Genomic DNA, 230,686 nt, shown 5'->3' on the forward strand with positions numbered 1-230,686 from the left:
ATTTTAAAAAAGAATGATTTTCAAGGAGTGCTCATACCCGATCACACGCCGCAAATGACCTGTGACGCTCCTTGGTACGCTGGTATGGCCTATGCCATGGGGTTTATGAAAGCGGCGATTTCTTTTTTGGATAATCCTGAAACGAATAAGAGCTAGCAATACTACATAAACCTATATGAGCCAAAAAAACGCGGGAATAAACAAAAATATATAAACAGATTGTAATGAAAAAAGTAGTAACCTTTGGAGAGATTATGCTTCGGTTGTCCCCTCCTGGATTTTTAAGATTTTCACAAACCAATAGTTTTGATGTGGTTTATGGTGGTGGAGAATCCAACGTTGCCGTATCCTTGGCCAATTATGGCGTGCCAGTAGATTTTGTTACACGTCTCCCGAAAAATGATATCGGGGAATGTGCCTTAATGGAAATGCGCAAAAGAGGGGTTAATACCCAAAATATAGTATTTGGAGGAGATCGGTTAGGTATCTATTTCTTAGAGACCGGTGCAGTAAGTAGAGGAAGTAAAGTGGTTTATGACCGTGCACATTCTTCCATCTGCGAGATCAAACCGGGAATGATAGATTGGAATTCGGTGTTCGAAGGTGCGGGATGGTTTCATTGGACAGGTATTACCCCGGCGATTTCGCAAAGTGCCGCAGATGTTTGCTTGGAGGCGGTTAAGGTAGCAAGTGAAATAGGCGTTACCATTTCCACCGATCTCAATTATAGAGCTAAATTATGGAATTACGGAGGTGACCGCGAGGCTATTATGACCGAGCTTACGTCGTATTGTGACATTATCCTTGGAAACGAGGAAGATGCGGAGAAACACTTTGGAATACACCCAGAAGGTCTAGATGTACATAAAGATGGTCATGGCGTAAAAGCGGAAGCTTTTTTATCGGTCTGTAAACAGATGATGCAAAAATTCCCAAAAGCGAAAAAAGTAATTACCACCTTAAGAGGTTCCATTTCCGCATCGCACAATACGTGGGCGGGGGTTCTATGGGATGGTTCCAAGATGTATGAAACACGCCAATATCAAATTACCGATATCGTGGATCGTGTGGGAGGTGGCGATTCCTTTATGGGCGGTTTGATATATGGACTGTTGCAGTATCCGGATGATGATCAAAACGCATTGGATTTTGCGGTAGCGGCATCCTGTTTAAAACATACCATAAAAGGAGATGCCAATTTGGTAACGGTCGATGAAGTTAATAAATTAAAGGGAGGAGATGCTTCCGGTAGAGTAGCAAGATAACTATGGCACAGTATTCCAGAATAGAAGTAGCAACAATAATAAAGGAATCAAGCATGATTCCTTTATTTTACCATCCTGACCTCGCTTTGGGAAAAAAAGTACTAAAGGCATGTTATGATGGTGGTGCAAGGCTTATGGAATTCACGGCAAGAGGGGATTTTGCTTTTGAAGTATTTTCGGAGTTGAACAAATATGCCATTGCAGAGCTACCTGGAATGGTAATGGGTGTAGGTTCTATAACCGATGCTGCAGCGGCATCACTATTTATGCAAATGGGTGCGAACTTTATCGTAACCCCATCATTACGTGAGGACATTGCGGTAGTATGCAATCGTAGAAAGGTACTCTGGTCACCGGGTTGTGGGTCACTAACAGAAATCAATAGAGCTGAGGAACTGGGCTGCGAAATCGTAAAATTATTTCCGGGGGATATTTATGGGCCAGGTTTCGTAAAAGGAATTAAGGGACCACAACCATGGACTAGCGTAATGCCAACTGGTGGGGTAAGTACAGATGTGGAAAACCTAAAAGCGTGGTTTGATGCCGGGGTGACCTGTGTGGGCATAGGTTCCAAACTTATTAGTAAAGATATTCTAGAAAATGAAGCCTATGCAACGCTGGAGAAAAGGGTTCATAAAGTATTAACGTGTATAGCGAAGATTAAAACGGATATGACTAAAAGAAAATAATCCGAGTGAATGTGATTCTCTTGAGTTCAGTTAGACCCTTTATAAGTTCCGAACTGATGAACAATACTTTACATTGGCAAAATATACAGTTTTCACAAACCTAATATTATAATGCCTTTGAAAACAAATAATTATTAGTCTAAATTCAAATAAATGAAGAAATTTTTACGAAATGCAGCAGTATTACTGTTATTTCTCATCGCATCCAGTACAGTAATTTATGCACAGGTAAATGCTATTTTTGCAGGGGGCGCTATTCATGATCCGGCACAACCCTTATCCAACGTAGACGAACTTAGAAACTCTAAATACAATACAGTCATTGTATGGACCATCCATATTCGTGATGATGGCTCACTTAATTTAAATTTTGTAAACGATATTATTGATGCAAATAGTAATTATATCGGAGGAGATGCCCTCAGAAATAGAATAGCTCGTTTAAAACAAGCACCCACCAACATAACCCGTTTAGAGTTCGGGGTCGGTTCCGCAAGCGGACAGCAATTTGATGTAATCAAGAATTATTTTGATCGGGATGGCGGTTTTCCACCCAGCAGCCCTATTTATAAAAGCTTTAAAACATTAAGGGAAACCTTCCCTTTTGTTGACGCCATCAACAACGATGATGAAGTTACCTATGATGTCCCATCTGCGGTTGCTTTCACGAAAATGTTGGCCGGGCTAGGTTTTAAGAATGCCATAGTTCCTTACCGTAACGCCAGTTCTTATTGGGGGCCTTTGGTGAAACAGGTAAACGCCGAGTATCCCGGCAACGTAGATATAAACTATATCCAGTGCTATGCCGGAGGTGCGGACAACGACCCTTGCCAAAGCCAATGGGATTTTGGAATTACCAATGTAGGTGGTCTTTGGGGCGGTCTCGATCAGATGTCTACAACATCAGTAAAAAGCAAAATGACGCAATGGAAAACCGACTGTGGTTTTAATGGAGGTTTTATATGGGTTTACGATAGCTTAATAGACTCGTCCGGTAGCTACTCAGATGCCATAAAAACCGTTATCACTAATTCTTCCGAACACTGAGGCTTTCGCACCAACTAGATTAGCAAATAAGTAGGGAAAACTGAACGTTTTTTAAAGTGAAGATTATATACGCGAAAATGATAACCAAACGTATGTGAGAATTAACACTCCTAGAAACAAAAAAACCCCTCAATTTCTTGAAGGGCTTACTTCTTTGGAAGTGGTCCCACATGGGCTCGAACCATGGACCCCCTGATTATGAGTCAGGTGCTCTAACCAGCTGAGCTATAGGACCCGCAATTTGCGGTTGCAATATTACTACTTATTTTTAATCGATACAAGCAAAAAACCAATGAAGAATTACAAACAGGTGCTGAATTCGATTAAATCGTTAACTCCCAAATATTTAGACCTATTCAGTTATTTCTTGACACAATTCTACTAATACGCCACGTGTACTCTTTGGATGCAAAAAAGCTACCAATTTATTGTCTGCCCCTTTTTTAGGCGTTTCGTTCAATATCACGAATCCTTCTTGCTTTAGTCTTACCATTTCGGCAACGATATCATCGACCTCAAAGGCAATATGGTGTATTCCTTCCCCTTTTTTTTCCAAGAACTTGGCAATGGGGCCATCTTCAGTGGTACTTTCCAACAATTCTATTTTATTAGGTCCATTTTTAAAAAAAGAAGTCTTTACTCCCTCGGAGACTACCTCCTCTTCTTTATAGCAAGCTACACCCAATAATTTCTCATATACATCATTGGCAGCTTTTAAGTTTTTTACAGCAATTCCTATGTGTTCTATTTTCTTCATGTAGAATTTTCTTCGGTATATTTGGCAATACTATCGAAGATACATTATTCTACGTATTTTTGCAGCATGGAAACGCAACGACAACGAAAAATAGGGGGAGTCATCCAAAAAGATATTGTAGATATTCTGCAAAAAGCAGCGCTAGATGGCGGACTTAAAGGCACCTTGATCTCTGTAAGTAAAGTTGCCGTTACTACGGATCTTTCTATTGCTAAAGTATACGTAAGCATTTTCCCCAATGATAAGGCTTCGGAATTAATGGAAGGTATCAAATCCAACCAACCCTTAATAAAGCATGAGCTTAGCCAACGGACTAGAAACCAACTACGCCGTGTACCAGAACTTCTTTTTTACTTGGACGATTCGCTAGATTATATCGAAAAGATAGAAAAATCATTGGAAGGGAAAGAAAACCCTATTGAAAATAGAGACCTGTTGGCAAAAAGAAAAAAATCCTAAGGATTGAATTTCCCCCTCTACATAGCGAAACGGTACATACGCTCCAAGAGCAGCCAAAACGCTGTGAACATTATCAATTTTATTACCTTTTTAGTTATAGTAATAGGTTCGGCGGCCTTGTTCATCGTGCTATCCGGCTTTGCTGGACTAAAAACATTTAGCCTATCCTTTACCGAATCGTTTGACCCGGAACTAAAAGCGCTACCGGCGACCGGAAAGTTTTTCGCTATAAGCCCGGAACAGGAAACGAAACTTACAGCCATACAGGGCATAGCACAATACTCCAAAGAAATAGAAGAGAAGGTATTGCTGGAGCACAAAGGAAAAAATCAAATTGCTTATTTAAAGGGTATAGATTCCAACTACATCAAAGTTACCGGTGTAGACAGTACCATTTATTATGGTGATTGGACCATAAACGAGCAACAAGCGGTCTCCGGCATAAGCATACTTAACAATTTAGGTGTTACCGTAAATCAATTTAGAAGCCCTTTACACATTTATGCAATAAAACCCGGCGAAGGTTCTATTTCACCACAAAGTATGGGTAGCGCTAGCTCCTTATACAATCAGCTGCCAATGGTCATAGGTGGCGTTTATGCTGTGGAGGCAGAGTTGGACAATAAATATGTATTTGCGCATCTACCTCTGGCACAGGCACTCTTGGAAAAAGCACCCAACCAATATTCTGGCATCAATTTTAAATTAATGCCAGGAGCGGATGAAACATTCGTGAGAGCGGCTGTATTGAAAAGTCTGGACAATTCCGTTATCCTTAAAAATAGACAGGAATTAAACGGTACCCTATACAAAATGCTGAACACCGAAAACTTGGCAACTTATCTTATTTTTACCTTAGTCCTGATTATTGCTTTGTTCAACGTGGTGGGCGCTATCATTATGATGATTTTGGACAAGCAACAAAATTCCAAAACACTATACAGTTTGGGAACAACCATCAAAGAATTACGACGTATTTATTTTGTACAAGGCATATTGGTCACCGGTTTAGGTGGATTTATAGGCGTGTTACTGGGTTCGTTACTAATCTGGTCGCAGCTAGCTTTTGAATGGCTAAAAATTACGCCGACTTTGGCCTATCCTGTAGCATTTCAATTTATTAATGTGGGTATAGTTTTGGCTACAATTTTAGTTTTGGGAATCATCGCTTCTAAAATTGCCAGTAGTAGAATCACGAAGAAATTGGTATCTGATTAAGCTAACCTTATTACTCCAATTAAATAAGCGTATCCACTACTGGATTTCAAATCCGAATCAACTTAGGTAGAAAAAACATAACTTTGCAAAGAATCCAAAAATAGCTTAATGGACATTATTACCCCTTCTTTACTCTCAGTCGTAGTGCCATTATACAACGAAGAAGACAACGCGGTACTGTTAACACAAAAGATTCATGAAAGCTTAGTAGGATATTCCTATCAGATTATATATATCGACGATTTTTCTACGGACAGGACAAAACAAGTCGTAAAGGAAATGCAGGACGAAAAAGTGCACCTCATCGAACTAAAGAAGAATTATGGACAAAGCTTGGCATTAGCCGCAGGTATCGATTATGCAGAAGGTGAATATATCATTACCATGGATGGCGACCTTCAAAACGATCCCAGTGATATCCCGGAAATGTTATCCTATGCGGTCAAAGGGGAATTTGACCTTATTACGGGCATTCGTCAAAAGCGAAAAGACTCACTTGTAAAAAAAATACCCTCGAAAATTGCTAATTTTTTAGTTCGCAGGGTGACTAAATTAGATATAAAGGACAACGGATGTGCCCTGAAGGTGTTTACTAGGGATATTGCAAAAGACCTAAATCTTTACGGCGAAATGCACCGTTTTATAACCTTACTCGCCCACTTGGAAGGCGCCCAAATCAAACAAGTTCCAGTAAAACACCACGCAAGGCATGCCGGTGTTTCTAAATACGGCTTGGAGCGGGTTTTTAAAGTAGTAGCAGATATGATGTTGCTCCTTTTTATCCGAAAATATTTTCAGCGACCCATACATCTTTTTGGAATTTTTGGTTTTTTAATGATTATTTTGGGCATACTAATCAACATGTACCTACTTGTAGTTAAAATAGGTTTTGGAGAAGATATTGGAACACGACCATTATTGATGTTCGGTATGATGTTTATTTTGGCCGGCATACAATTGTTTACGATCGGGATTGTTATGGAACTACTTATTCGTACCTATTACGAATCGCAAAATAAGAGACCTTACAGAATTAAAAAAGTTAGTATTGGTGGCACGGCCAAGTAAAGCTATAGCTACCGCAATTAAGCTACTGGTAAGCGGACTTCTGTTCTATTTTATCTTTTCAAAGATAGATATTCACGAAATAGGTACTACGTTGCGCAGTAGCAATCTCTATTACCTATTACTCGCACTGATTTTCTTCATTGCCTCAAAGGGTATAGCCGCGTTCAGATTAAATCTTTATTTTCATCAATTAGAAGTTTTCTTAACCCAAAATAGCAATCTAAAACTCTATTTTCTGGGAATGTTCTACAACCTCTTTTTACCGGGTGGTATAGGAGGAGACGCGTACAAAGGCTACGCCATTAAAAAAAAGTTTGAAGTTTCTGCTAAAAAGGTAGTGAGCGTTTTGGTATTAGATCGGTTGAGCGGCCTCTTGCTCTTGTTCGTTTATGCGTGCTCCTTATTGCTCCTACTTAATCAGGAAACAATTGTGGCCTTGACCCCGCTGTTTATCGCAGCCATCCCGATTTCCATTCTGGTGTTTTGGATATTGAACAGACAATTTTTTAGTTATGTACTCCCTGTGTTTTGGAGATCGGCAACCTACTCCGCTCTTGTACAACTGGCACAGCTAATAGCTGTTTGGTTCATCATGAAATCACTTGGTATAGAACTTAACGAAATTGCCTATCTGGTGATTTTTCTGGTATCCTCCATTGTATCCGTGATTCCACTCACTATTGGCGGTATTGGAAGCCGGGAAGCGACGTTCTTCTATGGAGCAGCACTACTAGGACTAAACGAAAATACTTCCGTTGGTATTAGCGTAATATTTTTCCTGATTACCGCTTTGGTATCGCTTCTGGGTGCTTGGTATCACTTTAAAAAGATAGACTTGAAAACAATAGAACCCGGCATGCCGAGTTCATCCGATGGAAAACTATAGGCCAGTCTAGTACACATGTATCAAATACATCTGATTCAATACCTTATGCCGTGTATTGGGATTTAAAAACTTTGCTTGCAAACGGGTTATACGAAAGTGATCAACAGAGTATTGGGTATCCCAATCCAATCCGGAGTTCCGAAGCTGTTCCAGCTCTTTTTCATTGGCATAAACCCAAACATCGTGCTTGTTCTGGACTTCTTCTAGCGTCGTAATTTGAACAGGATATTGATTATAAAAATCTAAAGACCAAGTATACGCTTTGCCAATCTTATAAATATTCTCTACGGATATGTTCTGCTCCCTTACCACTTTGGCCATAGCCGAACCTCCTTGATACTTAAGTAAATTGGGATAAAAATGAAGATTCAGTACTATATTCAATACCAATGAAGCACATACCGAAACTGTAATTAGCCGCGCAAATCTGCCCTCACCTTTTAAACAAAAATACATTCCAATTCCTACAACTGTCATAATACCAATGGATAAGGGTACACTGGTCAACTTGAATACGAAATAACAAATAAGTGCCGATGCAATGAACACGATACTAGCAATTAAATACTGGCCGATCAAAAACCGCTTAATGGCTTTTGTCTTTTGATTACTGTATAAACCAAACATAAATGAAGCGGTAAGTACCGAAAAAAGAGGAATGGTCACATTTAAGTAATGTGGTAATTTAAATTGTGCAAAACTAATCAGTATAAAAATAAGGATGATACCCCCTGTGGTCAGCAACTCTGCATTTGGCCTACGAGCAAATTTTAGTTGAATAAAACTTCTAACCTTCGAAGTTAAACCTGCAATTGCCAAGATAGTCCATGGTATAAAAACCCATAAAAAGGTATGGAAAAAGAAGAAGTAATCGCTACTGTTCTTACCAACCCCCTCCCCGCTCAAGCGCTCAAAGCTTTGTTCCCAGAAAATGAAAAAGATACCACTTCGGTCAGATTTCCCTCTGATAATCTTTTCTGGGTGCATGTCAAACTGATGGTAATATGCATAAAGCATTGGCGATATGACAATACCGAACATGACTAGGGCAGCAAGTACTTTCCAAGTTAAAAAGACCTTCCAGTTTCTTGTATAGGCCAGATGGCATAAAATGGGCAACCCTATAACCAAAAGCGCTATCTGACCTTTGGTAGAAAAAGCAATACCGGCACCTAAAGCACCCAATAGAATAGCCCCTAACCTGCCCTTTTCTATGTAGGTTACCAATTGCCAAATAGCAAAAATGGTAAAGCCGGTTAGCACCGCATCGGTACGGACGTCTATCACGCCCAATACTATGGTCTGGGCGGTCATAAAAATAAGAGCTGCCAATTTCCCTGTCTGTTTGTTATATAATAGGTTTCCAAGACCGTAACAACTTAAGGCCCCTAACAGCGTTGCCAGCAGACCCGGAATCCGATAGGCCCAATCGTGAATACCGAATATTTTATAGGAAAGGGCAGCAAGCCAATAATGCATGTGGGGCTTATCCAAGTACTCGTTGGGTCCTTTAAACAAATTTAAAAAATCGTTCTCCTGAACCATGCGCATGGCCATTACGGCAAACTGCGCAGAGTCGTTCTCCATAAGTGTTACGAACATCCCGCCAATGTAAACCAGGAGGACTAAGCCAATTAAAAACCAGTATCTTAGATTGGATATCATAAGGAGAATTTCCGGAGTGCAAATATAAATAACTTTGAAAACAACCAACCAAAGAGGCTTCCTATGAGTGCACCGGTAAGGATATCCAAAGGAAAATGAACGCCAATATACACCCTGCTATAGGATACCAAACCGGCCCAAATTAGCAAAATAAAACTCGCATTCTTTAATTCCGACTTTAAAATATGCCAAAAGAATACGGCTAAAGCGAACGAGTTGGCCGCATGAGCAGAAAAGTAACCAAACTTACCACCACAGCGGCTTTTAACCAGTCGCATGACATCTAAGAGTTCGGGATCATGGCAAGGTCTTAGACGGCCAACACCATACTTAAAAAAGTTGCTGAGCTGGTCTGTTACCGTAATCAATAATGCAACGGACACAACCACAATGACAGTTCTTTTGAGACCGTATTTAATATAGGACAACAACAATAAACAAACATAGATAGGAATTGCACTGCGTTTATTCGACACAAACTGCCAAAATGTGTCCCAAGATGGTGTACCCAACCCGTTCAAATACAAGAACAGTTCCCGGTCCCATTGTAGCAAAACATCTACCATATTTTTTTATTCTTCGTAACGAGAAACTTCCCGATCATAAAATTCCGTTGCGTGAGCAATAAGACCTTCCATTTCTTCTTCCAAATCCTTCTCGTCTTCCTTGGAAAATTCTTCAAACCACTCTACCTCATCATTCTCCAGATTAATGATGAACCTTGGATACTCTGTATGTATTACAAATATGGCATTTGGATAATCGGTGTTATCGCCTAGAATAAATTTTGGTAGTTCCATAGGAAAATGAAGTGTTTACTATTATCAGTTTTTCTGAGTTATGAAGCGTTGGTTAACGCTTCTTTTAGAATTAATCTTTTTGTTAGATAATTAAATCGAATATACAACATAATGGCCGATGCCGTAAGACCTACCAGAAGTCCTAACCAAATACCTACACTACCTAAATCTGTATGCAAACCGGTATAATAAGACACAGGAAATCCAATTCCCCAATAGGCAATAAAGGTAATCAACGTAGGTATTTTCACATCTTGTAGTCCTCGTAAGGCCCCTAATACAACGACTTGAACTCCATCTGAAATCTGAAAGAAAGCAGCTACAAATAATAATTGAGCAGCCAATGCTATTACTTCTGTATTATCGGTTAGGTTTAGGGCATCGTCTAAGTCCAAGTAAATTGTAGGAAACCAGTTGCGCCCGATAAGAAAAAGTAGTGCGAATACGATTTCCAATAAAAAAGTAAGCAAAAAGATAGATTGGGCTATTCTTCTAAGCTCGGCAAAATTCTTTAGCCCTTTCTGATTGCCTACCCGTATCATTGCTGCTACACCAAGTCCCATACCGAACATGAAGGTCATGCTACTTAGGTTTAAGGCAATCTGATTGGCTGCTTGCGGATTCTTGCCCAGAACACCGCTTAACCAAATAGCGGCCGTAAATATGGCAACCTCAAAAAACATCTGTAAGGCCGAAGGAAAGCCTAGCGCTATGATTTTGTTCATCACCCGTTTTTCAATTTTCCTAAAATTAAAACCGGTGACGAAGGAATGGAACTTATCTTGACTTCTTAGCAGTAGCCAAATATAGATTACCATGACTACACGTGATATCAATGTACCTATTGCCGCTCCAACAATCCCCATTTCTGGAAAACCGAAGGAACCGAAAATCAACAAATAGTTGAGAACGATATTTACCACATTCGCTATAATGGTCGCATACATAGGATATTTAGTCTGCGACAATCCTTCTGAAAACTGCTTAAAGGCCTGAAATACTATTAAAGGAATCAATGAAAATGCGACCAAATCCAAATACGGCATAGCGAGTTCTACCACCTCTATGGGTTGCTTCATCATAAACATTAAAGGTTTCGCGAGTAGAATGATACCAAAGAGCGATAACCCTAAAATCGTACAGAGTACCAAACCATGCTTTAATGCGCTTTTAGCATCCGTTGCCTTACCTGCGCCATCTGCTTCTGCTACCAAGGGGGTTATTGCCGTAGAAAAACCGATGCCCAAGGACATCGCTATAAAGACAAAGCTATTCCCCAAAGAGACTGCAGCAAGTTCTGCCGTACCCAATTGTCCCACCATGATATTGTCGGCAAACTGCACGAAGGTATGCCCCAACATCCCCAGAATTACCGGAACGGACAACTTAATATTGTATCTAAATTCTTTGGTGTAGTTACTGAGCAAAAGGTTGGCTTTATAAAGGTGCAAATATACTTTTAAAATAGGTAATTTAAGTTCGGATGTAAGACTTGAAATTCCTTCGCAGTGTTCAGAGTTTAGATGTATATATTTATTTGCCCAGGACTCGGTATTTAAAACTACTAATTATCGTGCGACACCTGTATTTAAGTTAGTGATTGATACTTGAACTTATACTGTTGCGTTTATCCCAATTTTTTGGCTGCGTTCCAATATATATCCATTTCCTCCAAACTCATTTCTTGAAGCGATTTTCCTTTTTTGGCAGCCTGGGTTTCCAGAAACTGAAATCGAGCGGTAAATTTTTTATTGGTGCGTTCTAGCGCATTCTCTGGATTGACACCTAAAAAACGAGCGTAATTGATCATGGAAAAAAGCACATCGCCAAACTCGGATTCTATCCTATCCTTGTCTCCTGCATCCACTTCCTCCTGCAATTCTCCAAGTTCTTCCTTTACTTTTTCAAAAACCTGCTCCGGTTGCTCCCAATCGAAACCAACACCGGCTACTTTTTCTTGTATTCGACTTGCCTTTACCATCGCAGGTAAGCTTTTAGGAACACCCTCAAGTACGCTTTCTTTGCCTTCCTTTAATTTTAAGAGTTCCCAGTTTCGCTTTACATCTTCTTCATTATCCACCTTAACATCACCATAAATGTGCGGATGCCTATGAGTTAGTTTGTCACAGATCGCGTTGGCCACATCGGCAATATCGTAATCACCCGTTTCCGAGCCTATTTTGGCATAAAACACAATGTGCAATAAAATGTCACCCAACTCATTTTTTACTTCTTCCATGTTGTTGTCTAAAATGGCATCACCCAACTCGTAAACCTCCTCTATAGTCAAATGCCTTAAGGTCTGTATGGTTTGCTTTTTGTCCCATGGACATTGGTCTCTTAACTCCTCCATTATCGTCAATAACCTATCAACCGCCTTTAATTGCTCTTGTCTAGAATGCATGTGGATTTAATTTTCACAAAACTACAAATTGCCTACGTTCTCGGTTGTGATTATCTCGTTTATTTAAGTAATCCGCCAATAGGTAACTTTCTTATAAAGAGTAAAACGATGTGAGGCCTCAGACTAACGTTTATGAAATAGAATTAACTATCTTAATTGCAGCATACTGATCACTGCATTATCTGAATGTAGAATAATATTAGATATTAAACGTATTTTCAAACTTAAAACAAAAGAGATCACTATGAAATCCAACATCCTTCTTTTAGGTATTGCAAGCATTTCTATTGCATGTACTTCGCAATCCAAAAGCATTATTTCCCAAGGCGCATCATTAGTTATGGTAGCGGATGGATTTTCGTTTACCGAAGGTCCAGCTGCGGATAAGGATGGCAACGTATATTTTACAGACCAACCCAACAACAGCATTTTAAAGTGGAACGAAGCAACCAATACCATTTCAACTTATATGAAACCATCGGGACGTGCGAACGGACTTTACATAGACCACCAAGGTAATCTTTTAGCCGCAGCCGATGAGAAAAATGAACTTTGGCAAATTGATTCCGATAAACATGTGAAGGTCCTTTTACGTCTCTTTGAAGATAAAAAGTTTAATGGCCCAAATGATATATGGGTAGATAAAAAGGGAGGCATCTATTTTACGGATCCCTATTACCAAAGACCGTATTGGGAACATAAAGAGGCCGAAATGGATGCCCAATTGGTCTACTATTTAGCTCCAAATAGCACCGAGGCAGCTGTAGTTGCAAGAAACTTTGTTCGCCCTAACGGAATCATAGGAAATGCCGATGGAAAAACCCTATATATTGCCGATATCGGAGATAAAAAAACCTACTCCTATACGATTAAGGAAGACGGAAGCTTAACCGATCGTAAACTTTTTACCAAAATGGGTTCGGACGGGATGACAATAGATAACCAAGGTAATGTGTACCTTACGGGGAATGGTGTTACCGTTTTTAATTCGGACGGAAACCAAATTGAGCATATTGACACCGGTGCGGATTGGACAGCCAATGTTACTTTTGGAGGGGCAGCACAAAATATACTGTTCGTTACGGCCTCTAAGGCCATTTATACCTTAAAAATGAGCGTACAAGGCGTCCGTTGGTAAGGAAGCTACTGTCCAGCACTTCTTTTTCCAGAATTCAATAAGTACGTGAAAAGTAGTGCCCCATCAGAAGATGCAATTCTTACATGCACAATGGCTCACCTAAATTAGCTATCTTGAACCAGTTAAAAATTAAACAAACTAAAATGAGCGTTTATATTTTTGAATTTATTGGAACCGCCATGCTTATTCTTATAGGAAACGGTGTAGTAGCTAACCTAGTGCTAAAAGGAACCAAGGGAGCAGACCTTGGCTGGGTTGGAATCGCCATCGCTTGGGGTATTGCAGTATTTATTGGTGTGTTTATTTCTGCCGATGCCAGTGGTGCACATTTGAATCCGGCAGTGACCATAGGGTTGGCTACTGCCGGTAAGTTTGGTTGGACCTTAGTTCCAGGATATATTCTGTCACAGGTCTTAGGTGCCATGATGGGTAATTTATTAGTTTGGTTAACTTATAAAAAACAATACGAACATACAGAAGACGCCTCTGCCATTCTTGCTACTTTTTCCACTTCGCCAGCCATTAGGAGCCCGTTTTGGAACTTGGTAACAGAGATCGTTGGTACGTTCGCATTGGTTTTTGGGATCTTTTATATAGCCGGCGGTAGTTTTGGTGAGGAAACTATTTCGCTTGGATCTTTAGATGCCCTTCCTGTAGCGCTTTTAGTTATAGGTATTGGCTTTGGTTTAGGAGGCCCAACGGGTTACGCCATTAATCCGGCACGGGATTTTGGCCCACGTCTTTTACATGCCATCCTACCACTTAAAAATAAAGGAACTAGCGACTGGAGCTATTCTTGGATTCCAGTTTTAGGCCCTATTATTGGAGGGGTACTCGCTGCATTGGTGTTTACATTTGTTTCATAATAGTTGAAGCTACAACTATGCATCAAGAAACAGCCAACCTCCCTTTGTAAGCCTAAACACAACCTAGGTCGAAAATTATTTGATAAAGCATAAAACCTACGGAAATTTATAATTCCTCATTTACCATCTATGAAATACGCTATCTATATTTTTATGCTCTTAGGGATTTTGTCTTTTGGCCAAAATACCGCCCCATTTTCTGATGAAGTAATTGCAATTTCAAAAAAATATGATTCGCTATGGGATAATAACAGGGAAAGTATTGTTTTTACAGGCAGTTCCAGTGTCCGTATGTGGCATACCTTAAAACAATCCTTTCCAGAAAATCAAATATTGAACACCGGGTTCGGAGGTTCCCAAGCATCAGACCTCTTATATTATTTAGAGCCTTTGGTGCTGCGGTTTAAACCTAAGAAAGTTTTTATATACGAGGGGGATAATGACCTATGGGCTAAAAAAAAGCCTAAGGAAATTATAGTAACCACGAATAAAATAATCCAAGAAATTCACAAGCTAAATGCTAATACCCAAATTGTTTTAATTGCCGCAAAACCTAGTATAAGCCGATGGAGGCTCCGTGGAAAATACAGACGCCTGAATAGAAAATTTAGAAAAATGAGCGAGGACAACCCACTGTTATCCTATGCTGACGTATGGTCTCCAATGTTAAATGGCAGAAAACTGAAAACAGACCTATTCATAGAAGACGGCCTTCATATGAACCAAAAGGGATACGACCTATGGTATACCGCCGTAAAAGACTTAGTAACCAATCCATAAAAAAAGAACAATGATTAAAAACACCTTAGTTAGAGGCTTCTTTTTCCTTAGCCTTACCTGTGCTTTTCTTGCGTGTACAGAGGAGCAAAAACCAAGAATACCTATGCCCGTTACGGACCTTTCTACCGAAAGTCTGATTCCAAAACCACTGAAAGTAATCCCTACTAATTCTGCCTTTGCATTGGACAAATATACAGCGATATACACTCCCGAAGGAAACGCCGGGTTCAAGGATGTAGCAGAATTTCTAGCAGATAAGCTGTACAAGAAAATAAACCTTCAAGTTCCTGTAAACGATGGGTCATTGACCAAAGTAGAACGTATAATCTACATTAATCAATCTGACAGCACGGATCTTATCGCACCCGAGGCGTATCAATTATACATCAATCAAGATTCGATTATTATAAACTCAAGTACCGCTGAGGGGGCTTTTAGAGGCATACAGACGCTAAGACAACTCGTTCCAGATACTAGTAACGACACCCTAGCAGAACAGAAAATATGGCCTGTTCCATCGGGCAAAATTACTGACAATCCAATCTTTGCGTACCGAGGTTCTATGTTAGACGTTGCACGTCATTTCTTTAGCGTAGAAGACGTTAAAAAATATATAGATATTTTATCCTATTACAAGATTAATGTGTTACACCTTCATTTATCGGATGATCAGGGATGGCGCATCGAAATTAAATCTTGGCCAAAATTAACCGAAATTGGAGGTAGCACCGAGGTTGGCGGAGAAGAAGGTGGTTTCTATACCCAAGAGGATTACAAGGAGATTGTACGCTATGCTGCAAAACGCTTTATGACCGTAGTCCCTGAAATAGATATGCCGGGACATACCAATGCTGCTTCTGTAGCTTATCCCTTCTTAAACGGAAACGGCAAAACTCCAAAATTATACGAAGGTACTCGTGTTGGTTTTAGCACCTTAGACACCAGAAAAGACACCGTATACGCATTTATAGACGATGTGGTGCGAGAAATATCAGAGATTACGCTTGGACCATATTTTCATATCGGTGGGGATGAAAGCCTCGTTACGAAGAAGAAAGATTATATCTACTTTGTAAATAAGGTAGAAAAAATTGTACAGAAACACGGTAAGCGTATGATAGGTTGGGACGAAATTGCTATCGCAGATGTAGACTCAAACTCTGTTTCACAATGGTGGTCTAGCGTAGATCACGCAAAAAAAGCGGTTGAAAAGGGGATGCAAGTGATTGTATCACCGGCCAAGAAAGCTTATTTAGATATGCAATACGACACCTTATCCAAACACGGACTGCATTGGGCGGCCTATATTCCTGTTGATAGTGCCTATATATGGAATCCCGAAAGCCATGGTGGTATCCCTATGGAGAATATCCTGGGGGTTGAGGCTCCCCTTTGGTCAGAAACCATAAGTAACATTGACGAACTCGAATATTTGGCCTTTCCAAGGGTGATTGGTTATTCCGAACTTAGCTGGAGCACGCCAGAAAATAGGGACTGGGAGAACTACAAGGTTCGTTTGGCAAACCAAGCTCCATTTTTAGAGCGTATGGACGTAAAGTATTACCCTTCCCCTTTAATTGATTGGAAGAAAAGTAAATACACTTATAAAGAAATTGAGAAAGATTGATTTTAGTACATGATGTATTAAAACAAAAAAAAGCCTCGATAGTCAATCCTATCAAGGCTTTTTTTTCCTATACGTTATTCTATTCTTCCTCTGAGGAGGATTCACTTACATTTGTAGTAGGTTCACTTTCATTTTCCGAAAAATCTGCAATATCCTTATCCACCAGCATGTTATACCATTGAATTATTTTTTTAATATCGCTGGCGTAGACCCTATCTTCATCGTAATTAGGTAATACCTCAAAAAAGTATTCCTCTAATTTTATTTTATCCTCTTTATGGCCTACGGAAGTTTTGCCTCCATTTTCCTTTTGCTGTATTTTCAAAAACACCTCTCGTAACGGTAGTTCCTCCTCCAAGGTATAAATAGCAATTTCAGATAGTACACTTACGTTACTTCTTAGACCAACGCTAATTCTTTTTCCATCCAAAAGAGATTCCGCTACAAACCCTGATCGGGTTTGTGTTATCAATTTGTATAATCCTGGTTTACCTGCTACTGATAGTATTTTTTCCAAACCCATAGGCTATATTAAAATTTTAAAGGACAAATATTATATTTTTATACTGATTAACGGAAGTATTTAACGTCCTTTTTTCATATTTGGAAATCGCATGCGATAATCTACATTTATTTTTCCTTTGGATATATTGGACAATCGTCCCTTGATCATTCGTTTTTTTAACGACGATAACTTATCTGTAAACAAGATACCTTCTATATGGTCGTACTCATGTTGTATTACCCGAGCTAGAAGTCCGTCAAAGGTTTGTTCATGCTTTTTAAAATTTTCATCAAAATAGGTCATCTTAATCGTTCCCTTTCTGCTCACATCTTCCCGCACGTCCGGTATGCTTAAACAACCTTCATTAAATGCCCAGGCTTCACCTTTTTCCTCGGTTATATGAGCATTGATAAATACTTTTTTAAAGCCATCCAACTGCTGTTGTTCACTTTCGGTTAAATCTTCATCGTCTGCAAAGGGGGTGGTGTCCACTAGGAAAATACGAATAGGCAATCCTATTTGAGGAGCAGCAAGTCCTACCCCGTTAGCGTTATACATAGTTTCCCACATATTCGCAATTAGCTCGTCTAGTTTCGGGTATTCCTTAGTTATATCTTCCCCTACTTTCCGTAACACGGCATCACCGTAGGCTATAATTGGTAAAATCATTATTATTGTTTAAATCGTGTTCTTAAAATTTCTCCACTATTTAACCAGTGGACTACGTCAAAGTATAAAAATGTAAGCTTAAACCTCTTTTTTCCGTTCGGTATTCTGTTTGTTTTATTGTTTTTACTATTAAAAAATCTAATATGGTTTGTTACCTTCCCTATTGATAAATCTAAAAATGCAAAGGAAACCTTATTTTTAAAAGGAAGTTCATGAAAATTTGTTAAATCCTGGTCATGTATACGCCTGCGGTCGCAGACCATAAAAAAATAGTTGTCTTTGTTCGTGTTATTAAGCATCCTATCTCTTCTGCGAGTCCATTTATCCTTTGCTTCTTCCTGGGTTTCATAATGCTGAAAATGAATTTCTACATCCTTTAAAATTCCAATAGGATAATTATTTTTAGACTCGGGATATTTTGAAGCGGGTATAAACTCCATTTCCGCTTGCATATAGTGATCAAAATTAGCAAGTAATTTCATGTAGCAAGGGCCAAACAAAAATAAACCTACAAAAGGGGTATTATAAGGCTTCTGTAAATATTGATATACCTGACCACCCCAACAGTTTCTGCTAATAATCACAAAATCGGTATTCGTAAGCTTTTTAATATCCCTTGTGGCAAAAAAAGATGTAAAATACTGTCGTATCTTTCTTTTGATGAATATTTCAAAATCGATTAACACATCCATTTTATTTCCTTTCTAAATATGACTGTAGTATTATCGTTGCACTAATCTCATCTACTAAAGCCTTATTTCTTCGTTGCTTCTTCTTTAACCCACTATCCAACATACTTTGGAAAGCCATTTTAGAAGTAAACCTTTCGTCCTGTCTTTCAATAGAAATTGCAGGAAATTGTTTGGCAAGCTCCAGCAAAAAAGGAGTTATGTGTTGTTCTGATTCTGAAGGTGTATTGTTCATTTGTTTAGGTTCGCCGACCACAAACACATCAACATTTTCGTCGTTTACATAGCGTTTTAAAAAAGAAAAAAGCTCTTTTGTAGGAACAGTGGTTAGCCCCGAAGCAATCAGCCGTAACTCATCTGTTACGGCTATTCCCGTTCGTTTTTCCCCAAAATCCAAAGCCAATACTCTTCCCAAAATATATTTTTATCAAAAGTAACGGATAATTTGTGATATGTGAATTTACGCTTAGTGAATTACTTTAGTTCGACCTATATTTGAGAAAATTTTGGGATAAAATGACGGAATTGAAAAATATCATAGAGCAGGCTTGGGAAAATAGGGACCTTTTGTCAGCCGATAAAACACAAGAAACGATAAGAGAAGTTATAAACCTCATCGACTTGGGCAAACTTAGGTGTGCAGAACCTACTGCAACTGGCTGGCAAATAAACGAATGGGTGAAAAAAGCCGTAGTACTCTATTTCCCTATCCAACAAATGGAAACATTGGAAGCGGGAATTTTTGAATATCATGATAAAATGCCTTTAAAAAGAGGCTATAAAGAAAAAGGAATACGTGTTGTACCGAACGCAGTTGCCCGGCATGGCGCCTATATCTCTCCTGGAACTATTCTCATGCCTAGTTATGTAAACATAGGCGCATACATAGACGAAGGCACTATGGTGGACACTTGGGCTACCGTTGGAAGTTGTGCACAAATCGGTAAAAACGTACATCTTAGTGGTGGTGTAGGTATTGGCGGTGTGTTAGAACCTTTACAGGCCTCCCCAGTAATTATAGAAGATAATGCGTTCATTGGTTCTAGATGTATCGTCGTCGAGGGCGTACACGTAGAAAAAGAAGCAGTATTGGGTGCCAACGTGGTATTAACAAGCTCTACCAAAATTATAGATGTTACGGGATCTTCTCCGTTAGAACTTAAAGGTAGGGTTCCTGCTCGTTCGGTTGTTATACCAGGGAGTTACACGAAAAAATTTCCGGCTGGCGAGTTTCAAGTTCCTTGCGCATTGATTATTGGAACAAGAAAAGAAAGCACCAATAAAAAAACCTCGCTTAACGATGCACTAAGAGAACATAATGTAGCCGTTTAATTTTGTAGGAAAATATAGGTAAAAATATAATTTTTTACTTTTTTTTCAGTTCTATACCCAGAACACTCCTTAAAAACTTAACTACTGATCTTGTTTATGGAGCCTCAGGGTACAAAAATATCGGCACTAGTAATTACGTTCAACGAAATTGGGTACATAGAAAAATGCCTAAAATCGGTCGAATTCGCTGATGAAATTATTGTGGTGGACTCCTACAGTACAGATGGCACGTATGAATTTCTTCGCGCCCACCCTAAAGTAAGGGTCATTCAACATCCGTTTAAAAACTATACGGCACAAAAAGCGTTTACCCTTGCGCAGGCCTCTAACGATTGGGTGGTTTTTGTTGATGCCGACGAAGTGGTAACCCAAGCGCTACAAAAAGAAATCAAGTCCACTGTTAACAGCAAGCCTGAACATGTGGCCTATTGGTTTAGGAGAAAATTCATGTTTCAACAGCAACACCTGAAGTTCAGCGGATGGCAAACGGACAAAAACTACCGTTTGTTCAGGAAGAGTAAAGTACAATTTTCTGACAAGCGTATTGTTCATGAAACATTAGAAATACAAGGAAGTTCCGCAATCTTAAAAGAAAAGCTTACACACTATTGTTATCGAGATTTTGCAAACTACAAACACAAAATGCTCATTTATGGCAGAATGAAGGCGAAAGAAGCCCAACAGAAAGGAAAGCGATTTAATTTCTTTTTATTATTTGGTAAGCCAGCTTTTACATTTTTGTATAATTACATTTTCCGTTTTGGTATTTTAGATGGATTAAACGGAATTACGGTTTGTTATCTTAACGCCTTAGGAGATTGGGAACGTTACCTAGAACTAAGAAAACTGGAACAAGAACAAAAGGCACCAAGCTTAAAACCAGTTTCTCAACAAAGTAGTTAGTCAACCAAACTAATCTTCACGCTTTGCTAAGCCATCCTCATTAGCAGCTTTTGGACTTATATTTAAAGGTACTCGAATGCAGCAAAATGCACTGCCAAGACAGCTTTAATTTTAGTTATACTTAAATTAATTTTACATTTGAAGTATTCAAGGTAAAGATGTTCGTTTATAAGTATTGCTTAAATTAAATATTACAGAACATGTTTAGGCTAGATTTTAGCTAGAAAAACTAGTACTATCCTATCTATCAAAATTTCAATAGATTACCTCTTTTAAAATACTGAAACGTGAAAATTGTTATACTTGCCGCAGGTATTGGCTCACGCTTGGGAAACCCATTTCCCAAACCACTTACGCCATTAGACAATGGTAAAACCATAATGGGGATGCAAATAGCCAATCTTGAGTCCAACTTTAATATAGATGACATAAACGTCGTGGTCGGGTTTAAAAAAGACCTCATCATGGAACGGTTTCCACAGCTCATGTATATCTACAACCCATTTTTTGACTGTACCAATACGTCCAAAAGTTTGCTTAAAGCATTAAAGAAAAATAGAAACGATTCTGTTTTGTGGTTAAATGGGGATGTAGTGTTTGACGGTAAACTCCTCGCTATCTTAAAACCATACATAGCATCAAGTACGTCATTTGTTGCTGTAAATACGAGTAAGGTCGCAGAAGAAGAAGTAAAATATACCCTAAAAGATGGCTACATTGATAAACTATCAAAGACGGTGAAAAATGGCTTGGGAGAAGCGGTTGGGATAAATTTTATCTCGCAAAAAGATATTGGCTTTTTTATAGATAGATTGGAGACTTGCGATGATAATGATTATTTTGAGCGAGGCTTGGAGATGGCTATTGAGAATGATGGCGTTAAAATTAAAGCAATAGACATATCTGAATATGACTGCGTTGAAGTCGATTTTAGGGAAGACCTGGAAAACGCAAATACTATTTTCCAAAAATGAAATTTATCCTTTTTTGCCAAAATGCTTATGCTTTTGGAATCATGGCCCCTATTCGCGATGAGCTCCATAAAAGGGGCAGTGATTACATCTGGTTTGTTTCAAAAAAGCTAGTTCAAAAATTTCCTTTTGTAGATGAACCACATACTGCTAGCATATTAGATTTACAGTGGTATCAAAGTGATGTTATTTTTGTTCCCGGCAATGAAGTTCCCTATTATTTAAGGGGAATTAAAACTCAAATTTTTCACGGTCTAGCGGGAGAAAAAAAAGGTCATTTTCGTATTCGACATTATTTTGACCTCTACCTAACACAAGGCCCTTACTTTACCAATCGTTTTAATGAATTAAAAGAAAAGTACGGTGATTTCGATGTAATGGAAACAGGTTGGCCCAAATTAGATAGCTACGGGTTACATAAATCCAGTTACGAATCGGAAAAAATAGAATTGCTAAAGGCCTATCAAACTGATAAAATTCTTTTATACGCTCCCACATTTTCCCCAAGTCTAACTTCCGCACCTGATCTTTTAACAGATATTGAAACCCTAGCTACCGACACAGGTTATTTAATCATGGTAAAATTTCATGACCTCATGAACGAGTCATTGATACATACCTATAAAGCACTATCCGAAAAGCATAAAAACATGCTATTTGTAGAAGAAAAGAATATTATTAAATTTCTGCTCTTAGCAGATTTACTGATTAGTGATACGTCCTCTGTTATCTACGAGTTTTTACTGTTGAACAAGCCGGCAATCAGCTTCAAGACCATCTCAAAGAACATTCGTTGGGATAACCTTACCGAAAAGGGGCAACTTACTAAAAGTGTCCTATCCAATTTAAAACAAGATGTATTCCAGGAAGAGCGGTTGGCACTAAATGCAATGTACCATCCTTATAACGATGGTAAATCGGCTCTTCGAATGATTCAAGCCGTAGAAGAATATGCTTCCAATCATAAGATTCCAGAACATCGGGAGCTAACCTTGGACAGAAAAATTAAGATAGATACCATTTTCGGCAGACCTATCAATAATAGTTGGAACGGCGTGGTAAAAAACAAAATGTCGGCAGTGTTTATTACCTTTAATGAAATTATACATATTGATGAGGTTCTCACCAATGTGCAATTTGCAGATGAAATTATCGTGGTAGATTCGTTTAGTACCGACGGTACGGTTGAACGCATAAAAAAGAGACCCAATGTTACCTTGATTCAAAGGCCTTTTGTCAACTATACAGACCAAAAATCCTATGCCATGAGCTTGGCTTCCAACGACTGGATTTTATTTATGGATGCGGACGAGCGTCTAACCGATAGACTTAAAAATGAAGTTCTAAAAACTATAAACGGTGATGCTAGTGCCGTAGCCTATTACTTCTATAGAACGTTTATGTTTAAGCAAAAAGTACTAAGATTTAGCGGTTGGCAGAGCGATAAAAACTTTAGGCTTTTTAGAAAAAGTAAGGTAGCGTTCACAAAAGAACGAATTGTTCATGAAACTTTAATAGTAGATGGTCCAATAGCTACATTAAAAAACAAACTCATACATTTCTCCTATAAAAATTATGAAGATTACAAAGGAAAAATGATAACCTACGGGCAGATGAAGGCCCAAGAAGAACTTAATAAGGATTATGATCCAAATGCTTATCACTTTATCTTTAGACCTGCATATAAGTTTCTAAACCATTATATTTTTAGATTTGGGTTCCTAGATGGCAAAAGAGGTATTATAATCAGTTATTTAAATGCCCTAGGCGTATATAGTAGGTATAGAGAGCTTAAAAGATTAAGGGTAATTCAGAATTAACAAGCAGCTGCATATGGCCTACGACATTACTTTAGAAGGAAAAAATCTCATTGAGGCAGAACGTCTTTTAAAAGATGTTATCAAAATTTTTGAAAATCAACACATCCAATATTGGTTAGAAGGAGGCACTTTGCTTGGTATAAGACGTGAGAACAGATTACTACCCTGGGACAATGATTTGGATATTTCTGTACATGCAAATCAACTTACCCAAGTTAATTCTCTCATTAAAAGCTTAAAAACGGAAGGCTTCAGAGTTCGGACAAGAAATTTTTCCGAAACAAGCAATGAATTTAAAAAAGGTGATTTGAGGATGATCAAGATACGTAACAAACACTTTTTTGGCCTAATTAAGGGCAAAGTATGCTTAGATGTATTCATAAAATACACTAAAGGAACCGACACGTTTTGGGAAATAGACAATAAAAAAAAATGTGTTCCTTCACGGTTTTATGAGCGCTTTAAAACCATCTCCTTTCAAAATAAAGAATATACAATACCAGAAGACACCGATGGTTATTTAAGCTATAGGTATGGAGAATGGCAAACACCAGTTAAAGACTGGAATACTTCTACAGACGACAAGGCCCTTACCTAACCACTATTATTTAAGCTGTAAGGTTTGCTTTAATATTGTGCTACTTACATTAGCGGTATAAGGAAAGTACTCCATAGCACACGTTACTTTAGGATACCGACCCTTCCAATCATCACCAACAGATATAGCATCTATACGATGGGTATCTACAATCCGCTGTTTATCCTTATCTGTCTGTGGAATTACCTCATCTACTAAGCCTATCGCTTGAACCACCTTCATGCGTTCTTCGAATGGAATCACCGGAAGCTTTCCTTTCTCCTTTAGAATAAGCTCATCCGTAGAAACACCGACGATGAGATAATCGCAAAGTTCTTTGGATTTGGCCAAAATATTCAAATGCCCAAAATGAAAAATATCAAAACAGCCAGAAGTATACATCCGGGTATATTTAGATTTCTCTTTTATTTCAGCCACAAATCGATCGTTCTCTAAATGAAAAATCCATTTTTTATTCGGAATCTGTTCATATAAATAGGCAACAATTTTAGGACCATCGTCATGGCTAACGGAGGACAACGCCTCCATTTCAATTCGCCCTTCTGTTAGCGCCACCAGCTTCCATCCTGGAAATTTGCTCAATAATTCCTTATCATGTATCTCAAGCATACCAAACACTTATTAAGTTGGGCGGAAAATACAAAATCAGGCTACAACAATTGCAATAGCAACTCAATTATTTAAAAGATGAGGTACATTGAGCCTGTATTTCACGGCACAATAAATTTCATAAATTAAAGAAAACCTACCTTTGCAAATGCACCAATTCAAACTGAAATTGTGACAGAGGAAATCAATAAAGCTATTGCTAATTTAGCACAAGGAGGTCTTATCCTTTACCCTACGGACACCTTGTGGGCCATTGGTTGCGACGCCACAAATGACCAAGCAGTACGAAAGCTTTACCAATTAAAACAACAAAAACAAGGAGACCCAATGGTCTGTCTTGTTGCACATGATGGTATGCTTTGCAACTATGTAGGAAACGTGCCGGAGTTGGCTTACGATCTTATGGACATTAATAAGAAGCCAACTACCATTGTCTACGATAATCCCAAAGGTATTTCAAAACACCTTTTAGCACAGGACGGATCGGTGGCCATAAGAGTGGCTTCCGATAAATTTTGCAGCTACCTTATCAATAAATTTAAAAAACCTATTGTTGCAACAACAGCTAATAGTAAAGGGAATCGCACCCCAAAAAGTTTTAAAGAAATAGATCGGGCAGTTTTAAAAGGTGTAGACTATGTGGTAAATTTGCAAAAGGAAAATGAACATTCCCTATCATCCACAATCATTAAACTAAGTAACGATAACAAAGTGAAAGTGATACGGGAATAATGCAGAAGAAATCGCCATGAACTACAAACAGGCATTAACAGATACTATTTTTAGTAAAATTGGAAAAAGTGCCGATGAATTGGGACTTGAAGCCTATGTAATCGGTGGTTTCGTACGTGATTTTTTTCTTCAAAGAGGCACGCCAAAAGATATAGACATCGTTGCCGTAGGAAGTGGTATAGCCCTTGCCGAAAAAGTAGCATCTCAACTATCTGGGACACCTAAAGTTTCTGTATTTAAGAACTTTGGTACGGCCATGATCAAACATGAAGGTGCAGCCCTAGAATTTGTTGGTGCACGAAAGGAAAGCTACCATAGGGATAGCAGAAAACCCGTAGTGGAAAATGGCTCCTTGGAGGATGATCAAAAACGACGCGATTTCACTATTAATGCCTTAGCACTTTCCATTAACAAAGCTACTTTTGGCAATTTATTAGATCCTTTTGATGGGGTTAAAGATTTGGAAAGGCAATTGTTACGAACTCCCTTAGACCCAAATACCACCTACTCGGACGATCCGCTCAGAATGATGCGGGCGATACGTTTTGCAACGCAATTGGGGTTCACCATAGAACTACCCTCCTTACAGGCGATATCTGATAACAAGGAACGATTAAAAATTATTTCAAACGAACGTATCGTTGATGAACTGAACAAAATAATGCAAACCGATAAACCTTCAAAAGGGTTTGCGCTTTTACATAAAACAGGCCTATTGGATATTATTCTACCAGAACTAACTGCATTACAGGGCGTTGAGGAAATAGAAGGTCAAAAGCATAAGGACAACTTTTGGCACACTTTAGAGGTGGTAGACAATATTTGCCAAACTACGGACGACCTTTGGCTGCGATGGGCCGCCTTATTACATGATATTGGAAAGGCACCGACCAAAAGATTTCATAAAAAAATTGGCTGGACATTCCATGGCCATGAGTTCGTTGGCTCTAAAATGGTGTATAAGCTATTCAAACGGTTACGTTTGCCGCTCAACGACAAAATGAAGTTTGTTCAAAAGATGGTATTAATGAGTTCCAGACCCATTGTTCTTTCAGAGAATTATGTGAGCGACTCCGCGGTAAGGCGTTTAGTTTTTGATGCAGGTGACCATGTAGAAGATTTAATGACCTTATGTGAAGCGGACATCACCACAAAAAACCCAAAGAAACAACGCAAATACAAGAATAATTTTAAAATTGTACGGCAAAAAATTGTGGAGGTAGAAGAACGGGATAGCATTAGAAACTTTCAGCCACCAATTAGTGGAGAAGAAATTATGAAAGCATTCGATTTAAAACCATCAAAAGAGATAGGCATTATTAAAGATTTTATAAAAGAGGCGATTCTAGAGGGTGATATCCCAAATGAATTCGATGCTGCGAAAGCTTTGATGCTAAAAAAAGGAAACGAACTGGGACTTAAAGTAAAACAGCTATGATATCATTTAGGAAATTGGCCAAAATTTCTTTAATATTGGTGTATTTGGTCATTGTTGCAGGTGCCGTAGTACGAATGACGGGTAGTGGCATGGGTTGCCCCGATTGGCCTAAGTGTTTTGGATACTATATTCCGCCCACAGAAGCTTCAGAGTTGGAATGGGAACCCAATAGGGAGTATAAAAAAGGAATGGTTATTATCGTGAACGAAACCCTAAAAGTGGCCAAAACGGACATGACTACCGCATCCGATTTTAATCTGGACAATTGGGATGCATATACCAAACACGACTATGCCATTTTTAACCCATGGCATACGTGGATAGAATTCATTAATCGTTTGTTCGGTGCAGTAGCTGGTCTAGCGACCTTGTTACTTGCCTTTGCTTCCGTAAAATATTGGAAAAAGCAAAAAGCGGTTACCCTTCTTTCTTGGTTGGTCGTTTTCGGAATGGGATTTCAGGCATGGCTTGGTGCCACAGTTGTCTACTCCGTACTCTTACCTTATAAAATTACCCTGCACATGCTTATGGCCTTGGTCATTGTTGCGTTTTTACTCTATATCATTTTTATCGTAAACAAAGAAGACAAGGGCATCATCTATGATAGACCCACTTTTATTATAGCCATTGCGGCATTGGCACTTACCATAATTCAAGTTATCCTTGGTACTCAAGTCCGAGAGTTTATAGATCACCAAATAGATATATTAGGCCCAAATGCTAAAGGTTTATGGCTGCAAGACCCAACATTGCAGTTTTACATACACAGAAGTCTTTCTATAGGAATTGTATTGATCAATGGCGCTTTGGCCTTTAGGATACTAAAACTGAATTTAGGTCATTTAAAAATCTATTGGGTTCTCTTTATAGTAGTACTGGAAATTTTTACGGGAATTGCCATGTACTATATTGATTTTCCTTTCGGTAGCCAGGCGCTACATTTGATACTTGCGGCCATTCTGTTCGGGGTTCAGTTCTATTTGGTTTTAGATGCAATAAAACCCAGAACAAATCTTAAAACTTCGTAACTTTGCCCTCCCACAAAATATAGGTATGGTTTATAAGATTAGAATAATACTAGATGCTGAAGAGGATATCTTTCGCGACTTGGAAATTGAAGCACATAATAGCTTAGAAGATTTTCACAATGCTATTACGCAAGCTTTTGGGTTTCTTGGAAATGAAATGGCCTCTTTCTATACCTGTGACGAAGAATGGAAACAGGATGAGGAAATTGCCCTTTTTGACATGAGCGAATCCGGTTCTGATGTTAGATTGATGAACGAAACCTTTTTAGAGGACATCATTAGCGAAAATTCTCCCAAACTTATTTACGTCTATGACTTTCTAAGTATGTGGACCTTTTTCGTAGAATTAGCAGATGTGGTAGAAAAAGAAGATGGTCGCGCATATCCCAATGTACTTTTTAGTTTTGGAGAGTTGCCAGAGACACCGCCAGAACGAAAATTTGAGTCGGAAAATAGTGCTTTTGATTTTGATGATACCTTTGACAACTATGACGACTTGGATTTTGATGAAAACTGGAATTAATTTTTGGTTCTTTGCACCGAACATTGCAGAATTAAAAACCTGTGACTTGAAACCCTTAAACTTTACCCCTCCAACGGCGGGCAAACTGTGGACCTTGAATTTTTAAACCCTTAACCCTGAACTAAAGAATGATCAACCTATACGCCACACAGATAGAACATATATCTATTCACCGAGTAGGAAATAAGAATAAAAATGAAGGTGTGTTTTTATCTGAGGAACCCTTTTCTTTAAACGATGAAACTACCGGACTTTTAAAAGAATATTTCTTTAAACCGTTCCGGGAAAAGGAGGAAAACTACTATAAACTTACAAATGAAGTTGATTTAGAATTCAACGAACTTTTTAAAATTGTAAGTTCTATTTTTGATGACCATGCCACCAGTCATTACAATTCCAAAAAAATTGCTACACATCTATTTGAGCAATCCAACCACCCACATATTAAAAGCGGTGAAGTCTATGTTTGCTATTTAACAGGCCTTCTTTTAGATAACCAAAAAGTAGATGCCATAGGGATTTTTAAGAGCGAGTTAAAGCATGACTTTCTACAGTTCCAAGAAAACAGTGCCAATTTAGATATTATCGTGCAACAAGGAATAAACATTAATAAATTGGACAAAGGATGTCTTATTTTCAATGTTAACAAGGAAGAGGGATACAAAGTGCTTTCTGTTGACAGCAACAAGTATGATACCAAGTACTGGTTAGAAAATTTCTTAGGGGTAGATGCATTATCAGACGATAATTTTAAGACCAAAAACTATCTTAAACTTTGTCAAAATTTTGCAAAAGATGTGGTTTTACCTGCCGAAGACAAACAGCAAGAGGTATTGTTCATGAACCGCGCGGTAAACCATTTTGCTAAAAACGATGCTTTTGAAGAAACCAATTTTTTGAACGATGTAATGGCTAACCCGGAACTTATACCGGAGTTTAAACATTATAAGACAGAAAAAGGTCCTAAATATAGCATTGAAGACGTCTCCAACTTTGACATTGCTAACAAAGCGGTGTCCGACGCTAGAAAGAAAATCAAAAACGTTATACATCTGGACACGAATATTCAGATTAAAATGGATTTCATTAATCCGGAATCTGCTGAAAAATTTGTTGAGAAAGGCTGGGACGAAGAGCGTCAGATGTATTATTACCTGGTGTATTTTAATAAAGAGCAGAAAAGTTAATCTGATATTCTCTTTGAGGCATTTTCACATCTCTTTTTTATTGTAACAAGATTAGAAACCCTTGTAGCAAAACATTTCATTTTTATTTTTTGATAGTCACTCGTAATGGCCCCTAATTGTAAATTACCGATGACTACAACTACCCACTAAAATAGTTCCTCTCCTTTTAGGGTTTACGGAGCCTATATCTTAATATTTTGTTCAATTATCTGCTTCATACTCACGTCTTCATAATTTCTACGAACAAAATTCAGAGCCAAATCCAAAATCTGTCCCATGGTCCTGCATTTTTTAAAATCCATGTCCAAAGTGAGTTCATATATATGTTCTCGAAGTAAAGCAACGTTTTCTTTCGTGGAAATTTTATCCGTCTTTATTACAGATCGTATTCTTTTAATACGCTTACTAGAGCTTAAAATTCTTTTTGCAATAATAGAACGTTCTTCTAGTTTGTATTGATCTACGGAGTCCGACAGTAACTTTTTCTGAACCAATTCTACCATCTTCAAATTCTCCTTAAAAAACTGAGGCCTGTAAACATTGAGCTTCCCTTCATAACATTGCTGATCAAAATCGATGGCCCTTATCCTATACACCACATGATCAAAATCGTGCACGGGAACGATGACATAATTATAACTGCGCATATCGCCCAAAAGTCGAATCATGCACCGCTCATTAAATTTAACGAACTCCTTGGCTAATTGTGCTTTTTCTGATTCGGTGCAAGTAGGCAATATGTTCTTAATAAACTCATCGCCCGGTATTCCTGCAATATGTTCCTCAATCAAAGTATCCTTATAGACCAAAAAATTAAGATTATAAGGGGAGAGCATATGTTCCAGTTCCAGCCCATAGATCCGAGAGGCATCCGTCTTCTTGATATAGAAATAGGTGAAGTTATCGTTTAATATGTTCCTAATCTTTATGCGAAATGGTTTTGAGTTTCCAAACGTGCAAAAATCTACAGCATCCACGTTTAAATATTGATGGATGTTATTACTTCCGTCGGAATGTAAAATAGAATACACTTTCTTTAAACTATCGTCGATTTCCTTTCTTTCGTATTCCGAATAATATACCCTGATCCATAAGGTATCCTCCTCATTTTTATCATAAACCACAACAGAACCGGAAAATCGAAGTAAATCCTCATAAAAAATCGGAATCTCGATTTTTCTATTGTAATTCAATAGATAATCATCCAGTCGTTTATTTACAGGATAAGCGGGTTTTTTTTTGGACATCAATCGTTCTTCCATAATCATCAATTTTCTATCTAAAGGTACAAATTAAGGAGGAAGTAGTGTCAAGAAGCAAAATATCGATAAAGACCATAATAACGGGCAGTCCCAAATACCTTCCCAACTAATTAACCGTGTACACAACAGCAATACGTTGGTTGACAACAAATCATTGCCCACACAGCAAAAAATTGGTTTTTTAGCGCACGATAATCCATAGGAATCGCATTCAATGAAAAAGTTATTTTTACTACTGGCCGTTTTATTTTCCTTTGTTGGACATGCACAGCTTAGCGATCTTCACTATTTGCCACCAATGAAACAAGGGCAAAACCGCCAAGGTATAGACCAACAAGAAATTCATCTTTCTACGCCAGAACCTACTTCCTTTACGGTAAACGCATACAGAGGAACAAATCCTGTACCGGTAGCTACCTTTAATATTTCAAACGTAAATCCCGCGGTATACAACAGTTTTGGAAGAGGTGACAATAATATCACTTTGGTCGACAACGCGAATACAGGAATCGTTTTAACCAATAGTGGCCTCCGGTTTGAATCGCCAAGTGGTAATCGTTTTTATGTAAATTATAGGGGGAGCAGCAATGCCCAATCTGCCTCGTTGACATCCAAAGGTAGGGTAGCAATGGGTAGGAACTTTAAATGGGGCGGTGTACCTAATTTGGGAGAGCACCCATCCAAATCTAACACCCTAGGGATTATGGCTACCGAAGATAACACCACGGTAACCCTTTCCGGTTACGATCCGGATTGTGAATTTAGACTTGGGAACAACGTTGCAGGTATTACAGCAGATTCTTATAGCGTAACTTTGAATGCAAACGAATCATTTGTCTTTGAGAACTATGTGGGCAACGCTTCAACAGTTGCAAATCGTCAAGGTTGGATAGGGGCATCCATTACCTCTGACAGAGATATCGTTATTAGTAACGGTTCCATGAACTTTGGAAGACAAGCAAATGCCAGTAACCGAGATGCGGGTATAGACCAACCTGTACCAGAAAATAGATTGGGTAAAGACTATGTATTTGTAAGAGGTAACGGAAACCCAAACGGGTGGACAGAATTTCCGCTTATTATAGCCACAGCGGACAATACCCAAATTTCTATAAATGGCTCCGCCACTCCTATTGCTACGATAAATAACGGAGAGTACTTTGAGGTACCCAGCAGCTACTATTCCTCAAATACCGTGGGTGCCAATATGTTTGTTCAAACCTCCAAGGATGCTTATGCCTACCAATGTATGGCGGGTGCTAGCCAGGCATACACCCAAGGGTTAAATTTTGTGGCTCCTGTGAACTGCCTGCTTCCGGACGTTATGGATAATATACCTGATATTCGAAACATGGCAGGAACGGATGTCACTGGTGGCCTTACCATTATTGCCGCGGTTAATACACCGGATGCCAATATTGTTGTTAGTAATGGAAGTACAACAGTTCCATTGCCGCCTTCAAGACCGGTGGCAGGAACAACAGATTGGAAAACGTTCTACATTCCCAACCTAGATGGTAATATCAGTGTACAATCCACTGGCCCCATGGCTATTGGATTTTTTGGATATAACGGAGCAAGAGGTGTAGCGGGATATTTTTCAGGTTTTGATACCGTACCAGAGGTAACTTTAGAAGTCAGGGGCGGTACCGGCTGTTTTGTAGGCTCCGAAATATATGAGGCGACAGGAAATTTTGATGCTTACCAGTGGTATGAAGATGGCGTTGCCATTCCTGGAGCGAACAGCCTAAGCTTTGCAGCTACAAGGGCAGGCGATTATTTCGTTCGTGGAACCAAAGGCCCTTGTACTTATGATTCTCAGCCTATTACGGCACTATATTGTGATCCAGATGTTGTTGTGAACAAAACAGTTGACCAATCCGAAATTATGGAAGGGGAACTAGCTACATTCACGATACAGGTTAGAAATTTTGGCGTGGGTCCGTTAACCAACTTACAGATTACCGACAATATTCCCGACGGACTCACCTTGCAATCTAGCAGTACGATTACCGGAAACTGGAGCGGCAACACTTGGAACATAGGAACATTATTAGGAGGCGAAACCGCTCGTTTAGAGCTAAGGGTACGTGCAGACGAAATAGATACCTTACCCTTGTTAAGCCTTATCAATACCGTTACAAACTCACAGGATCAAATAGACACGAACACTACACTAGATAATCCTACGGCATATATCACGGTTCATAACGATTTTGATAACGATGGTATTAATGACACAACAGATGTAGATGATGATAACGACGGGATTTACGATACCGACGAATGCAATTCGTTAAGTGTAAACATTGCTAACGGAAGTGCTTTTACCGGTACACTTTCCAGTAATCAGGACTACCTTGTTTACGACATCTATAGATTGGATAATTCCTTTAATCTTACCATTAACGGATCCGATGTCGCAGGTGAAATACAGTTTCAAAATGCTCCTGGAAACTTTGTACGATTTCTTGATGGGTCCGGTTATGGCCAAAGTGGTAATCCGCAAGTGTACTCGTTAACAGGTTCGGAAGGAACTCCATTATTAAGGGTTGTGGTTGATGAAAATGGATTATTTTCTCTTTATGGGACCAGAACCTCCAATGGCACCCTAGAGCCTTTGATGTTAACAACACCTGCGAATACGGTAAACTGGAACGGCTCTGGAAACAATACCGTAGTCATTAACCAAGCTGTAGTAGGCCCTACCAACATGCTCGGAAACTTTTTAACTACCAATTGTGATACCGATGACGATGGTTTTCCAGACCATTTAGACTTGGATAGCGATGGCGATGGGTGTACCGATGCCAACGAATTTTATAAAGATAGTAATGCCGATGGCGGTGACGGCGGCGAATATGGTGCCGGAGTACCTGTAGTGGATACTTCTGGAGCTGTAACCAGTGCCTCCTACACCAGAGTTTTCGCTCCGGAAATACTATTAGGCAATACAACAGAAAATTTAGGTGGTACCGATATCAACGGACAAGATGTAAGTCTTGGACAAACCATACAATATGTTCTTAGGTTCCAAAATACCGGAGATGATAATGTCCAAAATTTTACAATAAGAAATGTACTGCCAGCCAATGTAAGCTTGGACAATGTAATCGTCCCCGTTGGGAGTGGGATTACCAATAGTCACGACTTGAGTACGAATACCTTGAACTTTTCTATACCAAACAATCTAGTACAAATAGGAAGGCCAGAGTATACGATACGAATTACAGTTACTATAGCCGGTAACTGCACGGATTTCGTTGCGGCCTGTTCTTCTCAATTAGAGAATAATGCATATGTAACTTATACTGGAACCCAAAATACAAACGTATTTTCGGATGAACCGGGGAACGGTCCTATTTCAGTCTGTGCGACTGCTCCAGTGGTAGCCAGTAATTCCATATTCAACGACCTTACGAATTGTAATGAATTTAGAATTGCCCAACTGTGTAACAACAGTGTTATTCTAACCGCAGGTCCTGGTTTTACCTCCTACAATTGGGTGTTGGATACGAACGGTAATGGACAAGTTGACGCAACTGATACTGTTATGAACGATGGAAACCCGGATAATGACGCTAGCACCTTATTTGTTACGGCAATTGGTGATTACATTGTTGAAAAATCCTCAAATGGTAGCTGCCCTAACATGGTAGAACGTATTAGAGTAGAGCGTTTTGGAAGTACCCAGACCAATCCGATCATAGATTTCTTTAATCAAGTAAATTCGGATAACAATCCGGATAACAATTTACAAGGGGAACTGGTTACTTGTTCTGTAGATCAAGACGACTTACAAAAGATATTCCTCTGCGGCGCCAATGACGAAACCACAATACAGTTGGGAATTACCGATGCTCAAAGTATTACTTGGGAAAAGCTTGTAGAAGGAAGCTGCACGGCTAGTGGAGACGATTGTGCGAATAAAAATCTAAACTGTACTTGGGACACCGTGGCTACAAATAACAACTTTACGGTTACGGAAAGTGGTCAATACCGGATAGTACTGAGATACCAAGGGGGTTGTCCAAGCACCTTTTATTTTAATGTATTCAAAAACGAATTGGTTATAGATGAACCTATTGTAGAAGATATTCTATGTGATACAAGTGGTTCCATTCGTATACCCAATGTAGGATCCGGGTACGGGTTCCAGTTGGTAGATGCAGCGAACAACGATGCAGTTATTGTGCCTTTTTCGGCAAATAACGGACCCATATTTAGCATTGCCAATAGCGGTACATATAAAGTACAAATAACCCAATTAAATCCTTTGACAGGCACTCCAATTCCAAATAGCTGTATTTTCGAGACTGGGGATATTGGGGTATTGGAACGCGATTTTCAAGTAAACCTCAGCACAACACCAGCAGATTGTAATAATCTAGGAACCATAGCCATTCAAGCTTTAAATGTGCTTCCGAACTACAGTTATGAACTTCGATTAGATGACGGTAGTAATGGTGGAACAGGAACTTTTGTCCGTGACCTATTGGCTGCTAACGACAATACCCATACATTCACAGGGGTTGCACCAGGAGATTATATCATCGTTACAGAAACGGATAATGGATGTTTAGACTCTCAGCAGATAACAGTTGAACGCACACCAAACTTAACTTTAACAGCTTCGGTACAAAACAATATTACCTGTACCCCTGGTATAGTAAATCTTACACCAGGTGGTGGTGTCCCCAATGCCAATTACCAAATGGCAATTTGGAGTAAAGATGGTACAGATTTATATACGGATATTTCGGATATCCCTGCATCCGAAATACAAACAGGAAACGGTGCCAATTTCCTATTTGGATACTCCGGAACTCCTAGTACATATATACCTGGAGAAGAAGGAGAATATACTTTTATTGTAACAGACGGGAGTGGATGTTCCTTTATTTCCAACGAGGTGACCATAGAAGACTTAGGCAGCTTGTCCGTAAGTGCAACGCACACCCAAATTACCTGCGCAGATTCGGGTACCTCGTCTTTAACGGTTGCAGTTTCTGGAGGTACGGCACCATACCAGTATAGCATCGATGGAGGTGCTTTCCAAACTACCGATACCTTTGTGAATCTTGCAGCAGGTTTTTACGAAATTACTGTAATAGATGCAAGCGGAAGCGGGACGGATGCTTGTACCGAAACGATTATATATGAAGTGGACCAACCTTTCCGTTTAACTGCTTCACCTTCGATTATAGAGGATGTATTTTGTGATCCGGCAGGGGCCTTGATAAAAATAGTAAACCCCAACGGTGGCCAAGCGCCTTACCTATTTAGCTTTGATGGAGGTAACAACTTTAGTGCAATAGACGAACAACGACTATTACCGGGAACCTACCAAGTTGCTGTCCAAGATGCACTTGGTTGTATTCATAATATGGATATCACGGTTCCAAATCCGGTGGCAACACCAAGCTTTGGTAATGCCATTACATATAATTGTGATGGTAGTGGAAACATCACCATTACGCCATCCAACACAACGGATCTAGAATATACCTTTACCCTTAACGGCACTTTAAACACCCCGGCAAGCAACAATAGTTTTAGCAATGTAAGCCCAGGAACACAGACCGTTACGGTAGGATATACCACTACTATTACTCCTGATCAAAGTACACTATTCTTACAGACTTTTGGAGCGGGACCAAATACCCAAATAGGTGAGGTAGGCACAGGGTATTGTTATGAACCACAAAATGGGAGTGAAACGCTATGCAACTTAGGTCCGGCAGGAATACTGGTAGACGGTGAGTACTCGATTACAAGCAACGTTACCAATCCAATTCCTGCCTATCGAAATCCTAATGATCATTCTGGATTGGTAAACGGACGTTTTATGGCCATAAACCCCAGTAACAACTTGGTAGGCACTAACAGTATTTTATGGAGCAGGAGCAACATAGAAGTTTTGCCAAATAGAGATATTGACATTGCATTTTGGGCCTATAACTTGCGACAAACAGCTTTTGCGGGCAATAATCCGGAAATTACTATAGAATTGGTAGATGCTTCCAACAACGTGTTAGGCAGTTTTACAACAAACGAAATTCCAAAAAATAACAATTCGAACGATTGGCACCTAAGGGAAGCTACCTTAAATCCTGGTGCAAACGCGCTTGTTGGTATTGTGCTAAGAAGTAGCCAACCTAGCGAAGATGGTAACGAGCTGATATTAGATGATATAAAAGCCTCCCAAACACCGGAAATCTGCGAAAAAACTACCGATATTGCCGTGGTTGTAGAAACAGGAAAGGCGTTTGAAGCTACACTATTGAGTATCGTTGACCCAAGTTGTGCAACAAGTACAGACGGTGCCATTCGTTTTGAAGTGGCCAATTTTGATGCCAGTACCGGTTTTGAATATTCTACCGACGGTACTATTTGGAACACTTCTTTGGTATCTCCGATAATCACAACGGCTAACCTTGCCGCGGGCAACTACACCGTACAGATTCGTAAAGTGACGGATAATACCTGTACAACCGATTTTCCTGTGACCATAAGTGCTCCGACACCTATAGTTCCTTCTCTAACCCAAATTGCAGATTATACCTGTTTGAACACAGGAGGTACTTTGGAAGCTTCGGCAACAGGTGGAAATCCAGGATACGAATACCGAATAGAAGATCTTTCAGGTACAGAAATAGCAGCATACCAGAGCAACCCTAGATTCCCGAATATACCAGATGGCGACTATGTAGTGCGTGTTAGGGATTCAAATGGATGTGAAACGGTATCTACAACACAAGTACAAATAGACCCTCCTACTGCTATAGACTTTGATGTGACACCTACAGCCTGTTATGATGGTCAAAACAATGCCTCCTTAAACGTTTCTGTAAATACTGGTAACGGTGGATATACGTTTAGGATAAATGGTGGCGCCTGGATGGCACCAACGCCTGCAACGGCCTTAACCTATACCTTCAATGGGCTATCAAATGGCTCTTATGATGTAGAGGTAACCGATAGTTTTGGATGTGTTTCTCCTGTAGAAACCATAGAGATTTCCCCTACCCTGCTGGCACAAGTAGATGTTGTTGATGTAAGCGCATGTGCAGATGGTAGTATTTCCGTAACTCCTAGTGGCGGTGTAGGAACATATGCCTATGCTTTTTTACCCACGGGAACTCCTGTACAGGATAGCGATTTTGGAGCTACGGACAACTTTACCGTAACGAATGCAACTTTAGGAGACTATGACGTATACGTTAGGGACAATGGTGCAACTACACCTTTTTGTCAATTTTTGGAAACGGTAACAGTAGCTAGTGCTCCAGTACTGGCATTCAACGCTTTGTCTACGGATGCCATTTGTTTTGGTGACACTGGCAGCATCGATGTGGCTATCACCTCCGGTCTCGCTCCATTTACCTACCAATTGGTAGATGTAGATCATGGAACATCAGATGCTACGCAAACTGGTGTTATGGCAACTTCCAGGACCTATTTTAACTTAACGCCCGGTGAGTATAATGTAATTATCACTGACGCCGCAGGATGTTCCGTATCTGTTAACGCCATCACTATTATCGAACCAGTTGAATTAACAGCCGATATCGAAGGCGAAACTCCTGCTGCATGTACGGGAGATGTAAATGATTTTGGGTTTAAATTTAGTAACTATCCTACTACCTTGGGTACAATTGAATTTAGTGCTGATGGTGGAAGCGATTGGACAGCTGGCGATAACAGCGTTCCTGGTACTACAGATGTAATTACAGGTTACGTGTCCGGTAGCACAGTTAATCCTTCAATGCGTACCGTTGATGGCTCTGGGAATACGATTTGTCAAGTTGATTTTCCTCCATTTGTCATTCCTTTTCCATTAGATGACTTAGACATAACCCTTCTTCCTATTATCGTAAATTGTAACGAACTACAAGTATCGGTACGAGGAGAAAACGGTACCGCGCCATATCAGTATACCTATGCCGAGGATCCAGCCAACTTTAATCAAATAACACCAGCTAATGGGTGGACGACGCCTTATGCATTAGGAACAACACATACCTTTCCTGGTTTAACACCCGGTAGAACCTATTCCTTTTACGTGCGGGATGCAGCAGGCTGTGTTAGACAAAGTAATGTTAATGTCAACGATATTACAACCAATCCAATGGAAATCACATCGGTTTACGAGCCCTCGTGTAGCGGTGGAAATAATGGTGAAATAACATATTCTATTCTAGATACTGATGGTTTTACAGAACCAGAAATGAACTGGACCTTGTTCGATATTAGTGGTAACACCATTACCACAAGCGGAGGGAATGTAACGTATTCAAGTACAATTACTGTTAATGGTTTGGCACCAAATCAATATTATATCGAAATTCAACAAGTTGATTCCGGTGGTACACCGCAATGTATTAGCGGAAGCGAAAACTTGTTATTGGAAGAATTAGACCCGATTACAGGAACGCTTAACGCAATTGAACATATCAGTTGTGAAAATCCCGGTCTTATTTTGGTTGAGAATATTCAAGGAGGTGGCGGTGCGTATTCGTATTCCGTAAGTGGACCATCAGGATTTACACTTACCGGAACTATGGATAATCCTATAGAAATTCCAGCAAATTCATTAGCCGGAGCGTACAACGTACAAGTGAGTGACCAGTATGGTTGCGCTTACAACTTAGGAGATGTGAATATGACCTTGACCGCAAATCCAGTTATAACAGACGTAGTTGTGGATAATTGTAGTGCCGCGGCATCAGTGACAATTAACGCTACCACAGGTGCTTCATCAATGGTCTATTCTTTGGATAATGGAACCACTTATGTAAACAACGGAGGTGTTTTCAATAATGTCGCTTCAGGCAGCTATACCGTCCTTGTAAAAGACGGGAATGGTTGTACCGATTCGCGCGCTATTACGGTAAACCCAAGCCTTCAGGCAACCGCTTCCCTTACCCAAAACTTAGGTTGTGGTGTTGGACAAGAAGCAGAGTTGACGCTTACCGTTTCTGCAGGTTCTACGAATTATGAGTATGAAATAGTTAATACTGCAGGAACCGTAATTACTAGACAAACCATGCCAACCGCTTCTATAGCAACTATGGTTCCTGTAGCGGATACCTATACCTTACATGTGTATGATATAGGAACCAGTAGTCCTGAATGTAGCCGTACGTTTACTGTAGTAGTCCCACCGGCGGTACAACCTAGTTTCACCCCCAATCCTACGGATGTAACCTGTAACGGTGGTAGTGACGGTACGATAGCTATTACAGAGACTAATAATGGCAACAATCCGTTGATCTATAGCCTAGTCCCAAACAATGGAAGTTTTAATTCAGCGACTAACACGTACGATAACCTTCCTACCGGAATTTATGAACTTACGGCAACAGGACCCAATGGATGTACTACAACTATAAACAACATACTGGTAGACGAACCTAATCTGATTACATTTGATGCTCCGACGGTTTCGCCATTTGGTTGTTCCTCCGGAAATAACAAAGAAAATGCGACCATAGCAATAGACTTAGCTAGTATCACCGGAGGTTCTGGCACGTATACACGCTATCAATTTATTGAGAACGGTAGCGGCATTATTTTACAAAATGGTTCTGCCAACGCATATACATTTACCGACACTAGTGGCGGTGATGTTATGATTCGTGTTGTAGATGAAAATGGATGTTATGGAGAGGTATTAGTCAATGTTCCTGCATATGACACATTGGGAACCCCGACAGTACATATAGACGAAACTATTTCATGTAGTAATCTTGGCGAGGATATTTCAATAGATGTATCAAGTAGCATAACTAGTTTTGCTTCCGACCCAGCAAACTACGAGTTTAAACTTGCTACTTCAGCAGTATTCCAAGCTTCAAACCTATTTACTGACCTACAACCAGGTAGTTACACCTTTGTTGCTCGTAATATTGAAACGGGATGTGAATTAAATGTATCTCATACAGTAGCGGATCCAAACACCTTTAATGTAACGGTCAATAAACTTTCGGATGCCATTTGTTTTGGCGATGATGGCAGTATTACTCTTTCTATAACGGATGCAAGCTATACAAGCGGCTTCAACTGGCAAATATTCAACAGTAATGGTACCCCAGCGGATCGTTCGGACGATGGTACGGCCATACTAACCGGAAATTCGGCAAACATAGGACCAACAGCAGCGATTAGTGTTCCCGCTGGCAACTATGTGGTAGAAGTGGTACAGAATGCGTTCCCAGATTGTACACAAGTACGTTCCTTTAGCATCACTACCCCAAGTGCTCCACTAAGCTTGGATACGATTGCACAAACAGATGTAGGATGTAGTAATGACCAAGGAACTGCCTTGGTAAATCCTTTAGGCGGAGCCGCACCTTACACTATTCAACTAACAAATACAACAACTAGCATAGTAGCCAATGCGAACGGAGTAAATTCTAATTTGTTCCAAGGTTTAACTGCTGGTCAATATACTATAAATGTAACCGATGCGCTAGGATGTACAGAGGTATTCACAAATGCTTTTGAACTGCTATTGCCCGACCCCATAGACGGTCTAATTTCACAATCTACGTTAGCTTGTGAGGGAGATACAAATGCGTCTGTAACGTTAACATTAAATCCAAGGAACGTATCCAGCACTTATAGGTACATACTTAATACTTATAGCGATGCCTCAGGTAGTACGTTGTTGCAAAATACTGCGAGTCAAATTACCGGTATATTCAACAATTTGGGAGCAGGATTCTACACCATCGAAGTATTGGACGCTATGGGATGTAGGTATGTTTCGCCCATAACTGAAATCGTGAATCCGGTTGAGGTAAGTGCCCAATTATTAACTACACAGTCCATTGGATGTCAACAAAATGCTACTTTAGTCTTAACTGCTCAAGGAGGCACAGCGCCGTATACTTGGAGTGTGGATGGAACCACCTTTAATCCTATGAACGCATTAAACGGTGCAAACACCCACGAATTTCAAAATGTTGTGGCCGGAACGTATCAATACTTTGTGCAGGATAGTTTTAACTGTGTATCTGTCATATCCAATGAAGTAGGAGTAAATTCTATTGAGAATCTTACCGTAACTTTAGATACTTCCGCAGCAGTTGTAAACTGCAACGGAGAACCTACCGCACTTATCGATGCAGTGGCTGATGGCGGTCTTGGTAATTATCAATACGGATTATTTTCGGATACAGGTTTAACAAATGAGATTCGTCCCTACCAAGCTGATGGACTGTTCACCGACTTACCACATGGCACTTATTATGTAAGTGTTATAAGCGAAGACTGCCAAGTTACGTCAGAGGTAGTCACAATAACGGAACCAGATGCATTAGTGGCAACTCCAACGATTACAGATGTGCTCTGTAATGGTGATGACGATGGTAGTATTGTAATAGATATAGAAGGCGGTACAGCTCCCTATCAGTATGCCATTTCCCCGAATCTCAATCAGTTTGACGATGTAAATAGTTTTGAAAACCTTGCCCCCGGAGACTATTCGGTTATCGTACAGGATAGTAAGGGTTGTTTTGAACTGATAGAATTTACGATTACTGAACCGGAATTGTTAGAAATGGAAGTTACCGTAACTCCAGAGTTTTGTGTTGGCGAGGCCGATGGGACAATCACTATTGCCCCAACAGGCGGCACGGCTCCATACAGTACTAGCCTTAACTCAAACAATCAAGGAGATTATGTAGAAAATCAGTTGACCTATGTCGACCTTTCTAGTGGCAATTATATTGTCTTCATAAAAGATGCTAACGGTTGTGAAACCAATCAAACAGTAGTTATTGAAGAAGGTGTTAATATAAATGCAACTGTAGCGGTAATCTACGATTGTCCTGATGGCACGCTGGGTAATAGTATTGAAATTACCCTTGAAGATAGCACTGAACGATTGTATCTATTATTTGCATTGGATAGTACAGATCCGAGTGATCTGCAATTGGACCCGGATTTTATGAATATTGCACCTGGTCTGCATACGCTAACCATTGCTCATGAAAACGGATGCACCCGAACCTTCCCTTTTGAAGTGGAAGCATTTGACCCGTTAGGAATTAGTTTAGAGCAACGTAGTCTAAACGAAATTACTGTCGTCGCCACTGGAGGAAGAGAAGGATACACCTACTTTTTTAACGGTATCGACAATGGAGACGACGAAACCTACTACATCAAGGAAACAGGAAACTACCAAGTAACAGTTGTAGATGAAAACGGCTGTGAAGCTACGGCAACAATCTTTATGGAGTTTATTGATATTGAAATCCCAAATTTCTTTACGCCGGACGGTGACGGACAAAACGACATATGGATACCCAGGAACATTGAACAGTTCCCAGAACTGTTTCTTAATGTTTACGATCGTTATGGTCGTATAGTCTATAGATTGGCCGATAGCCCTGAAGGATGGGATGGGTTCTATCAAGAAAATACCTTACCAACCGGAGATTATTGGTATGTAATCAAACTCAATGGTGAAGACGATACCCGAGAGTTCGTAGGAAACTTTACTTTGTATAGATAAGAGAATTATAACCATGACAACCAAAACTCCGGTACTTCCCAAATGTGGATATATCGGAGTTTTTAAATAGCATAGATTCTTTATGATTTTTCGCAAGTGGCCATCTACTTCGTTACCGGTTCGTAAATACTTAACAATCAAAATTCAACGATAAGCAACTCCTACTTATCCTTTCACAACAAATAATTGTGGAACCCTTTGAATGTGGGTTTCTTAGCAAAAAAAGATTTCATGGGAAGACATTGTTGGCTCTTGTTTATTCTATTGGTTTTTGCTTGCGTTCAAAGCTATTCCCAGTTGAGCGATTTGCATTATCTTCCACCTTTAAGACAAGGCTCCAATAATGCAGCTATACGAGACCAAGCTATTTATCTATCCACACCTGAAACAACTCCGTTTACCATAAATGCGTATAGAGGTACCAATACGACCGCAATAGCTACGTTCACGCTATCCAATGCAAGTCCTATTACATATACGCTTGCCGATGGAAACAATAATATAACTTTGGTAGATGATAACAATACCGGCGTTGTGCTGACTAATAGTGGTCTTCGTTTTGAAGCGCCGGGAGGTGAAAGATTCTATGTAAACTACAGGGGAAATTCCAATTCGCAGGGTGCCTCACTAACATCGAAAGGTAGAATTGCCCTAGGAACGAATTTTAAATGGGGCGGTGTACCTAACTTAGGTTCGGAAAATTCCAAATCCAATACGCTCGGAATCATGGCAACCGAGGATAATACCACCATTACGCTCTCAGGTTATGATCCAAACTGTGAATTTAGAGTGGGTAGTAATAGAGCAGGAATTACTGCCAATAGTTATACCGTTACCTTGGATGAAAACGAATCATTTGTTTTTGAAACTTATATAGGCACTTCACCTACTCTTGCGCACGAAAGAGGGTGGATAGGTGCTTCAATAGACTCCGATAAGGATATTGTAATCAGTAACGGATCGCTGAATTACGGTCGCCAAGCAGGGAGTAGTAACCGAGATGCAGGTATAGACCAGCCCGTTCCAGAAAATAGATTGGGTAAGGAATACGTATTCATTAGAGGAAACGGAAATGCCAACGGTTGGACAGAATTCCCATTGCTTATCGCCACAGAAAACAATACACAGATTTTTGTAAACGGAGCTGCAACACCCATTGCGACACTTAATGAAGGTGATTTTTTTGAAGTTCCAAGCAGTAACTATTCCTCAAATTCTGTTGGGGCGAATATGTATATAGAAACGTCGAAAGATGTGTATGCCTACCAATGTGTTGGTGGGTCCACACAGGCATACACCCAAGGTTTGAACTTTGTGGCTCCTGTTAGCTGTCTTCTACCGGACACCATGAATAATATTCCAAATATTACCGATGCAGCGGGCGTAACCATAACAGGTGGCGTAACCATTATTGCAGCAACTACAACCCCAGATAACAATATTACGGTCATTGATGGCAATGGTTCAGTAACCCTGCCCTCATCGGCTGCCGTTACAGGAACATCTGAATGGAAAACCTTTTACCTTCCCAGTCTAACAGGGAATGTTAGCGTACAATCAACCGGACCGGTTGCCGTGGGTTTCTTTGGTTTTAACGGGGCGCGAGGCGTTGCCGGCTATTACTCGGGATTTGATACAGTTCCAAGTATTGACTTAGAGATCACAGGTGCCAATTGTTTACCTGGAGCCATTTTAGAAATCGCAAGTGGTGAAACGTTCGATGCATACCAATGGTTCGGAGACGGTGTTTTAATACCTGGGGCCACATCCGCCTCTTTTCCCGCAAGTATCGCAGGTGATTATTTCCTTAGGGTAACTCGTGGACCTTGCACATATGACTCCAATTCAATATCCGTTTATTATTGTAACCCAGATATTGAATTAGTAAAAACAGTGGACAATACTTTGGTAAACGAAGGAGCTACCGTAACGTTCACCATTAGCGTGCAAAACTTCGGCATAGATCCAGCCACTAACCTGGTAGTTACAGATGTGTTGCCTCCCGGATTATCACTGGTATCCGTATCCCCGTCCGTTGGTTCTTGGTCTTCTCCTAATTGGACCATAGGAACATTACCGAGCGGCACTTTGGAAACCCTTGATTTAGTTGCCTTAGCTGATACAAATAGCATGACTACCCAAAGTCAATGGGTAACAAATACCGCTTCAAACAGTCAAGATCAAACGGATAGTAATATTACCCCGGATAGATCATCGGCGGCAGTTATAATCAATAATGATTTTGACAGTGATGGTGTTGTCGATGCTATTGATCTAGATGATGATAACGATGGCATCCAAGATTGCACGGAATCTAGCAGCACTATATCCAATGGAACGTTCGGCTGGTATCTGAATACCCCTAGCGGCACTTTGGCCATGGATGGTGAAGATGATTCAAATATTAGCACTTGGTTTCTATCCTCCACATCAAACTATAGTTTTAGCGGTATTGTTGCAAATGTGCCATCTAGTGCAATAGAATTAACCAACCTTACCGCAAATGACTTTGAGCAAGCCGTAGCCAACAATGATTTTGTACAAATCTCCTTTACCACTTCCAATAACCTAGTAAACCCGGTTCTTAATAATATTGGTAGTGGGTGGTGGCAGCCAGCTGGTGGTGACTCCTTTAGGATAGGCGTACAAATTTCAGCCGACGGATTTTTATCAAGTATAACCACTATAGAGGATTTTATCGTAACAAATAACGGTAGCACTTACCAATCCTTTGATTTAATGAATCAAAGTTTTATCCCATTGAATCCAAACACTACCTATACCATCAGGTTTTATATTTATGGCCAAATCGATGACGATGCTGCGAACTTTGTCATGTTCGATGATGTAAATCTTAATGTATCGTCATGCCTTGGTATGAATAGTGATGTGGATAGTATATTGGACAGCTATGAATTAGATTCCGACAACGACGGCTGCTCAGATGCAAACGAGGCTTATAATAATAGTAATGCCGACGGTGGCGATGGCGGGGCATACGATACAGGAACGCCACCCACTACCAACGGCAACGGTACGGTAACAGCGGCCTCCTACTCCGCCCCTGCAGATAACGATAGTAACGGTATCTTTGATTTTCAAGAAGCAGGTAACGTCCCTACCATTACGGTTCAACCACAAGACGAGCGTGTATTTTTAAATAACGATGGTACTGTAGAGGTTACCTCGGCCAATGCGGACACCTATCAATGGGAGTTAAGCACGGATAATGGAACTACATTTACAACGATTACGGATGGAAGTGAATACACCGGCACACAAACCGACGAATTGACCATAGTAGAACCTGATTTGGATAAGAACGGCTATGTGTACCGTGCTATCCTTTTAAGTGATACGTTTATTTGCGGACAAACCCTAACAAATGAAATTGTGCTGTCCGTTGGACCACGAACCATTATTACGAACCGACGTATTACAATCAGGGTAAATAAAAATTAGAATAGCAACTATTCCACATTCTTTTACGAAAAATCTGTAACAAATCATCCAGTTTTTCGTCCTGTTAGTATATCAATCAAAACCAATCACATTTTGGAGCATATTCTAACGGTCAAAAATCTCACTAAGAAATTTGGCTACCTAACCGCTGTAAAAGATCTTTCATTCACCATAGAAAAAGGGAATGTTTATGGTATTCTTGGGCCAAATGGTAGCGGCAAATCGACCACATTGGGCATAGTCTTGAACGTAGTCAATAAAACTCAAGGAGAATTTTCGTGGTTTAATGGTGATGTATCTACACACCAAGCACTAAAAAAAGTGGGCGCCATTATCGAAAGGCCCAATTTTTACCCTTATATGACCGCAATACAAAACCTTAGACTAGTATGTAAGATCAAAGAGGTAGCGGCAGATAAAATCGAAGAAAAACTGGAACTAGTCGGTCTGCTCGATAGAAAGAATAGTAAATTCAGAACCTACTCCTTAGGGATGAAGCAGCGTTTAGCCATTGCCTCTGCCCTACTTAACGACCCAGAAATACTTATACTAGATGAACCTACCAACGGCTTAGATCCACAAGGTATTCATCAAATAAGGGAGATTATTAAAAAAATTGCTTCTCAAGGTACCACTATTCTTTTGGCCTCACATTTATTGGACGAGGTTGAAAAAGTATGCTCCCATGTGGTAATTCTAAGAAAAGGCGAAAAACTCTATTCCGGTAGAGTTTCGGATATGTTGGCCACCCATGGTTTTTTTGAACTAAAAGCAGCTAAAAATGATGCACTTATCAATCATTTAAAAGGGAATGCCAGTTTTGGAGAAATTAAATCGGAAGACGGACTCATTACCGCCTTCCTCAAAGAAGATCTTAATGCTGAGGATTTCAACAAATCCTTATATGAAAAAGGAATTGTACTCTCCCATTTGGTTAAACGAAAAGAAAGTTTAGAGGAACAGTTCTTGGAGCTCACCAAAAATCAATCAAACTAAGCCGTCCAAACCATGATAAGATTACTACAAATAGAATTTATAAAATTATGGAATAATAGGGCCAGCAAAGTGCTGATTATCTCCTATTTTGTGTTACTTACTTCCATTGCCTTAGTCGCCGCCATAAAGTTTGACATAGGTCCTATAAAATTTCATTTGGCGGAAATAGGTATTTTCAACTTTCCCTATATCTGGCATTTTAACACCTTCATCACTGCTTTTTTTAAATTGTTTCTTGCCATTGTAATCGTTTCCATGATGGCCAACGAGTACAGTAACAAGACAATTAAACAAAATTTGATCGATGGCCTGTCCAAAAAAGAATTCATACTTTCCAAGTTTCTGACTGTTGTAACCTTCTCGCTAGTATCAACACTTTTTGTATTCATTGTCTCTTTGATTCTTGGTATAGCATATTCCGACTTTAATGAAGTTTCCATTATATTCTCTGATTTGGAGTTTATTCTAGCATTTTTTGTGAAACTGATGGGGTTCTTTTCGTTCTGTTTATTCTTGGGTATCCTTGTAAAACGGTCAGCCTTTGCTTTGGGATTCTTAATTATATGGCAAATATTCGAAGGAATCGCAAGAGGATTAATGAGGTGGAAATTATTTGATGGGGATACTACAGATGCTGTTATGGGTTTCTTTCCACTTCAATCCATGTTCAACCTCATAAAGGAGCCATTTACAAGATTGGAAGCGGTACAAACTGTGGCAGACCAAGTGGGTGAAACCATCAGTCTAAATTATCATGTACATTGGTATGAAATATTGATTGTACTGTGTTGGACCTCAATCTTTATTTACTTCTCCTATGCTTTGTTGAAAAAGCGAGACTTATAACACTTATTGTTTTGGTCTTACTCATACCTTCGATCTAGCGAATATACCCAGTGTTATCTGCATATACAGTTGGTAATAATCGCTTTATCTTTCTTATAATTTTGACATATTGCTCGGAAAGTCAGACCATAATTACATGTAATCCCATCTATTTTTGAACGGGCATTTTGTATTTTTGTAAGATGAAATTTAAGATAGTCTCAGATTTTAAACCCACTGGTGATCAGCCAAATGCTATTAGAGAACTTACTACAGGGCTAAATCAGGGTGAAAAATTTCAAACCTTACTTGGTGTTACCGGATCTGGTAAGACGTTTACTGTTGCTAACGTCATAGAAGAGGTGCAAAAGCCAACCTTGTTGCTCGCTCACAATAAGACCTTGGCAGCACAACTCTATTCTGAATTCAAACAATTTTTTCCTAACAATGCTGTAGAGTATTTTGTATCTTATTATGATTACTACCAGCCCGAAGCCTTTATTCCTACCAGTGGCGTTTATATAGAAAAAGATCTATCGATTAACGAGGATATAGAGAAGCTGAGATTAAGCACCACCTCCTCCTTATTATCTGGAAGACGAGATGTTCTGGTGGTCGCATCCGTATCTTGTTTGTACGGTATTGGAAATCCAGTGGAATTTCAGAAAAATGTAATCACGATAGAAAAGGACCAAGTAATCGCACGCACCAAATTTTTGCATCAGTTAGTCCAAAGTCTATACTCAAGAACCACTGCGGATTTCCGTAATGGGAACTTTAGAGTAAAAGGAGATGTAGTAGACGTTTTTCCCAGTTATGCAGATCATGCCTTTCGCATACACTTTTTTGGTGACGAAGTAGAAGAGATAGAGGCTTTTGACCCGTTTAATAATAACGTAATAGAGGTTTATGAAACCTTGAACATCTATCCGGCGAATATGTTCGTTACCTCACCAGATATTCTTCAAGGTGCTATTCACAATATTCAAGATGACCTTGTAAAGCAAATAGATTATTTTAGGGAGATAGGCAAACCCTTGGAAGCTAAGCGCCTGGAAGAACGCACCAACTTTGACTTGGAGATGATTCGGGAATTAGGATATTGCTCGGGAATTGAAAACTACTCCCGTTATTTGGACGGTAGGGAACCAGGCACACGCCCTTTCTGCCTTCTAGATTATTTCCCTGATGATTATTTAATGGTTATTGATGAGAGCCATGTTACGATACCTCAAGTTCATGCAATGTATGGGGGAGACAGGTCTCGTAAAGTTAATCTGGTAGATTACGGTTTTCGTTTGCCGGCAGCTATGGATAACCGACCTTTAAAATTTGAAGAGTTTGAAGCCCTACAAAATCAAGTACTGTATGTAAGCGCCACCCCGGCAGATTATGAATTGCAATTGAGCCAAGGTGTATTCGTTGAGCAAGTAATTAGACCTACGGGACTTTTAGATCCGATTATCGAAGTTAGACCTAGCCTGAACCAAATAGATGATTTGGTAGAGGAAATACAAGTCCGGGTAGAAAAGGATGAGCGTACTTTGGTTACGACACTTACAAAACGTATGGCAGAGGAATTGGCAAAATACCTAGATCGAATAAGTGTGCGATGCAGATACATTCATAGTGATGTCGATACTTTGGAACGTGTAGAAATTATGCAAGATTTAAGAAAAGGGATTTTTGATGTTTTGATTGGTGTGAATCTTTTACGTGAGGGATTAGATTTACCCGAGGTGTCTTTGGTCGCAATTTTAGATGCCGACAAGGAAGGTTTTCTACGCAGTAATAGATCTCTAACACAAACTGTTGGCCGTGCTGCAAGAAACTTAAACGGAAGGGCAATCATGTACGCGGATAAGATTACCGCAAGTATGCAAAAGACCATCGACGAAACAAATTATAGAAGGGAAAAACAAATTGCATACAATGTTAAAAACAACATTACACCTACGGCACTAAACAAAAGTTTAGACAGTGTGTTATCCAAAAATTCGGTTTCCACGTACCACTTTGAAAAAGAAGAATTAAGAGCAGCCGAACCCGATTTACAATACCTCACAAAAGAGCAAATAGAGAAGCTCATTCGTGAAAAAAGGAAAGCTATGGAAAAGGCTGCAAAAGAATTGGATTTTATGCAGGCAGCAAAACTACGGGATGAAATAAAGGGACTTCAAGAGCAAGAAGTGTAGTACAATTAGAGTTGAAGATTAAATTATAACGTGATTTAATCTATTTAGTAAAATAACCATACATAATAAACTGGTAAACAAAATATTAAATTTATTTTTAGATTAGTCTAAAAAAATAAATATTCGCTTTTTCGTGATATAAAAATTAAGATAGTTTTGTTTTTAGACTCTTCATAGTCAAGATAAAGCAGTAGTTCCTGTTGCTACTAAATAAACATTCTTCTTAGCGGAATACTAGTTAATCTTATCGAATTTACAACAAATTTCCGACTTAAAAATAAGACTCGAATCCCTAGAAAATATAGGATGAATTAGAGCGAATACTCCAAACAGTTCAACCAGTTTTCAAGGATAAATTGGATTGTAAAAACAACTATCGTCCCTACTCTGTTCTTAATAAAAACGACCAAAAAATCATATTATAATTTCTAGAATAGCAACTTACACAGCTTTGCTAAAATTAAAAAAGACTCTCGTTTACAAAGCAAAATATTTAATCAATATCATACAATCCAAATAAAAAAGTGCCCGATTTCTCAAGGCACTTTTCACAACTAACCAACCAAACTAAAACTTAAAAACTGTAATTCATCGCTCCTAAAACTATTACTTTACAACCTAGGCCAACTCGATCATTCGTTTTGGTTTTGGCAACGCTTCTTCTTTTTTGGGTAAGGTAAACGTCAAAATCCCGTTTACGTAGTCTGCCCCAATCTCATCTATATTAACTGTATCCGGAAGCGAAAAAACCCTCTTAAAGGATTTAAAAGCAAACTCTCTGCGTGTATAATTTAATCTTTCCGTTTCCTTCTCAGTATTCACTTCGGAAGAAACAGTTAGTTTATTATCATCTACTTCTATCACAAAATCCTCTTTGGCCCTGCCAGGAACAGAAAGCGCCAATTCAAAACCGGTTTCATTTTCGATAATATTTACTGCTGGGATTGTAGTAGTAGCATCGTTCATTCCCCCAAACCAATCCGGTTTAAAAATTTCGTTCATCAACGAAGGTAATAGCACGTCGTTTCTTTTTACTATACTCATAATTATATTCTTTTAAATTAAGGTTAAACTTTTGTTACATCCATTCATAGTCAAAACTTATACCAATCGATAGTTAATGACATTATGTCGGTTATTGCGAAGAGAATACTGTCTTTATGTCGCTTTTTATTGCGTGCAGGGTGTTATATCTCGTGAAAACTAGGGTGAATCTATCAGTTTCCTAAACATAACACCAAAAGGAATAATGAAAATTATTGATTGATTGGGTAGGTCTTAGCGTACCAAAACCGGCCGATTTTAAGTTTATACAAAAAGATATAGTTGCTTTAAAATAATAAGGATAACAGCTAATGACTCTATAGCTGCACAGCGGAAATAGCATAAGATTAGTGCAGAACTAGTTATAGTGCGCCTTAAATATTGAAATGATAACTTCTGGAGGCACTACCCTATTCGGATACTTATGCATTATAGACAACACCTGCTGAATGGCGGATGGCGGAAGACCCATAGCCAGTCCAATATCATGTAAACGTTTTATTTCTTTAAGCTCTTGACTATCATCGACATTCATAAGTAAAATAAGACGATTGAACTGAACCAGTCGTTCAGCTTGTGATTTGGGTATTACATGTTCGGCCTTATTTCTAAAGAGATTATCGAATATGGCTTTAGGAACTCCCAGCTGCTGGGCAACGTTGAAAAGAAAATCATACTCCGATTGTTTGAGGGTGTTATCTACCCGGGCAAAAGAAATCATTTCTGAAAGTATGCTTAATTTTTCCTTTTCTGTATTCATCTTTTGCTATCAACTAATTTACAGGTATTTAGATAACTGTTCTAAATCAATTATCGTATACCATAGTCGTAATTATTCACATAGGCCTTTGGCTTTGTCTAATTTATAATACCTTGCAGAAAACTACAGGACAATGACAAATAATGACGTTTTTAAAAAACTCCGTGTCGCTTTAAAATTTAGGGATGACGACATCATAAATATTCTAACCTTAGTTGATTTTAAAATATCCAAGACCGAATTAAGCGCATTCTTTAGAAAAGAGGACCACCCCAATTACATGGAATGCGGTGACCAAGTTTTACGGAATTTTCTGAATGGATTGGTCATTCACCTTAGAGGTACGCGAGAGGATCCTAAAAATCCTGGTGAAGTACTGTTAGGACAGCACAAAGTGGGTAAAAAACCTGAAAATAATAAAAGTTTTAAAGCGAAACAATTGAAGAAAACAGATCGCGCTGTCTCAAATGTAAAGTACAAGAACAAAAAAAAATCCTAAGAAAATTATTCTTAGGATTTTTTAGCTAATTCAAATGTATCTAAGAAATGATTCTTACTGGAATCGTGTATAGTTTTCCCTCTTCAACATTAGAAACTTTTACTTTTTGATAGTTCAACCTGTTTTTAACAAAACGCTCTAATTGCTCAGACTCGGTCTCTACAGAAAGTACGACGATTTCTCCGTCGTCGTTTAAGGTAAAACGTACTTGCGCACTAACATTACATTCCCCTTCTGAGAACGAGTTGTCAGACAACATTTTAGAAATTTGCGTGGAAAGACCTGTTGTAGGTTCGCGTAAATCTGGCGTAATTGCCAGAACAGCACTTGTAGATAATAGCATTGCAGCTACGATAACATAACTTAATTTTCTCATGACTTGTTTGTTTTAATCCCGAAACGTTGATTGACGCTGGTTATCGGAATTTGATTAATAATTGATTGATGATGTATTACTTAAAAGACGTCCCAAAATTGAAAGTGTTACAGTAGATTTAATTTTTAACATTTTTTTTGAATATTTATTACCGTACAAAATAATTCTATCCATCTAAAAAGCACCGGAAACAATACGAACTAAAGTGAATCGCTAATTTTAACTCTCCAGGGTCACCATCATTGAAAATTCCTGGAATATTTTTTATAACAAGGTAAATAGCAAAAACTCTATCATAGTTCAAAAAAAGCCAAACCATCCTAAATAAAACACTTTTAGCATAAAAAAAGGGTAGCGTTAAACAACGCTACCCTTTTACTATTATAAATTAAAAGCTTTATTTCTAAGCCAAAACTTCCTTTACCTTATCTGCAGCTTCTTGGAACTGAACAGCAGAATGAACTGCAAGACCGGAGTTATCAATAATTTCTTTTGCTATAACGGCATTTGTTCCTTGCAATCGAACGATAATTGGAACGTTCATTGCATCGCCCATATTTTTATAGGCTTCTACGATACCATTTGCAACCCTATCGCAACGCACAATTCCACCAAAAATATTAACTAAAATAGCTTTTACACCTGGGTCTTTTAAGATAATACGAAAAGCCTCTTCAACTCTTTTGGCATCTGCGGTACCACCAACATCCAAGAAGTTAGCAGGTTCTCCCCCAGCCATTTTAATCAAATCCATTGTTGCCATTGCAAGACCGGCTCCATTTACCATACAGCCAACATTACCGTCTAAATCAACATAGTTTAAACCTAAAGCACTGGCTTCTACCTCAATTGGGTTTTCCTCTCTTAAATCACGCATTTCTGCGTACTGCTTTCTGCGATATAGTGCATTATCATCAATAGACACCTTAGCATCTACAGCCATAATTTTATCATCCGATGTCTTTAGGACTGGATTAATTTCAAACATACTCGAATCACTTTCAACGTATGCTTTGTATAAAGAAGCGACAAACTTTGTCATTTCTTTAAAAGCCGTTCCGGAAAGGCCTAAGTTAAAGGCAATTTTACGTGCCTGAAATCCTAAGAGCCCTGTTCCAGGGTCTATTTCTTCCGTAAATATCAAATGTGGTGTGCTTTCTGCCACCTCTTCGATATCCATTCCACCTTCGGTAGAATACATAATCATATTTTTTCCTGTTCCCCTGTTCAAGAGAACGGACATATAAAATTCACTAGTTTCACTATCCCCTGGATAATAAACATCTTCGCACACTAGTACTTGGTGCACTCTCTTTCCTTCAGCAGACGTCTGGGGTGTAACCAAATCCATCCCAATAATATTTCCTGCTAACTCTTCAACCTCCTTCAGGTTTTTTGCCAACTTTACACCACCACCTTTACCACGACCACCGGCGTGAACCTGCGCTTTGATAACATGCCATCCGGTTCCGGTTTCTTCCGTTAACTTTTTTGCTGCATCAACCGCTTCTTTTGAGCTGTGTGCTACGATACCTCTTTGTATGCGTACGCCAAAACTGGCCAATATCTCTTTTCCTTGATATTCGTGAAGGTCCATATATTATTGTGATTTTATTAGTTCTGCAAAAATAGGAAACAAGGGGTAATAATCGAAAAATTAAAACGAATAATTAACGGTCTGCCTACAAACTGACCATCACTGGCCTACTCCAGCTCAATATCCTTAAAATCTAAGGGGTCGAAATTCTTAAAATGCCCATTTAACTCAATGGTGCGTCTGGTCCTTTCCACTTCGCTTAGTACTTTAATAGTAGTAGTTAGATGCTCATCTATGAACATAAGCCGATCCATTTCTTTAGGTATCTGCAATAAAGCGTACTCCTGTTCAAACGAAAGCCCCATTTTGTGCGCCAAAGTAAAACTGTTGAACTTAGCGATACTGGCTTCCGAAAAAGGAACTTCCATAATAGCGTAAAGTGCTCTTAATTTATCTACTACTTCTGTTTTAAAAACTTCGTCGGCTTCATAATCGTACGCTAACAATTCTACAACACCTCCAGCATACAATTTACCCTCCAATTGTTTTTCAAAGGACAATAATTTAAATACCTGTCTTGCCACACATACCACATCCATCTCACCCTTTTCGTAACTAGTGACCACCTCTACCAACTGCACTTCTACACCGAATTGCATACCATTATTGATGTATACGGGTATACCAAAAGTTATAGCCTCATTCTTACAATCAGTTATCAACTGTTTATAACGGGGCTCAAAAATATGCAACGGTACAGTTTCCCCAGGAAAAAAAATGGACTGCAATGGAAATAATGGTAATTTCATAAAACAAATTTATCTATCGTATGGATTCATAATTCAATGGTACATCTGAGCGACTGACCAGGGTCGTCAGAATCAATAGTGATTTTATTTCTATTAAAATTACAACCAGTACACCAGTAAGACAAGTAAACTAAAAATTATATATTGTTTTATATAACACATTTTGTTATATTTTTACATAATTTATAGTTTTACTTGTGGAACCCAGCATAGTACTCTAGATTTGCCAAAAACCACTACGATGAGGAACACGGATTTACTACAAATTGCCCAAACGTACGGGGATCCCGTTTATGTTTATGATTCTACTAAAATTATCTCTCAATTCAATAGGTTAACCAACGCCTTTAGCTCCGTGAAACACCTGAAGCTTAATTATGCCGCAAAGGCACTTTCCAATATTAGCATTCTAAAACTTATGAATAGTTTAGGGAGTGGTTTGGATACCGTGTCCATACAAGAGGTTCAACTTGGTCTTTTAGCTGGTTTTGAGCCAGAGTCTATCATATTTACCCCTAATGGTGTATCCTTGGAAGAAATTGAGGAAGCTGCGAACTTGGGTGTGCGCATTAATATTGACAACCTTTCTATTTTAGAACAGTTTGGCAGTAAACATCCGAACATTCCAGTATGTATCCGAATTAATCCGCATGTAATGGCTGGTGGAAATTCCAATATTTCGGTAGGACATATAGACTCCAAATTTGGTATCAGTATACATCAAATACCTCATTTACTACGTATCGTAGAACTTACAGAGATGAACATTAACGGTATCCACATGCACACGGGTAGTGATATTTTGGATATAGACGTTTTCTTGTACGCTTCGGAAATTTTATTCGAAACGGCCAAAAATTTTAAAAACTTAGATTTTATAGATTTTGGTAGCGGGTTTAAAGTACCCTATAAAGAAGGGGATATTGAAACTAATATTGAAGAACTTGGAAAAAAACTGAGCACAAGGTTCAACGAATTTTGTGCAGCATACGGAAAAGAATTAACACTAGCTTTTGAGCCCGGCAAGTTTTTGGTAAGCGAAGCCGGATTTTTTCTGGCGAAGGTTAACGTGGTAAAACAGACCACCTCTACTGTATTTGCCAGTATCGATTCCGGATTTAATCACCTAATACGCCCTATGCTCTATGGTTCTAGCCACGAAATTGAAAATATATCCAATCCTGAGGGTCGCGAACGGTATTACTCCGTAGTGGGTTATATCTGTGAGACGGACACCTTTGCAAGTAATCGGAGAATTAACGAAATTACCGAAGGTGACATTCTTTCCTTCAAAAACGCAGGTGCGTATTGTTTCACCATGGCAAGCAATTACAATTCCAGATTCAGGCCTCCAGAAGTACTCTGGCATGAAGGGAGGGCTGTGTTAATTCGGGAACGGGAGACCTTTGATGATTTAGTTAAAAATCAGGTAGATGTGAAAAACCTATTTGATGTTAAGGAAACTGCAAGCGTAAAATAAAAACAACAAAAATTCGTTAGCTTTGGTATACTAATAGGACTAAGACTCAAAAAGTTTACCATGACACCAAAGAACCTTTTTTTTAAAACTGTGGGACTAACAGGAGTTTTCATGCTCTTTAGCGTATTCACCTTTTCTCAAAAAGTGAATTGGGTTTCTTTTTCCGAAGCGGTTGAATTGGCAGCCTCGGATGAAAATCCTAAAAAGGTTTTCATCGACGTCTATACGGATTGGTGCGGTTGGTGCAAGAAAATGGATAAGGACACCTTCCAGAATCCTGAAGTTGCAAAATACATGGAAGACAACTTCTATATGGTAAAAATGGACGGAGAGGGAAAAGATCCAATTGATTTTAAAGGAAAGACCTATAGTTTCATAGCTTCTGGCAGAAAAGGATATCATGAACTGGCAGCTGCCCTTATGCAGGGAAGGCTCAGTTATCCTACTACTATATTTTTAGATGAGGAAATGAACATGCTTTCTCCTGTACCCGGATATCAAAAACCTGAACCTTTTTTAAATATTGAGAAGTATTTTGGAGATAACATCTATAAAGATAAGGATTGGAAAACCTATGCTGGCGCAAAATAGTTTTAATCTTTAAAACCCGTATTTTTTCTTAGTTAACATAAAAAAAGCCTAGCAATCGTAATTACTAGGCTTTTTTAGTAGCTCTAGTCTTAGCTGTTACTATTATCTACTATAATTAGGACTCTCTTTAGTAATCGTTACATCATGTGGATGGCTTTCATTTATGCCACTCGCCGTAATTTTAACGAACCTACCATTTTCCTTTAAAGCATTGATATCCTTGGCGCCACAGTATCCCATTCCTGCACGAAGTCCGCCAACAAACTGATGTATACTTTCAAAAAGGTCGCCTTTATAAGGAACACGCCCTACAATACCCTCTGGAACCAATTTTTTAATATCGTCCTCAACATCTTGGAAATAACGATCTTTGGACCCTTGTTTCATAGCTTCAACCGAACCCATACCACGGTAGGACTTGAATTTTCTTCCCTCGTATATAATCGTCTCGCCCGGAGATTCCTTTGTACCTGCTAAAAGTGATCCTAACATAACTGTATCCGCACCGGCCGCAATAGCCTTGGGAATATCACCTGTATATCGAATTCCACCATCAGCAATTACGGGAACACCAGAACCTTTTATCGCAGCAGCTACCTCTAATACCGCAGAAAATTGTGGGAAACCTACTCCAGCAACTACTCTAGTGGTGCATATAGAACCCGGTCCAATACCTACTTTTACGGCATCGGCTCCAGCATCTACTAAATATTTGGCCGCTTCGCCCGTCGCTATATTGCCAACAATAACATCTAGGTCTGGGAATCGAGCTTTAACCGATTTCAAGACGGCTACCACTCCTTTGGTATGACCATGAGCGGTGTCGATAACTACCGCATCTACGCCAGCTGCAACCAAAGCTGCGGCCCTGTCGGCAGCATCGGCAGTAACACCCAAAGCGGCCGCTACACGTAACCTACCGTACTTATCCTTGTTCGCACTTGGTTTTTGGGTAAGCTTCGTAATATCTCTAAACGTAATAAGTCCCACCAAGTTGTTATTTGCATCTACAACCGGAAGTTTTTCGATTTTATGCTCCTGTAAAATATCTTCAGCTTCTGAAAGAGACGTACCCTCTGCAGCGGTAACCAAATTTTCTGCGGTCATGACCTCAGAAATTGGTCTATCATTATTTTTTTCAAAACGTAAATCCCTGTTCGTAACGATACCTATAAGCTTTCCTGCATCATCTACGATTGGAATTCCGCCAATACTATGTTCCTTCATATTAGCCTTGGCGTCACCTACTTTTGAATCCAAAGGCATGGTAACAGGGTCTAAAATCATTCCACTTTCCGCACGTTTTACCTTTCTTACCTTTATGGCTTGCTGCTCTATTGTCATATTTTTATGAAGCACACCAATACCTCCTTCTTGCGCAATAGCGATGGCCATTCTGCTTTCTGTAACGGTATCCATAGCCGCCGAAACAATAGGAACATTAATGGTAATATTACGCGTGAATTTAGATTTTATACTTACCTCTCGTGGCAGAATTTCTGAATAAGCAGGGACTAAAAGTACGTCGTCGTACGTAAGGCCTTCTCCGAGAATTTTGTTTAGGTGAGCTTCCATGCAATTAGAGATTTAATTGCGTGCAAAGGTAATGAATTTATTGGTAATCAATTCTTTTGCTTTACCTATCTAAGTTGGATACAAACGGAACTATTGCCCAGGAATATCATTTGTGTTCCAAATATCGTGTGTAGTTTTCCAACTACCATCATCCTGGCGCGCTAGAATATTCAAATATTTAGATTTGGATATTGATTCTTCACCGTCAATTTTAGAAGTTGCATGAACAACCGCCTCGCCACGACCATACGCCATGTCCCCAGACACTTTAACTTCCACATAATGACTTTTGAGTACTACATAAAATTCATCGAAGATAGCCTGATAATATTTTGCCACCGCTTTTTGACCAATAGACGCTTCCTTACCTGGCGCCATCAATACACCATCTGAAGTGAAGTATTTGGCAATCTCATTCGCATTCATTTCATTAAATGCCTTTGCACGCGCATTGCTTATTTCAGTAATTAACATTTTATCCTTATTCATATCCTTTTGTGCCATGGTGGTAGGTATTAACATAATCCATAACAAAAACAAGAGTGTCATTTGAAATCGCATGCCGTGTGCTTTTTGTTGGTTAACTAAAAAATAACGCCAATTCAGCCATTTTCCCACTTCTTAACTCTCAATAGATGAATTGAGTCTAGTGCCTTGCCTTATAGTAACAGCCCTTCAAATATAAAGTTTTAAGACCGTTTTACCAGATTCCAACTTCTGCATATACTAAAGATAATACGTTCACCATCTAAAACGTAAAGTATTTCAGGTATAACCGCTAGAGCTTAAACTGCAACGTGGTATAAAAAGTTCTGGGTTCGGACGGTATTATACCGGGTCCTGGATATCCCGTTGCCCTGCGCGTAAAATAACTATTGTCCAAAAGATTGTTGACGCCAGCCTCCAGCTTCCATTTTCTGTAGCTATATGCCAAGGAAAAATCAAGAATGTTGTAAGCGGGTATTTCCCCTTCTATTCCTCTTTGATTATCATTTATATCCTGTAGCGCATTAGTAGCATCTGTAAATTGATTGGATAGATAAGTGTACTGCAAACTTCCTAATAGGTTTCCGTAGCCAAAGTTGAGTCCGGTTTTTAGATTCACCGCCGGAATAAACTCTACTTGATTGCCTTCTACCCCTACCTCTTCGGAGGAAAGATATTCAGATTTCGTTAAGGCCAAATTCATGAAGTAATTGATTTTCAGTTTTTCGACTGCCGGAAAAAAGGTTTCCTTGACACTCCAATTGCCAAAGCTTTCCAGACCATACATAAAAGCCGTTCCAATGTTTCCTCTAAAACGGACGATACGTCCGGTTTCCACCAATTCCCCTAGGGCATTTGTACGGGTTTCATTTTTGAGCACCTCTCCCAATCTATTATCATATAAAAGACCAAAAACACTTACATCATAAGAGAGCTTGTTTTTAAGCCTGCCCCTTACTCCAATATCCGCCGTAAAACCATCTTCATCGGAGATGTTCTCGTCTACTTGAAAAGAAGGGTTTACTACCCGGATATCACTGAAGGTAACCGACCTGTAGTTCTGGGAAAAATTTCCATAAAGCTCTATACTTGGAGCAAACCTATACGTTGTTCCTAAGCCCATTAAGAGAAAGGTACGGTCAAATGTCCGGTTGTCCGGTATCTCCTCGTTCAGCAAAGGATTTCCTGCTAGATCCAACACAATGTTCCTAAAACTTCCTAAACTTTCGGTTTTAATATGTTCTACTCTAAACCCTGGCGTTAACGTTAATTTAGATGTAATATTAAATATGTTCTCTCCAAAAAATGCCAGATTAAAATTAGGGAAATCGAACTGAGACTGTCGCTCATAATTGGGGAATTCCGCATCTGCAAATTTAAAATCCGCATTAGACGCGGCCGAACCAGGTCCTTGGCGCTGATCATTTTCGGTGCTGTATATTTTTGAACCCACTAATAGCGCGGATTCACTTTCGCCAAGTTTGTAGCGTGTAAGCAACCGAGCTTCCGCACCCCAGTTCTGAAAATTATCTACCAATAATTCCCTTGGCTCCTCAATATCGTCGGGTTGGGAAACTCTATTGGTCCGAAATCCGACCGCACTTCTGGAGGCATCCAAACCAAAAAGATTGAGGCTAAAATCTGTTTTGGAAGAAAATTGATGGTCCAACCTTAGCGAATATAGTTTCCAGTCCACATCAAACCAATTCCTCTCTCTATTGCTAAACCTTGTGTCTTCTATAAATTGGGCATCGGTAAGTCCGCCCGGTTGTCTTGCCAAATAGTTCAGAAAAGTAGTCTCTAATGTAATTTTGGTTTTATCACTTAGTTGATATCCTACATGGGCAAAGTAATTTCTACTATTAAAACTGGAACTAGGCCTAAATCCGCTTCCTTCTTTATAATTCAAATAGGTATAATAACTTACTCGCCCGACAGTTCCGCTAAGACTATTGAAGCTGGTGCGTAAATCAAAAGAGCCCAATGTCTGCCTACTTATCCATTCAATTTTTTTATTGGATTCCGGTTTTTTAAACTTAAAGTTCACCAAGCCGCCAAACTGCGTTCCGTACTGCAAAGAAGCTGCTCCTCGAATGACTTGAATTTCTTCCAAGGCCTCCGCAGGTGGTGTATAGTAACTTTCCGGATAGCCAAGCACGTCTGCACTAATATCATAGCCGTTTTGCCGTGTATTAAAATTTGCAGTTCGGTTAGGGTCCAGTCCCCTGCCACCGATATTTAACTGTAATCCCGCATCGCCATTATCATAGATATTAAGGCCTACCACTTGGCTATAAATTTGTCTTGGATTGTTGGCCGCTAAATTTCCAGTAATGCCCTCTAACAGTACCACCTCCGTTTTTTTTCCGGCATAAATTGCAGTCCCCTCCACTTTTTTTAATTGTTTCAAGGCAAAGACCTCTTGCCTCTTTTGGGTCATAACTACCTCGGATAGTTTTTCTGCCTGTAACTTCTCCAACTGCAACGTAAACGTAAACGGAGTATCGAACAATAACTCCTTTTCTAAAACTTCATATTCGTAGGCAAAAGCAACCACCGTGTATTTACCACCCGGAACATTATCAAAAACAAAGCGTCCTTCATCATCCGTAGTTTCCAAGCGCTGTATTTGTTTTAAATACACTTCGGCAAAGGATATGGGCGCTCCCTGGGTATCGGTAACCGTTCCTGTAATGGATATTTGACCCAAAACAGGGAAGGTTAAAAGTATTAAGGCGATACAACTAAATTCCTTTAATTTCATCTTTAAATGGAGTAATCCAATTTTTATGTTCAAATGATTCCGTTTCCTCTGACAAATCTACTTTTGGGTCTATTAACGGAGTGCTCAATCTTCCGTTTAGTGAAACTTGGCAATCTACATAGACCTGTACGTCCTTATGACCATCCGCCTCAAAATGCTCTTTTAAAAAATGGGCGTATTCCAAAATAAAATCAGGTTGAAAAGCCATTTGCTTTTCTTGAAAGGGCGTTAGAAAATCGGTATTGTCCACATAGAACCATCTTCCCGTTTCCCCGTTTACCACCTTAAATTGCGCGTAACCAGATTTTTCCATCAGCATTACCCGCCAAGAAAATCGATAGCCTTCTTCTGTCCAAAAAAGTTCTCCCGGATATAATAGGTATCTAAAGGGTACTGCTAACTGTACTACAAAAAACAAGCTTACAATAGCGTATTTGGTTTTAGGCAGTAACCCGGTACCAAACCTGAGCTGTCTTTTATTATCAAATCGGTTTTTAGTGATGCGAAATAACTTAGCCATCCATGTAATTATTTTATGGTGTATTGTAGCATCAAAGAAAATTAGGGTAGAAACTATCATAATGTAAGGAAACATACCAATAGGAAAGAGTACGCGGGTAAGTACATGAAAGACTACAACCAACACAAAGGCGTAGGGTCGGGTTCTTCGATATAACAAGAAAAAGGGAATCGCCAAATCATAGATAGCTCCGGACCAGCTGAAAAGATACTGGACCCATTCCTGACTCACCAAATCTCCCAACAACGGAATATCAAACTTGGAAGGCAACCAAATCTTTAACGGCATGGCCTTGAATAACCAGTCTGAATTTAGCTTGGCCAGACCAGCATAAAAGTAAACAACACCCAGTAAAAATTTAATGCAATTGATTGTCCAAGCAGGTATGTATTGATATCTTTTTTCCGGATTTCTGGCCGCATCAACTGAAAAGTAGGCATTTGCAGGAAGAAAAATCATTAAAAAACTCAATAAGCTTATAAAGTAGTAATGATTTAAATAGGTGGTCTTATCCATGAGTTCTATGTAGGTAAAACTCAAAAAGAATACAATACTAGCTATCGTGTATTTATACCCTATCGCTACGCAAATAGCTGCCAAGGCGCAAATTCCAAAAATAAGATAGGTATATTCCCCCAAAGGCTTTACCCATTCAAAACCATAATAAGAAAAAAAGTAAGTTGGCTGAACGTACAATTTATCAATCCAACCGTAGCTCCAAAATCGAATGATGCTCAATAACATCATTACACCAAATAAAATGCGAAAGACCGCCAAAGGGGCGGCCTCCACAGGAGCGTTTACATACTTGTTTAAAAATTTACTCATAAATTAATCCCCATCTGCATCTACAAAATCGATACTGATACTCATAGCAGATACCATATCTACTTTAAGCATTGGTACAGCTTTTTGAACCTCATCATATGCCAACAACATCGCTGTTGGAGGCACATTATTTTCTATTTCCGACCTAAAGGCAGATAATCCACTTACGACGGTTCTTGCAGAATTAAACTGCTCATTTATGATTGTATTTAGGTCCTCACCATTCTTTAACGTGTTCAATGCATCAAGATAAGAGGCCAAACTTTCTCCAGTTTCGCTAGTACCGAAGTGTTTCCCATTAAAAAAGTCCTGAACGGCGTTTAACCCTTCCAAAAAAAGTTCGTTGGCTATTTCTTGTTCATAATAAGCTTCTACGTTTTGTGGAAGTGTACTTCCAGAAAATACACCTAAGGGTATTCCCATCTTACCCGCTCGTAAAAACTTCTCATAGTAAAAAATATAATCGTTCACAAAACGATCTACAGATGCCGTCGCAGATGCCCCATCATTAGAAACAAAGGTATCGCGATATGACGCTTTCCATTCTGCAACTACCTTAGCGGTAAGCACGGTCATATCGTTAAGAACAGCATCCATATAGGCAAATGTGGCATCCTTATTGGCTTCATTAAATTTGGCGACGATAGCAACATCATCGGTACCTAAACCATTGATCAAGTAATCTAAAGCAGGGAAGCCTTTTGCGTTTCTATTGGAGGGTAAGGAAAGGTCATAAGTTCCTGTAGCAATATAACCAGTTATCTTTTCACTATCCGTTGGATAGATATTCATGTTTAAACGCAAGCCTTCGGTTTCTGCGGGTCCAATTTCGAATAGGGAAACTCGTTGCCACATTTTATAGGCAGACATCCATGATGCCCTAAGTTGGGTAAGGTTTGAACTACTCGCATCTGTTTTAAAAGACTCATACGACGTATTTAATGCATCCAATGCTAAAGAAAAGGCATCATAAGAGGGAATTATAATATTATCCGCCCAATTAATCAACATAGCGCTTCTCTCGAAACTTACCTCCGACCCGGAATCTATTATTACATCATTGCTCTCGCTGTCTGACGAACAGGCCCAAATCAGCCCCAAAAAAAGTAAACCTCCAATAATCTTTTTCATCAATCTATTTTTATTTATTCTAAATTAATTGCGAAATTAAAAAAAGCAACCTAAAACTTAATAGGAACAGGCTACTTTTTTATTAACTAAACTCAACTTAAAATTATTCTGATGCAGCGTCTAAGGTAAAATCGAATCTTGCTGCTATATCTACTGCCATAGCTTCAAGAGTGGTGTCCTGAACATCCCAAAGGCCATTTGGACCATCGTCCATTAAATCTATCAAAAATGCATCTACTTCAGCTTTTGTAAAATAAGGTTCGTCAGAATTTGGTTTTCTGGTAAACTGCAGACTATAAATAAAGCCGTACCCTTCGGACAAATCGTGGAAGGCAGTTCCGTATGCCGGATTTTCCTGGGTCAACGAAGGCCTAGCTTGCTGCAAATAATACACCGCACGTATGCCAATGATTTCAGATATTTTTTGTTTAATTTTTTCTGCCTGCGCATCCCTGATGTCATATTGTTTTGCTACAATTGCCGCTCTACCCAATTTAAAGGCTTGGAAAATCTCATCTGCAATGCCAACAAAGTCATCGTCGCCTTCTACCCTACCTATATACTTGTTCAAGAAACTATCCGCTCCTAAATCGGCGTTTGGATTAGTGGCATCCGCATTTAACCCATACACGTATCCGTAGGCTTCGTCCCATTTGTGTTCCATGGTGGTATAGGGTTTACCCTCCGCTACGGTTCCGGCATCATTATCCTCAATATTTGAACCTGCATCCAACACGGCGGAACTCAAGTAATTGTTCAAGACTTGGTCCGTAGCCAGTGCCCCGATCAAACCCTTGGTCCATAATTGATCATACTCCAATCCTTGGGTATTAATGTATCGTGTAGCTGAACCGTCTGGAATCTGACCAGCAACCCCAGGTGCAGCGGCAACTTGCCAACTAGGAAATACCGCTTCAACTTGACCAATTAGCCAAGCATCGAAATCTGCTCGAATTAACGCCTGATCGGTGGCATTGGACGAGAAGAAGTCTGCGGACGCCGCCGTTTTACTCCGCATATTTTTATCAGATTCATTAAGACTTGTATTCTCAAAATTTATTTCACCTTCTATATGTGCATACATGGCAGCCAACTCCTCTGCGGTGGTTGTTGGATCTAGCAACGCTTCCACAATTTCTTCCCCCATTTGCAGCCTTGTCGTCTGTCCAGAAAAATTGACGGTTGTATCACCATCCCTGGTAAAACTGTAATTGGCAGGATTTACTATAGCAACTTCACAGGGTGTGCAGGATCCTCCACAATCTACAGCGGTTTCATCACCATTTAATACATTGTCGTTACAAGTAGCTACATCTGTAGGGTTATCATCGTCTGACTCACAAGCAGTAAAAAGTAATCCTGAAAATGCCATTAAAGCAAATACTGATTTTTTCATCTGATTTATTATATTTATTTAGACTTGGTTTAAATAGTTGAGCAAATCTAAAACAGAATAATCAGCCGCGCAAGCTTATTTATATTAAATCTAAATAAAATACTAACTTTAACATTTTGAACAATTAGTTGGTTAGAAACCATAGAAAAAAAAAGGCTTCCCATATTGGGAAGCCGTTTATTAAACATGTGTTTTTGACTTTTATGCCATAGCTGTTTGTGGCGCCCAATGGTTGCAGGACATTCCTGGTGCAGCTTTTTGAGGATTAGCACAATCACTAGCTTCAAAGCGAACACAACTTACGCAGTTCTGCTCGGATTTTAGGGCTGCTTTCATTTCAAAACTATCACATGTATAGCTATTTCCTACTTTTACACCGTGTATCTTACACGTATTTCCCTCCAACAAATTGTCGCAATTCATACAACTGTTTCCTAATCTTATTGACATAACTCTCGTTTTTAATTTGAAATAAAATTAGGCGTAGAGACGTTTAGATACAATTTAAATAACCTATTTAGCAATATCTATATTTAGATTCATTTAAAACAAAATCCTTGACCAAACACAGGTAATGCATATTGACCAAGGATTTTGTTACTGTAATTATTACTTTATGCCTCGCAGCTTGCGCAGTCTTTCTTTTGCTTAAATTTCTGTGCTGCATTCATGCTGTGTTGATAGTACAATGATTTTAGACCTAACTTCCATGCGGTAACGTGGATTTTGTTTATTTCCTTAACAGGCATATCCGGATGCACAATAATATTCACCGATTGACCTTGATCGATATGGTTCTGCCGGTTTGCAGCTTGATATACAATATCCAATTGGTCTATTTCTGAATATGTTTTGAACACCTCTTTTTCTAAGTCAGATAAGAACTCTAAGTGCTGTACAGAACCATCGCGCTCACGGATACTTCTCCAAACCTCTGTTATGTTCTTTCCTTTTTCCTCCAGTAATTCAACTAAAAATGGATTCTTTATGGTTGTTTTAATCTTGGCGATATCCTTTACGTAAATATTTGACCAAATAGGTTCTATTCCCTGTGACACTTGACCTAATATAAAAGCTGAAGATGTAGTTGGGGCAATAGCGTTCAACGTTGCATTACGTCTGCCATAGCCTTTTAGAACCTCTGGTTCTCCAAACTTCTCGGCCAATTCTTCGGATGCCCTATAACTTCGTTCCTTAATTTCCCTAAAGATCTCTGAATTTAAATCATACGCCTCCTTGCTATTGAACGGTAGTTTTTTAGACTGCAGTAAGGAATGCCATCCCAAAACCCCAAGACCTAACGCACGGTTTTCCTTCGCAAAATTATAAGCTCGTTCCATAAAGAGAAATGTTTGACGATCCTCTCTACTTTCAGAATCTCTGTAAGACTCCAATTTTTCCAAGAACTCTGTGATAACTGCATCCAAGAAACAAACCATTGTTTCCACGGCATCGGTATTTTTCCATTTGTCGTAATGCAATACATTTACCGAGGAAAGCACACAAACAAATGACCAGTTATCATTTGAAGGCAACATTATTTCAGTACACAAATTACTTGCGTAGATAGGTAGACTTTTATCTTGATATACGTCTGCGGCTCCATTGTTTGCATTGTCCTTAAAGAAAATATAAGGATAACCCATCTCTCCTCTACGCTGCAATACCTTTGCCCAGATAGCTCTCTTTTTAGCATCACCATCTACCATTTCTTGCATCCACTCATTGGTTACCGTTACTCCATGGGTAAGTTCCTGAATAGGATTCCCTTCAGTACCTATTTCCAAGAACTCCATGATATCCTCATGTTCAACAGGTAAATACGGAGAAAAACGTCCCCTTCTTACAGAACCTTGACTTACGACATCTACCATAGATTCAAAAAGCTGCATGATATGAACGGCTCCAGAAGCTTGTCCATTATTTTTTACGGCAGCACCGCGATGTCTTATTTTTCCGAAATAACCTGAAGTCCCGCCACCAAGCTTGGACATCATTCCAACTTCGGACTGGGTGTACAAGATGTTACCCATGTCATCGTCTATATGAGAACCAAAGCAGCTGATAGGCAATCCTCTTTCTTTTCCGAAATTAGACCATACAGGCGATGCCAAAGAATAAAACCCCTCTGACATGTAGCCATAGAATTTATCTGAAAAGCCAGGCATCTTCAATATATGTTCCGCCCTATCAGCAATTTCTCTAATACGTTGCTCGGCGCTAACGCCATCAGTTAGGTAACCTGAGTCCAAGAAATTTCGACTGTGTTCCGTTAGCCATTCAAAGCCACCTCCGTTCTTGTTCTTTTGACTTTCTAGCGCCTGTTTTCTGGCGTTTATAAGTTGGTTAGCTTCTGTAATCGTTTCTGATCTGTTCTCGTGGGTAGTGTTTATTTCGTTCATCTAAAAAAGGTCGTCACTAGTTATACTTTGGGTTCTTTTACTATAATTGATAGAGCGTTTCACAAAGAAATCTCCATGTTTGGTACCAATGATTTCATCATCAAACCATTCTGTCTCCGCTAACAAGGTTTCATCAACTTCGAAAATTTTATCTATTCCAATACTTTCCAGAGAATTATTGAATCGGTTTTTAATGAACTCGTTTACAACGGCCTTAGGTAAAAAGTCAAGCTCTCCCTTCTCAAAAATCCAATCTACGATGGTACTTTCAGAAGCAAAAGCCTCTTGACACATCAGCTTAATCTTGGCGTGATGCTCACCATCGAACCAATCTGGGTTCTCATTTTTAATGATTTGAATTAGGTCAATTCCAAAATCTCCGTGAATTTGCTCTTCTTTGGAAGTAGCCTCTACTACATTAGAAATACCTTTAAGCATATTCTTATGCTTATTGAAAGCCATAATAATCAGGAATTGTGAGAATAGTGAAACATGTTCAATGAAAAGAGAAAATAACAAGACCGATTCTGCATACTCCTTATTATCGTCACTCTTCGCATTTTTCAATGCGGTTTCCAAATATTGCACCCGCTTCATCATTACAGGTTTTTTCTTGAGCATTTTAAATTCCTCATTCAACCCAAGAATCTCTAACAAATGTGAGTACGCATCTGCATGACGCACCTCACTCTCGGCAAAAGTTGAACCAACGGAACCTATTTCCGGTTTTGGCATTTTATGATAAATATCGCCCCAGAAACCTTTTACAGCTACTTCTATTTGCGAAATAGCCAACATAGTATTTTTAATAGCGCTGCGTTCCGCATCGTTTAAGCGTGTTTTAAAATCTTGTATATCGCTTGTAAAATTGAATTCTGTGTGTATCCAATACGAATGCCTTATGGCTGGAACATACTCGTACAATTGAGGATACTCGTAAGGCTTTAAATTAACACGTTTTTCAAAGACATTTGACTTACGCTTTGTAGCCTGTTCGTTTCTATAAATGATATACGCTTTAGCGACATCGAAAAAACCGCCTTCCATCAATTTGGTTTCCACAAAATCTTGCACCTCCTCCACGGTAGGTACATAATTTTTATCTATAGCTTTGCGCTCTAGCAAGGATTTGCTTACATTCTGAGAAATACGTTCAGCATCTCCAAGATTTCCGTGTTCTACGGCGGTCATTGCCTTTAAAATAGCATTTGTAATTTTGTGTAACTGAAAGGGTTTTTAGTAAAATCCCTCTTGATGAGATGGGTAATTTGCATGGTATATAAAACAGATTTAAAATGATGGATTAATGTGATACGTAAAGGTCAAAATTTAATCGCTTTACTTTCCCGCGTCGTGCTTTAGGTTTTCCACATTTTATCAACAATTATTTACAACACTCCTAAAGCCCATATATTAACAGGGTTAGCAGAATTTCTTCGTTTAAAATTAGAAATGTAAAAAAATTTGGATGCTTAAAACATATGCAACTCAATGAAGTTCTTCACGCTATGCAAACAAAGGAAATAAGGGTGGGTTTATAGTTTTGAAAAATGATAATTATGCTTTTTTTACAGCTACCAGCACGTTAACTATTTCATTATTTTATCGTACCACTAACGGAAAAAACACAATAGATTAAAAACCAAATTGTTAGTTCCCAAAAAAAAGATATCGCCTACTTAAAATGACTAAAAATAGAATCAAATGGCCAAAATATAAAATTACAGCTTAGCAGCTAAAAACCTCTAATAAGTAATTTTCGTCTTCCTAAAATCGACGTCCTAATCCTACTCCTACCCTAGAAAAACCCTTCTGAAATAGCTTTGTTCCCGGTTACAATAGTGAGACGTACCCGGCCGTAAAATTCTATAACAAAACTCCAATTACTTAGTAATTTTCTGCCTAAGGCTACAACAAATGCAAAAACATTGCTGGTCATAGTTTAAGTTACATTTTGAAAATTGTTATCCTCGGAACCGTTGAAATCAACTTGCATGTTATGCACACCTAAGACCTCTAAAAATCCCTTTTGCATACTTGTTTTCATATAGCCCTTCGATCATATGGCTAAGTACAAATTATTCATACTAGCAAGATCAACCAATAAATGACCCAGAATCAGAATCGCCTAGATGAAACATATATAGCTATCCGAATGGAAGACCCTTCATGTAACAGCTATTCATATGAAACCTGGGGCGCTTTGAAAACAACAAGGTTTAATGTCTCAGTTTTGACTTCGTGCCTAGGAGTCATATTTGAATCAACTTTAGAATAAGAAAGTACAAAGAAGGATAATCAAAATAAGTATTTCATTCTTTACAGTTTTATTTATGGGAAGATACCTTTATGATTATCCCAAATGGTTCTAATAGTTTACTTTCAACCCAAAACTAAGGCAGCCTTAAGGGAAATAATTCGATGTTTGACATAATGAATGAAAAGTACCAACCGATTTAAAACATCATTAAAAAGTGTTGATTGGAAGTAACAAAAGCCCAAGTAGCTCCTCGAAAACCCCACCAAAAACACCGTGTTTACCTTTTAGCTGAAAGATTTGGCACTATGAGACTCTTACGAACCAATAATGTTTTAAAGATAAAGTGATAGGGGTAATAAAATAAAGTTTGTATGATATTCATGACATATTTGTGAGTCACCAAACCAGAAGTACAGTATACCAAGCGGTATAGTAAGGAGTGCAAGGATTAGAAAACTAAGGATGCAAAAATCTAGATTCTGGGACAACGCTTGCAATTCGTTTTTCCTTTTTTCTTATATTTTTTACAGCACTTTTTCTTTTTATCCCCAGTAGCGCAACCGCCACAATCAGAAGCGATAATGATACATGGACGTACAAGCAATGTTGAATTCATTATTTTTATTAAATCTAAATAATAACAAATTTATGCAAAAAAAAGATTCCGCAAAACGGAATCTTTACTTTTTAGGGAAATTTTACGCCCTACTCCTCCATGTCTACCGAAGTAGCGATAGCGTTAATATCTCGATCAAACATATAATGACCAGATTTATCATCTCCAATAATATTTAATTTATCTAATAAGGTCCTTGCTACAGCTTCTTCCTCCAATTGTTCTGTAACATACCATTGCATAAAGTTATGGACGTTATAGTCTTTCTTGTTCAAACATTCATATATCACATGATTAATCTGCTCCGTAACGAACATTTCACTCTTAAGGAAATCTTCAAAAAGCTCATTTAAAGATTTATAGCTCTCTTTTGGTTTTTCTACCGCAGGAACCAACACCTTTCCACCACGTTCATTTACAAACTTTATCAATTTGGTCATGTGTGCCCGTTCCTCTTCTGACTGGGCGTAAAAAAATTCAGCAATACCATTATACCCTGCCGCATCTGACCAACTTGCCATTGCCATATAATGCATGGATGCATTTGCCTCGTACTTTATCTGGTCGTTTAAAAGTGCTTCTATTGACTTGTTCATATCGTTTAATTTTGAACAAAGATAGCTAGGTTTCAACTTAGTTCAAACAGTCAAATAAACAATTTAAGTTAGATAAAGTAAATGCATAATCGTTGAACGATATGAAACTAGCTGCCCAAAGCATTACATTTTCAAATAGCAAATGGAACTAATGATACGCAGCAAATAACTCCGAGGCTTTATTGTAAGCGGCCTCAAAAACCAACCAATTCACCCCGGTATCCGCTTTCTGTTCGGTAAAATAGGAAAGCATTTTTTCCGTAGGCATATTGCCCGTAAGTTCGTCTTTTGCCATGGGACAACCACCGAAACCCTGCACGGCACCGTCAAATCTTCTACAACCCGCCTTATACGCAGCATTTACCTTTTCATGCCATTTTATTGGTGTTGTATGTAAATGCGCCCCAAACTCTATTGCCGGATACATAGGGATAAGATTGGAAAAAAGATAATCAATAATAGCTGGGTCGGAGGTTCCCACAGTATCTGATAAGGATAAAATCTTGGCACCCATGCCAGCCAACCGTTCTGTCCACTCCCCTACAATTTCCACATTCCAAGGGTCTCCGTAAGGGTTACCGAACCCCATAGAAATATAGGTCACCACTTCTTTATTAGCGGCATCTGCAATATTGAAAATTTCTTGTAGGGAGGTTACAGATTCTGCAATGGTTTTATGCGTATTTCGCATTTGGAAATTTTCGGAGATAGAAAAAGGAAAACCCAGATAATCGATTTCTGGATGTTTTACTGCGTCAGATGCGCCTCTTACATTGGCGACTATCGCCAGTAATTTACTGTTCGTTTTAGATAAATCCAGTTGGGCCAAAACCTCGGCCGTATCTGCCATTTGTGGAATTGCCTTGGGCGAGACAAAACTCCCAAAATCTATCGTATCAAAACCACATCCCAATAAGGATTGAATATAACGCACCTTTTCCTTGGTTGGGATAAAAGGTTTTATCCCTTGCATAGCGTCACGCGGACATTCAATTATTTTCACCTTATTGGCCATCGTGTAAATGTACAAACTCAAGTTTAAGTTTCAAGGGAAATACTCTATCCTATCAATAGAAATATAGCTATTGCACTGAATACCAATATTTGTAACCATTGTAAAACCACACCGGTTCTTGTATGCTGTTTTATATAGGTAGCTATACCTCCTGCCAATAAAGCAATTCCACCAAAAATCAAAGATGAAACAAAAATAAACAGTAATCCTAAGACATAAAATTGAACTACAGTACTAAGTTCGTTCGAAAATAAGAATCCTGGAAAAAATGCCAAAAAGAAAATGGTAACTTTAGGGTTGAGCACATTCATAACGAACCCCTGCTGAAAAAGACTTCCAAGACTTTTCTTTTCAACATCGGCTGTATTCAAGGCTATTGTAGTATCGGCACGGAATACACGCCAAGCTAAGTACAGTAAATAACATGCACCAAAAACCTTAATTCCAGTAAAAACTATAGGATTGTCCTTTATGACCGCTGAAACTCCAAAAGCCAATAAACTGGTATGCACCAAGCAACCAGACATAAGGCCTGCCATAGTAGCGAAACCATATCGTTTGCCGTAGACTATACTTTGTATTAGCACAAAAATATTATCCGGCCCGGGCGAAAGTGCCAAAGCAATGGTTGCCATTGAAAACGTAAGAAGTATTTCGTAGTTCAACTCGCTGTAATTCTGATGGAAAAATACGAATAATAGAGCTGTACAACTATTTTTGATATCTTTCAGGAAATTATTTTAATCACAATTATGAAAAAAATATCAATTCCTTTATTTATTGCAGTTTTAATAATGGTATCCCTTTCCTTTGGTTCATGTGCAGGTGAACCATCTAAAACTGCTGAGGCCCCTAAAAAAGAAACAGCAATGGAAAATGATAGTATTTTACGACATGTTGTATTGTTTAAGTTCAAGGACAGTACCTCGGCAGCGGATATTAAAAAAGTGGAAGATGCTTTTAGTGCGTTACCAAGTAAAATACCACAAATTGCAGGCTACGAATGGGGAACGAACAACAGTCCGGAAGGTCTTGAAAAAGGACTTACCCATTGTTTTTTCTTAAGTTTTAAAAGTGAGGAAGATAGAGCAATATACTTACCACATCCTGACCATAAAGCATTCGGTGAGGTATTGGGCCCACATTTAGACGATGTATTGGTAGTAGATTATTGGGCAAAAAATTAGCATTCTCCTCTCAGGTAAAATCAGTGGTTTTACCTACTATTATGGCGATTAGGTTTTGACAAATACTAAAATTAATGATGTACTTGGGCGGTATCTAAAAGTGCTTTATTAATTTTTTTTATTAATCCTGGACCCTCGTAAACGAAACCTGTCCATAGCTGGATTAAATCTGCACCTGCCTTTAGTTTTTCAAGTGCATCTTGCTCCGAATGGATTCCGCCAACCCCTATGATAGGAAAGGATTTATTGCTTTTTTCGGCTAAAAACCGAATGACTTCGGTACTCCTATCTTTTAATGGTTGCCCACTAAGACCGCCCGCCTCTTCCAATAAAATAGCATGGGATTTAAGGTTCTTTCTTTCTATGGTAGTGTTTGTTGCTATTATCCCATCTATCTTGGTTACTCCAACGATTTCAATAATATCTAATAATTGACTATCCGTGAGGTCCGGCGCTATTTTTAATAAAATAGGTCTACGTTTTATATTTCCTTTTTCCGCATACTTATCATTTTCTTTTTGTAGTTCATTAAGTAATGCCGTTAAAGGTTCTTTATCCTGTAACTCTCGTAACCCTGGGGTATTTGGAGAACTAACATTCACGACAAAATAGTCTACATGATCAAATAACGCATCAAAACAGATTAAGTAGTCCTTTACGGCCTTATCGTTTGGGGTAATCTTATTTTTCCCGATATTGCCCCCAATGAGTACCCTATGCTTCTTTTTTAAGTGCTCAACAGCATCAAAAACACCCAGGTTATTGAAACCCATACGGTTAACGATAGCTTTGTCCTCCTTTAACCTAAACAAACGTTTTTTAGGATTGCCAACTTGGGGTTTTGGGGTTAGGGTTCCAATTTCGATAAACCCAAAACCAAAATCGGAGAGCTCGTTGTATAACAGGGCATTTTTATCAAAACCAGCAGCCAATCCAACAGGGTTCTTAAACCTTAGTCCAAACACCTCTTTTTCCAAACGCTTGTCTTCCACTAAAAATAAGGACCTAAAAAGACCGGATAAACCCAACCTCGAGAAAAACTTGATTGAGGCAAAAGAAATATGATGAACCTTTTCAGGATCGAACAGAAATAGTATGGGCCTAATAATTGCTTTATACATTTATACTACCGTATTTAAAACAAAAATACTAACTACATGGCACACAACTTAATTCTTATCCTTTAAGTTATCAAGGATAGTGGTGCGTTTTTTAACATCTATAGTATCGGTGTAAATAGTAGGGGCTACAATAAACGGAGATCGTGATGCTTCCAGGCATAAATTGCGATACAGGGTATACTGCTTTTCATTAAAAAGCGACAACAACCTTTTATCAATCATGGTTTGTACCGATGCCATACTATCTATAATAACCGTGTATTCTGTTGCTAACTTAGATAATTCTGACACGGTGCTTTGCGGATGCCTATTTTTAATATTCTCTAATTTAGTATCTAATATTTCTTGTCTGTACCTTATTTCTTCACCATAACGCATCAAATCTTTAATTTGAGAATCACTTAATTGAAAAACATTAATCAAAACAGAATCATTAGTACTCCCCACCCCTAAAACACAATCTGACTGTGCACTGATTTGGGAACTAAATATCACTATAAAAACAACTAGCAATGACCTTCTATAATAGCTGCGCATATCTTGGAAAAAGTTATCCTACCTAAATTACGATTTTAAACTCTATTTTTGATTAAAACAGGAATGTATGCAGCATATTATCGACAGATTTATTAAATATATAAAAATTGACACGCAAAGTGATCCAGAATCCAGTACCACACCTAGCACATTAAAACAGTGGGATTTAGCTCATCTTTTAGTTGATGAGCTAAAGCAAATTGGAATGGAAGAGGTAACTATTGATGAAAACGGTTACATCATGGCTACCTTACCTAGCAATGTAGACCATGAAGTGCCAACCATTGGATTTATTTCCCATTTTGATACTACCCCAGATTTTTCCGGAACCAACGTGAAGCCACAAATCATCAACAATTATAATGGAAAAGATATTGTCTTGAACGCCGAAAAGAACATTGTCCTATCGCCAGAATATTTTGAAGACTTAAAGCAATATAAAGGTCAAACGATTATAACCACTGATGGTACCACACTTTTAGGAGCAGATGACAAAGCCGGTATTACCGAGATTATGACCGCGATGGAATATTTGATTCAGCATTCCGAGATTAAACATGGAAACATAAGGGTAGGCTTTACGCCTGATGAAGAAATTGGCCGTGGGGCACATAAATTTGATATTGAAAAATTCGGGGCAGATTGGGCCTATACCATGGACGGGAGTCAAATAGGCGAATTAGAGTATGAAAACTTTAATGCCGCGGGGGCAAAAATCACTATTACAGGTAAAAGCGTACATCCCGGTTACGCAAAAGGAAAGCTAGTAAACGCCATTGGAATAGCAAATGAACTTATGTCGATGCTCCCAAAAACCGAAACCCCAGAAAACACGATAGACCGAGAAGGCTTTTTTCACATCCATAAAGTAAGTGGGGGAATTGAAAAAACCATATTGGAGCTCATTATTAGAGACCATGACATTAAAAAATTTGAGGCGCGAAAAGCCCTTTTACTACAGATCACCAAAACTTTAAACAGACAGTACGCAGATTGTATAGGGTTAGATATCAATGACCAATATTACAACATGAAAGATAAAATAACACCTGTAATGCATATTGTAGAGATAGCAAAAGAAGCTATGATACAGTTGGGGATTACACCTGTTATAAAACCTATTAGAGGTGGTACAGACGGTTCTCAATTGAGTTTCATGGGACTCCCGTGTCCTAATATATTCGCCGGAGGGCATAACTTTCACGGTAAATATGAATACGTTCCTGTGGAAAGTATGCAAAAGGCTACCGAAGTCGTTGTGAAAATTTGTGAGCTTACCGCCGATCAAAACAAACGATAATGCAAACAGTTGAAAAAGTTGAAACATATTATAAAAAGGAACATACTTTTAAGGAGGGTGTTCGTATCCTAAGGGAGCTTTTAAAAGAAACTAAATTGAAAGAGACCTACAAATGGAGCTTACCTACCTACACCTTACATGATAAAAACGTTTTAGCCATTTGCAGGTTTAACCATCATTTTGGAATTTGGTTTTTTAACGGAGTTCTTTTGAACGATGCCGAACAAGTTTTAGAAAATGTACAAGAAGGAAAAACCAAAGCTATGCGGCATTGGAAATTTACCTCCGAAAAAGAAATAAATCCAAAACTAATACTGTCCTATATCAATGAAGCGATCTCACTACAAGAAAAGGGAATTAAATTTATTAAACAATCGCCCAATAGTAGCAATTTTAAAATACCTCAAAAACTAATGGAGGCTTTAGACAAAGACATTTTACTAAAACAAGCCTTTGGAACACTGCCCACCTACAAACAAAAAGACTACGCTAATTACATTTCGTCTGCAAAACAGGACAAAACCAAACATGTAAGACTAGCTAAGATTCTTCCGTTAATTAAAATGGGAAAAGGTCTTAATGACAAGTATACTTGAATTGAAAGGCACCATAGCCTAAAGCATAGGCAGCTTCCAACCATTCTGATAATTAGCCGTTATTAATGCATTTGCTTTTTCACTTTTAAACAATCCAGTAGCTTCATCCCAATAGATTCTATCTCCCGTTTTAAAGGCTACGTTACCCATATGTGATACCAAAGCCGCGTCATATCCTACTTTTATCGGTGCATTAAGTGTAGCGGCATCCCTGCTCTTAACGACATCCAAAAAGTTTTTTGTATGCAAATCCAATCCACTTTTATCTCCCCTATCAAAAGAAGCTGCATCGATTTTTGGTATACCATCTTTACCCCATCCTTGAAACTCCTTTTCCGGTATGATTTCCCAACCCTGCCGATCAAGCACTAAGGTGCCGTTATTACCAATGAATGCGATACCATGATTACGTCCATAATTCCCTCCATCTATACCGGTTGCGTGCTCCCACAGTATGGAAAATCCATCGTATTCATACACAGTTTGCAAGGTATCGGGAGTTTCGGATGCATCATTGGGATAGGCAAATTTTCCACCTAGTGCCATTACAGATTTTGGAGTACCGGCCTTCATCCCATATAACGCATAATCAATTAGATGCACACCCCAATCTGTCATTAATCCTCCCGCATAGTCCCAAAACCATCTAAAGTTAAAATGAAACCTATTGACGTTGAAATCCCTTCTAGGTGCCGGCCCCAGCCACATATCATAATCCACGCCTTTAGGAACAGCACTATTGGCGACTTTGGGCACTGGTTTCATCCATCCTTGATACGCCCATGCTTTTGCCAAGCGTATCTCACCCAAATTACCAGAATGCACATAGTTTATTGCATCTACAAAATGTGGCTGGCTTCTTTGCCATTGTCCTATCTGCACGATGCGATCGCTAGACTGCACATAGTCCAACATAATATTTGCCTCTTGAATGGAGTTTGCAATGGGCTTTTCGCAATACACATCTTTTCCAGCTTGTAACGCATCTGTTAATTGTAGGCAATGCCAATGATCCGGGGTTCCTATGACAACAACATCTATATCCTTATTCTCTAAAAGGCGCCGATAATCTTTATACCATTTTGGTTTTTTTATACCTGCCTTTTCTAGGTCTACAGTTCTTGCCTGCAATACGTTCTCGTCAATATCGCATAAGGCAATTACATTGGTATCGTTCATTTTTAAGAGTGACGTTAGGTCGGAAAAACCCATACCCTTACAACCGATCAAACCTATATTGATAGTGTCATTAGGACCTACCTTTTTTCTTACTGCTGCCAAGAGTTCCATTGGGAATAAAAATGATGCCCCTGTGACTACGAGTCCTGCCGTACTCTTGCTCAAAAAACTTCGTCTATCTAAAGCCATAGTAACTTATTTTAATATGGTAAGATACAAGTTTTTAGAAATAAAAAAAGCACCAATAGCAATATTGGTGCTTTCACTACTACATTGCAGCTTTACTTTTTTTCCAGTACGGGAGATGAAAGTTTTTTGCTCATTTCCATAGAAATAGCGGACCTATCAAACTTTAATTTTCCTGCCATGGTCTCTAAAACACATGAAGCATCCTTATCGTTTATATCTACTACTTTTCCATGCAAACCACTTTTAGTAATAACGCGATCACCACGTTTTAACTCAGCCGAAAACTTCTTCTCGTCTTTTTGTCGCTTCATTTGCGGTCGTATCATAAAAAAATATGCTACCACAAATATCAATATCATCGGAAGAAATTGTCCTATATCGCCCATTTTTGGTGTTTATTTAGAAATTTATTTTACCGGTCCTAGTGGAGCGGCACCTTTTGGGTTTACAAAGGCCTTTATTCTAAGTAGCTCAGAACCTTTCTCTGTGTTTGCCGTAACCGTTATGGTTTTGGTAACCTGATTTTGGCCGGCACCATTAAATTTTACCAACAATTCGCTAGATTCTCCTGGTGCAATCGGTTCTTTTGGCGGATTTGGTACGGTACATCCACAGCTACTTTTAGCATCTGTTATAATTAAAGGTGCATTACCTGTATTTGTAAATTTAAAGGCAGTTTCCTGTGCAGCTCCCTGCTCAATAGTACCAAAATCGTGTTCGGCCTTATCAAAGGTCATTACAGGAACAGCTTTTGCAGCTTCATCCCTTACGGCTGCTTGTGCTACGTTATCTGTCTTAATTTTTTCAGAAGCATTTTCCTTACAGGAAGTAAATGCCAACATCGATACCAAACCTGCGGCTAAAACTATTTTTCTCATGATTTAAAACTATTTGTTATTATATTAAAACGTAAAATTATAAAATTATTTTATAACAGGCCCCTACCCATTTTGTTAAGCTTTCCTTCGGCCTTATATTCTTTGGTTAATTTATCCAAAATTCCATTGATGAAAATACTACTTTTAGGTGTAGAATACTCTTTCGCAATTTCTAAATATTCGTTAATGGTAACCCGCTCAGGAATCGATGAAAAATGCAATAATTCACATATAGCCATCTTTAATAGTATACTGTCAATATCCGCAATACGGTCCTTGTCCCAGTTAGGAGTCTTACCTTCTATTTCATTTTCCAAAGAAGTATTCTTTAACAAGGTCTTTGTCAAAAGGTCGTTTGCGAAAACCATATCCTCCTGATCTTTTACAAGCTTAGGCAGAAAAAAAGACTCATTGGGCTGCTCCTTTGCCTTTTTAAACTGTTTTAGAATAAAGGTATTCACTATAGGAATATCATCTATCCAAGTTAACTTGTCGTCTTCAAAGTATTCGTAAATCTTCTCATTAGGCGCTATGATTTCCTTGAACAAATCCAAAACCAATTGCTTATCCTTAGCAAAATCTGTTTGAGGCTGTTTCATATAGTCCTCATAAACTTTACTTTCGATTATTTCCTTGTAAATAAGTTTTACGTACTCCTCGTTCATATACCAATTATCCAATTTTCGGTTGGATATGGTTTCTCCTAAAAGTTTATTATTACTCAATTGCTGCAACAGGCCATTATTTACAAACCTTGTTTTATCAACAAAACCATTTTCAGCATCGGCAATATACTTTTTTGAAGAAAGAGCAAGTTGTTCAGCCGCCTTTTGCTGTATTTCTACAAAAAGACTTAACCATACAAGATAAAGGGTGTAAGTATTTTCTATACTTACTTTTAAAAACTTTTCCTGTTTTTGCAAGGAATTATCCTTGGATTGAATCAGCGCGTAGATACATTGCATTACTTTTACCCTGATATGCCTTCTTGTAAGCATTTTAAAGAACTTTTTAAGATTGAGACTTGAAGCGGCAAAAGTACGCATCTATTTATAGTACCACAAAAGCAATCGTATTTATTCTTCCGTATTTCACAACAAATAATTATCTGACTATGACTACATAAGTTGTTCACTTAGAAACACCTGTTAACCTTGATTAGAAAGTACGGGGAATTAAACCAATTGGTAGGATTTAATTCTATATCAAAATCCTATCTTTGAAAAAGATTAACTTTTAAATTCCCATTTAATTTTTCCGATGAAGGAACTTAAGCACCTCAACAAATACTTTAAAAAATATTGGCTTAAACTATTAATCGGAATTGTCATCACCATTTTCGCGAGGCTCTTTCAATTGGTGATGCCCTCTTACGTTAACAAAATCATTACCGTAGTGGAGCAGTACTTAAGCTCTGAGATAGCCAAAGATGCTGCAAAAGAACAGTTAACACTGTTCATTCTAATTATCGTAGGGGCCGCTTTGCTCTCAGGCTTCTTTACATTTCTAATGCGGCAGACAATTATTTACGTATCCCGTTACATAGAATTTGACCTTAAAAATGAAATCTTTGATCATTATCAAATTCTAAGTCTTAATTTTTACAAAAAGAACAGAACGGGTGATTTAATGAACCGCATAAGCGAGGATGTAAACCAAGTTCGTTTGTATGCGGGACCAGCAATTATGTATGGTATACAAACATTGACACTTTTTGCCTGCCTTATCCCATTAATGTTCATAAAAGCGCCTACGCTAGCCGCATATACACTAGTGCCCCTACCTATACTATCTGTACTTATTTATAAAATAAGTAAAATCATACACAAGAGAAGTACTGTCGTACAGGAATATCTTTCTTCCCTATCCACATTTACACAAGAGGTGTTTTCTGGCGTATCCGTAATTAAGGCTTACGCGTTAGAACCCCAAACCAATGCAGAATTAACCCAACTGGCTATCGAAGGAAAGGACAAAAGCATGAGTCTGGCGAAAGTAAACGCATGGTTCTTCCCGTTAATGGTTTTGCTCATTGGCATCAGTAACATCTTGGTAATCTATATTGGCGGTATGCAATACATAAATGGAGAAATTGGCGTTGGGCTTATCGCCGAATTCATCCTTTATGTAAACATGCTTACATGGCCCGTAGCCATAGTAGGCTGGTTAACTTCTATAGTTCAGAGAGCTGAAGCGAGTCAGAAAAGAATAAATGAATTTTTAAAGGAGCAGCCCGAACTCGAAAACAAGCCATCCAAAGGGCATAAAGTAGCAGGTAAAATAGCGTTCAAGAATGTTAACTTTACTTATGAGGATACAGAGATACACGCACTTAAAGACTTATCCTTTACCATAAACCAAGGAGAAACCGTGGCGATAATAGGCAAAACGGGCTCTGGAAAATCTACCATTTTAGATCTAGTGGCCCGGTTATACGACGTAAGCTCAGGAGAAATTACAATCGATGACGAACATATTAAAAATATCAATCTAACCGACCTAAGAAAATCGATAGGGGCCGTACCCCAAGATGCATTCCTTTTTTCGGACACCATCAAAAACAATATTAGGTTCGGAAAATTCGATGCTACCGACGCTGAAATTATTTCTATAGCAAAACAAGCCGTGGTGCATGACAACATTATGGGCTTCTCCAAGCAGTATGAAACCGTGTTGGGAGAACGAGGTATTACGCTGAGCGGTGGGCAAAAACAAAGGGTATCCATTGCAAGGGCTTTGATGAAAAATCCTGAAATTTATCTTTTTGACGACTGCCTGTCCGCAGTTGATACGGAAACCGAAGAGGAGATACTTTCAAACCTAAAAAAGGCATCGACCCATAAGACGACTTTGATAGTGAGCCATAGGGTTTCCTCTGCAAAAAACGCCGATAAAATTTTAGTTTTAGAAAATGGCAGGCTGCTGCAACAGGGCACTCACGAAGAATTAAATACCATAGAAGGCTACTATAAAGAGCTTTACCAAAACCAACTTTCAGAGAAAGAAAACTAGAAAATTGTTGTCAGATAGCTTTTTTTTTTTCATTTTTGATAGGTAGCAACACGTTATAACCATAATGAAATGAGCGATAAAGATTTAATGGACCAAGAGGAAATTCATTCCAAGGTTTTAAGAGCAGGAAGAAGAACCTATTTTTTTGATGTACGAAGTACAAAGGCCGGTGATTATTACCTAACCATTACCGAGAGTAAAAAATTCACCCATGATGACGGTTCTTTTCACTACAAAAAACATAAAATTTATCTCTACAAAGAGGATTTCGATGCCTTCAAAGAGAACGTAGAAGAAATGATGAACTTTATCGTAAACGAAAAAGGTACCGAAGTAATCTCCGAAAGACATCAAAGAGATTTCAAAAAAGAAGAGGTAGAAAGCACTTCGAACGATGAGGAAACGCCAAGTGGCAATTTTACCGATGTTAGTTTCGACGACATTTAACAAATATTTCACTTTAAATAAAATGATAACGGCCCCAATTATTGAGGGTCGTTTTTTACTTTTAGCCTAGCTAAACAGATTTAACTTATGAAAAAACTACTACTTTATTTTTTACTCGCTGTTTCATTTATTTCCAATGGACAGGAAAAATTTGACCTCAACTATTACCTGCCTCAAGATATTTCCTATGACGCCTCGATTCCAACACCCAAAGACATTATTGGACATGAAGTTGGCGAATGGCACGTAACGCATGATAAGCTAATGTTCTACATGCAAACCTTGGCCAAATCCAGTGACCGTATCAGTATAGAAAATCGTGGCGAAACTTTTGAGGGTAGACCTATTCTGTTATTAACCATCACTACCCCAAAAAATCATCAGAATATAGAACAAATAAGAAAAGACCATGTAGCACTTACCGAAAGTGGCGGTAGTACAAGTACCGCAGCTATGCCTATAGTGGTTTACCAAGGTTTTTCTATTCACGGAAATGAGCCTAGTGGGTCTAATGCCTCACTTGCCTATGCGTACTATTTAGCTGCGGCACAAGGTCCTGAAATAGAGGCGATGTTAGACAAGATGGTCATCCTATTAGACCCTTCTTTTAATCCGGACGGACTGCAACGCTTTGCTTACTGGGCAAATACCAACAAAAGTATTAACCTAGTAGCCGATAATAACGAACGAGAATATCATGAAGTATGGCCAGGTGGCAGAACAAATCACTATTGGTTTGACATGAACCGTGATTGGCTACCCGTTCAATTACCGGAGAGCAGAGCACGTATTGTGACGTTTCATAAATGGTTGCCCAATATTTTAACCGACCACCATGAAATGGGAACCAATTCTACCTTTTTCTTTCAACCGGGCGAGCCCATGCGAACACATCCGCTCACCCCAGACATGAATCAAGAACTTACACGGGAAATAGGTACCTACCACGCCAAGGCTTTGGACAAGATAGGCTCGCTATACTATTCCGAAGAAGGTTATGATGATTATTACTACGGTAAAGGATCTACATTCCCTGATGTGAACGGGAGCATAGGCATTCTGTTTGAACAAGGAAGCTCAAGGGGACACATACAAGAAAGTGAAAATGGCCTATTGACTTTTCCCTTTACTATTCGCAACCAATTTACCACGGCCCTATCTACTATTGAGGCCGCAGCTAACATGCGGGAAAAAATTCTAAACTATCAACAAAAATATTATCAGGATATTAAGGCCGAAGCATCCAGAGAGAAAGTAAAAGGTATTGTTTTCGGAGACAGTGAAGACGGTGCAAAAGCATGGCATTTAGCAGAAATCCTGCAACGTCATAAAATCAAATTCCATGAATTGGCAAACGATGCTACCATAAACGGTAAATCGTATGTTAAAGGAAAAAGTTACGTAATACCTATGAATCAGAAAAATCCTCGACTGATCAAGGGAATGTTCGAGAAGCGCACTACGTTCAAGGACAGTCTTTTTTATGATATTTCCGCATGGACTTTTCCATTAGCCTTTAACGTAGATTATTCTGAGGTTACTTCATTAGGCAACGCAGGTCCTGAAATTTCAGAACTAAAACCTTTATCAGGTTCTGTTAGTGCAAAAAGCAACTACGCTTATCTTTTTGAATGGAACGAGTACTATACTCCCAAAGCATTGAATTCGATTACACAAAAAGGAATAAGGGCCAAGGTTGCAAAATCACCTTTTACCGTAGAAGGAAAAACCTATGATTACGGTACAATCATGGTGCCAGTACAAAATCAAGATTTGAATGCTACCGAACTTCATGCGTTTATGCAAGAAGTAGCATCGGAAAGCAACTTAACAGTAATTAGCGTAGGTACAGGTCTCACTAAAGGTATTGACCTGGGAAGCAATGATTTTGACCCTATCAAAAAGCAGAAAGTGGCAATTATCGTAGGAGACGGAATCCGATCTTATGACGCAGGAGAAATATGGCACTTATTCGATACGCGCTATAACATGGAACTTACTAAAATAGATTTGAGCTATTTGAGTTCTGTAGACCTAAGCAAATATACAGATATTATTCTCCCCAGTGCCTATGGTAATGCCATTGGCAAGGGCAATACGGATAAGATTAAAGAATGGGTAAAAGATGGAGGTACTTTAATCGGGTATCGCAACATGGCAGAATGGTTTAACAAAAACGAGTTCATGAAATTGGAGTTTAAGAAGGACACCACCTTAGTAGGAAAAAACATCAATTTTGAACAGAAAAGAGATTTTAGAGGGGCACAGGTTACTGGAGGTGCTATTTTTGAAGCCACATTGGACCTCACCCATCCAATCAACTTTGGTTATAAAAACAAAAATATATCCTTGTTCCGTAATACGAATGTATATATAAAGCCAGATAAGCATAGCTACAACAATCCCATTGTGTATACAAATGACCCGTTATTAAGTGGTTATATTTCTGAAGAGAACCTAGAGCTATTAAAAAACTCGGTTCCTTTTCAAATTCAGGGATTGGGTAAGGGCAAAGTAGTCGCGTTTACCGATAATACAAACTTCCGTGCCTTTTGGTACGGCACCAATAAATTACTGATGAATGCCATCTTCTTTGGTGAGATGATGTAATCACTGATTTATATTGACTGTCGATAAAAACTGGTTTTCATCGGTAAATGTGTATACTATCACTGCTTAGTATCTGTTTTCAACAACAGGTACTAAGCAGTTTTAATATTGAGTAGTTATAAAGAGCTGTACTTTAAAGCCTCTTTTACCTACATAAAGACAGTATAATAATTCGGTTTAAATCATACTTCCAAACCAATTTATATACCATTGGGGATTACCCTAGCAAAAGAAATAGGGTTAAACAGTCACTCCCTCGGCAACTTCAACAGCTACCTCTAAAGAGTTTTCATCAATAATATCTTTTTGATTTACTACTGGAATCCATTTCATTCCTTTTTCGTATTTCTCTACCGTATTGTTTTTCATAGGGTCGATTACCATCAAGTAAATCCATTGATTATCCAAGAGCGTTCGCAAATTATCATTTCGCTCTAAAATATCCTCCAATCTAGATTTAGGTGCCTGTATAAGTACCGATAGGCGTAATGGCTTATGATACATTTGAGTGTCGGTAGCGCATAAGGATTGTAACGGAAGGCCCATTTTTAAATCTCCGCCATTACCTTGTACCACCCCAAAACGACCTGTAATATTATGGGTAATTTTGGTACCGCCACCGAAAGTATCATTAGCTACCATAGAGAAATAGTAATGATTGTTTATCCATTGGGTAACTACCATAGGGCCTTGCATAATCCCTTCTAAAGCTGCTCCGGTCGTATCTAATTCCCAATTGTAGGAATGTAAAAAGCAACGTCCATCCAAATTCTGATTTTGGGTAACAGATCGAGGTCCTACTATAAAACCAGCATTCTTCGCCAATCCCCATTCCGGTCTGGTTTCGCTCCATTGATTAGCCTTTTGTTCAGCTATCTTTACACTATTCTGTTTCACCCCAAGTCGGTCCTGTGTTGCTGTTTCTTGTGCAAGCCTCAGATTAGATTTGATGGTTGCTAATTTTTCTTGGTGAGAACTGGGTACATGAGCATCAAAAAGTTCAATTTCATCCGTTGTAGTATTATGTTCGGCTCCAATAAATATGGTACTATCCGGAATATGCACTTGATGCTTTTCCGCTAAAACCTTTCTTACCTCTGTTTCATTGGCTAAACTAGCAAGCATACGCGCGTTATGCCTTCCTGGACTTGCAGCACAGGCACCACAGTCCAAACTAGAATTAAAGGCATTATTAGCAGAATGACCACCATGACCAACGAAAAGTATCAATGGAGCAAATTCTTGCCATCCTGTAAGATCAAAAGCAGATTTTACAATGCCTACCTTTTCTGTTACAGGAATATTCAACCGCAAGGTCTCATCTTTTTGGGCTCTATGTAGTTCAGGTGTACATATGTCTTCATATGTAGATGTATTCTTCTTTTTAAACCGATAAAATTTACTTGGCGCCAACGTGCGTATCAACAAATAAAAACCGTAAAAGAAACCGGAACCCTCAACATAGCCAAAAGCGGAGGGCAGCATATTTTTCATGCGCTTTAAAAAATAACCCCCAAACTTTGTTTTCTCATTCTTCTTTTGGTAGGACGATAAATCGGCTTTCCTATTAGGTTGAGCAACCTCCGATACGCGGTAAGCGGAGGTAACTATCGGAGGACACGATTTTCTATTGAGCCCGTCCTCAAGGTTACTGTAATCCATTGCAATTCCAAAAAAACCGGCATATCCAAACGTTTCATAGTTACCTTTACGCTCTACATGTCTTCTTATAAGTTCCGATCTGGTATCTATACAGAATGCCATTTGGGCATCTGGAGTACTTTTTACCGGCTCCTTTTCAGTTTTTACATCATGCTGTAAATCCAGCGCTCCAATTAGTTGATTTTGCCATGTACTTTCCCAAGCTTTTAACCAAATATATCGAATATCGTTCAAGTTATTAGTCACTGAATCAGCAGTATGTTCAGGAAGCATTTTCAGCTTTAAATGTTTTGCTATCCAAAGACGTACCGCTAAATATTCCTCCAGAGTTATTGGGTATGCTTGATGCCAAAGAGAATTAGAATCCGTACGATAGTTTATATAACCCGTCCAACCTGGCAACGCTGCTAGGTGATGCATAAAAATAGCCACATAATTATTGGGCGACTCTTCCTTTAAAACCTGTGCTAGAGCTTCCCCGCTATTTTCTGGTATATCCTTGATAGTTTTAACGTTGATGTCTTGGTCATATTTGGCAAGCTTGCGCCATGCTTTGTAGAAACCTGCCTCTTTACCTGGCATTTGCCATTCTGCAAGTCCTTCGTCCATAAAAGCTGAAAGCCATTTGGTCATTATACCATCCAACGTGTGATTTTCGTTCTTCTGGATGACTGTTTTGTGGGATTCCATCTGTTGCAGGTAGAAATCAGGAGAATTCACATAACCACTATCCTTCAAAAGTTCTTCTATTATGGGTTTCACTATTTCCCCTTGCTCCCATGCCTGTCTGAACAATGACGCTCCTGGAAACATAGTTGTATTTAGAATTGAACCTGCACTATCTACGGCCTTTTTGAAATCGTTTTGCTCATATCCAGATAAGGGATTAGAGGTAACAAATGAGTACAACGGCCATGTTTTACCAATTACGTTGGATGCTTCGTTTATACTTTTTAAAATATCTTGTGGCATCATTAAATTTTAGATTTATAGAATGAAATTGATTTTTTGTATGGTCTAGATATATTCATAAGCTTGATATAAATCCAAGGACTATTTCGATAAATCCCCAACTTCATAACAAAAAACCCAATAAGGAAAATAATCCCAAAAATAATTTGGACTACAGAAAGGGAACGGGAAACAGAAACCATAGGCAAATCTGACATTAATAAGGTTACACCATTGTACATTAGTGCATAGGTTCCAACACCTACTACGAACAAGAGCGGCGGCAAAAAGATTTTCTGTAACACCGACAAGCTCTTCTCCTTCACAATATTATAGGTTACCTGACCAACAGTTATGGCCACTATAAGCGTTAAGAAAATGCTACTGTCAATTGTAGTTCCTTTGCCTGTAAGCTGTGCGAATAGAACGGCACCAAGCACGCCAAACACTAAAACTGCCAACGCTTGTAAAGGTTTTATGCTAATGTGCGGCGACTGCTGCGGTTTACCGTGTGCAATTTCCTCTCCCGAAGCCAAAAACAGGTAGGCTTTATAAAACCCATGAAGAATTAGATGCGCTACGGCGGCGTTAAAAAACCCTAGTCCACACTGCATTATCATAAAACCCATTTGGGCAATGGTAGAACACGCTAATTTTTGCTTCACGTTTACCTGTAACAATTTGGTAAATTGAGCGATGATAGCTGTTAAGCCGCCAATTACAAATAATAAATCCAAGGTATTTGTAGCAAACAATAACGTAGAGAACAATGCTAGCAAAATACCCGCACCGTTTACAAATCCAGCATGCATAAGTGCCGAGGCAGGAGTTGGCGCAGTCATTGCAGAAAGAAGCCAGCGATGAAACGGGTAGATAGCAGATTGCACTATAGCAGCGGTAATGATACAAACTACTGCTATGGAGAGAATATATAGAGGTATACCATCGAGTGCTGCTACTATTCCACTTACTGTGAACTCATTACTCTGAAAGGCAAGCAATAATACGCCTACACTTAAAAACAAGCTACCCGACAAAAAATATTTTTGACTAAACTTTGAGGCCTGTTGTGCCTCGCCCCAATGGGTGTCTACCCCAATCAATTGAGCCATAAATACCCCCATAGCTAACCAACTGAGCAATAAAGGAATTACGTGATCTGATGCAATAAATACCATCACGGATAAGGTAAAGCCTATAGAGAGTAACATAAACTTCGAATGATATCTAAATCCCTTCAAATAATTAGCAGCATAGGTACTTACCAAAGCACCGAAAAAGGTGACAGTTGTCCAGATTAAAATAGTAAAGCCGTTGACCCGAAACACATCTCCGTATTTCCATTCTGGGACATTGGGAAAAAAGTAGACTAAGCACACAATGTTGGCTAAAAAAAGTGACCAAAGTAATATGGTACTAAATTTTGATATGATAGCCGGCAAAAAGCCGTCTTTATTATCAATTGCGTTTTTCTTGTTGATACCTTGTTGGGAATTTTTCACGTTAATTTTATAATTTAAATGATTTGATTATGAAATCTATAGTATAGTGTTAGACAAGACGAGCTCTTGTATCATCAAAAAAGAAATACATATTAGACATCAAGCACGAATTTATAAAGTTGATAGTGGCACAAGCTTAATTTCTATGTTACTGTTAATTTTTAACTCCATACCATTTTTGTGGGCAAGTACCACCAACTCTTCTACTCGTTTTTTAGCCTGCCGCAGTCGTATAATCCGTTCTGCAGAACTATCAGCAGAATCCTCCACGGTTTCTCTAAGATTTAGTGATTTGACAGTGTGAAATTTAATTTTGTCGTTGAGCAATGATAATAGTACATCTGCCGCTTCCGCCGGATTAAAATTCCCTTCTATGAATGTAATATTTTCGTTCATCTATTAACTACTGATTAGGTATATTCTTTTAGAGTAGATTGATACGGTAAAACGTTTGTTAATCATTCATATTTAGTTAGATAGCTTTCCTATTTTTTTAAATACAATGCGAAGATCGCACATTATACCTATTAATTATTATCTATATTAATTATCTTTTATATAAAAATATTTTATGTTTTTTCTGTACCATACAGAATGTCTGCCACAACGAGATTTTCCATTAGCAATGAAACCCTTAAAATTTATTCGATAATGCAGCCTCTCACTACTGCTAGATTTAAAGGTAAGAATAAGTTGGGTAGTAGTACAAGAGAGATAATGCCATTATTAATAAGTACGGGGACATTTAAAGTAGCTTAATACTAAATAAAGTCCTCTTTTAATCAAGCGAGATTTTGGTGTGCGATTCTTGTTTAACATCTCTTTGACCATCTTTTAGGTAGCGAAATATTTTACGTAACCCACATTAAAAATCCATAGCAAGCACAGTATTCCCACAGCCCACCAAAAATTTATGGCAATCAATACTACTACGAACAACAAAATGGAATACATTATGAAACCACCAAACATTGTCACAAAACGGAACGTACCCATAAATTCGGGCTCGGGAACCTTAGGCTTAATCAAAAGCCTCCAAACAAGTATTACCGGCAGGTTTAGGGCCATGAAGATAATTTGAAAAATGGAGAAACTATTAATAACGGCCTTGCTTTCATCCTTAACCGGATGTGCTAAAACAGTCTTTCCTTTCAGTAAGCGATTACAGTTTACAGGGTCTAAAAAATCTGCCTTTTGAGCTTTAAGGTAACTAACATTTTTAGCATAGTCTTGCTCAGGTGAAATGTGCGTCGTGAGTGTTTTTAAGCGCATCGCCACTACGTTTCTAATTCTTACAGCCGACCCGGGCAAATCTTCTTTATCATACAATGTCTGGAAAGGAATAGGTTCACCGAAATACACAGCGGCAGAACTCGGAAATTTTTCTGCATTCGAATAGTTAACTCCAACTGGTATTATCTGAATATCTAACTGCGGAGAAAGTTCCGCGGCACGAAACAACACCCTAGTAAAGCCTTTACTTAAGGGCCTTACGCTTCGTTTTAAGCTATGATTACCTTCGGGAAACATAACTATGGCCTCGCCTTGGGCTAATACCCTGGCACAGGTATCAAAAACTGCATCGTTCTTGGATAAGGTGCTCCTACCATCGCGAATACGATAAATCGGAATCATTCGTACATACTTAAAAAGTGAATCCAATACACTCCTACCAAATACATCGGAGCGTGCCAAAAAGTAAGGTTTTCTATTACAGTCTACTGCAATCAATAACACATCGATTAAAGCATTCTGGTGATTTGGTAAAAACAGTACAGGTTTGTTTTTAGGTATATCCTCCAGCCCATATACCCTAATTTTTCGATGATAACAATGTAGACCAAACAGGATAATATGTTTGAGCACCCAATACAACATACGCCTATATCAATTTTTGAATCTGCACCCTTATTGCGTTCCAGAAACTTGCCAGTACCAAGCCAGATACAATATGCCAAATTCCCCAAAATGCAGCTAAAAGCGCCATACCGCCAAGACCATCGAAAAAAGTAAAAATCAACAGTAGACCCAAACCGGAATTTTGAATCCCGGTTTCTATAGTAATCGATTTAGTGTCATCAGTATTGAGCGCAAAGACTTTTGCAAGTGAAAAACCGGTAAAAAAGGCTAGGAGATTATGAATAAGCACAATCCAAAACACATAAAAAATATAGTCTAAAAAAACGACTCTGTTGTTGTACAATGCTAAAAATACCAAGAGGATAAAAAACAATAGGGAAACTACTTTTAATACTTTGGCCATTTTTAAAGCAAGAATAGGCTGCCAATAGTTAACCAACATACCTAAAACCAACGGAACCCCTAATAGGAGACTTACCAATTTAACCATTTGCCAAGGAGCAATGGCCACTTCTTGTAAAATAGTAGCGGTTGGCTCATATAAAGAACCCCAAAGCTGAAGATTCAATGGTGTCATTACGACAGCTAACAAAGTGGCTATCGCGGTTAGACAAACCGAGAGTGCGGTATTGCCTCCTGCCAAATGCGAAATAAAATTAGATATATTTCCGCCAGGACATGCGGCTACCATAAACATCCCTAAGGCTATACTGGGATAAGGGTCAATGCTCCAAACTAGCAAAAACGTTAACGCCGGCAATACTAAAAACTGACTTAAGACACCAACCAAAACCGGTTTGGGCTTAGACCATAACTCTTTAAAATCGCCAATCGAGATTTCCAATGCGATACCGAACATTACAAATGCCAGAACAACGTTCATTGTCCAAAGCGCCTCCCCGTTATAATTTATGTGTATGTTGTCTAAAACTGTCTCGGTCAAAAAAATAGAGTTTTAATAGCTTGTTTTCCGTATACCCTATCATTTTGGTCAGGGTAGCGATAAACTGTAGCAACCAAGATACTACTTTCAGTTTTAAAACTAGTAATTCGTTAGCCAGCAAATCCTCACGCTTATTTTATAAACCAGTTCAAAAGAAGTTGGCATAGATAGATTCGTTGTACGATTAAAAATGAGGTTTAGACATTAGATCTAGTACAAAAATACTATGTAACTTAGCTACAAAACGTAACAGGAAATGGCAAGAACAGAAAGTAACATGTTAGCCCTAGGTACTAAAGCACCGGATTTTAAACTACTGGACACGGTAAGTAACACTATTCTTGATTTACAATCAAGTAGTGGAGCAAAAGGAACCGTTATCATGTTCATCTGCAATCATTGTCCGTTTGTTCTCCATGTGAATCCAGAAATTTCGAAATTAGCCAAGAAATATCAAACCAAAGGAATCGCATTTATTGCTATTTCAAGTAATGACATCATAAACTATCCTCAAGACAAACCAGAATTAATGAAATCAAAGGCTATCCAGGAGGGTTATACGTTCCCCTATTTATATGATGCTACCCAAGAAGTAGCCAAAGCTTATGATGCTGCCTGCACTCCGGATTTTTATCTTTTTGATGAGGGGTTAAAATTAGTCTATCGCGGACAATTAGACGATTCTAGGCCTGGTAACGGAATACCAGTAACAGGAAGCGACCTAAGAAAAGCTATAGATGCCCTATTGATGGGAGCTCCTGTAATCGAAACGCAAAAACCAAGTATTGGTTGTGGAATTAAATGGATACGAAACTAAGTTTTACTGTTAGGCATTATAAACCCAATAGCGATAGAAAGATTTCCTTACTAAACTCCGATTTAAACCCTGATCAAGAAAAAATTTAATCTAGAACGGAACAGCTGTACGTCTATGACCCAAATTATTCATTTTGAACCTTTAACAGAAGAAACGTTTGACACCTACATAAAAGTGGGCACAAAGGCTTATAACCAGCATTACCGACATTTATGGCCAAACGGGGACACGTATCCATACATACAAACCAGTTTCACCCACGCAGTTTTAGCGGAAGAGCAACACAATCACAATACACAACTATTTTTAATCAAACAACAGACACAATGTGTGGGTATCTTAAAACTGACTACGGATTGCGCCCTTGATGGTTATTCTGAAGAAGAAGCATTGTATCTGGACAAAATCTATATTATAAAAGAAGCCTCCGGTAAAGGGATAGGAACAAAAACGCTACAATTTGTTCACTTAAGAGCGAAGGCGAAAAACAAAATTTTGGTTTGGCTTGCTGCTATGCAAAAAGGACCCGCGTTACACTTCTATCAGAAAAATGGGTATAGCATTCATGGTAAGACCGAAATCAGATTCAAACAGGCATTAGAAGCTGAAAAACCTATGTTTATCTTAAAGCAGAAGATAAACTAACTCAACATCCAACCCTCTCGTTGAATTAAATTTTGAATATGCGCCAAATGGTGGTTCCCATGCCAAACATATTTACCTATATTTTCTGCCACGCTAACCTTCGTATTGCCCACTGGATGCTCATAACATCTATTTAACTGTTTTTCGGACAATCCCTTTAACATAAATACCAATTTGGAATGAACTGCCTTGAGATAATTTAGTGAAAGAGAAATGGGGGCAGTTTGTGCATCAAGAAGATCGGACCACGCCTTTTCTTCATAAGCTTTTATTACGGGGTTTTCTTCCGTTAACGCCCATTTAAAGCGCGTATAACTATGATGGTGACTATCCGCAAGATGATGTATTACTTGTCTAACCGTCCATCCCTCAGGCCTATAAGGAGTTTCCAATTGAACCTGGCTCAGGCCACTTACCGAAGCTTCCAATCGCACGGGAAAGGTTTCCAAAGCAAGTATCCATTCCTTAATTTGAGCGTCACTAATGTGTTTAGGACAGGTAAAATGCCCTAAAGGATAGCGTAATTCCTCTAGATGTTTCATGTGCTAAATGTAGTAAAGTAACTACTATTTAGTACTAATACACATTAAAAATAGTGATAAACAAGAATTAACAGCTCTAAAAGATAGACACAAAGCGATTTCCCAAAGTCCCTATTATCCAGTTCCGTGTAATGAGGTTGTTCATTCTCAATCGCTAAGGATATAAATTCATCCCAATAGCTTATGGAGAAATTTTAATACATTTTTAACCGAAAAAACCCGGACTTGAATCTATTATTCTACTAAATTTGTAGGGTAATAAATAACACTTAAAAATTAAATTATAATGGCAACATTGAGATTGGGCGATACCGCTCCAAATTTTACAGCAGACAGTTCAATAGGTATGATCAACCTATATGATTATTTAGGCGACGCATGGGGAATCTTATTTTCTCACCCAGCAGATTTTACACCGGTATGTACAACGGAATTGGGCACTGCGGCAAAATTTAAAAATGAATTTGACAAAAGAAATGTAAAAATGATTGCCTTAAGTGTAGATGGAGTGGATTCCCATGCCGAATGGATAAAAGACATAAACGAAGTGCAAGAGACGACCGTAAACTTTCCTATAATAGCTGACGACGATAAAAAAGTCTCCGCTTTGTATGATATGATTCATCCCAAAGCGGATAACAATTTAACCGTACGTTCGGTATTCATAATTGCTCCTGACAAAAGTGTAAAATTAACCCTTACCTACCCTGCTTCAACTGGTCGTAACTTTAATGAAATACTTCGCGTTATCGATTCTTTGCAACTTACTGCTAACTATAAAGTTGCAACTCCTGCGAACTGGGAAAGCGGCGATAAGGTAGTGGTTAGTCCAGCAATTAAAACAGCTGAAGCTCGACAAATTTTTAAGAACGGTGTAGAAGAAATAAAACCCTATTTAAGAATGACCCCAGACCCCACTAAATAATTTAGTCCGATAATTCTCTAAGGCAATTGATTTCTAAACACTTATCCATAATTTAATATTGTTAAATTATAATAATTAAAAAAATAATAGTATCTTTGCGCTTTAATTAATATATAATTTTTTCTATTATGAGTAAAGGAACAGTAAAATTCTTCAATGATTCTAAAGGATATGGTTTCATCACTGAAGATGGTTCGAACGAAGATCACTTTGTACACATTTCTGGCTTAATCGACGAAGTTCGTGAAGGTGATGTTGTAGAATTTGAACTACAACAAGGTAAAAAAGGATTAAATGCCGTTAATGTAAAAGTAATTGACTAGGTAACGATTAAACTTTTTTATAGTATAAACCCGATTCTGTTAGAATCGGGTTTTTTTGTGCCAAATACCTAAATATTAAGAAATAACTAACTTTAGAAATTTTTTGTTGAACCTTACGCAACCATAAGGGCACAATTGCATCTTATACATAAGCAAAACTATAGTTCACTTTTCAGTCGAACATGTTATGAATGCCTTTTTTCTAATTCAACCATGCTTGATTATCCTTAACATGATTAGCCTTTTTCGGAGTTTTACAAAAACCAAGAAGTGATTTTCTTACCGCCGTTGGTAGGGAATTTTGTGCTTAAGTTGTTTTAATAACAACGTCTATATTTATTAGAACTTATGGGAACTTTTTTAATCATAATCCTCGTACTCCTCTTACTAAACATCGTACTCTTTTTATTTAGTTTACCAAAGGCCAAATAACAAAAAAACACCTTGATCAAACCAATCAAAGTGTTTTTAAAATATGCAACGTATGTCTGTAATGAATTAGCTTACTCCCATTAATTCTACATCAAAAATAAGCGTGGCGTTCGGAGGAATAACCCCGCCAGCGCCGGCACTTCCGTACGCTAAATCCGATGGAATAACAAACCTGGCCTTATCCCCTACTTTTAATAGCGATATACCTTCATCCCAACCCGGGATTACATTTCCTACGCCTAACTGAAAATCAATAGGCTCACTTCTTTTATAAGAAGAATCAAAAACTTGACCATTTAACAAAGAACCTTCGTAATGGACGGATACTTGTTTTCCGCTTTCTGCCTTTGCTCCTTTTCCTTCTTGTATCATTTTATAGCGCAATCCAGAAGCCGTTTCCTCAAAACCTGCAGCCACTTTATCCAGTTCAGCAGCTTGTTCGGCTTTAGCAGCTGCAAGACGCTCCTCGCCAGATTTAGAGAACGTATCAAATGCTTTAACGGCATCCCAAACTTTCGCATCTGAACCAACTCGTACAATCTCCACAGAATCCAAGGAATCTCCTTGGGCAATAGCATCGACCACGTCCTGACCAGAGGCCACATGACCAAAAACCGTATGCTTATTATCTAACCAAGGTGTAGCAATATGGGTAATAAAAAACTGACTACCATTGGTTCCAGGGCCAGCATTGGCCATAGAAAGTACTCCAGGTGCATCATGTTTCAAATCTGGATGAAACTCATCATCAAATTTATACCCTGCATTTCCGGTACCCGTTCCTAAAGGACAACCACCTTGAACCATAAAATCCGGTATTACACGGTGAAAGCTAAGGCCATCATAATAAGGCTCCCCCTCAGATTTTGCTGTATTTTGTTTTTTTCCCTCTGCTAAGGCAACAAAATTACCGACCGTACCCGGTGTTTTATCGTGCGTAAGTTTAACAAGTATCTCTCCTTTTGTCGTATTGAATTTTGCGTAAATTCCGTCTTCCATTATCCTATTTTTTAATAAGGCGCAAAGGTATGGAAAAATGTTAGGAATATTTAGAGCAAGTAACGAGAGGCTTAGATGCGTAAGTGCACCTTACCTATTATCTGTTTCTATGCCATACATATCAAAAAGGTATACCAAACTAGCCATAGCAGCGGCACCAAGCTCCAATTCCCGTTTGTTCACATGTTCAAACTTATCGTTGTTAGAGTGGTGATGATCAAAATAGCGCTGTGAATCGGGTTTTAACCCTGCCAACACAACTGTGTCATTTTTTAGGGGACTTATATCGGCACCACTGAATCCTTGCACCAACATAGTTACTTGGTAAGGTTCCAACAAAGGCTTCCAGCGTTCCACACGTCTAAAATCCGCCTCCGAACTGTCGAACGAAAATCCTCTTGGGGTAAATCCTCCAGAATCACTTTCCAGAGCAAAAATATGGTTCTCATTATTTTTTTCTGCAACTTCAGCATACTTCAGACCGCCACGTAAACCATTTTCTTCGTTCATGAACAGCACCACTCTAATGGTGCGTTTGGGTTTATAATCAATTTCTTTGAACAACCGCAAAACCTCCATACTTTGCACGCACCCAGCACCATCATCATGTGAACCATCGCCTAAATCCCAAGAATCTAAATGTCCGCCTACCACAATAATCTCATTAGGATGGGTAGTTCCCTTAATTTCACCAATAACGTTAAAACTTTGTACGTCATCAAACTGTTTGCAGTTTTGCTTAAAGTAAAAACTAATTTCCGGATTTAGCTTTAATGTAGCGCTTAGCAGGTCAGCTGCATTTGTACTTATGGCAGCAGCCGGAATTCTTTGGTTAGCTGGCGTATCACCATAACTCATACCTCCCGTATGTGGAAAATCGTCCAATCTTAAGTTCATGGAACGAACAATAACACCTATAGCCCCAAACTTACCTGCCTCCCTTGCACCAAAACCACGCTGGTCTACCGCACCAGAGTATGCATCAAACGTATTGATGTGCTTTGGATCCAGTGGTCTGTTAAAAAAGACAATCTTACCAGCAATCTTAGCAGCACCTAAGGTATCCAGCTCTGCTATACTATGAACCTCTACGACCTTTGCTTTTATCCCGTTTGTAGGTGTAGGAACAGAACCCCCCAAAGCTGTAATAGGCACATTTGTAGTACTACCTGGTTCCGTTTCGAAATAAGCAAATTCAGGTGTGCCCCTAACCCATTTAGGCACCATGACCGGCTGTAACCAGACTTGATCCAAACCTAAGGCATCTAGTTCTGCCTTTGTATAATCAACCGCCTGTTGCGCTTGAACAGAGCCAGACAACCTACCACCAATCTGGTTTGAAAGATGATTTAGCCAATCATATGCTTTTCCCTGGGCAAGCGCTGCATCATAAATTTTGCGCAGTTGAATCTCGTCATTCGTTTGTGAAAATAGAACCTGACCTAAAACCAAACATAAAGTCAGAAAGCTAATGTTACCCTTCGTTTTGTAGTTGCTTTTCATAGGTGTCTAAATTAGCCATTATTTTAGCATCCAATTGCGGCTCCTTGATATCTTTGTATTTTTTTAACCTTTCTAAAAGTATGGTCGCTACAATCACACGAGCTGCTTTTTTATTATCTGCAGGAATGATATCCCAAGGTGCATACTTGGTAGAGGTATTGATAATGGCTTCCTCATAACATTTTTGATACCTTTCCCACAACTTGCGCTCTTTAAGATCGCCGGGGGAAAACTTCCAATGTTTTCTCTTTAAGGAAAGCCTTCTTAGCAGACGTTGACGTTGTTCTTCTTTGGACAGGTGTAGAAAAAACTTAAAAATAAGTGTGCCGTTCTCCACCAAATGGCGCTCAAAATTATTGATCTGCTCAAAACGCTTGTCCCAAAAATCTTGGTCTATATCTGCCACAGTATGTATTCCAGGGATTCGTTCTCCAAGAATATACTCCGGGTGAACCCTTGTTACCAGCACATTTTCATAATGTGTTCTGTTGAACACACCGAACTTACCCTTTTCTGGAAGCACGATATAATGACGCCAAAGAAAATCATGATCTAGCTCTTGTTCGGTTGGCACCTTAAAACTGTGTACTTCTACTCCTCTTGCATTAAAATCCTTAAATACCTCACGAACTAAACTATCCTTGCCGGCTGTATCCATTCCCTGTAAGCAAACCAATACGCCATACTTGTTATGTGCATAGAGGGTATCCTGGAACTCCCCTAACGTTTTACGCGTCTTTTGCAAATCCTTTTTGAGTTGTTTATCAGACAGGCCAAAGTCTTGATGCGTGGCCCTGTTAGCGATTTTAGTAGTACTACTGGCGCGATATTCTTCACTTTTTATATAATCCATACCGAAATATAAAAGTTTTAATCGATGAAATACACTCAAATGTTAAAAAAATATGCGGTTCAACATACGATTATACCTTTTTACCTAATTAAACACTTAGGTGGTGTTTTCCGTCGAATAGTATATTTAAAATACCACAGACCGTAGTAATTTTATCTCTGTAAAAAGTCCCAAATTTTACGAACAAATCTTTAATGATGAACAAGACCTATATCTTCATCAGTGTCATGGCACTGTTACTATTTTCCTCTTTTACATCCAACATGGAGTGCGAATACGCAGGTTCCAATATTGGCTTTGCCAAATCACAAACGGAAGCTGCTATAGCAAAAGATGATATAAACAAAGCACGGTATTATGCATATAAAGCCTTGAACGCTATTGAAAAATCAAAAAAACAATTAGCCATTTGTGGGTGTGAATATGCCGAAATTGATTTAGAAGAAGGTTTAAAAAACCTTAAAATGGCGACGAAAGCTACCTCTCTTAGCGCAACACGTATATTTTTAGAAAGGTCCTTAAAACATACCCTTGGCGGAATAGACGCACTGGAATCACACGAGCTACACCAGAGTAAATACGGTAACAACGTACTTGCCCTTAATACCAGTACGCCAAGAAAGAATAGAACAATACTCTTAAATGAACAAGGTATTACTTCTTTAAACGAAAAAATTGATATTTCCTTAAAGAAATATAAAGCCTCCCTTCAAAAGATAGTAGAAACGGTAGACTGCAAAGAAGCTCGTGCATTTGCCAAGAACATTTTTGACAATTGCGAAAAACAGCTGTTAAAGAGCGATTTATCGGAAGGTAATAAATACTACAATCTAAGAACCAAGGAAATTACAGCAGATGCCCTGCTTCGAATTCCTAATTGTCTCTAGCCTAAAGGATAAAAAGTTATTTACTTGCAAATAGTTTTACATCGTCTTCGGAAACCTCGGTACCACCCAAAATAATAAGACGTTCCACAACATTTCTCAACTCTCTAATATTCCCGGTCCAATCATAAGCTTTGAGCAATTTTATAGCCTTTTCACTAAAGGTTTTTAAAGGGATTCCCTGCTCATCGGTTACTTTTTTACAGAAATATTCTATCAACAGGGGTATATCATCCCTTCTATCGTTTAAAGAAGGCACTTGAATTAGGATTACGGCGAGCCTATGATATAAATCCTCACGAAAATTACCTTCGGCTATTTCATGTTTCAGGTCTTTATTGGTTGCTGCCAATACTCGGACGTCAACTTTTATGTCCTTGTCCGTTCCTACCCTAGAAATTTTACTCTCCTGCAATGCCCTTAACACTTTAGCCTGTGCAGAAAGACTCATATCACCGATTTCATCTAAGAAAATGGTGCCTTTGTTCGCAGCTTCAAATTTACCTGCCCTATCTTTAACGGCAGAGGTAAAAGCTCCCTTTACGTGGCCAAACAATTCACTTTCTATAAGTTCCGATGGTATCGCAGCGCAATTAACTTCAATAAAGGGCGCTCCACTTCTTTGGCTTTTTTGGTGAAGCCAGTGGGCCACTAATTCCTTACCTGTTCCGTTAGCACCTGTAATTAACACCCTAGCATCGGTTGGAGCTACTTTTTCGATCATATCCTTTATCCCATCTATCTCGGCACTTTCACCAATCATCTGATAGGTCTTGCTAACCTTCTTTTTAAGAATTTTATTTTCTACCACCAGTTCTTTACGATCCAAAGCATTTCTAACAGTGGTCAATAGTCTATTTAAATCAGGGGGTTTTGAAATATAATCAAAAGCTCCTAGTCGCATGGTATTTACGGCGGTATCCAAATCGCCATGCCCAGAAATCATAATAAAGGGAATTTCCGGTTTTATTTTTCTAGCGGCCTCAAGAACCTCTACCCCATCCATTTTTGGCATTTTTATATCACAAAGCACAAGATCATAATCTTTATTCTTGATGGTTTCCAATCCTTTTAAGCCATCCTCTGCTTCTTCTACCACATACGCATCATTCTCTTCGGATAGGATTTTTACCAATACCCGTCTAATAGCCGCCTCGTCCTCTATTACTAAAATTCTTGACATATCTTTTTATTTGTTTATAATCCTATTCTAAAACCTGTCCTAATATAAAAGCTAGGATCTTCGTTCAAGGTAAAAATATCATTTCTATCCTCATCTCTCAAAACTCCTAGTTGAAATATGGTGTGTCCAAAAAATCCATAAAAAGACATTTCTTTAGTTATATTATAGGAGTATCCAAGTGTTATAACTGCAGCTGATGATGATATAGACGATGCAAAGGTAGCGTCCGGTAAAGCAGTATTGTTCTGCAGATTTACAAAATACCCGTCTAATATGAACTCTGTTTGTACCATATGTTTTTCATCAAAATGATGTTTCATACCTGATTTAGGCACCCCTATCACATACGACCAACTAGGATGAAATCTTTTTTCAAAATACACCACCGGCAAAGGAACCCTCAGTGCTACCGTAGAATTGTAGGCAATACCTAGGACCAAGCGCGTTGGTTTGTCTAAATAAGGTCTATCCCTAAAGGCACCAATCGTGGCATTAATAGAAAAGTCACCATTCTCCAAAGGGTTGGTTAGCGTGGATGCCAGTCGCGGGGTGAGCACTCCTATAAGTCTCCAGTCCCTATCATACCTATGCACATATCCTAAGTGAATATCGACCACATGAAAATAATTTAGACCTTGCTGGTTGATAGCAATATCTTCTCTATCCAAGTCATATGCCAAACGATTATACTCGCCACCTACTACTATAATACTGGAATCACCAATCTTAATAGGAACATTTGCGACTAATTTAATACGGGCCAATCTTGCACCTGAATCATTTCTGGGCAAAATCATATACTCTGCCCTGAACACATCTGGAGTTTGCGCTAAAATAACACATATAGGCAGTAATAAGAATAGAATTATTAATCCTCCTTTTGCTTCCATTCCTTGCCTAAGTTTTGAATATCGCTATGTTGAAATGGCTTTTGCTGAAAAATATGGACATCTCGTTGAGGAAATGGTATAGTAATATTATTCTTTCTGAATTCTGCATCTATTCGATAACGTATTTCACTTTTTATTCTTGGGTCGGTAAAGCTATCGCTAATAAAGAAATTAAGTGAAAAGAGTAGTGCCGAATCACCAAAATCATCAAACAGTACGAACGATTTTGGACTTTTTAATACTCCTTTTTGATTTTGCAAGACCGCCTCCAAAATCTTGGTCACTAATTGAACATCGCTACCGTAAGCTACTCCAATTTTAACACTCTCCCTAGTGGTTTTGTGATTCTGAGTATAATTATAAACAATATCACTGATAAACTTATGGTTGGGTATGATAATAATTTTATCATCCCTGGTAATAGCCCTTGTTGTGCGCAGCTTAATCTCAAAAACCTTTCCTACCTTGCCGTCTACTTCTACGATGTCACCTACACGAAGTGATTTGTCAAGAATAATAAATATCCCTCCTATGATATCTTGAAAAAGCTCCTGTAATGCAAGACCTAAACCAACAAAAAGGGCCGCTGAAGCAGTAATTAGTATCGTAATGTTTATACCGGCCGTACTCATGGTAAACAAGATTACCACGATATAAACAAGATACTTAATAAACTTAAAAATACTGACAAACTTAAGTTTGTCCTCTGTTTCCATATTGCGTGTAAAAAATCTGCGAACCCACTTCATAAAAAAGCTAGTTCCTATAAACGCAATGGTTAATAACAACAAAAGACCAATAGTAATGTCTATGGATTTATCTCCACTTCCAAAATGAATTCCAAGTTCCAAAAATTGCTTTATAGAACCCCAAATATCATTCTCAATAATTTCCTTTAATTTCTCGGTTTTTTCTTGAACCATTATCAATATTTGAGCCATTTGAACAACTCCTTATAACTTGGTTTTTTACCATACATTAAGATACCAACCCTATAAATTTTGGCAGCCAACCAAACGATTCCAATAAAGGTAGCTATTAAAATTAGGATAGAGGATACCAACTGCCATACAGGCACTCCGCCATCCCCAATACCACCAGGCAGACGCATCATCATTACAATGGGAGAAGTTAGCGGGAAAAGGGAAAAACCCACTGCGATAGGTCCATGGGGATTACTAAACACAGAGAAAAATCCAACATAAATTGCTAACATTAGAGGAAGGATTATTGGAAATATAAACTGTTGTGTATCCGTTTCGTTATCTACTGCCGCACCGATAGCTGCATAAATAGAGCTGTAAATCAAATAACCAAGAATAAAATAAATCAGGAAAAATGAAATTAACAGACCCCACGGAATATCAAAAAGTTCTTGTGCATATAAATGCATGGTTAAATTGGCAGAGGGTACTCCAGGATTTACACCTTCGCCCATGAGAGGCATAGCTCCAGAACCGGAAACAACAGCGGGATCTATATCAAAAATTGCCAACGCTATAATCAGCAAAATAGTACCGGAAAGAATCCATATAGCAAACTGGGTAATTCCTGCCAAGGATGTGCCTATAATTTTACCTAGCATTAACTGAAAAGGTTTTACCGAAGAAATAATAACTTCAATAATACGGCTGGTCTTCTCTTCTATTACACTTCGCATAACAAACCCGCCATAGATGATGATAAACATCATAATCAAATAACCAAATCCACCTCCTATCAAAGCCTTTATCTCATTAATTCCTTTTAAATTCTGTTCACCATCGAAGGTAGCTATATTCATTTGAAAGGACCGGTCCATCTCCGCATACTCCGAAGTTGAAATTCCTAATTCTCTAAGTCGTTCCTGTTTTAGCCGTTCTTTAAAAATTCGTTCTAAACTTTCTAAAGTACTGGTATTGGGCGCTTCGCTGCTATAGAAAAAGGCTCTTTGTGAAACCAATTCCAGCGTATTTTCGTCTGGTACATAAACGAGGCCATAGTATCCCATATTCAGGGTAGAATCCTTTGCCTCTTCCAACGTAATATCCCTGAAATTTACAAAGGAGGTCGTTTCATTGGAAATAAATTCCGTGGCAAAAAAATCACTCTCATTTAAAATAGTTATTACTCTTTTCTCACTATCGTTTAGTTTGGTTAGATAAGCGATAAGTAAAATCATTGCCACCATTAAAATTGGACTTAAAAACGTCATAATGACAAAGGATTTGTTCCGGACCTTAGCCAAATATTCCCTTTTTATAATTAACGGTAATTTATTCATGGGCATATCCTTTATTTTGAATACTCCGTATAAAGATGTCATTGGCCGAAGGAATAGTCTCCACAAAGCTATTTACATTTGATTTGGACCCAAGTAAACCTAGCAAGGCGGTAGAATCTTCGTTGGGTAACTGTATAGAGAAATCTAATTGCTTTTCACCGCTATCATATTTCGAAGAAAGTATTTGATAGCGGGCTTTTAATTCTAACAACACATCATCTGGAGTCTCTGTAGTCACCCCTACACCGAAAATATTGTTTTTAAATTCTTTTTTTATTTCAGACAATTTACCATCCAAAATCTTTTCTGAACGATGTATGAGTGCTATATATTCACAAAGCTCCTCTACAGATTCCATTCTATGTGTAGAAAATATAATAGAAGTACCCTGCTCTTTGAGCTTCAAAATTTCCTCTTTAATAATATTTGCATTAATCGGGTCAAAGCCGCTAAATGGTTCGTCGAAAATAAGTAGCTTAGGTTCGTGGAGCACCGTAACAATAAACTGAATTTTCTGAGCCATACCCTTGGATAACTCTTGGATTTTTTTCCCCCACCAGTCACCAATTTCCAAACGCTCGAACCAAAATTTCAATTTATTCTTCGCATCTTGCTTTGAGAGGCCCTTTAATTGCGCCAAATACAACGCCTGCTCTCCGACTTTCATACTCTTATACAGGCCACGTTCTTCCGGTAGGTAGCCAATTTGAGAAATATGTTCTGGTTTAAGTGGGGCTCCGTTAAAAAAAACAGTTCCAGTATCCGGATAGGTTATCTGGTTGATTATTCTAATCAGGGTAGTTTTTCCCGCTCCATTTGGACCCAAAAGACCATAAATACTGTTCTTGGGGATTTCAAGGGAAACACTTTTTAGAGCTGTGTAATCTCCAAACTGTTTGGTAACCTCGTCAACTACCAAAATATTGTTCATGTAATCAATTTGTTCAAAGATATTGAATTGTTTTCAACGACAATTTTTAAGAATTGTCTTAACGGTTCTTTTTAACAATGTTTTATCAAGACCAAAATAAAAAGAAGCTTCTACTTGTTTAGTATGCAATTTCACTTTAAAAAACCAAAACACGGCGGACTAAAAGTGTCCTAAAAAGCAAAACCCACCCTTAAATTAATTAAGGATGGGAAAAAAATTGCTATGAAAAAGAAAATTAATATTGGTTTCCCAATATTAATTCAAATATACGTTTTTATTTTAAAATCCAATACTTTTCATGCTAAGAGAACATATCTTTTACTTTTTCAAAGAAAGATTTATCCGATTTTTGGGGTCTTGGCTCAAAATTGTCGGTCCCTTGCATCCTATCAAAAAAGTCTTTCTGCTCCTTGTTGAGTTCTTTGGGCGTCCAAACATTTACATGTACCAATAGGTCTCCGCTACCGTAACCGTTTAAACTGGAAATCCCTTTGCCTCGTAAGCGTAAAATTTTACCAGATTGAATACCGGACTCCAATTTTATGCGCACTTTACCACCAACGGCATCAATTTCTTTTGATGTTCCCAACACCGCATCGGAAATACTTATATACAAATCATAATGTAAGTTGTCACCTTCTCGCTTAAGGGTGTCGTGTTCATGTGTTTCTATAGCCACCAACAAATCTCCTGGAACTCCATTACCTGGGGCCTCGTTTCCTTTATTAGGCACTTTCAACTGCATTCCTTCTTCTACGCCTGCCGGAATATTTATAGAAACAGTTTCCTCCGTAACTCTTAAACCTTGTGCATCTGCGTCCTTGGGCTTGCCATCCAAAATTTGTCCTGCACCGCCACAAGAACTACAGGTAGCCGCGGTCTGCATTCTACCTAAAATAGTATTTTGTATTTTGGTTACCTGACCGCTGCCATTGCAGGTAGCACATGTTTTATAGGTCACACCATCTGCCTGAACCTTGCGCCTTACCTTTACTTTTTTCTCAACACCATTGGCAATTTCTTCCAAGGTAAGCTTTACCCTAATCCGTAAATTACTTCCCTTAACCCTGCGTTGACCGCCACCGCCAAATCCACTGAAACCGCCGAAGCTACCTCCACCAAAGCCACCTCCGAAAATATCACCGAACTGACTAAAGATATCGTCCATGTTCATTCCACCGCCACCGAAGCCACCGCCGCCTTCGAACGCCGCATGCCCAAATTGGTCGTACCTAGCCTTTTTGTCCGCATCGCTTAATACCTCATAAGCTTCGGCTGCTTTTTTAAAGTTCTCTTCTGCAGTTGCATCACCTGGGTTCTTATCAGGGTGAAACTCGATAGCCTTTTTTCGATATGCCTTTTTAACTTCTGCAGCAGAAGCGCCCTTGGATATTCCCAGCACCTCATAATAATCTTGCTTCATAGCTTTGTTTTAATTTCCAACCACCACTTTTGGATGACGTATAATTCTATCTCCTAGTTTAAACCCTTTTTCTATAACATCAATTACCTTACCTTTCATTTTCTTACTTGGAGCAGGTATCTGTGTTATGGCCTCATGAATTTCTGCATCAAAAGCATCTCCAACGCTTACCTTCAAATCTTCTAATCCTTTAGATTTTAAGGCCTCTTTGAACTTGCCGCTAATAAGTTCCACACCTTTGAACATTTCCTTATCCTGAGATTTGGATAGCTCCCTTAAGGCTCGGTCAAAGTCATCCAAAACTGGAAGCAAAGAAACAATTACTTCTTGGCCCGCTGTTTTGAATAAGTCCATTCTTTCCTTGGATGTTCTTTTCTTATAATTTTCGAACTCTGCAAAAAGTCTCAAAAACTTATCCTTTTCCTTAGCAACATCTTCTCTTAACCGTTCTTCCTCGGTCTGCTCAACTTCATCATGGACATCGTTGTGTTCAGTGTTTTCTATCCCTTCTTCCTGTGAAATAGTATCATCTATCTCTTCGGATTTATCTTTATTGTTCATATGATTTTTCGCTGTGTTAATATGATTTTATGAAGGTGGCAAAAGTACTGCCAAATCTTTAAAAATGTCAAAATGTCACCAAAGTTTGTAAAAAAATCCGCCAAAAGCGGATTTAATACATAAACTCTTAAATATCTGAAAAACTATGGGACGTATTCATTTTGTACCGTATCCTCAGGAATACTGCACATACCACTTTTTTCATAAATGGCCTCCAAGGCGTTACATATATTCTGATATTCAAAATCGAAACCTTCTTCTTCTATTTTTTTACTGCTCACCCGCTGGCTAGCAAACAAAATATAGGACATTTCACCTAAGATTGTCCGCATAACAAACCTTGGAATATTGGGCAAGAACAAGGGTTTTTCTAAAATTTTTGCTACCTCTTTAACCAATTTATTATTCGTTATTGGATTTGGTGCTACGCCATTATATACTCCTTTTAAGCCATTTTCGGCAATGAAAAGAAACATACGCGCCAAGTCAGTGATATGAATCCATGATTGCCACTGCTCCCCGGAGCCAAAAGCCGCTCCGACATATAGTTTTATAGGTTTGGCAATTTCCGGTAAAGCACCACCTTTGGAAGACATTACCAAGCCAATACGCACTTTGCTTACCGTTATGCCCAAGGCTTTAAATTCGTCTGTTTTACGTTCCCAAGCCGCAACTACATCTCCTAAGAAACTTTCGTCAACATCTGTTTCCTTCTCCTCATAATAGTTATCCAGGGAATTTGGGTATATGCCAATAGCAGATGCGGATATAAACGAAGTTACCTGATGCGCGGGCGACTCGGATAATAATTGATGTAATGTATTTAACGTCTCTATCCTACTATTCAAAACTTCCTGCTTGTACGATGCAGTCCATCTTTTAGAAATACTAGCGCCAGCTAAATTGATGATCACCGAAACATCTTTTAGGCAGTCTTTATTAACTTCGCCCATTTTAGGGTTCCAATAGAATCCCTTGTAGTTGGTTTCAGAAACCAACTTACGTTTACTCGTGGTAAGATAGTTTACATCATACTCTTTAGCATGACATTGCTCCACCAACTCCTGACCGACTAGACCTGTTGCACCTGTAATCAATACTTTCATAGTTCAAAGGTATTAGATTTAAATAAAGCACAGGCTAGCTTTAATTTCGATTTAACAGTGTTGTTTAAGATAATATACTACACCACAACACCTTAATTCTAAAAAAAAGAGGTTCAGATATTTAACTTAAGGTTTTTGTGCACGGAGCATTTCTCGCTTACCCGGAGGTCCGGGAAGTCTTTCCACTCTAAAACCAACGGCTAGCATAGCCCTCCTAACACTACCTTTGGCAGCATAGGTAACCAGGTAACCCTTACTTTTTAAAGCCTCGAACATTTTTTTAAAAATAGCAACGGTCCATAACTCTGGCTGCACTCTAGCACCAAAAGCATCAAAATAAATAAGGTTAAACATCTCTTGATCATGAATATCCTTAAAATACATTTTCTTTTTGGTAATTGTAAAAAATGGTCCGATTTCACAAGGAACCTCCCAAGGAGAAGTATGTAACTGCTTAAAATAAACATGCTTGTCAAGAACATTGAGCTTGGCAACATACTCCAATTGGCTTGCCTCTTCCCAGGTAACTGGGTATGCCTCTATGCCACGGTAGTTGACATGGTAATTCCCTTTCTCGGCCTCCAAAAAAGTTATAAAGGCATTTAAGCCGGTACCCAGACCTATCTCAAGAATATCCAAGGAGGTATTATCGAACAAATCTAGCCCGCTCCTAATAAACACATGATACGCCTCTTGTATGGCACCGTGCTTGGAATGGTACTGCTCGTCCCAATCCTTTAACTGAATCGTCTTTGAGCCATCACCGGTAGTTATTATTTGCCGTTCCAAACTAGTCTTTTAGCAAAACCCCATTGGCCTCAAAACCATAAGTCTTTTTTGGAGTGGTTATTTTTGCCAATTCAGCAGCTGTTGCACCACCATCCTCTGCATAATGCCTTTGGTCTTCCACACTCATGGATTCTACAAAGGCTAAACCGTTAACGATAACGTGTTTGCCCTCTATGTCGTTTGGCATAAAAAAACCATAGTCTTTAAAACGCACCATCGCTTCCTCTCCATCGGCCAATTCCAGCTTCATCCAGCAACCTTTGGACTTACAGACCTCCTTTACTTTGGCAACGAATTTTGTTTGCAAGGTGTCATTTTCAGCAATATTGTTATAGTTGGCTAACATACTCTTTACATCCTTAGCATCAAGAGCCTCAATCTTTTCCCCAAAAGAACGAAATTGCTCCTTAGAATCACTAGCATCTTCAGCATTATTCTGTCCTTTACAAGATAATAACATCGCAAAAACCACAAGTAAAATGTTAAAACTTTTCATATTCTCCAAAAATTAGATTTCACATACAAAACTGGTCATTTTTAAACTAAAAAAGAAGTGACCATTAGGATATTTGATTACATTTAATCTCTAAAATTAATCATTTAATGGGTATCGAAACAAAAAGTATTAGCATAGAAAAGGTTCAAACTTCCAAAATTGACCAAATAGATTTCGACAATTTAGCCTTTGGATCGGTATTTAGCGACCATATGCTCGTATGCGATTATAAGAACGGTGCATGGGAAACTCCTAAAATTGTTCCATATCAAAATATAAGCTTAGACCCCTCGGCAAAAATTTTCCATTATGGACAGTCGATTTTCGAAGGAATGAAGGCCTACAAGGATAAGAACAATGACATCTTCCTTTTTAGACCTTTAGATAATCATAAAAGGTTTAATATTTCTGCAAAGAGAATGTGTATTCCAGAGATTCCAGAGGATTATTTTATGGAGGGACTAACGACACTCTTAAAGCTTGATAGTGCCTTTATTCCTACCGATGAAGGATCTTCGTTGTACATACGACCTTTCATGTTCGCTACCGGCAAAGGGTTTCATGCCTCTCCCGCAGATGAATATAAATTCATAATTGCGTGCGCGCCTTCCGGAGCTTATTTCGGAGGTGAAGTCAAAGTATTAATAGAACAGACCTATTCACGCTCTGCAAACGGCGGTGTTGGTTTTGCTAAGGCAGGAGGTAACTACGCAGGTCAGTTCTATCCTACGCAATTAGCTATCTCAAAAGGATACAACCAAGTTATTTGGACGGATGATACAGAGCATGAGTACATAGAAGAAGCAGGAGCAATGAACATTTTTGTTCGCATTAACGATACGCTAATTACAGGCCCAACCAGCGATAGAATATTGGACGGAATTACCCGAAAAAGCATTATTGAAATTGCAAAAAAAGAAGGAATCCCTGTAGAAGTTAGAAAAATAACCGTTACCGAAGTAGTAAATGCGGCCAAGGCAGGTACTTTAAAAGAAATGTTCGGTGCTGGAACTGCTGCGGTAATTTCTCCAATAGCTGCATTTGGATTTAAGGATACCGATTATGAGCTACCTAAGCTAGATGCCCCATACGCACAAAGAATAAAAAAGATTATTACTGACATTCAATACCACAAGTCGGAAGACCCCTATGGCTGGAGTTATAAGGTATCTAAGTAGTTATTCTAAGTGTAAAAACAATTCTGGCGGAATAGTACAAGTATTCCGCCAGAATTATTTTTACCGCTAATACGGGATTATATGTCCAAAATAGACGCAATATTAGGTTTAGAATAATTAGGTCCTTTAAGCACCTTCCCATCTTCCCTATAAATAGGTTTTCCATTGGCACCTAGCTTGCTCATATTACTTCGCTGTATCTCATAAAAAACTTCCTCGATTTTATGCTGCATTCCGTGCTCCAGAATCGTACCGCAAAGAATATACAGCATATCTCCGAGGGCATCGGCGACCTCAACCATATCATTATTCGTTGCCGCTTCCAAGTATTCCTTGTTTTCTTCAGCCATTAAATTAAACCGCAATAGATTTTTGGACACACCCAAATCTGATTTTAATTCATTTGAAACTCCTAGCCCAAAGGATTCGTGAAATAGTTGAACACAATTGATTTTGTCTTTCATCTTAAACTGTTCTGATTTTCTGTTAGCTTTGCGTAAAAATATAAAATATGTTCAGTAGCGGACAACTAATTTTTGGAGGCCTTTTTGCCGTCGTATTTCTTGTTATAATTGTTATTTCATATAAGAAAGACCTACAGTTGCATCAAAAAAATTATAAAGGTGTTAAATGGGTGGCCGTATTCTTTGCAGTATTCCTGATTATACTATTTATGATTAAACTTTTCCTTAAAAATTAACTAATTTTTTACCTACACCACAAAAAACTTATCCTACACAACAAAAAAACAATTTTGCACGTATATCATACCAAATAGCGTAATTTTGCGTTATACAGCTATAAAGGGGTATAATATTATGATGGCTTTTCTTACAATTTTTTTAATCTTAATTGGACTTAACGCGTTTATGTTATTGGCAAGCATGCCAATGTGGAGTAAAAGAGCAACAAAAAAATCCCCAAAAGTTGCCAAAAATTCCGGTTCTATAGTGTATCCAATTAATTTACTTAACTCGGAACTTAAAAAAGCAGTATAGTTTTTTACCTTTAACAGGTATGAAGCAGTTATTACTTGTCTTTTTAGGAGGAGGTGTTGGAAGCTTATTGCGATTTTGGATTTCAAAATCTCTTAATACCTATTTTTCAAACTTTTATCTCGGAACCTTTCTTGTAAATATACTAGGATGCCTTTTTATAGGGTTTCTTCTGGGATTGTCCCTTAAAACAAATGCTCTTTCTCATAATCAAACACTGCTACTAGCAACTGGATTCTGTGGAGGCTTCACTACCTTTTCCACATTTGCCATGGAGGGTCACTTGTTACTAAAAGACGCCAACCTACTCCACTTTTCTTTTTACACCATACTTAGTATCGCAATAGGAATCGTTGCCGTAACTATTGGCCTATGGGCATCCAAACTATTCTAAAAATTCTATTATATCACACATTTCTAAAATACCTCCTTACTAATTTTGCCATTTTCCATACTGAGTTTATCATTGTATATAGCTAATTGGACATTTTCTTTGCTTGAATTAAGAGCTTAAGCTGTTTTAATTTTAAAACTGTAAACCTCTACATTCCTAACACCTTACCAAATAAAACTATTTGCATACCGACCTATTTTTTCCAAACGCTAACGATAAGCCCTAGAGTTTCTAGATAATACCTAACAGAGCTGAATTCCCTTTCTTTTAGCACGCGCCCAAATATCCTTAGGTTTTATTGTATTTAAATACTGCTCAAAATAGTAAACTCCTATTCCTAGCCCATAAGCATATTCATAATATTATACTATTTATCAAGTCATACCCATATTTAAATAGGGTATAAATAATGATAATTATAAAAATTAATGATTATACCCCCTTATACATAGGGTGTTAAAAATTTTAACATACATTTGACCCACACAAAACCAATTATCAGATGAAAAAAATCGAAGCAATTATCAGAAAATCCAAGTTTGAGGATGTCAAGGAGGCGTTGCATCAAATTGAGGTAAATTTCTTTAGTTACTGGGACGTAACTGGGGTTGGAAACGAAAAGCAAGGTCATGTGTATAGGGGTATTTCCTATAGCACTACGGACATACAACGAAGATATCTTTCTATAGTCGTATCGGATGAATTTGTACAAAAAACAGTAGGTGCCATTCTTGAATCTGCCTACAGTGGGAACGTAGGTGACGGGAAAATTTTTGTTTCCGATGTAATAGAAGCTTACCGTATACGTACGAAAGAAAACGGACAGGCAGGTATCAACTAAATTCATAACACTAACTAAAACTTTTTATAATGGACGCAGGATTATTTACAGCAAACAATGTATGGATGATGGTAGCTACCGCTTTGGTATTCTTCATGCACACAGGTTTTGCCTTTTTAGAAATAGGTTTAACCAGACAAAAAAACACAATCAATATCTTATTTAAAAATATTTTCATCATTACAGGCGGGTTACTTCTTTACTATGGATGGGGCTTTAACCTTATGTACCCCGGTTTTGAAGACGGAGACATGGGAATCCTCAAATTCGCTGGATTTGGAATAGGTGCACCGGAAAACGGCATGACACCTGACTACGCAAGTGGCGGTTATACTTGGTGGACAGACTTTCTTTTCCAAGGTATGTTCGCGGCTACAGCGGCAACAATAGTATCAGGAGCCGTCGCTGAACGAATGAAAATCCTAGCTTTTATGATTTTCACCGTAATCTACGTTGGCCTCGTATATCCTATAGTAGGAGCATGGAAATGGGGTGGTGGATTCTTGGATTCTTGGGGATTCTATGATTTTGCAGGTTCTACATTGGTACATTCCGTCGGAGGCTGGGCGGCCATGGTTGCCATTGCACTTCTTGGTGCGAGAACTGGCAAATTTGGCAAGGATGGTAAAGCAAAGGCAATACCGGGCCATAATATACCTTTAGCAACTGCTGGTGTGTTAATACTATGGTTGGGATGGTTTGGATTCAACGGAGGTTCTGTACTTTCTGCTGATCCAGAATTAACGTCGTTGGTTTTGGTGACCACAAGTTTAGCGGCCGCGGCTGGCGGTTTTGGTGCAATGATTCTATCCACGATTCTTTACAAGAACTTAGACTTGACGATGTTCTTAAACGGAATCCTTGGTGGATTGGTAGGAATTACAGCTGGTGCCGACCTAATGTCTCCAAACGAGGCTGTAATTATTGGTTTCCTCGCAGGTATTATTATAGTCTTGGGAGTAGCATTGGTAGACAAATTAAAACTAGATGACCCTGTTGGCGCGGTAGCTGTACACTTAATCTGTGGTATTTGGGGAACCCTTGCAGTTGGGATTTTTGGAGCAAAGGCAGGTGGGGAGCAATTTTTGACCCAATTATATGGAGTATTGATCGTGGGAAGCTTCTGTATAGTTACTTCAGGGATTATTCTTGGAGTTTTAAAGGCCACCTTAGGACTTCGCGTTTCCAAAGAAGAGGAAGTAGAAGGTTTAGATATTCACGAACACGGCATGGATGCCTATTCCGACTTTAGGATGAACCAACATTAAAAAACATTGAAAAATTAAAACGGAGCGTTTTGCAGAACGCTCCGTTACATAACCCTTTTCAACAAATTAATATTACTCATTTAAAAAAATCCACTACAGGATATTAAAACAAGCACTTATGAAAACGATTACATGTACAAAATTCGTAAAAAAATATTTCTATCCCTATTAATCCTATTTTCTTTGACAGTAGTTACTGCTCAAGAGGAAGAAGAAAAATCTAACTTTTCGGTTAGTGGTTCTATTGATGCTTATTATCGAGCTAATCTAAATGCTGGTAATGGGATAGATGCTCAAGCACCAGGAAGCTCATTTGCCAACCTTCCTGGTTTTGCGTTGGGCATGGCTAACGTTATAGGTAGCTACGAAGGCGAAAAAGTAGGGTTCGTGGCTGATTTAGTATTTGGACCAAGGGGAACAGATGCAATTTTTGCTTCCCCAATGTATTCGTCTACGGGTGATATAGTAAACCAATTATACGCATATTGGAACGTTAGCGATAAGGTGAAATTAACATTTGGTAACTTCAACACATTCTTAGGTTATGAAGTGATTTCTCCAACTGCCAACTTCAACTATAGTACTTCATACCTATTTTCTTACGGGCCATTTTCACATACCGGTCTAAAAGCAGACTTCACGCTATCGGAAGATTTTAGTTTGATGTTGGCCGTAATGAACCCTACTGATTTAACAGAATTTAATCCTACCGGGCAATACGCCTACGGAGTTCAATTAGGGTATAGCGGACAATATGCTAATTTCTTGATGGACAATGGTTCTTTTGAAATTGATTATACCGGTGGTTTTGAACTATCGGACACCTTTTTTCTTGGCTTGAACGCGGCAATGTTTAGCGGAGATGAGGAAGATGGTATCGGAAGTTTTGCCGGTGTTGCCGTCTATCCACAATTGGCAACTTCAGAAAATTTTACCATTGGACTTCGGGGAGAGTACTTTTCCGAGACCGATTTCTTTGGAGCAATTGGCGCAGTTGATGCCAATGGCGATGCTAGTGTTTTTGCAGCTACATTAACTGGAAGCGCAACAATTGGAAATCTTATGATAAAACCAGAATTGAGACTGGATACTGCGTCGGAAGACAACAACTTCATTAATGGTGACGGAGAGCCTATCGGAAGTCTTTCCTCTTTCGTTTTAGCAGCTATCTACTCCTTCTAAGAACAAAGTTAATTGGTTGGTTTTTTATCAACTGAACTAAAGACCCGGTATAAAAGCCGGGTCTTGTAATTTCAGTACCATTTACCATTTAAACCTATGGTTGCAAAACGTGTCTTCTTCCTTTCCATCTCACTTTAAAGTAACCTTAAATTGTACCGAAATAAGTACGGAACACGCAGCTATGCTCTATTCTTACATTTCCTATAAAGAAAACATAAATACCCGTTCTACCAAGGAGCAGCTATTTTTCCTTTAGGGTATTGTCAAAGAATAACCGTTATAACTAAAAAATCTACTTTTTAAAATCCTTTACACCAGCAAGTATTTTAGTCTCTAATGTATTAACCTTGGGGACAATAGGGCACGAATATTTTGGGTTGTAGGCACAATACGGATTATAGGCTTGGTTAAAATCAAGTACAAGGGTATTCCCCTCGGGAATCCTTAAGTCTAGATAACGGCCTCCACCATAAGTCTCATTTCCATTCGTCTGATCGGAAAAAGGCAGAAATAAATAGTCAACATAGTCCTTATCTTCAACCAACTCTGTATTTTGATATACTTCCAACGAATATTCTTTACCCTTTAGTGTAAATGTAACGATACCATAAACAACTTCTTCAGATGTTCTACCTGTGTTGGTAGGCATTAAAAAAGGAAGTGCCTCTGGTGTTCTTATCAAATTGGCCGTTACCACATAGGTAGTATCGGGAGCAAAAAAATCCAAAGTTTCAAATTCTGAACGAAACCGGTCTGGTAACGGAGATTGTTCAGGATTCTTAAATTCTGCATTTAACGATTGCTGAAATTTAAAAACCGTTGCAATCTTATCCGATGTTGTTTCTGCCGTAATTTCATCTTTCTCATCGTGGTATTTTTTACCCTCTTTACAGCCAAAGGATAATACGACCATCAAGATTAAAGCATTCCATTGAAAGCGCATGGTAGATTTTTTTTACAAAAATACAATTTTAGAAGAAGTACCTTTCATTTTCATTGTACTTTGCAAATGGATAAAAGACTTTAAAATGAAACAGGTATCAGTAGTATTCACATTATTTTTTATTCTATTTGGTTGTACCGAAAAACCCAAGAAGCTCAAATCCGAAGCCCGCACGCTACCAAAATTGGAAAGCGATAGGTATAACGTTGCTTTTCTAATTATGGATGGTGTTTATAATACCGAGTTTACGGCACCATATGATATATTTCAACATACAGTATACAGAGAAAACATCAAAGCAATGAATACTTTCACAGTTGCAAATACACTTAATCCCATCACTAGTTTTGAAGGATTACGATTTTTGCCTGATTATGATTATACAAAAGATGTGCTGCCGCGAATAGATATTTTGGTGGTACCAAGTGCCGAACATCATCTAGACAGTGACCTAAAAGACAAAAATCTACTGAATTTTATAAAACAAGTGGACAAGGAGGCGATGTATGTAACCAGCCATTGCGATGGTGCCTTTATTCTTGCAAAGACCGGGATTTTAGACGATGTAGTTTCTACTACTTTTCCAAGCGATATTGACGCTTACAAAAACATGTTTCCCCAATTAACCGTAAAGGATAGTGTTTTATTTGTTCACGACGGAAAATACATTACATCGGCCGGAGGTGCCAAAAGTTTTGAAGCCGCCCTATATCTTTGCGAAGTGCTATATGGCAAAGAAGTGGCCATTTCATTGGCCAAAGGCTTAGTTATAGATTGGGATTTAGGCGCAGTACCACACCTTACTCTTCCCTAATGTCGTAACGTGAACTCTCCAAATACTTTTCAACCAATGCATTAAACTCAGGGGAAATTCTTAAAAGAGCGGTATGCTCAACCGCGTAAAGTTCTTCCTTATTTTTATATCCTCGTTTTAATAATTCTTCTAGATAAAAAAGTGAAGTACCATAATCCTCTACTTTGGCACTGTTGGAAATGACATTGAGATAATAGGTGAAATTTTCCGGTTCGGTAACCGTCTTAAGCATGTACAGAAAAGTTAATGCCTCCATATCCAAGACCTTTTCAGCTGTAATCAAATCAATGGTATCTTCGATTAACGCATTTAGATAACCGCGTAGCCTGTGAGACATTTGTTTATTATATACACTAGGACTTTCGGCTAATTTATCCAACTCGCCCATTTGATAGTTCCACCAACCTAAATTATTGTAATTATAGGTCATTACATCCTCCTCTAAATAGTAAACATAGTCCTCCTTGGTAAAACTTTCTTTTAGAAATACAGCATTTTGATTTCTTCTATTGCTCTTAAAAGAACTAGTTCTACGAAGTTGTTTTCTAATATCCTTTAAGGAATCCAATTCTATCCAAGGACCGTAAATACGAATCATTTCCGATAGTTTATGCTCTGCTAACAAAGGCTTTTGATCAGAGAACAGGCTATTGGCAGCAGTAAGCGACTCTTGATATGAATTTACCATCTTCTGCTCATCCTTTAGCACCTCTCCTTTTGCCATAGCGGACAGGGTCAATATATTAAGAGCACTAGCGATTAAATCTGAAGAAGGCCATTCATGGCCTCCATCGAACAATAATAGTTGATTTGGAAATTTTAAGCGATCTAAGGTCTTACGGGTTTCCAGCATATCTAAAAAATTATAATCTTCTCGCCCTACGATTCCAACAAAATAAAAAGGATTCTTTGTACTAAGGATGTCCAAACTACCAACAGCGGCACCACAGGAAATAACGCCTTTAATTCCCTTCACAAAATTAGGAACTATAGATGCGAACCTAGCTGCATCCGAAAAACCTGCTGTATACGTATGTTCCTTTTGCAAAGGCAACAGGTCATAAGCAGCATTAAAAAATCTGTTGGCAATGAGAATGTTCTTTGACAGCGATAAGGTGTCATTTGTATTGTTGGAGGTTGCGAGAACGTATCCCTCTTGCTCCGCAGCAGTCCTGAACATAGACAATGCTTGTTTTCCCTTACCTTGCATATCAAAAACAAAAACCATGGGCCAGTTTTTAGAAACATCAAAAGAACTGGGCAGATAAACGGAAAAGGATTCTTTTAAGGAATCATTGACAACGATGTTTTCGGTTATCGCCCCTTTAACAAGATTAACGTTTTGAGCCAGCAACATTGCTGGTAATAAAAAAAGAAGAAAGAGAATAGCATTTTTTTTCATATTCCAGAAAGTAATCAAAAATCTAGCCAAAATTTTATTTTAAAGTTAAGAAATTCATTTTTCACAATTGCTCTAGTCCTATCAAAACAATTGAAAACAATGAACTTAGTTAGGCTCACTGCGAATGGGAGCGTTGGCAATTACATGGGATAGCACAATACTAGTTCTTGTTTCCCCATACTGGATTAATTTATCTATGAACTTTTCCAGATGAAACTGATCTTTAAGCACCACCTCCATAACAATATTTTCATTACCCGTAATCCGGTAACAATTTATAACCTCGTCAAATGTAGGTACTAAAGCCAAAAAAGGCTTCAACTTGCCCATAAACGCCCTTAAGGTAATAATCGCTTTTAACTGATGACCGGTATGTGAATGGGATACCACTGCATTATACCCCAGAATAACGCCTGTGTCCTCCATTTTCTTTACGCGCTCCCCAACGGCAGGTGCAGTAAGACCAATATACCTGCCAATATTCGCAAAGGATTCCCTAGCATTTTCCTGCAAACGATTCAATATTTTCCAGTTCAGCGCATCTATCTTTATATTCGATTTCATTTTACCCTTTATTATTTTGTTTCAAAAGTAAATTTAGCAAATTGATTTATAATAAAAAGTATTCTATTAAGATTGCGTAGTAACTTTATGACATAAGGAAAGGTTTGAATACAATGTCTAAAAAGAGTCTACAGCACATACCTATTTACAGACAAGCATTAAATCTCTGCTTCATGAGCAGGGAAATAGCTTCCTACGTCTCATTAAACAAAGACCTATTAAAACTTTATGAGTCTAATAGTCTACGGGATAGTATTGCTAATTCGTTGCTAACCGACACTATCCTTATACCACAAAAGATTGTTGACGCCGAGTTTTCCGCATCTATCTCCGAACGCAAGCGGAGCATTTCGTTCATCAACATTATGATTAGAAATATCAACTCCTACTGTAGAGGACTGGAAAAAGACGGCGTAAAAGAAATAGAATATCTTAACCTACTGCGTGCAGAATTACGAAGTTTTAGAAAACAGTACAAGAAGTGGAAAGTTTCCATGACGTAAGACCCCTACCGCTTACATATTCAAAAAAAGCGGATAAACAGTTAACCTACCTACTTGCCATTAGTCATAATAAGTTACTTTTGATGGCTAAAATAGATTATTTTGAAAGTTGTAATCCTCATCAACTGTCCGGATAAGGCAGGTATCATAAGTTCCGTTACCCAATTCATTCATTCCCATTCTGGCAACATTATTTACTTGGACCAGCATGTAGATAAATCTTCAAACGTATTTTTTATGCGTTTAGAAACAGAATTTGAAGATGAAGGTTTTGAAACCGACAATTTTAAAAGCGCCTTTGAGACCTCAATTGCGCAGCCGTATACTATGCATTGGAATCTTCATTATGATACCACAAAACCCAAAATGGCACTTTTCGTATCTAAATATAACCATTGTTTATACGATTTATTGGGCCGACAAAATTCCGGAGAACTTGCTGTAGATATCCCCTTTATCCTAAGCAATCATCCTGACCTTAAATTTATTGCCGACCAATTTGGTATTCCCTTTTTCCACATACCGTTCTCCAAAGAGAACCGAATGAAAGCAGAAACCAAACAATTAGCCCTTTTAAAAGAACATAAGATAGATTTTATAGTTCTTGCTAGGTATATGCAAATCATAGGAAAAAACTTAATCGATGTTTTTCCAAATCGTATTATAAATATACACCACTCCTTTTTACCTGCTTTTGCAGGGGCAAAACCTTATCACGCTGCCTTTAAACGAGGGGTAAAAATAATTGGCGCCACTAGCCATTATGTTACAGCAGCACTGGATGAAGGCCCTATTATAGAGCAGGATGTTATTCCTGTATCACACTCACACAGCATTTCCGATTTTATCAGCAAGGGAAGGGATTTGGAAAAAATTGTTCTTTCCCGCGCCATTAAACTCCACGTGCTAAGAAAAACAATGGTCTATAACAATAAAACCGTTATTTTCTCGTAAAACCATAAACACTAAACTTCAAATAGTATCATGAAAAAAATTGCACTAATTATTGGAATAACATTATTTGTCTCCTGTAATGAATTACAACAAGTCGTAAATCAACTACCATCAGAAACTACAGGCCTTGGGAACGAGGAAATTGGAAACGGATTACGTGCTGCATTGGACAAAGGCATTACCAAACAAGTCAGTAGATTAACAAAAACCGATGGTTTTTTCAAAAACGACCTTGTAAAAATCCTTATGCCGGAGGAACTTAGAAAAGTAGATAAAACCTTGCGAGATATAGGATTGGGAAATTTGGCCGACGAAGGGTTAAAAGTATTGAACAGAGCGGCTGAAGATGCTGTTGGTGAAGCCACTCCAATTTTTATAAATGCGGTAAAGGAGATTTCGTTTAACGATGCAAAAGGAATCCTCCTCGGAAATGAACAAGCTGCAACTGATTATTTAAAAGAAAGAACAACAACAGCGCTTTATGATAAATTTAATCCTGTTATAAAATCCTCTTTTCAAAAAGTTGGAGCCGATAAGGTTTGGGCCTCTTTAATAAACAAATACAATTCAATTCCATTAACATCAAATGTAAATCCAGATTTAACGGACTACGTAACTCAAGAAGCCTTAAAAGGTGTCTATACCATGATTGCTGTTGAAGAAAAAGAAATAAGAACTAAAGCATCTTCTAGAACAACTGACTTGCTTAAAAAAGTATTTGCGCTTCAGGATTAAAAAAACACTAAAAGAAAACAATATTCTATAAAATAGGACGTTAAAAATACTGAGTTTCAAGTTTTTGACTTAAAAAATTAAACATAAAATTTTATTTTTTTAGTTAGTAATTTTGAGTTAGTTAGTTAGTTTAAAACCGGTGGGAGCACCGGTTTTTTTGTTTTCAAAATTTTATAACAGATGGTTTTATTCCTATTTAAAAGGCAATCTGGTTAATGCCAATAGAACCAAAAAGACGCAGCTTTCTCCGAAATGTCCAAAGCCACATTTATAGCCTTTAGCCTTTCACCAAGAAGATAAACGCTTAAAAGTTTCTGTAATCGAACAAAACCGTGCACTAGTATAACAATAGACTATAAATACACCTACTTGGCATTCCCCATTCCCACCAAGTAGCCTATGACCATATTATTGAACAACTGCGGCTGCTCTATGTTCACCACGTGGCCACAATCCTGTATTATGAATAAATTTGAAGTCTTGTGGGCAGATGCTATTTTTTTTATCGTAGGTAAAAACAGATAGTCTTCCTCACCCATAACATATAAGGTAGGTATCTTAATATCCGCAGATCTAAAAAATCGTAACAACGGATTAATTTCAGAAGTAAGCTTAAACCATCGTATAAATTCTTTTTGATATAGTTTTTTTGCCTCCCTAACAAACAACAATCTAGATTCCCTGTGGTTTCTGTTGGGCATAATTACAAAAGCAAAGAACTTATAAAGCCATAGATATGGCACCACAGATTTAAAAACTACGCCCAAACGCATAAGAATCTGAGAACGTAAATTTAATTTCATTATGGCGCCACCCATAATCATACTTTCTACCCTGTGCGGATGCTTTTCCGCCAAGTTTCGTATTAAAATAGTACCTAATGAAATACCAATAAAATGTGATTTCTCAACGTTTTCAAAATCTATTACCTCAAGAATATCTTCGGTAATCGAGTCAAAAGTATACTGATCACTAAAAGCGTTTTTTAGATTGGGCTTGGAATCCCCATGACCACGTAAATCAAGGAGTAGAATATTAAAGAATTTCCTAAACTCCCTTACCTGCTTATACCAGATAGAAGAGCTTCCTCCTGCACCATGAACGAAGGTTACCCAGGTAGGAGAATCTTTATGAATATATTTCGTATAGTTTAACAATATAAGTTAGGGCGTCCTTTAGATAAAGCCAATGAGCAATGTAAATAATCTTTTTGAATTGAAGTAGGTTTAAGCAAAAAATAACATAAACGGATTTCGGTTTTTACCGGATTCTCATCCATAACGTTAAATAAAAGACAAATTACCTGATTATTAGTTCTATAGCAAGTATCTGAACATCCAAAAGAGGATATCGTACGTATATTTGTAAGAACAATTATTTAATTATGGAAAAGCAATATTGTAAGGTAGGAACGGTAACTCCAATAGCGGCAAAAGCAGATGCTGTAACCATGCTAGAATACCAATATCAAAATTTTGTTGACAAAGCCTCTAATATTCAGTATTCAAATACGAAACTTGGAGAATTTTTTGAGCTTAAAGCCCGTAAGATACAAAAGGCATTACAGGAACTCGTATAGTTTGCTATAGCTTAGCAAGTTCATGTTTCATTTGTACTTGCAATTCCTTTGCTTTGTTTTGAGCGGCAATCGCATAATCGGCTCCATTGGAGGCGTATATTATTCCTCTTGAAGAATTAATAAGCAAGCCAACATCTGGTGTTATACCATATTTGCAAACCTCGGAAAGACTACCTCCCTGAGCTCCTACTCCTGGCACCAAAAGAAAACTATTTGGCACAATCTTTCGGATTTCTGCCAAATATTCAGCCTTTGTGGCCCCTACAACATACATTAAATTTTCTGCTCCTTTGTAGGATGTAGCCGTTTTCAGCACCTGTTCATAAAGTGCTATACCATCCAATAACTTGGTTTGAAAATCATAGGCACCAATATTTGAGGTCAATGCCAACAAAATTGTATGCTTATCTTTAAAGGCCAGGAAAGGTTCTACCGAATCCTTTCCCATATACGGAGCAATGGTTACCGAGTCAAATTTCAAATCCTCAAAAAATGCCTTTGCGTATCGGGTAGAGGTATTACCAATATCCCCTCGTTTGGCATCTGCAATGGTAAAAATCTCTGGATATTCCTTATTAAGATAGTTAATAGTTCGCTCTAGGGCCATCCAACCCTTTATACCATAGGCTTCATAAAATGCGGTATTGGGCTTATAAGCGACACAAAGATGGTGGGTAGCATCAATTATTGCCTTATTAAAGCAAAATATAGGGTCTTCCTCTTTTAACAAGTGCTCTGGAATCTTTTCTAAATCGGTATCCAATCCTATACATAAAAACGATTCTTTCTCGCGAATCTGTCCTATTAATTCTTTAGTTGTCATATGAGTTTTATACTATCGTTGGTCTATGATTTATTAACATTATAAACCAAAACTGATATACATTACATTATAAAATATATGCCTTAAAAAATCTCTGAAGCCTCTTTTAGTTTCTCCGTATTTTCCACAAGGCTTAACTCATCAATAATTCTTTGAATATCACCATCTATAATATTGGACAAATCATAAAGCGTAAGTCCGATACGATGATCGGTCACCCTTCCTTGAGGATAGTTATAGGTTCTAATTTTAGCAGAACGGTCACCACTACTTACCTGGGAGTTTCGTTTTGCAGCATCCTCCTCTTGTTTTTTGGCAAGTTCAAGGTCATATAATCTAGAACGTAACACCCTAAACGCTTTATCCTTGTTCTTATGTTGCGATTTTTGATCTTGACACTGTGCGACAAGGCCTGTAGGTAGGTGGGTTAATCGTACCGCCGAATAGGTCGTGTTTACAGATTGACCGCCCGGGCCTGATGAACAAAAGAAATCAATCCTCACATCCTTGGGATCAATTTGCACATCAAAATCTTCTGCTTCAGGTAAGACCATAACAGTGGCCGCGCTTGTATGCACTCTGCCTTGTGTCTCTGTTTGTGGGACACGTTGCACTCGGTGAACGCCAGCCTCAAATTTTAAGGTGCCGTAGACATCGGTTCCAGTAACCTCAAATTGGATTTCTTTATACCCGCCACTAGTACCCTGACTTAAATCGATTACGTTGGTTTTCCAGCCTTTACTCTCACAATATTTAGTGTACATACGAAACAAGTCTCCCGCAAAAATGCTTGCCTCGTCCCCACCTGTTCCGGCACGGATTTCTACAACTACATCTTTGGCATCCTCCGGGTCTTTGGGAATAAGCATCAACTTTATTTCTTCCTCTAGCTTCGGAAACTCCGATTTTGCATCTTCCAATTGCATTTTTGCCATCTCTACCATTTCGGCATCGCTTCCATCGGCTATTATTTCTTCTGCTTCAGAAATATTATTGCTGAGCTCCATATAGTAATCTCTTTTGGCCACTAAAGCCTTAAGGTCGCTATATTCCTTAGTAAGCTTAACATATCGCTTTTGGTCCGCTATAATATCCGGTTGGATAATTAAATCGGAAACTTCATCAAAACGTTGTTTTACAATATTTAACTTGTCTATCATATTTGTCCTTCACTAGTTCAGCGAATTTACGATAAATTTGTACATTTAGAGAAGTCCGTGATACTATTGGATCCTTAGCTATTAGTTTGAATAAATTACTACTTATTTGGAAGTTTTACCGCCAGTTTGTGCTTATATCATTACTTCTAACGTTTTTTATCATTGCCTTAAAAGCACCATTCATTTTCTTATTTTGCAGTAAAATACTTCTGTTCATACTTTTATTTGGAATATATTTTGAAACCAAGCTACAGAAAAGATTAGCGTTTTATCAAAATTTCTCCCTTTCGCACGCACGCCTATTTTTTTATTGTTTTCTAATAGACCTATTATTGACATCCGTACTATTCTACATATCCAAATTGTTTTGAAGTTAGAACTGGACAACATAGAACTCCGTTTTGACTCAAGGAAAATCCTAAGTGGGATATACTTGCATGCGGAAACCGGAAAGGTGACCGGTATTTTGGGTAGAAACGGCTCTGGAAAAACGTCCTTATTGCGTATTTTATTTGGAAACCTAAATCCTAAATATGCCAACATTAGGCTTAATAGTGTCCACCAAAAAAAGAAACTTTTTAAAACATCAAAAATAGCGTATCTACCGCAGCACAAATTACTACCCAACTCTATGACCTTAATCGAAAGTTTTACCATTTTTAAAGTAGATTGGAAAGACTTTATTGGCCTATTCCAATCTTTTGCACCTTACCAAAAGGAACCGATCAAACATCTTTCTTCAGGCGAATTAAGACTTTTAGAGACTTATTTAATACTCAATTCGAAGAAAGAAATTATTCTTTTAGATGAGCCATTTTCTTTCATAGCGCCTTTATATATCGAAATAATAAAAACGATTATTAACCAAAAGAAAAATGAAAGTATAATCATTATAACAGACCATTTTTATGAGGATGTTATGGATGTTAGCAACACCCTGTATATCCTTAAGGATGGATACTCCAAACTAATTACCTCAAGAGAAGAATTGATACAAGAAGGGTATTTAAGTGTCAGGCAATAACGATTTTTAATCGATTAGCGCTATGGCTGTAAGCTCGATAAACAATACTATCAACCACAGAAATAAGTCCAGTACATTCAAACCATTGTCAAAGAAATGGTTTAATCGAACGTACGCGATGTTCTAAGGTGACTTATCCAATAGTATACCGTTACTTTTAACAACTGCATTGTCAGAATCCACTATAATAGCCTCGGTGCCTCCAAGCTGATTTACCAAAGCCAAACCTGCATCCCTTCCCAGAACCATAATAGCTGTAGCTAGTGCATCACATAACTCTGCACTTTTAGAAAAGACGGAAACCCTATTTATGCCAGCGGCAGGATAGCCAGTTTCTGGATTTATAATATTGGAATATTTCTTACCATTTATGGTTACGAATTGTTCGGAATTCCCAGCAGTAGCAACAGAAGATTCCAAAAGGGGTATCCACGAGTAAATAGTGTTCTTGCTCAATGGATTTGTAATTCCCATGAGCCATTTTTCACCGGTCACTTTTTTCCCCCAAGCAGTAATATCTCCGGCGGCGTTAATTACACCTGCAACTACCTGTTTAGAAACCAGTAGCTCTTTTGCCTTGTCCGCTGCGTAGCCCTTACCGATTGCAGCAAAAGAAATACGCATTCCCCTTTGAGGGAGAAATACTGACTGGGCGGAAGCATCTAGCACAATCTTATTGGAACCAACATTTTCTTTAGCTTTTAAAATTTGAGATGCCGTTGGCATTTGAGTCATCGTACCATCGAATTTCCATAAAGCCTCCATCCCCGCATACGTGATATCAAAGGCACCATTAGTAAGTTCCGATATTTGTTTGGAGCGTTCAATCAATTTAAAAAGCTCTAGACCAACTTTAACAGGTTTAATTCCTGCATTTCTATTGATAGCAGAAGTTTCTGAGTCTACATCCCAGGAAGATATCAGTTTCTCTATTCTTTTAATTTCACCAACTGCTTCCTGTATATTTATATATCCAAGTTCCTCATCTACCGAAACCACGGTAATATCAAAACGACCTCCCATGAGGGTCGTCGATTTTTTTACTGTTACATAATTTTTGTCTTGCGCAGTACCACTATTTACGATAAAAAGAAGAAAAATAAAAGTTGTAAAATCTCCAAAGAAATGCTTTAGCATTCCGTTCGTAAGCTCAGCTAGAACCTCTAAAAGATGACTGCCGAAATACTTAATATCAAAATAATGAGCACTATACATTGAGGTGGAATGTAGGTTTGTAAAATTCAGGATTAATGAACAATAAAACTATTATTCAAAAATGCGCAAAATATCCCCGTTAAGTTCCGTGTTATAAATTTTCAAAGCCCTTGCAGTGCTATTGGGAATGGTATTTAAAGGAGTACCGTCCTGACCGAATCTTGAACCATGTACATCACAATAAAAAATACCGCCATCCTGATTCACAAATTCAACAGTATCGTATTGCTCATGACTACACACTTGTGAAGCGGCAACAAAATTACCCTCTAAGTTTTTTACAACGACAACTAAATTTTTACGGATAAAACCCCCATTGTTCGCCAATTTTGAAGCCTCGGCACTGGTTAAATCTATTGTAAAATCTATATTTGTTGGTGGTGTTACAATGTTCCCATCATTCCCGTCATCCTTGGAGCACCCTCCCAGGCATGGAAAGGTAATGGCAAAAGCTGCGCCAGCTCCCAATGTTCTTAAAAAATCCTTTCGTTCCATAGCTGTTATTTATAATAAAGAACGCAGGATTACAAACAATCGTATACCTTAATATGTAAAGGTGCCGTATCTACTTCTGATTGTCAACCGTTTGGTTTCGGATGCCTCTACCTTTCCAATGACTTGGGCATCTACACCAAACGATTCTGAAATCTGTATTACATCCTTGGCCAAACTAGCATCCAGATATAATTCTAGTCTGTGTCCACAATTGAAGACTTGGTACATTTCTTTCCAATCTGTACCGGATTGCTCCTGTATCAGCCTAAATAAGGGCGGAACATCAAAAAGATTGTCCTTTACGATATGTAGGTTATCTATAAAATGAAGAATCTTGGTCTGGGCGCCACCACTGCAATGCACCATACCATGAATATCCGTACTATCGTATTTAGATAATATTTTTTTTACAATCGGCGCGTAGGTTCTGGTAGGCGATAACACTAATTTACCTGCATCCAAAGGTGAATTTGGAACGGTGTCCGTTAATTTTGTAGTGCCGGAATACACCAAATCGGATGGGACTTCCGAATCAAAACTTTCCGGAAATTTATCTGCCAAGTATTTAGAAAATACATCATGGCGCGCGGAGGTTAATCCGTTACTGCCCATTCCACCATTATACTCGGTTTCGTAGGTCGCTTGTCCAAAGGAAGCCAAACCTACAATAACATCTCCTGCTTTTATATTGGCATTATCAATTACATCACTTCGTTTAAGCCTAGCAGTTACCGTAGAATCTACGATAATGGTACGCACTAAATCTCCTACATCTGCAGTTTCACCTCCTGTGGAGCGAATGGTAATACCATGTTCGGCCAAATCAGCTATCAGTTCTTCGGTACCGTTAATTATAGCTGAAAGTACTTCTCCCGGAATTTTATTCTTGTTTCTGCCAATGGTAGAGGACAACATGATATTATCTGTAGCACCCACACAAATCAAATCATCAATATTCATTATTAAGGCATCTTGTGCTATGCCTTTCCAAACGGATAAATCTCCCGTTTCCTTCCAATACATATAAGCAAGCGAGGATTTAGTGCCGGCACCATCGGCATGCATCACCAAACAATAGTTGGAATCTCCGGTTAAATAATCGGGAACAATTTTACAAAACGCCTTGGGAAACAGACCTTTGTCTATGTTTTTTATGGCATTGTGAACATCTTCTTTTGCCGCAGAAACACCACGTTGACTGTACCTTTCACTTGTAGATGATGACATATTTTAGGTTTGAAGCAAAAATAAAGGATTTGCATTAAACTCCAAGTTGAAAAACAGCTAAGAAATAATGTATCCTTTCGTACTTATTTAATAAAAAGTAATTCCCTATACTTTGTTAGGGGCCATAATTGATTATCAATTAGTTTCTCCAATTTATCGGAATGTTTTCTAATTCCTTCAAAATAGGGCTTTACATTATTACAGTACGCTGCTGCTTTCTTTTTGCTATCCCCTATGATATTCGCCTTTCGTCTGGCATCCGTCATGGCATCGGTCATTTTTTTGACCTCTACTAAATGTTCCCCAATTTCCTCTATCATGGCCAATTGTCCTTCAGAAAATTTCTTATGCGCGGCACCATATATATCCTTTAAGCCCGTTACATTGGCTATGAGTTTATTTTGGTAGGCGATGGCAGCAGGAATGATATATCCGTAAACCAGCTCGTCATACACGCGTCCTTCAATTTGTATGTTTAAGATGTAGGTGCCCAATTCCACTTCCAATCTTGCACCGACCTCTATCTCGCTCATGACATTGGTCGCTTTAAAAAGTGCCAAACTTTCCTTGGCCATCATTACCTGCAATGCATCGGGCGTATTTTTATTGTTACTTAGTTTTCTTTTTTTCGCCTCGTTCTCCCATTCCTTGCTATACCCATCGCCATCGAATCGAATTCGCTTAGAGGTCTTTATATATTCCCTTAGAACATTAAAAACAGCTTCGTCTTTTTTTAGACCTTTTTTATCTATCAGCGCATCTACCTCCTTTTTAAAATCCTGCAACTGTTTTGCTACTATAGCATTTAATATGGTCATTGGTTTAGCGGAATTGGTCTTAGCCCCTACCCCGCGCATCTCAAACTTATTTCCTGTAAATGCAAAAGGAGAGGTTCGGTTACGATCGGTATTGTCCAACAGTATTTCAGGAATCTTACCGACTACATTTAGTTTTAGTTCCGTTTTTTCCTCTGGCGATAACTTTCCTTTGGACACCCCTTCCAATTCATCCAATACCCTACTTAATTGGCTTCCAACAAAAATAGAGAAGATAGCTGGTGGCGCCTCGTTGGCACCCAATCTATAATCGTTGCTTGCAGAGGCAATAGAGGAACGCAATAATTCCTCATACGTATCCACGGCTTTAATAGTATTAATAAAAAACGTTAAGAATTGTAGATTTTTCATGGGTGTGGAACCCGGACTTAAAAGATTAATGCCCGTATCCGTTGCCAATGACCAATTATTGTGTTTGCCTGATCCATTAATACCTGCAAATGGCTTTTCATGGAACAAGACCTTGAACTTATGCCTATCGGCCACTTTGTCCATTACATCCATCAACAATAGATTATGGTCAACGGCAAGGTTAGCTTCCTCGAACACGGGTGCCAACTCAAATTGATTGGGTGCCACTTCGTTATGTCTGGTTTTTACAGGAATACCCAGTTTGGTACATTCCTTCTCCAAATCGCTCATAAAGCTGAGTACTCTACTAGGGATGACTCCAAAATAATGATCATCCAACTGCTGCCCTTTGGCCGCAGCATTCCCCACCAAGGTTCTTCCTGTTAGTACTATATCTGGCCGGGACTGTGCAAGTGCTTTATCAATTAAAAAATATTCTTGCTCCCAGCCCAATGTTGCCTGTACTTTAGATACATTTTTATCAAAATACCGGGCTACGGCGGTAGCGGCGTCATCTACAGCTGCCAACGCCCTTAGCAACGGTGCTTTATTATCCAAGGCTTCACCGGTGTACGAAACAAAAATAGTAGGTATGCACAGGGTAGTACCATAAATAAAGGCAGGCGATGTAGGGTCCCAAGCCGTATATCCCCTGGCTTCAAATGTATTTCGAATACCCCCACTTGGAAAACTTGAAGCATCTGGTTCCTGTTGTACCAATTGCCCACCTCCAAACTTTTCCAGAGCGGTACCGTCTGAAAGCAAATCAAAAAACGCATCATGTTTTTCGGCAGTACTTCCCGTTAATGGCTGAAACCAATGCGTATAATGCGTAGCTCCCATAGAAATGGCCCAGCCCTTCATGGCTTCGGCAACTTGGTCCGCTATTTTACGATCAATTTTAGAACCAGAGGAAATGGCACTATTTACACTATCCAAGGCATCCTTGGTTAGGTACTGTAACATTCGTTTATCGTTAAAGACATTATCGGCAAAGAAATCCGATCTTCTTCCTTTCTCCTCAATTGCGATTGCAACTCTATTACTACTCTCCTTAAGTGACTCAAATCTACTTAATGCCATAATTACAAATTATTAATATCACAAAATTACACCCTTATATTATAAATATCGTAATACACCCTAAAAAAGATGGGGGTATTTTTGTTTTTTTCTCTTTTCAATCAAATTATACCCTCAAAAATTCATAAAACTCAACAAAAAACATATTTTTGTTTTCTATTTTTATTCAAACTATAATCACCACAAATTATGAGCAAAACAAAATTAGAGTACATCTGGTTAGATGGTTATTTTCCAACTCAGAATATGAGAAGTAAAACCAAAGTTGTAAACGACTTTAGTGGTAAATTAAAGGATTGCCCCATGTGGTCTTTTGATGGAAGTTCTACAAGACAAGCCGAAGGTGGTTCTTCCGACTGTTTATTAAAGCCTGTGGCCATTTATCCAGATCCTGCAAGAAAGGATGGCTTTTTAGTGATGACAGAAGTTTTAAATGCAGACGGAACTCCACATGTATCTAATGGTAGAGCAGGAATCGATGACAACGATAATGATTTCTGGTTCGGTTTTGAACAGGAATATTTTATTATGGATACCAGAACCCAGCTGCCTTTAGGTTTCCCTATTGGAGGTTATCCAGCACCGCAGGGTATGTATTATTGTTCTGTTGGTGGCAAAAACACACATGGTAGAGATGTGGTAGAACAACACGCCGATCTCTGTATTGCAGCCGGATTAAATTTTGAAGGAATAAATCAAGAAGTTGCGTCAGGTCAATGGGAATTTCAATTATTTGCTAAAGGAGCTAGAAAGGCTGGGGATGAAATATGGATTGCTAGATACCTTTTAGATAGATTGACAGAGCAGTATGGGTACTATATAGACTACCATCCAAAACCATTAGGTAAGGATATGGATTGGAACGGCTCCGGAATGCATGCGAATTTTTCCAATACAACCTTAAGAACATGTGGCGATAGAGCTACATATGAGAAAATTTGTGAAGCGTTTAGACCTGTGGTTAAAGAGCACATTGCTGTTTACGGTGAGTTTAATGACCAACGATTGACTGGACTTCACGAAACCGCTTCTATTAACGATTTCAGCTTTGGAATTTCCGATCGCGGAGCTTCTATAAGAATTCCAATTGCTACCGTAGAAAGTGGATGGAAAGGATGGTTGGAAGATAGGAGACCTGCATCCAATGGAGATCCATATAAAATCGCAGGAAGAATTATTAAAACAGTAAAGAGCGCAAATATTAACTAACAGCGCAAACTGAGTTATACAATTAAAAACGCCTTGAAGATTTCAAGGCGTTTTTTAGTTATCGACATTTTTCAGCGGCGTATTCATCCAATACTCATCAAAATTATCTGGTTTTAACATGGGCTGGTCCTTAAAAATAGGCGCGTTTTTATTCATGAACAATGTATCCGTTAAAACACTACCGTTAGGCTTTACCTCTTGCACAAAAAACTCTCGGTATTGCTTATAGTTTTCATATTTTATTTCGTTTACCATAGCGGTAAGGCTAAGGTTCTTAATGTTAGTCAGACCTAATTTACCAGGCACATCTTTTTTTCCTTTGTACTCGTAAGAATACATGACTTTTGTAACTTTTTCGAAATTTTCATCCATTTTCGGATAAAGTTCAACCCTATTACTACGCACTTTAATTGTATCGAATTTTATTTTTTTGCCTTGGAAATTTAAATCATAATTGGATTTTTTGGAACCTGTCTCAACATCTACAAAATCATTGAATATAACCACAAAACAACCCCTAGCGGCATTTGCATAAAACCCTTGCATAACAAAGGTTGGTGCTTTTTGCGCTTTGAAATTATTAAAGAACGAGATGTAATTAGGGAACATTTTCCCATGCATACGCTTGTACTCGGTAATAACCTCAAAGATGGGCTCAAACCTTGTTCCATGCCTGTTCTTTTGCCTATTCTCTAATTTACGTTCGTGGTCATATAAGGTGTATTCCATCTTATGGATAGCATAATCTGTTTTAGATATATATACCTTACCCACTACATCATTCAAATAAATAGCCTGTCGAAAACTAATGACAAACAACTCTTCCCCATCTTGAACTATGCTATTTTCTTTTTTAAAACGATGGTTTCGTATAAAATCCTGTTCAAAGATATTAACAAAATCATACGAATTTATCGTATAGTTTCTAACGGCATCATGAATACGAAGTAGTGTAAATTCATTTCCCCCGTAACTTTGCAAATAGGCATTCTCTATAACTTTTTTATAGTCTTTATAATCGTAAGCCGACCTACTTTCCTCATCTTGCTCGAAAGACAAGTTAGGGAGATAGTCATAGATCCGCACTTTTGTTTCCGTTTCATCATCGGTATCAAAGCCGTTATCAAGCACCTCTATTATAGCTTCATTCAAGTTCACATAATTATCATCCCGTATTTGATAATCCCTATAGTAGCCTATAGTTGCAAAATCTGTAAACGGGTAATTTCTGGGAATATTATCGATGGCCCTACGTACGACACGCGTAGCGGAGGGTTCTCGCTTCTTTTTAGCACTAACTATAGCCTCGGACAAAGCGACAACTCCTGGCATCAGGTACAGTACATTAGTTTCGTTTGGGGAAAGCCTTTTTAATCCAAAACTTCTTTTTTCGTAACCCATCGAAGAAACGCTTATAGAATCAATTTCTCCAAGATAGTTTAATGGCAAACGAAAACTACCATCCATATTAGTGATGACCCCTTTAGCCTTACCGATAAGTCGTACTGTGGCAAAAACAATTGGCTCTCCGGTTTTTTGATCGAGCACCTTAGTCTGAAGAAAATCCGGTTCCTGCGCCATAACCAAAGAACAACACATTGACAAAACAAACAATAACAGCAGTTTTCTCATTTAGTTCAATTATTAGTTGTTTTTAATGGCGTATTCATCCAATAATTAGAACTATTGCAGGTGGAACATATAGGTTGTCGCTTATGCTCCAAGGGTAAATATTTTATCATCAAGCTATCCTGTGTAGGTATTCTAAATAGGTTTGGAAACGTTTCTTGGGTAAAAAACTCTCGATACTGGTGTATATATTCCCACTTTCTTTGATCTAGCCTGTTACCTAAAGTATCTCTTATATTGCCATAGGTATAAGACAAATCGGTAATTTTGAGACTATCATTTTTAGTAAACAAATAATCCAAAGTTGACCTAGTGGGTATTTTCCTGAAATCTGGAGTTAACATAAAAACATTTCGCTTTTTTAGAAAGGCAATTTTTTTAATAGGTAAAAGTTGCTGTTGATATCGAATTTTAAAATCATTAATTTTTATTTTATCTATATCGACAGGTGTTTTTTTCAATCTTACTTCAAATACTCTTGCTTTTAAATCTATTACGAATATCGATTTAAAATCTACCGGCCTTTCTACCAAGGCCTTATTGTAGAATGAAATGTAGTTGAGAAACATCTTCTCATCTTCTCCTTTGGCATACTCTGTTTTGATCTGATAGATTAATTCCCTAGCGCTTTTATTAAATCCATCAGAAAACCTTTCTTCGGGATTAATTATTATAAGTGATCGATCTGGTTTTCTGCGCTTAAAAACAGCATAATCGAGCTTAAGAATTGCGAAATTTTCTGTATTTATGAAGATTTTACCCTCAGAAAAATACTCTTTATTGCTGTAATAGCTTTCTATTTCATAAACTATTTCATCTTGATAGTTGGTTTTACCGTTTAATCGAAAGCGATGTCCCTCCACATAATCACTTGGCATATTATCTATATAGGAATAGGTATCTGTTTGATAATTTCTTATTGCATCGTGCATGTTGAGTGCATAGAGTTCATTCCCTCCCGTATTCTCCATTCTGGCGCCTGGGATCACCTTAGCGTTATTTTGATAGTCGTAGGGCTGTTTAGCTAGAGAATCGTTACCGAAGTTCAAATTTTTGCGATAAGAAAAAAGCTGGTATTCATTACCGTAATTATCTAATTCGACAAACCCTTTATCAAACACTTTTAATATAGCTTCATTAACGTTAAAATATTTAGCGTTTTTTATCTGAAAATCCCTGTAATACCCGGCTAGACTAAAACTATCTTTGGGATAATTTTCAGTAATACTATTCACCGCAACTTTGACAATTTGCCTAGCACTCATCCTCTTCAATTTGGCGGAGATTACTGCTTCGCTTAACTCGAAAATACTAGGATTAAGCATCACTATATTTGAGCTACCCTCCAAAAATGGATCAATTAAAATTTGCTTTGTCTCATAACCCATAGAAGAAACTTCAATCGATTCGATTTCTCCCATATAACTTAAGGGCAATCTGAAACTACCGTCCATATTTGTTATCACTCCCTTTGCCTTTCCTATTAAACGGACAGTTGCAAAAACCACAGGTTCTCCTGTTTTTTGATCGAGCACCTTAGCCTGAAGAAAATCCTGTTCTTGAGCCCTTACGAGCAGACTAAACAGTGGTAGTAGAAATAAAAATAGTAACCGTAATTTTAACATTAGCTTAATCCTTGCTTGTTTTCAAAGGCGTGTTCATCCAAAACTCATCAAAGTTATCTGGTTTTAACATGGGCTGGTCTTTAAAGATAGGAGCATTTTTATTCATGAACAATGTATCCGTTAAAACACTACCGTTAGGCATTACCTCTTGCACAAAGAACTCTCGGTATTGTTTGTAAGTCTTATAAACCATTTCATTGACCTTGAAAGTTCTGTCCCTGTTAAACACTCCGGTGATCTCTGCTGTTAATAGTTTCATGCTATCCAGTTTTTTGAGGCTTACAGCGTTTATTTTTTGATATAGCTTATTAAAATCTTCCCTACTTATTTTAGGATAAAGTTCTACCTTATCCCTCAACACCTTTATTTTATCCAATGCCATTTTTTTTCCCTCAAATTGCAAATCATAATTGGTCTTTTTTTGAGCCGTTTCCCAATCTACAACATCATTGAACCTGACCACTAAACAAGCTTTAGGTCTATCCAATAAAACTTTTACTACAGTAAAAACAGGAGGTTTTGCCGTTTCAAACGTATTGTAAAAAGAAATATAATTAGGGTACATTCTTCCGTACTTCGGTTTGTACTCCGTAATCACATCAAAAATGGCCATATAATCACTACCGTGCTTATTCAACTGTCCCTTTTCCATTTTACGATTACGGTCATAAAGGGTATACTCCATTTTATGAATGGAAAAATCTTTTTTTGATATATATAATTTACCATGTACCCGAATTGGTTGGGTTGACAGTCCAAAATCTATAACATACAAAAGTTCCTGATCTTGTCTTGTATCGTCTTCCTTTCTAAAAGAATGATTACTTATAAAATCACGTTCCATAACATTTACAAAATCGTAGGAATTTATTTTGTTGTTACGTATGGCATCGTGAATCCGTAAAATATTGAATTCGTTTCCGCCGAAATCTTGTAGATACGCCTTATCTATAAATTTTTTATAGTTCTTGTAATCGTACTTATAGCTTGCCTTAACATCCCGTTTAAAATTCTTATTACGTTGATAATCATATATGCGAACCTTGGAGCTTATATAGTCATTGGTCTGAAAACCCATATCCGTTACCTCTAAAATTGCCTCGTTCAAATTAACATACTCATCTTCCCATATTTGATAGTCTCGATAATAACCGATGGCCGCAAAATTTCGGTGTGGATAATTATTGGGGATGTTCTTTATTGCCTTGCGTACTATTTTCACGGCGGACAGCCCACGTTTTTTTCGAGCGCTGACCACCGCTTCGGACAAAGAAAGAACACCTGGCGACAAGTACAATATATTAATATCGTTTGGTGAAAGCTCTTGCAGTTCAAACTCTTTTTTGTCATAACCCATAGAAGAAATTTCAATGGATTTACCAGCTTCTCGGTAGGTCAAAGGAAAGCGAAAACCGCCGTCCATATTCGTAATCACTCCCTTGGCTTTGTCGGTGATCCGTACAGTTGCAAAAATCACTGGCTCTCCTGTTCGTTGATCCAATACCTTGGCTTGCAAAAACTCCTGTTCTTGGGCCACAACCAGAGTACTACACAGAGGTAATAGAAATAAAAATAGTAACCGTAGTTTTATCATTCGCTTAGTCCTTGATTGTTTTCAAAGGCGTATTCATCCAATACTCGTCGAAATTATCTGGTTTTGACATGGGTTGGTCTTGAAAAATAGGACGGTCTTTTTTCATGAACAAGGTATCTTTTTAAGACGCTACCATTAGGCTTTATCTCTTGCACAAAAAATTCTCGGTATTGTTTGTAGGCTTTATAGGTTATTTCATCAACCTTCGATGTCAGTGATTCGTTCTTTACGTTTAATACTTCTAAAGACAGGGCCAAATCTTTTCTGTTTCTATATTTTGGGGAATACAAAGTGTCTACCATTTCTTTAAAGTTATCATCCTTCAATGGAAACATCTCCACCTTATTTCCCCGCACATTCATCTTGTCAAAAGTAATCTGTTTTCCACGAAAAGTTAAAATATAGTTCCTTGCTCTTGATGCCGATCTCTCATGTACAAAATCGCTGAAATAGACCTCAAAACAACCCCTACTGCCATTCCATTCAAACTTTTTTACATGAAATAAAGGAGCTTTTTGAGCTTTAAAATTATTAACAAAAGAGATGTAATTCGGAAACATTTTTTCAGACTTGCGCTTGTATTCCACAATAATCTCAAAAACCACTTTAAAACGAATTCCATGCCTGCTTACTTGTCTTTTTGGTAATTTAAGTTTGTCATCATACAGGGTATACGCCATCTTATGAATCGCATAATCAATTTTTGATATGTACAGCTTACCTATGATATTATTTTGTGGCACTGACTGTTTAAAAGTGATGACGAACAATTCTTCGCCATCTTGTTTGATAATACTTTCTATTTCAAACCTATGATTATGAATAAAATCATGCTCAAGGACATTCACAAAATCATAGGAATTTATCTTATAGTTTCTAATGGCATCATGAATACGTAAAATTGTGAATTCGTTGCCCCCATAATCTCTCAAAAAAGCATTTTCAATCACTTTGCTGCGATTTAGATAATCATACGCCGCCTTACTATCTTCATCTTGTTCAAAAGTTTCATTGGGGCGATAATCGTATATGCGTACTTTAGATTCTTTTTCGTCATTGGTATCAAAGCCATTGTCGACTACCTCTAAAATAGCTTCGTTCAGATTAACGTAATTGTCGCCTTTAATTTGATAATCCCGATAATAACCAACGGCCGCAAAATTTGAACTTGGATAATTCTTAGGAATATTTTCAATAGCCCTACGTACGATTCGCTTGGCCGAAAGCTCACGCTTCTTTTTGGCACTCACTACGGCTTCGGACAAAGAAAGAACACCTGGCGACAAGTACAGAATATTAATATCGTACGGGGAAAGCTCTTGCAGTTCAAACTCTTTTTTGTCATAACCCATAGAAGAAATTTCGATGGATTTACCAGCTTCTCGGTAGGTCAAAGGAAAGCGAAAACCGCCGTCCATATTCGTAATCACTCCCTTGGCTTTGTCGGTGATCCGTACAGTTGCAAAAATTACTGGCTCTCCTGTTCGTTGATCCAATACCTTGGCTTGCAAAAACTCCCGATCTTGGGCCACAACCAGAGCACTACACAGCGGTAAAAGAAATAAAAATAGTAACCGTAGTTTTATCATTCGCTTAGTCCCTGATTGTTTTCAAAGGCGTATTCATCCAATACTCATCAAAATTATCAGGTTTTAACATGGGTTGGTCCTTAAAAATAGGTGCGTTTTTATTCATAAAAAATTCAGAAGACACCGCACTGGGCTTAGTCTTTACTCGCTGAACGAAAAATTCTCGAAATTGATTTAAATTTTTCTCGCTCCATCGGTTAATGACGTTACCGCTGATATCCTTAATTCCTTTAACGGTAACTTCTAAAGACGTTTCACTCAACATCTTTGCAGACTTAAGGTCCTTTTCGATAACCATAGCGATTTCCGAAAATTTTTTGCTATTCATCTTTGGGTATATACGTACTATATCGTCAACCAGAACAATGCGATCAATTTTGATCCGCTTACCTCTAAAAACCACTTTATAATTGGAATTTTTTTGCTCCATAGTGGGATCCAATTCTTTATTAAACCTTAAAACGAAACACCCTTTGGACCAATTTAACTCCACCTCATCGAGCTTAAACTTAGGTGGCTCCCTTACTTTAAAAGCATTATGAAAGGAAATAAAGTTCAAGAACATTTTATCCCCCTGGCTATTGTATTCGGTAATTACCTCTAGCATCAAATCCTTCTCATTTCTAGCATAATCCGGTTTTTCGAAATTGCCTAACTTAGACGTATCGTAAACTGCATAGGTCATTTTATAAATGGAGTAATTGTCCTTTGATATGTATAATTCACCATAGGCATTATAATTTGGTAATAGCTTTTCAAACCCGATGTGGTAAACGTCCTTACCTGCAGTGTAGGCATCCCTTTTTTTCCAAAACTCATGTTCATTCAATAAGTCGGAATCGAACCGATGAACAAACGAATAGGAATTCACCGTATAGTTTCTAATGGCATTATGTACCTTTAATATTACGAATTCATTACCGCCGTAGGACGACAAATAGCCCTTGTCAATAATTTTTGTCCGTTTTTCGTAGTTATAAGGCAAAACGGCCAAACTATCGCGCCGGAAATCCATGTTTTCTTTATACTCATACAGAACGGCCTTTGTTGTGCTGGAATCCATCGCTTTAAAACCTTGATCAAAGACCTCGATGATGGCTTCGTTTAAATTTATATAAGCACCGTTCTCCATTTGGTAGTCTCGGTAATAACCGACTTTTGTAAACGGAGTTGTTGGATAATTGTCCAAAATAGCATCAATAGCTTTCTGTACAATTTCTTTGGGCTTAAGTACGTTTCTCCTCTTTGTTTCGCCGAATACAATGGCCTCTTCCAAAGCCATTGGAGCCGGCTCTAAAAATACGGTATTCAAAGTATCCAAAAGAAATGTGTTTATTGGGATTTTCTTGGTAAGAAACCCCATGGAGGATATCTCTATAACATCACCATATTCCTTGTATCTTAAAGGGATTCTAAAACTACCGTCCTCGTTAGAAATAACTCCCAAAGCGCGATCGGTTATTCGAATGCTGGCAAAGACAATAGGATTTTGAGTTCTCTCCTCAAGTAGTCTGCCTGCAATGTACGCTGTTTTTTGAGCAGTTATGTAGGGGCATATCAAAAAAAATAAGAATATGAAATACACCCTATCCAACATATTATATTATAGTTTAATATACTGTAACATACACAAAAGCTAAATAAATTGCAAGAAGAATTAACCCATCTCTCCATCCTAAACGCAAGCCTTTTGGTATAAAAACCAGAGGTAGTATAAGAAAAGAAATTCCTAGCATCCACCAGATATCATTGGAAAGCAAGCCTTCGTCCATAACCTTAATTGGCGTAATAATGGCAGTGATACCTAAAACGGCCAACAAGTTAAAAATATTGGAACCAATCAGATTTCCTAAGGAAATTGCTTTTTCTTTATTAATGATGGCAATAATGGAAGCTGCCAGTTCGGGAATACTAGTACCTACAGATACTATTGTAATCGCGATAATACGTTCACTTACCCCAAAATTTTGTGCGAGACCAACGGCTCCATTAATCAACAATTCAGAACCCCCCCATAAGGATACACCGCCCAGTCCTAAAAACAGAGCAGTTTTCCAAATCGGCATCATCACTGCTGGTACCAATGACTCTTCCTCTACCGCTTTTTTTTGAAACCGTAGAAGGTATACTAAAAAGGCAAATAGTGAAACCACCATACTAATTCCTTCATATAGCTCCAACACACCGTCAAAATAAATAAACACAAAAAATAATAATGAGGCTATCATCATTACGGGCCAGTCCGTAGTATAAAAACTCCGTTTAACATCTATGCTACTAAGTAGAATAGTAATGGCCAATACCAGTCCTAAATTCGCAATATTTGAACCTACTACATTTCCTAGAGCTAAGTCGGGAGAACCGTCCAAAGCGGCCTTAACACTCACCATAAGCTCTGGAGCAGACGTCGCAAACGATACCACGGTCATTCCAATCACTATTTTAGGTATGTTCAATTTTAAAGAGAGGTCTACAGCAGATTTTAGTAGCCAATTACCTCCGGCAATTAACAGCGCCAAACCACCCACCAGGAACAAAAAATTCTGCATACACCTGTTTTTAACAAATATAGAGGAACTGTTTGAGATTTACATAAGCAGAGATTACCAGTTCACGGCTCAATACGACGTTAATAAGTCTATAAAGCAGCGCAGGTGATATCAACGCAACGAATGATATAAAACAGAAACAGTTTCAGAAGATAAGTGAAAATAAACTTCTACATAGTTGAAGGGTTTACTTGTGAATAAATGAAAAAGGCTTTTTTCGGTAATTTTTAAATCAAAAGCCCCTTGCTAAATCAAAAACATTGAAAAATCGACCTACACAAGTTACATTTTAAAATAAAAATAACTTAAAAAATTAATTTTAGAAACATTTGTCAAGAGCATTGGTTGAATATTATAATCATTCAAATTTATACACTTACAGTATTATAGTCAAATGTAATAATTATAGGTTCTTTCTTTGTAGATGAGGTCACTTCTACTATATCTTACCTCAAGAATCAATTATGAAACTTATTTAAACCACTTTATAATACTACTATGATCAACCTTATAAAACTTATACTGTATCTTATACTAACACTAATCATATCTACCTACGCTATGGTATTTTAAAACCTACAACAGCATAAGAAATTTGAATCCCTTGATAGCTCAACCGGAAAAAGAAGCTCAAATTAAGATGGTAACGAACAAGGACTTAAAAACTAAAATGTCTCATTATTAATTTTGTATTTTTGAAACATCACATCAATATCTAAAAAATGTATACGGTTTTGGCTAAATTAAACAAGGCTTTGCTCCCCTCCTACTCTAAAAAGCGTTTAGACCTTTCCAAAGCATCGAAACTGCAAATGGCAATTATAGGATGGCGCTACTTTGTAACTACAAAAGCATTAGATCAATAGGACAACAAAGATTTTACAGGCCAGGATGCCAATTTGTTTCGCCCATTTAGAAAAGTCAACTCCAATAAAAAATTAAATTGTACTATTTCTCCCCCAGCACGCGCTACAAGTTTGGCGACGGCACTGGCGGTGCCCCCGGTTGCCAATACATCATCATGGACCAATACCTTGTCTCCCTCATTAATTGCGTCGCTATGCATTTCTAGAATATCCGTGCCGTATTCCAGGAGAAACGACTCACTGAGCTTGTTATGAGGTAGTTTACCCGGTTTCCTAACCGGAACAAAGCCCGCATTGAGCCTATGCGCTAAAATAGGAGCAAAAATGAATCCTCTACTTTCCATTCCCACTACCTTATCTATCTTCATATTGCCAACCAGGTTTACAAGCCCCTCAGTTGCTTTTTGAAGCGCTATCCTGTCTTGCAAAAGTGGGGTTATATCCTTAAAAACTATTCCTTCTTTTGGAAAATCTTTAATATCTCTTACGTACTGTTTTAAATCCATTTCTTTTGTTCCTAGTTATTTTGCGTTAAAAGTAAAAAGAAATATATTTGCAGCCCCTTACAGGGGATATTAAAGGCCCTGTGGCGCAACTGGATAGCGCATCTGACTACGAATCAGAAGGTTACAAGTTCGAATCTTGTCAGGGTCACCATTAAAACGGGGGTTAACAGCTACACAGCGTTACCTCCGTTTTTTATTGGACCATTATGTTCGTTTACGAGCAGGTTATACTTCCTTATTCAAAGAACCTGAAATCCTTTGCCACAGCGGATACTTTATGGCTCTTAGGACGCTGTTTTTTATACTCAACTCCCCTTCCATCAAAACGATTTACAAATTCCAGAATTTATAAGGGGCTATTTTTAGACTATAAGCTTAAGAAAGTTAATTAGACTTAAACCTATAATAAGCGACTCAACTTTAAAGCATACAGAATACGTTTGTTCTAGGCATCTAGTAAACTTCTTTTGTCGAATACTAATCATTCTATTCATAAGGACTAAATATTACATCCGATAAGGACTTAATCCTGGCATAGTTATACCAGTTAAGCACTAGTATCGAAGAATTTTACATAAAAGGTGGTTGAACTTAATATGCAAATTGACTCTAATCTAAAATAACAGGTATTTGCAATTAGATATCCTAGGTAGTTCATCGATCTTAACCGTATTATGAGCATTTCTAATGATAATGCTGAACTAATTTTTACCGATGATTTTTGCAGCTTAACTAGGTTTAAACCGAGTTAACCCAGTTATTCGACCGTTAACCAAAATCTTACCAAAATTCCTATAGTTGATGCTAGTTTTGTGGTAAACAATGAAAAAATCCCCAATATGAAAACATTACTACTTATTAAAGAAATCTATAGCGAAGGATTTAGAAACCTCGGTAATTATATAGCACAACGCTACTTCAAATTTTTTGCGTGGTTCAGCTTTATTATGTTTGCCGTTGTACTCTATGCATTCATATTCAGAGTCTCTACCGGTTTTCCATTTGATTAAACAAGATAGTAACTGCTAAAGTAGTTTTGCAGATGCACCTAAATCTGCTACACTCTATTTACATAAGTGGATAAGGCAAGGTACTATTACAAAGAAAGCAACTAGATCAGTAAAGCAAATACTAATAAAGCCCTACAATATTTATGTGTGGGGCTTTTTTATTTACATAGTAAATACATCAAAACCGATCAACTATTTACATACCAAAAAACTTGGGATTTAAGCCAAAGACGAGCTAGAAAATTCAGTAGAACTAACTGCTTTAAACCTTAACACCTTAGGTCAAGAATGAGAACGTCCCTAGCGATAACTTGTAAGGGCTTCTTGTACTATGCGCATTCATACTTTTCACTATTTATCGAATGTGCTTTATTTCTATGTTATTTTTCGTTCATCTTGCTGTTTTGCTTATCTTATAGTCATTCCTAATCGTAGCTAATTATTTCGAAATTATTAGTTACTATCATAATTCCTCAAATATCAAAAACCGATTTCTTTACATTATCTTAGAGCATAACAAATCATCATCATTTGATACAGATCTTTCCTTAATAAATAAAATAATAACAATTTTCAGAAATAAGTCTTCGTAAAATGAAAAATATACTCTTTTTCCTTAGTATTTTAACTGTTCTCCGTATCGAAGCCCAAAAACCAAAATTTGAAGGGCAACCTCTCATTAAAATAGTAACAACATCATCTAAACCTATTCAAAAACAATGGAAAGGAATTACCACTTTTTCGGATACGGACGTAGTGTTTTCAAATGACTTTGAAGGTGCCAGACTCAACGGTATCCTTAAAAACAACACTAGTACTTTTACAGCTTTGATTACTTCTGAAAATACGCCGGTAAACATAAGTCCTTGGTATGCCTTTAAGGTTTGGGCGTCCAAAAAACAAGATATTGATGTAACACTCACCTACCAGGATGGAGTGAAGCACCGATACTACCCCAAGCTGAGCACCAATGGAGCACTTTGGTCTTCGTTAGATTCTGTAAACTACACGGAATACGAAAGAGGGGATGCTGATTTTGGACCTGGCTCTCTTCCCGTATCTATTAAAATGAAACTGGAAGTTGGACCTGATACGCTTTGGGTTTCCGGTCAGGAATTGGAAACCTCTAGCCGTGTTTCCAGTTGGGTAGATAGTTTGTCACTAAAATCCTTCGTACAAAAAAGTCGTATTGGAAAAAGCAAAGAGGGCAAGGATTTGAACATGTTGTCAATTGGAAATCCAGAATCCAAGAACATGCTTATTGTTATTTCCAGACAACATCCACCGGAAGTTACTGGATATCTAGCGATGAAAGCTTTTGTTGAAAACCTTGCTTCCGACACTAAACTAGGGCGCAAATTCAGAAAAAAATTTACGACCTACGTTATTCCGCTCATGAACCCCGACGGTGTAGATAATGGTCATTGGCGTCATAATGCGGGAGGAATAGATCTTAATAGAGATTGGGCCAATTTTAACCAACCGGAAACACAGGCGATAAAAGCATTTATGGAAAATAAAATCACGGAAACGGAAGGGAAGTTCTATTTCGGCATCGATTTTCATTCAACTTGGGACGATATCTACTACACGGTCGACCCAAAATTAAAAGGCAATATGCCTGGTCTGGTTACTAATTGGCTAGATGAAGTCAAGACCCAAATTGATGGCTACGACCCCAATATAAAACCCAATGACCAAATAGAACCTACTACTGTTTCGCGCAATTACTTTTTTGCAGCTCATGGCGCAGAAGCCTTAGTTTTTGAAATAGGTGATAACACCCCTAGGGATTTCATTAAAGACAAAGGACGTATTAGTGCCAATGTACTAATGAATATGATGCTAAAGAGGCTCAAAAAGCAGTAGCCTCAAATGCTAGTGATAACACCCGCTTTTACAACTCACTTAATCCCATTTTAAGTCACTCTGCTTAATCATCGTTTCAAAAGGAATCCAATCAGTCCTTATAAAATCCCTTACCTCCTTGGAAAAATCGGAAATGAGCGAGGTAGCCATTTCCAAGGTTTGCTCGTGCTGTTGCGAGGGTACGGTGGTTTGTGCCGCAGCAATACTCAAAACCTCCTGTATTTTGGAAAACGGCGTTGTTTCAAAAGACTGCCAAGCTCCAAGTTGTCTATCCGGTTTTGGCGTACGCCCTTTAGCACTCAGCGCATCCAGTGCCACCTTAACGCTTTTAATATTTGAATTCAAAGTCTCTTTTGATGTCCCCCGGTATTTTTCTAATTGTTCCGTTAGCTTCTGCACGTTCTTCCTTTTTATTTCAATAGCTTTCAAAAGCTTTCCCAAGATTGTAACTTGGGCATCTGCTTCCTTTCTATAAGCGTACAAGGCCTCATCTACCTCAGGTTTTAATTCAAATCTTGGGTCCGGTATAACGGATACCTTGGTGGTATCGGTATGCGAACCATAATGCAAAACAATGGTGTAGTCCCCGGGCTGCACAGGAATATCCCTAGAAAAATCATCTTTCCATGCACCCGGTAAGGAAGCGGAAGCCTCGTCCAGTTTCCAAATCATATAATTAAGTCCGTTAACAACTTCCTTGGTTGCTATGCTGTTCACTAAATTTTTTGAGTGTCGTAGACCATAGCAGATACTGCCATGTCGGGAAGCGGTTCTTCAGATATATAAAAAGGAATCTCCGTTTTTTGAAAGACCTTGTTCTTACCTTCAAAGGTAGTATGAAAGCCTGTCCATATATTTCCAGGTGGATTAATGAATAGTCCTTTTACTTGCACTGCATCGTTCATTGGTAAGGCCGTAATTTGGGATTTCAACCTATTCCCTGCAATTTCACGCAATGACAAGAGGTCATCCAAAACCCAAATTGCCCTACCAAAGGTTCCCACAATAAGTGCCGATTCCGGCTCCTGAATGGTTAGATCCATGGTAGAAACTGATGGAAAACCATTTTTAAATTGGGTCCATTTGGTTCCTGCATCCATACTGACCCATAATCCGTTTTCGGTACCCAAAAACACTAAATTTGGTTCTTCGGGATCTTGGATAACACTTAGCGCGTATCCCTTCACAGTACCACCATCTGCCCTACGCGTCCATGTTTTACCGAAATCATCGGTTTTAAAAAGATAAGGCTCATAATCGCCTTTCCTATAATTGTTGACCACCATCCAGGCGGTTCCGGCCTCGTAGCGTGAAGCTTTAATTTGGGCTATCCAAGATTCATTGGGCATTCCTTTTACGTTCGCTGTTCTATTTTGCCAAGTTGCTCCCGCATCAGTAGAAATATGCACTTGGCCGTCATCGGTTCCCACCCAAATTACCTTTTTGTCCAAAGCGCTAGGTGAAATCGTTAAAATGGAGTTATAGCGTTCCGCACCCGAAACATCTAGAGTAAGGCCACCATAGTCCTTCTTTTGATGTTCAGGGTTATTGGTGGTCAAATCGGGAGAAATAATTTTCCAAGACGCTCCTTTATCCGTTGTGAAGTGAACAAATTGTGAGCCATAATATGCGGAATTGGTATCAAAGGGGTTTCTGGCAAAACCTGCATTCCAATTAAAACGCAAGGCTATTTTTGGGTCAGATGACGGAGGAACAATGTTTACATAGTACCCCGTTACCTTGTCATACCGATATAAATTCCCATTTTGGGAAGAACCGTAGCCGTAGCGGGAATTATCAAGGTCAGGTGAAATATCAAATCCATCACCGCCTACCAAATATTGCCAATATAGCGTGCGTATACCTCCTCTTTTCCAAGTATAGGCAGGGCCGGACCAATTACCATTATCTTGCATACCGCCGTATACATTGTAAGGCCGGTCATTATCCACGCCAACGTGGTAAAACTGCGCCACGGGTATGGTTTCCGGAAAATACCAACTCTTCCCATGATCGTATGTAATGCCCAATCCCCCATCTCCTCCGATGATAAAATGCTTTGCATCTTTGGGATTTACCCAAAAGGCATGGAAATCGGCATGGATTCCTTTTGTTTCATCGGCAGGAATCATTGGAATCGTGTCAAATGTAGCTCCCCCATCATAACTCACGGATAAAGGCTGATAAATATTGTAAACCCGATCAGCATCCTCTGAATCTACGGCAAGGTCTTGAAAATAGAAAGGCCTGTTATTCGCAAACTTGGGGTTGTCATTAATCATTTTCCAATGAGCTCCTGCGTCATCACTACGGTAAATGGCATTTTTCTTGGCCTCAATCTTCGCATAGATTCTGCTAGGCTCCGATGGTGCAATTGCAAAACCGATACGGCCTAAGTTACCTGCAGGTAGTCCTTCCACAGCTCCTAATTGATTCCAATTTTCCCCAGCATCTTCGGATACATACAACCCGGAACCTTGGCCGCCCGAGGTAAAATAATAAGGTGTATGCGCATGTTCATAAAGCGCTGCAAAAAGCATCTTTGGATTGCTCGGGTGCATGACCAAATCTGCAATTCCAGATCGGTCGTTAGCATATAGAATCTTCTCCCAACTCAATCCACCATCTGTAGTCTTATAAAGCCCTCGGTCCTCATTGGCGGTGAAAGGGTCTCCCATAGCGCCCACATAAACAACATTAGGATTTGTTGGGTCGATGCTAATTCTATGAATAGTCTTGGTCGCTTCCAGACCTAGATGTTTCCAAGTTAAACCACCGTCGGTACTTTTAAAAATACCCATACCCAAGTTCATGGAGTTCCTCGGGTTTCCTTCCCCTGTCCCTACCCAAATAACATTCGGATTACTTTGTTGTACGGCCACAGCACCAATATTCTGCGTGGGCTGGTCATCAAAAACCGGTGTCCATGCAGTACCTCCGTTCTCAGACTTCCAAACTCCGCCAGATGCCGCCCCAACGAACATTATTTTAGGATTGGCAGTTACTACATCAATCGCAGTTATGCGTCCACTCATATTGGAGGGACCTACATTACGAATCTCTAGATTTTTTAATAGCGCAAAATCAACTTGTTGGGATATGAGTAAATTGGAAGAAAAAAGAAACAAAAAGATACATGCAATTTTAAGCCTCATAGGTGAAAATGTTTAGTTCAAAAATAAGCATCGGTTTTCTAAATTGAAGAACATAAACACCCATTAATTCGACGGTTTTTTCAATTTTATACTTTACTATAGATAGGGTTTACCCCTATGGTCATTTGATTATCGATAGTGTAGTAAAGTGCACCATTTTTTAAGCGCATACCCAAAATGTTGTAAAATGATGATGAAAAGTAGTTTAGTTATGCCTTTTTAAGCTATCCCGGAGCACAATTAAATAACAAATTATTTAAATGGCCTAGAATCAGTTTTCACGTTGAAGGCCTTAAGACGTTATGGAAAGAAACCATTCTACATTGGTCAACTATTTGTTTTAAAGGGAACGTTACGTTAAATTATTCATAAATACATTAATCTAATCAGGTCATAACGATATACAATTGACAAAGAATTGCGTAATTTGATTTTTATGTTAACTTTGAAAAAAAAGAAGTAATGGATTTACTAGAACACGCAGACGAGTTCGTAGGACGAAAAATGAGCAACATGTCAACTAGTGACAGAGTTGAAGCTTCAAGGGAAGCTAAAAAATTAATTTTAAGCATCAACGAAATCTATAAAGAAACAAAAGACGCTAACTTAATGGACGTAATGAAACGCGTTACAGAAAAGAAGAAGAAAATTGAAAAACGCTTAAATGGAGTTCCATTAGTATAATAACACAGTGGACGACATATAATTGTAATACTAGTTTCATCGCTAGATTTAGAATTGATATACAATATAAAAACCCTTCCTTGAGAGGGGTTTTGTTTTTGGAAGTGATGCTCCGTTTATCATGCACGATTTAGATATCACTTCTACTGTAACATCGAACAAAAAAATAATGGATACACTTTTAAAACCTTGGCCATGGTTTGTCTCCGGACCCCTTATTGCCACTGTACTATTACTCTTACTGTATTTTGGAAAAAACTTTGGGATGTCATCTAATCTTAGAACCTTTTGCACCATATCTGGTGCGGGTAAATATGCGGATTTTTTTAAATTTGACTGGAAGGCCCAAAAATGGAATCTTACCGTTGTCCTAGGTGCTGTAATTGGTGGTTTTATTGCAACTACATTTCTCTCGGATGGTTCGATTATAGAACTAAATCCAGCAACCATTTCTGACCTTGCTACTATGAATTTTACGCAGATAGGTGACACCTTATTACCTAATGAAATCTATGGATGGGATGCGGTTTTAAGCCTAAAGGGGATGCTTATTTTAATTATAGCAGGATTTTTGGTGGGATTTGGAACTAGATATGCCGGCGGATGCACTTCCGGCCATGCCATAAGTGGCTTAAGCAACTTGCAGTTACCTTCACTAATAGCCGTAATCGGATTTTTTATTGGAGGGCTTGTAATGACCCATTTTATTCTTCCTTTATTATTTTAAATATGAAATTTCTAAAATTCCTTTTCGTAGGTATATTTTTTGGTATTGTTCTTGTAAAATCAGAAGCGGTATCCTGGTACCGAATTTATGAGATGTTCAAATTTCAATCTTTTCATATGTATGGCATTATTGGGTCTGCCGTACTTATTGGTGTGGTAGGTATATTTTTAATTAAAAGGTATAGAATAAACAGCCTAGAAGGGAATGTCATTACAGTTTCTCCAAAAGACAAAGGTTTTACGCGCTATATTTTGGGTGGTACCATTTTTGGACTCGGTTGGGCTTTGGCCGGAGCTTGTCCCGGACCCATGTATATTTTATTGGGCGCAGGTATATTCCCAATGATTATTGTGATTATTGCGGCCATGGCAGGAACTTTTGTGTACGGGTTATTAAAACGAAAACTACCACATTAGACTTATCACATAATTTTGATACATTGATTACAAGTCCACAGCCAAACTAAGTTTTTATAAAACTTCCGATTTTTCTTTTTTTCTCTTACGGGTGGCAATGAGCAAGTGCCCTCATTCTAAATTTTGTTACCAGCGCGTTCGTCCAATGCAGCTCTAATCTCACCTGCACGTTCTTCGGTAACATCATAATCTCGCATAACATACATAGCCGTAAGTGTCCCAAGTATAGGAATTCCTGAGAAGGCTAACCTTAACCCGTCTACTGCTCCATCAGGTTGGAGAGTGACACCAGAATCAAAGCCTACCAAACTCATAATAACGCCGCTTAACCCTCCTGCAATCGCAAAACCAAATTTAACCATCAACCAATAGATAGCTCCAAACGTTCCTTCCCTTCTTAGGCCCGTATTAAGCTCATCTAAATCAATAACATCAGCAGTCATAGACATCATCAATAAAAATAGACTTCCTATACCAAAGGAAAAGAAAGGAAGTGCAAAAATGAACATATAGGGTTTGCCTGGAACAAATAAGAACCAAAGCATCAAATAGCCAAAAATAGAGATTGCTTGTGAAAGCAAAAAGGCCTTCTTTTTTCCCATATTTTTGGACATCCTAGCAACAATAGGAATTACAACAAAGGTAGTTCCAAGCGCTCCCAAACATCCAAAAAGTGTTGGCCAGATTCCAGCAGCACCGGCATCACCTTCAAAAAGATGATACACAATGATAAAAAATGAAAAAGATGCAATCGTCATAAATGCGTTGTACACTAAAAAAGTAGCGATACATAGTTGTCTAAAAGATTTCATTTTAAAGGCACTTACAAAACCTGACCCTATTTCTTTGAGACTATTCCGTATATTTTTAAAATTGAGGGGAGAATAATCTTCATTTAATGTTGATTTACTTTTAATAAATATTCCTGGTATTATAGCACAAATTGCAAAAATGACACCAACCCAAATGGCAAGTGATCGGGTTGCAACTTCAGCAGATTCAAACCATTCTGGGTCATACATAATTACCCAAAACCATGGAGCAATAACCCAAGCCCATTGACCAATCCACTGAGCAGTGGCCATTATATTTGTACGCTCATGAAAATCATTACTCATCTCATATCCCATAGCAACGTAAGGAACGCTAAAAATTGTAATTCCTAAATAAAAGATAAATGACCAAATCATGAAGTATGCAAAATTATAATCAATCCCTGCATCCTTATAAAGTTGCCACATGGCAATAAAAGAAACACATAAAAGAATACCACCAAGTATCACATAGGGACGCCTTCTTCCCCATTTTGATTTGGTATTATCAGAAATATATCCCATAATAGGATCTGTAAACGAATCGAACAATCTTGGGAAAAAATAAATTACACCCCACATCCATCCTGGAAATCCTAAATCCTGTACTAAAACTACCATAAAGATTCCTAGTGAAGCAGGAAACATTTGGTTGGCAAGCATTCCAATTCCGAAGGCAATTTTCTGACCCATTGGAACTTTATTTGATTGCTTACTTATAATTTGGCTCATATCTTATAATTTTAGTTGATTCGTTTTACATATAATTGCCCTATTCCTTTACCAACATTCCTAATGGGATTGCGATGTTTGGTATGCCTTTTTGACAACATCAAAGGTTTCCTTCTTGTTTCTATCGATGTCAACTATGCCCCAATACTCCTCATTTGGTGTCCCGTCGTAGGGAACTCCCGTACTATTGGGTGCTATTCCTCCAGTATCCTGTGAAGCATTATCACCTGCCTTCCACCATCCATCGGTAAAAGAAAACATGGCTACCCCAGAGCAAATATCCATATTATTAAAAACGGATTCCAAAATTTTTGAATTGGCATCTGCCTGTGCCTTTTCATTAATACCTGCCTCATATCCATTTTTTGTCGATGTCATAAAACTATCGCCCCCAGCTTCGGATAGGTACATGGGCTTATTGCTAATAGTTGCCCATTCCTTAAAAATTTTCTTAGGATTATCCCATCGATATACGTTCATACCCCAAACATCTATCGCTGAACACAAAGACATAGCAAGTTCATCTGGTAATTCCCCGTGAGCGGTGGTTACAGGGTGCTGATCATCAGCTATTTGGATTCGTTTGGCCGAATTGTTCAATAACGTATACCAATTTGCAATGTCGTTATTGAACCATTTCGGATGATAATTGTACTCATTTCCAAGCTCCCATAACAAGATGGCTTTGTGATTTTTAAATTTTTTCACATAGTCTATATAGCTACCAGAAAGAATATCATATACCCCGTCCTGGTTATACCCAAAACCTATAATTACTTTGAAACCCTCGGCTGCTATTTGGTCCAGTACCGCTTTTTCTAGTATGGGTTCGTAGACCCGAATGGTATTAATACCAGCCTCTTTCATTAAGGAGAGGTCTTGAGTTAAATTTTCAAAATTTCTATCATCACTCCCTACAGGTACAGGATGATAGCAAATACCCTTAATCAGATAAGGCTGATTATCAACTAGTATGGTACGGCCATCTATCGAGACCTTATCCGCCTTTTCGTCTGTCTTGCACGAAAAAAACAAAGACATTAAAACAATACAACTATAGATACTTACTCTTACCATAACTACTTTACATAACAGGATATCATCACCCTATTTTTAAATGTATCCGCATGAATTTCTACTTTATTATGGATACCGTTAATTTTGATATCTCACCACTTCTTTTAAATAGCATAGTACTATACTTACTACCGAGTTCCGAACCTACGATTGATATAGTACCACCGTTATTTAAGGTCACCTTAATGGATTCTTCGGAAGCGATTTGATAAACAATAGGCACTTGACAATAGGTAAAACACAAGGAATTTTCGGTAAGTTGAATCGCTTTGGTTTCTCCCGAAACGGCTACATATTCAAATAGTTCCGCTTTGGTCAAAAATTCGTCCCGTAAGAGCAGGCTGGGCTTAAAATGAAGTACCCCTTTCGTAACTATAAGGCCCAATTCGGTAAAACGGTTGAGAATATCTTCCTTAACCTGTCCCGTCATACCCGGTTGCTGCGCTCCTTTTCCCCCAGGGGTATGAGAATAGGGGTCCGTAGGAAACGCACCGTATAACTCCGGAGATTTGTGCACCCCAATTCCTGCGTTTATTTCATAATAATGCTCTTTAAGCCTTCCTATCACTTCGGCACTTTCTTTATCCTCAATTGCTTTGACACAGCATTCTTGCACAGCCAATGCGAGCTTGGATACCATGTGCCAATAAATAGAACCTAATCCTTCATAGCCATAAAAAGTACCCGAGCGTCCGGTAAATGACTTATGGTCAAATACATCCTCAAAAACCTGAAGCAAACGTTCCTTTTCTTCTCGTACCAAGCTTTCATATGAAACGTCTAAACCATTCAAGGCCGCGTTTAAACTTTGGGCATTATTAAATTTTCCATTAAAATGATAGTCGCCCTTTATGTCCTGTTCCACTACCGCTAAATTACCGTCCGCCAGTAATTGTTTCAGTAATTTGGAAGACGAAACAGCATGTCTAGGAATCGTATTACGTTCCGTGAACCGTGGTAGTTCTTTATTGGGATAAAGAAGATAACTGTATTGGTCCTCGCGGAACAAAGCACTTTGCTTTAGCGCATCTAATACTTCTAAACTTTGTTCAGCATTCAAATACCCCGAACTAAGCACAGCCACTTGACCCTCTAACATTTCGCTTAAATATGAGATAGATACTTCTTCCCTATTTTCAACGGTCATTAGATTGTAGGCGTGATACAAATTGTCCTTTCGTTTATTTGCCCTAATGGAATGATCTATAAAAATCAATGCCATTTCCGAAAAACGCAGCAAGTCGTTCTTCGTAACATCCTTCTTTTGTGCTGAAAAACCATTAGCATAAATAGCAGCTCTATAATTACTTGCTGCCATACCCAAGCCATCCATAATCGTTTTCCGGTCTTTATTGGATACTGTGCTCTTCAAAACACCCATCTGGGCTTGCAACACACCCAAGGTCTCAACAAAGAAGGTATTTAACTCTATAGAAACAGCCATTTTATCCACTGCGGTTTTTTCTATCATCTTTTTAAAAAAGGTAAAAAAACGTCGCATGTAGTATAAGGTAACCATAGATACCCCATTACCTACCAATGCATTATTGGCATCGTTCCATTCCGGTCTTTGGGTATTCATCCATACACCGCCTTCTGGAATAAGATTTGAACATTTAGCCAATAAAGTGGCCAATAACTTTTCTATAAGATTAACCCCGTAAATACTACTATCAGGTGTTTGTAATAAGGCCCCGTCCGCTCCTTGTAATTTTCGTTTTTTACAAATCTCGGCGTCCAACTTTTCATTGAATTCAATGGTATCCTTAGGATTTTCTAGCAACTCCGCATACGGCTTTATCACATAGGGCACGTTGGCGTACACGAATAAATCGGTATTAAAATAAGTTGCCAACTTACCTGGGTAATATTCCTCGATAAATTCTAAGAACTTTAATAAATATATAATTTGATGATCGCCCCAATAACCTATATACGACCAAGGGTCATCCGGTTCTATGGTTTCCCAATCAAAGCCGTCTTTCGTTACACGGTATGGGTTATATCCATCAAAAGTGGTGGCATTTAGGAATTTATGGATCATATTCTCCATAAATTCGGGATAGGAATGTGCCAAGGCTTCCCAATTCTGAAAAATATCCCGCCAATTACCTTGATAGTCCAGCACTTTAGAACCGTCTGCCTCATTCCTAATATTGATAGAGAACTTGTTCCAAGGTCTACTTGGATCTCCATGTCTTCTGCTAAATTTTAGCGGCAAGTATTCAAAACACAAGCGCGAAAAATTCCTATCCTTGCTTTTTAGTGCCAATTGCTTTAGTTGGGGCAATTGAATGGTTTCCGTCAAAGGAGCTAAAACCGATTGATTCTGAGCGAACACTTCTTTGTTCGCCCTACGGATGTAGTTTGTAAAATCCTCTTTTTCTATGCTATAATTATCATCGAAAATACCGCCACGCATACTATTAAAAAGTACGTTCGCATAATGCCTCGTATTTCTTCTATGATCTGCCGTAAGTTGTTTCCCATCAGCTGAAATAGTCAATGCCAATAAATTTTGAGTGCCTAGCTCTACATCGTCCCTAACGGCATCCCATAAATAATTGTCACTTTTTATTTTTTCTGAAAGATTCACCACAGCCGAAGGCCCTTGATTTACATCTGCGATGATGAGCCACTCTTTATCCGCATTAGCAGCCAAGTCCAACTCAGAGGCAACGAGATAGGCACCTTTCTCGGCCCGAATATCGGTTTCTTGGGTTATTTTTCCTGATTTTCTAAAGGCATTTAGTTGTAAAGAAGATAATAGGACTTTTGGATTTTCCAAACCAAGAGACCAAACTACATTCGCCTTTAAGGCCTCGCTAGGTTCGGCTTTATCAACAATAATGGCACTTAAAGAAAAAATGCCCAAGTTAGAATCTGACAGGAGTTCATTTTTTTTATAGGCATCTATTAAATTACTAGAAGCGGCTTGTAGATCTGTTTCCACACCATAGGGTAAAATATTTTGCAAACCGTCCAGCACCCTGACCTTTACAGTATGGTCATTACTATTTAAAAGCGTGCTCTTTTTTACAAAACCAAAAGCCGTACTGGAATTCCATTCGCATCTATAGCTAAGACCTAGATCATGGTTTATTTCTTCAAATAATACTTTATTGCCATGTACGTTCTTATATAAGTTTCTAGTGTAGTTGAATACCCCTGTATACCGATCCGAAAAAGGCTCCCACGGCGCATTATTAACCGAAGACCCCACCAAAAAAATAGTCTTGCTACCGGTGTTCTCAACCGATTCGGTTATTTTATCGTCTGTGTAATAGGGGAATAAGGAATGCTCGCTGTTTTTCCGTCCAGCGGTGAGCCCTCCATTACTTGAAATAAACATCCAATGATCGGAATCACTCACAATACTCATAAAAAAAGGACGCAAGGCATCGCTATTCTCTATTTTATAAAATCCCTCGTTATTGATTTCTAAATACTCCATTCCTATTTTTAATAATTGGTAGTGATAAAAAAACCAGTAAGTTACTTACTGGTTTGTTGAATTTAAAACTAAACTAACAACTTGCTCATATTATTGATACATCCTCACGTAATCTACCTCCATGGTAGACTCTGTAAAAGCGGGATCAATGGCACCCCCAAAGGTTCCGCCCATCGCCACATTAAGGATAAAAAAGAAATCCTTGTTAAACGGTAGACTTTCATTATTAGAGACGGTATGATAGACTTGACCATCAACCGCAAATGATATTTCAGTAGCATTCCATACCATTTCATAAATATGAAATTCTTCAGATACTCCGGTAACATTGGTACTTCCGGTTCTTGCATTCCCTGCAAAATTATTGGGATCGTGGGTCGATGCAAAAATAATATCTTGCTGATTACCAACATGTTCCATAATATCCAATTCACCGGCAGCTGGCCAAATATTGGTCTCAAAATCGGAACCTAACATCCAAATGGCAGGCCATGTTCCCCCGCCAGTGGGTAGTTTTGCACGGGCTTCTACTCTACCGTAGGTAAACTGTTGTTTGGTATGACTTTGAATTCTTGCCGATGTAAAATCAGCTCCATCCCTTATAGCCGTAATCTTCAATAAACCATCTTCAACAATTATGTTTTGGGCATCACTGGTATACGATTGTGATTCCGCATTACCCCAACCATTATCCCCTGTACCAAGATCATAGTTCCAATTAGCCGTATTGGGAGCACCGTCCACATCAAATTCATCCGACCAAACCAATTCGTCAAAAACCATAGCTTCATCGCTATTATCAGGGTTTCCACTTTGCTCGGATACAGGAGTAGTGGAAAACTTATGGTACCACGCCAAATTGGCATCGTTACCGTCTATGGTTCTCACATATAAAAAGTCATCCGTAATCTCCAAAATCTCATACGAAGAAGAACTTACATAGTAGCCCATAAAGGCATCATTACTAAAGTTCATTACCGTGCCCCTAGGATTAAAGGCCGGATCGGGAACCAAAGACCAATCTACAGCCGTTGGTGCTAATGAAACGATACTTGTACCTGAGGTATCAAACTCAAAGCAAGCATCTTCCCCGGCATCTTGACCAACTATTGCTTGATGTCCGGCATTAAAAAAGGTACTACCGTTATTATTCAACTGATAAGTTAATTGATTAGCGTTATCATTTAAAGTAAATGTAAGTTCATCATCACATAAACAATTACCGGCATTATCATCTCCACATCTTTCAAAAGGAGCGGTTGCAAAGAATGCTGGAAACCAAAATTGGTCTGGCAGGAAGGCCAAAGTTGCCCCTACGCCTAAATGGCCAGGCTGAGAGGCCGCCAAATACCAGGTTTTAGATGCCGTGGCCAGCACTGTACCTTCATCGTCCAAATCCCCACCCGTTAATAACTCAATGGCTTGAAAGTCTGAAAAGTCGCTTTCCACTTCTACCGTATACAAAGCAGAGGAGCTAACGCCGCCCGTACCATATGCAATTACCGAATAGTTATAGGTATTTAGACCCACTAAAGTAAATCTTTTGGTTGCCGTGCCATCTGGGGAGACCGTGACCTCACCATCGCTAAACTTATAGGTATACGTAATGGCGTTATCCGCATTTGCCGAAAACTCTACGATTCCAGAACCATCTGTACTGACTACCGTTGAAACCGTGAGATTTTCAGGAACTAGTATGGTATCCAAGGTCGGTTCTTCCTCTTGGCAAGCGAGTATACCCAAGGTCAAGAGGGATACGAATATGTTTTTGAATTTTTTCATTTAGTCTGTTTTATTGTCTTACCAATTTATACTGCCAGAAAACACCTGATCCAGCACCTATTTCTACGGAGACGTTCATCGTATTGTTATCACCACTCAAGGCAACATCATAGATAATACTATTCGGAACAGCTACATTTGGAAGCTCCCCTTGGTTGTTAGCTTTAGGCAATCCGATATACGCGCCAGCACCATTAATGGTAAGAGTACCAGCATCACTATCCAAATCAAATGTAGCCACCGTTGTACCATCATAAGGAGCTACTGGAGCACCACAAGAATCTGAACCACCTTGCCAACCTTCTATCCAAGTATCTGCACCTAAAATGTTCGTAAAGGAACCATCTGTTCCGAACACATAGGTGTCGTCAAAGTAGCACGCTCTATCTATGACACCTTGATCGTTAATTGCAAAAAAGCTCACATCACCCAATGCTGGCCCTACACCTAAGGAACCTGCCTCCGGAGCCATTACCCAAGTACCTGCTATAGGGGAGATATTGGTGTTTCGAATCAATTTATACTGCCAGAAAACTCCGGAACCTACGCCAATTTCCACAACCACGTTCAACGTGTTTCTGTCTTCACTAAAGCTAACGTTATAAACGATCTCCGATGGGACAGCTACGTTTGGTAATTCGCCCTGATTGTTTGCCTTTGGAAGACCTATGTAGGCACCTTCACCACTTATCGTTAATGTTTGCGAAGCGTCATCGTAACTATACGTAGCCATAGCAGTCCCATCATAGGGTGCAACCGGTACACCACAGGAATCGGAACCTCCCTGCCAGCCTTCTATCCAGGTATCCGCACCCAAAGCATTCATAAAGGAACCGTCACTTCCAAAGATATAGTTATCATCATAATAACAAGCCCTGTCAGTAACCCCTTGTTCGTCGATAGCAAAAAAGCTAGTATCGCCAATTGCAGGACCTACGCCCAAAGAACCTGCCTCTGGAGCCATTACCCAATTTCCTATAAAGTCAGCAGCAGTTATAGGCATTGCTCCCGTTCCTTCTTTTATCAATTTGTATTGCCAAAAGACTCCGGACCCAGCACCTATTTCTACCACTAAATTCATCGTATTTTTATCTTCGCTAAGTGTTACGATATAGCTGATAGCATCTGGAACGGCTACGTTAGGTAACTCACCTTCGTTATTCGCCTTAGGAAGGCCAATAAAAGCGCCCTCACCATTTACGGTTAAGGTGTTGGTTGCATCATTATAGGTATATGTTGCTGCTGTGTTACCATCATAAGGTGCTACAGGAGCACCACAAGAATCCGTTCCACCTTGCCAACCTTCTATCCAAGTTTCTGCACCAAGCACGTTCATAAAGGAACCATCATCCCCAAATACGTAGGTATCGTCATAATAACAAGCCCTATCAACAATCCCCTGTGCATCAATCGCAAAGAAACTAGTATCACCTATTGCAGGACCAACACCCAAGGAACCTGCCTCAGGAGCCATTACCCAAGTACCTACGAAATCTGCAGCACTTAAACTTCCTGGATCTACGATACTAATAACCTCAGAGGCTTCAATGGTCGCCGCACCGGCGCCACGAGCGACCACCCGAATCGTGTAATCACCTGTTGTTTCATATACTTTGGTTGCTGTTTCCCCTGCCATGATAGTGGTAGGCTCTTCATTATCTACATCGCCAAAAAAGATATCAAAAACCGTTGCATTCGATGCCGTGGGGGCTACCGAAACTTCAAAAGGATTAACAGTGGAAATAGCAATATTTGTTGCTAAATCTGTGGGTGGTGTAAAGGAAATAGTAACTACACGCACCAGTTCACTTGTTAAACCCGTTGCACCAACACCAACAACCCGTAGCGCAAAATCACCCTCTGCGTATACATGTGAAATAGTTTCTCCAGGTGTAATCTCCGTCGCAACTTCATTTTCAACATCCCCAAAAAAGACTTGAAACACAGAAGCGCCAACACCGACGGGCGTTACGGAAACTTGTCCAGAATCGTCCTGAGCAATATCGAATACGGCATTTATTTCTCTTGGAGCCGAAATTTCTTGCAAAGCAAAGGATACATCATCATCATCCGTACAAGAAACAACGAAAGCAGTTGCTAAAAAGAAAACTAATAGATTTTTAATACTTCTCATTACTGTCAATTTTTATTTTTATTAATATCCTGGGTTTTGTGCCCAACGGTTGCCTGCTAATTCTATCTCTATAAGCGGTATTGGAAAAAGTTCATTTTTTCCGGCTTGAAAACCATCAATTTCGGCAGCCGCCCTTCCTGTTCTCACTAAATCAAAAAATCGATGTCCTTCCCCTACCAATTCTACCCTTCGTTCTTGATAGATTGCTTGTGTCAATGCCTCTCCATTGGCATCAATATCATCCAAATTAGCACGGTTACGTACTCTATTTAAATACGTCCGTGCCCTATCATCGCTAATCCCTCCCCTGTTCAGGGCCTCCGCAGCCATAAGCAAGACATCGGCAAAACGTATGGAGCGATAGTTATTAGGATTGGTAAGATTTGCATCCCCAATATTGGCATCGCCCTGACGGGCAATGTATTTTCTGTTGTAATACCCTGTGTGCTCAAAGCCTTCTACAAAGGACACACCAGAATTGGTCGCTGCCCAATTGTTAATATCCAAGATAGCTACATCACGTCTTGCATCACCCGGTTCAAACGCATCGAAGGCTTCTTGTGTAGGGATATTAAAACTAAAGCCAGATTCGAACAAAGGCCCAGAATAATTTCGAATACCATTAAATCCTACCGCCACGTTTCCTTCGCTACATTGCAAACATTCAAAACCTGCACCCTCCTGATCTGAATATTGCACCTCAAAAACGGATTCTATACTGTTTTCTTTATCATTCTCGAACATAGTACTGTAGTCTTCGAGTAAATCGTAGGTACCAGAATTAACGACCTCTTCCAATACTGGAGCAGCCTCTGCAAACTTGTCTTGGTATAAATACACCTTTCCAAGTAAGGACTGCGCAGCACCCTTTGTGGCCCTTCCCACATCGGCAGGCGTAAGTGGTAAGGTTGCAGCTGCAAAAATTAAATCCTGTTCTATTTGAGCGTAAACCTCTGCTACTGGAGCCCTATCAATCGTATTTTGCTCTCCAAAATCTATTCTTCTATCTATGGTCAATGGCACGTCTCCAAACCACTTTACCAATTCAAAATAGAAATAAGCTCTTAAAAATCGTGTTTCTGCCAGTACTACATCTTTACCAGCGAAATCGGTTTTGTCCTGAAATTCGATGATATAATTGGCTCTGTAGATACCACTATACATCCAGCCCCAAATGTCCCGTAGTTGTTGGTTTACGTTATTGTGTACCATATCGTCTATTTCTTGGATACCCGGACTATCCGTAGCGCTTTCGCCACCTGCCAAGGTGTTATCGGAAGCTATCTCTCCTAACATTACATTCAGATAGGTCGACTGTAATAGATCATAAGTAGATAATAAGGCACTCTGATAATCTTCTTCAGAATTAAAGAAATTCTCAGAATCTTCATCAAAAAGCTCTGGATCCACAAAATCGTCGGAACATGCCAAAGCGACAATGCTCGCAACCAAAACAAACAGCATTTTTTTCATAAAACTTAGGGTATTATCTTTATTGACCATTTCCTTAGAATTTAAAATTTACACCTAATAAATATGTCCTAGGCACTGGATAAAAGCCTTGGTCAATTCCTCCGCCAATAGCGTCCCCGGAAGAAGCACTAGGATCGTAGCCACGATATTTTGTAAAGGTGTATATGTTGTTGGCAGAGACATACACTCGTAACTTGTCCGCCCCCATTTTTTCCATAACACCCGCCGGAAACGTATACCCAACTTGCGCATTCTGTATTCTAACAAAAGAACCATCTTCCACAAAGAAATCAGAAAACAAGGTGTTTGCGGTAGCTCCGGTAGTAACTCTTGGTGTTGTTGTGGATGTTCCTTCGCCAGTCCATCTATCCAAAGTGTAAATAGAGCGATTCACCAAAGGTTGATTACGTTCGTAATTCCTAACAATATCATTACCTATGGAGGCAAAGGTATAGGCTCCAAAATCAAAATTCTTAAATTCGAAAGACAAGTTAAGTCCCATTGTAGCATCTGGAATAGGGTTGCCAATGTCCACTCTATCATCTGAATCAATTAAACCATCACCATTCTGATCTACGAACCTTAGATCTCCAGGTCCGGCATTAGGCTGCGTTGCATGGGCATCTACTTCTCCTTGATTCTGAAAAAGTCCGTTGGTTTCCAAACCAAAGAAGTATCCGATAGGCTTACCTGCCTCCATACGGGAAGGAAAGTCCTGACCTACACCAAAACCACCACCCTGTAAAAAACCTACGCCATCGTTAACCGTTATCACTTCGTTCTTTAAAAATGTGACATTATAGTTAATACCAAAAGACATATCATCGGAAAGATCTGTATTGTAGCCAATGGCGAATTCGAAACCGGTATTATCAACAATCCCTGAATTAATAAAGGGTGGTTGAGTACCCGGAGCAGAAGACCCTAATATACCTGATACAGGAGGTTGCAATAAGAGTCCGTCCGTTCGCTTTTGAAAATAATCCGCAGTGATATCCACTTTATCGTTTAAAAGACGCATATCCAAACCAATATCAAAAGTTTTTTGTTCCTCCCAACCTATCGCGCTATTTGGAAGTATTCCTACCGCTTGTCCAAAAGTCAAATTATTATTTAGGACATAAGTACCTTCACCATCTAGAATACCTCTAAACGCATTGGCTCTAATCTTATCATTTCCTATTATCCCATAGCTCCCCCTAAACTTTAGGAAATCAATAATCTTACTGTCCGCCAAAAAGTTTTCATCCGAAGCAATCCAACCCACAGAAGCAGAAGGGAAATAACCAAACCTATTTTCAGGTCCAAATCTGGTAGAGCCATCACGTCTAACTACACCTGATATTAAGTATTTACCCTTGTAATCATATTGGATTCTAGTGAAGTAAGACAATAAACGTTGATCGAACTTACCACTAAGCCCTTGCAATATTCTACCATTGATTGTCTCTTCGGCGTTGGCATTGTCCGCTTCGGCGAAGTTTACTGATTCTGCAAAAAATCCTTGGGTAACACCAGAAAACTGACCTTGGTTGATCAATACTGACATACCAAGCAGCACTTTAAGGTTATGGTCATCATCAAAACGCTTATCGTAGGTAATAAAATTATCGAAGGTATAGTCCCTAAATAGGTCTTTGTTTTCAAACAGCGCCGGTCTGCCAGGATTATTAAAAACCTTGCCCGACCCAAAAAAGGCTGTAGGTGTTAGTCTTCTATTACTACTTTCCGCGTAGTTGAACTGCATGCTAGATTCTGCTGTGAAGTTGTTCCAAAAGGTATAACTGAGTCCAACCTTACCACTTATTCTATTAACCCGTGTGGTATTGAAGTTATTCTCCATCTGTGCCAATGGGTTAATTACCTCATTACCTAAACCTTCAGCTAAAGTAAAGTCGCCATTTTGGTCTCGTACGCTAAAGGTAGGAGCATTATTCAATGCGTTAAACAATACGGAACCAATACCGTTTTCGGCTAGGTTCTTATTATTTGACCCTGTGTACAAGACGTTAGCGGTCAATTTCAGATTTTCCAATAAATCGCTATTGAAGTTGAATCGAGTAGTGTAACGTGTGAAGTTAGATTTATTACCGCCCACAATACCATCTTGCGTCAATAACGAAGCCCCGAAAGAAAAGGTGGATTTTTCAGTACCACCTGTAATTGTCAAATTCTGATTTACAATAGGGGCTGCCTGAAAAACTTCATCTTGCCAATTTGTTCCAACCCCTAAACGGGAAACATCGGGAAAAGGGTTGTCCTGTCCTCCCGCTGCAAAAGCCTCATTGGTCAACAGCGCATACTCTGTGGCGTTTAGCACCGGTATCCTTCTAGAGGTTTCCTGAAATCCTCCGAAAGCATCGTATGTAAATTGAAGTTCCGAATTTTTTCGCCCTGTTTTAGTGGTTATCAAAATAACACCGTTAGCGGCTCTTACCCCGTATATACCAGCTGTGGCGTCCTTTAATACATTTATACTTTCTATATCTCCTGGATTGAGTACACTTAAATCTTCTATAACGTTGCCATCTACTAATATTAGAGGTCTATTATCCCCATTTGTTGATATACCCCTAATACGTATATTTGAACCGCTACCAGGTGAACCAGATTCAGATGTAATGTTGACCCCCGCAACCTGACCCTGCAAAGCTTGTTCTATCCTAGTTGGGTTCAATTCTTCAATAGTTTCTGCACCAACGATAGAAACCGCACCAGTCACCTCCTTTTTACTTTGCGTACCATATCCTATAACAATAACCTCGTCTAAAGCGCTTACATCTTCCTGCAGTTTAACGTTAATGGTGGTATCACTACCAACAACAACTTCTTTGGTAACAAAACTGATGTAAGAAAATACTAAAACATCTCCCTTGCTAACGTTACTAATAGTGTAATTTCCATCAAAATCTGTTGATGTACCGTTTGTAGTGTTCTTAACAAACACATTTACCCCTGGAAGTGGTTCGTTAAGTCCTTGATCTGTTACCGTACCTGAAATGGTTAGCTCCTGTGCAGAGAGTAACGAAGTAAAACATGTCAAAAGCAAAATAATATAACCGTACTTCATTTGTTGTAATTTTTGAATTTGCAAACTATAAACAATATAAGAGCATATCAAAAAAACAACCTCAACAAAAAATATACATTGACAATAAAATCTATCTAATTTTACGAATTATCTATAATTCACCTATTAAATATAAGAAAATAGAATATTAGTAGTTTTCAACAGACCCTTTTACAATTCGCCAGAAACCCAAATTGTATAGGTAATGTTGTGGTATTTAATAAGGTTGTTGTATTCCTTATAACTCCAGTAAGTAAGAAGTTAAACTACTTTCGTGGGGTAAATCCATTTTCTTACGTAAACGATATCTTTTTACCTCAACACTACGCAAAGAAATATTCAATAAGGGGGCTATTTCCTTGGAACTTAGATTAAGCCTCAAATAGGCACACAAACGAAGGTCGTTATGAGTAAGCTTTGGATGGATTTCTTTTACCTTTTTAAGGAAATTCTTATCAGCGTTGTTAAATGCCTCTTCAAAGAATTTCCAATCATCATCGCTATTGATATTTCTATCAATAGTTCTAATAACCGATTTTATCTGAGTTGCGTTTTCAGCTTTTGTAAGTTGGTTCTTTAAGTCATTTAGAAATTCGTTTCTTTTTATGATGCTCATCGTCGAAATGGCCAACTCCCTGTTTTTGCTTTCGATTTCACCTTTTAACTTTTCGTTCTTTAACAAGGCCAATTCTTTATCTGTCTTTAGCTTCTTTCGCTTTAACTTTCTTTTTTCATCGGCCAGCACTCTTTGCTGTTTTTTTGTATAATACGATTTATATGATTTATGCAAACTAAAAAAGAATCCAAGTGCCAATATACCATAACCTATAAACGCTGTTAAGGACAAATACCAGGGACGTTTTATTATAAATGCATAAGCAGCGGTATTACTTGTTAAAGTATTGCCCACCTTGGCCCTTACCTCAAAAACGTACTTGCCATGTTTAAGGTTATTAAAGGTTACATTTGGTTTAAACCCCCAACTACTCCAATCATCAAATAACCCTTTGAGCCTGTATTGGTAGGAAACTTCCGAGTACTTTTCATACTGTGGTATGGCATATGAAAAAACGAGGGAATTAGTTTTAAATTCAAATTCTGCAATATCGCCAGTTAAAGCAGCTGGAACCGATTCTTCCAAAGCGGCACTGCTCCTTATTTGAGAAATCTCTATTTGATAGGCCTTTTCCTGCCTTTTGGAAAGATCAAGGGTAACAAAACCATTAGAAATTCCAATTAAATATTTATTATCTCTCATACCACTAATATTCTCAAAACCAGCAACACCTAAACTTCGCTTAAAGAAGGATGGTACGGGCATCGTCGTGATTGTTAAGGCATTGGAGAACACCTCTGGAGAAATAACGGATAACCCGTTCTTTGTAAAAAACCAAAGCCTATTGGCACTATAGTCTGGCAATGCGATACTTCCAATACCGCCCGCTTTACTGATCAATAGTTTATTTAGAACCGTATCCGGTTTAAAACTAAATAAACCGTTTTCTTTCGCAAAAGCTCCGTTAACACTAGAATAAATTACCTTATCATCGTAATATGTTAGGCTTGAACCATAGCCCATTTGCTCATGTGTCTCAACAGTTTCTACTTTGGTAAAATCCTTATTCAAAGTTAAACTGTAAATGCCCTTAATTTCATGATTTACAATGACATTATTGTTTTCTATTATTTCAAAAAATCGGGTAGATATATCAAACCCTTCCAATTTATTTCGCAACGACCAATACCCTCCTTTTTTTTCCAAAACCGAAATACCATCAAAATTACCTTGAAGAAATAAATTAGGCTTTCCCGGAATCCTTTTTATTCCCCAGGTACCTGGTAGAGTGGAGACTAAATCTGCTTGATTATTATTTATAAGGTAGGTTCCGTTATTATGACCACACAGCAAATAACCATCAAAGGTGTCTAAACTCCAAACCTGACCTTCTGTACCTCTGATGAGTTCAAACTCTCCTTCCGAACCCGTTTCCCTAACAAACAAGCCTTGGTTTGTACCCAAATACAAACTGTTATTTAATAATTTAGACGCGTATACCAAGCCCAGTTTACCGCTATTATCCACGTATTCGTTAAAAGGCGAGTTTAGGTTAACCACACTGACACCGTTATCCAATCCCAACCAAAGATTTTCGTCAACATCTTGAAAAACGCAAAGAATTGTATTGTTATTGAGTCCATTTCTCCTGTTGATACTTCGTATTAAGTACCCTTTGGAATCGATTTGATAGAGTCCGTCGGAAATCGTCCCTAGAGCATAGGAACCATCCTTCAACTTTTCAGTCGCATAGACTACGATGTCTCCTGTGGATTTTAATAGTTTGGTATCCGTGGAGCTTACCCCGCTATCCGAAATCCTTAAAAAAGTAGCATTCTCCAGTATGATAACCAACGTGTCTAACTCGTTGTACATCCCTACGATACTCTTAAAACCTACCATCTCCGCATCAATGGCCAGAATGGACTTCCCATTCTCAATTTTAAAAACATGTTTGTCCTGATTTTGAAAGTAGATGGACCCATTTACGTTGAACATATGGGCTTTGGTAGTTTTCGCGTCAATCCACTGAAATTGTTTCGATATTAAATTATAACTGTAAATACGATCCAAAGATTGAAACAACATCCAATCCCCAAGAGTAATTATATTCCAAAATTCTTCATCCTCGACCATTGTAGTCTGTAGCGTATCCGAAATAGAGGTGTAATACATTTCTCCATATTCATTTCTTTGCCAATACCCAAACTCCATATATTGCCCAGTAAATATCCGATCAGCCACACAAAGCACAGAGCGAATAGTACTATTGTTTGGCGATACGTACTTGTGCCAGTGGACACCATCGTATTCCAACAAGGAGTGGTTATTGGCCATATAGACATGACGATCATTACCTTGAGCAATTGCCCAATTCTGGTTTTCGCCATCATAGTCTAACGGGGAGAAATTTTGAATAGGTGGTAACTCCTGTGCGTAGGCGCCAAGAGTAACAAACATGATGAAAACAAGTAAATTTCGCAATATCAGAATTTAATTATGGTATTGCTTAAATATAGGAAAAGAAAACAATCTTATGTTGCTAGCAACATAAACCGACTAAACAATTTCTGCACTTAAGCCGGCACTTAGAAGACTTGTACAGCGTGGTTCCAAGTCCTTATATTCCCCGGTCTTAACGGTACATTTTCCTTTATAGTGCACAATAAGGCTACATTGTTCCGCCTGTTCGGGTGTATGATCGCAAACAGAAATCAATGTTTGAATAACATGGTCAAAGGTATTTACATCGTCATTAAACACAACGATTTCGTTTTGTCTAACGGTCTCCTCTTCTAGCAGGAGCTCCTCGGAAATTTGTTCTTTAGTGCTCATCAGTACAATTTTTGCTTTACTCTAAAATACATATTTTGCGGCAACCCAATTATTTTTTTCGAAATTTTTTTCGAACAATAATCCCTCACCGGCACATTTTCTAGAAATCATATCCAAATCTGATTTGTAAAATCCGCTTAGCAACAACACACCTTTTGGGTTTAAACAACAAACATAGTTTCCTATATCTTCTAGGAGAATGTTCCTATTTATATTCGCAATAATTATGTCATACCGTTGGGCTTTTAAAAGACTGGCATCACCTTCAAATACATTAATATGCCCCACCTTGTTTCGTTCCACATTTTCTTTGGCATTCAGGTAACACCAGTTATCTATATCTATCGCGTCTATGGACGAGGCGCCTCGCATGGCAGCCAAAATAGCCAGCACACCTGTACCGCTGCCCATATCCAAAACCGACTTATCCTGAAACTCCATGTCTAAAAGGTGCTGCAGCATCATATGCGTTGTCTCATGATGTCCGGTACCAAAACTCATTTTTGGCTCTATGACGATATCATAAGTGACTTCCTTTTTTTCATGAAAAGGAGCACGTATCATGCAAATATCATCTACGATTATTGGCTGAAAATTTTGTTCCCAAGTTGCGTTCCAATTTTCCTGTTCTATTTCTTTACGAACATAGGATATCTTGAAACTAGGATTGCTCAAGATTTCTACATCATCCAACATGTCAGCTTTCCAATCGGTTTTTTGGATATAGGCCAATACACCATGGGCTTCCTCTACAAAACTTTCAAAGCCAACCGCACCCAGTTCGGCTATAAGGATATCTGATGCCGGCTGTAGCGGATGTACCGTAAAATCGTATTCTATATATATCGTGTTGCTCATTTGTGCGGCTAGAAATTTAGAAATGTGGTATTCGTCATTGGCATCTAATCCCTACATTTCATTAGAAAAGTGATACCTACACATTTTAGATAAAAAGCCATATCGATATAAGCAGGGCATAGAAGATTATAAGACTCATAATCTATTTTAAAATTTTAAATCGCCTTAATAATGGAAATAAAATCATCTACAACCAGCGACGCGCCGCCAATGAGGCCTCCATCCACATCCGGCTTGGAAAAAATCTCCTCTGCGTTTCCTGGCTTTACACTACCGCCATACAAAATGGATACACTATTAGCTATGGAGCTATTGAAGGCTTTGCCTATGGTTTTTCTAATAAAAGCATGCATGTCCTGAGCTTGTTCGGGAGATGCAGTTTCTCCCGTTCCTATAGCCCAAACAGGCTCATAGGCAAGTATTATTTTTGACCATGCCGAAGCATCTAAAGAAAATAGCGCATTTTTAAGTTGACTTTCAACCACTTTAAAATGGTTACCGGATTTCCGGTCTTCCAATTCCTCGCCAAAACAAAACATCACTCGGATACCTTTATCCAATGCAGTAACTACTTTCTTGGCCAAAATTTCATCTGTTTCGCCAAAGTAAGCTCTTCTTTCCGAATGCCCTATGATAGCGGTATCTACACCAATATCCAAAAGCATATCTGCAGAGATTTCACCTGTATAAGCACCACTTTTGGCAAAATGCATGTTTTGCGCTATGACCTCTATTTTGGAGCTCTCCAGGTGATGAACAGCCCCTACCAAATTAACATAGGTTGGAGCTACCATTACTTCCGCATCGGTGTCCGGTAATTTTGCGGCAAGTTCAGATAATAGTGTTTCCGTTTCTGATAAAGTTTTGTTCATTTTCCAATTGCCTGCTACTATTTTACTTCTCATAAGCTCTGTATTCTTTGTGATATTTATTATTTCCTGTTCAACCAACGATATGGTTAATCGAAAACCAATTCGTCCAAATCGTTATAATGTACTTTTTGTTTTATAGTTCCTTTATCTAAGACCAATACACCGGGGTTGGACCTAACAATAGTTTTTAGTGTAGTTTCATCCGTGAAATAAAAATTAAAGTCCAGTCCAAACTCCGCAACTAAATCCGCAGTCTGATCCGGCCCTGAAGCAGACATTCCAATTACTTTGTAACCATTGCCCAAAGCCGTATCCGTTATATTCTTAATTTTCGAAAATATGGCAGTGTTAGCTTTTCGTAAGTCATAAGCAATCACCATGACCAATTTAGGCTCCTGTAGTAGCGAAGCAGCAAAATCTTCCCCTTCTTGCTCAATGGTAAAATCATGAACCGGTGGTTCATAACCTTTTTGAACCTCTGTTGTTTCTACACCAATGAATTCTCCATCGATAGTTGGATAATCGCCATTGGTAACTATTATTTCCTGTTTTCCGTTTACATTAAACTCCCAAGCATAATCGTATATCGCCTTTGGCGCACCCTCGGGCACCCCCATACCTTCCTCGATATTCTTTCCTATTTCGTACGGTCTAAAATCGATTACAGGTAGATGATTTAATACGTGATAGGCATATCCCGCACAGGCAAAAAGCGATAAGACCATAACAATTTTGTGGATAGACGCAGAAAACAAAGGCCTAATGTATTTTTTTCCGAAAAATAATATCAAGATAAGAGCCAACAATATAATATCCTTCGTAAACGATTCCCAAGGAGTTAATTTAATAGCATCCCCAAAACACCCACAATCTGTCACCTTATTAAAATAAGCAGAATAAAACGTCAAGAACGTAAAGAAAATAATCATTCCCAATAGGCTCCAAAGGGTAATTTTAACCTTGTATCCAATTAGTAACATAACGCCCAAGATTACCTCTAAAATGACTACCAATATGGATATTGTTAAGGCATAGGGGATAAAAATACCCAAATCTAAAACACTTGGACTAAAATATTCTTCTAGCTTAAATGAAAAGCCAACGGGATCGTTCAGTTTTATGAAACCACTTACAATAAAAAGTACTCCAACAAAAACACGAACCAATCCTATAATATATCTCATATCATTTTACAATTTTATCAGCTAAACCCAGATGAATTAATGCAAATACAGCATAATTGATCATGTCCTGATAATTGGCATCTATACCTTCACTGACCAAGGTTTTGCCCTTATTATCCTCTATCGTCTTTACTCTTAATAATTTCTGGAGAATTAAATCGGTTAAGGAACTCACACGCATATCGCGCCACGCCTCACCGTAATCGTGATTTTTATCGAGCATAAGCTCTTTGGTTCCAGTGCTATGTTTTTCATGCAGTGCAATAGCTTTTTCCGGTTCCAAATCGGGCTGATCAACGACCCCAAGTTCCAATTGAATCAATGCCATGATAGCATAATTTACAATTCCTATAAATTCGGACTTTTCATCCTCATCTATTTTATGCACTTGGTTTTCCTGTAGCCCTCTAATGCGTTGTGCCTTTATAAAAATTTGATCGGTTAATGAAGGTAGACGAAGAATACGCCATGCACAACCATAATCCAGCATTTTCTTTTCGTATAACTCGCGGCAAATCTTAATGACTGCATCGTATTGTTCCGCTGTTGCTTGCATGTACTTCTTGTAATTTGTGTAAATTTCGCCTAAAATTTTGTAACCATCAAGACCATAGGTTTAAACTTCAGTGTTAACCCTTACCTTAATTCAATAGACACATGACCATCAACTGCAATGGAGCGCTGATTAATCTAAAAACACCCAAGGTTATGGGTATTCTAAACGTTACTCCAGATTCTTTCTTCGATGGAGGTAAATTTAAGGATGAAAAAACCGTTTTAAATCACGTTGAGAAAATGTTGGCAGATGGTGCCACTTTTATAGATATCGGAGCCTATAGCTCTAAACCAGGTGCTGCCGACGTTTCCGAAGCTGTAGAATTAAAACGTATTACGCCCATTGTAGAGTTAGTGCTGAAACATTTTGCAGGCACAATACTGTCTGTAGATACGTTTAGAGGAAAAGTGGCACGGGAATGTGTTGAACGAGGAGCGGCAATCATCAACGATATATCGGCAGGACTTAGGGATAACACCCTAATGGATACTATAGCAGACTTACAAGTTCCCTATATTATGATGCATATGCGAGGCACGTCACAGACCATGCAACGGCAAACGGATTACCAACATCTAATTCAGGATATCTTGTTTTTCTTTTCTCAAAGGCTCGCCCTGATTAGAGAACTCGGAATTAATGATGTAATCGTAGACCCTGGATTTGGATTTGCCAAGACTTTGGAGCAGAACTACCAACTCTTACAACAAATGGAAAGCCTAAAAATTCTCGACCTACCAATCCTCGCAGGAATTAGCAGAAAATCCATGATATACAAACTGCTTGAAATAGATGCATCCAACGCCCTTAATGGAACCTCTGCCCTACACATGGTTGCCTTATCAAAAGGAGCGAACATTTTGCGGGTTCATGATGTAAAAGAAGCGGTTGAGTGCACAAAACTCTACACGCAACTTACATCATAAAATTTTACACCGTTATTCTACCTTAAATTTTGTTAATTTTACACAAACGAAATTCCTTGGATTTTTTCAATTTTATCGATTTTAAAGTTACTGATATCCTGGATATTGTTCTTGTGGCCGTGCTCTTGTATTATGTATACAAACTGGTTCGCGGTTCTGTCGCCATAAATATTTTTATCGGTATCGTAATTGTTTGGGCTTTCTGGAAGCTTACCGAGCTTTTAGGTATGGAGATGATTAGCAGTTTAGTTGGTGCCTTCATGCAAGTAGGGCTCATCGCTTTGATTATTGTTTTCCAGCAGGAAATTCGAAAATTTCTTTTAATGATTGGCTCTACCAACTTTGCAAACAAACGCAACTTCATTAAACATTTTAAATTTCTTAAACAGGAAGGCCTTACCACAAGTACAGATGTAGATGCCATTATAAAAGCCTGTGATAAAATGGCTATCTCAAAGACAGGTGCTATTTTGGTGCTGGAGCGAAACAATTCTTTGGATTTTATCAAAAATTCCGGAGACCGGATGAATATAGAAATCAACCAGCCCATTATCGAAAGTATTTTTTATAAGAACAGCCCATTACACGATGGTGCCGCTGTGATCGTTGATAATTTTATTGTAGCTACTAGGGTTATTTTACCCGTTTCCAACGAACGTAACATACCATTACGATTTGGTTTGCGACATAGGGCAGCCGTGGGAATTACAGAAAAGACCGACGCGCTATGTATTGTAGTAAGCGAAGAGACCGGACTGATTTCATATATCAAAAATGGAGAATTTGTATTGTATGATTCGCTTACCCAACTTGGTTCTATGCTTAAACAAGATTTAGTTTAATTGATGGTAAAAAAATGTAACATTAAGAACACAGCGGAACTTTAATTGTCCCTTGAACGAATACCCTTCATCCAATCACCGGTTTGAAACAAAGTGAATTGAATCTAAAGTAGCCTAAACTTAAAATACGGAGCTAGCTAATTTTATCTACAAAAACCTACGCCACTTCCTCCGCTAAAAACTGTGCTTCGTACAATTTATTATAGTAACCGTCTTTTTTCAGTAATTCTTGGTGTGTGCCTATCTCAACAATTTTACCCGCATCCATGACAATAATTTTGTCCGCTTTTTTTATTGTACCTAAACGATGTGCTATCACGATAGAAGTGCGACCCTCGGTAATCTTATCGGTAGCTTTTTGTATTAATTGTTCGGAATATGTATCAACTGACGATGTGGCCTCATCCAAGACTAGGATACTGGGATTGCTCACATAAGCTCGCAAAAAGGCGATCAACTGTCGCTGGCCACTTGAAAGCATACTACCACGCTCTTTTACATTATACGCATAACCCCCAGGAAGACTGGAAATAAATTCGTCCACACCAATGGCTTTCGCAGCTGCTTCAATTTCAGCGATAGCTATGTTGGAATTTTTCATAGAAATATTATTTGCAATGGTATCCGCAAATAAAAAAACATCTTGCAATACCACCGCAATGTGAGAACGGAGAGAAGCTAGTTTGTAGTTTTTTATATCAGTACCGTCTACACTAATAACACCCGAGTTTATCTCATAAAATCGATTCAGAAGGTTAATAATTGTAGATTTTCCAGCGCCTGTTGCTCCAACAATGGCGATGGTTTCCCCCGCCTTTACATCAAAAGAAATACCATGAAGTACCTCCTCGTCCTCCAAGTACCCAAAACGTACATCCTTAAAAGAAATATCTCCCTTGATGTTCGACTTTTCAACTTGGCCTAGATCATCGATGGAACTATCTGTATCCAAGATTTTGAATACCCTATTAGCTGCCACCATACCCATTTGAAGCGTATTAAACTTATCGGCAATCTGCCTGAGCGGTCTAAATAGCAAATCTATCAACATAATGAAAGCAAAAACAGTCCCTGCAACATCGTCAGTGATGCCAGCGACATTTTGCAAACCGCCATACCAAACGATAAGCCCCAACGTAATAGAGGATACTATCTCAGCTATTGGGAAGAAAATAGAATTATACCATACTGTTTTTAACCACGCATTTTTATGCTTTTCATTGATTTCCCTGAATTTTTCACTCTCTATTTTTTCTCTAGTAAATAGTTGCACAATTCGCATTCCCGTAATACGCTCCTGCACAAAGGAGTTAAGGTTAGACACTTCTGCCCTAACCTCGGTAAACGCAACCTTCATTGCTTTTTGAAACAACCGTGTAGCGTATAATATCAATGGTAACACAGCAAATACAATTAATGCCAATCTCCAGTTTATATATATCATAACACCGGCTGCCACCAACATTTTCAACAAATCGGCAACAATAACAAAAAAACCTTGGCTGAATATTTCTCCTATTCTTTGCATATCGGCAACTGCACGGGTTACCAAAACGCCTAGGGAGGAATTATCAAAATATTTCATTTTAAACCCCAGCATTTTTTGAAACAGATTAATACGAACGTCCCGTATCACCGATTCCCCCAACCAATTTGCGTAGTAATTAAAGCTCAATTGGCTCAAGACTTGTCCCAATAACACCACTAACATGGCAATGGTAAGATAAAGCAGGCGCTGCGCATCTTCACCCTTAACGGCATCATCTATAATCTGCTTTAGTAATATAGGTGTGAGTACGGCGAACAATGATAGTAATATTGCTGCCAAAGCAACTCCATAGAACGTGAGCCTATACGGTTTGGTATGGGATATCAACCGTTTGAACAATCGTGTGTCAAATGCTTTTCCTGAATCTTTGCTCATTTTTTAAAAATAGTATTGGGGTAGCTAACAGCGGTTAAATATAATCCTTTTGCAGGGACCGAAACCCCGGCCGTTGTTCGATCTTTGCTTTTTATGATGGCCTTAACAGTGTCTAAATCGGTCTTTCCAGTTCCGACATCCAAGAGGGTGCCAACAATAGCTCTTACCATATTTCTAAGAAATCTATCTGCAGAAATCTTAAAAACGATATACTCCCTCTCTCTCTTCCATTGCGCATGGGTAATTGTACAAAAATGATTGTTGACATCGGTTTTAGACTTTGAAAAGCATTCAAAATCCTGCTTTCCCAATAACAATTCAGCACTCTTATTCATTCCGGATATATCCAGAGGATGCTTTATATAATATGCTGTTTCCTGCAAGAAAGGGTTTTTAGTATCACTAATCCAATACTCATAGGTACGCTGCAAGGCATCAAACCGCGCATGGGCCTCATCTACCGTAGGGTGAATATTTGTAACTGCGATATCACCAGGCAAAAAGGAATTTAACCTGTACACCAAATCGGTCTTATCGGTAAGCGCTACAAAATCAAAATGAGCATACATCTCACGGGCATGCACCCCCGCATCTGTCCTGCCCGCTCCCACCAGCTGTATTTTTTCGCTCAGCAAAACGGACAGGGCATTTTCCAAAACTTCCTGCACCGTTATGGCGTTTGGCTGACTTTGCCAACCATGATAGGCTTTACCGAAGTAAGAAAATTGAATGAAATATCTCAAAAGGATAGCTTAATTTTGCGAAGTGTAAAGATATGCATAGTTCTTCTTTATTAGGAACGCGATATTAGTTTTGAGGTATGCTTGCTACCGTATACTATTCACCAAATCAGTGATTACATAGAAATACAACATTTTAATATTAGCACTGATAAAAAAGAAATACCGATTTAGAGATGAATTTAGAATCAGCTTGATATGACAAAAATTTTACTGCTATCGGATACCCATTCCCATTTAGACGATACAATTTTAAAATATGCTCGACAAGCGGACGAAATATGGCATGCAGGAGACATTGGAGATATTACGGTTACGGATCACTTGGCAAAAATAAAACCTCTTAAAGCTGTCTTTGGAAATATTGACAACCACGTGATTCAAAAGGAATTTCCATTAAACCAGAGGTTTATGTGTGAGGGCGTAGACGTTTTAATGACCCATATAGGAGGCTATCCACCCAAATATAATGCTAGAACACGTCCCGAAATTCAAGTAAACCCACCTAAGTTATTTATTTGCGGTCATTCACATATATTAAAAGTAATGATGGATAAAAAACTAGGGGTACTCCACATGAACCCAGGTGCTTGCGGCAAACATGGCTTTCATCAAGTAAGAACCATGTTGCGGTTCGTGATTGAAGCCGGCGATGTTAAAGATTTGGAGGTAATTGAATTAGGAAAACGATAAATAGGGATTTTTGAGAAAACGGGATATTCAATTCCATTTGCCATAAAACCCCAACTCCAAAACCTCAGCTTTTAATAGCCGCTTTAATACTGTGTTTAATCTTTACCTAGAAACAAGTTTCTAAATACTCTTGTTAAGCCAGATAGTATCTCAAAATAGGCGAAACAGAATTATGGACGTTAAATCTACCACATAATAGCTATGAAGATTTAGTGGAGTATTCTCTTAAAAACGAACGTTAACGAGATTAACTAAACGTTATATCTATCCCCAGAATAAAAAAGTCCCTATATGTCATCTTTTTGATTAGTCAGGAGCCATTTTACTTGATGTTCGTTCGAAAGGCAAAACACCAAGGAACATAAAATAATTAGTGGAGCCCTTACTTCTCCGAAAAAAAATTTCATTATATGCTTGTTTTTCAGAAGGATAAGAGCCTAACGAAAGAATCCAATCACCAAAGCAATCAACAAACAATAAAGTAAGACCAATACTGTTGTGTTAAGACAAGCTTAAAGTCAACTATAGTTCCATTAATTTTGATCATTTTGGAGGTTTTTCAAATGCAAACTAGACAAGAAATACATACATTTTTATTTCATCTTAACTCAATGGACATAAAACAGCGCAGAAAGAAACAGGCTAAAACGATTCGTAATTTCAGAAAAGTTCACCGTATTACGGGTGCAACATTGTTTGTTTTCTTCTTTATAATAGCAAGCACTGGTCTCTTTTTGGGCTGGAAAAAAAATTCTGGCGACATTCTTGGGTCAAAAACGTATATAGGTACAACTACAGAACTAAAAGATTGGCTACCCTTAAATCAATTACAAACAATGGCCAAAAATCATCTTACAAGAACAGTGCCCGATACCAAAGCCTTGCAACTGGACCGCATAGACATAAGACAAGATAAAGGCGTTGCAAAATTTATTTTTGATAACTATTATGGCATCCAAATAGATGGTGCAACAGGAGCCTTATTACATGTAGATCGTAGACGCGCAGATTTTATAGAAAATATGCATGATGCCTCTCTCTTAGATAACTATTTGAATACTGGCGGATATATAAAACTTGTTTACACCACCATAATGAGTTTTGCATTGCTGCTCTTTACTGTCACAGGTTTTTGGTTATGGTATGGCCCTAAACGGATGAGAAGAACAGCACTGCAATAAAAAACCCGGGAACTACCCCGGGTTTAACGCACTAATACTACTAAGATGTTAGGTTTAACGTAAACGATCAACAGATTTTACAAGATCTTCATCCTTCTTTATAGCCCTGTTTGCGAGGGTCAAAAAAACGATAGAAAATATAGGAATCAGCATCCCAATACCCTTCTCCGAGACCAAGGTCTCTCCGGATAAGTTTAGCGACCGGTAAACGAAAAATCCTAGTAAAAAAAGATTCAATATCATATTCAGCCTGTTTACTACAAACTGGTTCTTTCTATTTTTATAAAGGAAAACTGTCCATAAAGCCAAGGCACCAACTATATAAAAAACGATGGACACAATGACTTCATTATGGGCATAAATTTCGGTTCCATTTGCATCTGACCAAAGGTTTACAAAAAATGGAAGTATGCCAGAAATTAGAGCTACCAAAACTAAATAAAGCGTCTGAATTCTTTGAATCATGCTATGACTATTCCTTTAGATTACAAAAATACAGGTCTTTTTAAAAAATATAGGTCTATTTAATGAAAATAATTTGTATTATTGTTGCGTTATCAGAGATAACACTTACCACGGAAAAATCATTTCCACCATATACCCATTAGTTAATATACTTCTTACAGTACAAATCACGTATAATTTATTCTACAATTAATGTTTGAGATTTCAGATTTAAAAACAAAAAAGCTACCTGAGCTTCAGGAAATAGCAAAAGGACTTAATGTCCCAAAATTCAAGACCCTCAAGAAATTGGATTTGGTCTATCAAATACTAGACCTACAAGCAGCGAATCCAAAGGCTGCCGCCGCTGTGCTTCCGCCTAAAACGGACGACACCTCAAAACCGAAACCAAAGCCGAGACCAAGAGCTAGAGTAGCCAAAAAAAATAGTGCAGAAGAACCAACGGTAACCGAATCCGCACCTGCAAAAATTACGCCTAGTCCTGAGAAAACAAGAGAAAAAAAAGAAGCTGAGCCTAAGGAAGCGAGAAAACCAAGGCCAAGACCAAGACCTGCAGCTACAGAAAATAAGCACGAAAATCAAAAAAATACGCCTCACCACAAAAATCAAAAGAGCAACCAAAACAAAAAACCGAACCCTAGAAGCAACCATGACAAAAGTAATTTTGACAAGGATTTGAAAAATAGGTACAAGGAGCCAGAATTTGAATTTGATAGTATAATTGCCAGCGAAGGTGTTTTGGATATTATGCAAGACGGTTATGGCTTCCTAAGGTCATCCGACTACAATTATTTATCCTCTCCAGATGATATTTATGTTTCGCAATCTCAAATTCGCCTATTTGGACTCAAAACTGGTGATACGGTCTTAGGACAGGTACGACCTCCAAAAGAAGGAGAAAAGTATTTTCCTTTGATAAAGGTGAATAAAATCAACGGTATAGACCCGCAAATTGTAAGGGATAGGGTTTCATTTGAGCACCTTACCCCGCTTTTCCCTCAAGAAAAATTTAATCTAGCTGAACGACAGAGTACGATATCTACTCGTATTATAGATTTGTTCTCCCCTATTGGAAAAGGACAAAGGGGCATGATCGTATCGCAACCAAAATCAGGTAAGACGATGCTTCTAAAGGATATAGCCAATGGGATAGCGGCCAACCATCCTGAAGTATATCAAATTATATTGCTTATAGACGAACGACCAGAAGAGGTTACGGACATGCAGCGTAACGTAAGAGGTGAAGTTGTGGCCTCTACCTTTGATAAGGAACCAACTGAACATGTAAGGGTTGCAAATATCGTATTGGAAAAAGCAAAACGACTAGTAGAATGCGGCCATGACGTTGTAATTCTGTTAGATTCTATCACAAGGCTCGCACGGGCGTATAACACCGTACAGCCTGCATCCGGAAAAGTATTAAGTGGTGGTGTTGATGCCAATGCACTTCATAAACCAAAACGTTTCTTTGGTGCCGCCCGTAATATAGAAGGTGGTGGATCCTTAACCATAATAGCTACGGCTTTAACAGAAACAGGATCTAAAATGGATGAAGTTATTTTTGAAGAATTTAAAGGGACAGGCAACATGGAACTCCAATTGGATCGTAAGATTGCTAATAGAAGAATATTCCCTGCTATTGACCTTACCTCTTCAAGCACACGTAGAGACGATATTTTACTAGATGAAAACACCTTACAACGAATGTGGATCATGCGTAAATATCTAGCGGACATGAATCCGGTTGAGGCTATGGAGTTTATTGAACAACGTTTTAAACAAACCAAAAACAATGAAGAGTTCTTACTGACCATGAATCAATAAGCACTTCTTAAACAATATACCTAACCCCGATTTCATATGAAATCGGGTTTTTTTTTTGCGTAGATAAAAACCGAGCGACAAAGCAGATAGTCAATCAAAATGAATATCTTTAGACAAACTAAAGAATCCTCCCCCGATTACTTGCGTATTTTCTTATATGCTTCAATTAAAGTTAAAACTATTATTTATGAAAAATACAATACACCTTTTAAGGTTTGCAATCCTATTCGGTATTATAGTCTGTACCGGTTGCAATGAAAGCAATAAAAACCAACAACAAGAACAACCTGCAGAAAAGCCATCTATTGTTGAAGCTCCTCGAAACATTATTACCTTACAACAAGCAGATGCAATTTACACCAACTATAGTGAGCATCGCGTTCCAATAATCGAAAGCTATGAGATAAAAAAAAGAGCCCCCAAAGCTGACTTCGAGCCAGCCCGATTTGTTGATTTTGATTATGAAACCATTAAAAACTATTTAGCATACATAGATCAAGAAGCAGCCAATGCCGGAGTAAAAAAAGTTACTAAATTACGAATGTACTTTGCCAACTATCCAGATGAAAGAACATTTGAAGATGGGAAGGACATTGTTCATCCAAGACAAAATTCTCTTTTCCTGTTGCCAACTTTAGAAAAGGATGGCGGAAACTATAGCTTTTACATTGGAGATGATGGCAAAGCAAAATTAATTATAGATTGGAAAGATGAACAATTACAGAAAGGCCTAGGAACGGTACTAGAAAAATCAAAAAAAGCAAGGGCTGGTATATTGCCAAATTTCTTTTCGAAGTCAAAATTATATAATGGTAAAAGTCTGATTTTGAACCGCAGTGGATCGGGACCACCGCCAAAAACAGAATTTTAGTCCATATGTCATCGGAGCTTCTCGAATTTATAAAGATTAATTTTATAATTGGTGTTTACTTCGTAACGCTGCTGATTTCTATATTTACATACAAGAAATATTACGACACTGCCCTAAAATATTTTCCAATATTAATCGCTTATACTTTTTTAAATGAGCTCTTGGGACATCTTGTTAGATACTCCGATATTTTTGCATTACTAACAGATAAATTATTCGCTAATGATATCATTTACAATATCTACGATATTTTCTACTATGGTTTTTTCTACAGTCTGTTTTTGGGTTTAATTGCACAAAAGAAAATAAAATTTTGGGTTAAAATACTTTCGGCAATTGTTATTGCGAGTTATATAGCTTCTTGCTTTTTTCAAAACCCCTTTAGAATCAGCTTATTTTATGCAACTTCAGTGGCCTCCTTAATTTTAGCTATCATATGTGTTTTATACCGAATTGATAAAGGCTCTAATTGGCAATGGAACAAAGAGAAATACAATCTTGTATCTTGGGTTTCTTTTGGCTTGGTACTTTTCCATTCCATATTCCCAATACTATTTTTAATCGGATATATGCCTGGAGATGCTTGGGAGAGATATGAGCTGCATACTGTTTTAAGATTATCGATACTACTAATGTATACTTTATTCTGTATTGGATTCATTAAAAGTAGAAGACGCAGTTTTGGCTAAAAATGAGGTGATAACAAATATTTCATAGCAATTGAATGACCATTGAACTAGCTCTATTTTTACAGGAAAATGTTTATATGCTTGTCTATGCCGTTGTATTGATAGTCTCGCTAGTGAAGTATAAATACTACTTCGAGAGTAGCTTAAAAGCCCTCCCAATTTTACTTGCATATATTCTTTTAACAGAAATCTTTGGGTTACTCATACGCGATATAAATGAAGTACAAATTGTATTCGAAGACTCATATCAAAACTATAATCACCTTATATATAACTTATTGGATTTGATTTTTTTTCTATATTTCTTCTATATCTATTATTGGAGTACCACCAATCAAAAGTTAAAGGTATATATAAAATGGGGCACCTTACTATTTTGTTTGGTTAGCATATTGAATCCATTTTTTGAAAGTTTCATTTTGAAACCCCAGTTGCTAGTGATTCTTACCGGGTCAGCTGAACTTGTTTTATTTGCCTACTTATATTTGAAAGAGTATAGGAACAAACCTGCTTCATTCTCCAATTACCGTAAATTATTACGGTGGATAAGTATAGGGCTGCTTATCTTTTATCCGTTCTACCCTTTGATAATAGGAATTAGTCAGCTAAATGAAGACCTTTATTATGCGTTGTACTTAAGAAAAGTACTTTTATTACTGATTATGATATTATATGGTTGCTTTATTGTTGGCTTTTTACGAATGGGCAAAACAACTTAAAATATAGAAACAAAAAAAGCCCTCCAATGCAAATTAGAAGACTTTAGCTTTTATAATAAATAGTACTAATTAAAGTGCAGCTACGTGTTTTGCCAGCTTACTCTTTATGTTAGCAGCCTTGTTTGCATGAATAATATTACGCTTAGCTAAACGGTCTATCATACTAATTACACTAGGAAAAAGAGCCTCGGCATCTTTCTTGCTTTCCTCGCCACGTAACTTCTTAATTGCATTACGCGTAGTTTTGTGCTGATATCTGTTACGTAAACGTACCGCTTCGTTTCTTCTAATTCTCTTTAATGCAGACTTGTGATTTGCCATTTTCTAACTTAATTATGTTTTTATGGATTTTGATATCCATTACCCTAAGTAGTCCGTAGGGGAATCGAACCCCTGTTACCAGGATGAAAACCTGGCGTCCTAACCCCTAGACGAACGGACCAATAAAAAATTTACAACTTAATGCCAAGCATTGTAAATGAATACAAAACTCACCTATTCATTTTCAACTTTTCATTAAACCTTGTAGTCCGTAGGGGAATCGAACCCCTGTTACCAGGATGAAAACCTGGCGTCCTAACCCCTAGACGAACGGACCATATCTTTACGCAATTGCGGATGCAAAAATACAATTATTTTTTACTATCACAACACCAAGATATTATTTTTTTAATCTTTTAATATGCCTTAGCGAACAGGACTCTTTTTTGTGAAGGCTTACCGCTAATAATACATACCCCGTTTTCTGTTTCTGCATCTATAGGAATACATCTAATCGTCGCTTTGGTTTCCTCTTTTATGCGATCTTCGGTTTCTGTTGTCCCGTCCCAATGCGCAGAAATGAAACCGCCTTTTTCCTCTAAGATTGTTTTAAACTCGGCATAGCTATCTACCAAGGTTATATGCTCTTTTCTATACGCTACCGCTTTCTGGTAAATACTATTCTGAATATCTTCCATTAAAAATTCTATTTTGGCAACAACCTCACCCATGGGAATCGTCATTTTTTCCAAGGTATCCCTTCGTGCAAGTTCATAAGTCCCATTGTCCATATCTCTTTGACCAATAGCCAATCTTACAGGAACACCTTTTAATTCGTAAGCGTTAAATTTAAATCCTGGCTTATGTGTATCCCTATCGTCGTATTTAACAGATATTCCTTTAGACCTTAGTTCCTCAACTAAAGGCTTTACGCGTTCAGAAATCATATCTAGCTGCTCCAATCCTTTGTAAATTGGGACAATAACCACCTGTATAGGGGCTAATTTGGGAGGAAGCACCAATCCGTTATCGTCACTATGGGTCATAACCAAAGCACCCATTAGTCGTGTAGAAACACCCCAAGAGGTAGCCCACACATACTCTTTGCCACCATCCCTCGTGGCGAATTTAACGTCAAATGCCTTCGCAAAATTTTGACCCAAAAAGTGAGAAGTACCAGCCTGTAATGCTTTTCCATCTTGCATAAGCGCCTCAATACAATAGGTCTCCAAAGCTCCGGCAAAACGCTCGCTCTCTGTCTTCACCCCTTTTATCACTGGCATAGCCATATGATTTTCGGCAAAATCTGCATATACGTTCATCATTTGCTCCGCTTCGTCCAAGGCTTCCTGTTCCGTTGCATGGGCTGTATGACCCTCTTGCCAAAGAAACTCGGCCGTTCTCAAAAACAAACGTGTACGCATCTCCCATCTTACGACATTGGCCCATTGATTGATCAATAAAGGCAAATCACGGTATGATTGTATCCACTTTCTATATGTATCCCAGATAATAGTTTCAGATGTTGGTCGCACAATAAGCTCCTCCTCCAATTTGGCATCTGGATCAACTATAATTCCACTGCCATCGTCAGCATTCTTGAGCCGGTAATGGGTAACTACTGCACACTCCTTTGCAAATCCTTCTACATGGCTAGCCTCCTTACTTAGGTATGACTTAGGTATAAATAAAGGAAAGTAAGCGTTCTCATGTCCTGTATCCTTAAACATTTTATCCAATCCCGCTTGCATCTTTTCCCAAATAGCAAATCCATAAGGTTTTATGACCATACAGCCGCGCACTCCAGAGTTCTCGGCTAAATCTGCTTTTACTACAAGTTCATTGTACCATTTGGAATAATCCTCGCTTCTCTTGGTTAATTTTTTACTCATTACAAATAGTTTGGCACAAAAGTTGTGATTAATTAACAAAATAATTCCGTAAAACTAGTTATTTTTAATATGTTCAACAATAAAATTTAGAACGATGATATATTCACTACCCCTCAATAAACTTCGCAACATTGGAATGCTGTTCGTAATTGCCATAGTTGGCGCATCTTGCGGCTCTTATCAACCCGCATCTTACTTCGACAATGACGGTATATATTCCGATGAAACACCGCGAACCGTTGAACGCAGGCCAGAACAACGACCGCAACAACAATATAGAACACAGCCGGAATCGAACACATATACCGATTACTTTGGGCAGAAAGCCCAACAATATGATGAGATTTTAGATGGTGAGATATTCACGGACGTAGATTCTTATGCGAGCAACCCAATAGACGACCAATTAAATCAAGATCAATTAACGGACTATTACAACAACCCCAACGACTACCAAGGTTTTGGAGGCTGGGGCGATAATGCTACGAATGTAAACATCAATTTTCACAACAACGGCTGGGGTATGGGATTGTATGACCCCTGGTTATGGGGTGGTGGTTTTGGATGGGGCGGTGGCTTTAATAACTTTGGCTGGGGCAATCCTTGGGGCTGGGGTGGTGGCTTTGGCTGGGGAGGAGGCTTTGGATGGAACCGATGGAACAACTGGGGTTGGGGCGGAGGCCTTGGCTGGGGTTGGGGCGGTGGTTTCGGATGGAACCGATGGAACAACTGGGGCTGGGGCGGTGGACTTGGATGGAACAATTGGGGCTGGGGCGGAGGCTTCAACCAGTGGGGCCGTAATAACCGGTATGCCGTAAATTCATCAAGACGTGGATTCTATGGTAGAAATAATTTGGCAAATAATACCAATAGCACGGCCTTACGAGGAAGATCTAATGTAAATACAAGAGGTTCTTCCTCTAGATATCGTAGTAACACTGCACGTTCTTCGAATAGCTCCAGAAATACTATAGGTAGGAGCAATACTACCGCTACAAGAAGTAACAGAAATTCGGGTACCTCTAGGTCTTACAGGGACAATATGGCCAATAGAAGAACTGTTGGCGTTGATAGAAATCGTGCTTACAGATCCAGCAGAAGTACTAGAACAGCACCCAGAACCTATAGCTCATCGAGAAGTAATTCGGCCTATAATCGCGCAGCACCCAGAACAGGATCATCGTCTAGGGCAACAACACCAAGAACATCTACCTATCGCAACTCCAGAAGTGGCTCTACTGGCGGAAGAAGCTACAGTACAGGACGGAGCAGTAGCTCTAGAAGCAGTGGAACCTACAGAAGCTCGCGAAGCGGCAGCTCTAGAAGCAGTGGAAGCATGAGAAGTTCCGGAGGTAGCTCAAGGAGCGGTGGAAGTATGCGAAGTTCCGGCGGTGGTTCGCGCAGCAGTGGAAGCATGAGAAGCTCTGGCGGCGGCGGAAGATCATCTGGAGGACGATCATCCGGAGGAAGATCGGGTGGCGGTAGACGTAATTAATAATCTACATGCGAGCATGGAGAACTAGGGTCGGGATTTATTAACCAACATATTTGACTTATAAATCCCAAAACCAAGCAATACCAATACATCAACTATAATTGAGTTTAGATAAAATTAAAAAAAAGCGATGAAAAGATACTTAACTTTTATTTTAGTATTCCTATCTGTTGTGGTGAGTGCGCAGAATATAAATGACGTGTTGCGCTACGGAACCGAAAATATTCAAGGAACGGCACGCTTTCAAAGTATGGGAGGAGCGTTTGGGGCGCTTGGAGGCGACTTGTCAGCATTAAATGTTAATCCCGCAGGGGCGGCAGTATTCAACAACACATTAGTTACGTTTTCAGGTACCTTCTTCTCCACGGACAACCAAGCAAGTTATTTTGGTACGCAAACCAATAGTAACGTAAACGACACCGATATTAATCAAGTTGGTGGTGTTTTCGTTTTCAACAACACAAACTCAAATTCTGATTGGAAGAAATTTTCACTGGCGCTCAACTACGACTTGGCTCGTAATTTTGAGAATTCTTATTTAGTTTCCGGTAGAAGCAACCAAGGCGTTGATTCCTATTTCTTGAATTTTGCACAAGGAACACCATTAGGGGCCATACTACTCGAAGATGGTGAACTCATAGAAAATGGATACTTAGATATTGGTGCCAACGGCGGATTTAGCGACCAACAGGCCTTTCTAGGATATTATGGAGGTGTTCTTGATCCACTTGATGATGACCCCCAAACGAACCAATACATCAGTAACACCTCGTACAGCAACGTAGATCAGCAATTACAAAGGAGCAGTATAGGCTACAATTCTAAGTTCACGGCAAACATAGCCTCAGAATATAAAGATAGACTATACCTAGGAGCTTCCCTTAATTTTCACAGCGTATTCAACGAGCGTCTTGATAGACTAACGGAAACCGGTTATGATACAGATTCAGAGATTCAAAGGACTACATTTGACAATTTACTGGTTACCCAAGGTAATGGCTTTTCCTTTACGCTCGGTGCCATAGCCAAATTAAATGAGTTTGTACGTGTGGGAGGCAGTTATCAATCTCCAACTTGGTACCGTCTAAACGACGACCTTTCGCAGCGAATAAATTCTGACCTTGCTGATGAGGACATCAACTTTATAGATTTCAATATCATTAACTTGTTTGAGACCTATACGATTCAATCCCCAAGCAAACTAACAGGTAGTATGGCTATAATTTTCGGAAAAAATGGTCTTTTAAGTTTAGATTATGGATACCAGGATTTTTCCAATGCTGAACTACGACCGGAAAGCGACCCAAATTTCCAAATAGTAAATAATGACATAGCTAATCAATTGGGAGCTGTTTCTACGGTTAGACTTGGCGGCGAATATCGAATAGCACAGATAAGTTTAAGAGCAGGATACCGTTTTGAACAGAGCCCCTATGAAAACACGGACACGATTGGCGATTTAAACAGTATTTCTGGCGGTATTGGCTATAATTTTGGTGGTAGTAGATTGGATTTTTCCTTGAATCGAATAGACCAACAAGTTAATGAACAATTACTGGATACTGGTTTGATTACACCAGCTACCATAGACCGCATACAAACAAATGCAACCTTGAGCTATACCATTAATTTCTAATTAAAGTAGCTCTACAAGCAAAAATATACTTAATTTTTATACTACCGCTAACCGTAGGAAGCATATAAAAATCTCCCTGTATCTTGAATCTTAACGTTCAGAATACAGGGGCTTTTTAATTAGTAGAACAAAGTATTGAGTAGAAAATAGATGCTCTACTGTAGGTATATATGCTAGGGAGTATACCATAACTTTAGTTAACACCACCCCAATTATAAATTCTAATAAATAGAAACCATCAGCTATAATTAAGAAGATGAGCGATACTAGTATTACATGAGGAATAGGCTACCGTTTTAAAGTGAAGTGTGTTCTTCTACTTTTTGCAATTAAAGTTGCAGTATCATCATCTTGTGCGTATTCAAATTTGAACCAATAGTCCGTAGACGGCATTTCACTTCCGTTAAATGTTCCATCCCAGGTATCGGTCTCGCCTAATTGCTTTAAGAGCTTACCGTATCGATCAAAGATAAAGACAGCTACATCCGAAATACTAGCAGTATTCATTCCCTGAACATTCCACTCATCATTAATACCGTCTCCATTAGGTGTAAAAAATTTTGGATATGCAAATACAATAAAAGGTATGGGTTCGGTTATCCCGCATCCATTTTTGTCGTTTATAATCACCGTATTTTCACCCGGTGGGATATTCATGAAGATTGGACTATCTTGAAATTCACCGCCGTTGATCGCAAATTCATAATCACCATTACCTAACATATTAAATTCCACATTATTTTGATCGGGATCTATTGATAAATTATCTTCTAAAATGGTAACCGGATTTAACGGATCTAAAACCGGATCGCCATAAAAAGTAATTAGAATTCCTCCCACATCTGCTACGACAGGCGGAGTTCCTGAGCTTGTGGTGATTTCGGCAAAATATCGGCCTGAGCTTGGGCTAGATACCACTAACTCAGCTCCAAAAGGACCTGTGCCGGTCAAAATCTGATCAATCACGCCATCATCTTCATAATCTACAGACCATTCCACATTGGCTATATCGGAGCCTGCTGGTGAGCGTAATGCGCTTAATACTATATCTGGATCACCTTCACACGCTACAATATCCAAACCTAAAAACTCATCCCTTAAGGTACAGTCCAATGCCGTATTTTGATCATCTTGAACAGAACTACCGGTAAACGTTAACATGAAGGGTTCTGGGTCTCCGTCAAAGTTGGTGTTAAAATTGTTTATCAAAATAAAATAAAGCTCCCCCGGCTGCACATCCAACCACTCATCGTAGGTGTTTTGGCTCCCGATTAAAAATGGTGCGCCTTCTTGGCCATTTTCCGGGTTCACCCCTATGCCGGTAAATTCTGTATTGTTGACCTCGTAGTTACAACGAATAGGCTCGGAAGTTCCGTCCCCTATTATCGTACAGAAATTTTGCCCGTCAGCTTCGTCATAAGGCCCATAAACGGCAAAATCCCATTCCGCCGTTGGTGTTCCGGTTCCACCATTGGTAGGCATCGCTTGAATATCAAAACCCACTTGGCCTGCCGTACCAGCACGAAACACATACCATGATGTATTATTTTCAATATTAGCAGAACTAACACTGCCTTTTTCTAAACAACCAGTTTGGGTAATTACCTCAGGATCAAAATCCTCAATATCTCCACCACCATCGGCCAAGCCAAAAATAGGTACATCGGCGCATACCGGTATAGCAGTTCTACAATCTGGTGAATTTTGGGCTTGTACATTCCCAATGAACAGAAACAAAATGCAAATGAGTATAGGTAATGTTCTCATAAAACAAAATAGGGCTATTAATATACTTTAACATATATGATAACTGGCAGCATACCCTTTTAGTATTTTACATCGGTTTTTTTGTGCACTTAATCGATGAAATGCAATCTTAAAGCCATTCCACTGCGATTATTACTAAGACCCCAGCTCTTTAAAACGATACGAGCTACCTTATCCATAGGGAAGATGTAAAGAATGAAAATGTAACTCAGAATTAAGTTAATAAACATAAAATAGACCGACCACACTTAACACTATTTTATACACCCCTAGTGCTGAACTGTTATATTAAGTGCCATATAATCCATATCTTTGCGCCCTGTTAAAGCATTGTATACATGAAAACTGAAGGTACATTGGAAGACCATTTTGAGCAGATGGGTGAAGACCATATTTCTTCATCGGAGGAAACACCACTTCGCAAAGACGCTTTTGTTCTAACTGAAGAAGAAAAGATAAAGCGAATAAACACAAATGTTAGAGAAATAATGCTCACTTTGGGACTTGACCTAGACGATGACAGTTTGAAGGGAACTCCCAATCGCGTTGCTAAAATGTTCGTTAAAGAAATTTTTGGAGGACTACATCCAGATAAAAAACCTACGTCCTCTACATTTGACAACAAATACAAATACGGGGAAATGCTAGTAGAGAAAAATATTACGCTTTACTCTACCTGCGAACACCACCTACTCCCCATTGTCGGTAAAGCACATGTTGCCTACATCTCCAAAGGAAGGGTTATCGGTCTTTCAAAGATGAACCGTATTGTAGACTATTTTGCAAAAAGACCCCAAGTACAGGAACGATTAAACATCCAAATAGTACGAGAGTTACAAAAAGCTTTGGGAACGGATGATGTGGCATGCGTTATAGATGCAAAACACCTATGTGTAAACTCTAGAGGTATCAGGGATATTGACAGTAGTACCGTTACTGCGGAGTATGGTGGGAAGTTTAAGGAGGAAGGGGTACGCAGAGAATTCCTGAACTTCATTAACCTAGATACAACGTTCTAATTCTTTTTTAAAAGATGCAACTATACGAACAGCAGCAACTTAAAGTTCAAAATTCCTTAACCGGCAAAAAAGAACTATTTACTTCTTTGAATCCAGGATATATAGGCATGTATGTGTGTGGCCCCACGGTTTACAGTAATGTTCACCTAGGGAATTGCCGCACATTTATGTCGTTCGATATGATATTTAGGTACTTCAAACACTTAGGATACAAGGTACGGTATGTGCGAAATATAACAGATGCCGGCCATTTAGTAGACGATGCTGAGGACGGAGAAGATAAAATTGCAAAAAAGGCGAGGCTAGAGCAATTGGAACCGATGGAAGTGGTGCAGCGCTACACTGTCGATTTCCATAACATACTGGAAAAATTTAATTTTTTACCCCCTAGTATCGAACCTACGGCCACCGGTCATATTATAGAGCAGATTGAGATTATAAAGGTGATTATTGAAAAAGGGTATGCTTATGAAATCAATGGTTCTGTATACTTTGATGTTGTAAAGTTCAACGAAACCAACGAATACGGAAAATTGAGCGGTCGTAAGCTAGAGGATATGATAGCGAATACCCGCGAACTTGCTGCACAGGACGATAAACGAAGTCCACAGGATTTTGCCCTTTGGAAAAAAGCCGAGCCGGAACATATTATGAGATGGCCTTCGCCATGGGGAGATGGTTTCCCTGGGTGGCACCTAGAGTGTACGGCAATGAGTACAAAATATTTAGGGGAAACATTTGATATACACGGTGGTGGGATGGATTTAAAATTTCCACATCACGAGTGTGAAATTGCCCAAGCAGAAGCTAGTAACGGTAAATCTCCAGTACAATATTGGCTGCATACCAATATGCTTACCCTTAACGGCAAGAAAATGGCGAAATCTACTGGGAACAGTATATTACCAGGTGAGATATTTTCTGGAAACAATGATATTTTGAGTAAGGCTTTTTCACCTTCTATGGTGCGTTTCTTTATGATGCAAGCGCATTACACCAGTATTCTCGACATTAGCAACGATGCATTGCTTGCCTCGGAAAAGGGATTCAACAAACTAATGGAATCCATGAGCACATTGGACAGCCTAGTTGAAGGAAATAAAACCGAATTTGACGTACTCGCATGGAAGCAATCCTGCTATGATGCCATGAACGATGATTTCAATACACCTATATTAATAGCTAAACTATTTGATGCAGTAAAACATATCAACCTAATAAAAGAGGGAAAAGAGTCCATAACTGCCGCCGACAAGATAGTATTAAGGGAAACCATACAGAATTTTGTTTTTGATGTGTTGGGTCTAGAAAGCAAAAAAAGTTCGGAAGCGGATACTGAAAAACTAAACGGAGCCGTAGAACTGCTCATTGAGCTTAGAAAAAACGCAAGAGAGAATAGGGACTTTTCCACGTCTGACAGTATACGGGACCAATTGGCAGCTTTGGGCATTCAATTAAAGGATGGCAAAGAAGGCACTACGTTTAGTCTTTAATCAAGTCCGAAAAGCGGAATTTTCAATATTGGCTTTGTAAACACTAGGAGTTATTTTCTGTCTATTCTTGAAGACCCTATTAAAATAAGACCTGCTTTCAAAACCACAATCTAAATACACATCTTTGATGCTACGTTTGCTATCCTGCAACATACCAACCGCTAATTTTATTCGCTCATTGTTTATAAATTCTACCGGCGAAATTCCCAATTCAGATTTAAATGTGCGATAAAAATGTGATGGACTCATGCATGCCATACTGCTCAAATCATCTACCTGCAAGCTACTTGCAAGATTCTCTCGTATATAACGTATGACTCCTGCCAAACGACTCTCATTAGCAAGGCTTAGCGTAGCGTTACTATATATCTTACATTCATTCGTCTGCAAAATCCGAATAATCAATTCCCGCAGCATATTATCTACAAAAAAATCTTTTGAAGGGTGATCTTCTGAAAACAAAAATAAAAGTCGCTTTAAAATTTGAAAAATTCCCGGGTCGTTAACAAAATGAAAATTGTAGTTCATTAATCCCCACTCTTGCTTACTATCCTTTGGCATTTGTTCGTTCATGAACTGCAATACCTTGTTTATCTTATCCTCGGATATGGCCATTGCCAAGCAGCGAGTAGGATTTTTTTCCATAGCCTCTGGAAAATCGATGCACATCTGCTCATGGGCAGGGAGTATCAAAGATTCTCCAGGCAAAAAATCAAAAGACTCATAGTCCCTCAAGTGCATGATTTTTTTTCCTTCGATCATACTGGCAAGCACGGGCTGCTCAAATTGCAAAAGCACTTTCTCTGCCTGCTCATGGGTTTCAAAGACATGCATAGCAGCATTATTCATGGTATAGGAAGTTTGGTTTTCAATCAAGGTCTCCAACCGTCTTTCATTTAAAAACTTTTGAGATACTCGTAGCACGATACTTTCATTTTTACAATTGTAGAATTTACAAAATATTTAGATTAAAAAAATCATAAAATCAATAAATGATAGTATTGTTCATGTGATTCACAGAATACGTCAGATAAATCAACAATCTTATAATTAACTTTATACAAGGCTTAGGTAAAGCACTAGTCCTATTTAAAACATATTAGAAACCTTAAAACGTATATGCCATGAGTAACACAGCAACAGTAGAGAAAGATGTCCTAAAAAAACCGACCTTCAAAAACCAATATGAAAATTTTATTGGCGGTAAATGGGTAGCTCCAACAAAAGGCGAGTATTTTGAAAACACCTCCCCGGTAGATGGGAAATCTTTTACCAAAATTCCAAGGTCTACCGCGGAAGATATTGAGAAGGCAATTGATGCAGCCTGGGCGGCGGCGGCAACTTGGAATGTAAGTTCTGCAACGGAACGCAGTAATATTCTATTGAAAATTGCGGATAAGATGGAACAAAACTTGGAGGTTTTGGCAAGAGCTGAAACTTGGGACAATGGTAAGGCCATACGCGAAACCAGAGCAGCAGATCTACCATTGGCCATTGACCATTTCAGATATTTTGCGGGTGTGATACGAGCAGAGGAAGGATCCGTCAGCGAATTGGATGCAAACACTGTTGCTCTTAACGTTACGGAACCACTAGGTGTAGTGGGACAGATTATCCCGTGGAACTTCCCGCTCTTAATGGCTACCTGGAAATTGGCACCAGCTTTGGCTGCTGGAAACTGTGTCATCCTTAAACCTGCGGAACAAACACCGGTAGGTATTTTAATATTAATGGAAATGATTCAGGATATCCTACCAGCAGGAGTTTTGAACGTGGTGAACGGTTTTGGAGCGGAAGCTGGTAAACCTTTAGCTTCTAGCCCAAGAATTAATAAGATAGCTTTTACCGGAGAGACCACCACGGGTCAGTTGATTATGCAGTATGCCTCTAAAAATATTACCCCGGTAACCTTGGAACTCGGTGGTAAATCGCCGAACATCTTCTTTGAAAGCATCATGGATGCCGATGATGAGTTTTTTGACAAATGCATAGAAGGTGCCAATATGTTCGCCCTAAACCAAGGCGAAGTGTGTACGTGCCCATCGCGCATTCTTATTCAAGAAAACATTTACGATGCCTTTATAGCGCGGGTCATAGAGCGAACAAAGGCCATTAAACTGGGCCATCCATTAGACCCTAATACTATGATGGGGGCACAAGCCTCCAATGACCAATTTGAAAAAATTCTTAGTTATATAAAAATTGGGAAGGAAGAAGGATGTGAAGTTTTAACAGGCGGCGAGCAAGCCTATAACGAAGGACTTGAAGGTGGTTTTTACATACAGCCTACCCTGTTGAAAGGCAATAATAAAATGCGTGTTTTCCAAGAAGAAATTTTTGGTCCGGTGGCCTGTGTGACCACCTTTAAAGATGAAGCGGAAGCCATCGCCATAGCAAACGATACCTTATACGGCCTAGGTGCGGGCGTATGGACAAGGGATACGCACCAAGCCTATACCATATCGCGGGCTATACAAGCCGGTAGGGTCTGGGTGAATTGCTATCACTTATATCCTGCGCATGCCCCTTTTGGAGGATATAAAAAATCTGGGATAGGTAGAGAAAACCATAAAATGATGTTAGCACACTACCGTCAGACCAAAAATATGTTGATTTCCTACGACAAGAAAGCAATGGGATTCTTTTAAAAAAGCGCACATGAAAATCAAAAGAGTATTGGTAACCGAAAAGGCAGTCGCTATTATCAATCAGCTGAAGGACACCCACGGAGAACTGATGTTTCATCAAAGCGGTGGTTGTTGCGATGGATCCGCCCCTATGTGCTTTACTAAAGGAGACCTAATGCTTGATGAGAATGACGTATGGCTAGGAACAATAGAAGGCTGTGATTTTCACATGTCCAAAGATCAGTTTGAGTATTGGAAACATACCCAACTCACCATTGATGTTACCCCTGGCAGAGGAGCCAGTTTCTCTTTGGAAATTCCGTTGGGAATACGGTTCTTGATTCGCTCACGCTTATATACCCCAGAAGAAGCTGAACATTTGGAACCCGTCAGAATAGGTGTCTAACAATACACCCTAAAGCTAAATGCCCGTATATAACCATACGGGCTTTTGCTTTATTTAAGTAGTATCTTTATGCTAGTTTAGTATACTTAATATTTTGAAATTGAAGTTATCCTTAAAAAAAATTCTGATTGCCCCTTTTATTTTGTTAGTCCGTTTTTATCAACTGGCCATATCGCCATACACGCCAGCAACTTGCCGGTACTCCCCTACATGCTCCCAGTACACTTTGGAAGCTTTAAAAAAACATGGTCTTTTTAAGGGGGGGTGGCTTTCTTTAAAACGAATAGTTAGCTGTAATCCCTGGGGAGGAAAAGGATATGATCCGGTGCCCTGATGAGATTTTTGACTTATGGATTTATGTTCAGTCATAAAGGGTATCGTTATTCGAAATTCATTTTCATCATTTACAATTTCGGAGGGCTTTCAATTTTAGTATCTTAGCCTTTACAAATAAAGAACTATGCATTTTTTAGGTATTACATGGAATCCAAACGAAACCTTGTTCAATATTGGTTTCGTTCAGATAAAATATTATAATCTTTTATGGATTATTTCTTTCGCTTTGGGATGGTACCTGATGAAACGCATCTTCGATAACGAAAAAAAATCAGTAGAACAGCTAGATTCCCTATTCATCCATACCGTTTTAGGAACTATGCTTGGCGCACGATTAGGCCACGTTATTTTTTATGATTGGGCCTATTATAAAGATCACTTGTTAGAAATATTATTGCCCATTAGGGAAAGTAGTACCGGTAGTTTACTTTTTGGCTTAATAGATGGTTACGAATTTACAGGATTTACAGGATTGGCCAGTCATGGTGCGACCATAGGGGTAATTTTGGGTATGTATATCTATACCCGAAAATATCCCGAATTTAAACTGCTATGGATTTTGGACCGTATGGTAGTACCTTTTTCCATTGGCGCATTCTGTGTGCGTTTGGGTAATTTTTTCAACTCGGAAATCAATGGTAGAATAGTGGATAAGTCCTTTATTTTCGCAACGCGTTTCATTCGTGATTCAGATGATTTACATCCCTCCAAAGCCTTAGCGGTAACCAAGGAAAAAACCCTCAATGCGGCGTATGCCGCCATTGAAAACAATCCGAAATTTGCACAATATTTAGAAGAAATACCCTATCGCCATCCCGCACAACTGTACGAAGGTATCTGTTACATCTTTATTTTTATCCTCCTCTACTACCTCTATTGGAAAACAGAGAAAAAGAATAAACAGGGCTATCTTTTAGGTTTGTTTTTAGTGTTGCTCTGGACGGTACGCTTCTTTGTAGAGTTCGTTAAGAAAAGTCAAGGTGGTTTTGAGGAATCTTGGGGTCTACTTTCTACAGGACAGTGGCTTAGCATACCGTTTATCATCGTTGGTCTATATCTTATGTTTAGACCTTCAGGCAAAACGGCTTAGATTATTTTGTATTATGGGCATAAAACACACTATTGGAATTCTTGTTGTATTTCTTTCAGTCCTCTCGTGCAAGGAGGAAAACAAAACCACCATCAAAACGGAAGAAGTCACGTTTACCAAAGAAGGCAAATTAAACATCTTCAAAAAAGAATCAGATTCCCTAGTAAGGCAATTAGATGTGGAGTTTGCTGAGTCTGACTATGAAACACAGACGGGACTTATGTACCGCAAAGGTATGGAGGACGACCAAGCAATGTTATTCATTTTTCCGGATGTAGCAATGCATTCGTTTTATATGAAGAATACCGCTTTTGCCTTAGATATTATCTTCATTGATGAAAATCTGAAAATCGCGAGTTTCCAAAAAAACGCCCAACCTTTTAACGAGACCGGACTTTCCTCTAAAGTCCCTATTAAATATGTTTTGGAAGTAAATGCAGGACTGGCTAAAAAATGGCTCTTGGAAGTGGGCGATACAATTGAGTTCACCAGAGATTAAAAACCCATCGAATGGACTATCTCTTAGAAGGTGAACAAACCAAAAGGCTTAGCTTTAGAAAGTTACACCCAAATGATTTCAGACTTTGGCTACCTTTCCACGAAGAACCCTTAAGTTCTCAATACTGGGAAGGGTTACCAGAAGATCCAAAAACCGCTTGCCAACAGCAATTCGATAGGATTTTTGAACGCTACCATACCAGCCAAGGTGGCATGAACGCATTAGTTTGTAATGAAACTCAGAAATTTATTGGACTTTGCGGACTCTTAGTGCAAACCGTAGATGAGCTAAAAGAATTGGAAATAGGATATTCGATTTTGCCGGAACATTGGGGCAAGGGCTATGCCACGGAGGCCGCCGAACTCTGTAAGAAAACTGCATTTAATAACGACTGGACGGCGCACTTGATTTCTATCATCCATGTAGACAACGTACCGTCTAGAAAGGTTGCGCTTAAAATAGGGATGCAATGGCATCGAACAACTACTTATAACAAAAATCCCGTAGACATATATCAGATAAAAAAATAGTATGACAATGCATTGGGCCATATTCGTTGATAACGAATCTAACAAATCCTTTTTCATAGAAGAAGTTTTAGGACAGCGCCATCCCACTTTTACGACCTTTATTGATAAGAAGGGAGCCTTGTTCTCACCATTAGCTGTAACAACTTTTGTTGAACAGGAAGAACAGCATGGGTACAGCGCCTTAACAACTAAAACACAGCCCTTAAAAACTATGTCTAGTGGGGAACAAAAGAAAGCCCTTTTATATCACATACTAGCATCAGGGTCAGATTATATAGTACTAGATAATCCTTTCGATAATTTGGACACTGATTTTCAAGCCAAACTAAAACAAATAGTACTACAAAGAACACAGGAAATTAGCTTTATACAATTGGTGAGTAGAAAATCTGATATACTTCCCTTTATAGAGAATTTCGGAGTGTTAAAAGTAAATGAATTTACAGTACTTAAAAATGAGGATATTACCATAGCTGTTGAGCCAGATCATCGGTTATACAAGAAGATTCCAAAGCCAATACATACTCTTGAACCGTTAGAGGATACCCTAATTGAATTCCGTAACGTCTCTATTTCTTATGAAAGCAAACCCATACTGAACAATATCTCATGGAAAGTAGAAAAAGGAGAGTTCTGGCAACTTGTGGGAAAAAACGGATCTGGAAAAACCACAATGCTATCCATGATATTTGGAGATAATCCAAAAGCGTACGGAAAAGATGTTTATATATTCGGCAAGAAGAAAGGCAGCGGTGAAAGTGTATGGGAAATCAAGGAAAAAATCGGTTATTTTTCTTCGAATATAACCGATAAATTTAAAGGTAGACATTCCGTACAGCATATGCTTATATCAGGATTTACAGATTCGGTTGGACTCTACACCCTACCTACGGAATCACAAAAGCAAAGGAGTAAAGAATGGTTGATGCTACTTGGTTTATGGGAAAAACGAAATACACTGTTTAAGCAACTTTCGTTGGGCCAACAACGTTTGGTGATGACCGCAAGAGCTATGGTTAAACATCCCCCTTTATTAATACTGGACGAGCCTACCGCTGGCATGGACGATACAGCCGCCCAACTATTGGTAGCACTAGTCAACAAAATTGCAACCGAAACCAATACCTGTGTTATTTTTGTTTCGCATCGAAAGGAACCTGGATTACAACCAAAATACCTCTACACACTGGATATGACAAGTGACGGATCAAAAGGAAAATCTACTTTTTTATAAATAATAGTTCCAATAAAAAAGCCGCTACCCCATAAGGAATAGCGACTCTTTAACTTGAGTTAGTCTACTTTTTATTAGGCTGTGACCCCTGATCTTATTTTCTTCCCTAATGCATCGTACATTATTGGTGTTGCAATAAATACGGATGAGTATGTACCTACAACTACACCTACAATCATAGCGAACATAAATCCTCTTAAGGATTCCCCGCCAAAAACAAATATCGTAAGCAATACGACCAATGTGGTCAAAGAGGTATTCAATGTCCTACTCAATGTACTATTAATCGCAGTATTAATATTCTCCCCACTTTTCCATCCTCGCTCCGCAATTATCTCACGAATACGGTCAAAAACAACCACGGTATCATTCAAGGAATAACCAATTACCGTAAGTATCGCAGCAATAAAAGCCTGATCAATTTCCATGTTAAAAGGCATCAGCTTTCCAAATATAGAGAACACACCAAGCACAATCAAAACATCATGGAATACAGCTGCAACCGCACCCAAGGAGAATTGCCATCTACGGAAACGGAACAAGATGTACAGGAATACCACGGCTAAGGATCCTAGGATTGCCAAGAAGGCATTATTTTTAATATCATCCGCAATGGTAGGACCCACTTTAACGGACTGCATAATACCAATAGCCTTATCCGCGCTACCTATCATAAAATCTTGCTTATCAATACCGTCTGGTAGATATTTTTGTAAAGAAGTATATAACTTGTCCTGTATCTCATTGTCGACCTCTATACCCTCAACATCTACTTTATACGGTGTTGTAATCTTAATTTGATTGGACTCGCCAAACGTTTTAACCTGAGTACCACTTCCAAAGACGTCGTTAAGCTCAGAGGCAATTTCTGAGGCATTTACCTGCTGTTCAAAACGAACCGTGTAGGAACGACCACCTATAAAATCGACTCCCTGCTGTAAGCCTGGTCCTGCAAGTAAGGAAAATAGTCCCACAGCTACTAAAATTCCAGAGATTACATAAGCTATCTTTCTTTTTACCAAGAAATCTATACTCATGTTCTTAAATAGGCCTTTTGTTATAGCCGTAGAGAAATCCAAGCTTCTTCCCTTGCCTCCTATATACCAATCAACCAAAAGCCTTGTGATAAATATGGCCGTAAATAATGAGGTTAGTATACCAATTAATAAGGTGGTAGCAAATCCTTTTATAGGTCCAGAACCAAATACAAAGAGGATAATTGCCGTAAGACCCGTAGTTATGTTGGCATCCAAAATAGAAGATAGTGCATTACTAAAACCATCTGAGACCGCCAGACTTCTTCCTTTTCCTTTTGCCAATTCTTCTTTTATACGCTCAAAAATAAGTACGTTGGCATCGACCGACATACCTATGGTCAAAACAATACCCGCTATACCAGGTAAGGTTAATACCGCGTTCAAGCTTGTAAGCACACCAAATATCAAAAGAATATTCAATAGCAATGCAACATCTGCAAAAGCACCTGCCTTACCATAATAGAATATCATCCATAGCAATACTACCGCCATGGCTATAAGGAAAGACATAAAACCACTATCAATAGCTTCTTGGCCCAAAGAAGGACCCACTATTTCAGATTGAATGATTTCAGCCGAGGCGGGTAATTTACCAGCTCTTAAAACGTTAGCGATATCCTTGGTTTCATTTACCGTAAAATCTCCAGAAATTTCTGTTCTACCGCCAGATATTCCTCCAACAACAGAACAACCAGGTGCCGTGTAGACCCTGTTATCCAATACAACGGCAATACCCGTTTGGTTAACATTGGCATCACTCGTTAATTTTTGCCATAGTTTAGAACCTTTAGAGTTCATGCTCATGGTAACGACCGGCTTACTGAATTGGTCAAACTCGCCACGTGCATCACTGACCACATCACCACTAATTCTTGGCGTTGCTTCACGATTAGATTTTAAGGCATAAAGATTAATTATCTCGGTATCCTCGGTTGCAGGACGTTCCCAAACAAATTTCACAAATTGGATATCTGCAGGCAATAATCTTCTAATTTCCGGCATTCTTAGATAACCGCCTATCGTAGCAGTATCCTTAATAGCTGCTTGAAACATAGCATTACTTCCTGGGTTAGCAGGAATCAATAATTCATAAAGCGGATTGACCTGAGTGGCCAAATCCAAAGAATCGGAGGCTACATCGGATAATAAGGAATCCAACTCAGTCTCTTCCTTTATTTGTTCTGGCTCATCTACCTTTACAATATCCTTTAGCTTCTCGTTTGCTTGTATCAAAAACGTACTAAAACTCGTATTACTCTGCGGGTAAGTTTCCCAGAACTCCAATTGTGCCGTACTGGACAACAAATCCTGAGCACGTGCAATATCCCTGGCCCCCGGCAATTCGACTATAATACGACCAGAGTTTCCTTCTCTTTGAATATTTGGTTGAGTCACCCCAAAGCCATCGATACGTTCCCGTAAAACTTCAAAAGCAGAAACAATGGATTCATCAATTTTAGTCCTTATAATTGGCCTTACCTGATCATCGGACATTTGAAAGTTAACCTCATCACTTAGTCCCTTGTTCGAAAATATTTCGGGCGAAGCTAACTTCGTCTCTCCTTTTATATTGTCAAAAGCTTCAAAAAACAAATCCAAATAAGTGTCATCACTATTTTGGGATGCAACATCGGCATCGGCCAAGGCCTTATTGAAAACAGGGTTTTTGGTGTTATTGGCTAATCCTTTTAAGATATCTTTTACCGAAATTTGTAGGGTTACGTTAATACCGCCCATAAGATCCAGACCCTTGTTCAATTCCTTCTGCTTAGCTTCACCATAATTGGTATAACCTAGAATGGTGTTCTCGCTAATGGAGTCCAAATAACGGGCTTCTACGGCTTCCCTTTGAGAAACATAATCGTCTTCCGACTCTGAAATACGGCTGATCGCAAACGCTTCTGCCTCGTTTTCTACTTTACTTGTGATAAAAGTATAGGATAGCTGATAGATACTTACTAACCCGAATAATAAAGCGAAAAGCTTTATAAGTCCTTTATTTTGCATTTTAATAGTTATTTAATTTATGTTATTTAGGTGTATTAAAAACCAAGGCAAATAAACTTTACGCAAAGTAATAAGCTGCTTGGTATTCTATTTTATTGGAAATTAACTGTTCCCATTCACATAAGGTCCTGCCCTTACTTCTGGTATTATTTGTGAAGTGTTATTAATTGATAATGCAATATTTCTATTAATCTTATAAGCTATGTCAACGCTAGCGTCTTGTTCAAAATCTAGTGTATTAGCACATGTTAGAATTACAGAATTAGAAACTATTTCATCAGCTTGTTTATGACTTAAAACAAGAGTTGCGTTTAAATTAACAATATCATCTGCTTGCAGATGCAAATCAGATACGATTAAATTATACTTTTCGGGAAGTTCTTCTATAGGATAATCGGAAGGAAATTCTTCTTTATTTGATAAAGACAGTCGCTTTTCTTTGGAAAGAAACTCCTTAACACTAACGGCATCGATATCACTGTAATAACGAATACTTAACTGTGTGCCGTCATTTTCTACTATTTCAATATCAGCAATACCTAGCACTTCTAGCTTCTTGGCAATTACAGCCAAAATTTCATCATGAGCAGTTTCTGAGGCTAGTTCTACCTCTGCAAATTTTAGTAATATTTGCTGGTTAGAAGTTCTCTTATGCTCTTGACTTAGCCCCAAAAAGGCTAGAATAATAAATAAAGTGCTTATACACCATTTTGCATTCATGCGGCAAATATAAAAAGAAAGATTATTCTAGGTAGTATATTTTATACATTATAAATTTTCAAAGTCCAAGGTGCATTAACTAACAATGCCTTTATAGTTAGACTACAAAGGCATTGTTTTAGCGCTAAAGAATTTAAACTAAACGTCTAAAAGACCATTTGTTTTGGCAACTCCTGCCGCACTTTCCTGCATTTTATCCTTCTCGGCATCACTCAAAGGGATATCAACGATTTTCTCGATACCATTTTTACCTAATAGTACGGGCACACCTATACAGATATCGTTTAATCCGTATTCCCCTTCCAAAAATGTAGAACATGGGAATAGTTTCTTTTGATCGCATGCAATTGCCTGCACTAAAGCAGAAACCGCTGCTCCCGGTGCATACCATGCACTTGTTCCCAACAACTTTGTTAGCGTTGCTCCACCTACTTTGGTATCATCAGCTACTTGCTGTAATCTGTCTTCGGACAAAAACTCGGATACTCTAATGCTATTTCTGGTTGCATGCGACGTTAAAGGAACCATTCCTGTATCGCTATGACCACCGATGACCATTCCATCTACATCAGATATTGGAGCTTCCATGGCTTCAGCTAGCCTATACTTAAAACGGGCACTATCTAACGCGCCACCCATACCTATAATTCTATGCTTTGGTAAATCTGTGGTTTTATGGACCAAGTAAGTCATCGTATCCATAGGATTACTTACCACGATAAGAATGACGTTTGGTGAATGCTCGATTAAACTGCTCGATACCGCTTTAACGATTCCTGCATTTATTCCTATCAATTCTTCCCTGGTCATCCCGGGTTTTCTGGGTATTCCCGAAGTAATCACAGCAATATCGCTATTGGCCGTCTTTGCATAATCACTAGTACTACCTGTAATCTTAGTGTCAAAACCGTTTAACGAGGCGGTCTGCATTAAATCCATAGCCTTCCCTTCTGCATAGCCTTCTTTTATATCCAAAAGAACAACTTCCGACGCAAAATCCTTTATCGCTATATATTCCGCACAACTTGCTCCTACCGCTCCTGCTCCTACTACTGTAACTTTCATTTAAAGATAAATTTAATGGTTATTAATTAAAACGTTTACCGTCTTATTTAGGTTTCTACTTTCAACTCAAAAATAGGTATAAATTGACAAAAAAAGGGCGAGATTTCCTCAATATTAAATCGCCAAGTAATCCATCAACTATCGACGAACGGTACAACATGTTAAAAAAAAGAGCACTTTAACGAAGAAAACAGAAAAATGCTACCATACAACGAATTTTAATACTAACACAATCCACATACCCGTTATCATTTCTGGATACCCAAATCCAAAAACCTACTTAAAATGATGAAAAAAATACTTTCATTACTTGCTATAATTGCCATCATCTTCTCTAGTAATTGTTCTAGAATTGAAGAAAACAATGACCCAATTGTTGGAATATGGATAGAAAATACCCTTTCTTCGGAAAGCGGTACCGCAAAAAACACCACCCGGAAAGAATGGATTTTCAACGATGTATACTTAGGAAGATATCACAAAATCAACCAAGGTAAAATTATTGAAAAAACAGATTTTAAGTGGTCTCAGACAGACGGAGTGTACACGGTAGAATATAGAGGTTTAGAGAATAAACCCAATGATATCGTAACCATTAAAGCAACACCTACAGGAACCGTACTACAAGAAAATAACGGAAACATGCTCGCCATACGAGAATAATCAGTATTAACAGGGCCATGGGAAAGGGTCTGTCCGGAGCAATCTGGGCAGACTTTTTTAGTTTTTACGATACGCTTAGGAGAACAACAGTACCATTATTTTAAAAATTTAAACCTTTTTAAGTTACATCAAGAAATGAGGCTACCCTAGAATAGCAATTGCCAATATATTTACCACTCGCTACTTCAATAACTTAAAGAAAGGCCAATTCAATACGTGAATGCACAATGAACATAAAGTTATTCACGCGCACGTTCTGCCAACTTCTATGCTAGGCATTGTTATATATCAAAAAGCCAATCCAAAAAGCATGGTACCTATTCTTACTAAACCATGAGTTCAAAATCTTAGAACTAACCAATGGATGCTCAATTAAACGTAGCTGTATACTCATCTAGAATAATGTATCGCTATAAACCAAGTTTTACTAGAAGACCACAATGAAACGTACCTATTTGAAATAACAAAGACCATTGGTTGTGCCTAGTTAAACAGGCACAACCAATGGTCTTTGTGGCTAAAAAACTTAGAATTTATCTAAAACCAAAGTTTATTCCCGCGGTCAAGGTATTAAATTCACCTAGCGTATAGTCTGCATGTAATCGAAAGAATCCTAATTTAAGTTTAGCCCCAATATTACCCGTAACACCACTTACTTTCTCTGTAATTGAAAAAGGATCAACATATGTTTCGGATGCAAAGGGACCTCTAGTGACCCTATACTCGCCAAGTACATCGGTTTGGGATTTTCCTGTGATATATCCAATTCCACCATAAAAATTAATGATCGGCAGTTTTGTAGACACGATTGCTTTAAACGCCCATGTACTCATTTCAGCTTCAATTCTTTGGTTCTCACCATCTATTAAATTAACATCGGTAAGATCATAATCACCATTAAGCTTTGTATAACCTATAACACCAGAAATTGCAACAGGCAATATTTTGTCTGCAGGTAATAATTTTGTAAAATCATGTTGCAGACCAAAACCGATTAGACCTACAGCAGCTCCTTCATACGCTATTTTAGGCAAGAAACGCGCTTTAACCTCTGTCCCTTTGAATATACCAACACTTGCCTGAAGAAATCCGGAAGGGACAAAATTAAGACCTTCAGCAGACAGACCTGAGGGTAGTTCAAACTCCTCTCGAACTGTTATCCCAGCCACTTGTCCTTCAACAAAAACGCTAGTACCTTCAATATCACCTAATGCGGACGAAACTGCTCTTGCCGTCCCTGGGTTTTGAACAAAATCTAGGTTTTGATACTCGTTAGGATCCAAAATGAAGGTCTTTTTATCCTCCTTTCCCTTGTGACTGGTGACGGATCCAATAAATGAAATTTCAAAACCACCAAGTGGTTTAGCATCTGCGGTATTATACCAGCCCGTAGAAAAACCATACACGGTACTCTGCGAAAAAGGCGCTAGGTAATCCGTCGTAAATTTTTCGGCATCTTCTATTCCAGCCGCAAAAATACTGTTAAGACTAGTCTGTGCCATTAGCATAGGACCACTGAAAATCAGAAAAGTAATAAATAAACGTTTCATGTTTTTAAATTTTCATTAAAACTAAAAAACCTGCACGATACGTACAGGTTTTTGTTGTGAAAGTGGTTATTTCTAGGTGTCAATGTTCGCATAAACGGCATTCTTCTCAATAAACTCTCTTCGCGGTGGCACCTCATCTCCCATCAGCATAGAAAACACCCGATCTGTCTCAGTTGCATTTTCAATGGTTATCTGGCGCAACGTCCTAAAATCCGGATTCATTGTAGTATCCCACAATTGTTCGGCGTTCATTTCACCAAGACCCTTGTATCTTTGAATTCCTACTCCACCGCTGTAACTATCCGCAATCTCATCGCGCTCTTTGTCACTCCAAGCGTATTGCTTCTTCTGTCCTTTCTTAACCAAATATAAAGGAGGTGTAGCAATATACACGTGACCACCTTCAATAAGCTCGCGCATGTAGCGGAAGAAAAAAGTAAGTATCAACGTTTCAATATGACTACCATCAACATCCGCATCACACATGATGACTACTTTGTGATAACGCAGCTTGTCTAAATTCAAAGCCTTGCTATCTTCCTCCGTACCAATAGTTACCCCTAGCGCGGTATAAATATTCTTAATTTCTTCGTTTTCAAAAACACGGTGGGGCATTGCCTTTTCTACATTTAAAATCTTACCACGGAGCGGTAAAATTGCCTGAAATTTTCGATCTCTACCTTGTTTAGCGGTACCACCTGCCGAGTCGCCCTCTACTAGGAATACCTCGCAAAGCGCAGGGTCTTGTTCAGAGCAATCGGATAATTTACCTGGTAAGCCTCCAATACTCATAACTGTCTTTCGTTGTACCATTTCACGTGCCTTTGTGGCTGCGTGTCTAGCAGTAGCTGCCAAGACCACTTTTTGAACAATCACCTTTGCATCGTCCGGATGCTCCTCTAAATAATTCGTAAGCATCTCGGAAACAGCCTGGCTCACGGCGGAGGAAACTTCTCTGTTGCCCAATTTAGTTTTGGTCTGTCCTTCAAACTGAGGCTCCTGTACTTTCACCGATACAATTGCCGTTAACCCTTCACGGAAATCATCTCCCTGTATTTCGAATTTTAGCTTGTCTAGCATACCGGAAGCATCTGCATACTTCTTTAAGGTAGAGGTAAGCCCTCTTCGGAATCCAGATAAATGTGTTCCTCCTTCATGGGTATTTATATTGTTTACATAAGAGTGTAAATTCTCCGTATAACTGGTATTATAAATCATGGCTACCTCAACTGGGATATCGTTTTTCTCGCCCTCCATTGAAATAACATTCTGAATAAGGGATTCTCGGTTTCCATCCAAAAACTTAACGAACTCCTTTAATCCTTCGTCGGAATAGAAAACTTCGGATACAAATTCTCCATTTTCATCCTTTTGACGTTTGTCCGTAATAGAGATGGTTACCCCTTTGTTCAAAAAGGAGAGCTCCCGCATCCTATTGGACAACGTTTCATAACTGTACTCTATGGTTTGTGTAAAAATAGTCGTGTCAGGCAGAAAAGTTACCTCTGTGCCCCTATCCTCTGGTTTACAGTCCCCAATTGTCTTTACCGGATACATAGCTTTACCGCGCTCATATTCCTGCTCCCAAATTTTACCATCTTTAAAAACAGTAGCTCTTAAATGAGAGGACAATGCATTTACACAGGAAACACCCACACCATGCAGACCACCGGAAACTTTATAGGAATCCTTATCGAACTTACCACCAGCACCTATTTTGGTCATTACCACCTGTAGTGCGGAAACCCCTTCTTTTTTGTGCATTCCAACCGGAATACCTCTACCATTGTCCCTTGTGGTAACCGAGTTATCCTCGTTTATGGTAACGCTTATAGCATCGCAATGTCCGCCCATAGCTTCATCAATGGAGTTATCCACTACCTCGTAAACCAGGTGGTGCAATCCGCGCGCACCTACATCACCTATATACATAGAAGGTCGCATACGTACATGCTCCATACCCTCTAAGGCCTGGATGCTATCTGCAGAGTAATCCTTCATGGGAACTTCGGGCTTTTTGCTCAATGCGTCTTCCTTATTTTCTTCTTCTTCGTTTTTTGCTGCTTCGCTCATAAATTTAAGGTTGTTTGTACTTCAAATTTTGCAATCTTACAAATATACGCAATACCCCGTAAAATATGACGTTTGTCACTTTTACAGATAGGCAAGTTATCAACAAAAATTGTGGAAAAAGAGAATGGATTTCAGGTCTTAAAAACGCCTATTTTCATTGCGCTAAATCTAGGTGATAGAACATCTAAAACCAACTAAGCTACCGGCGCAACCACGGCATATTTACCTTAAGAGAACCAAACTTAGCAGACGTATACTATTCCAATTTAGCCTGTGATAAAATGGTACGTATTGCAGGATAATTCTCATCCAAATCTCCATAGTTTTTTCGTTCCGCTATAAGCTCAAGCTTCATCGCTTCAATAACGGTAGCGTATCTAACATCATCTATTCCGTTATGAAGCTCTTTAGGATCTTCTTCTAGGTCATAAAACTCCCAGCTTGGCAAGGTAGATTGCTTGGATGTTCCTTTCTTACCTAAATCCTGTCCATAAAAGAAGGCTAGTTTATATCGCTCGTTACGGATACCAAAGTGTGCCGGCCTATCCGGGTGATGCAACCAATACCTATAGTACATCTGCTTGCGCCAATTTTTGTCTGTTTTTCCATTCAAATTCTGCCTAAAGCTCTCTCCTTGAATGTAGTCCGGCTTTTCAATACCTGCGTAATCTGCCAGCAGGGCCGAAAAATCAATATTAAGAATGATATCGTCTATCCGCTGTCCTCCTTTTATTTCTTTAGGATATCGAATCACAAAGGGCATTCGAAGCGACTCCTCATAAATAAGACGCTTATCAAAGAATCCATGCTCTCCTAAAAAATAACCTTGATCTGCAGTATAGATAACGATCGTATTATCAGCAATTCCTTCCGCCTGTAAATAATCTAGGAGTTTTCCAATATTATCATCTATGGCCGCTCCGCAACGCATAAAATCCTTCACCAGTTTCTGATAAATCTTCTTACGTTTCTGAATACTGTCCAGTCCATCTAAAGGATAGGGCAGCCCAGGATAGGTAGTCCAAAAAGTATCGGTATCCGTAGCTTTTTTCCATCGCTCTCCCAAATGCTCCAATACCTGACCTTTAAAAGAACGTCCAGTAGTTTCTTTACCAAAATCTAACAGTGATGCAGGCTCTGGTATGGTTTCGTTATTATAGAGTGATGCAAAGCGTTTTGGATAATCAAAAGGTTCGTGGGTGGCCTTAAAGTTACAGAACATCATAAATGGTTTAACTGTATCCCGATTTTTAAGATGGTTGATTGTTAGGTCGGTTATAATATCCGTAGAGAAACCTTCATACTGTTTTCCTGCAGTACCATCATGACCATCTTTCCAATTTTCCTTCGTTTTCAATACCGGGTTCCAGTAATGCCCTTGTCCTGGGAGGACATTAAAATAGTCAAACCCTTCTGGCTGCTCCACCAAATGCCATTTTCCTATTACGGCGGTCTGATAGCCATTTTCACGAAACGTCTTGGCAATATTTGGATGTCCTTTAGGAATTGGCTCGTTCAAAGTATAGACCTGATTTATGTGACTGTACTGCCCCGTTAAGATACTACCCCTACTTGGCGTGCAAATACTATTGGTGCAAAAGGCGTTGGTCAATAAAGCACCTTCATTAGCAATACGACGAATATTCTTATTTTGAACGTAGTCCTTTAAAATACCTCCATAAAGTCCCCAAGCCTGCGAGGTATGGTCATCGGATAAAATAAAAAGGATATTTGGTTTTTCTGTCTTTTTCTCCACTGGCGTAGCGCAAGAAAAGAATAACAAACCGAACAATAGACTCAGAAGGATTACTATTTTGGTCGATGAAGGTGCACTCATTATGTACAAGTTTTAGTAACACCCTAAATATATTGAAATAATGTCGCTTAGGGCATATGGCTCTAACGGAATTGTAGCACTCCATTTTATAAACTAGACTTAAAAAGGAGTGTCATGTAGTTGACACTCCTTTAAGACTAATCAAAAAACTGCACTGCTTAAAGATAGCAGCAAACAGATTCGTAAGGACAACTACTTTGTATAAGCGTCATCGTGCACATTGGCAACGGCCCTACCAGAAGGGTCGTTCATATTTTTAAAAGCTTCGTCCCATTCTAAAGCAATCTTGGTGCTACAGGCTACTGATGGTTCTTGTGGCACACAAAGTGCTGCTGCATCGGATGGAAAATGTTGCTCGAATATAGACCGATAGTAAAATTCCTCTTTACTCGTAGGTGTCTGTAGCGGAAATCTGAATTTTGCATTTTCTAGTTGTTCATCGGATACTTCTGTATTCACTACTTCTTTTAGGGTATCTATCCAACTATAGCCAACGCCATCGGAAAACTGCTCTTTCTGCCGCCAAGCAACGCTTTGTGGCAACATATCTTCAAAAGCTTTTCTTACCACCCACTTTTCCATTCGTTCGCCATTGATCATTTTATCCTTTGGGTTGATGCGCATGGCAACGTCCATAAATTCTTTATCTAAAAATGGCACTCGGCCTTCAATGCCCCATGCCGCTAGGGACTTATTCGCCCTTAGACAATCGTACATGTGCAATTTATCAAGTTTACGCACGGTTTCTTCATGAAAATCCTTTGGACTAGGGGCTTTATGAAAATACAGGTAACCACCAAAAAGCTCGTCTGCGCCTTCTCCGGACAATACCATTTTTATTCCCATTGACTTTATGACCCTCGCCATCAAATACATAGGTGTAGAAGCTCTAATTGTTGTGATGTCATACGTTTCCAAATTGTACACCACATCCTTAATTGCGTCCAAACCTTCTTGGATCGTAAATTTTATCTCATGGTGCACCGTACCGATATGATCTGCGACCTTACGAGCGGCAGCCAAATCCGGAGAACCTTCCAACCCTACTGAAAACGAATGTAATTGCGGCCACCACGCCTCTGTTGTATCATCTGACTCTATTCTTTTTTGAGCATATTTCTTTGCAATTGCAGAAGTAACGGATGAATCCAACCCACCTGAAAGCAAAACACCGTAAGGCACATCGGACATTAATTGTCTATGCACCGCAGCTTCCAGTGCCTCTTTAATTTTCTGTATACTCGTTTCATTTTCTTTAACCGCTTCATAATCCATCCAATCCCTAGAGTACCATCTTTTTAACTCACCATCGGAACTGTGTAAATAATGACCCGGAGGAAAAAGTTCAATTTTAGTGCAGGTACCTTCCAAGGCCTTTAGTTCAGACGCAACATAAAAGGTACCATTTTGATCCCAACCCATATACAAAGGAATAATCCCCATATGGTCCCGAGCAACAAAGTATTCGTCCTTTTCTGTATCGTAAATGGTAAAGCCAAAAATACCGTTCATTTCATCCAAAAAATCCACGCCCTTTTTTTGATACAATGCCAAAATTACCTCACAGTCGGATTCTGTCTGAAAATCGTAAGTTCCTTTAAACTGCTTTCTTAACTCCCTGTGATTATAAATCTCTCCATTGGCGGCCAAGACCAATTTACCATCCTTGCTCAATAGCGGTTGTTTTCCGGAGGCAGGATCAACAATAGCTAACCGCTCATGGGCTAAAACTGCCTTATCGTTACTGTAGATACCGCTCCAATCTGGCCCTCTATGACGTATTTTCTTAGACATTTCCAACAATTGAGGCCTAAGAACCTCCGTACTTTCCTTTACATCAAATGCACAAACTATTCCACACATAATCTTTATTATTATATCAATTTGAATACAAATATCATTTTATTGTTTCATTTATCAAACCAAAAACCCATATATAGTATCAATATATAGTTATATTTTACAAATAACATATAATTTGAAATTCTTTGGTTAAAAAACTAAGCAAATTGAACCTATTTGTAAGTAATGAAAAAATTAACGACATTTTAAGCAAATTTAATTTATGAACTACCTAGCTTTGGGATACATAAAACAAACATATAAAATGAAAAAATTAATTACCCTAACTGTATTTGTATTTGCATTGGTTTTTACGACTAATACCAACGCCCAAAAATTCTCTGGAATGGATAAAAGCCCCTTAGACATGGCCTCGTTCCCCAGTGATTATAAAATTTCCGAAAAAGTTGTTCGGATTTCATATGGTAGACCTCAGTTAAATGGACGTGCTCTTTCAGAGCTTGCTCCCGCTGGTGAGGTTTGGAGAACAGGTGCCAACGAAGCGCCAGAAATAACATTCTACCAAGATGTAACTTTTGGAGGAAAAGAAGTTAAAGCAGGTACTTATGCGCTATTAACTATACCCGGTGAAAAAGAGTGGACTGTAATCTTACATAACCAACTGAACCAATGGGGATCTTACTTTTACAAAGAAGCATCTGACGTAGTTCGTGTTATGGGAGGAACCAGCACAGGAGAATCTTTGGAGGAATTTTCCATTACTTTTAAAGATGTAGACGGAGGAGCGCATATGGTTATGGGCTGGGACACTACAAGAGTGGCCGTTCCAATTATGTGGTAAATTAAAATACTAAAGCATCAACTAAAAAGAACCTAAGTAATCCTTAGGTTCTTTTTAGTTGATGCAATATGAAAAACTATTATCGGGGTGGTGACTTTCTAGTTCCCTTAATCCTAAAACTTCCTTGTCCGGAAGATGCTTCTCCAATTATGGTATCGCCTGATGATTTCAACACTATTGCAACCCGCTCAACGCCATCCAAATTCACTATAAACTTTAAGGTGTCGCCTTGTAATTGTATATCTTGGCCATTTAGGACTCCATTACCTAAATGTACCTCCACTATTGGCGTACCGTTTTCCAAACGAACAAATAAAACTCCCTTTTTATAGGCGTCCTCCGTTCCTTCGACCTCGTACTCCCAAACGCCTATCGGTCCTTGATCCAGGATAACAGTCGCAACTTCAGGATTATGATTGTTCGGTGCTGCGAACACGCCACCACTTGTTCCGGAAATAATAAATAAGAATCCTGCTAAAAACTGAAACCATTTTATCATCTTTTCTGAGTATTTAGATATGACTTTAGAACGTGAAAGTTATAAAATTATTCCGTTCGTTACTCTTGTTTTAGCCAACAGGATAATTTTAGGACTTTGAAGAACGGCTATTCTTCTTCTCCTTAATACGCACATAAATAAGTTTCTTGCGCCCCTTGGAATCTTCACGCCGTTCTATTTCAAAATGGGGAATGCTATTGATCAGTGGCGTTAATTTTTGAAAACCATAATTTCTGGAATCAAAATTAGGTTGTTTCTTCTGTAGTAGACTACCAACATCGCCAAGAAAAGCCCAACCATCATCATCGGCAACATCATCTATAGTATTGGCCATAAAACGCAATGCCTTTGGAGTAATTTTATCGACTTTATTCTCTGTCTTTGGTTTGGTTTTATCGGTATCCGTGGGTTCTTCCCCTCCTTGGGTTTTTAGTATTTCCAGATAAATGAACTTATCGCAGGCCACAATAAAAGGGTTTGGCGTTTTACGCTCCCCTATACCATACACCTGCATTCCCGCCTCTCGGAGCCTAGTCGCCAATCGTGTAAAATCGCTATCACTACTTACAATACAGAAACCATCAACCTTTCCAGAATACAATACATCCATAGCATCGATAATCATGGCAGAATCTGTAGCGTTCTTACCTTGTGTATAGCCATACTGCTGTATGGGCGTTATGGCATTTTCCAGCAAAACGTTCTTCCATTTACCCAGACGTGGATTGGTCCAATCGCCATAAATACGCTTAATAGTGGGATTGCCATACTTTGCAATCTCTTCCATCATTTCCTTTATATAGGCCGATGGGATATTATCCCCATCAATCAGTACCGCCAAATTCTTGTCCATCTAATCACTTTTTGTAAAGGTAGGACGTTTTCATACGGAATGCCGGATTGTATACTAATGTTTTCCAATAATCGATTCCTAAACAAGTATTCACTAACTTTAACTACGTAACTGCAACATCATAAAAAACTCCTATGCGATTTTCAACGATTACAACCCTGTTGGCATTCATCCTTGCCCTATCGATTTCAGCCAATCTAAGCGCCCAAGACCAAAAAGAATATTATCAGCTAAAAACATATACCCTTAAAAACGAAACGCAAGAGCAACTGGTGGACTCCTACTTGGAGAACGCTTTCTTACCATCTTTAAAACGATATGGTATTTCTACTGTCGGAGTGTTCAAATTACATAATTCCAAGTTCACGAAAGCCGATAAAATTTATGTGCTTATTCCCTTTACCTCCTTAAAGCAATTTGAAGCATTAGAAGATTTTCTATTCAAAGACAAAGCACATTTAGCCAATGGCAAAACCTATTTGGAAGCTGCACATGACAACGCACCTTACGAGAATATTAATTCTGTTATAATGCGTGCGTTTACCGAAATGCCAAAAATGAAGCCCTCGAAAATTGAGGGGCCAAGAGCAAGCAGAGTCTATGAACTCAGAAGTTATGAATCGCCCACAGAGACGGCCTATAAAAACAAAGTACACATGTTTAACGAAGGTGGAGAAGTCGCTCTTTTTGATAGCCTCGGCTTTAATGCGGTTTTCTATGCCGAAGTAATTTCTGGGGATACCATGCCAAGCCTTATGTATATGACCACATTTAATTCTATGGACAAAAGGGATGAATTGTGGAAGGCTTTCTTTGCTTCCGCTAAATGGACTCAATTAATTAATGACGATTACTACAAAAACAACATGAAAAAGGCAGATATTATGCTGCTTTACCCCACTTCCTACTCCGATTACTAAACCTATAATTATACATTCAATAGAAAAGTGATTTACTGCGGATTTTTCGCAGTTACCGAAGCTATAATCAAAAACACCAAAAACGCTAATCCTAGATAACCAACCAAGTGGTAGGATCCAAAAGTAGACAGACTCAAACTAAAAATAGTAGGAGCAAGCGCACTGGCTAAAATCAAAAAACTCATTATTTTTCCGGTAATACTTCCCAAATGCGTTCGTCCATAAAAGCGTGGCCATGCTACTGCATTTAATACAGCAAAAAATCCCCCCATAATTCCAAACCCAGCTATTAAAAAGGGAACGCCCATGGGCGAGGAAAGGAATAAAAACCCAAAAGACGACAATATACCACCTAAGAGCAATAGATACAGATAGAGCTGAAGGGCTATATAATCACTCAAGAAATTGAAAATACTGGATATGGTTACGGCCACAATGGAGGCTGGCAAAAAAATGCTAATGGCATCTTCCTTGGGAAAACCTTCGTTTTCAAAAATAGATACAATATGAAAGGTAAGTCCGGTGATAAAAAAACTATTGAAAGCCAGTGCAAGTCCGTACATCCAAAATGCGCGTGTTTTCTTAGCTTCTTTTAGAGTGAATTGCTTGGCAACTTTTTTGCTTGTACCACTGCCCATTTTATCGTTTTCGACACCGTCGGGAACAAGTCCGTACGATTCCGGACTATCTTTATACAAGAAAAATGCGAGAATACTGAACAAGAATACGGCAGCACCTAAATAGCGCCAAGCATTCTGCCATCCATCGTAATCAATTAACGCACTTACCCATAAAGGTGATGAGGAAAATCCTAAGGATACCGCCACGCTGTTTACCGCATTTACTTTTCCACGATTCTTATCGAACCATATCATTATTACATTTCTGGAGGCCATCGTTAGAATTCCCTGACCGGAAAAACGCAGCATAAAAAACAGAACAGTCATCAATAGAAACGGAATAATCCAAGTCTCGGAATTTACCAGTTGCTTTACAAAGCCACTCATGGAAACAGACCAGGAACATAGGAAAAGTGTCAGTGCCAGACCCAAAGCGGCCATAGACGCTACTTTTCTTGCCCCATAGCGATCAAACCAAAAGCCGGCACGGCCAATGAGTAAGGAACTCACTATCGTTCCTATCATATAGGCATTGCTAAACTGGTTTCTAGAGAGTCCCAACGCATCTTTTACGGGGTCGGTAAAAACAGACACCCCAATAGTTTGCCCCGGCATACTAAAAAAGACCCCAACGGTGGCAATGGAAAGAATTACGTAACCATAAAAAAAGGGGCTTTTTGCAGGGTTGATCAGTTCAGAAGCTTTTTTGAAGGTCATAGCTTAATTTCACTGCAAAACTAACTATTTACAACGCTGTAGGTGTATACAAGATGGGTTTTGATACGGATTTACATAAGAAAGGATAAAAACGTAACAACTTAGAATGTTATCCGAAACTCCACCCGCCTGTTCCTCTGGCGACCCACACTTGTTTTGTTATCCGTTACGGGTTGAGCACTTCCCCATCCTTGGTGCTCTATCCGCAAGCTATCAATACCCTTTTCCATTAAGTAGTTTGCCACGGCCTTGGCCCTGTTTTTGGATAATTCTTGGTTATAGGAAGCACTACCCATAGCATCCGTATGACCCGATATTTGAATCTTTAGCCTCTTATTACCGGACAAGTAAGCTTCAATTTCATCTAGTTCTGATTTACCCGCTGCTAACAGTTCAAAGGTATCGAACTTAAAAAGTACATTTTTAAAGGTATGGATACTATCCAATTCAAAAGTCAATTCCTTTGTATCGACTTGACTTGGATTTTTGACAGGATTAACAGCTACCACGGAAACCATATCAACGTAATAATAAGAGCCCTTGGTCACATTGCGTTTTGTCTTGAGTTTTTGGGTGCGTTGGTTGTCATTAAAATTTCCAATAAGCATATAGTTCTCGGTGCCCTTGGACGTAAATTCCTTTTTAACCAAAACCCATTCTTCTTTGTCCGAATAAAAGTCATCGTATCTAATTCCAAAATAGTTGGATTTATCCCCCGGCACTTTTGATAGTTGCTTTCTGCTCAGGTTCTTTTTTGTCTTGATGTCTACCGGGTTTTCCATGAACTGCACACCTAGTTCCCTTACGGCAAAATCCGACCGTTCTGCCAAGCTCACATAAAAGGAAACAGTGTAAACCTCATCCTTAATCAAGGTTTGGCTTAAGGATGCCTGTATGTACTCCCTATAGTCGTCTGGGGCATAGAAATAAAAACCAACGTAGGCGACACCAAAATCGGCAAGCTGCTCCCCATTAAAATTCTTAGGGGTTCCCATGGATTTGCTACACGCGTTAAAATAATCCGTAGAACCGGCCGTAGGTGCAGTCCAGTCAAGAACATCATTGTCCATAGTACCCAGTTTTATCGGACAGATGGCAAAGGTTTCAAAGCTAGGGTTCCTGATCAGATTTTGCGCAGCTATATCTTGCCCGTTTCCGAAAAAGAAACAGAGGAAAACGATAAGAAAGTACCTTGGCAGCATATCCTAGGGTGTATTGGATACCCCTAAAATAAGAAAATCCCTATTCCTTTGAAGATATAGGGATTTAGATCGTTGTTTGCATCTTGTTTAAAAATCGAACTTATACGTTGCGCCTCCTAAAATCTGTAGCCCCTGCACCTGAAAATTTGCCCAACGCTGGTAATTGTTATTGGCAATGTTGGATGCTTTTACAAATAACGATAATTGGTCGTTTACACGATAGCCTACATGGGCATTGGCATCAAAAAATGCGTCAAGCGCAATAATGGTTGCAGGAAATTCGGAAGGTTCTACGTTCTGCACAAAGACACTAGAAAAATCCTCGCGTTCACCTACATAAAATAAATTGGCACCTGCAAACCATTGTTCGCCTATTTGATAGTCCATAAACAAGGAAGCCTGAAGGGCAGGAAGGTTCCAAGCTGGGTTATCGGTTTCGGTACTGTACTCGTTCAGCTGTGCGTTTACACCTAAAATAAAGTTTCGATTAACATCCACATTCAATTCACCAAAGATTCCAATGGTCTTTATATCGTCATAGAACACATCAAAGGAATTGCCAAAATAATAACCGCGGTCGTCATTGCGCAACGTGTTCTGCGGATTAAGGCGAAACAATGGACTATTGTTTTCAGCGCTATAGGATGCTTTTATATTATAACTAAGGTTGGGTAATAACTGCCCTCTCGCACCAACGTATGCGTTGTATTGACTATCCGTTGGTGCAATAGTTAGGGTTGGCGAAACAAATGGATTTTCTTCAACAAAACCGTGAAATGAATTCTGGCGTAATTCTCCTGTGATACCACCATAGGCAATAACAGTTTCCTCCAATAAACGGTAAGATGCGGTTACAGCAGGGTAGATATAAAAATTACCTTCGTTATTTTCCAAATCCATTCCATAGACCAAATTCACGCCTAAGTTTAAGGACAAATTGTCCCGAAGCATCTCCAAACTAGGACTGATACCCACTTGCAACTGCCCATAATCAATTCCTCCTTCGTTTACCGAATTATTTAAATTGGTATTTGCAAAGCTACCGCCCACATAATCCCCATACAAACTAACGCTCAATAGTTCTTCGTTCAATGGAAATGCAAAAGAACTATTCACTATGGCACGGTTTTCCCCGGACTGGGCCGAATCCCAAAACCTACGATACTTCACATCAACCCCTTTAAAGAAAGAATCCTCTAGATTAAAATGACCCGAAGCTTCTCCCATAAAGTAATTCTGACCTTCATCTATGGTTGCTATGGTCGCTTCATCAAAAATACCCTCGGGTAATCCGTACCAGTTGTAATACTTGTGTTGCAAACCTAAATCGGCACCCCAATTGTAATCCCTATCCCGCTTTTTGTATGCGGCATCCAACGTAGAGTTGGCAAACCGATCATTTAACTGTACCCCTTCAATCCCTCCCTGGGAAGAGTGATGGTTAAGCCCTATGGTAAGGTCTTCATCCCTACTTATGGTTCTGTTGGTATAAAAATCAACATTTACGTTTCCAAAATTTCCAGCTCCAACGGATGCATACGAATTAAAAAGTACGGGCGGTGGATTACGCTCCACCCTTGAGGCCGTTCCTTTAGAAGGTGTGAACGTAGAAGCTACAGGTACGGAAAAGATGCTATACTTGATCGGCTTCTTTTGTAATACGATAGAATCGTTAAGATTGGGGACCGATTTAATCTTAAAAGCATCGGACACAGTTGGTGCATAGGCCTTTGTAACCGTCACGGTCTCTGTTCCAATAGTTTCATCTTCTTTCTTATCGTCTTGGGCAGTTGTAGACTGCAAACCAAGGAACAACATACCCGTTATGAGCAATATATTTTTGTACATAGGTGTTCTATTACTTTGGTACATTAATTTTGATTAGGATTTACCGAGGAGTTACTTTGCGCTTCCTTGGATTTTATAATGGCAAGTTCTCCCTTTGCATCGGCGACAATTTCGGGGAATTGGTCAAAATTCGTAATAACGCTCTCCAAGATATACGTGGCTTGGAAGGCATCTTCCAGGGCATAAAAATTCTTGGCCATCAGCACCAATCCCTTACCGCCCCATTCCTTATAAGTAGCATAGTCTTTGGCTAGTTTCTGTACTGCAATGTTGGAGGATTCCGTATCGCCGTCGGCGTTCTTAAAGTAGGCATCGTAGTAAAGCGCCTCTGCGGCCGTGGCTCCTGAAGCTATTTTTAAAACTTCTGCATAAGCGGATCTTGCCTTGTCCAAATTATTGGTTGCAATGGCAGACCTGGCAATCATAATTTGGGCATCGCTTTTAATACGGTCATCTATGCTTGGGGTAGCCAAAACCTTTTCCGCATATTCCAAGGTCTTATCATAGTTTCGCTGCTCGTAATAACCTTTCATCAGATTACTTTGTGCAAAAGTCTTGTTCTGCTGAATGTTAGCTCTTTCCTCCAGCTTCAATAAATATGGCAACGCAGTTGCATAGTCCTGTTGGCCAATATATACCTCACAAACTCTCGCTAAGGCCTGTTCTGCATATTCACTACTATTACGATCCGCTACAAATTTGTAGTAAGGTAAGGCGGCCTCCTTGTCCCCATTTCCAAAGTATAACAGCGCCAAACTAAAATTAGCGTCTACGGCATGTAGTCCATTTGGAAATTCTTCAATATACTTTTTATACCCACGGATGGCGGCATCTATATTACCATCCCGTTGTTGTTTTTGGGCCGATTCAAAATTTGCATTGTCCAGTTCTGCATCCGTTACCTCTACAAAATCCAGATTCTCCACCCAAGCGGCATACTCGTTTACACGACCTAAATCTACGTAGACCAGTTTGGCGGTTGCAACGGCCTGTATCGCTTCTTGACTTTTAGGATAATCCCGTACCACGGTCTTAAACTTTACCAAGGCATCTTCGTTCCGGTTAGCATTATAATGCACCAAACCTTGTCGCATTAACGCCTGAGGCACCAAACTACTTGCCTTAAACTCCCGTACTAAACGGTCATAGGCCTGTAAACCCTTGCTTTCTTGCCCATTACTTACATAGGAATTACCCAGTTCGTACAAGGCATCGTCCCTAAAGCTAGAATTGGCATAGTCGGTAACAAAACTTTCAAGGCCTTCGATTTTCGTTTCTCCCCTACCCACAAAACCATAACTCATGGCCTTTTGATAGGAAGCATAATCTTTTTCCGGACCACTAAGTGCCAAGGCCTTATTATAGGTTTCAATAGCTGGCCAATATTTGCTCATTGCAAAATAACTATCCCCTAATCGTAAATAGCCATCGTTCAATTTTTCTATGGCGTCACTTCCTTTTTCCGTAAAGGCCGAAAAATAAGAAATAGCCTTGTCGTAATCCTTTTGTTTGAAATAGGAATAGGCTAAACTGTAGTCTACATCAGGAAATTCGCTTTGCAGCTCCACAGCTGCATTTTGTTTGAAAGATAAAAATCCGTTGCTAGAGACATCAAAGCGGTTCAATAGATAATCCGCTTCTGCTTTCCAATATTGAGCACGAGAGCGGAATGTAGCATCTTCCGCACTCTTAAGGGACTTTTCAAAATTCTCGGAAGCACCTGTATAATCCGTTTCCATAAAAAGCTCTATACCCCTGTAGTACGCCACTTTCTGGTAGGTAGCCTTACTGGCATAACTTTTATTCTTTTCCAGAAGCTCCATTGCTCCGGCAAAATTCTTCGAAGTAATGTAGGAATCCACTAAAAGGGTCTGCATTTCGGCTTGGTTCTCGTCATTTGGGTAGGTATCCAAATAATTGGTAATTACTTGCGGAACAGGCTCATAGGCATTACCTACTTCGTAGCTCAATCGTGCATAGTTTAAGAAGGCGTCTTTTTGAATTTCTGGTTTAAAATCCATTTGAGAAGCATTTCTAAAGGCATTCAGGGCTTCTTGTTTTTTATCCAATTTTAAATAACATTCGGCCAAATGATAATAGGCATTTTGCGATACGCTGTTGTTACCATCAATAATCTTGTTAAACTGCTGTATGGCCTTGGCATAATCCTGCTGCATGTAGTAGCAATACCCTAGTAAATAGTAATCTGTATTGTTCCATTTCCCCCCTTTTCCATTGTAAGCTTCCAAATAGGGAATGGCATTACTATATTGTTTTAGATTGAAATAGCTTTCACCAATAATTTTGTTCAACTCGGAAACCTCCTTGCGGTCGGATTTTGGCAATTGTTTTTTGGCTAGCGCGATAGCCTCTTCAAACTTTCCTAGTTTAAAGTTCATATCGGCCTGATAATAACTCAATTTTTCCTCTAATAGGTCTTGGTCGGTAATCTGATCAAAACGCTCATTGGCTTTTTCATAATCATCCTCCTGATAAGAAATATAACCTAAATAATACTTGGCCTGTGAGCCGTATACAGGAGAATTTGCCACCTTGGAAAGGTAACGTTCCGCTTCTTGGGTTTTTCGAGAAGAAAACAGGGAATAGCCATAATTAAAGTTAAACTTCTCCATTTCGCCGCGAGACAAGGCACTCTGATCTACCTTATTGTACCATTTAAGGGCGTAAGGATATTTGCCCGTTTCAAAATAGTACTCCGCCACATCCGCAAAGGCGGAATTTCGTTTGGTAGAGGTGGGATATTTCTCCACAAAATCTTCCATTAATCGGTCTGCCCCTTGCTGATTTAATCGGACAGCTGCATTTGCAGCATAGTAGGCGCTGTTGGCAGCCACCTCCTCGTTGTCCGTACTCGACTTTACCTTTTGGAATATGGTTTGTGCCGCTTGGTACTGTTCATTATTGTACAGTGCAAGGGCATCTTGAAACTCTTTTTGTTCATGGGTATAAATTTTGGTTTCCTGCGCGCCGGAAGACCAAACTATTCCTGCAAATACAGGAATGTAAACTAGAAATTTTTTAAGCATAGCGTTCTCTAACTATTTAATGGCTCTTTCGTGTTATTAGGGATAACGACGAATAGTGTGCCAAAGTATGTGTGTTAAATGACAAAGGAAAAGAATTTGCAAAACAGTTCGTTACTATCGGTAGGAACTTATTACTTTTATATCAACATTTGCACTATGGAAAACACTGTTTTAGAGTTAAAGGATGCTGCTATATTTCAAAAAGAAAGTCTTGTTTTAAACGAGGTAAACCTACACGTAGCCAAAGGCGAATTCGTGTACCTCATTGGCAAGACAGGTAGCGGAAAAAGCAGCTTCATGAAAACACTCTATGGTGACCTGCCATTGAAAAAGGGAGAAGGCAGTATTGTAGATTTTAACCTAAAGACCTTAAAAGAAAATGACATCCCCTTTCTAAGGCGAAAGTTGGGCATTGTTTTTCAGGATTTTAAGCTGTTGCCAGATCGGAACATCAACCAAAATATGTTGTTCGTTTTAAGAGCTACCGGATGGAAGGACAAGGCAAAGATGGACACCCAAGTGGAGGCCGTACTAGAAAAAGTGGGGATGAAAACCAAAGGTTTTAAATATCCGCACGAAATTTCAGGAGGGGAACAACAACGTGTTGCCATCGCTAGAGCACTTTTAAATGATCCTGAACTTATTTTAGCGGATGAACCTACAGGAAATCTTGACCCGCAAACTAGCGTGGAGGTCATGAAAGTATTACAGGAAATTAATAAATCTGGGCGCACTATATTAATGGCCACACACGATTACGCCCTAATATTAAAATATCCTTCTAAAACCATTAAATGTGATGCCAACAAAGTTTTTGAAGTGGTGCAGAAGGCGGTATAATAAAAGTTAGACGGTGGACAAAATTAGTTATTAGCAAAAATTAAGACATACAGCGTCCAATACTAAATACACCAAAATAAATCTGCGAGTATCAAACCTAGAACCGCAACCTATCCACGAACAACTACGCACAATCTTAACAATTACGTACTTAGTAATGAACCATATTCCAATTTATGACATTAAAAAACGAAGAAGCAAAAAGGCTTAAAGAACAGGATGAGAATACAAAAGATTGGTTAAAATGGGGACCCTATCTAAGCGAACGCCAATGGGGAACGGTAAGGGAAGACTATAGCGCCCATGGAGATGCTTGGAACTACTTTCCTCACGAACATGCACGAAGTAGAGCATACCGTTGGGGCGAAGATGGTATTGCCGGCTTTTCTGACAGGTATTGTAATATCTGTTTTGGCATTGGGCTTTGGAACGGTAAAGACCCTATTTTAAAAGAACGGCTTTTTGGACTTACAGGTCCGCAAGGAAATCATGGCGAAGATGTTAAGGAACTGTACTACTACTTAGAAAGTACGCCGACCCATTCCTACATGAAACACTTGTATAAATACCCACAGGCTGAATTCCCGTATGCAAAACTAGTTTCTGAAAATCAGAAAAGAAATAGAAACGAACTGGAGTACGAAGTACTGGACACAGGGGTATTTGAAAACAACGCATACTTTGATGTATTTACAGAATACGCCAAGAGCGATGATAAGGATATCCTAATAAAAATAACGATACATAACAGAAATTCAAAAGCGGCAGAAATACATCTGCTACCTACCCTGACCATGAGAAATCACTGGACATTTAAAGAAATGCCAAAAAAACCAGTGATTAAAAAGCGAACTGAAAAAGGGAAAACTTCCGCCACTATCGAACATCCGTATGTTGGGGATTATAATCTATATTTTCAAGAGGCAGACCAACTGTTATTTACAGAAAACGAGACCAACCGAGAAGCGGTATACCTTCAAAAAAACACACATCCCTACAAAAAAGACCTTTTTCATAAAGCTGTCTGCGGCAACGACTACGCGGTTGCCACCAAAAATACTGAAGGCACCAAATTTGCGCCTTTGTACCATAGAAAAATAGAGGGCGGTACATCTGTTTCGGTGGTGCTTAGATTAAGTGATAAAACTTTGGACAACCCTTTTGGAGACACATTTGACAGTATTTTTCAGAATCGAAAAAAAGAATGTGATACTTTTTATGAGGAAATAGTGCCTAAAGCAAGCACGGATAAAAAGGCAATTTTAAGACAGGCCATGGCCGGATTGCTTTGGACGAAGCAATATTATAATTACGAGGTAGAACAATGGCTCAAGGGAGATTCCAAAAATTCACATCCACCAAAAGAACGCCTTACCGGCCGCAATAACTCTTGGAAAACGCTTAGGAACCACGACATACTTTCCATGCCAGATGCCTGGGAATATCCTTGGTATGCAGCCTGGGACTCGGCTTTTCATTGTGCATCGTTCGCATTGATAGACCCTAGTTTTGCGAAAGAGCAACTCTTGTTATTTACCAAAGAATGGTACATGGCGCCAAACGGGCAAATACCTGCATACGAATGGAACTTTAGCGATGTGAATCCGCCCGTTCAAGCATGGTCTGCCTTGCGTATCTACAAAATCGATAAAGATAAAACAGGTACGGGAGACGTAAAATTTCTTAAACGGATGTTCAATAAATTGGCCCTAAACTTTACATGGTGGGTAAACCAGTTGGACAGCAGCCAAAAAAACGTTTTTCAGGGCGGATTTCTAGGTTTGGATAACATAGGAGTATTTGACCGAAGCAACGGCATACCCGGAAACGGCACATTGGAACAGGTAGACGGTACCGCTTGGATGGCACTTTACTGCTTGAATATGCTCGAAATGAGCTTGGAAATCGCAAAAAAAGACGATACCTATGAAGATATGGCTACGAAGTATTTTGGACATTTTATCTTTATAGCCGAAGCCTTAAATAACATAGATATCGCTCACGAAGGAACTTGGGATAATGAAGAAGGTTTCTTTTACGATAGACTGGTATTACCGGATGGACGCTCAACACGGATAAAAATACGGTCTATTGCCGGTATGTTATCCTTGGCAGCAGTTCTTACCATAAAAAAAGAGACCCTGGCACAATTCCCAAAATTTAAGTCAAGTGTTCTGTGGTTCCAAAAATACCGTATGGAGAATTTAAAATTCCCCGTTATACAAGGATATGAAGACGGAGAAGACCTACACCTTTCTTTGGTACCCAATGATCGTTTACAATTATTGATCAAGAGTTTATTGGACGAAAAAGAATTTTTGGGTCCGTATGGGATTCGTTCACTCTCCAAAATCCATAAAGAACCTTATCACATACACATCGAGGGAATTGATTATTCCATTAACTACGAGCCTGCAGAATCTACGGTATCCTTGTTCGGAGGTAATTCCAACTGGCGCGGACCTGTTTGGCTGCCCATGAATTATCTTTTTATTCAATCACTAAGGGAATATTACAGTTTTTGTGGTAAAGATATGGAGTTCGAATATCCCACAGGGAGTGGTATTAAAATGGACCTCCATCAAATAAGCAATGAAATAAGTAAACGACTCATCAAAATGTTTGAGAAGGATGGCAATGAAAAACGACCTATAAACCTTTTGCATGACCAACAGTATACAGACCCTAATTTTAAGGATTTAGTATTGTTCTATGAATATTTTCATGGCGAAAATGGCCGTGGACTCGGAGCCTCGCACCAAACAGGCTGGACAGCTCTGGTCGCTAATTTGATTCAGGAGTTGGAAGGGTAGCGCTACGCGAGTTTCACAGCATGTCCTACCATTTTTGCTATATTCTTTAGATAAATTTTTAAAATTATTTGGAAGGTCCCTTAAAACTAAGGGAAGCCTCCGCTTGCAGATAGTGGGTTTTGATTGTGAACTGCTTTGTACTGCCAACGCTTTAAACTACAAACCCAAGAAGAAATATCAAATACAACCAGACGCGCACTACCTGAGGTTCTTACCAAGCATAACTTGGAATCCGCTTTAAAGCACGTAGGTAAATCCTATCCGTCGAAACCTAACCCATATTTAGCAGTAGGATAAAGAACCCCATTTTTTAGTTCAAAAACATCTTTAAAGGGATCATCTACCAATTCTAAATGACCGTCTAAATCTGCATACATGATATTGGGCCGGGATAGGGCAAAGTGTAGCCCTGCGGCAATGCCCAAACCACATTCGTCTATACAGCCTACCATCACTTCCAATTTGGCTGACTTGGCTACAGAATTTATATGTATACCCACCATTATACCCCCAACTTTTTGGAGCTTAATATTTACCATGTTCACACGCTCGTTTTGAGCAAGGCGAAAAGCATCGGCGAGGGTTTTTAGACTTTCATCTGCCATTACGGGAATGGTGGTCTTATCCGTTACTTCACCTAAACGTTCCTCGGCTCCTATTTTTGTGGGCTGTTCAAATATTTCGATGCCAACGTTAGCAGTTGCTTTTTCAAATTGAAGGGATTCTGCAACGGAATAGCCTTGGTTACCATCAAAACGCCATGAAATTTGCGGAAAGGTTTCATGGAGCTTTGTCATTTTTTCCACATCCTCTTGCACATTGCTCCCTCCTTTTATTTTAAGAATCGAAAAACCTTGTGACACATATTCATGAGCATGCTTCATGGTTTCCTCCAAGGGTAAAATCCCTACAGTAATACTTGTAGGAATCGAATTTCGATATCCGCCTAAAAACTTATAGAGCGGCACTTCCGCCTTTTTAGAAATCAAATCGAAAAGCGCTAAATCTACCATAGCCAAGGACGATGCCCTTTTTCCAAGTATATGCTTGAGTTCAGACAGCAACAAAGCATAGGAAAACGGATCTTTGCCTATTAAATAACCGGAAATTTCATTCTTTATCGCCTCCTCGACCTCATCGGGTGTTTCTCCTGTTACTGCTTTGTCCGGTGCGGCACAACCATAACCCAGCCATTTGCCATCGGTCTCTATTTTTAAAATGAAATTTGAGGTTTTATCTATGGTTTCGTAGGCAATGGTATAGGGTACTGCTAATTTTAAATCGTGCCGTTCGTAGGATATTTTTGTTATTCTCATTTAAGTTTGGACATCAAAAGTTCTACCAATGCGTCTGCGCCATACTCCAGCACATCAAAGGCGGGCAGCTTGGTCTCTAAGGTTATTTGTTTACAGGTTTCCAAAATTTGGTCTTTCTCCATATTTTCATGATTCACAGTAATGGCGATAACTTCTTTACCCGATATAACCTGAATTGCATTTATCTGTTCTTGTAGCGAATGCATCTTATAGCCTGGGAACCCATCATATTCTACACGCGTGGGCGCATGTTGCAATATTACATAGTCCGGTCTTCCCGCAGCCAAAATTTCAAAGCCGCCAGGATACGCAGGATTCATTAAACTGCCCTGTCCTTCGATCACAATAACATCGGGGTTTTCATTGGTATAGGCACTTACTACGGCATGTTCAATTTCACCAGAAACAAAATCGTTGATACAACTATCCATAACCATACTGTATTTAGCACCCTGCATCCAACCGGTTTGTCCCGTACCTATCATTTCGGCCTTTTTGCCCGCTGCTCTAAAAGCATGCACGAGTAACCAAGCTGTAGTGCGTTTACCTAAGGCAGAATCGGTTCCTAGAACAGCTAGTTTCAAACAGTCTACTTTTTCTATATCCCCTGTAAAAAAGTGCAGTTTGTCCCGATCCGGCGTTTTTCTTATATCGCGAACCTGACACTTATTCGCTGCTGCCACCTTCATTAAATCTGTATCGTTCGTTAAAAAATCATGCAGTCCACTGTCCACGTTCCACCCCATTTCCAATGCTTTTTTTATCGTGCCTTTCGCTTCCTTAGGCAAGCGACCACCGTCCGGAGCAAGCCCGATTACCAAATAACTCGGCATCTTAGCTTCAGCGTTTAACTGCATCGTTGCGGTTTCTATATCCTTAAAAACAGGAATACCGTTCGGTCTTCCATCCAAGACATCCCCAGCATCCCTACCTGCGTAGTTGGAATCTAATACGCCTACCACCTCATACCTTTCTGTAAATCGAACCAATCCATGTGCTGTCTTTCCGTTTGGGGTATTAAAAGCACCCTCACAGTATACGAGAGCGATGCCATCTATTACTTTTTTCATTATTTTTTATTTAGTGTTTTGCTGTAAGTACCGCCACAAATCTGTCCGGCTCCAGGTTTAGTTTTTCGTCTAACTCCAACAAGCCTATCAAACCTGCAGTCGATGCCGGCAGAATCTTAAATCCCTCTTTTTTTGCCAAAAGGGCGGTCATTTCCCTTAATTTTTTATCGCTGATATTATAGGCACTACCGTCAGATTCTTTTAAGGCATACAACGCTTCCTCCCCGTCAAAACTATGCCAATTAATCAGTGGCTCGTTATATACCGTTTCCTTTATTTTATCTGGATTCAAATCTTTACAATGCTCCAAACCTTGTAAAAAGGATTGTATAATGGGATTCTTAAAAGAAGACGAAGCCGCTATCATCTTTGGAACACGCGAGGTTTTTCCTCTCTTATAGAGACTTACGAAACCCCTGTAGATTCCAGCGAACAACGTACCGTTGGAAACAGGAACAGCGCAATACTTGGGAGCATCTCCCAAATCCTCAAAAATTTCCTGTGCTATTTGTGCATAGGCAGATATTTGTAAAGGTGTATTGGCGCCACCAGGATTGGCATCGTACCATCCGTTTTCGTTCGCATGCTCTGTACTCTTTATGACGACATCCTCATAGCTACCTGGTAATCTAATAAT

General features: G+C 38.8%; 191 protein-coding genes, 4 tRNA genes and 1 pseudogene (2 of these 196 cut by a window edge). 83 read left to right on the plus strand and 113 right to left on the minus strand.

Features of this window, described 5'->3' with window-relative positions; genetic code table 11:
* The 4 genes from MS6x_RS03960 to MS6x_RS03975 all read left to right on the plus strand — a co-directional run.
* Positions 1-156, plus strand: partial view of a mannonate dehydratase gene (locus MS6x_RS03960; RefSeq protein WP_482605466.1) — the 3' end only. The gene continues 924 nt to the left of window position 1, outside the view; 156 of the gene's 1,080 nt are visible here — the last part of the coding sequence; its start codon lies off the left edge, out of view; the stop codon is at positions 154-156.
* Between the two features lie 68 nt (positions 157-224).
* Entirely contained in the window at positions 225-1,265 is a 1,041-nt protein-coding gene (locus tag MS6x_RS03965; protein WP_482605467.1) for a PfkB family carbohydrate kinase, read from the plus strand.
* Between the two features lie 2 nt (positions 1,266-1,267).
* Positions 1,268-1,954 carry a bifunctional 4-hydroxy-2-oxoglutarate aldolase/2-dehydro-3-deoxy-phosphogluconate aldolase gene (locus tag MS6x_RS03970; RefSeq protein WP_482605468.1) on the plus strand — a complete coding sequence of 229 codons (687 nt, stop codon included), beginning with the start codon at positions 1,268-1,270 and terminating at the stop codon, positions 1,952-1,954.
* Positions 1,955-2,107: 153 nt separating this feature from the next.
* A complete protein-coding gene (locus MS6x_RS03975) occupies positions 2,108-3,001 on the plus strand; it encodes a hypothetical protein (protein ID WP_482605469.1) in 894 nt (297 codons plus the stop codon).
* A 161-nt stretch (positions 3,002-3,162) separates the two neighbouring features.
* Here the strand turns inward: MS6x_RS03975 and MS6x_RS03980 are convergent.
* Together MS6x_RS03980 and mce are read right to left on the minus strand one after the other, a co-directional pair.
* A tRNA-Ile gene (locus MS6x_RS03980) sits at positions 3,163-3,236 on the minus strand.
* A gap of 117 nt (positions 3,237-3,353) precedes the next feature.
* Positions 3,354-3,758 carry a methylmalonyl-CoA epimerase gene (mce, locus tag MS6x_RS03985; protein WP_482605470.1) on the minus strand — a complete coding sequence of 135 codons (405 nt, stop codon included), beginning with the start codon at positions 3,756-3,758 and terminating at the stop codon, positions 3,354-3,356.
* A gap of 66 nt (positions 3,759-3,824) precedes the next feature.
* Here mce and rbfA point away from each other — a divergent pair, with 66 nt between their 5' ends.
* The 4 genes from rbfA to MS6x_RS04005 all read left to right on the plus strand — a co-directional run bounded on the left by rbfA (position 3,825) and on the right by MS6x_RS04005 (position 7,389).
* Positions 3,825-4,217 carry a 30S ribosome-binding factor RbfA gene (gene rbfA, locus MS6x_RS03990; protein WP_482605471.1) on the plus strand — a complete coding sequence of 131 codons (393 nt, stop codon included), beginning with the start codon at positions 3,825-3,827 and terminating at the stop codon, positions 4,215-4,217.
* 3 nt (positions 4,218-4,220) lie between these two features.
* Complete coding sequence (locus MS6x_RS03995) at positions 4,221-5,435, plus strand: ABC transporter permease (protein WP_482605472.1); 1,215 nt, start codon at positions 4,221-4,223, stop codon at positions 5,433-5,435.
* Between the two features lie 108 nt (positions 5,436-5,543).
* Entirely contained in the window at positions 5,544-6,503 is a 960-nt protein-coding gene (locus MS6x_RS04000) for a glycosyltransferase family 2 protein (protein WP_482605473.1), read from the plus strand.
* Positions 6,487-7,389: a lysylphosphatidylglycerol synthase transmembrane domain-containing protein gene (locus tag MS6x_RS04005; protein ID WP_482605474.1), complete on the plus strand. Its 903-nt coding sequence runs from the start codon at positions 6,487-6,489 to the stop codon at positions 7,387-7,389. Before MS6x_RS04000 ends, MS6x_RS04005 begins: the two co-directional genes overlap by 17 nt.
* 6 nt (positions 7,390-7,395) lie before the next feature.
* Here MS6x_RS04005 and MS6x_RS04010 read toward each other — a convergent pair whose 3' ends face one another.
* The 5 genes from MS6x_RS04010 to mazG form a co-directional block, all read right to left on the minus strand.
* Positions 7,396-9,054 carry an ArnT family glycosyltransferase gene (locus tag MS6x_RS04010; protein ID WP_482605475.1) on the minus strand — a complete coding sequence of 553 codons (1,659 nt, stop codon included), beginning with the start codon at positions 9,052-9,054 and terminating at the stop codon, positions 7,396-7,398.
* Positions 9,051-9,620, minus strand: coding sequence for a phosphatase PAP2 family protein (locus tag MS6x_RS04015; protein WP_482605476.1), 570 nt, complete (start codon positions 9,618-9,620; stop codon positions 9,051-9,053). The genes MS6x_RS04010 and MS6x_RS04015 overlap by 4 nt, the downstream gene beginning before the upstream one ends.
* 6 nt (positions 9,621-9,626) lie before the next feature.
* Positions 9,627-9,854 (minus strand): hypothetical protein, encoded by a 228-nt coding sequence (locus tag MS6x_RS04020; protein ID WP_482605477.1) that lies wholly within the window; start codon positions 9,852-9,854, stop codon positions 9,627-9,629.
* Positions 9,855-9,892: 38 nt separating this feature from the next.
* On the minus strand, positions 9,893-11,281 hold the full coding sequence (locus MS6x_RS04025; protein WP_482605478.1) for an MATE family efflux transporter: 1,389 nt from the start codon (positions 11,279-11,281) through the stop codon (positions 9,893-9,895).
* Between the two features lie 200 nt (positions 11,282-11,481).
* Positions 11,482-12,258 (minus strand): nucleoside triphosphate pyrophosphohydrolase, encoded by a 777-nt coding sequence (gene mazG / locus MS6x_RS04030; protein WP_482605479.1) that lies wholly within the window; start codon positions 12,256-12,258, stop codon positions 11,482-11,484.
* 244 nt (positions 12,259-12,502) lie between these two features.
* Here mazG and MS6x_RS04035 point away from each other — a divergent pair, with 244 nt between their 5' ends.
* The 4 genes from MS6x_RS04035 to MS6x_RS04050 all read left to right on the plus strand — a co-directional run bounded on the left by MS6x_RS04035 (position 12,503) and on the right by MS6x_RS04050 (position 16,669).
* Positions 12,503-13,396: an SMP-30/gluconolactonase/LRE family protein gene (locus tag MS6x_RS04035; RefSeq protein ID WP_482605480.1), complete on the plus strand. Its 894-nt coding sequence runs from the start codon at positions 12,503-12,505 to the stop codon at positions 13,394-13,396.
* Positions 13,397-13,539: 143 nt separating this feature from the next.
* Complete coding sequence (locus tag MS6x_RS04040) at positions 13,540-14,262, plus strand: MIP/aquaporin family protein (RefSeq protein ID WP_482605481.1); 723 nt, start codon at positions 13,540-13,542, stop codon at positions 14,260-14,262.
* Positions 14,263-14,391: 129 nt separating this feature from the next.
* The gene (locus MS6x_RS04045; protein WP_482605482.1) at positions 14,392-15,042 is read left to right on the plus strand and encodes a GDSL-type esterase/lipase family protein; all 651 of its coding nucleotides are present in this window, start codon (positions 14,392-14,394) and stop codon (positions 15,040-15,042) included.
* 10 nt (positions 15,043-15,052) lie between these two features.
* On the plus strand, positions 15,053-16,669 hold the full coding sequence (locus MS6x_RS04050; protein ID WP_482605483.1) for a beta-N-acetylhexosaminidase: 1,617 nt from the start codon (positions 15,053-15,055) through the stop codon (positions 16,667-16,669).
* A 79-nt stretch (positions 16,670-16,748) separates the two neighbouring features.
* On the opposite strand, the gene MS6x_RS04055 is transcribed toward MS6x_RS04050, so the two are convergent.
* The 4 genes from MS6x_RS04055 to ruvX are packed head-to-tail and all read right to left on the minus strand — an operon-like array spanning position 16,749 to position 18,947.
* On the minus strand, positions 16,749-17,192 hold the full coding sequence (locus MS6x_RS04055) for a DUF5606 family protein (RefSeq protein ID WP_482605484.1): 444 nt from the start codon (positions 17,190-17,192) through the stop codon (positions 16,749-16,751).
* Between the two features lie 60 nt (positions 17,193-17,252).
* Positions 17,253-17,843 (minus strand): peptide deformylase, encoded by a 591-nt coding sequence (def, locus tag MS6x_RS04060; protein WP_482605485.1) that lies wholly within the window; start codon positions 17,841-17,843, stop codon positions 17,253-17,255.
* Between the two features lie 2 nt (positions 17,844-17,845).
* Positions 17,846-18,535, minus strand: a complete 690-nt coding sequence (locus MS6x_RS04065) for a DUF1919 domain-containing protein (protein ID WP_482605486.1) — start codon at positions 18,533-18,535, stop codon at positions 17,846-17,848.
* Position 18,536: 1 nt separating this feature from the next.
* The gene (gene ruvX / locus MS6x_RS04070; protein ID WP_482605487.1) at positions 18,537-18,947 is read right to left on the minus strand and encodes a Holliday junction resolvase RuvX; all 411 of its coding nucleotides are present in this window, start codon (positions 18,945-18,947) and stop codon (positions 18,537-18,539) included.
* A 101-nt stretch (positions 18,948-19,048) separates the two neighbouring features.
* On the opposite strand from ruvX, the gene MS6x_RS04075 reads away from it, so the two are divergent.
* From MS6x_RS04075 to MS6x_RS04095, 5 genes are all read left to right on the plus strand, one after another.
* Complete coding sequence (locus tag MS6x_RS04075; RefSeq protein ID WP_482605488.1) at positions 19,049-19,864, plus strand: 2,3,4,5-tetrahydropyridine-2,6-dicarboxylate N-succinyltransferase; 816 nt, start codon at positions 19,049-19,051, stop codon at positions 19,862-19,864.
* Between the two features lie 96 nt (positions 19,865-19,960).
* On the plus strand, positions 19,961-20,767 hold the full coding sequence (locus MS6x_RS04080) for a glycosyltransferase family 2 protein (protein ID WP_482607140.1): 807 nt from the start codon (positions 19,961-19,963) through the stop codon (positions 20,765-20,767).
* A 287-nt stretch (positions 20,768-21,054) separates the two neighbouring features.
* Positions 21,055-21,741: a phosphocholine cytidylyltransferase family protein gene (locus tag MS6x_RS04085; protein ID WP_482605489.1), complete on the plus strand. Its 687-nt coding sequence runs from the start codon at positions 21,055-21,057 to the stop codon at positions 21,739-21,741.
* Positions 21,738-23,558, plus strand: a complete 1,821-nt coding sequence (locus MS6x_RS04090; RefSeq protein ID WP_482605490.1) for a CDP-glycerol glycerophosphotransferase family protein — start codon at positions 21,738-21,740, stop codon at positions 23,556-23,558. The genes MS6x_RS04085 and MS6x_RS04090 overlap by 4 nt, the downstream gene beginning before the upstream one ends.
* Before the next feature lie 13 nt (positions 23,559-23,571).
* The gene (locus MS6x_RS04095) at positions 23,572-24,156 is read left to right on the plus strand and encodes a LicD family protein (protein ID WP_482605491.1); all 585 of its coding nucleotides are present in this window, start codon (positions 23,572-23,574) and stop codon (positions 24,154-24,156) included.
* A 6-nt stretch (positions 24,157-24,162) separates the two neighbouring features.
* Here MS6x_RS04095 and MS6x_RS04100 read toward each other — a convergent pair whose 3' ends face one another.
* The gene (locus tag MS6x_RS04100) at positions 24,163-24,765 is read right to left on the minus strand and encodes an FAD synthase family protein (RefSeq protein WP_482605492.1); all 603 of its coding nucleotides are present in this window, start codon (positions 24,763-24,765) and stop codon (positions 24,163-24,165) included.
* A 171-nt stretch (positions 24,766-24,936) separates the two neighbouring features.
* Between MS6x_RS04100 and MS6x_RS04105 the strand changes: the two genes are divergently transcribed.
* From MS6x_RS04105 to MS6x_RS04125, 5 genes are all read left to right on the plus strand, one after another.
* Positions 24,937-25,497 (plus strand): L-threonylcarbamoyladenylate synthase, encoded by a 561-nt coding sequence (locus MS6x_RS04105; protein ID WP_482605494.1) that lies wholly within the window; start codon positions 24,937-24,939, stop codon positions 25,495-25,497.
* Between the two features lie 16 nt (positions 25,498-25,513).
* Complete coding sequence (locus MS6x_RS04110) at positions 25,514-26,935, plus strand: CCA tRNA nucleotidyltransferase (protein WP_482605495.1); 1,422 nt, start codon at positions 25,514-25,516, stop codon at positions 26,933-26,935.
* Positions 26,932-27,963, plus strand: a complete 1,032-nt coding sequence (locus tag MS6x_RS04115) for a COX15/CtaA family protein (protein WP_482605496.1) — start codon at positions 26,932-26,934, stop codon at positions 27,961-27,963. The genes MS6x_RS04110 and MS6x_RS04115 overlap by 4 nt, the downstream gene beginning before the upstream one ends.
* Positions 27,964-27,988: 25 nt before the next feature.
* Positions 27,989-28,486, plus strand: a complete 498-nt coding sequence (locus MS6x_RS04120) for an IS1096 element passenger TnpR family protein (RefSeq protein WP_482605497.1) — start codon at positions 27,989-27,991, stop codon at positions 28,484-28,486.
* Positions 28,487-28,614: 128 nt separating this feature from the next.
* The gene (locus tag MS6x_RS04125) at positions 28,615-29,673 is read left to right on the plus strand and encodes a nucleoid-associated protein (RefSeq protein ID WP_482605498.1); all 1,059 of its coding nucleotides are present in this window, start codon (positions 28,615-28,617) and stop codon (positions 29,671-29,673) included.
* A gap of 182 nt (positions 29,674-29,855) precedes the next feature.
* On the opposite strand, the gene MS6x_RS04130 is transcribed toward MS6x_RS04125, so the two are convergent.
* On the minus strand, positions 29,856-30,938 hold the full coding sequence (locus MS6x_RS04130) for a hypothetical protein (protein WP_482607141.1): 1,083 nt from the start codon (positions 30,936-30,938) through the stop codon (positions 29,856-29,858).
* A 211-nt stretch (positions 30,939-31,149) separates the two neighbouring features.
* Between MS6x_RS04130 and MS6x_RS04135 the strand changes: the two genes are divergently transcribed.
* The 5 genes from MS6x_RS04135 to uvrB all read left to right on the plus strand — a co-directional run bounded on the left by MS6x_RS04135 (position 31,150) and on the right by uvrB (position 50,936).
* Positions 31,150-43,458 carry a T9SS type B sorting domain-containing protein gene (locus MS6x_RS04135; RefSeq protein WP_482605499.1) on the plus strand — a complete coding sequence of 4,103 codons (12,309 nt, stop codon included), beginning with the start codon at positions 31,150-31,152 and terminating at the stop codon, positions 43,456-43,458.
* A gap of 231 nt (positions 43,459-43,689) precedes the next feature.
* Positions 43,690-46,920: a hypothetical protein gene (locus MS6x_RS04140; RefSeq protein ID WP_482605500.1), complete on the plus strand. Its 3,231-nt coding sequence runs from the start codon at positions 43,690-43,692 to the stop codon at positions 46,918-46,920.
* 93 nt (positions 46,921-47,013) lie between these two features.
* Positions 47,014-47,916 (plus strand): ABC transporter ATP-binding protein, encoded by a 903-nt coding sequence (locus MS6x_RS04145; protein ID WP_482605502.1) that lies wholly within the window; start codon positions 47,014-47,016, stop codon positions 47,914-47,916.
* Between the two features lie 12 nt (positions 47,917-47,928).
* Entirely contained in the window at positions 47,929-48,762 is an 834-nt protein-coding gene (locus MS6x_RS04150) for an ABC transporter permease (protein ID WP_482605503.1), read from the plus strand.
* A gap of 182 nt (positions 48,763-48,944) precedes the next feature.
* A complete protein-coding gene (uvrB, locus tag MS6x_RS04155) occupies positions 48,945-50,936 on the plus strand; it encodes an excinuclease ABC subunit UvrB (RefSeq protein WP_482605505.1) in 1,992 nt (663 codons plus the stop codon).
* Between the two features lie 618 nt (positions 50,937-51,554).
* Here uvrB and MS6x_RS04160 read toward each other — a convergent pair.
* Entirely contained in the window at positions 51,555-51,980 is a 426-nt protein-coding gene (locus tag MS6x_RS04160) for an Hsp20/alpha crystallin family protein (RefSeq protein WP_482605506.1), read from the minus strand.
* 358 nt (positions 51,981-52,338) lie between these two features.
* The gene (locus tag MS6x_RS04165) at positions 52,339-52,740 is read right to left on the minus strand and encodes a TerB family tellurite resistance protein (RefSeq protein ID WP_482605508.1); all 402 of its coding nucleotides are present in this window, start codon (positions 52,738-52,740) and stop codon (positions 52,339-52,341) included.
* A 133-nt stretch (positions 52,741-52,873) separates the two neighbouring features.
* On the opposite strand from MS6x_RS04165, the gene MS6x_RS04170 reads away from it, so the two are divergent.
* A complete protein-coding gene (locus MS6x_RS04170; RefSeq protein ID WP_482605509.1) occupies positions 52,874-53,239 on the plus strand; it encodes a DUF1456 family protein in 366 nt (121 codons plus the stop codon).
* Between the two features lie 40 nt (positions 53,240-53,279).
* Here the strand turns inward: MS6x_RS04170 and MS6x_RS04175 are convergent, their stop codons facing one another.
* The 3 genes from MS6x_RS04175 to MS6x_RS04185 all read right to left on the minus strand — a co-directional run bounded on the left by MS6x_RS04175 (position 53,280) and on the right by MS6x_RS04185 (position 55,961).
* Positions 53,280-53,615 (minus strand): hypothetical protein, encoded by a 336-nt coding sequence (locus MS6x_RS04175; RefSeq protein ID WP_482605511.1) that lies wholly within the window; start codon positions 53,613-53,615, stop codon positions 53,280-53,282.
* A 403-nt stretch (positions 53,616-54,018) separates the two neighbouring features.
* Positions 54,019-55,212 carry an ADP-forming succinate--CoA ligase subunit beta gene (gene sucC / locus MS6x_RS04180; RefSeq protein ID WP_482605513.1) on the minus strand — a complete coding sequence of 398 codons (1,194 nt, stop codon included), beginning with the start codon at positions 55,210-55,212 and terminating at the stop codon, positions 54,019-54,021.
* A gap of 107 nt (positions 55,213-55,319) precedes the next feature.
* Positions 55,320-55,961, minus strand: a complete 642-nt coding sequence (locus tag MS6x_RS04185; protein ID WP_482605514.1) for an LON peptidase substrate-binding domain-containing protein — start codon at positions 55,959-55,961, stop codon at positions 55,320-55,322.
* Positions 55,962-56,202: 241 nt separating this feature from the next.
* Here MS6x_RS04185 and lysA point away from each other — a divergent pair, with 241 nt between their 5' ends.
* A complete protein-coding gene (gene lysA, locus MS6x_RS04190) occupies positions 56,203-57,441 on the plus strand; it encodes a diaminopimelate decarboxylase (protein ID WP_482605515.1) in 1,239 nt (412 codons plus the stop codon).
* A 111-nt stretch (positions 57,442-57,552) separates the two neighbouring features.
* A complete protein-coding gene (locus tag MS6x_RS04195) occupies positions 57,553-58,032 on the plus strand; it encodes a thioredoxin family protein (RefSeq protein WP_482607142.1) in 480 nt (159 codons plus the stop codon).
* A 102-nt stretch (positions 58,033-58,134) separates the two neighbouring features.
* Here the strand turns inward: MS6x_RS04195 and guaB are convergent, their stop codons facing one another.
* The 12 genes and pseudogenes from guaB to MS6x_RS04255 all read right to left on the minus strand — a co-directional run bounded on the left by guaB (position 58,135) and on the right by MS6x_RS04255 (position 74,286).
* A complete protein-coding gene (gene guaB, locus MS6x_RS04200) occupies positions 58,135-59,607 on the minus strand; it encodes an IMP dehydrogenase (RefSeq protein WP_482605517.1) in 1,473 nt (490 codons plus the stop codon).
* 90 nt (positions 59,608-59,697) lie between these two features.
* On the minus strand, positions 59,698-60,168 hold the full coding sequence (locus tag MS6x_RS04205; protein ID WP_482605519.1) for a YybH family protein: 471 nt from the start codon (positions 60,166-60,168) through the stop codon (positions 59,698-59,700).
* 217 nt (positions 60,169-60,385) lie between these two features.
* Positions 60,386-62,857 (minus strand): TonB-dependent receptor domain-containing protein, encoded by a 2,472-nt coding sequence (locus MS6x_RS04210; RefSeq protein WP_482605521.1) that lies wholly within the window; start codon positions 62,855-62,857, stop codon positions 60,386-60,388.
* Positions 62,838-64,205 (minus strand): HTTM domain-containing protein, encoded by a 1,368-nt coding sequence (locus MS6x_RS04215; protein WP_482605522.1) that lies wholly within the window; start codon positions 64,203-64,205, stop codon positions 62,838-62,840. Before MS6x_RS04215 ends, MS6x_RS04210 begins: the two co-directional genes overlap by 20 nt.
* Before the next feature lie 3 nt (positions 64,206-64,208).
* A complete protein-coding gene (locus MS6x_RS04220; protein ID WP_482605523.1) occupies positions 64,209-65,336 on the minus strand; it encodes an imelysin family protein in 1,128 nt (375 codons plus the stop codon).
* A 103-nt stretch (positions 65,337-65,439) separates the two neighbouring features.
* Entirely contained in the window at positions 65,440-66,732 is a 1,293-nt protein-coding gene (locus MS6x_RS04225; RefSeq protein ID WP_482605525.1) for a DUF4856 domain-containing protein, read from the minus strand.
* Positions 66,733-66,933: 201 nt separating this feature from the next.
* The gene (locus tag MS6x_RS04230; protein ID WP_482605527.1) at positions 66,934-67,182 is read right to left on the minus strand and encodes a hypothetical protein; all 249 of its coding nucleotides are present in this window, start codon (positions 67,180-67,182) and stop codon (positions 66,934-66,936) included.
* A gap of 164 nt (positions 67,183-67,346) precedes the next feature.
* A complete protein-coding gene (locus MS6x_RS04235; RefSeq protein WP_482605528.1) occupies positions 67,347-69,134 on the minus strand; it encodes a ribonucleoside-diphosphate reductase subunit alpha in 1,788 nt (595 codons plus the stop codon).
* Positions 69,135-70,408, minus strand: a pseudogene (locus MS6x_RS04240) (ribonucleotide-diphosphate reductase subunit beta). It abuts the gene before it with no gap.
* Between the two features lie 1,691 nt (positions 70,409-72,099).
* Positions 72,100-72,606 carry a ferritin gene (locus tag MS6x_RS04245; RefSeq protein ID WP_482605530.1) on the minus strand — a complete coding sequence of 169 codons (507 nt, stop codon included), beginning with the start codon at positions 72,604-72,606 and terminating at the stop codon, positions 72,100-72,102.
* A 148-nt stretch (positions 72,607-72,754) separates the two neighbouring features.
* On the minus strand, positions 72,755-73,621 hold the full coding sequence (locus tag MS6x_RS04250) for a hydroxymethylglutaryl-CoA lyase (RefSeq protein WP_482607143.1): 867 nt from the start codon (positions 73,619-73,621) through the stop codon (positions 72,755-72,757).
* A 44-nt stretch (positions 73,622-73,665) separates the two neighbouring features.
* Entirely contained in the window at positions 73,666-74,286 is a 621-nt protein-coding gene (locus MS6x_RS04255) for a LysE family translocator (protein WP_482605532.1), read from the minus strand.
* An 87-nt stretch (positions 74,287-74,373) separates the two neighbouring features.
* Here MS6x_RS04255 and MS6x_RS04260 point away from each other — a divergent pair, with 87 nt between their 5' ends.
* Positions 74,374-74,808, plus strand: coding sequence for a Dabb family protein (locus tag MS6x_RS04260; protein ID WP_482605534.1), 435 nt, complete (start codon positions 74,374-74,376; stop codon positions 74,806-74,808).
* Positions 74,809-74,879: 71 nt separating this feature from the next.
* Here MS6x_RS04260 and MS6x_RS04265 read toward each other — a convergent pair whose 3' ends face one another.
* A complete protein-coding gene (locus MS6x_RS04265) occupies positions 74,880-75,929 on the minus strand; it encodes a quinone-dependent dihydroorotate dehydrogenase (RefSeq protein WP_482605535.1) in 1,050 nt (349 codons plus the stop codon).
* 48 nt (positions 75,930-75,977) lie between these two features.
* Positions 75,978-76,424, minus strand: a complete 447-nt coding sequence (locus MS6x_RS04270; RefSeq protein WP_482605537.1) for a hypothetical protein — start codon at positions 76,422-76,424, stop codon at positions 75,978-75,980.
* Between the two features lie 109 nt (positions 76,425-76,533).
* Here MS6x_RS04270 and pepT point away from each other — a divergent pair, with 109 nt between their 5' ends.
* Positions 76,534-77,766, plus strand: a complete 1,233-nt coding sequence (gene pepT, locus MS6x_RS04275; protein WP_482605538.1) for a peptidase T — start codon at positions 76,534-76,536, stop codon at positions 77,764-77,766.
* Complete coding sequence (locus MS6x_RS04280; protein WP_482605540.1) at positions 77,766-78,362, plus strand: YdeI/OmpD-associated family protein; 597 nt, start codon at positions 77,766-77,768, stop codon at positions 78,360-78,362. The genes pepT and MS6x_RS04280 overlap by 1 nt, the downstream gene beginning before the upstream one ends.
* Before the next feature lie 18 nt (positions 78,363-78,380).
* Here the strand turns inward: MS6x_RS04280 and MS6x_RS04285 are convergent, their stop codons facing one another.
* The 4 genes from MS6x_RS04285 to nusB all read right to left on the minus strand — a co-directional run bounded on the left by MS6x_RS04285 (position 78,381) and on the right by nusB (position 81,606).
* On the minus strand, positions 78,381-79,730 hold the full coding sequence (locus MS6x_RS04285; protein ID WP_482605542.1) for a Gfo/Idh/MocA family protein: 1,350 nt from the start codon (positions 79,728-79,730) through the stop codon (positions 78,381-78,383).
* Between the two features lie 92 nt (positions 79,731-79,822).
* Positions 79,823-80,116 (minus strand): preprotein translocase subunit YajC, encoded by a 294-nt coding sequence (gene yajC, locus MS6x_RS04290; RefSeq protein ID WP_482605544.1) that lies wholly within the window; start codon positions 80,114-80,116, stop codon positions 79,823-79,825.
* 21 nt (positions 80,117-80,137) lie between these two features.
* Positions 80,138-80,608, minus strand: a complete 471-nt coding sequence (locus MS6x_RS04295) for a DUF1573 domain-containing protein (protein ID WP_482605546.1) — start codon at positions 80,606-80,608, stop codon at positions 80,138-80,140.
* Positions 80,609-80,658: 50 nt separating this feature from the next.
* Positions 80,659-81,606, minus strand: coding sequence for a transcription antitermination factor NusB (gene nusB / locus MS6x_RS04300; protein ID WP_482605547.1), 948 nt, complete (start codon positions 81,604-81,606; stop codon positions 80,659-80,661).
* Between the two features lie 262 nt (positions 81,607-81,868).
* On the opposite strand from nusB, the gene MS6x_RS04305 reads away from it, so the two are divergent.
* From MS6x_RS04305 to MS6x_RS04315, 3 genes are all read left to right on the plus strand, one after another.
* Positions 81,869-83,620, plus strand: coding sequence for an ABC transporter ATP-binding protein (locus MS6x_RS04305; RefSeq protein WP_482605548.1), 1,752 nt, complete (start codon positions 81,869-81,871; stop codon positions 83,618-83,620).
* A 69-nt stretch (positions 83,621-83,689) separates the two neighbouring features.
* Positions 83,690-84,067, plus strand: coding sequence for a PUR family DNA/RNA-binding protein (locus MS6x_RS04310; protein WP_482605549.1), 378 nt, complete (start codon positions 83,690-83,692; stop codon positions 84,065-84,067).
* Between the two features lie 87 nt (positions 84,068-84,154).
* On the plus strand, positions 84,155-86,677 hold the full coding sequence (locus MS6x_RS04315) for a M14 family metallopeptidase (RefSeq protein WP_482605551.1): 2,523 nt from the start codon (positions 84,155-84,157) through the stop codon (positions 86,675-86,677).
* Between the two features lie 240 nt (positions 86,678-86,917).
* On the opposite strand, the gene MS6x_RS04320 is transcribed toward MS6x_RS04315, so the two are convergent.
* The 5 genes from MS6x_RS04320 to MS6x_RS04340 form a co-directional block, all read right to left on the minus strand.
* Positions 86,918-89,314, minus strand: coding sequence for a DUF2309 domain-containing protein (locus MS6x_RS04320; RefSeq protein ID WP_482605552.1), 2,397 nt, complete (start codon positions 89,312-89,314; stop codon positions 86,918-86,920).
* Positions 89,314-90,792 (minus strand): proton-conducting transporter transmembrane domain-containing protein, encoded by a 1,479-nt coding sequence (locus MS6x_RS04325; RefSeq protein ID WP_482605554.1) that lies wholly within the window; start codon positions 90,790-90,792, stop codon positions 89,314-89,316. Before MS6x_RS04325 ends, MS6x_RS04320 begins: the two co-directional genes overlap by 1 nt.
* A 111-nt stretch (positions 90,793-90,903) precedes the next feature.
* Positions 90,904-91,188, minus strand: coding sequence for a hypothetical protein (locus MS6x_RS04330; protein ID WP_482605556.1), 285 nt, complete (start codon positions 91,186-91,188; stop codon positions 90,904-90,906).
* Positions 91,189-91,626: 438 nt separating this feature from the next.
* Positions 91,627-92,670, minus strand: a complete 1,044-nt coding sequence (locus tag MS6x_RS04335) for a lysophospholipid acyltransferase family protein (RefSeq protein ID WP_482605557.1) — start codon at positions 92,668-92,670, stop codon at positions 91,627-91,629.
* A 4-nt stretch (positions 92,671-92,674) separates the two neighbouring features.
* A complete protein-coding gene (locus tag MS6x_RS04340; RefSeq protein ID WP_482605558.1) occupies positions 92,675-93,595 on the minus strand; it encodes a bile acid:sodium symporter family protein in 921 nt (306 codons plus the stop codon).
* Between the two features lie 256 nt (positions 93,596-93,851).
* Between MS6x_RS04340 and MS6x_RS04345 the strand changes: the two genes are divergently transcribed.
* Together MS6x_RS04345 and MS6x_RS04350 are read left to right on the plus strand one after the other, a co-directional pair.
* The gene (locus MS6x_RS04345; RefSeq protein ID WP_482605559.1) at positions 93,852-94,412 is read left to right on the plus strand and encodes a thioredoxin family protein; all 561 of its coding nucleotides are present in this window, start codon (positions 93,852-93,854) and stop codon (positions 94,410-94,412) included.
* A gap of 114 nt (positions 94,413-94,526) precedes the next feature.
* Positions 94,527-95,057: a GNAT family N-acetyltransferase gene (locus MS6x_RS04350; RefSeq protein ID WP_482605561.1), complete on the plus strand. Its 531-nt coding sequence runs from the start codon at positions 94,527-94,529 to the stop codon at positions 95,055-95,057.
* On the opposite strand, the gene MS6x_RS04355 is transcribed toward MS6x_RS04350, so the two are convergent.
* The gene (locus MS6x_RS04355; RefSeq protein WP_482605563.1) at positions 95,054-95,599 is read right to left on the minus strand and encodes a YfiT family bacillithiol transferase; all 546 of its coding nucleotides are present in this window, start codon (positions 95,597-95,599) and stop codon (positions 95,054-95,056) included. The genes MS6x_RS04350 and MS6x_RS04355 overlap by 4 nt on opposite strands.
* Positions 95,600-95,885: 286 nt before the next feature.
* Between MS6x_RS04355 and MS6x_RS04360 the strand changes: the two genes are divergently transcribed.
* Together MS6x_RS04360 and MS6x_RS04365 are read left to right on the plus strand one after the other, a co-directional pair.
* Entirely contained in the window at positions 95,886-96,524 is a 639-nt protein-coding gene (locus MS6x_RS04360; RefSeq protein ID WP_482605565.1) for a peroxiredoxin, read from the plus strand.
* Between the two features lie 128 nt (positions 96,525-96,652).
* The gene (locus MS6x_RS04365) at positions 96,653-96,847 is read left to right on the plus strand and encodes a cold-shock protein (RefSeq protein WP_027064347.1); all 195 of its coding nucleotides are present in this window, start codon (positions 96,653-96,655) and stop codon (positions 96,845-96,847) included.
* Positions 96,848-97,345: 498 nt separating this feature from the next.
* Here MS6x_RS04365 and MS6x_RS04370 read toward each other — a convergent pair whose 3' ends face one another.
* The 3 genes from MS6x_RS04370 to MS6x_RS04380 all read right to left on the minus strand — a co-directional run bounded on the left by MS6x_RS04370 (position 97,346) and on the right by MS6x_RS04380 (position 100,634).
* Complete coding sequence (locus tag MS6x_RS04370) at positions 97,346-98,278, minus strand: peptidylprolyl isomerase (protein WP_482605567.1); 933 nt, start codon at positions 98,276-98,278, stop codon at positions 97,346-97,348.
* 90 nt (positions 98,279-98,368) lie between these two features.
* A complete protein-coding gene (locus tag MS6x_RS04375; RefSeq protein ID WP_482605568.1) occupies positions 98,369-99,781 on the minus strand; it encodes a M28 family peptidase in 1,413 nt (470 codons plus the stop codon).
* Entirely contained in the window at positions 99,753-100,634 is an 882-nt protein-coding gene (locus tag MS6x_RS04380) for a PPK2 family polyphosphate kinase (RefSeq protein ID WP_482605569.1), read from the minus strand. Before MS6x_RS04380 ends, MS6x_RS04375 begins: the two co-directional genes overlap by 29 nt.
* A gap of 194 nt (positions 100,635-100,828) precedes the next feature.
* On the opposite strand from MS6x_RS04380, the gene MS6x_RS04385 reads away from it, so the two are divergent.
* Positions 100,829-101,521, plus strand: a complete 693-nt coding sequence (locus MS6x_RS04385; RefSeq protein WP_482605571.1) for a hypothetical protein — start codon at positions 100,829-100,831, stop codon at positions 101,519-101,521.
* Positions 101,522-101,537: 16 nt separating this feature from the next.
* On the opposite strand, the gene MS6x_RS04390 is transcribed toward MS6x_RS04385, so the two are convergent.
* The 10 genes from MS6x_RS04390 to MS6x_RS04435 form a co-directional block, all read right to left on the minus strand.
* Complete coding sequence (locus tag MS6x_RS04390) at positions 101,538-102,701, minus strand: sigma-54-dependent transcriptional regulator (RefSeq protein WP_482605572.1); 1,164 nt, start codon at positions 102,699-102,701, stop codon at positions 101,538-101,540.
* A gap of 14 nt (positions 102,702-102,715) precedes the next feature.
* Positions 102,716-103,591 (minus strand): DUF6268 family outer membrane beta-barrel protein, encoded by an 876-nt coding sequence (locus tag MS6x_RS04395; protein ID WP_482605574.1) that lies wholly within the window; start codon positions 103,589-103,591, stop codon positions 102,716-102,718.
* Positions 103,570-104,514 (minus strand): mechanosensitive ion channel family protein, encoded by a 945-nt coding sequence (locus MS6x_RS04400; protein WP_482605576.1) that lies wholly within the window; start codon positions 104,512-104,514, stop codon positions 103,570-103,572. The genes MS6x_RS04395 and MS6x_RS04400 overlap by 22 nt, the downstream gene beginning before the upstream one ends.
* Positions 104,515-104,516: 2 nt before the next feature.
* The gene (locus tag MS6x_RS04405; protein ID WP_482607144.1) at positions 104,517-105,854 is read right to left on the minus strand and encodes an ABC transporter permease; all 1,338 of its coding nucleotides are present in this window, start codon (positions 105,852-105,854) and stop codon (positions 104,517-104,519) included.
* Positions 105,847-106,785, minus strand: coding sequence for an ABC transporter ATP-binding protein (locus MS6x_RS04410; RefSeq protein WP_482605578.1), 939 nt, complete (start codon positions 106,783-106,785; stop codon positions 105,847-105,849). Before MS6x_RS04410 ends, MS6x_RS04405 begins: the two co-directional genes overlap by 8 nt.
* A gap of 301 nt (positions 106,786-107,086) precedes the next feature.
* Entirely contained in the window at positions 107,087-108,208 is a 1,122-nt protein-coding gene (dnaJ, locus tag MS6x_RS04415; RefSeq protein WP_482605580.1) for a molecular chaperone DnaJ, read from the minus strand.
* Between the two features lie 9 nt (positions 108,209-108,217).
* Entirely contained in the window at positions 108,218-108,769 is a 552-nt protein-coding gene (locus MS6x_RS04420) for a nucleotide exchange factor GrpE (protein WP_482605582.1), read from the minus strand.
* A gap of 143 nt (positions 108,770-108,912) precedes the next feature.
* Positions 108,913-109,875: a TIGR01777 family oxidoreductase gene (locus MS6x_RS04425; protein WP_482605583.1), complete on the minus strand. Its 963-nt coding sequence runs from the start codon at positions 109,873-109,875 to the stop codon at positions 108,913-108,915.
* Between the two features lie 126 nt (positions 109,876-110,001).
* Positions 110,002-110,664 carry a tRNA (5-methylaminomethyl-2-thiouridine)(34)-methyltransferase MnmC2 gene (gene mnmC2 / locus MS6x_RS04430; protein WP_482605585.1) on the minus strand — a complete coding sequence of 221 codons (663 nt, stop codon included), beginning with the start codon at positions 110,662-110,664 and terminating at the stop codon, positions 110,002-110,004.
* A gap of 1 nt (position 110,665) precedes the next feature.
* On the minus strand, positions 110,666-111,160 hold the full coding sequence (locus MS6x_RS04435; protein WP_482605587.1) for a DUF4920 domain-containing protein: 495 nt from the start codon (positions 111,158-111,160) through the stop codon (positions 110,666-110,668).
* Between the two features lie 107 nt (positions 111,161-111,267).
* Here MS6x_RS04435 and MS6x_RS04440 point away from each other — a divergent pair, with 107 nt between their 5' ends.
* A complete protein-coding gene (locus MS6x_RS04440) occupies positions 111,268-112,338 on the plus strand; it encodes a branched-chain amino acid aminotransferase (protein ID WP_482605589.1) in 1,071 nt (356 codons plus the stop codon).
* A gap of 77 nt (positions 112,339-112,415) precedes the next feature.
* Here the strand turns inward: MS6x_RS04440 and MS6x_RS04445 are convergent, their stop codons facing one another.
* Positions 112,416-112,802 carry a pyrophosphohydrolase domain-containing protein gene (locus MS6x_RS04445; protein ID WP_482605591.1) on the minus strand — a complete coding sequence of 129 codons (387 nt, stop codon included), beginning with the start codon at positions 112,800-112,802 and terminating at the stop codon, positions 112,416-112,418.
* Between the two features lie 553 nt (positions 112,803-113,355).
* Between MS6x_RS04445 and crcB the strand changes: the two genes are divergently transcribed.
* The 4 genes from crcB (at position 113,356) to MS6x_RS04465 (ending at position 117,018) form a co-directional block, all read left to right on the plus strand.
* Complete coding sequence (crcB, locus tag MS6x_RS04450; protein ID WP_482605592.1) at positions 113,356-113,727, plus strand: fluoride efflux transporter CrcB; 372 nt, start codon at positions 113,356-113,358, stop codon at positions 113,725-113,727.
* A 502-nt stretch (positions 113,728-114,229) separates the two neighbouring features.
* Positions 114,230-114,568, plus strand: coding sequence for a P-II family nitrogen regulator (locus tag MS6x_RS04455; protein WP_482605593.1), 339 nt, complete (start codon positions 114,230-114,232; stop codon positions 114,566-114,568).
* A 29-nt stretch (positions 114,569-114,597) separates the two neighbouring features.
* Positions 114,598-115,836, plus strand: coding sequence for an ammonium transporter (locus MS6x_RS04460; protein ID WP_482605595.1), 1,239 nt, complete (start codon positions 114,598-114,600; stop codon positions 115,834-115,836).
* A gap of 183 nt (positions 115,837-116,019) precedes the next feature.
* Entirely contained in the window at positions 116,020-117,018 is a 999-nt protein-coding gene (locus MS6x_RS04465; protein WP_482605597.1) for an outer membrane beta-barrel protein, read from the plus strand.
* A gap of 292 nt (positions 117,019-117,310) precedes the next feature.
* Here the strand turns inward: MS6x_RS04465 and MS6x_RS04470 are convergent, their stop codons facing one another.
* Entirely contained in the window at positions 117,311-117,961 is a 651-nt protein-coding gene (locus tag MS6x_RS04470) for a DUF1684 domain-containing protein (RefSeq protein WP_482605599.1), read from the minus strand.
* 85 nt (positions 117,962-118,046) lie between these two features.
* Here MS6x_RS04470 and MS6x_RS04475 point away from each other — a divergent pair, with 85 nt between their 5' ends.
* Positions 118,047-118,775 (plus strand): DJ-1/PfpI family protein, encoded by a 729-nt coding sequence (locus MS6x_RS04475; protein WP_482605600.1) that lies wholly within the window; start codon positions 118,047-118,049, stop codon positions 118,773-118,775.
* Here MS6x_RS04475 and MS6x_RS04480 read toward each other — a convergent pair.
* Positions 118,762-120,177, minus strand: coding sequence for an alpha/beta hydrolase (locus MS6x_RS04480; RefSeq protein WP_482605601.1), 1,416 nt, complete (start codon positions 120,175-120,177; stop codon positions 118,762-118,764). The genes MS6x_RS04475 and MS6x_RS04480 overlap by 14 nt on opposite strands.
* A 105-nt stretch (positions 120,178-120,282) precedes the next feature.
* Positions 120,283-120,741: an Lrp/AsnC family transcriptional regulator gene (locus MS6x_RS04485; protein WP_482605603.1), complete on the minus strand. Its 459-nt coding sequence runs from the start codon at positions 120,739-120,741 to the stop codon at positions 120,283-120,285.
* A gap of 173 nt (positions 120,742-120,914) precedes the next feature.
* Here MS6x_RS04485 and MS6x_RS04490 point away from each other — a divergent pair, with 173 nt between their 5' ends.
* The 3 genes from MS6x_RS04490 (at position 120,915) to MS6x_RS04500 (ending at position 122,933) form a co-directional block, all read left to right on the plus strand.
* Positions 120,915-121,244, plus strand: coding sequence for a hypothetical protein (locus tag MS6x_RS04490; protein ID WP_482605605.1), 330 nt, complete (start codon positions 120,915-120,917; stop codon positions 121,242-121,244).
* Positions 121,245-121,346: 102 nt separating this feature from the next.
* A complete protein-coding gene (purU, locus tag MS6x_RS04495; protein ID WP_482605607.1) occupies positions 121,347-122,198 on the plus strand; it encodes a formyltetrahydrofolate deformylase in 852 nt (283 codons plus the stop codon).
* A 30-nt stretch (positions 122,199-122,228) separates the two neighbouring features.
* A complete protein-coding gene (locus tag MS6x_RS04500; RefSeq protein WP_482605609.1) occupies positions 122,229-122,933 on the plus strand; it encodes a DUF4197 domain-containing protein in 705 nt (234 codons plus the stop codon).
* 365 nt (positions 122,934-123,298) lie between these two features.
* Here the strand turns inward: MS6x_RS04500 and MS6x_RS04505 are convergent, their stop codons facing one another.
* On the minus strand, positions 123,299-124,090 hold the full coding sequence (locus MS6x_RS04505) for an alpha/beta fold hydrolase (RefSeq protein ID WP_482605611.1): 792 nt from the start codon (positions 124,088-124,090) through the stop codon (positions 123,299-123,301).
* Positions 124,091-124,317: 227 nt separating this feature from the next.
* Between MS6x_RS04505 and MS6x_RS04510 the strand changes: the two genes are divergently transcribed.
* The gene (locus MS6x_RS04510; RefSeq protein ID WP_482605613.1) at positions 124,318-124,512 is read left to right on the plus strand and encodes a hypothetical protein; all 195 of its coding nucleotides are present in this window, start codon (positions 124,318-124,320) and stop codon (positions 124,510-124,512) included.
* Positions 124,513-124,516: 4 nt separating this feature from the next.
* Here the strand turns inward: MS6x_RS04510 and pyrF are convergent, their stop codons facing one another.
* Together pyrF and prfA are read right to left on the minus strand one after the other, a co-directional pair.
* The gene (gene pyrF / locus MS6x_RS04515; RefSeq protein WP_482605615.1) at positions 124,517-125,335 is read right to left on the minus strand and encodes an orotidine-5'-phosphate decarboxylase; all 819 of its coding nucleotides are present in this window, start codon (positions 125,333-125,335) and stop codon (positions 124,517-124,519) included.
* Positions 125,336-125,418: 83 nt separating this feature from the next.
* Positions 125,419-126,495, minus strand: coding sequence for a peptide chain release factor 1 (gene prfA, locus MS6x_RS04520; RefSeq protein WP_482605617.1), 1,077 nt, complete (start codon positions 126,493-126,495; stop codon positions 125,419-125,421).
* Between the two features lie 367 nt (positions 126,496-126,862).
* Between prfA and MS6x_RS04525 the strand changes: the two genes are divergently transcribed.
* The gene (locus MS6x_RS04525; RefSeq protein WP_482605619.1) at positions 126,863-127,519 is read left to right on the plus strand and encodes an ATP-binding cassette domain-containing protein; all 657 of its coding nucleotides are present in this window, start codon (positions 126,863-126,865) and stop codon (positions 127,517-127,519) included.
* Positions 127,520-127,642: 123 nt separating this feature from the next.
* Here MS6x_RS04525 and MS6x_RS04530 read toward each other — a convergent pair whose 3' ends face one another.
* From MS6x_RS04530 to MS6x_RS04545, 4 genes are all read right to left on the minus strand, one after another.
* On the minus strand, positions 127,643-128,734 hold the full coding sequence (locus MS6x_RS04530) for an FAD:protein FMN transferase (protein ID WP_482605621.1): 1,092 nt from the start codon (positions 128,732-128,734) through the stop codon (positions 127,643-127,645).
* Positions 128,735-128,785: 51 nt separating this feature from the next.
* On the minus strand, positions 128,786-129,229 hold the full coding sequence (locus tag MS6x_RS04535; RefSeq protein WP_482605622.1) for a QcrA and Rieske domain-containing protein: 444 nt from the start codon (positions 129,227-129,229) through the stop codon (positions 128,786-128,788).
* Positions 129,230-129,277: 48 nt separating this feature from the next.
* On the minus strand, positions 129,278-130,456 hold the full coding sequence (locus MS6x_RS04540; RefSeq protein WP_482605624.1) for an AIR synthase related protein: 1,179 nt from the start codon (positions 130,454-130,456) through the stop codon (positions 129,278-129,280).
* A gap of 83 nt (positions 130,457-130,539) precedes the next feature.
* Positions 130,540-132,726, minus strand: coding sequence for a glutamine synthetase III family protein (locus tag MS6x_RS04545; RefSeq protein ID WP_482605626.1), 2,187 nt, complete (start codon positions 132,724-132,726; stop codon positions 130,540-130,542).
* Between the two features lie 189 nt (positions 132,727-132,915).
* Between MS6x_RS04545 and MS6x_RS04550 the strand changes: the two genes are divergently transcribed.
* On the plus strand, positions 132,916-133,935 hold the full coding sequence (locus MS6x_RS04550) for a glutamine synthetase beta-grasp domain-containing protein (protein ID WP_482605627.1): 1,020 nt from the start codon (positions 132,916-132,918) through the stop codon (positions 133,933-133,935).
* A gap of 54 nt (positions 133,936-133,989) precedes the next feature.
* Here MS6x_RS04550 and MS6x_RS04555 read toward each other — a convergent pair whose 3' ends face one another.
* The 6 genes from MS6x_RS04555 to MS6x_RS04580 all read right to left on the minus strand — a co-directional run bounded on the left by MS6x_RS04555 (position 133,990) and on the right by MS6x_RS04580 (position 142,921).
* Complete coding sequence (locus MS6x_RS04555) at positions 133,990-135,567, minus strand: carboxypeptidase-like regulatory domain-containing protein (protein ID WP_482605629.1); 1,578 nt, start codon at positions 135,565-135,567, stop codon at positions 133,990-133,992.
* Between the two features lie 5 nt (positions 135,568-135,572).
* Complete coding sequence (locus MS6x_RS04560) at positions 135,573-137,189, minus strand: carboxypeptidase-like regulatory domain-containing protein (protein ID WP_482605631.1); 1,617 nt, start codon at positions 137,187-137,189, stop codon at positions 135,573-135,575.
* 4 nt (positions 137,190-137,193) lie between these two features.
* Complete coding sequence (locus MS6x_RS04565; RefSeq protein WP_482605633.1) at positions 137,194-138,726, minus strand: carboxypeptidase-like regulatory domain-containing protein; 1,533 nt, start codon at positions 138,724-138,726, stop codon at positions 137,194-137,196.
* Between the two features lie 110 nt (positions 138,727-138,836).
* Complete coding sequence (locus MS6x_RS04570; RefSeq protein ID WP_482605634.1) at positions 138,837-140,372, minus strand: carboxypeptidase-like regulatory domain-containing protein; 1,536 nt, start codon at positions 140,370-140,372, stop codon at positions 138,837-138,839.
* Between the two features lie 4 nt (positions 140,373-140,376).
* The gene (locus MS6x_RS04575; protein ID WP_482605635.1) at positions 140,377-141,969 is read right to left on the minus strand and encodes a carboxypeptidase-like regulatory domain-containing protein; all 1,593 of its coding nucleotides are present in this window, start codon (positions 141,967-141,969) and stop codon (positions 140,377-140,379) included.
* A 13-nt stretch (positions 141,970-141,982) separates the two neighbouring features.
* Positions 141,983-142,921: a calcium/sodium antiporter gene (locus tag MS6x_RS04580; protein WP_482605636.1), complete on the minus strand. Its 939-nt coding sequence runs from the start codon at positions 142,919-142,921 to the stop codon at positions 141,983-141,985.
* A gap of 722 nt (positions 142,922-143,643) precedes the next feature.
* Between MS6x_RS04580 and MS6x_RS04585 the strand changes: the two genes are divergently transcribed.
* Positions 143,644-143,787, plus strand: a complete 144-nt coding sequence (locus MS6x_RS04585) for an SsrA-binding protein (protein WP_482605638.1) — start codon at positions 143,644-143,646, stop codon at positions 143,785-143,787.
* On the opposite strand, the gene MS6x_RS04590 is transcribed toward MS6x_RS04585, so the two are convergent.
* A complete protein-coding gene (locus MS6x_RS04590) occupies positions 143,781-144,293 on the minus strand; it encodes an adenine phosphoribosyltransferase (protein ID WP_482605640.1) in 513 nt (170 codons plus the stop codon). The genes MS6x_RS04585 and MS6x_RS04590 overlap by 7 nt on opposite strands.
* 74 nt (positions 144,294-144,367) lie before the next feature.
* Here MS6x_RS04590 and MS6x_RS04595 point away from each other — a divergent pair.
* From MS6x_RS04595 to MS6x_RS04605, 3 genes are all read left to right on the plus strand, one after another.
* Positions 144,368-144,444 (plus strand) — tRNA-Arg (locus tag MS6x_RS04595).
* A 688-nt stretch (positions 144,445-145,132) separates the two neighbouring features.
* Positions 145,133-145,303, plus strand: coding sequence for a DUF6747 family protein (locus tag MS6x_RS04600; RefSeq protein WP_482605642.1), 171 nt, complete (start codon positions 145,133-145,135; stop codon positions 145,301-145,303).
* A 594-nt stretch (positions 145,304-145,897) separates the two neighbouring features.
* Positions 145,898-147,172: a M14 family metallopeptidase gene (locus MS6x_RS04605; protein ID WP_482605643.1), complete on the plus strand. Its 1,275-nt coding sequence runs from the start codon at positions 145,898-145,900 to the stop codon at positions 147,170-147,172.
* Positions 147,173-147,211: 39 nt separating this feature from the next.
* Here MS6x_RS04605 and MS6x_RS04610 read toward each other — a convergent pair whose 3' ends face one another.
* On the minus strand, positions 147,212-147,889 hold the full coding sequence (locus tag MS6x_RS04610; RefSeq protein ID WP_482605645.1) for a hypothetical protein: 678 nt from the start codon (positions 147,887-147,889) through the stop codon (positions 147,212-147,214).
* Positions 147,889-150,327, minus strand: coding sequence for a WD40/YVTN/BNR-like repeat-containing protein (locus tag MS6x_RS04615; RefSeq protein ID WP_482605647.1), 2,439 nt, complete (start codon positions 150,325-150,327; stop codon positions 147,889-147,891). Before MS6x_RS04615 ends, MS6x_RS04610 begins: the two co-directional genes overlap by 1 nt.
* A gap of 462 nt (positions 150,328-150,789) precedes the next feature.
* On the opposite strand from MS6x_RS04615, the gene MS6x_RS04620 reads away from it, so the two are divergent.
* The 3 genes from MS6x_RS04620 to MS6x_RS04630 all read left to right on the plus strand — a co-directional run bounded on the left by MS6x_RS04620 (position 150,790) and on the right by MS6x_RS04630 (position 152,154).
* Entirely contained in the window at positions 150,790-151,011 is a 222-nt protein-coding gene (locus MS6x_RS04620) for a hypothetical protein (RefSeq protein WP_482605648.1), read from the plus strand.
* 169 nt (positions 151,012-151,180) lie between these two features.
* Positions 151,181-151,738 (plus strand): YeeE/YedE family protein, encoded by a 558-nt coding sequence (locus MS6x_RS04625; RefSeq protein WP_482605650.1) that lies wholly within the window; start codon positions 151,181-151,183, stop codon positions 151,736-151,738.
* Between the two features lie 2 nt (positions 151,739-151,740).
* Positions 151,741-152,154, plus strand: a complete 414-nt coding sequence (locus tag MS6x_RS04630; RefSeq protein ID WP_482605651.1) for a DUF6691 family protein — start codon at positions 151,741-151,743, stop codon at positions 152,152-152,154.
* Between the two features lie 116 nt (positions 152,155-152,270).
* Here MS6x_RS04630 and MS6x_RS04635 read toward each other — a convergent pair whose 3' ends face one another.
* The 13 genes from MS6x_RS04635 to MS6x_RS04695 form a co-directional block, all read right to left on the minus strand.
* Entirely contained in the window at positions 152,271-153,698 is a 1,428-nt protein-coding gene (locus MS6x_RS04635) for an MFS transporter (RefSeq protein ID WP_482605653.1), read from the minus strand.
* A gap of 60 nt (positions 153,699-153,758) precedes the next feature.
* Positions 153,759-154,739 (minus strand): glycoside hydrolase family 2 TIM barrel-domain containing protein, encoded by a 981-nt coding sequence (locus tag MS6x_RS04640; protein WP_482605654.1) that lies wholly within the window; start codon positions 154,737-154,739, stop codon positions 153,759-153,761.
* Positions 154,740-154,833: 94 nt separating this feature from the next.
* A complete protein-coding gene (locus MS6x_RS04645) occupies positions 154,834-158,229 on the minus strand; it encodes a hypothetical protein (protein WP_482605656.1) in 3,396 nt (1,131 codons plus the stop codon).
* A 90-nt stretch (positions 158,230-158,319) separates the two neighbouring features.
* Entirely contained in the window at positions 158,320-160,011 is a 1,692-nt protein-coding gene (locus MS6x_RS04650; RefSeq protein WP_482605658.1) for a family 16 glycosylhydrolase, read from the minus strand.
* Between the two features lie 10 nt (positions 160,012-160,021).
* Positions 160,022-162,145: a hypothetical protein gene (locus tag MS6x_RS04655; RefSeq protein ID WP_482605660.1), complete on the minus strand. Its 2,124-nt coding sequence runs from the start codon at positions 162,143-162,145 to the stop codon at positions 160,022-160,024.
* Between the two features lie 21 nt (positions 162,146-162,166).
* Complete coding sequence (locus MS6x_RS04660; protein ID WP_482605661.1) at positions 162,167-163,618, minus strand: RagB/SusD family nutrient uptake outer membrane protein; 1,452 nt, start codon at positions 163,616-163,618, stop codon at positions 162,167-162,169.
* A 34-nt stretch (positions 163,619-163,652) separates the two neighbouring features.
* The gene (locus tag MS6x_RS04665) at positions 163,653-166,688 is read right to left on the minus strand and encodes a SusC/RagA family TonB-linked outer membrane protein (protein WP_482605663.1); all 3,036 of its coding nucleotides are present in this window, start codon (positions 166,686-166,688) and stop codon (positions 163,653-163,655) included.
* Between the two features lie 238 nt (positions 166,689-166,926).
* A complete protein-coding gene (locus MS6x_RS04670; RefSeq protein ID WP_482605665.1) occupies positions 166,927-169,728 on the minus strand; it encodes a helix-turn-helix and ligand-binding sensor domain-containing protein in 2,802 nt (933 codons plus the stop codon).
* Between the two features lie 75 nt (positions 169,729-169,803).
* Complete coding sequence (locus MS6x_RS04675; protein ID WP_482605667.1) at positions 169,804-170,079, minus strand: ATP-dependent Clp protease adaptor ClpS; 276 nt, start codon at positions 170,077-170,079, stop codon at positions 169,804-169,806.
* Between the two features lie 21 nt (positions 170,080-170,100).
* Positions 170,101-170,937, minus strand: coding sequence for a 50S ribosomal protein L11 methyltransferase (prmA, locus tag MS6x_RS04680; protein WP_482605668.1), 837 nt, complete (start codon positions 170,935-170,937; stop codon positions 170,101-170,103).
* Between the two features lie 155 nt (positions 170,938-171,092).
* Positions 171,093-171,842 carry a triose-phosphate isomerase gene (tpiA, locus tag MS6x_RS04685; RefSeq protein ID WP_482605669.1) on the minus strand — a complete coding sequence of 250 codons (750 nt, stop codon included), beginning with the start codon at positions 171,840-171,842 and terminating at the stop codon, positions 171,093-171,095.
* A gap of 53 nt (positions 171,843-171,895) precedes the next feature.
* Positions 171,896-172,993 carry a BT_3928 family protein gene (locus MS6x_RS04690; RefSeq protein ID WP_482605670.1) on the minus strand — a complete coding sequence of 366 codons (1,098 nt, stop codon included), beginning with the start codon at positions 172,991-172,993 and terminating at the stop codon, positions 171,896-171,898.
* A gap of 1 nt (position 172,994) precedes the next feature.
* Positions 172,995-173,549: a DUF1599 domain-containing protein gene (locus MS6x_RS04695; RefSeq protein ID WP_482605671.1), complete on the minus strand. Its 555-nt coding sequence runs from the start codon at positions 173,547-173,549 to the stop codon at positions 172,995-172,997.
* 101 nt (positions 173,550-173,650) lie between these two features.
* Here MS6x_RS04695 and folP point away from each other — a divergent pair, with 101 nt between their 5' ends.
* Together folP and cdaA are read left to right on the plus strand one after the other, a co-directional pair.
* Positions 173,651-174,475 (plus strand): dihydropteroate synthase, encoded by an 825-nt coding sequence (folP, locus tag MS6x_RS04700; protein WP_482605672.1) that lies wholly within the window; start codon positions 173,651-173,653, stop codon positions 174,473-174,475.
* A gap of 56 nt (positions 174,476-174,531) precedes the next feature.
* Entirely contained in the window at positions 174,532-175,317 is a 786-nt protein-coding gene (gene cdaA, locus MS6x_RS04705) for a diadenylate cyclase CdaA (protein ID WP_482605674.1), read from the plus strand.
* Between the two features lie 157 nt (positions 175,318-175,474).
* Here cdaA and MS6x_RS04710 read toward each other — a convergent pair whose 3' ends face one another.
* Positions 175,475-177,241, minus strand: coding sequence for an ABC transporter ATP-binding protein (locus MS6x_RS04710; protein ID WP_482605676.1), 1,767 nt, complete (start codon positions 177,239-177,241; stop codon positions 175,475-175,477).
* Positions 177,238-177,984, minus strand: coding sequence for a tRNA pseudouridine(38-40) synthase TruA (truA, locus tag MS6x_RS04715; RefSeq protein WP_482605678.1), 747 nt, complete (start codon positions 177,982-177,984; stop codon positions 177,238-177,240). Before truA ends, MS6x_RS04710 begins: the two co-directional genes overlap by 4 nt.
* Before the next feature lie 195 nt (positions 177,985-178,179).
* Here truA and MS6x_RS04720 point away from each other — a divergent pair, with 195 nt between their 5' ends.
* Together MS6x_RS04720 and MS6x_RS04725 are read left to right on the plus strand one after the other, a co-directional pair.
* Positions 178,180-178,674: a metallophosphoesterase family protein gene (locus MS6x_RS04720; protein ID WP_482605680.1), complete on the plus strand. Its 495-nt coding sequence runs from the start codon at positions 178,180-178,182 to the stop codon at positions 178,672-178,674.
* 611 nt (positions 178,675-179,285) lie between these two features.
* Positions 179,286-179,855, plus strand: a complete 570-nt coding sequence (locus MS6x_RS04725; protein WP_482605682.1) for a PepSY domain-containing protein — start codon at positions 179,286-179,288, stop codon at positions 179,853-179,855.
* A gap of 54 nt (positions 179,856-179,909) precedes the next feature.
* Here MS6x_RS04725 and MS6x_RS04730 read toward each other — a convergent pair whose 3' ends face one another.
* Positions 179,910-180,320: a DUF4293 domain-containing protein gene (locus MS6x_RS04730; protein WP_482605684.1), complete on the minus strand. Its 411-nt coding sequence runs from the start codon at positions 180,318-180,320 to the stop codon at positions 179,910-179,912.
* Between the two features lie 192 nt (positions 180,321-180,512).
* On the opposite strand from MS6x_RS04730, the gene rho reads away from it, so the two are divergent.
* The 3 genes from rho to MS6x_RS04745 all read left to right on the plus strand — a co-directional run bounded on the left by rho (position 180,513) and on the right by MS6x_RS04745 (position 183,704).
* A complete protein-coding gene (rho, locus tag MS6x_RS04735; protein ID WP_482605686.1) occupies positions 180,513-182,144 on the plus strand; it encodes a transcription termination factor Rho in 1,632 nt (543 codons plus the stop codon).
* A 187-nt stretch (positions 182,145-182,331) separates the two neighbouring features.
* Positions 182,332-183,015 carry a hypothetical protein gene (locus MS6x_RS04740; RefSeq protein WP_482605688.1) on the plus strand — a complete coding sequence of 228 codons (684 nt, stop codon included), beginning with the start codon at positions 182,332-182,334 and terminating at the stop codon, positions 183,013-183,015.
* Between the two features lie 5 nt (positions 183,016-183,020).
* Complete coding sequence (locus MS6x_RS04745) at positions 183,021-183,704, plus strand: hypothetical protein (RefSeq protein WP_482605690.1); 684 nt, start codon at positions 183,021-183,023, stop codon at positions 183,702-183,704.
* Between the two features lie 788 nt (positions 183,705-184,492).
* On the opposite strand, the gene rpsT is transcribed toward MS6x_RS04745, so the two are convergent.
* The 4 genes from rpsT to proS form a co-directional block, all read right to left on the minus strand.
* Positions 184,493-184,744 (minus strand): 30S ribosomal protein S20, encoded by a 252-nt coding sequence (gene rpsT, locus MS6x_RS04750; RefSeq protein ID WP_482605692.1) that lies wholly within the window; start codon positions 184,742-184,744, stop codon positions 184,493-184,495.
* A 49-nt stretch (positions 184,745-184,793) separates the two neighbouring features.
* A tRNA-Glu gene (locus MS6x_RS04755) sits at positions 184,794-184,865 on the minus strand.
* 84 nt (positions 184,866-184,949) lie between these two features.
* Positions 184,950-185,021 (minus strand) — tRNA-Glu (locus MS6x_RS04760).
* Positions 185,022-185,100: 79 nt separating this feature from the next.
* Positions 185,101-186,576, minus strand: coding sequence for a proline--tRNA ligase (gene proS, locus MS6x_RS04765; protein WP_482605693.1), 1,476 nt, complete (start codon positions 186,574-186,576; stop codon positions 185,101-185,103).
* A gap of 94 nt (positions 186,577-186,670) precedes the next feature.
* On the opposite strand from proS, the gene MS6x_RS04770 reads away from it, so the two are divergent.
* Complete coding sequence (locus MS6x_RS04770; protein WP_482605694.1) at positions 186,671-188,071, plus strand: hypothetical protein; 1,401 nt, start codon at positions 186,671-186,673, stop codon at positions 188,069-188,071.
* A gap of 130 nt (positions 188,072-188,201) precedes the next feature.
* Positions 188,202-189,707 (plus strand): OmpP1/FadL family transporter, encoded by a 1,506-nt coding sequence (locus MS6x_RS04775; protein WP_482605695.1) that lies wholly within the window; start codon positions 188,202-188,204, stop codon positions 189,705-189,707.
* A 288-nt stretch (positions 189,708-189,995) separates the two neighbouring features.
* On the opposite strand, the gene MS6x_RS04780 is transcribed toward MS6x_RS04775, so the two are convergent.
* Positions 189,996-191,474: a T9SS type B sorting domain-containing protein gene (locus MS6x_RS04780; RefSeq protein WP_482605697.1), complete on the minus strand. Its 1,479-nt coding sequence runs from the start codon at positions 191,472-191,474 to the stop codon at positions 189,996-189,998.
* Positions 191,475-191,812: 338 nt separating this feature from the next.
* On the opposite strand from MS6x_RS04780, the gene folE reads away from it, so the two are divergent.
* Positions 191,813-192,493: a GTP cyclohydrolase I FolE gene (gene folE, locus MS6x_RS04785; RefSeq protein ID WP_482605699.1), complete on the plus strand. Its 681-nt coding sequence runs from the start codon at positions 191,813-191,815 to the stop codon at positions 192,491-192,493.
* Positions 192,494-192,507: 14 nt separating this feature from the next.
* Positions 192,508-193,986: a cysteine--tRNA ligase gene (gene cysS / locus MS6x_RS04790; RefSeq protein ID WP_482605701.1), complete on the plus strand. Its 1,479-nt coding sequence runs from the start codon at positions 192,508-192,510 to the stop codon at positions 193,984-193,986.
* Here cysS and MS6x_RS04795 read toward each other — a convergent pair whose 3' ends face one another.
* On the minus strand, positions 193,987-194,910 hold the full coding sequence (locus tag MS6x_RS04795; protein WP_482605703.1) for an AraC family transcriptional regulator: 924 nt from the start codon (positions 194,908-194,910) through the stop codon (positions 193,987-193,989). It abuts the gene before it with no gap.
* Positions 194,911-195,110: 200 nt separating this feature from the next.
* Here MS6x_RS04795 and exaC point away from each other — a divergent pair, with 200 nt between their 5' ends.
* The 7 genes from exaC to MS6x_RS04830 all read left to right on the plus strand — a co-directional run bounded on the left by exaC (position 195,111) and on the right by MS6x_RS04830 (position 200,708).
* Positions 195,111-196,634: an acetaldehyde dehydrogenase ExaC gene (gene exaC, locus MS6x_RS04800; protein WP_482605705.1), complete on the plus strand. Its 1,524-nt coding sequence runs from the start codon at positions 195,111-195,113 to the stop codon at positions 196,632-196,634.
* A 10-nt stretch (positions 196,635-196,644) separates the two neighbouring features.
* Positions 196,645-197,019, plus strand: a complete 375-nt coding sequence (locus tag MS6x_RS04805) for a DUF779 domain-containing protein (protein ID WP_482605707.1) — start codon at positions 196,645-196,647, stop codon at positions 197,017-197,019.
* 100 nt (positions 197,020-197,119) lie between these two features.
* Positions 197,120-197,353 carry a membrane protein insertion efficiency factor YidD gene (gene yidD, locus MS6x_RS04810; RefSeq protein WP_482605709.1) on the plus strand — a complete coding sequence of 78 codons (234 nt, stop codon included), beginning with the start codon at positions 197,120-197,122 and terminating at the stop codon, positions 197,351-197,353.
* A gap of 126 nt (positions 197,354-197,479) precedes the next feature.
* Entirely contained in the window at positions 197,480-198,445 is a 966-nt protein-coding gene (lgt, locus tag MS6x_RS04815) for a prolipoprotein diacylglyceryl transferase (protein ID WP_482605710.1), read from the plus strand.
* Positions 198,446-198,458: 13 nt separating this feature from the next.
* Positions 198,459-198,944, plus strand: coding sequence for a DUF192 domain-containing protein (locus MS6x_RS04820; protein ID WP_482605712.1), 486 nt, complete (start codon positions 198,459-198,461; stop codon positions 198,942-198,944).
* 11 nt (positions 198,945-198,955) lie between these two features.
* Positions 198,956-199,474, plus strand: coding sequence for a GNAT family N-acetyltransferase (locus MS6x_RS04825; RefSeq protein WP_482605713.1), 519 nt, complete (start codon positions 198,956-198,958; stop codon positions 199,472-199,474).
* Between the two features lies 1 nt (position 199,475).
* Positions 199,476-200,708, plus strand: a complete 1,233-nt coding sequence (locus MS6x_RS04830) for an ABC transporter ATP-binding protein (RefSeq protein ID WP_482605714.1) — start codon at positions 199,476-199,478, stop codon at positions 200,706-200,708.
* 74 nt (positions 200,709-200,782) lie between these two features.
* On the opposite strand, the gene secDF is transcribed toward MS6x_RS04830, so the two are convergent.
* From secDF to mdh, 3 genes are all read right to left on the minus strand, one after another.
* On the minus strand, positions 200,783-203,752 hold the full coding sequence (gene secDF / locus MS6x_RS04835; RefSeq protein WP_482605715.1) for a protein translocase subunit SecDF: 2,970 nt from the start codon (positions 203,750-203,752) through the stop codon (positions 200,783-200,785).
* A gap of 102 nt (positions 203,753-203,854) precedes the next feature.
* Positions 203,855-204,472, minus strand: coding sequence for a hypothetical protein (locus tag MS6x_RS04840; protein WP_482605717.1), 618 nt, complete (start codon positions 204,470-204,472; stop codon positions 203,855-203,857).
* 138 nt (positions 204,473-204,610) lie between these two features.
* A complete protein-coding gene (mdh, locus tag MS6x_RS04845) occupies positions 204,611-205,537 on the minus strand; it encodes a malate dehydrogenase (protein ID WP_482605719.1) in 927 nt (308 codons plus the stop codon).
* A gap of 285 nt (positions 205,538-205,822) precedes the next feature.
* Between mdh and MS6x_RS04850 the strand changes: the two genes are divergently transcribed.
* Positions 205,823-206,200: a hypothetical protein gene (locus MS6x_RS04850; RefSeq protein ID WP_482605721.1), complete on the plus strand. Its 378-nt coding sequence runs from the start codon at positions 205,823-205,825 to the stop codon at positions 206,198-206,200.
* Positions 206,201-206,733: 533 nt separating this feature from the next.
* Here MS6x_RS04850 and MS6x_RS04855 read toward each other — a convergent pair.
* The 4 genes from MS6x_RS04855 to asnB all read right to left on the minus strand — a co-directional run bounded on the left by MS6x_RS04855 (position 206,734) and on the right by asnB (position 213,523).
* Entirely contained in the window at positions 206,734-207,750 is a 1,017-nt protein-coding gene (locus MS6x_RS04855; protein WP_482605722.1) for a DUF6588 family protein, read from the minus strand.
* A gap of 72 nt (positions 207,751-207,822) precedes the next feature.
* The gene (gene gyrB, locus MS6x_RS04860; protein WP_482605724.1) at positions 207,823-209,823 is read right to left on the minus strand and encodes a DNA topoisomerase (ATP-hydrolyzing) subunit B; all 2,001 of its coding nucleotides are present in this window, start codon (positions 209,821-209,823) and stop codon (positions 207,823-207,825) included.
* Between the two features lie 256 nt (positions 209,824-210,079).
* Complete coding sequence (locus tag MS6x_RS04865) at positions 210,080-211,660, minus strand: sulfatase family protein (RefSeq protein ID WP_482605725.1); 1,581 nt, start codon at positions 211,658-211,660, stop codon at positions 210,080-210,082.
* A 192-nt stretch (positions 211,661-211,852) separates the two neighbouring features.
* Positions 211,853-213,523, minus strand: coding sequence for an asparagine synthase B (asnB, locus tag MS6x_RS04870; protein WP_482605727.1), 1,671 nt, complete (start codon positions 213,521-213,523; stop codon positions 211,853-211,855).
* A 244-nt stretch (positions 213,524-213,767) separates the two neighbouring features.
* On the opposite strand from asnB, the gene MS6x_RS04875 reads away from it, so the two are divergent.
* Entirely contained in the window at positions 213,768-214,304 is a 537-nt protein-coding gene (locus MS6x_RS04875; protein WP_482605728.1) for a DUF2911 domain-containing protein, read from the plus strand.
* A 79-nt stretch (positions 214,305-214,383) separates the two neighbouring features.
* Here the strand turns inward: MS6x_RS04875 and MS6x_RS04880 are convergent, their stop codons facing one another.
* Both MS6x_RS04880 and MS6x_RS04885 read right to left on the minus strand, forming a co-directional pair.
* Positions 214,384-214,803, minus strand: coding sequence for a hypothetical protein (locus MS6x_RS04880; RefSeq protein ID WP_482605730.1), 420 nt, complete (start codon positions 214,801-214,803; stop codon positions 214,384-214,386).
* 88 nt (positions 214,804-214,891) lie between these two features.
* On the minus strand, positions 214,892-215,656 hold the full coding sequence (locus MS6x_RS04885; protein ID WP_482605731.1) for an NYN domain-containing protein: 765 nt from the start codon (positions 215,654-215,656) through the stop codon (positions 214,892-214,894).
* A 134-nt stretch (positions 215,657-215,790) separates the two neighbouring features.
* On the opposite strand from MS6x_RS04885, the gene MS6x_RS04890 reads away from it, so the two are divergent.
* On the plus strand, positions 215,791-216,576 hold the full coding sequence (locus MS6x_RS04890; RefSeq protein WP_482605733.1) for an NIPSNAP family protein: 786 nt from the start codon (positions 215,791-215,793) through the stop codon (positions 216,574-216,576).
* Positions 216,577-216,608: 32 nt separating this feature from the next.
* On the opposite strand, the gene MS6x_RS04895 is transcribed toward MS6x_RS04890, so the two are convergent.
* From MS6x_RS04895 to MS6x_RS04910, 4 genes are all read right to left on the minus strand, one after another.
* Entirely contained in the window at positions 216,609-217,913 is a 1,305-nt protein-coding gene (locus MS6x_RS04895) for an MFS transporter (RefSeq protein WP_482605735.1), read from the minus strand.
* Positions 217,914-218,014: 101 nt separating this feature from the next.
* Positions 218,015-219,115: an OmpA family protein gene (locus tag MS6x_RS04900; RefSeq protein WP_482605736.1), complete on the minus strand. Its 1,101-nt coding sequence runs from the start codon at positions 219,113-219,115 to the stop codon at positions 218,015-218,017.
* A gap of 87 nt (positions 219,116-219,202) precedes the next feature.
* Positions 219,203-220,963 carry a TonB-dependent receptor gene (locus MS6x_RS04905; protein WP_482605737.1) on the minus strand — a complete coding sequence of 587 codons (1,761 nt, stop codon included), beginning with the start codon at positions 220,961-220,963 and terminating at the stop codon, positions 219,203-219,205.
* Between the two features lie 23 nt (positions 220,964-220,986).
* Positions 220,987-224,010, minus strand: a complete 3,024-nt coding sequence (locus tag MS6x_RS04910) for a tetratricopeptide repeat protein (RefSeq protein ID WP_482605739.1) — start codon at positions 224,008-224,010, stop codon at positions 220,987-220,989.
* Between the two features lie 156 nt (positions 224,011-224,166).
* Here MS6x_RS04910 and MS6x_RS04915 point away from each other — a divergent pair, with 156 nt between their 5' ends.
* Both MS6x_RS04915 and MS6x_RS04920 read left to right on the plus strand, forming a co-directional pair.
* The gene (locus tag MS6x_RS04915; RefSeq protein ID WP_482605741.1) at positions 224,167-224,850 is read left to right on the plus strand and encodes a cell division ATP-binding protein FtsE; all 684 of its coding nucleotides are present in this window, start codon (positions 224,167-224,169) and stop codon (positions 224,848-224,850) included.
* 176 nt (positions 224,851-225,026) lie between these two features.
* Positions 225,027-227,663 carry an MGH1-like glycoside hydrolase domain-containing protein gene (locus tag MS6x_RS04920; RefSeq protein ID WP_482605743.1) on the plus strand — a complete coding sequence of 879 codons (2,637 nt, stop codon included), beginning with the start codon at positions 225,027-225,029 and terminating at the stop codon, positions 227,661-227,663.
* 257 nt (positions 227,664-227,920) lie between these two features.
* On the opposite strand, the gene MS6x_RS04925 is transcribed toward MS6x_RS04920, so the two are convergent.
* The 3 genes in view from MS6x_RS04925 to MS6x_RS04935 are tightly spaced (at most 10 nt apart) and all read right to left on the minus strand, a layout consistent with a single transcriptional unit that may run on beyond the window.
* Complete coding sequence (locus MS6x_RS04925) at positions 227,921-228,979, minus strand: mandelate racemase/muconate lactonizing enzyme family protein (protein WP_482605744.1); 1,059 nt, start codon at positions 228,977-228,979, stop codon at positions 227,921-227,923.
* Positions 228,976-230,049: an N-acetyltransferase DgcN family protein gene (locus MS6x_RS04930; protein ID WP_482605746.1), complete on the minus strand. Its 1,074-nt coding sequence runs from the start codon at positions 230,047-230,049 to the stop codon at positions 228,976-228,978. The genes MS6x_RS04925 and MS6x_RS04930 overlap by 4 nt, the downstream gene beginning before the upstream one ends.
* A gap of 10 nt (positions 230,050-230,059) precedes the next feature.
* Positions 230,060-230,686: the 3' portion of a pyridoxal-phosphate dependent enzyme gene (locus MS6x_RS04935; protein ID WP_482605747.1), read on the minus strand. It continues 435 nt past the right edge of the window; only the last 627 of its 1,062 coding nucleotides appear in the window; its start codon lies off the right edge, out of view — the gene reads right to left on this strand; its stop codon occupies positions 230,060-230,062.

Source organism: Maribacter sp. MS6, assembly GCF_056839185.1.

What these genes read in the sequence shown, in the direction of transcription:
- MS6x_RS03965 (WP_482605467.1), top strand. Translation starts at nt 225, where the DNA reads ATGAAAAAAGTAGTAACCTTTGGAGAGATTATGCTTCGGTTGTCCCCT.
- MS6x_RS03970 (WP_482605468.1), top strand. Translation starts at nt 1,268, where the DNA reads ATGGCACAGTATTCCAGAATAGAAGTAGCAACAATAATAAAGGAATCA.
- MS6x_RS03975 (WP_482605469.1), top strand. Translation starts at nt 2,108, where the DNA reads ATGAAGAAATTTTTACGAAATGCAGCAGTATTACTGTTATTTCTCATC.
- mce (WP_482605470.1), bottom strand. Translation starts at nt 3,758, where the DNA reads ATGAAGAAAATAGAACACATAGGAATTGCTGTAAAAAACTTAAAAGCT.
- rbfA (WP_482605471.1), top strand. Translation starts at nt 3,825, where the DNA reads ATGGAAACGCAACGACAACGAAAAATAGGGGGAGTCATCCAAAAAGAT.
- MS6x_RS04000 (WP_482605473.1), top strand. Translation starts at nt 5,544, where the DNA reads ATGGACATTATTACCCCTTCTTTACTCTCAGTCGTAGTGCCATTATAC.
- MS6x_RS04010 (WP_482605475.1), bottom strand. Translation starts at nt 9,054, where the DNA reads ATGATATCCAATCTAAGATACTGGTTTTTAATTGGCTTAGTCCTCCTG.
- MS6x_RS04015 (WP_482605476.1), bottom strand. Translation starts at nt 9,620, where the DNA reads ATGGTAGATGTTTTGCTACAATGGGACCGGGAACTGTTCTTGTATTTG.
- MS6x_RS04020 (WP_482605477.1), bottom strand. Translation starts at nt 9,854, where the DNA reads ATGGAACTACCAAAATTTATTCTAGGCGATAACACCGATTATCCAAAT.
- mazG (WP_482605479.1), bottom strand. Translation starts at nt 12,258, where the DNA reads ATGCATTCTAGACAAGAGCAATTAAAGGCGGTTGATAGGTTATTGACG.
- MS6x_RS04035 (WP_482605480.1), top strand. Translation starts at nt 12,503, where the DNA reads ATGAAATCCAACATCCTTCTTTTAGGTATTGCAAGCATTTCTATTGCA.
- MS6x_RS04040 (WP_482605481.1), top strand. Translation starts at nt 13,540, where the DNA reads ATGAGCGTTTATATTTTTGAATTTATTGGAACCGCCATGCTTATTCTT.
- MS6x_RS04045 (WP_482605482.1), top strand. Translation starts at nt 14,392, where the DNA reads ATGAAATACGCTATCTATATTTTTATGCTCTTAGGGATTTTGTCTTTT.
- MS6x_RS04050 (WP_482605483.1), top strand. Translation starts at nt 15,053, where the DNA reads ATGATTAAAAACACCTTAGTTAGAGGCTTCTTTTTCCTTAGCCTTACC.
- MS6x_RS04055 (WP_482605484.1), bottom strand. Translation starts at nt 17,192, where the DNA reads ATGGGTTTGGAAAAAATACTATCAGTAGCAGGTAAACCAGGATTATAC.
- def (WP_482605485.1), bottom strand. Translation starts at nt 17,843, where the DNA reads ATGATTTTACCAATTATAGCCTACGGTGATGCCGTGTTACGGAAAGTA.
- MS6x_RS04065 (WP_482605486.1), bottom strand. Translation starts at nt 18,535, where the DNA reads ATGGATGTGTTAATCGATTTTGAAATATTCATCAAAAGAAAGATACGA.
- MS6x_RS04075 (WP_482605488.1), top strand. Translation starts at nt 19,049, where the DNA reads ATGACGGAATTGAAAAATATCATAGAGCAGGCTTGGGAAAATAGGGAC.
- MS6x_RS04080 (WP_482607140.1), top strand. Translation starts at nt 19,961, where the DNA reads ATGGAGCCTCAGGGTACAAAAATATCGGCACTAGTAATTACGTTCAAC.
- MS6x_RS04090 (WP_482605490.1), top strand. Translation starts at nt 21,738, where the DNA reads ATGAAATTTATCCTTTTTTGCCAAAATGCTTATGCTTTTGGAATCATG.
- MS6x_RS04095 (WP_482605491.1), top strand. Translation starts at nt 23,572, where the DNA reads ATGGCCTACGACATTACTTTAGAAGGAAAAAATCTCATTGAGGCAGAA.
- MS6x_RS04100 (WP_482605492.1), bottom strand. Translation starts at nt 24,765, where the DNA reads ATGCTTGAGATACATGATAAGGAATTATTGAGCAAATTTCCAGGATGG.
- MS6x_RS04110 (WP_482605495.1), top strand. Translation starts at nt 25,514, where the DNA reads ATGAACTACAAACAGGCATTAACAGATACTATTTTTAGTAAAATTGGA.
- MS6x_RS04115 (WP_482605496.1), top strand. Translation starts at nt 26,932, where the DNA reads ATGATATCATTTAGGAAATTGGCCAAAATTTCTTTAATATTGGTGTAT.
- MS6x_RS04120 (WP_482605497.1), top strand. Translation starts at nt 27,989, where the DNA reads ATGGTTTATAAGATTAGAATAATACTAGATGCTGAAGAGGATATCTTT.
- MS6x_RS04125 (WP_482605498.1), top strand. Translation starts at nt 28,615, where the DNA reads ATGATCAACCTATACGCCACACAGATAGAACATATATCTATTCACCGA.
- MS6x_RS04135 (WP_482605499.1), top strand. Translation starts at nt 31,150, where the DNA reads ATGAAAAAGTTATTTTTACTACTGGCCGTTTTATTTTCCTTTGTTGGA.
- MS6x_RS04140 (WP_482605500.1), top strand. Translation starts at nt 43,690, where the DNA reads ATGGGAAGACATTGTTGGCTCTTGTTTATTCTATTGGTTTTTGCTTGC.
- MS6x_RS04150 (WP_482605503.1), top strand. Translation starts at nt 47,929, where the DNA reads ATGATAAGATTACTACAAATAGAATTTATAAAATTATGGAATAATAGG.
- uvrB (WP_482605505.1), top strand. Translation starts at nt 48,945, where the DNA reads ATGAAATTTAAGATAGTCTCAGATTTTAAACCCACTGGTGATCAGCCA.
- MS6x_RS04160 (WP_482605506.1), bottom strand. Translation starts at nt 51,980, where the DNA reads ATGAGTATAGTAAAAAGAAACGACGTGCTATTACCTTCGTTGATGAAC.
- MS6x_RS04165 (WP_482605508.1), bottom strand. Translation starts at nt 52,740, where the DNA reads ATGAATACAGAAAAGGAAAAATTAAGCATACTTTCAGAAATGATTTCT.
- MS6x_RS04170 (WP_482605509.1), top strand. Translation starts at nt 52,874, where the DNA reads ATGACAAATAATGACGTTTTTAAAAAACTCCGTGTCGCTTTAAAATTT.
- MS6x_RS04175 (WP_482605511.1), bottom strand. Translation starts at nt 53,615, where the DNA reads ATGAGAAAATTAAGTTATGTTATCGTAGCTGCAATGCTATTATCTACA.
- sucC (WP_482605513.1), bottom strand. Translation starts at nt 55,212, where the DNA reads ATGGACCTTCACGAATATCAAGGAAAAGAGATATTGGCCAGTTTTGGC.
- MS6x_RS04185 (WP_482605514.1), bottom strand. Translation starts at nt 55,961, where the DNA reads ATGAAATTACCATTATTTCCATTGCAGTCCATTTTTTTTCCTGGGGAA.
- lysA (WP_482605515.1), top strand. Translation starts at nt 56,203, where the DNA reads ATGAGGAACACGGATTTACTACAAATTGCCCAAACGTACGGGGATCCC.
- MS6x_RS04195 (WP_482607142.1), top strand. Translation starts at nt 57,553, where the DNA reads ATGCTCTTTAGCGTATTCACCTTTTCTCAAAAAGTGAATTGGGTTTCT.
- guaB (WP_482605517.1), bottom strand. Translation starts at nt 59,607, where the DNA reads ATGGAAGCTCACCTAAACAAAATTCTCGGAGAAGGCCTTACGTACGAC.
- MS6x_RS04205 (WP_482605519.1), bottom strand. Translation starts at nt 60,168, where the DNA reads ATGCGATTTCAAATGACACTCTTGTTTTTGTTATGGATTATGTTAATA.
- MS6x_RS04210 (WP_482605521.1), bottom strand. Translation starts at nt 62,857, where the DNA reads ATGAAATTAAAGGAATTTAGTTGTATCGCCTTAATACTTTTAACCTTC.
- MS6x_RS04215 (WP_482605522.1), bottom strand. Translation starts at nt 64,205, where the DNA reads ATGAGTAAATTTTTAAACAAGTATGTAAACGCTCCTGTGGAGGCCGCC.
- MS6x_RS04220 (WP_482605523.1), bottom strand. Translation starts at nt 65,336, where the DNA reads ATGAAAAAGATTATTGGAGGTTTACTTTTTTTGGGGCTGATTTGGGCC.
- MS6x_RS04225 (WP_482605525.1), bottom strand. Translation starts at nt 66,732, where the DNA reads ATGAAAAAATCAGTATTTGCTTTAATGGCATTTTCAGGATTACTTTTT.
- MS6x_RS04230 (WP_482605527.1), bottom strand. Translation starts at nt 67,182, where the DNA reads ATGTCAATAAGATTAGGAAACAGTTGTATGAATTGCGACAATTTGTTG.
- MS6x_RS04235 (WP_482605528.1), bottom strand. Translation starts at nt 69,134, where the DNA reads ATGAACGAAATAAACACTACCCACGAGAACAGATCAGAAACGATTACA.
- MS6x_RS04245 (WP_482605530.1), bottom strand. Translation starts at nt 72,606, where the DNA reads ATGAACAAGTCAATAGAAGCACTTTTAAACGACCAGATAAAGTACGAG.
- MS6x_RS04250 (WP_482607143.1), bottom strand. Translation starts at nt 73,621, where the DNA reads ATGGCCAATAAGGTGAAAATAATTGAATGTCCGCGTGACGCTATGCAA.
- MS6x_RS04260 (WP_482605534.1), top strand. Translation starts at nt 74,374, where the DNA reads ATGAAAAAAATATCAATTCCTTTATTTATTGCAGTTTTAATAATGGTA.
- MS6x_RS04265 (WP_482605535.1), bottom strand. Translation starts at nt 75,929, where the DNA reads ATGTATAAAGCAATTATTAGGCCCATACTATTTCTGTTCGATCCTGAA.
- pepT (WP_482605538.1), top strand. Translation starts at nt 76,534, where the DNA reads ATGCAGCATATTATCGACAGATTTATTAAATATATAAAAATTGACACG.
- MS6x_RS04280 (WP_482605540.1), top strand. Translation starts at nt 77,766, where the DNA reads ATGCAAACAGTTGAAAAAGTTGAAACATATTATAAAAAGGAACATACT.
- MS6x_RS04285 (WP_482605542.1), bottom strand. Translation starts at nt 79,730, where the DNA reads ATGGCTTTAGATAGACGAAGTTTTTTGAGCAAGAGTACGGCAGGACTC.
- yajC (WP_482605544.1), bottom strand. Translation starts at nt 80,116, where the DNA reads ATGGGCGATATAGGACAATTTCTTCCGATGATATTGATATTTGTGGTA.
- MS6x_RS04295 (WP_482605546.1), bottom strand. Translation starts at nt 80,608, where the DNA reads ATGAGAAAAATAGTTTTAGCCGCAGGTTTGGTATCGATGTTGGCATTT.
- nusB (WP_482605547.1), bottom strand. Translation starts at nt 81,606, where the DNA reads ATGCTTACAAGAAGGCATATCAGGGTAAAAGTAATGCAATGTATCTAC.
- MS6x_RS04305 (WP_482605548.1), top strand. Translation starts at nt 81,869, where the DNA reads ATGAAGGAACTTAAGCACCTCAACAAATACTTTAAAAAATATTGGCTT.
- MS6x_RS04310 (WP_482605549.1), top strand. Translation starts at nt 83,690, where the DNA reads ATGAGCGATAAAGATTTAATGGACCAAGAGGAAATTCATTCCAAGGTT.
- MS6x_RS04315 (WP_482605551.1), top strand. Translation starts at nt 84,155, where the DNA reads ATGAAAAAACTACTACTTTATTTTTTACTCGCTGTTTCATTTATTTCC.
- MS6x_RS04320 (WP_482605552.1), bottom strand. Translation starts at nt 89,314, where the DNA reads ATGATGCCACAAGATATTTTAAAAAGTATAAACGAAGCATCCAACGTA.
- MS6x_RS04330 (WP_482605556.1), bottom strand. Translation starts at nt 91,188, where the DNA reads ATGAACGAAAATATTACATTCATAGAAGGGAATTTTAATCCGGCGGAA.
- MS6x_RS04335 (WP_482605557.1), bottom strand. Translation starts at nt 92,670, where the DNA reads ATGTTGTATTGGGTGCTCAAACATATTATCCTGTTTGGTCTACATTGT.
- MS6x_RS04345 (WP_482605559.1), top strand. Translation starts at nt 93,852, where the DNA reads ATGGCAAGAACAGAAAGTAACATGTTAGCCCTAGGTACTAAAGCACCG.
- MS6x_RS04350 (WP_482605561.1), top strand. Translation starts at nt 94,527, where the DNA reads ATGACCCAAATTATTCATTTTGAACCTTTAACAGAAGAAACGTTTGAC.
- MS6x_RS04355 (WP_482605563.1), bottom strand. Translation starts at nt 95,599, where the DNA reads ATGAAACATCTAGAGGAATTACGCTATCCTTTAGGGCATTTTACCTGT.
- MS6x_RS04360 (WP_482605565.1), top strand. Translation starts at nt 95,886, where the DNA reads ATGGCAACATTGAGATTGGGCGATACCGCTCCAAATTTTACAGCAGAC.
- MS6x_RS04365 (WP_027064347.1), top strand. Translation starts at nt 96,653, where the DNA reads ATGAGTAAAGGAACAGTAAAATTCTTCAATGATTCTAAAGGATATGGT.
- MS6x_RS04370 (WP_482605567.1), bottom strand. Translation starts at nt 98,278, where the DNA reads ATGGAAGACGGAATTTACGCAAAATTCAATACGACAAAAGGAGAGATA.
- MS6x_RS04375 (WP_482605568.1), bottom strand. Translation starts at nt 99,781, where the DNA reads ATGAAAAGCAACTACAAAACGAAGGGTAACATTAGCTTTCTGACTTTA.
- MS6x_RS04380 (WP_482605569.1), bottom strand. Translation starts at nt 100,634, where the DNA reads ATGGATTATATAAAAAGTGAAGAATATCGCGCCAGTAGTACTACTAAA.
- MS6x_RS04385 (WP_482605571.1), top strand. Translation starts at nt 100,829, where the DNA reads ATGATGAACAAGACCTATATCTTCATCAGTGTCATGGCACTGTTACTA.
- MS6x_RS04390 (WP_482605572.1), bottom strand. Translation starts at nt 102,701, where the DNA reads ATGTCAAGAATTTTAGTAATAGAGGACGAGGCGGCTATTAGACGGGTA.
- MS6x_RS04395 (WP_482605574.1), bottom strand. Translation starts at nt 103,591, where the DNA reads ATGGAAGCAAAAGGAGGATTAATAATTCTATTCTTATTACTGCCTATA.
- MS6x_RS04400 (WP_482605576.1), bottom strand. Translation starts at nt 104,514, where the DNA reads ATGGTTCAAGAAAAAACCGAGAAATTAAAGGAAATTATTGAGAATGAT.
- MS6x_RS04405 (WP_482607144.1), bottom strand. Translation starts at nt 105,854, where the DNA reads ATGAATAAATTACCGTTAATTATAAAAAGGGAATATTTGGCTAAGGTC.
- MS6x_RS04410 (WP_482605578.1), bottom strand. Translation starts at nt 106,785, where the DNA reads ATGAACAATATTTTGGTAGTTGACGAGGTTACCAAACAGTTTGGAGAT.
- dnaJ (WP_482605580.1), bottom strand. Translation starts at nt 108,208, where the DNA reads ATGAAGCAAGATTATTATGAGGTGCTGGGAATATCCAAGGGCGCTTCT.
- MS6x_RS04420 (WP_482605582.1), bottom strand. Translation starts at nt 108,769, where the DNA reads ATGAACAATAAAGATAAATCCGAAGAGATAGATGATACTATTTCACAG.
- MS6x_RS04425 (WP_482605583.1), bottom strand. Translation starts at nt 109,875, where the DNA reads ATGAAAGTATTGATTACAGGTGCAACAGGTCTAGTCGGTCAGGAGTTG.
- MS6x_RS04435 (WP_482605587.1), bottom strand. Translation starts at nt 111,160, where the DNA reads ATGAAAAGTTTTAACATTTTACTTGTGGTTTTTGCGATGTTATTATCT.
- MS6x_RS04440 (WP_482605589.1), top strand. Translation starts at nt 111,268, where the DNA reads ATGGGTATCGAAACAAAAAGTATTAGCATAGAAAAGGTTCAAACTTCC.
- MS6x_RS04445 (WP_482605591.1), bottom strand. Translation starts at nt 112,802, where the DNA reads ATGAAAGACAAAATCAATTGTGTTCAACTATTTCACGAATCCTTTGGG.
- crcB (WP_482605592.1), top strand. Translation starts at nt 113,356, where the DNA reads ATGAAGCAGTTATTACTTGTCTTTTTAGGAGGAGGTGTTGGAAGCTTA.
- MS6x_RS04455 (WP_482605593.1), top strand. Translation starts at nt 114,230, where the DNA reads ATGAAAAAAATCGAAGCAATTATCAGAAAATCCAAGTTTGAGGATGTC.
- MS6x_RS04460 (WP_482605595.1), top strand. Translation starts at nt 114,598, where the DNA reads ATGGACGCAGGATTATTTACAGCAAACAATGTATGGATGATGGTAGCT.
- MS6x_RS04470 (WP_482605599.1), bottom strand. Translation starts at nt 117,961, where the DNA reads ATGCGCTTTCAATGGAATGCTTTAATCTTGATGGTCGTATTATCCTTT.
- MS6x_RS04475 (WP_482605600.1), top strand. Translation starts at nt 118,047, where the DNA reads ATGAAACAGGTATCAGTAGTATTCACATTATTTTTTATTCTATTTGGT.
- MS6x_RS04480 (WP_482605601.1), bottom strand. Translation starts at nt 120,177, where the DNA reads ATGAAAAAAAATGCTATTCTCTTTCTTCTTTTTTTATTACCAGCAATG.
- MS6x_RS04485 (WP_482605603.1), bottom strand. Translation starts at nt 120,741, where the DNA reads ATGAAATCGAATATAAAGATAGATGCGCTGAACTGGAAAATATTGAAT.
- MS6x_RS04490 (WP_482605605.1), top strand. Translation starts at nt 120,915, where the DNA reads ATGAGCAGGGAAATAGCTTCCTACGTCTCATTAAACAAAGACCTATTA.
- MS6x_RS04500 (WP_482605609.1), top strand. Translation starts at nt 122,229, where the DNA reads ATGAAAAAAATTGCACTAATTATTGGAATAACATTATTTGTCTCCTGT.
- MS6x_RS04510 (WP_482605613.1), top strand. Translation starts at nt 124,318, where the DNA reads ATGGAAAAGCAATATTGTAAGGTAGGAACGGTAACTCCAATAGCGGCA.
- pyrF (WP_482605615.1), bottom strand. Translation starts at nt 125,335, where the DNA reads ATGACAACTAAAGAATTAATAGGACAGATTCGCGAGAAAGAATCGTTT.
- prfA (WP_482605617.1), bottom strand. Translation starts at nt 126,495, where the DNA reads ATGATAGACAAGTTAAATATTGTAAAACAACGTTTTGATGAAGTTTCC.
- MS6x_RS04530 (WP_482605621.1), bottom strand. Translation starts at nt 128,734, where the DNA reads ATGTATAGTGCTCATTATTTTGATATTAAGTATTTCGGCAGTCATCTT.
- MS6x_RS04535 (WP_482605622.1), bottom strand. Translation starts at nt 129,229, where the DNA reads ATGGAACGAAAGGATTTTTTAAGAACATTGGGAGCTGGCGCAGCTTTT.
- MS6x_RS04540 (WP_482605624.1), bottom strand. Translation starts at nt 130,456, where the DNA reads ATGTCATCATCTACAAGTGAAAGGTACAGTCAACGTGGTGTTTCTGCG.
- MS6x_RS04545 (WP_482605626.1), bottom strand. Translation starts at nt 132,726, where the DNA reads ATGGCATTAAGTAGATTTGAGTCACTTAAGGAGAGTAGTAATAGAGTT.
- MS6x_RS04550 (WP_482605627.1), top strand. Translation starts at nt 132,916, where the DNA reads ATGAGCAAAACAAAATTAGAGTACATCTGGTTAGATGGTTATTTTCCA.
- MS6x_RS04555 (WP_482605629.1), bottom strand. Translation starts at nt 135,567, where the DNA reads ATGAGAAAACTGCTGTTATTGTTTGTTTTGTCAATGTGTTGTTCTTTG.
- MS6x_RS04560 (WP_482605631.1), bottom strand. Translation starts at nt 137,189, where the DNA reads ATGTTAAAATTACGGTTACTATTTTTATTTCTACTACCACTGTTTAGT.
- MS6x_RS04570 (WP_482605634.1), bottom strand. Translation starts at nt 140,372, where the DNA reads ATGATAAAACTACGGTTACTATTTTTATTTCTTTTACCGCTGTGTAGT.
- MS6x_RS04575 (WP_482605635.1), bottom strand. Translation starts at nt 141,969, where the DNA reads ATGTTGGATAGGGTGTATTTCATATTCTTATTTTTTTTGATATGCCCC.
- MS6x_RS04580 (WP_482605636.1), bottom strand. Translation starts at nt 142,921, where the DNA reads ATGCAGAATTTTTTGTTCCTGGTGGGTGGTTTGGCGCTGTTAATTGCC.
- MS6x_RS04585 (WP_482605638.1), top strand. Translation starts at nt 143,644, where the DNA reads ATGTATACGGTTTTGGCTAAATTAAACAAGGCTTTGCTCCCCTCCTAC.
- MS6x_RS04590 (WP_482605640.1), bottom strand. Translation starts at nt 144,293, where the DNA reads ATGGATTTAAAACAGTACGTAAGAGATATTAAAGATTTTCCAAAAGAA.
- MS6x_RS04600 (WP_482605642.1), top strand. Translation starts at nt 145,133, where the DNA reads ATGAAAACATTACTACTTATTAAAGAAATCTATAGCGAAGGATTTAGA.
- MS6x_RS04605 (WP_482605643.1), top strand. Translation starts at nt 145,898, where the DNA reads ATGAAAAATATACTCTTTTTCCTTAGTATTTTAACTGTTCTCCGTATC.
- MS6x_RS04615 (WP_482605647.1), bottom strand. Translation starts at nt 150,327, where the DNA reads ATGAGGCTTAAAATTGCATGTATCTTTTTGTTTCTTTTTTCTTCCAAT.
- MS6x_RS04620 (WP_482605648.1), top strand. Translation starts at nt 150,790, where the DNA reads ATGGATTTACTAGAACACGCAGACGAGTTCGTAGGACGAAAAATGAGC.
- MS6x_RS04625 (WP_482605650.1), top strand. Translation starts at nt 151,181, where the DNA reads ATGGATACACTTTTAAAACCTTGGCCATGGTTTGTCTCCGGACCCCTT.
- MS6x_RS04630 (WP_482605651.1), top strand. Translation starts at nt 151,741, where the DNA reads ATGAAATTTCTAAAATTCCTTTTCGTAGGTATATTTTTTGGTATTGTT.
- MS6x_RS04635 (WP_482605653.1), bottom strand. Translation starts at nt 153,698, where the DNA reads ATGAGCCAAATTATAAGTAAGCAATCAAATAAAGTTCCAATGGGTCAG.
- MS6x_RS04640 (WP_482605654.1), bottom strand. Translation starts at nt 154,739, where the DNA reads ATGTCTTTGTTTTTTTCGTGCAAGACAGACGAAAAGGCGGATAAGGTC.
- MS6x_RS04645 (WP_482605656.1), bottom strand. Translation starts at nt 158,229, where the DNA reads ATGGAGTATTTAGAAATCAATAACGAGGGATTTTATAAAATAGAGAAT.
- MS6x_RS04650 (WP_482605658.1), bottom strand. Translation starts at nt 160,011, where the DNA reads ATGAAAAAATTCAAAAACATATTCGTATCCCTCTTGACCTTGGGTATA.
- MS6x_RS04655 (WP_482605660.1), bottom strand. Translation starts at nt 162,145, where the DNA reads ATGAGAAGTATTAAAAATCTATTAGTTTTCTTTTTAGCAACTGCTTTC.
- MS6x_RS04660 (WP_482605661.1), bottom strand. Translation starts at nt 163,618, where the DNA reads ATGAAAAAAATGCTGTTTGTTTTGGTTGCGAGCATTGTCGCTTTGGCA.
- MS6x_RS04665 (WP_482605663.1), bottom strand. Translation starts at nt 166,688, where the DNA reads ATGAAGTACGGTTATATTATTTTGCTTTTGACATGTTTTACTTCGTTA.
- MS6x_RS04675 (WP_482605667.1), bottom strand. Translation starts at nt 170,079, where the DNA reads ATGAGCACTAAAGAACAAATTTCCGAGGAGCTCCTGCTAGAAGAGGAG.
- prmA (WP_482605668.1), bottom strand. Translation starts at nt 170,937, where the DNA reads ATGAGCAACACGATATATATAGAATACGATTTTACGGTACATCCGCTA.
- tpiA (WP_482605669.1), bottom strand. Translation starts at nt 171,842, where the DNA reads ATGAGAAGTAAAATAGTAGCAGGCAATTGGAAAATGAACAAAACTTTA.
- MS6x_RS04690 (WP_482605670.1), bottom strand. Translation starts at nt 172,993, where the DNA reads ATGAGATATATTATAGGATTGGTTCGTGTTTTTGTTGGAGTACTTTTT.
- MS6x_RS04695 (WP_482605671.1), bottom strand. Translation starts at nt 173,549, where the DNA reads ATGCAAGCAACAGCGGAACAATACGATGCAGTCATTAAGATTTGCCGC.
- folP (WP_482605672.1), top strand. Translation starts at nt 173,651, where the DNA reads ATGACCATCAACTGCAATGGAGCGCTGATTAATCTAAAAACACCCAAG.
- MS6x_RS04710 (WP_482605676.1), bottom strand. Translation starts at nt 177,241, where the DNA reads ATGAGCAAAGATTCAGGAAAAGCATTTGACACACGATTGTTCAAACGG.
- MS6x_RS04720 (WP_482605680.1), top strand. Translation starts at nt 178,180, where the DNA reads ATGACAAAAATTTTACTGCTATCGGATACCCATTCCCATTTAGACGAT.
- MS6x_RS04725 (WP_482605682.1), top strand. Translation starts at nt 179,286, where the DNA reads ATGGACATAAAACAGCGCAGAAAGAAACAGGCTAAAACGATTCGTAAT.
- MS6x_RS04730 (WP_482605684.1), bottom strand. Translation starts at nt 180,320, where the DNA reads ATGATTCAAAGAATTCAGACGCTTTATTTAGTTTTGGTAGCTCTAATT.
- rho (WP_482605686.1), top strand. Translation starts at nt 180,513, where the DNA reads ATGTTTGAGATTTCAGATTTAAAAACAAAAAAGCTACCTGAGCTTCAG.
- MS6x_RS04740 (WP_482605688.1), top strand. Translation starts at nt 182,332, where the DNA reads ATGAAAAATACAATACACCTTTTAAGGTTTGCAATCCTATTCGGTATT.
- MS6x_RS04745 (WP_482605690.1), top strand. Translation starts at nt 183,021, where the DNA reads ATGTCATCGGAGCTTCTCGAATTTATAAAGATTAATTTTATAATTGGT.
- rpsT (WP_482605692.1), bottom strand. Translation starts at nt 184,744, where the DNA reads ATGGCAAATCACAAGTCTGCATTAAAGAGAATTAGAAGAAACGAAGCG.
- proS (WP_482605693.1), bottom strand. Translation starts at nt 186,576, where the DNA reads ATGAGTAAAAAATTAACCAAGAGAAGCGAGGATTATTCCAAATGGTAC.
- MS6x_RS04770 (WP_482605694.1), top strand. Translation starts at nt 186,671, where the DNA reads ATGATATATTCACTACCCCTCAATAAACTTCGCAACATTGGAATGCTG.
- MS6x_RS04775 (WP_482605695.1), top strand. Translation starts at nt 188,202, where the DNA reads ATGAAAAGATACTTAACTTTTATTTTAGTATTCCTATCTGTTGTGGTG.
- MS6x_RS04780 (WP_482605697.1), bottom strand. Translation starts at nt 191,474, where the DNA reads ATGAGAACATTACCTATACTCATTTGCATTTTGTTTCTGTTCATTGGG.
- folE (WP_482605699.1), top strand. Translation starts at nt 191,813, where the DNA reads ATGAAAACTGAAGGTACATTGGAAGACCATTTTGAGCAGATGGGTGAA.
- cysS (WP_482605701.1), top strand. Translation starts at nt 192,508, where the DNA reads ATGCAACTATACGAACAGCAGCAACTTAAAGTTCAAAATTCCTTAACC.
- exaC (WP_482605705.1), top strand. Translation starts at nt 195,111, where the DNA reads ATGAGTAACACAGCAACAGTAGAGAAAGATGTCCTAAAAAAACCGACC.
- MS6x_RS04805 (WP_482605707.1), top strand. Translation starts at nt 196,645, where the DNA reads ATGAAAATCAAAAGAGTATTGGTAACCGAAAAGGCAGTCGCTATTATC.
- lgt (WP_482605710.1), top strand. Translation starts at nt 197,480, where the DNA reads ATGCATTTTTTAGGTATTACATGGAATCCAAACGAAACCTTGTTCAAT.
- MS6x_RS04820 (WP_482605712.1), top strand. Translation starts at nt 198,459, where the DNA reads ATGGGCATAAAACACACTATTGGAATTCTTGTTGTATTTCTTTCAGTC.
- MS6x_RS04825 (WP_482605713.1), top strand. Translation starts at nt 198,956, where the DNA reads ATGGACTATCTCTTAGAAGGTGAACAAACCAAAAGGCTTAGCTTTAGA.
- MS6x_RS04830 (WP_482605714.1), top strand. Translation starts at nt 199,476, where the DNA reads ATGACAATGCATTGGGCCATATTCGTTGATAACGAATCTAACAAATCC.
- secDF (WP_482605715.1), bottom strand. Translation starts at nt 203,752, where the DNA reads ATGCAAAATAAAGGACTTATAAAGCTTTTCGCTTTATTATTCGGGTTA.
- MS6x_RS04840 (WP_482605717.1), bottom strand. Translation starts at nt 204,472, where the DNA reads ATGAATGCAAAATGGTGTATAAGCACTTTATTTATTATTCTAGCCTTT.
- mdh (WP_482605719.1), bottom strand. Translation starts at nt 205,537, where the DNA reads ATGAAAGTTACAGTAGTAGGAGCAGGAGCGGTAGGAGCAAGTTGTGCG.
- MS6x_RS04850 (WP_482605721.1), top strand. Translation starts at nt 205,823, where the DNA reads ATGATGAAAAAAATACTTTCATTACTTGCTATAATTGCCATCATCTTC.
- MS6x_RS04855 (WP_482605722.1), bottom strand. Translation starts at nt 207,750, where the DNA reads ATGAAACGTTTATTTATTACTTTTCTGATTTTCAGTGGTCCTATGCTA.
- gyrB (WP_482605724.1), bottom strand. Translation starts at nt 209,823, where the DNA reads ATGAGCGAAGCAGCAAAAAACGAAGAAGAAGAAAATAAGGAAGACGCA.
- MS6x_RS04865 (WP_482605725.1), bottom strand. Translation starts at nt 211,660, where the DNA reads ATGAGTGCACCTTCATCGACCAAAATAGTAATCCTTCTGAGTCTATTG.
- asnB (WP_482605727.1), bottom strand. Translation starts at nt 213,523, where the DNA reads ATGTGTGGAATAGTTTGTGCATTTGATGTAAAGGAAAGTACGGAGGTT.
- MS6x_RS04875 (WP_482605728.1), top strand. Translation starts at nt 213,768, where the DNA reads ATGAAAAAATTAATTACCCTAACTGTATTTGTATTTGCATTGGTTTTT.
- MS6x_RS04880 (WP_482605730.1), bottom strand. Translation starts at nt 214,803, where the DNA reads ATGATAAAATGGTTTCAGTTTTTAGCAGGATTCTTATTTATTATTTCC.
- MS6x_RS04885 (WP_482605731.1), bottom strand. Translation starts at nt 215,656, where the DNA reads ATGGACAAGAATTTGGCGGTACTGATTGATGGGGATAATATCCCATCG.
- MS6x_RS04890 (WP_482605733.1), top strand. Translation starts at nt 215,791, where the DNA reads ATGCGATTTTCAACGATTACAACCCTGTTGGCATTCATCCTTGCCCTA.
- MS6x_RS04895 (WP_482605735.1), bottom strand. Translation starts at nt 217,913, where the DNA reads ATGACCTTCAAAAAAGCTTCTGAACTGATCAACCCTGCAAAAAGCCCC.
- MS6x_RS04900 (WP_482605736.1), bottom strand. Translation starts at nt 219,115, where the DNA reads ATGCTGCCAAGGTACTTTCTTATCGTTTTCCTCTGTTTCTTTTTCGGA.
- MS6x_RS04905 (WP_482605737.1), bottom strand. Translation starts at nt 220,963, where the DNA reads ATGTACAAAAATATATTGCTCATAACGGGTATGTTGTTCCTTGGTTTG.
- MS6x_RS04910 (WP_482605739.1), bottom strand. Translation starts at nt 224,010, where the DNA reads ATGCTTAAAAAATTTCTAGTTTACATTCCTGTATTTGCAGGAATAGTT.
- MS6x_RS04915 (WP_482605741.1), top strand. Translation starts at nt 224,167, where the DNA reads ATGGAAAACACTGTTTTAGAGTTAAAGGATGCTGCTATATTTCAAAAA.
- MS6x_RS04920 (WP_482605743.1), top strand. Translation starts at nt 225,027, where the DNA reads ATGACATTAAAAAACGAAGAAGCAAAAAGGCTTAAAGAACAGGATGAG.
- MS6x_RS04925 (WP_482605744.1), bottom strand. Translation starts at nt 228,979, where the DNA reads ATGAGAATAACAAAAATATCCTACGAACGGCACGATTTAAAATTAGCA.
- MS6x_RS04930 (WP_482605746.1), bottom strand. Translation starts at nt 230,049, where the DNA reads ATGAAAAAAGTAATAGATGGCATCGCTCTCGTATACTGTGAGGGTGCT.